This is a genomic window from Paenibacillus sp. 1011MAR3C5 (assembly GCF_003591485.1).
In the GTDB taxonomy this organism is placed as follows: Bacteria; Bacillota; Bacilli; order Paenibacillales; family Paenibacillaceae; genus Pristimantibacillus.
This window is the reverse complement of record NZ_QZCF01000002.1, coordinates 173,015-403,700: the sequence shown is the minus strand read 5'-3', so window position 1 is coordinate 403,700 and position 230,686 is coordinate 173,015. Positions and strand designations below refer to the sequence as shown.

At 52.2% G+C, this 230,686-nt stretch carries 215 protein-coding genes, 2 other RNA genes, 1 pseudogene, 2 riboswitches and 1 other annotated feature (2 of these 221 cut by a window edge); of the genes and pseudogenes, 48 read left to right on the top strand and 170 right to left on the bottom strand.

Annotated features, from left to right (window positions below):
* Positions 1 to 268, top strand: the 3' portion of a protein-coding gene (locus tag D3P07_RS06720; protein WP_182914207.1) for a spore germination protein GerPE. 215 nt of this gene lie to the left of the window's left edge; 268 of the gene's 483 nt are visible here — the last part of the coding sequence; its start codon lies off the left edge, out of view; its stop codon occupies positions 266 to 268.
* 23 nt (positions 269 to 291) lie between these two features.
* On the opposite strand, the gene D3P07_RS06715 is transcribed toward D3P07_RS06720, so the two are convergent.
* The 5 genes from D3P07_RS06715 to glgB all read right to left on the bottom strand — a co-directional run bounded on the left by D3P07_RS06715 (position 292) and on the right by glgB (position 7,973).
* Positions 292 to 2,253 carry a glycoside hydrolase family 15 protein gene (locus D3P07_RS06715; protein ID WP_119799424.1) on the bottom strand — a complete coding sequence of 654 codons (1,962 nt, stop codon included), beginning with the start codon at positions 2,251 to 2,253 and terminating at the stop codon, positions 292 to 294.
* A complete protein-coding gene (gene glgA, locus D3P07_RS06710; protein WP_119799423.1) occupies positions 2,235 to 3,698 on the bottom strand; it encodes a glycogen synthase GlgA in 1,464 nt (487 codons plus the stop codon). Before glgA ends, D3P07_RS06715 begins: the two co-directional genes overlap by 19 nt.
* A gap of 73 nt (positions 3,699 to 3,771) precedes the next feature.
* The gene (gene glgD, locus D3P07_RS06705) at positions 3,772 to 4,884 is read right to left on the bottom strand and encodes a glucose-1-phosphate adenylyltransferase subunit GlgD (protein ID WP_119799422.1); all 1,113 of its coding nucleotides are present in this window, start codon (positions 4,882 to 4,884) and stop codon (positions 3,772 to 3,774) included.
* A complete protein-coding gene (locus D3P07_RS06700) occupies positions 4,881 to 6,047 on the bottom strand; it encodes a glucose-1-phosphate adenylyltransferase (protein ID WP_119799421.1) in 1,167 nt (388 codons plus the stop codon). Before D3P07_RS06700 ends, glgD begins: the two co-directional genes overlap by 4 nt.
* Before the next feature lie 18 nt (positions 6,048 to 6,065).
* Positions 6,066 to 7,973, bottom strand: coding sequence for a 1,4-alpha-glucan branching protein GlgB (gene glgB / locus D3P07_RS06695; protein ID WP_119799419.1), 1,908 nt, complete (start codon positions 7,971 to 7,973; stop codon positions 6,066 to 6,068).
* Between the two features lie 684 nt (positions 7,974 to 8,657).
* Between glgB and D3P07_RS06685 the strand changes: the two genes are divergently transcribed.
* Positions 8,658 to 9,554, top strand: a complete 897-nt coding sequence (locus D3P07_RS06685) for a helix-turn-helix domain-containing protein (RefSeq protein WP_119799415.1) — start codon at positions 8,658 to 8,660, stop codon at positions 9,552 to 9,554.
* Between the two features lie 10 nt (positions 9,555 to 9,564).
* Here D3P07_RS06685 and helD read toward each other — a convergent pair whose 3' ends face one another.
* From helD to D3P07_RS06655, 6 genes are all read right to left on the bottom strand, one after another.
* On the bottom strand, positions 9,565 to 11,886 hold the full coding sequence (gene helD, locus D3P07_RS06680) for an RNA polymerase recycling motor HelD (protein ID WP_119799413.1): 2,322 nt from the start codon (positions 11,884 to 11,886) through the stop codon (positions 9,565 to 9,567).
* On the bottom strand, positions 11,867 to 14,245 hold the full coding sequence (locus D3P07_RS06675) for an alpha/beta hydrolase family protein (RefSeq protein ID WP_119799411.1): 2,379 nt from the start codon (positions 14,243 to 14,245) through the stop codon (positions 11,867 to 11,869). Before D3P07_RS06675 ends, helD begins: the two co-directional genes overlap by 20 nt.
* On the bottom strand, positions 14,233 to 15,024 hold the full coding sequence (locus tag D3P07_RS06670) for an ABC transporter ATP-binding protein (protein WP_119799409.1): 792 nt from the start codon (positions 15,022 to 15,024) through the stop codon (positions 14,233 to 14,235). The genes D3P07_RS06675 and D3P07_RS06670 overlap by 13 nt, the downstream gene beginning before the upstream one ends.
* Positions 15,025 to 15,157: 133 nt before the next feature.
* On the bottom strand, positions 15,158 to 15,583 hold the full coding sequence (locus tag D3P07_RS06665) for a hypothetical protein (RefSeq protein ID WP_119799407.1): 426 nt from the start codon (positions 15,581 to 15,583) through the stop codon (positions 15,158 to 15,160).
* A gap of 5 nt (positions 15,584 to 15,588) precedes the next feature.
* Entirely contained in the window at positions 15,589 to 15,801 is a 213-nt protein-coding gene (locus D3P07_RS06660) for a DUF1540 domain-containing protein (RefSeq protein WP_119799405.1), read from the bottom strand.
* Between the two features lie 54 nt (positions 15,802 to 15,855).
* Positions 15,856 to 16,356 (bottom strand): YpuI family protein, encoded by a 501-nt coding sequence (locus D3P07_RS06655; RefSeq protein WP_119799403.1) that lies wholly within the window; start codon positions 16,354 to 16,356, stop codon positions 15,856 to 15,858.
* Positions 16,357 to 16,541: 185 nt separating this feature from the next.
* On the opposite strand from D3P07_RS06655, the gene D3P07_RS06650 reads away from it, so the two are divergent.
* Positions 16,542 to 18,392 (top strand): S8 family peptidase, encoded by a 1,851-nt coding sequence (locus D3P07_RS06650; protein WP_119799401.1) that lies wholly within the window; start codon positions 16,542 to 16,544, stop codon positions 18,390 to 18,392.
* A gap of 82 nt (positions 18,393 to 18,474) precedes the next feature.
* Here D3P07_RS06650 and rnpB read toward each other — a convergent pair.
* From rnpB to D3P07_RS06495, 31 genes are all read right to left on the bottom strand, one after another.
* An RNA gene (gene rnpB / locus D3P07_RS06645) (RNase P RNA component class A) lies at positions 18,475 to 18,879 on the bottom strand.
* Between the two features lie 67 nt (positions 18,880 to 18,946).
* Positions 18,947 to 20,068, bottom strand: a complete 1,122-nt coding sequence (locus tag D3P07_RS06640; RefSeq protein ID WP_119799399.1) for a Nif3-like dinuclear metal center hexameric protein — start codon at positions 20,066 to 20,068, stop codon at positions 18,947 to 18,949.
* The gene (locus D3P07_RS06635) at positions 20,044 to 20,817 is read right to left on the bottom strand and encodes a tRNA (adenine(22)-N(1))-methyltransferase (RefSeq protein ID WP_119799397.1); all 774 of its coding nucleotides are present in this window, start codon (positions 20,815 to 20,817) and stop codon (positions 20,044 to 20,046) included. The genes D3P07_RS06640 and D3P07_RS06635 overlap by 25 nt, the downstream gene beginning before the upstream one ends.
* Positions 20,817 to 21,653: a hypothetical protein gene (locus D3P07_RS06630; protein WP_119799395.1), complete on the bottom strand. Its 837-nt coding sequence runs from the start codon at positions 21,651 to 21,653 to the stop codon at positions 20,817 to 20,819. The genes D3P07_RS06635 and D3P07_RS06630 overlap by 1 nt, the downstream gene beginning before the upstream one ends.
* A gap of 85 nt (positions 21,654 to 21,738) precedes the next feature.
* On the bottom strand, positions 21,739 to 22,872 hold the full coding sequence (gene rpoD, locus D3P07_RS06625) for an RNA polymerase sigma factor RpoD (protein WP_119799393.1): 1,134 nt from the start codon (positions 22,870 to 22,872) through the stop codon (positions 21,739 to 21,741).
* 35 nt (positions 22,873 to 22,907) lie between these two features.
* Positions 22,908 to 24,737: a DNA primase gene (gene dnaG, locus D3P07_RS06620; protein ID WP_119799391.1), complete on the bottom strand. Its 1,830-nt coding sequence runs from the start codon at positions 24,735 to 24,737 to the stop codon at positions 22,908 to 22,910.
* A gap of 65 nt (positions 24,738 to 24,802) precedes the next feature.
* The gene (locus tag D3P07_RS06615; RefSeq protein WP_119799990.1) at positions 24,803 to 25,270 is read right to left on the bottom strand and encodes a YaiI/YqxD family protein; all 468 of its coding nucleotides are present in this window, start codon (positions 25,268 to 25,270) and stop codon (positions 24,803 to 24,805) included.
* Positions 25,271 to 25,361: 91 nt separating this feature from the next.
* A complete protein-coding gene (locus tag D3P07_RS06610) occupies positions 25,362 to 26,183 on the bottom strand; it encodes a pyruvate, water dikinase regulatory protein (RefSeq protein ID WP_119799389.1) in 822 nt (273 codons plus the stop codon).
* A gap of 40 nt (positions 26,184 to 26,223) precedes the next feature.
* On the bottom strand, positions 26,224 to 28,305 hold the full coding sequence (gene glyS, locus D3P07_RS06605) for a glycine--tRNA ligase subunit beta (protein ID WP_119799387.1): 2,082 nt from the start codon (positions 28,303 to 28,305) through the stop codon (positions 26,224 to 26,226).
* Between the two features lies 1 nt (position 28,306).
* Positions 28,307 to 29,185 (bottom strand): glycine--tRNA ligase subunit alpha, encoded by an 879-nt coding sequence (gene glyQ / locus D3P07_RS06600; protein ID WP_119799989.1) that lies wholly within the window; start codon positions 29,183 to 29,185, stop codon positions 28,307 to 28,309.
* 330 nt (positions 29,186 to 29,515) lie between these two features.
* Positions 29,516 to 30,259, bottom strand: a complete 744-nt coding sequence (gene recO, locus D3P07_RS06595; RefSeq protein WP_119799385.1) for a DNA repair protein RecO — start codon at positions 30,257 to 30,259, stop codon at positions 29,516 to 29,518.
* A gap of 55 nt (positions 30,260 to 30,314) precedes the next feature.
* Positions 30,315 to 30,464, bottom strand: a complete 150-nt coding sequence (locus D3P07_RS06590; RefSeq protein ID WP_119799384.1) for a YqzL family protein — start codon at positions 30,462 to 30,464, stop codon at positions 30,315 to 30,317.
* 90 nt (positions 30,465 to 30,554) lie between these two features.
* On the bottom strand, positions 30,555 to 31,478 hold the full coding sequence (gene era / locus D3P07_RS06585; protein WP_119799382.1) for a GTPase Era: 924 nt from the start codon (positions 31,476 to 31,478) through the stop codon (positions 30,555 to 30,557).
* 5 nt (positions 31,479 to 31,483) lie between these two features.
* The gene (locus D3P07_RS06580; RefSeq protein WP_119799380.1) at positions 31,484 to 31,918 is read right to left on the bottom strand and encodes a cytidine deaminase; all 435 of its coding nucleotides are present in this window, start codon (positions 31,916 to 31,918) and stop codon (positions 31,484 to 31,486) included.
* A 19-nt stretch (positions 31,919 to 31,937) separates the two neighbouring features.
* On the bottom strand, positions 31,938 to 32,282 hold the full coding sequence (locus D3P07_RS06575) for a diacylglycerol kinase family protein (protein WP_310732543.1): 345 nt from the start codon (positions 32,280 to 32,282) through the stop codon (positions 31,938 to 31,940).
* A gap of 20 nt (positions 32,283 to 32,302) precedes the next feature.
* Entirely contained in the window at positions 32,303 to 32,800 is a 498-nt protein-coding gene (ybeY, locus tag D3P07_RS06570; protein WP_119799377.1) for an rRNA maturation RNase YbeY, read from the bottom strand.
* A gap of 1 nt (position 32,801) precedes the next feature.
* Positions 32,802 to 35,048: an HD family phosphohydrolase gene (locus tag D3P07_RS06565; protein ID WP_119799376.1), complete on the bottom strand. Its 2,247-nt coding sequence runs from the start codon at positions 35,046 to 35,048 to the stop codon at positions 32,802 to 32,804.
* Positions 35,049 to 35,065: 17 nt separating this feature from the next.
* Positions 35,066 to 36,040 (bottom strand): PhoH family protein, encoded by a 975-nt coding sequence (locus D3P07_RS06560; RefSeq protein ID WP_397334536.1) that lies wholly within the window; start codon positions 36,038 to 36,040, stop codon positions 35,066 to 35,068.
* A 3-nt stretch (positions 36,041 to 36,043) separates the two neighbouring features.
* Positions 36,044 to 37,237, bottom strand: a complete 1,194-nt coding sequence (yqfD, locus tag D3P07_RS06555) for a sporulation protein YqfD (RefSeq protein WP_119799374.1) — start codon at positions 37,235 to 37,237, stop codon at positions 36,044 to 36,046.
* A 19-nt stretch (positions 37,238 to 37,256) separates the two neighbouring features.
* On the bottom strand, positions 37,257 to 37,535 hold the full coding sequence (yqfC, locus tag D3P07_RS06550; RefSeq protein WP_119799372.1) for a sporulation protein YqfC: 279 nt from the start codon (positions 37,533 to 37,535) through the stop codon (positions 37,257 to 37,259).
* A gap of 296 nt (positions 37,536 to 37,831) precedes the next feature.
* A complete protein-coding gene (locus tag D3P07_RS06545; protein ID WP_119799370.1) occupies positions 37,832 to 38,347 on the bottom strand; it encodes a hypothetical protein in 516 nt (171 codons plus the stop codon).
* A gap of 55 nt (positions 38,348 to 38,402) precedes the next feature.
* A complete protein-coding gene (gene floA, locus D3P07_RS06540) occupies positions 38,403 to 39,404 on the bottom strand; it encodes a flotillin-like protein FloA (protein ID WP_119799368.1) in 1,002 nt (333 codons plus the stop codon).
* 43 nt (positions 39,405 to 39,447) lie between these two features.
* A complete protein-coding gene (locus tag D3P07_RS06535) occupies positions 39,448 to 40,845 on the bottom strand; it encodes an NfeD family protein (protein ID WP_119799366.1) in 1,398 nt (465 codons plus the stop codon).
* 116 nt (positions 40,846 to 40,961) lie between these two features.
* Positions 40,962 to 41,405, bottom strand: coding sequence for a GatB/YqeY domain-containing protein (locus tag D3P07_RS06530; RefSeq protein ID WP_119799364.1), 444 nt, complete (start codon positions 41,403 to 41,405; stop codon positions 40,962 to 40,964).
* Between the two features lie 15 nt (positions 41,406 to 41,420).
* Positions 41,421 to 41,594: a 30S ribosomal protein S21 gene (gene rpsU / locus D3P07_RS06525; RefSeq protein WP_005547957.1), complete on the bottom strand. Its 174-nt coding sequence runs from the start codon at positions 41,592 to 41,594 to the stop codon at positions 41,421 to 41,423.
* Between the two features lie 95 nt (positions 41,595 to 41,689).
* Entirely contained in the window at positions 41,690 to 42,034 is a 345-nt protein-coding gene (locus tag D3P07_RS06520; RefSeq protein WP_119799362.1) for a histidine triad nucleotide-binding protein, read from the bottom strand.
* A 118-nt stretch (positions 42,035 to 42,152) separates the two neighbouring features.
* The gene (locus D3P07_RS06515; RefSeq protein WP_119799360.1) at positions 42,153 to 42,449 is read right to left on the bottom strand and encodes a hypothetical protein; all 297 of its coding nucleotides are present in this window, start codon (positions 42,447 to 42,449) and stop codon (positions 42,153 to 42,155) included.
* 91 nt (positions 42,450 to 42,540) lie between these two features.
* Positions 42,541 to 43,155 carry a hypothetical protein gene (locus D3P07_RS06510; protein WP_119799358.1) on the bottom strand — a complete coding sequence of 205 codons (615 nt, stop codon included), beginning with the start codon at positions 43,153 to 43,155 and terminating at the stop codon, positions 42,541 to 42,543.
* 42 nt (positions 43,156 to 43,197) lie between these two features.
* Positions 43,198 to 47,073 (bottom strand): helicase-exonuclease AddAB subunit AddA, encoded by a 3,876-nt coding sequence (addA, locus tag D3P07_RS06505; protein WP_119799356.1) that lies wholly within the window; start codon positions 47,071 to 47,073, stop codon positions 43,198 to 43,200.
* Positions 47,074 to 47,077: 4 nt separating this feature from the next.
* Positions 47,078 to 50,587: a helicase-exonuclease AddAB subunit AddB gene (gene addB / locus D3P07_RS06500; protein WP_119799354.1), complete on the bottom strand. Its 3,510-nt coding sequence runs from the start codon at positions 50,585 to 50,587 to the stop codon at positions 47,078 to 47,080.
* A 40-nt stretch (positions 50,588 to 50,627) separates the two neighbouring features.
* Positions 50,628 to 51,998 carry a class I SAM-dependent rRNA methyltransferase gene (locus D3P07_RS06495; RefSeq protein WP_259391382.1) on the bottom strand — a complete coding sequence of 457 codons (1,371 nt, stop codon included), beginning with the start codon at positions 51,996 to 51,998 and terminating at the stop codon, positions 50,628 to 50,630.
* Between the two features lie 102 nt (positions 51,999 to 52,100).
* Between D3P07_RS06495 and D3P07_RS06490 the strand changes: the two genes are divergently transcribed.
* The gene (locus D3P07_RS06490) at positions 52,101 to 53,081 is read left to right on the top strand and encodes a Na/Pi cotransporter family protein (protein WP_119799350.1); all 981 of its coding nucleotides are present in this window, start codon (positions 52,101 to 52,103) and stop codon (positions 53,079 to 53,081) included.
* 18 nt (positions 53,082 to 53,099) lie between these two features.
* Here the strand turns inward: D3P07_RS06490 and D3P07_RS06485 are convergent, their stop codons facing one another.
* From D3P07_RS06485 to gpr, 17 genes are all read right to left on the bottom strand, one after another.
* On the bottom strand, positions 53,100 to 53,531 hold the full coding sequence (locus tag D3P07_RS06485) for an NUDIX hydrolase (protein WP_119799348.1): 432 nt from the start codon (positions 53,529 to 53,531) through the stop codon (positions 53,100 to 53,102).
* Positions 53,532 to 53,639: 108 nt separating this feature from the next.
* Positions 53,640 to 55,031 (bottom strand): tRNA (N(6)-L-threonylcarbamoyladenosine(37)-C(2))-methylthiotransferase MtaB, encoded by a 1,392-nt coding sequence (gene mtaB, locus D3P07_RS06480; RefSeq protein ID WP_119799346.1) that lies wholly within the window; start codon positions 55,029 to 55,031, stop codon positions 53,640 to 53,642.
* 5 nt (positions 55,032 to 55,036) lie between these two features.
* Complete coding sequence (locus tag D3P07_RS06475; protein ID WP_119799344.1) at positions 55,037 to 55,831, bottom strand: RsmE family RNA methyltransferase; 795 nt, start codon at positions 55,829 to 55,831, stop codon at positions 55,037 to 55,039.
* 17 nt (positions 55,832 to 55,848) lie between these two features.
* Positions 55,849 to 56,571, bottom strand: coding sequence for a site-2 protease family protein (locus D3P07_RS06470; protein ID WP_119799342.1), 723 nt, complete (start codon positions 56,569 to 56,571; stop codon positions 55,849 to 55,851).
* Complete coding sequence (prmA, locus tag D3P07_RS06465; protein WP_119799340.1) at positions 56,572 to 57,561, bottom strand: 50S ribosomal protein L11 methyltransferase; 990 nt, start codon at positions 57,559 to 57,561, stop codon at positions 56,572 to 56,574.
* Positions 57,562 to 57,678: 117 nt separating this feature from the next.
* Positions 57,679 to 57,888 (bottom strand): hypothetical protein, encoded by a 210-nt coding sequence (locus tag D3P07_RS06460; RefSeq protein WP_119799338.1) that lies wholly within the window; start codon positions 57,886 to 57,888, stop codon positions 57,679 to 57,681.
* 2 nt (positions 57,889 to 57,890) lie between these two features.
* Positions 57,891 to 58,049, bottom strand: coding sequence for a YfhD family protein (locus D3P07_RS06455; protein ID WP_119799336.1), 159 nt, complete (start codon positions 58,047 to 58,049; stop codon positions 57,891 to 57,893).
* A 96-nt stretch (positions 58,050 to 58,145) separates the two neighbouring features.
* Positions 58,146 to 59,273, bottom strand: coding sequence for a molecular chaperone DnaJ (dnaJ, locus tag D3P07_RS06450; RefSeq protein WP_119799334.1), 1,128 nt, complete (start codon positions 59,271 to 59,273; stop codon positions 58,146 to 58,148).
* Positions 59,274 to 59,365: 92 nt separating this feature from the next.
* Complete coding sequence (gene dnaK, locus D3P07_RS06445) at positions 59,366 to 61,210, bottom strand: molecular chaperone DnaK (RefSeq protein WP_119799332.1); 1,845 nt, start codon at positions 61,208 to 61,210, stop codon at positions 59,366 to 59,368.
* Positions 61,211 to 61,449: 239 nt separating this feature from the next.
* Positions 61,450 to 62,019: a nucleotide exchange factor GrpE gene (gene grpE / locus D3P07_RS06440; RefSeq protein ID WP_119799330.1), complete on the bottom strand. Its 570-nt coding sequence runs from the start codon at positions 62,017 to 62,019 to the stop codon at positions 61,450 to 61,452.
* Between the two features lie 66 nt (positions 62,020 to 62,085).
* On the bottom strand, positions 62,086 to 63,111 hold the full coding sequence (gene hrcA / locus D3P07_RS06435; RefSeq protein ID WP_119799328.1) for a heat-inducible transcriptional repressor HrcA: 1,026 nt from the start codon (positions 63,109 to 63,111) through the stop codon (positions 62,086 to 62,088).
* A 204-nt stretch (positions 63,112 to 63,315) separates the two neighbouring features.
* Entirely contained in the window at positions 63,316 to 63,786 is a 471-nt protein-coding gene (locus D3P07_RS06430; RefSeq protein WP_119799326.1) for an N-acetyltransferase, read from the bottom strand.
* Between the two features lie 90 nt (positions 63,787 to 63,876).
* Complete coding sequence (gene hemW, locus D3P07_RS06425) at positions 63,877 to 65,049, bottom strand: radical SAM family heme chaperone HemW (protein WP_119799324.1); 1,173 nt, start codon at positions 65,047 to 65,049, stop codon at positions 63,877 to 63,879.
* A 75-nt stretch (positions 65,050 to 65,124) separates the two neighbouring features.
* Complete coding sequence (gene lepA, locus D3P07_RS06420) at positions 65,125 to 66,942, bottom strand: translation elongation factor 4 (protein ID WP_119799322.1); 1,818 nt, start codon at positions 66,940 to 66,942, stop codon at positions 65,125 to 65,127.
* A gap of 79 nt (positions 66,943 to 67,021) precedes the next feature.
* Positions 67,022 to 67,408 carry a hypothetical protein gene (locus D3P07_RS06415; RefSeq protein ID WP_119799320.1) on the bottom strand — a complete coding sequence of 129 codons (387 nt, stop codon included), beginning with the start codon at positions 67,406 to 67,408 and terminating at the stop codon, positions 67,022 to 67,024.
* 6 nt (positions 67,409 to 67,414) lie between these two features.
* Positions 67,415 to 68,638, bottom strand: a complete 1,224-nt coding sequence (gene spoIIP, locus D3P07_RS06410) for a stage II sporulation protein P (protein WP_310732530.1) — start codon at positions 68,636 to 68,638, stop codon at positions 67,415 to 67,417.
* A gap of 227 nt (positions 68,639 to 68,865) precedes the next feature.
* Positions 68,866 to 69,873: a GPR endopeptidase gene (gene gpr / locus D3P07_RS06405; RefSeq protein ID WP_119799318.1), complete on the bottom strand. Its 1,008-nt coding sequence runs from the start codon at positions 69,871 to 69,873 to the stop codon at positions 68,866 to 68,868.
* Between the two features lie 200 nt (positions 69,874 to 70,073).
* Here gpr and rpsT point away from each other — a divergent pair, with 200 nt between their 5' ends.
* The gene (rpsT, locus tag D3P07_RS06400) at positions 70,074 to 70,346 is read left to right on the top strand and encodes a 30S ribosomal protein S20 (RefSeq protein WP_119799316.1); all 273 of its coding nucleotides are present in this window, start codon (positions 70,074 to 70,076) and stop codon (positions 70,344 to 70,346) included.
* A gap of 122 nt (positions 70,347 to 70,468) precedes the next feature.
* Here rpsT and holA read toward each other — a convergent pair whose 3' ends face one another.
* The 7 genes from holA to D3P07_RS06365 all read right to left on the bottom strand — a co-directional run bounded on the left by holA (position 70,469) and on the right by D3P07_RS06365 (position 78,795).
* Positions 70,469 to 71,503 (bottom strand): DNA polymerase III subunit delta, encoded by a 1,035-nt coding sequence (gene holA, locus D3P07_RS06395; protein ID WP_119799314.1) that lies wholly within the window; start codon positions 71,501 to 71,503, stop codon positions 70,469 to 70,471.
* A gap of 210 nt (positions 71,504 to 71,713) precedes the next feature.
* Positions 71,714 to 72,682, bottom strand: a complete 969-nt coding sequence (locus D3P07_RS06390) for an anti-sigma factor family protein (RefSeq protein WP_259391418.1) — start codon at positions 72,680 to 72,682, stop codon at positions 71,714 to 71,716.
* A 14-nt stretch (positions 72,683 to 72,696) separates the two neighbouring features.
* Entirely contained in the window at positions 72,697 to 73,245 is a 549-nt protein-coding gene (locus tag D3P07_RS06385; protein WP_116045041.1) for an RNA polymerase sigma factor, read from the bottom strand.
* A 212-nt stretch (positions 73,246 to 73,457) separates the two neighbouring features.
* On the bottom strand, positions 73,458 to 76,085 hold the full coding sequence (locus tag D3P07_RS06380) for a ComEC/Rec2 family competence protein (protein ID WP_259391417.1): 2,628 nt from the start codon (positions 76,083 to 76,085) through the stop codon (positions 73,458 to 73,460).
* 131 nt (positions 76,086 to 76,216) lie between these two features.
* On the bottom strand, positions 76,217 to 76,747 hold the full coding sequence (locus D3P07_RS06375; RefSeq protein ID WP_119799309.1) for a deoxycytidylate deaminase: 531 nt from the start codon (positions 76,745 to 76,747) through the stop codon (positions 76,217 to 76,219).
* 121 nt (positions 76,748 to 76,868) lie between these two features.
* Positions 76,869 to 78,164 carry a homocysteine synthase gene (locus D3P07_RS06370; protein ID WP_119799307.1) on the bottom strand — a complete coding sequence of 432 codons (1,296 nt, stop codon included), beginning with the start codon at positions 78,162 to 78,164 and terminating at the stop codon, positions 76,869 to 76,871.
* 70 nt (positions 78,165 to 78,234) lie between these two features.
* Positions 78,235 to 78,795, bottom strand: a complete 561-nt coding sequence (locus tag D3P07_RS06365; RefSeq protein ID WP_220482017.1) for a ComEA family DNA-binding protein — start codon at positions 78,793 to 78,795, stop codon at positions 78,235 to 78,237.
* 112 nt (positions 78,796 to 78,907) lie between these two features.
* On the opposite strand from D3P07_RS06365, the gene comER reads away from it, so the two are divergent.
* Complete coding sequence (comER, locus tag D3P07_RS06360; RefSeq protein WP_119799303.1) at positions 78,908 to 79,747, top strand: late competence protein ComER; 840 nt, start codon at positions 78,908 to 78,910, stop codon at positions 79,745 to 79,747.
* Between the two features lie 51 nt (positions 79,748 to 79,798).
* Here comER and leuS read toward each other — a convergent pair whose 3' ends face one another.
* The 6 genes from leuS to D3P07_RS06330 all read right to left on the bottom strand — a co-directional run bounded on the left by leuS (position 79,799) and on the right by D3P07_RS06330 (position 85,987).
* Positions 79,799 to 82,237 (bottom strand): leucine--tRNA ligase, encoded by a 2,439-nt coding sequence (leuS, locus tag D3P07_RS06355; protein WP_119799302.1) that lies wholly within the window; start codon positions 82,235 to 82,237, stop codon positions 79,799 to 79,801.
* A 59-nt stretch (positions 82,238 to 82,296) separates the two neighbouring features.
* Positions 82,297 to 82,533, bottom strand: a binding site (T-box leader).
* A gap of 83 nt (positions 82,534 to 82,616) precedes the next feature.
* Positions 82,617 to 83,021: a hypothetical protein gene (locus tag D3P07_RS06350; RefSeq protein ID WP_119799301.1), complete on the bottom strand. Its 405-nt coding sequence runs from the start codon at positions 83,019 to 83,021 to the stop codon at positions 82,617 to 82,619.
* A gap of 346 nt (positions 83,022 to 83,367) precedes the next feature.
* Positions 83,368 to 84,624, bottom strand: a complete 1,257-nt coding sequence (locus tag D3P07_RS06345; RefSeq protein WP_119799299.1) for a CynX/NimT family MFS transporter — start codon at positions 84,622 to 84,624, stop codon at positions 83,368 to 83,370.
* 19 nt (positions 84,625 to 84,643) lie between these two features.
* The gene (locus D3P07_RS06340) at positions 84,644 to 85,399 is read right to left on the bottom strand and encodes a GNAT family N-acetyltransferase (protein WP_147384492.1); all 756 of its coding nucleotides are present in this window, start codon (positions 85,397 to 85,399) and stop codon (positions 84,644 to 84,646) included.
* Positions 85,377 to 85,733, bottom strand: a complete 357-nt coding sequence (locus D3P07_RS06335; RefSeq protein ID WP_119799295.1) for a hypothetical protein — start codon at positions 85,731 to 85,733, stop codon at positions 85,377 to 85,379. The genes D3P07_RS06340 and D3P07_RS06335 overlap by 23 nt, the downstream gene beginning before the upstream one ends.
* A gap of 53 nt (positions 85,734 to 85,786) precedes the next feature.
* Positions 85,787 to 85,987 carry a YwbE family protein gene (locus tag D3P07_RS06330; RefSeq protein WP_119799294.1) on the bottom strand — a complete coding sequence of 67 codons (201 nt, stop codon included), beginning with the start codon at positions 85,985 to 85,987 and terminating at the stop codon, positions 85,787 to 85,789.
* Positions 85,988 to 86,105: 118 nt separating this feature from the next.
* On the opposite strand from D3P07_RS06330, the gene D3P07_RS06325 reads away from it, so the two are divergent.
* Positions 86,106 to 87,665: a DEAD/DEAH box helicase gene (locus D3P07_RS06325; RefSeq protein WP_119799293.1), complete on the top strand. Its 1,560-nt coding sequence runs from the start codon at positions 86,106 to 86,108 to the stop codon at positions 87,663 to 87,665.
* A gap of 49 nt (positions 87,666 to 87,714) precedes the next feature.
* Here the strand turns inward: D3P07_RS06325 and D3P07_RS06320 are convergent, their stop codons facing one another.
* Together D3P07_RS06320 and murA are read right to left on the bottom strand one after the other, a co-directional pair.
* A complete protein-coding gene (locus tag D3P07_RS06320) occupies positions 87,715 to 88,380 on the bottom strand; it encodes an HAD family hydrolase (RefSeq protein ID WP_119799291.1) in 666 nt (221 codons plus the stop codon).
* 29 nt (positions 88,381 to 88,409) lie between these two features.
* Entirely contained in the window at positions 88,410 to 89,699 is a 1,290-nt protein-coding gene (gene murA / locus D3P07_RS06315) for a UDP-N-acetylglucosamine 1-carboxyvinyltransferase (protein ID WP_119799289.1), read from the bottom strand.
* A gap of 425 nt (positions 89,700 to 90,124) precedes the next feature.
* Here murA and D3P07_RS06310 point away from each other — a divergent pair, with 425 nt between their 5' ends.
* Positions 90,125 to 90,214, top strand: a complete 90-nt coding sequence (locus D3P07_RS06310; protein ID WP_116045057.1) for a sporulation protein YjcZ — start codon at positions 90,125 to 90,127, stop codon at positions 90,212 to 90,214.
* A 148-nt stretch (positions 90,215 to 90,362) separates the two neighbouring features.
* On the opposite strand, the gene D3P07_RS06305 is transcribed toward D3P07_RS06310, so the two are convergent.
* The 3 genes from D3P07_RS06305 to D3P07_RS06295 are packed head-to-tail and all read right to left on the bottom strand — an operon-like array spanning position 90,363 to position 93,560.
* Entirely contained in the window at positions 90,363 to 91,166 is an 804-nt protein-coding gene (locus D3P07_RS06305; RefSeq protein WP_119799288.1) for a Cof-type HAD-IIB family hydrolase, read from the bottom strand.
* Between the two features lie 59 nt (positions 91,167 to 91,225).
* Complete coding sequence (locus tag D3P07_RS06300; protein ID WP_119799286.1) at positions 91,226 to 92,020, bottom strand: pseudouridine synthase; 795 nt, start codon at positions 92,018 to 92,020, stop codon at positions 91,226 to 91,228.
* Positions 92,013 to 93,560: an RsmF rRNA methyltransferase first C-terminal domain-containing protein gene (locus tag D3P07_RS06295; RefSeq protein WP_119799285.1), complete on the bottom strand. Its 1,548-nt coding sequence runs from the start codon at positions 93,558 to 93,560 to the stop codon at positions 92,013 to 92,015. Before D3P07_RS06295 ends, D3P07_RS06300 begins: the two co-directional genes overlap by 8 nt.
* A 141-nt stretch (positions 93,561 to 93,701) precedes the next feature.
* Here D3P07_RS06295 and D3P07_RS06290 point away from each other — a divergent pair, with 141 nt between their 5' ends.
* Positions 93,702 to 94,223 carry a thioredoxin family protein gene (locus tag D3P07_RS06290; RefSeq protein WP_119799283.1) on the top strand — a complete coding sequence of 174 codons (522 nt, stop codon included), beginning with the start codon at positions 93,702 to 93,704 and terminating at the stop codon, positions 94,221 to 94,223.
* Entirely contained in the window at positions 94,223 to 94,759 is a 537-nt protein-coding gene (locus D3P07_RS06285) for a PCYCGC motif-containing (lipo)protein (protein ID WP_119799281.1), read from the top strand. The genes D3P07_RS06290 and D3P07_RS06285 overlap by 1 nt, the downstream gene beginning before the upstream one ends.
* Before the next feature lie 103 nt (positions 94,760 to 94,862).
* Here D3P07_RS06285 and yjbM read toward each other — a convergent pair whose 3' ends face one another.
* Together yjbM and D3P07_RS06275 are read right to left on the bottom strand one after the other, a co-directional pair.
* Entirely contained in the window at positions 94,863 to 95,669 is an 807-nt protein-coding gene (yjbM, locus tag D3P07_RS06280) for a GTP diphosphokinase (RefSeq protein WP_119799280.1), read from the bottom strand.
* Between the two features lie 17 nt (positions 95,670 to 95,686).
* Entirely contained in the window at positions 95,687 to 96,784 is a 1,098-nt protein-coding gene (locus D3P07_RS06275; RefSeq protein WP_119799278.1) for a quinone-dependent dihydroorotate dehydrogenase, read from the bottom strand.
* 189 nt (positions 96,785 to 96,973) lie between these two features.
* On the opposite strand from D3P07_RS06275, the gene D3P07_RS26875 reads away from it, so the two are divergent.
* The gene (locus D3P07_RS26875) at positions 96,974 to 97,114 is read left to right on the top strand and encodes a hypothetical protein (protein ID WP_182914203.1); all 141 of its coding nucleotides are present in this window, start codon (positions 96,974 to 96,976) and stop codon (positions 97,112 to 97,114) included.
* Between the two features lie 7 nt (positions 97,115 to 97,121).
* Here D3P07_RS26875 and D3P07_RS06270 read toward each other — a convergent pair whose 3' ends face one another.
* The 3 genes from D3P07_RS06270 to D3P07_RS06260 form a co-directional block, all read right to left on the bottom strand.
* Positions 97,122 to 98,636, bottom strand: a complete 1,515-nt coding sequence (locus D3P07_RS06270) for a L,D-transpeptidase family protein (protein WP_119799276.1) — start codon at positions 98,634 to 98,636, stop codon at positions 97,122 to 97,124.
* Between the two features lie 39 nt (positions 98,637 to 98,675).
* Positions 98,676 to 98,918 (bottom strand): ferredoxin, encoded by a 243-nt coding sequence (locus D3P07_RS06265; protein ID WP_119799274.1) that lies wholly within the window; start codon positions 98,916 to 98,918, stop codon positions 98,676 to 98,678.
* Between the two features lie 78 nt (positions 98,919 to 98,996).
* Positions 98,997 to 100,283 carry a DNA polymerase IV gene (locus tag D3P07_RS06260; RefSeq protein ID WP_119799272.1) on the bottom strand — a complete coding sequence of 429 codons (1,287 nt, stop codon included), beginning with the start codon at positions 100,281 to 100,283 and terminating at the stop codon, positions 98,997 to 98,999.
* Between the two features lie 378 nt (positions 100,284 to 100,661).
* On the opposite strand from D3P07_RS06260, the gene cimA reads away from it, so the two are divergent.
* Positions 100,662 to 102,275, top strand: a complete 1,614-nt coding sequence (gene cimA, locus D3P07_RS06255) for a citramalate synthase (RefSeq protein WP_119799270.1) — start codon at positions 100,662 to 100,664, stop codon at positions 102,273 to 102,275.
* A gap of 56 nt (positions 102,276 to 102,331) precedes the next feature.
* Here cimA and D3P07_RS06250 read toward each other — a convergent pair whose 3' ends face one another.
* Complete coding sequence (locus D3P07_RS06250) at positions 102,332 to 102,862, bottom strand: TlpA family protein disulfide reductase (RefSeq protein WP_119799986.1); 531 nt, start codon at positions 102,860 to 102,862, stop codon at positions 102,332 to 102,334.
* Positions 102,863 to 102,989: 127 nt separating this feature from the next.
* On the opposite strand from D3P07_RS06250, the gene D3P07_RS06245 reads away from it, so the two are divergent.
* Positions 102,990 to 104,204 carry an MFS transporter gene (locus D3P07_RS06245; protein ID WP_119799268.1) on the top strand — a complete coding sequence of 405 codons (1,215 nt, stop codon included), beginning with the start codon at positions 102,990 to 102,992 and terminating at the stop codon, positions 104,202 to 104,204.
* Positions 104,205 to 104,274: 70 nt separating this feature from the next.
* On the top strand, positions 104,275 to 104,706 hold the full coding sequence (locus D3P07_RS06240) for a M67 family metallopeptidase (protein WP_119799266.1): 432 nt from the start codon (positions 104,275 to 104,277) through the stop codon (positions 104,704 to 104,706).
* On the opposite strand, the gene D3P07_RS06235 is transcribed toward D3P07_RS06240, so the two are convergent.
* From D3P07_RS06235 to D3P07_RS06225, 3 genes are read right to left on the bottom strand one after another with little or no spacing between them, the layout of a single operon-like run.
* Positions 104,692 to 105,426, bottom strand: coding sequence for a 3'-5' exonuclease (locus tag D3P07_RS06235; protein ID WP_119799265.1), 735 nt, complete (start codon positions 105,424 to 105,426; stop codon positions 104,692 to 104,694). The genes D3P07_RS06240 and D3P07_RS06235 overlap by 15 nt on opposite strands.
* Before the next feature lie 20 nt (positions 105,427 to 105,446).
* On the bottom strand, positions 105,447 to 106,514 hold the full coding sequence (locus D3P07_RS06230) for a DUF294 nucleotidyltransferase-like domain-containing protein (protein ID WP_119799263.1): 1,068 nt from the start codon (positions 106,512 to 106,514) through the stop codon (positions 105,447 to 105,449).
* Positions 106,515 to 106,555: 41 nt separating this feature from the next.
* The gene (locus D3P07_RS06225; RefSeq protein ID WP_119799261.1) at positions 106,556 to 107,932 is read right to left on the bottom strand and encodes an ammonium transporter; all 1,377 of its coding nucleotides are present in this window, start codon (positions 107,930 to 107,932) and stop codon (positions 106,556 to 106,558) included.
* A gap of 357 nt (positions 107,933 to 108,289) precedes the next feature.
* Here D3P07_RS06225 and D3P07_RS06220 point away from each other — a divergent pair, with 357 nt between their 5' ends.
* Both D3P07_RS06220 and D3P07_RS06215 read left to right on the top strand, forming a co-directional pair.
* The gene (locus D3P07_RS06220) at positions 108,290 to 108,730 is read left to right on the top strand and encodes a MerR family transcriptional regulator (protein ID WP_182914202.1); all 441 of its coding nucleotides are present in this window, start codon (positions 108,290 to 108,292) and stop codon (positions 108,728 to 108,730) included.
* A 32-nt stretch (positions 108,731 to 108,762) separates the two neighbouring features.
* Positions 108,763 to 109,431 (top strand): zinc metallopeptidase, encoded by a 669-nt coding sequence (locus D3P07_RS06215; protein ID WP_119799259.1) that lies wholly within the window; start codon positions 108,763 to 108,765, stop codon positions 109,429 to 109,431.
* An 88-nt stretch (positions 109,432 to 109,519) separates the two neighbouring features.
* Here the strand turns inward: D3P07_RS06215 and gltC are convergent, their stop codons facing one another.
* Complete coding sequence (gene gltC, locus D3P07_RS06210) at positions 109,520 to 110,410, bottom strand: glutamate biosynthesis transcriptional regulator GltC (protein WP_119799257.1); 891 nt, start codon at positions 110,408 to 110,410, stop codon at positions 109,520 to 109,522.
* 131 nt (positions 110,411 to 110,541) lie between these two features.
* Between gltC and tpx the strand changes: the two genes are divergently transcribed.
* Positions 110,542 to 111,066, top strand: a complete 525-nt coding sequence (gene tpx, locus D3P07_RS06205; protein WP_119799255.1) for a thiol peroxidase — start codon at positions 110,542 to 110,544, stop codon at positions 111,064 to 111,066.
* 84 nt (positions 111,067 to 111,150) lie between these two features.
* Here the strand turns inward: tpx and D3P07_RS06200 are convergent, their stop codons facing one another.
* The 3 genes from D3P07_RS06200 to D3P07_RS06190 all read right to left on the bottom strand — a co-directional run bounded on the left by D3P07_RS06200 (position 111,151) and on the right by D3P07_RS06190 (position 112,703).
* The gene (locus tag D3P07_RS06200) at positions 111,151 to 111,540 is read right to left on the bottom strand and encodes a DUF1499 domain-containing protein (RefSeq protein ID WP_119799253.1); all 390 of its coding nucleotides are present in this window, start codon (positions 111,538 to 111,540) and stop codon (positions 111,151 to 111,153) included.
* 113 nt (positions 111,541 to 111,653) lie between these two features.
* Positions 111,654 to 111,836, bottom strand: a non-coding RNA gene (ssrS, locus tag D3P07_RS06195) — 6S RNA.
* Between the two features lie 48 nt (positions 111,837 to 111,884).
* Positions 111,885 to 112,703, bottom strand: coding sequence for a YesL family protein (locus D3P07_RS06190; RefSeq protein WP_119799251.1), 819 nt, complete (start codon positions 112,701 to 112,703; stop codon positions 111,885 to 111,887).
* Between the two features lie 160 nt (positions 112,704 to 112,863).
* Between D3P07_RS06190 and D3P07_RS27430 the strand changes: the two genes are divergently transcribed.
* Complete coding sequence (locus D3P07_RS27430; RefSeq protein WP_119799249.1) at positions 112,864 to 112,980, top strand: sporulation protein YjcZ; 117 nt, start codon at positions 112,864 to 112,866, stop codon at positions 112,978 to 112,980.
* A gap of 81 nt (positions 112,981 to 113,061) precedes the next feature.
* On the opposite strand, the gene cshA is transcribed toward D3P07_RS27430, so the two are convergent.
* Positions 113,062 to 114,651 (bottom strand): degradosome RNA helicase CshA, encoded by a 1,590-nt coding sequence (gene cshA / locus D3P07_RS06180; protein ID WP_119799247.1) that lies wholly within the window; start codon positions 114,649 to 114,651, stop codon positions 113,062 to 113,064.
* Between the two features lie 175 nt (positions 114,652 to 114,826).
* On the opposite strand from cshA, the gene D3P07_RS06175 reads away from it, so the two are divergent.
* The 3 genes from D3P07_RS06175 (at position 114,827) to D3P07_RS06165 (ending at position 117,425) form a co-directional block, all read left to right on the top strand.
* Positions 114,827 to 115,630, top strand: a complete 804-nt coding sequence (locus D3P07_RS06175) for a YitT family protein (protein ID WP_119799984.1) — start codon at positions 114,827 to 114,829, stop codon at positions 115,628 to 115,630.
* 203 nt (positions 115,631 to 115,833) lie between these two features.
* Complete coding sequence (locus D3P07_RS06170; RefSeq protein WP_119799245.1) at positions 115,834 to 116,028, top strand: hypothetical protein; 195 nt, start codon at positions 115,834 to 115,836, stop codon at positions 116,026 to 116,028.
* Positions 116,029 to 116,228: 200 nt separating this feature from the next.
* The gene (locus tag D3P07_RS06165; RefSeq protein WP_119799244.1) at positions 116,229 to 117,425 is read left to right on the top strand and encodes a putative glycoside hydrolase; all 1,197 of its coding nucleotides are present in this window, start codon (positions 116,229 to 116,231) and stop codon (positions 117,423 to 117,425) included.
* A 99-nt stretch (positions 117,426 to 117,524) separates the two neighbouring features.
* On the opposite strand, the gene pfkA is transcribed toward D3P07_RS06165, so the two are convergent.
* From pfkA to D3P07_RS06150, 3 genes are all read right to left on the bottom strand, one after another.
* Positions 117,525 to 118,493: a 6-phosphofructokinase gene (gene pfkA, locus D3P07_RS06160; protein WP_119799242.1), complete on the bottom strand. Its 969-nt coding sequence runs from the start codon at positions 118,491 to 118,493 to the stop codon at positions 117,525 to 117,527.
* A 27-nt stretch (positions 118,494 to 118,520) separates the two neighbouring features.
* Positions 118,521 to 119,549: a tetraprenyl-beta-curcumene synthase family protein gene (locus D3P07_RS06155; RefSeq protein ID WP_119799983.1), complete on the bottom strand. Its 1,029-nt coding sequence runs from the start codon at positions 119,547 to 119,549 to the stop codon at positions 118,521 to 118,523.
* Positions 119,550 to 119,630: 81 nt separating this feature from the next.
* Positions 119,631 to 119,948: a hypothetical protein gene (locus tag D3P07_RS06150; RefSeq protein WP_119799241.1), complete on the bottom strand. Its 318-nt coding sequence runs from the start codon at positions 119,946 to 119,948 to the stop codon at positions 119,631 to 119,633.
* A 123-nt stretch (positions 119,949 to 120,071) separates the two neighbouring features.
* Between D3P07_RS06150 and D3P07_RS06145 the strand changes: the two genes are divergently transcribed.
* Positions 120,072 to 121,259 (top strand): MFS transporter, encoded by a 1,188-nt coding sequence (locus D3P07_RS06145; RefSeq protein WP_119799240.1) that lies wholly within the window; start codon positions 120,072 to 120,074, stop codon positions 121,257 to 121,259.
* A 676-nt stretch (positions 121,260 to 121,935) separates the two neighbouring features.
* On the opposite strand, the gene D3P07_RS06140 is transcribed toward D3P07_RS06145, so the two are convergent.
* Positions 121,936 to 122,589 (bottom strand): hypothetical protein, encoded by a 654-nt coding sequence (locus tag D3P07_RS06140; protein WP_119799239.1) that lies wholly within the window; start codon positions 122,587 to 122,589, stop codon positions 121,936 to 121,938.
* Positions 122,590 to 122,957: 368 nt separating this feature from the next.
* Here D3P07_RS06140 and D3P07_RS06135 point away from each other — a divergent pair, with 368 nt between their 5' ends.
* Positions 122,958 to 123,545, top strand: coding sequence for a histidine phosphatase family protein (locus tag D3P07_RS06135; protein WP_119799237.1), 588 nt, complete (start codon positions 122,958 to 122,960; stop codon positions 123,543 to 123,545).
* A 341-nt stretch (positions 123,546 to 123,886) separates the two neighbouring features.
* Here D3P07_RS06135 and D3P07_RS06130 read toward each other — a convergent pair whose 3' ends face one another.
* Positions 123,887 to 124,084, bottom strand: a complete 198-nt coding sequence (locus D3P07_RS06130) for a cold-shock protein (protein ID WP_119799235.1) — start codon at positions 124,082 to 124,084, stop codon at positions 123,887 to 123,889.
* Positions 124,085 to 124,181: 97 nt separating this feature from the next.
* A complete protein-coding gene (locus D3P07_RS06125; RefSeq protein WP_119799234.1) occupies positions 124,182 to 124,889 on the bottom strand; it encodes a class I SAM-dependent methyltransferase in 708 nt (235 codons plus the stop codon).
* A 159-nt stretch (positions 124,890 to 125,048) separates the two neighbouring features.
* Between D3P07_RS06125 and D3P07_RS06120 the strand changes: the two genes are divergently transcribed.
* The 3 genes from D3P07_RS06120 (at position 125,049) to pepF (ending at position 127,597) form a co-directional block, all read left to right on the top strand.
* Positions 125,049 to 125,282: a hypothetical protein gene (locus D3P07_RS06120; protein ID WP_119799233.1), complete on the top strand. Its 234-nt coding sequence runs from the start codon at positions 125,049 to 125,051 to the stop codon at positions 125,280 to 125,282.
* Positions 125,283 to 125,404: 122 nt separating this feature from the next.
* Positions 125,405 to 125,596, top strand: a complete 192-nt coding sequence (locus D3P07_RS06115; protein ID WP_119799231.1) for a hypothetical protein — start codon at positions 125,405 to 125,407, stop codon at positions 125,594 to 125,596.
* A gap of 198 nt (positions 125,597 to 125,794) precedes the next feature.
* Positions 125,795 to 127,597: an oligoendopeptidase F gene (gene pepF / locus D3P07_RS06110; RefSeq protein ID WP_259391416.1), complete on the top strand. Its 1,803-nt coding sequence runs from the start codon at positions 125,795 to 125,797 to the stop codon at positions 127,595 to 127,597.
* Positions 127,598 to 128,270: 673 nt separating this feature from the next.
* Here the strand turns inward: pepF and D3P07_RS06105 are convergent.
* The 6 genes from D3P07_RS06105 to hemE form a co-directional block, all read right to left on the bottom strand.
* Positions 128,271 to 129,128 (bottom strand): DUF92 domain-containing protein, encoded by an 858-nt coding sequence (locus D3P07_RS06105; RefSeq protein ID WP_119799228.1) that lies wholly within the window; start codon positions 129,126 to 129,128, stop codon positions 128,271 to 128,273.
* 15 nt (positions 129,129 to 129,143) lie between these two features.
* Entirely contained in the window at positions 129,144 to 129,944 is an 801-nt protein-coding gene (locus tag D3P07_RS06100) for a glycerophosphodiester phosphodiesterase (RefSeq protein WP_119799227.1), read from the bottom strand.
* A 31-nt stretch (positions 129,945 to 129,975) separates the two neighbouring features.
* Positions 129,976 to 131,274 carry a CapA family protein gene (locus D3P07_RS06095; RefSeq protein ID WP_119799226.1) on the bottom strand — a complete coding sequence of 433 codons (1,299 nt, stop codon included), beginning with the start codon at positions 131,272 to 131,274 and terminating at the stop codon, positions 129,976 to 129,978.
* A 116-nt stretch (positions 131,275 to 131,390) separates the two neighbouring features.
* Positions 131,391 to 132,812 (bottom strand): protoporphyrinogen oxidase, encoded by a 1,422-nt coding sequence (gene hemY / locus D3P07_RS06090; protein WP_119799224.1) that lies wholly within the window; start codon positions 132,810 to 132,812, stop codon positions 131,391 to 131,393.
* 5 nt (positions 132,813 to 132,817) lie between these two features.
* The gene (gene hemH / locus D3P07_RS06085; RefSeq protein WP_119799222.1) at positions 132,818 to 133,768 is read right to left on the bottom strand and encodes a ferrochelatase; all 951 of its coding nucleotides are present in this window, start codon (positions 133,766 to 133,768) and stop codon (positions 132,818 to 132,820) included.
* Entirely contained in the window at positions 133,761 to 134,831 is a 1,071-nt protein-coding gene (gene hemE, locus D3P07_RS06080; RefSeq protein WP_119799220.1) for a uroporphyrinogen decarboxylase, read from the bottom strand. Before hemE ends, hemH begins: the two co-directional genes overlap by 8 nt.
* Before the next feature lie 435 nt (positions 134,832 to 135,266).
* Here hemE and D3P07_RS06075 point away from each other — a divergent pair, with 435 nt between their 5' ends.
* On the top strand, positions 135,267 to 136,493 hold the full coding sequence (locus tag D3P07_RS06075) for an MFS transporter (protein ID WP_119799219.1): 1,227 nt from the start codon (positions 135,267 to 135,269) through the stop codon (positions 136,491 to 136,493).
* Positions 136,494 to 136,851: 358 nt separating this feature from the next.
* On the opposite strand, the gene D3P07_RS06070 is transcribed toward D3P07_RS06075, so the two are convergent.
* Positions 136,852 to 137,484: an O-methyltransferase gene (locus D3P07_RS06070; protein ID WP_119799218.1), complete on the bottom strand. Its 633-nt coding sequence runs from the start codon at positions 137,482 to 137,484 to the stop codon at positions 136,852 to 136,854.
* A gap of 128 nt (positions 137,485 to 137,612) precedes the next feature.
* Between D3P07_RS06070 and D3P07_RS06065 the strand changes: the two genes are divergently transcribed.
* Both D3P07_RS06065 and D3P07_RS06060 read left to right on the top strand, forming a co-directional pair.
* The gene (locus tag D3P07_RS06065; protein WP_119799216.1) at positions 137,613 to 138,758 is read left to right on the top strand and encodes a THUMP domain-containing class I SAM-dependent RNA methyltransferase; all 1,146 of its coding nucleotides are present in this window, start codon (positions 137,613 to 137,615) and stop codon (positions 138,756 to 138,758) included.
* Positions 138,755 to 140,806: an LTA synthase family protein gene (locus D3P07_RS06060; RefSeq protein WP_259391381.1), complete on the top strand. Its 2,052-nt coding sequence runs from the start codon at positions 138,755 to 138,757 to the stop codon at positions 140,804 to 140,806. Before D3P07_RS06065 ends, D3P07_RS06060 begins: the two co-directional genes overlap by 4 nt.
* Positions 140,807 to 140,969: 163 nt before the next feature.
* Here D3P07_RS06060 and D3P07_RS06055 read toward each other — a convergent pair whose 3' ends face one another.
* The 27 genes from D3P07_RS06055 to D3P07_RS05925 all read right to left on the bottom strand — a co-directional run bounded on the left by D3P07_RS06055 (position 140,970) and on the right by D3P07_RS05925 (position 166,177).
* Positions 140,970 to 142,124, bottom strand: a complete 1,155-nt coding sequence (locus tag D3P07_RS06055; RefSeq protein WP_119799215.1) for a GNAT family N-acetyltransferase — start codon at positions 142,122 to 142,124, stop codon at positions 140,970 to 140,972.
* Between the two features lie 120 nt (positions 142,125 to 142,244).
* A complete protein-coding gene (locus D3P07_RS06050; protein ID WP_259391380.1) occupies positions 142,245 to 143,969 on the bottom strand; it encodes an IlvD/Edd family dehydratase in 1,725 nt (574 codons plus the stop codon).
* Positions 143,970 to 144,000: 31 nt separating this feature from the next.
* A complete protein-coding gene (locus tag D3P07_RS06045) occupies positions 144,001 to 144,837 on the bottom strand; it encodes an amidohydrolase family protein (protein WP_119799211.1) in 837 nt (278 codons plus the stop codon).
* Between the two features lie 11 nt (positions 144,838 to 144,848).
* Entirely contained in the window at positions 144,849 to 145,754 is a 906-nt protein-coding gene (locus D3P07_RS06040) for a fumarylacetoacetate hydrolase family protein (RefSeq protein ID WP_119799210.1), read from the bottom strand.
* A gap of 178 nt (positions 145,755 to 145,932) precedes the next feature.
* Positions 145,933 to 146,703, bottom strand: a complete 771-nt coding sequence (locus D3P07_RS06035; protein ID WP_119799208.1) for an SDR family NAD(P)-dependent oxidoreductase — start codon at positions 146,701 to 146,703, stop codon at positions 145,933 to 145,935.
* A gap of 19 nt (positions 146,704 to 146,722) precedes the next feature.
* Positions 146,723 to 147,715, bottom strand: coding sequence for an SMP-30/gluconolactonase/LRE family protein (locus D3P07_RS06030; protein WP_182914201.1), 993 nt, complete (start codon positions 147,713 to 147,715; stop codon positions 146,723 to 146,725).
* A complete protein-coding gene (locus D3P07_RS06025; RefSeq protein WP_119799206.1) occupies positions 147,681 to 148,442 on the bottom strand; it encodes an SDR family NAD(P)-dependent oxidoreductase in 762 nt (253 codons plus the stop codon). The genes D3P07_RS06030 and D3P07_RS06025 overlap by 35 nt, the downstream gene beginning before the upstream one ends.
* Positions 148,443 to 148,469: 27 nt before the next feature.
* Positions 148,470 to 149,126: an RraA family protein gene (locus D3P07_RS06020; RefSeq protein ID WP_119799204.1), complete on the bottom strand. Its 657-nt coding sequence runs from the start codon at positions 149,124 to 149,126 to the stop codon at positions 148,470 to 148,472.
* 2 nt (positions 149,127 to 149,128) lie between these two features.
* Positions 149,129 to 151,204, bottom strand: a complete 2,076-nt coding sequence (locus D3P07_RS06015; protein WP_119799202.1) for a peptidase C14 — start codon at positions 151,202 to 151,204, stop codon at positions 149,129 to 149,131.
* A gap of 78 nt (positions 151,205 to 151,282) precedes the next feature.
* A complete protein-coding gene (locus tag D3P07_RS06010) occupies positions 151,283 to 152,899 on the bottom strand; it encodes an extracellular solute-binding protein (protein ID WP_119799200.1) in 1,617 nt (538 codons plus the stop codon).
* A 141-nt stretch (positions 152,900 to 153,040) separates the two neighbouring features.
* Positions 153,041 to 153,928 (bottom strand): carbohydrate ABC transporter permease, encoded by an 888-nt coding sequence (locus D3P07_RS06005; protein WP_119799198.1) that lies wholly within the window; start codon positions 153,926 to 153,928, stop codon positions 153,041 to 153,043.
* A 24-nt stretch (positions 153,929 to 153,952) separates the two neighbouring features.
* Positions 153,953 to 154,909, bottom strand: coding sequence for an ABC transporter permease (locus D3P07_RS06000; protein ID WP_259391379.1), 957 nt, complete (start codon positions 154,907 to 154,909; stop codon positions 153,953 to 153,955).
* Between the two features lie 20 nt (positions 154,910 to 154,929).
* Positions 154,930 to 155,925, bottom strand: coding sequence for a zinc-dependent alcohol dehydrogenase (locus D3P07_RS05995; protein ID WP_119799196.1), 996 nt, complete (start codon positions 155,923 to 155,925; stop codon positions 154,930 to 154,932).
* Between the two features lie 222 nt (positions 155,926 to 156,147).
* On the bottom strand, positions 156,148 to 157,554 hold the full coding sequence (locus tag D3P07_RS05990) for an extracellular solute-binding protein (RefSeq protein ID WP_119799194.1): 1,407 nt from the start codon (positions 157,552 to 157,554) through the stop codon (positions 156,148 to 156,150).
* Between the two features lie 289 nt (positions 157,555 to 157,843).
* Positions 157,844 to 159,223, bottom strand: coding sequence for a PDZ domain-containing protein (locus tag D3P07_RS05985; RefSeq protein ID WP_119799193.1), 1,380 nt, complete (start codon positions 159,221 to 159,223; stop codon positions 157,844 to 157,846).
* Between the two features lie 142 nt (positions 159,224 to 159,365).
* Positions 159,366 to 159,671 (bottom strand): hypothetical protein, encoded by a 306-nt coding sequence (locus D3P07_RS05980; RefSeq protein WP_147384490.1) that lies wholly within the window; start codon positions 159,669 to 159,671, stop codon positions 159,366 to 159,368.
* Positions 159,631 to 160,245: a DUF3990 domain-containing protein gene (locus D3P07_RS05975; RefSeq protein WP_119799191.1), complete on the bottom strand. Its 615-nt coding sequence runs from the start codon at positions 160,243 to 160,245 to the stop codon at positions 159,631 to 159,633. Before D3P07_RS05975 ends, D3P07_RS05980 begins: the two co-directional genes overlap by 41 nt.
* Positions 160,246 to 160,346: 101 nt before the next feature.
* Positions 160,347 to 160,577: a YuzB family protein gene (locus tag D3P07_RS05970; protein ID WP_119799190.1), complete on the bottom strand. Its 231-nt coding sequence runs from the start codon at positions 160,575 to 160,577 to the stop codon at positions 160,347 to 160,349.
* Positions 160,578 to 160,618: 41 nt separating this feature from the next.
* Positions 160,619 to 160,921 carry an iron-sulfur cluster assembly accessory protein gene (locus tag D3P07_RS05965; protein WP_119799980.1) on the bottom strand — a complete coding sequence of 101 codons (303 nt, stop codon included), beginning with the start codon at positions 160,919 to 160,921 and terminating at the stop codon, positions 160,619 to 160,621.
* Between the two features lie 50 nt (positions 160,922 to 160,971).
* Entirely contained in the window at positions 160,972 to 161,205 is a 234-nt protein-coding gene (locus tag D3P07_RS05960) for a hypothetical protein (RefSeq protein ID WP_119799189.1), read from the bottom strand.
* A 139-nt stretch (positions 161,206 to 161,344) separates the two neighbouring features.
* The gene (locus D3P07_RS05955; protein ID WP_259391378.1) at positions 161,345 to 162,223 is read right to left on the bottom strand and encodes a M14 family metallopeptidase; all 879 of its coding nucleotides are present in this window, start codon (positions 162,221 to 162,223) and stop codon (positions 161,345 to 161,347) included.
* A gap of 159 nt (positions 162,224 to 162,382) precedes the next feature.
* Positions 162,383 to 163,192: a glutamate racemase gene (gene racE / locus D3P07_RS05950; protein WP_119799188.1), complete on the bottom strand. Its 810-nt coding sequence runs from the start codon at positions 163,190 to 163,192 to the stop codon at positions 162,383 to 162,385.
* 187 nt (positions 163,193 to 163,379) lie between these two features.
* The gene (locus D3P07_RS05945) at positions 163,380 to 163,778 is read right to left on the bottom strand and encodes a YtxH domain-containing protein (RefSeq protein WP_119799187.1); all 399 of its coding nucleotides are present in this window, start codon (positions 163,776 to 163,778) and stop codon (positions 163,380 to 163,382) included.
* Between the two features lie 51 nt (positions 163,779 to 163,829).
* Positions 163,830 to 164,285 (bottom strand): DUF948 domain-containing protein, encoded by a 456-nt coding sequence (locus tag D3P07_RS05940; RefSeq protein WP_119799186.1) that lies wholly within the window; start codon positions 164,283 to 164,285, stop codon positions 163,830 to 163,832.
* Between the two features lie 271 nt (positions 164,286 to 164,556).
* A complete protein-coding gene (locus D3P07_RS05935; protein WP_119799185.1) occupies positions 164,557 to 165,222 on the bottom strand; it encodes a helix-turn-helix transcriptional regulator in 666 nt (221 codons plus the stop codon).
* 89 nt (positions 165,223 to 165,311) lie between these two features.
* Entirely contained in the window at positions 165,312 to 165,737 is a 426-nt protein-coding gene (locus D3P07_RS05930) for a DUF86 domain-containing protein (RefSeq protein ID WP_119799184.1), read from the bottom strand.
* 152 nt (positions 165,738 to 165,889) lie between these two features.
* Positions 165,890 to 166,177: a Dabb family protein gene (locus D3P07_RS05925; RefSeq protein ID WP_119799183.1), complete on the bottom strand. Its 288-nt coding sequence runs from the start codon at positions 166,175 to 166,177 to the stop codon at positions 165,890 to 165,892.
* 131 nt (positions 166,178 to 166,308) lie between these two features.
* Here D3P07_RS05925 and D3P07_RS05920 point away from each other — a divergent pair, with 131 nt between their 5' ends.
* The gene (locus D3P07_RS05920; protein ID WP_119799182.1) at positions 166,309 to 166,566 is read left to right on the top strand and encodes a hypothetical protein; all 258 of its coding nucleotides are present in this window, start codon (positions 166,309 to 166,311) and stop codon (positions 166,564 to 166,566) included.
* Positions 166,567 to 166,627: 61 nt separating this feature from the next.
* On the opposite strand, the gene D3P07_RS05915 is transcribed toward D3P07_RS05920, so the two are convergent.
* The 10 genes from D3P07_RS05915 to D3P07_RS05870 all read right to left on the bottom strand — a co-directional run bounded on the left by D3P07_RS05915 (position 166,628) and on the right by D3P07_RS05870 (position 173,783).
* Positions 166,628 to 167,011 (bottom strand): cupredoxin domain-containing protein, encoded by a 384-nt coding sequence (locus D3P07_RS05915; protein ID WP_119799181.1) that lies wholly within the window; start codon positions 167,009 to 167,011, stop codon positions 166,628 to 166,630.
* A 145-nt stretch (positions 167,012 to 167,156) separates the two neighbouring features.
* Positions 167,157 to 167,558, bottom strand: a complete 402-nt coding sequence (locus tag D3P07_RS05910; RefSeq protein ID WP_119799180.1) for a YhjD family protein — start codon at positions 167,556 to 167,558, stop codon at positions 167,157 to 167,159.
* A gap of 144 nt (positions 167,559 to 167,702) precedes the next feature.
* Complete coding sequence (locus tag D3P07_RS05905; RefSeq protein WP_119799179.1) at positions 167,703 to 168,092, bottom strand: phage holin family protein; 390 nt, start codon at positions 168,090 to 168,092, stop codon at positions 167,703 to 167,705.
* Between the two features lie 183 nt (positions 168,093 to 168,275).
* Positions 168,276 to 169,631 (bottom strand): hypothetical protein, encoded by a 1,356-nt coding sequence (locus D3P07_RS05900; protein ID WP_119799178.1) that lies wholly within the window; start codon positions 169,629 to 169,631, stop codon positions 168,276 to 168,278.
* 99 nt (positions 169,632 to 169,730) lie between these two features.
* Positions 169,731 to 170,306 (bottom strand): SLOG family protein, encoded by a 576-nt coding sequence (locus tag D3P07_RS05895; RefSeq protein WP_119799177.1) that lies wholly within the window; start codon positions 170,304 to 170,306, stop codon positions 169,731 to 169,733.
* Positions 170,307 to 170,591: 285 nt separating this feature from the next.
* Complete coding sequence (gene queF / locus D3P07_RS05890; RefSeq protein WP_119799176.1) at positions 170,592 to 171,095, bottom strand: preQ(1) synthase; 504 nt, start codon at positions 171,093 to 171,095, stop codon at positions 170,592 to 170,594.
* Positions 171,096 to 171,126: 31 nt separating this feature from the next.
* Positions 171,127 to 171,858 (bottom strand): 7-carboxy-7-deazaguanine synthase QueE, encoded by a 732-nt coding sequence (gene queE, locus D3P07_RS05885; RefSeq protein ID WP_119799175.1) that lies wholly within the window; start codon positions 171,856 to 171,858, stop codon positions 171,127 to 171,129.
* Entirely contained in the window at positions 171,851 to 172,297 is a 447-nt protein-coding gene (queD, locus tag D3P07_RS05880; RefSeq protein WP_119799978.1) for a 6-carboxytetrahydropterin synthase QueD, read from the bottom strand. The genes queE and queD overlap by 8 nt, the downstream gene beginning before the upstream one ends.
* The gene (queC, locus tag D3P07_RS05875) at positions 172,297 to 172,965 is read right to left on the bottom strand and encodes a 7-cyano-7-deazaguanine synthase QueC (protein WP_119799977.1); all 669 of its coding nucleotides are present in this window, start codon (positions 172,963 to 172,965) and stop codon (positions 172,297 to 172,299) included. The genes queD and queC overlap by 1 nt, the downstream gene beginning before the upstream one ends.
* Before the next feature lie 158 nt (positions 172,966 to 173,123).
* Positions 173,124 to 173,167: riboswitch (PreQ1 riboswitch) on the bottom strand.
* A 97-nt stretch (positions 173,168 to 173,264) separates the two neighbouring features.
* Entirely contained in the window at positions 173,265 to 173,783 is a 519-nt protein-coding gene (locus D3P07_RS05870) for a hypothetical protein (protein WP_119799174.1), read from the bottom strand.
* A gap of 184 nt (positions 173,784 to 173,967) precedes the next feature.
* Here D3P07_RS05870 and D3P07_RS05865 point away from each other — a divergent pair, with 184 nt between their 5' ends.
* On the top strand, positions 173,968 to 174,858 hold the full coding sequence (locus D3P07_RS05865) for a J domain-containing protein (RefSeq protein WP_119799173.1): 891 nt from the start codon (positions 173,968 to 173,970) through the stop codon (positions 174,856 to 174,858).
* Positions 174,859 to 174,950: 92 nt separating this feature from the next.
* On the opposite strand, the gene D3P07_RS05860 is transcribed toward D3P07_RS05865, so the two are convergent.
* Positions 174,951 to 175,856: an ArsR/SmtB family transcription factor gene (locus tag D3P07_RS05860; protein WP_119799172.1), complete on the bottom strand. Its 906-nt coding sequence runs from the start codon at positions 175,854 to 175,856 to the stop codon at positions 174,951 to 174,953.
* A gap of 179 nt (positions 175,857 to 176,035) precedes the next feature.
* Here D3P07_RS05860 and D3P07_RS05855 point away from each other — a divergent pair, with 179 nt between their 5' ends.
* The 3 genes from D3P07_RS05855 (at position 176,036) to D3P07_RS05845 (ending at position 180,595) form a co-directional block, all read left to right on the top strand.
* A complete protein-coding gene (locus tag D3P07_RS05855) occupies positions 176,036 to 177,202 on the top strand; it encodes an iron-containing alcohol dehydrogenase (RefSeq protein WP_119799171.1) in 1,167 nt (388 codons plus the stop codon).
* 32 nt (positions 177,203 to 177,234) lie between these two features.
* The gene (locus D3P07_RS05850) at positions 177,235 to 178,059 is read left to right on the top strand and encodes an aldo/keto reductase (RefSeq protein ID WP_119799170.1); all 825 of its coding nucleotides are present in this window, start codon (positions 177,235 to 177,237) and stop codon (positions 178,057 to 178,059) included.
* A 400-nt stretch (positions 178,060 to 178,459) separates the two neighbouring features.
* Complete coding sequence (locus D3P07_RS05845) at positions 178,460 to 180,595, top strand: hypothetical protein (RefSeq protein ID WP_119799169.1); 2,136 nt, start codon at positions 178,460 to 178,462, stop codon at positions 180,593 to 180,595.
* 22 nt (positions 180,596 to 180,617) lie between these two features.
* Here D3P07_RS05845 and D3P07_RS05840 read toward each other — a convergent pair whose 3' ends face one another.
* Positions 180,618 to 181,397: an alpha/beta hydrolase gene (locus tag D3P07_RS05840; protein WP_119799168.1), complete on the bottom strand. Its 780-nt coding sequence runs from the start codon at positions 181,395 to 181,397 to the stop codon at positions 180,618 to 180,620.
* 199 nt (positions 181,398 to 181,596) lie between these two features.
* Between D3P07_RS05840 and D3P07_RS05835 the strand changes: the two genes are divergently transcribed.
* On the top strand, positions 181,597 to 182,082 hold the full coding sequence (locus D3P07_RS05835; RefSeq protein ID WP_119799167.1) for a C40 family peptidase: 486 nt from the start codon (positions 181,597 to 181,599) through the stop codon (positions 182,080 to 182,082).
* Between the two features lie 93 nt (positions 182,083 to 182,175).
* On the opposite strand, the gene D3P07_RS05830 is transcribed toward D3P07_RS05835, so the two are convergent.
* A complete protein-coding gene (locus D3P07_RS05830) occupies positions 182,176 to 182,760 on the bottom strand; it encodes an ATP-dependent DNA ligase (RefSeq protein WP_182914199.1) in 585 nt (194 codons plus the stop codon).
* A 173-nt stretch (positions 182,761 to 182,933) separates the two neighbouring features.
* Between D3P07_RS05830 and D3P07_RS05825 the strand changes: the two genes are divergently transcribed.
* The 3 genes from D3P07_RS05825 (at position 182,934) to D3P07_RS05815 (ending at position 185,611) form a co-directional block, all read left to right on the top strand.
* The gene (locus D3P07_RS05825; protein ID WP_119799165.1) at positions 182,934 to 183,149 is read left to right on the top strand and encodes an alpha/beta-type small acid-soluble spore protein; all 216 of its coding nucleotides are present in this window, start codon (positions 182,934 to 182,936) and stop codon (positions 183,147 to 183,149) included.
* A 244-nt stretch (positions 183,150 to 183,393) separates the two neighbouring features.
* Positions 183,394 to 184,584, top strand: a complete 1,191-nt coding sequence (gene fabV, locus D3P07_RS05820) for an enoyl-ACP reductase FabV (protein ID WP_119799164.1) — start codon at positions 183,394 to 183,396, stop codon at positions 184,582 to 184,584.
* 88 nt (positions 184,585 to 184,672) lie between these two features.
* Positions 184,673 to 185,611: a ribose-phosphate diphosphokinase gene (locus D3P07_RS05815; protein ID WP_119799163.1), complete on the top strand. Its 939-nt coding sequence runs from the start codon at positions 184,673 to 184,675 to the stop codon at positions 185,609 to 185,611.
* Positions 185,612 to 185,687: 76 nt separating this feature from the next.
* Here the strand turns inward: D3P07_RS05815 and D3P07_RS05810 are convergent, their stop codons facing one another.
* Complete coding sequence (locus D3P07_RS05810) at positions 185,688 to 186,632, bottom strand: NAD-dependent epimerase/dehydratase family protein (RefSeq protein ID WP_119799162.1); 945 nt, start codon at positions 186,630 to 186,632, stop codon at positions 185,688 to 185,690.
* On the bottom strand, positions 186,629 to 187,912 hold the full coding sequence (locus D3P07_RS05805) for a UDP-glucose dehydrogenase family protein (protein ID WP_119799161.1): 1,284 nt from the start codon (positions 187,910 to 187,912) through the stop codon (positions 186,629 to 186,631). The genes D3P07_RS05810 and D3P07_RS05805 overlap by 4 nt, the downstream gene beginning before the upstream one ends.
* A 246-nt stretch (positions 187,913 to 188,158) precedes the next feature.
* Here D3P07_RS05805 and nagZ point away from each other — a divergent pair, with 246 nt between their 5' ends.
* Complete coding sequence (gene nagZ, locus D3P07_RS05800) at positions 188,159 to 189,457, top strand: beta-N-acetylhexosaminidase (protein WP_119799160.1); 1,299 nt, start codon at positions 188,159 to 188,161, stop codon at positions 189,455 to 189,457.
* A 417-nt stretch (positions 189,458 to 189,874) separates the two neighbouring features.
* On the opposite strand, the gene D3P07_RS05795 is transcribed toward nagZ, so the two are convergent.
* The 3 genes from D3P07_RS05795 to D3P07_RS05785 all read right to left on the bottom strand — a co-directional run bounded on the left by D3P07_RS05795 (position 189,875) and on the right by D3P07_RS05785 (position 193,225).
* The gene (locus D3P07_RS05795; protein ID WP_119799159.1) at positions 189,875 to 191,215 is read right to left on the bottom strand and encodes a TrkH family potassium uptake protein; all 1,341 of its coding nucleotides are present in this window, start codon (positions 191,213 to 191,215) and stop codon (positions 189,875 to 189,877) included.
* Between the two features lie 11 nt (positions 191,216 to 191,226).
* A complete protein-coding gene (locus D3P07_RS05790) occupies positions 191,227 to 191,889 on the bottom strand; it encodes a potassium channel family protein (protein ID WP_119799158.1) in 663 nt (220 codons plus the stop codon).
* Between the two features lie 100 nt (positions 191,890 to 191,989).
* Positions 191,990 to 192,137, bottom strand: a riboswitch (cyclic di-AMP (ydaO/yuaA leader).
* A 203-nt stretch (positions 192,138 to 192,340) separates the two neighbouring features.
* Complete coding sequence (locus D3P07_RS05785; protein WP_119799157.1) at positions 192,341 to 193,225, bottom strand: helix-turn-helix transcriptional regulator; 885 nt, start codon at positions 193,223 to 193,225, stop codon at positions 192,341 to 192,343.
* 132 nt (positions 193,226 to 193,357) lie between these two features.
* Here D3P07_RS05785 and D3P07_RS05780 point away from each other — a divergent pair, with 132 nt between their 5' ends.
* Positions 193,358 to 194,344 (top strand): Gfo/Idh/MocA family protein, encoded by a 987-nt coding sequence (locus tag D3P07_RS05780; protein ID WP_119799156.1) that lies wholly within the window; start codon positions 193,358 to 193,360, stop codon positions 194,342 to 194,344.
* A complete protein-coding gene (locus tag D3P07_RS05775; protein ID WP_119799155.1) occupies positions 194,341 to 195,351 on the top strand; it encodes a Gfo/Idh/MocA family protein in 1,011 nt (336 codons plus the stop codon). The genes D3P07_RS05780 and D3P07_RS05775 overlap by 4 nt, the downstream gene beginning before the upstream one ends.
* A 107-nt stretch (positions 195,352 to 195,458) precedes the next feature.
* On the opposite strand, the gene D3P07_RS05770 is transcribed toward D3P07_RS05775, so the two are convergent.
* From D3P07_RS05770 to D3P07_RS05745, 6 genes are all read right to left on the bottom strand, one after another.
* Complete coding sequence (locus D3P07_RS05770; protein ID WP_119799154.1) at positions 195,459 to 197,477, bottom strand: methyl-accepting chemotaxis protein; 2,019 nt, start codon at positions 197,475 to 197,477, stop codon at positions 195,459 to 195,461.
* Positions 197,478 to 197,631: 154 nt separating this feature from the next.
* Complete coding sequence (locus tag D3P07_RS05765) at positions 197,632 to 198,753, bottom strand: Ger(x)C family spore germination protein (RefSeq protein ID WP_119799153.1); 1,122 nt, start codon at positions 198,751 to 198,753, stop codon at positions 197,632 to 197,634.
* Entirely contained in the window at positions 198,746 to 199,828 is a 1,083-nt protein-coding gene (locus tag D3P07_RS05760; RefSeq protein WP_259391376.1) for a GerAB/ArcD/ProY family transporter, read from the bottom strand. Before D3P07_RS05760 ends, D3P07_RS05765 begins: the two co-directional genes overlap by 8 nt.
* Before the next feature lie 10 nt (positions 199,829 to 199,838).
* Entirely contained in the window at positions 199,839 to 201,293 is a 1,455-nt protein-coding gene (locus tag D3P07_RS05755; RefSeq protein WP_119799152.1) for a spore germination protein, read from the bottom strand.
* 143 nt (positions 201,294 to 201,436) lie between these two features.
* A complete protein-coding gene (locus D3P07_RS05750; protein ID WP_119799151.1) occupies positions 201,437 to 202,825 on the bottom strand; it encodes a (Fe-S)-binding protein in 1,389 nt (462 codons plus the stop codon).
* A complete protein-coding gene (locus D3P07_RS05745) occupies positions 202,818 to 204,233 on the bottom strand; it encodes an FAD-linked oxidase C-terminal domain-containing protein (protein ID WP_119799150.1) in 1,416 nt (471 codons plus the stop codon). Before D3P07_RS05745 ends, D3P07_RS05750 begins: the two co-directional genes overlap by 8 nt.
* A gap of 125 nt (positions 204,234 to 204,358) precedes the next feature.
* Here D3P07_RS05745 and D3P07_RS05740 point away from each other — a divergent pair, with 125 nt between their 5' ends.
* On the top strand, positions 204,359 to 205,081 hold the full coding sequence (locus D3P07_RS05740; protein WP_119799149.1) for a FadR/GntR family transcriptional regulator: 723 nt from the start codon (positions 204,359 to 204,361) through the stop codon (positions 205,079 to 205,081).
* Positions 205,082 to 205,146: 65 nt separating this feature from the next.
* On the opposite strand, the gene D3P07_RS05735 is transcribed toward D3P07_RS05740, so the two are convergent.
* From D3P07_RS05735 to D3P07_RS05705, 7 genes are all read right to left on the bottom strand, one after another.
* On the bottom strand, positions 205,147 to 205,569 hold the full coding sequence (locus D3P07_RS05735; protein ID WP_119799148.1) for a VOC family protein: 423 nt from the start codon (positions 205,567 to 205,569) through the stop codon (positions 205,147 to 205,149).
* A 139-nt stretch (positions 205,570 to 205,708) separates the two neighbouring features.
* Positions 205,709 to 206,299: a TetR family transcriptional regulator gene (locus tag D3P07_RS05730; protein ID WP_119799147.1), complete on the bottom strand. Its 591-nt coding sequence runs from the start codon at positions 206,297 to 206,299 to the stop codon at positions 205,709 to 205,711.
* Between the two features lie 21 nt (positions 206,300 to 206,320).
* On the bottom strand, positions 206,321 to 206,746 hold the full coding sequence (locus tag D3P07_RS05725) for a VOC family protein (RefSeq protein WP_119799146.1): 426 nt from the start codon (positions 206,744 to 206,746) through the stop codon (positions 206,321 to 206,323).
* 708 nt (positions 206,747 to 207,454) lie between these two features.
* Positions 207,455 to 208,675, bottom strand: a complete 1,221-nt coding sequence (locus tag D3P07_RS05720) for an MFS transporter (RefSeq protein WP_119799145.1) — start codon at positions 208,673 to 208,675, stop codon at positions 207,455 to 207,457.
* A 42-nt stretch (positions 208,676 to 208,717) separates the two neighbouring features.
* Positions 208,718 to 209,203 carry a MarR family winged helix-turn-helix transcriptional regulator gene (locus tag D3P07_RS05715; protein ID WP_119799144.1) on the bottom strand — a complete coding sequence of 162 codons (486 nt, stop codon included), beginning with the start codon at positions 209,201 to 209,203 and terminating at the stop codon, positions 208,718 to 208,720.
* 450 nt (positions 209,204 to 209,653) lie between these two features.
* Positions 209,654 to 212,149 (bottom strand): excinuclease ABC subunit UvrA, encoded by a 2,496-nt coding sequence (uvrA, locus tag D3P07_RS05710; RefSeq protein ID WP_119799143.1) that lies wholly within the window; start codon positions 212,147 to 212,149, stop codon positions 209,654 to 209,656.
* Between the two features lie 172 nt (positions 212,150 to 212,321).
* Entirely contained in the window at positions 212,322 to 212,894 is a 573-nt protein-coding gene (locus D3P07_RS05705; RefSeq protein WP_182914198.1) for a helix-turn-helix transcriptional regulator, read from the bottom strand.
* 300 nt (positions 212,895 to 213,194) lie between these two features.
* Between D3P07_RS05705 and D3P07_RS27425 the strand changes: the two genes are divergently transcribed.
* Positions 213,195 to 213,320 (top strand): hypothetical protein, encoded by a 126-nt coding sequence (locus D3P07_RS27425; protein WP_259391375.1) that lies wholly within the window; start codon positions 213,195 to 213,197, stop codon positions 213,318 to 213,320.
* 18 nt (positions 213,321 to 213,338) lie between these two features.
* Here D3P07_RS27425 and D3P07_RS28020 read toward each other — a convergent pair.
* The 4 genes and pseudogenes from D3P07_RS28020 to D3P07_RS05690 all read right to left on the bottom strand — a co-directional run.
* Positions 213,339 to 213,811, bottom strand: a pseudogene (locus D3P07_RS28020) (winged helix-turn-helix domain-containing protein); the annotation flags it as partial.
* Between the two features lie 365 nt (positions 213,812 to 214,176).
* Positions 214,177 to 214,341, bottom strand: coding sequence for a hypothetical protein (locus tag D3P07_RS26870; protein ID WP_182914197.1), 165 nt, complete (start codon positions 214,339 to 214,341; stop codon positions 214,177 to 214,179).
* Between the two features lie 108 nt (positions 214,342 to 214,449).
* The gene (locus tag D3P07_RS05695) at positions 214,450 to 215,805 is read right to left on the bottom strand and encodes a sensor histidine kinase (protein WP_119799140.1); all 1,356 of its coding nucleotides are present in this window, start codon (positions 215,803 to 215,805) and stop codon (positions 214,450 to 214,452) included.
* Positions 215,802 to 216,515, bottom strand: a complete 714-nt coding sequence (locus D3P07_RS05690; RefSeq protein ID WP_119799139.1) for a response regulator transcription factor — start codon at positions 216,513 to 216,515, stop codon at positions 215,802 to 215,804. The genes D3P07_RS05695 and D3P07_RS05690 overlap by 4 nt, the downstream gene beginning before the upstream one ends.
* Before the next feature lie 160 nt (positions 216,516 to 216,675).
* On the opposite strand from D3P07_RS05690, the gene D3P07_RS05685 reads away from it, so the two are divergent.
* Positions 216,676 to 217,254, top strand: coding sequence for a hypothetical protein (locus tag D3P07_RS05685; protein WP_119799138.1), 579 nt, complete (start codon positions 216,676 to 216,678; stop codon positions 217,252 to 217,254).
* 137 nt (positions 217,255 to 217,391) lie between these two features.
* Here D3P07_RS05685 and bioB read toward each other — a convergent pair whose 3' ends face one another.
* Positions 217,392 to 218,384 (bottom strand): biotin synthase BioB, encoded by a 993-nt coding sequence (bioB, locus tag D3P07_RS05680; RefSeq protein WP_119799137.1) that lies wholly within the window; start codon positions 218,382 to 218,384, stop codon positions 217,392 to 217,394.
* A gap of 234 nt (positions 218,385 to 218,618) precedes the next feature.
* Here bioB and D3P07_RS05675 point away from each other — a divergent pair, with 234 nt between their 5' ends.
* From D3P07_RS05675 to D3P07_RS05660, 4 genes are all read left to right on the top strand, one after another.
* The gene (locus D3P07_RS05675; RefSeq protein ID WP_119799136.1) at positions 218,619 to 219,587 is read left to right on the top strand and encodes an iron-hydroxamate ABC transporter substrate-binding protein; all 969 of its coding nucleotides are present in this window, start codon (positions 218,619 to 218,621) and stop codon (positions 219,585 to 219,587) included.
* Between the two features lie 26 nt (positions 219,588 to 219,613).
* The gene (locus D3P07_RS05670) at positions 219,614 to 220,618 is read left to right on the top strand and encodes a FecCD family ABC transporter permease (RefSeq protein WP_119799135.1); all 1,005 of its coding nucleotides are present in this window, start codon (positions 219,614 to 219,616) and stop codon (positions 220,616 to 220,618) included.
* The gene (locus tag D3P07_RS05665; protein ID WP_119799134.1) at positions 220,615 to 221,625 is read left to right on the top strand and encodes a FecCD family ABC transporter permease; all 1,011 of its coding nucleotides are present in this window, start codon (positions 220,615 to 220,617) and stop codon (positions 221,623 to 221,625) included. The genes D3P07_RS05670 and D3P07_RS05665 overlap by 4 nt, the downstream gene beginning before the upstream one ends.
* A gap of 425 nt (positions 221,626 to 222,050) precedes the next feature.
* Positions 222,051 to 227,570, top strand: a complete 5,520-nt coding sequence (locus tag D3P07_RS05660) for a family 10 glycosylhydrolase (RefSeq protein ID WP_119799133.1) — start codon at positions 222,051 to 222,053, stop codon at positions 227,568 to 227,570.
* A gap of 60 nt (positions 227,571 to 227,630) precedes the next feature.
* On the opposite strand, the gene D3P07_RS05655 is transcribed toward D3P07_RS05660, so the two are convergent.
* The 3 genes in view from D3P07_RS05655 to D3P07_RS05645 are tightly spaced (at most 1 nt apart) and all read right to left on the bottom strand, a layout consistent with a single transcriptional unit that may run on beyond the window.
* Positions 227,631 to 228,785 carry a Ger(x)C family spore germination protein gene (locus D3P07_RS05655; protein WP_182914196.1) on the bottom strand — a complete coding sequence of 385 codons (1,155 nt, stop codon included), beginning with the start codon at positions 228,783 to 228,785 and terminating at the stop codon, positions 227,631 to 227,633.
* A gap of 1 nt (position 228,786) precedes the next feature.
* Entirely contained in the window at positions 228,787 to 230,274 is a 1,488-nt protein-coding gene (locus D3P07_RS05650) for a spore germination protein (RefSeq protein WP_259391374.1), read from the bottom strand.
* On the bottom strand, positions 230,271 to 230,686 hold the 3' end of the coding sequence (locus tag D3P07_RS05645) for an endospore germination permease (protein ID WP_119799131.1). It continues 670 nt past the right edge of the window; the window shows 416 of its 1,086 coding nt (coding positions 671-1,086); its start codon lies beyond the right edge, outside the window — the gene reads right to left on this strand; it ends in the stop codon at positions 230,271 to 230,273. The genes D3P07_RS05650 and D3P07_RS05645 overlap by 4 nt, the downstream gene beginning before the upstream one ends.

The following is a 230,686-nucleotide window of genomic DNA, read 5'->3' as shown; positions in this document are numbered from 1 at the left end:
CATATTCTCCAGACCCGCTCCTATTCTGATCGACCCCGCATTCGATGAAGGACGCGTCCTCCGTATGAGCCGCACCAACTGTGAGCCCTGCATCCGCGTTGGTTTTATCCGCGTCATTGCCGCGGGCAATTCCACCAGCATTCATATCGGGAACGGGCATTGTGTCACTGGCAACTCCCGCATCAAGCATATTCGGCAATATCCAAAGGAAAGCATCACTCAGCCCGACATCCCCAATCCAGAACAACCGGCCTTGGCATCGCCATAGCCGGTTGCTTCATGGTACGCCTTTTATCGAGAAAGCTTGCGATACTTCTCCGCATACTTGCACACGCTTTGCACAAGGGTCGCATGAGACCAGGTGAGCGGCGCAACAGATAACGGCGTTCCGTCATAGGGATGCAATTGTTCCGGAAGCATGCCGCTTGACAGCGCATGGCTTGCGACCCACTCCAGCGTCTTCCGCGGCTCCTCCAGCTCCTCTAGCGATCCTGCGGCGTCAATCTCGAAATTCGCCACCCAAAGTGTACATATGATCCACGGATTGCCCGGCACTTTATCAATATCACCTGACTGCTGGAAGTAATAATCGTTCGTGTACCGGGCGATGCCGCCCACTTCCGTCTTCACGCGGAGGTCGTGCTTGATCGCATTCATCGTCTGAGCGACGCGGTAATCGTCCGCAGGCAGCACACCGAACTCGAACACACCGAACAAGCTGCTCTCCAGTGTCATATCCTTGACCCAGCGGTTGTCCTTCTGGATCAATCCGCGGGCGAAACGCCCCGTCTCCTCATCCCACAGATGCGTCAAGATACCGTGCTTGATGGTCTGCGCTGTGCTCTTGTAATGGTCGCTCCGCTCGTAATCGCCGAACAGATCCGTGAAGAATGACGCCGCCATCAGCCCGCCATAGACGGAGGCTGCCGTATAGGTCCAGATGCCGTACCGCTCCTCCCACAGATCGTAGCTCGGCCTCGGCAGAGACAGCGAGTGCTCGATATATTCGCTCAGGAAGGAAGCCGATTTGCGAATAAGGCTGCTGTATAGCGACTGTGGAAGCTCGATGACGCCATTGCGCGAATAATCCTTCCACAGCGCGAACAAGACAAGCGCCGTCTCGTCTTCCTGAATCGGAATCCGCTTGCTTCCCTGGACGATATAAGGATGCCAGCTTGAGCCTACCGTTCCGTCAGGATTGTACTTATGGTACAAGTAGCCGTCCGGCGCGAGCGCAGCAGCGCAGAAGTGGAAGAAGGGAGCGATTACGCTCTGATAGCCGGCCAACGACATTGCATCCGCAATAAGGGCGCCGTCTCTTGGCCACATATAGCTGTAATGGTCCCGGTTGTACTGGAGGATATCGGTATCGTTGGCCGCGAGAATAGCCCCTCTTTCATCCACCTGCGTACGGACAAGCAGCAGACTCTGCTTGAACATCTTGACCACTTGCGAAGGGAGATCGCCGAAATCCGTCTCCGATCTGCGCAGCCAATGATTCCAGTACACCACCATCCGGCTAAGCAGCTTCTCCGGATGATTCTCGTGCACATAGTGGTTAAGCTCCTTCACTTCCTCCAGATTCCGGCCGATAGACATCCAGTAATAAAATGTTTTCTCCGATTGCCCATCCACGCGGGAGCGGAAGCTGATCGTGCTGTCCACGGAGCCCTGCGCGATCGTATTGCCCATCAGTACGCCATCCTCCGCATCGCGCCATGTTCCCTCCGCCGACTGGAAACGCTTAATGCCGGTCGAATATTGCATCATGCCCCCTTCGTCGGAGAAGCCGTTGAACATGAAATAATTGGAGCGCTTGTAGTGATATAGCGTATGGTTCTCCGGATAATAGACGGCGGTATCGCCAACCTCCGAACCTTCGATCATAAGATCCTGATGAAAAAACAAACGCACTTCCCTGGCCTCGTCACGCTTATTCCGCACCAAGACCCGCTTGATATAGATGCATTCGCGCTGATGAATCCCATCGTTCATATAAAGCTCGATGCCTAGCCCCTCATTCCTGGCGGTAATATTCGTCACGAGCGAATCCTCGATATAATCCAGATCAAAGCTCCATTCCGGTTCATCCAGCCATGAGAATACGCCTTCTACCCAAATGCCAAGTCGGCAGTAATGGCCTCCGACATGGTTAAGCTGACCGACATAGGGATAATAGATGTCGCGAATAAAACAATGCTGGTCCAAATTCAGAAGCAGCTTTCCGTTGCCGATTACAAGATGACGGGCCATGGTTCGTTCTCCTTTCGCTCAGTCAACAATTGCGCATACAGATTGGCATAGGCCTTTGCGGAGCTGCCCCAGCTGTAGTCCAAGCGCGCGCCGTTGTCCACAATGCGCTTCCAGACCTCCTCCTGACGGTACAGAGCCAGCGCCTTCTTAGCCGTATACAAAAAATCATGCGCATTATAATTGGCAAAGCTGAAGCCATTGCCTTCACCAGTATATTCGTTGTAAGCCTGGACGGTATCCCTAAGCCCGCCCGTTTCCCTTACGATGGGAACCGACCGGTACCGAAGCGCAATCAATTGGCTTAATCCGCAGGGCTCGAACTTGGATGGCATGGCATATAGGTCGGAGCCCGCATAGATGCGCCGGGCCATACGATCACTGTAGCCATGCCAGAATACGGCCTTGTCCGGATATCGGCGGGCGGCAGCCCGGAACAGCTCTTCGTAGCGCCATTCGCCGGAGCCAAGCACCACCAGCTGCATATCCTCCTGAAGCAGCTCATCTAGTGTAGCCGCAATCAGATCGAAGCCCTTCTGCTCAACCAGCCTCGACACGATGCCGATAAGCGGAGTATCCGCCGATTCCGGAAGGCCCAGCTCGAGCTGGAGAGCGACCTTGTTCTTGCGCTTGCGGGACAAGGAGCTCCGATAAGGCGTATGCAAGGCTGAATCGTTCATGGGATCGAATGACTCTTCATCGATGCCATTGACGATGCCTGTCAAATCCCCGCTTCGATAGCGCAGCAGCTCCTCAAGCCCCTCGCCGTAGTAGGCAGTCTGGATTTCCGAGGCGTACGATTCACTGACGGTCGTCAAGCGGTCGCTATAGACCAAGCCGCCTTTCATGCAGCTGGCTGCGCCGTGAAACTCCAGGCTCTCCGCCACGAACATTTCGTCTCCGGCTCCTGTCAGTTCCTTCATCAGATCAATGCCGAATAAGCCTTGATACTTCAAATTATGAATGGTGAATACCGATTTCACATACGCCCAAGCAGGATCGAAGGCATATCTCGTCCGTAGAAGGAAAGGAATAAGTCCCGTCTGCCAATCATGACCATGCACAACATGCGGTTTAAAATCCATATAGCGGGCCGCTTCCATCACGGCATAGCAGAAAAATACGAATCGTTCCGCATCGTCATCATATCCATAAAGGCCTCTTCGCTTGAAATAATATTCGTTGTCAATCACATAATAGACAACCCCGTCAATAACGGCGGTCAACAGGCCGCAATATTGTTTCCGCCAGCCGAAGGTTACCTGGAACGCCGCGACAAACTTAAATTCAGGCAAATAAACTTCCGGTATTTCCTCGTACTTCGGCATAATGATTCGGACATCCAAACCTCTTTCATGAAGCGCTTTGGGCAGCGCGCCGGCTACATCCGCGAGTCCGCCGGTCTTGGCGAGCGGCACCGCCTCCGAAGTTGCAAACAGCACATTCATCCGATTGAACGCCTCCTATCCGGGCAGCTCGGGCTTGGAGCGGCACATCCGGTCCGAGCCCTTCGCAGCCGTGCTATATGACACGTTTCTTTCCGGCAAGAAACGGTGTGCCTTCCGTACCGCGCAAATCGCGATTGCCTTCCACCTGCACATCTTTGTCCAATATGCAGTTGGCGACAAAGCTGTTCTCCCCTATTTTCCCGTTCTGCATAACAATGCTGTCCTTGATCAATGCGCCTTTCTCCACATGCACGCCTCGGAACAGGATGCTATTAAGTACCGTACCCTCAATTCTGCAACCGTTGGCTATCAGCGAATTGGATACGCGGGATCCTGACGAATAACGGGCGGGCGGCTCATCCTTGACCTTCGTGTAGATCGGGCCGGGCTGGTTGAACAGCTCCTTCCATACCTTCGGCTGCAGCAGCGACATATTGTGGTCGTAATAACTGGACAGCGTATTGACCACGCCCAGATAACCTTCATACATATAGCCGTGCACCTTCAATTGGCCCAGTCGCGAGAAGATGGCATGACGAACCAGATGGTCCTGTCCCTCTGCAAGCGATGTCTCGACCAGCTCCATGAGCAGCTCCTTACGCATGACATACATCTCCATCGAGACGATATCGCTGAGCATGCGCCCGTAATGATCCTGAATGGATGTGATTCGGCCGTCATCCGCCATCTTCACCTTGCGGGCCTTTCCAGGGGACGACTGAATCTCTTTCTTACACACTACGGTAATATCGGCCTCTTGCTCCAGATGGTGGTTGATGACCGCTTCAAAATCGACATTGCACACCATATGGCTTCGCGTAATGACGACGTACTCCAACGAAGAACGCTTGAAGTAATCACGATGCTGATAGAAGTGGTATAAGTCCCCCCTGCTGATTTCCTGAATATCATCCGTTGCGGGCGGAAGAATGAACAGCCCGCTCTGCCGGTGCTGAAGATCCCAATGTTTGCCCGAACCCAGATGATCCATCAGCGACCGGTACTTGGTATGAGCGAATACCGCCACCTGGCTAATGCCGGAATTGACCATACTGGACAAGACGAAGTCAATCAGCCGGTATCTGGCTCCGAACGGAACGGTAGCCAGACAGCGGCTTTGCGTCAGCCGCTCCAACTCGTCAGTCTCATGAATCAAATTAATAACGCCAAGCACCTTATGCTTCATAACGGCTCCACCTCCAGCAGTTCGTGATCGGCGGCGACATACTGATCCACCGCAACAACCGTAATCGCAGCATCCATGGGGTCGCCAATAGTTACGCCAGCCTGAATAACAGCTCCCTCGCCGATAATAGCCCGATGAATCCGCGCTCCTTCTCCTATTCGCACATTAGGCATAATGACAGATTCCGAGATATAGCTGCCCTTCTCCGCATGTACGCCGTAGAACAGCACGGAGCGGTCGACCGCCCCCTCCAGCATGCAGCCTTCCGTGACGAATGACGATGTCACCTGCGCGGACTCGGCTGTTAACTGAGCGGGCATATTGGGGCTCACCGAGTAGATACGCCACTTCGGATCATAGAGGCATAATTCCGGTTCATCAGCGATCAAATCCATATTCGCCTCCCATAACGATTCGATCGTCCCGACATCCTTCCAGTAGCCCTTGAACGAATAGCTATGCAGACGGAGTCCATCCCGCAACATGGCCGGTATGACATCTTTGCCGAAGTCATGACTGGTGCTGCGGCTCGCCTCATCGTAGATCAAATATTTTTGCAGCGCCTTCCAGGAGAAGATATAGACGCCCATAGACGCAATATTGCTGGTCGGATGCTTCGGCTTCTCTTCGAATGCCGTAATACGGTCTTCGTCATCCACATGCATGACACCGAACCGGCTTGCCTCCTTCCAGTCCACGGCAATTCCCGCTATCGTAACATCCGCTCCGCATCGCTTATGATGCTGAAGCATCAGCTCATAATCCATCTTATAAATGTGATCGCCAGAAATCACAAGCACATACTCCGGGTTGTATCGCTCTATGAAGGCCATGTTCTGATAGATCGCATTGGCTGTGCCTTTATACCATACTCCGCCCTTCTGCTTCATGTACGGCGGCAGGATAGTCATTCCCCCGTCCCTGCGGTCCAGTCCCCACGGACTGCCGATGCCGAGGTACCGGTTCAGCTCGAGCGGCTGGTATTGGGTAAGCACCCCGACGGTGTCAATGCCTGAATGGGCGCAATTACTGAGCGTAAAATCGATAATGCGGTATTTGCCACCAAAATAAACAGCAGGCTTGGCCAAGTCTTTCGTCAACACGCCCAGCCTCTTACCTTCGCCTCCTGCCAGCAGCATAGCGATCATTTCCTTACGGCCCATGGACACCAACTCCTTTGGTTAAAATGCGTCCCCCGTTTGAGGTGCAAGCAGCATGAAGGTATACGGGGGAAGATGGATCGAGATGCTTTGGTCTTGGCCATGCCAGTTAGCAGCATCCGTGCAATAGCCCTCTGGCGGCTTCGATGCGGCGGCGCCAGCCATACTCCCTCCGCTATGAATGCGAATCTCGTACACGCCCGGCTCCGGGACACCGATGCGGTAGTCGCGATAATCGCGGTTGGAGAAATTGGCAATAATAACGGAGAAGCTTGAACGACCGCGACGGATAAAGGATATGACAGATTGCTGCGCATTATGAACATCTATCCACTGGAAACCATTCGGATCTGCGTCCCTCTCCCACAAAGATGGAAGAGAGCGGTATTCATGATTAAGGGCGCGCACATAGCCGAGCATGTCTCTGTGGCTGTCATAGCCGAGCAGCATCCAGTCCAGCATATCACCGTCCTTCCACTCGTCGAATTGTCCCCATTCACCTCCCATGAAGAGTAGTTTCTTTCCGGGGTGGGTCATCCAATAGCCGTAGAACAGCCGCAGCTGAGCGAATTTCTCTTCGTAGCTTCCCGGCATCTTGTTTAGGAGCGAGCGCTTGCCATGAACGACTTCATCATGCGAAAGCGGCAATACATAATTTTCGGAAAAGGCATAACATAAGGAGAACGTAATCAGATGATGATGATGCGGTCTTTCGTCCGGGTGGAGCGACATATAGCGAAGCATGTCATTCATCCAGCCCATATTCCATTTGAAGTTGAAGCCGAGTCCCCCTTTATAGGTCGGGGCGGTCACGGCAGGCCATGCGGAGGAATCTTCCGCCAGCATCAATGCGTCGGGGTAGTAGTGAAATACAATTTCGTTTAATCTCTTGAGGAAGCGAAGAGCATCCAGGTTGTCTCTTCCGCCTAATTCGTTGTAGGTGTGCATGTGAGACGGCTTATCCATATGCAAGTTCAGCATATTGGCTACTGCGTCTACGCGCAGGCCGTCGATGTGGTAGAGGTCCATCCAGTAGAGCGCATTGGAGATCAGGTAGCTGACAACTTCCTTGCGCGAGAAGTCGAACGCAAGCGTGCCCCATAACGGGAGCTCTGCCCGGTTCGCATTATATCCTTCGTAAAGCGGTGATCCGTCGAATAGCCGCAAGCCGTGGTCATCCTTGCAGAAGTGTCCGGGCACCCAGTCCAGGATGACCCCAAGGCCATGCTGGTGGCAGGTATCCACCAATCGCATCAAACCTTTGGGGCTGCCGTAGCGGCTTGTTGCGCTATAGAATCCTGTGATCTGATAGCCCCAGGATTGATCAAGCGGATGCTCGGCGAGCGGCATCAGCTCGATATGCGTATAGCCCAGTCCTGAGACATAGGGAACCAGCTCGTCAGCCAATTCTTCGTAGGTATAAAAGATTTCTTTCCCTTTAATCTTCCATGAGCCCGCATGGGCTTCATAGATGAGAAGCGGGCTGGAATACGGCGCATGGCGCTTCTTATGCTGCATCCAACCGCTGTCATTCCATGAGTAACCCGTAAGAAACGTCACGACCGATGCTGTGCCCGGGCGCCGTTCGGCGAGGAAGGCATACGGATCGGCTTTCCTGACAGTGGAGCCGTCTTCCGCAACCAATTCATATTTGTACAGCTCCCCCTCCGTCAAGGAAGGGACGAACAACGCATGAACGCCTGTCATTCCGACTTGGCGCATAACATGCCCGCTCCCGTCCCAGCTATTGAAGCCGCCTATGACCCTTGCTTCTCTGGCGCTTGGAGCCCATACAGCAAACTGGATGCCGGATATGCCGTCCGCCTCTGCAAAGTGCGCTCCCATAAATCGATAGCTGTGATAAGACGAGCCGTGATTGAACAGATATAAGTCTTCTTCAGTCAAGCTGACAAACGTCGCTTCTGCCATGCGCAGCCTCACCTCCGCCGGAAAAAGGATTTACGCTCATTATACATGCTGTCGTGAAAATAAAACAGTCCGTTTTCATAAAATATAACCAAAAAGAGTAGGTATATGTCACAATACCTCACTTTTCGACGTGATTTTAATGAAATCTTTACATTACACCAAATTCATAACTCGTTGAATGTAGTAGTGTTTCGAGCAATACCCCTTCGAAACGGCTTCTTCATCACAATTGACCCACTTACATTCGATAGATTTCTTCACACGACGGGGTCTAACCATGTTAGGGTCCCCATGTCTTAACACCCGTTGATGATGCATGGCGCAAAGCCCTTTTGCTTTTATCGGTTTCATGCAACCCTCAATGCTGCAGCTATTCACTTGATGTTCCTCCCTGTTGTATGCAATGCTAGTCATGCGACATCGCTGCTTTGCGGCTCGAAATTAATATTAGCGGGAAACCTGTACAGAATAAAGCTGACTGTAGCCCCATTACAAGGGATTAAGACAACCCAAAACGCCTCATGCTATCCGTAAGCTCCATTTCGGCGCTGAAGTTTAAATAATTAAACATAATGTGACTCTGTTGGTTTCGGCTGCCTGCGCCGGCCTTGTGAACCGTTAAGCGTTATCATATACTTTAGTTCAATTATATACGAGAAACTGGTAAATTGAGGGGGGTCATATTTGTCTGTTCATCAACAACTGTTTCATTTATTAAATCAACCGATGATCATTTTGAAGGAACATGACGGTATCATACAAGTGGATGATGCCAATGAAGCCTTTATGACGCTGACAGGATTCCCTCTCTCCCATCTGCTCGCCACAAAAAGCCAGTTTCTAAAAAGCCATTACCGCATTGACTTGCGGAAACGAATCTTGAAACGCGAAATCATGATGCCGACGAAGCGATTAAACCAGTTGGCCGTCCGGATCGAGCAGATCCCGCTTCCGTGCCAGCCGGACGATCCTTGGATCAGGGCCTTCCTTATCTTCGAGGACTTAACGGCGTTCAAGTGGATCGACCGTCAGCTGGAGAAGGGTAAAGTCCTCATAAGCGGTGTCGTCGACAAACATCTGCATATTCGCTTCCTGCGCGACAATATGGCGCCGCTTCTATTCGAGCCCGACACAACGATGGAAGACGAAACCCTTCTGCAATTCATCGCCGAGACTGAACGGCCGCGCATGATGGAGATCTTCCAAGAACCCTCCCGGCTGCTAAAGGAACAAAACGTAACGATTCATACCAGCAAATTAAGCGGGATCGAGCTGGAGCTGGAACTGACGTATTGTCCCGTCCTGAACGGTCACGGACATTGCAGCGAGCTGGCCTTTGTCGTGTGGGACCTCCGCCCTGCCAACGATCAAGTCGTCGATTCCGCCACAAAGCTGAAAATATGGATGGCCAAGCGCGATATGTCGGCGGGGCAGCTCGCCGCATCCACCGGCATTTCGCTGCAGACGATATCCAAGCTGAGAAATGGAAAAATCGAAAAGCCCCAGAGGCTCACAGCTGAGCTGATTGCCTCGGAGCTTGGTGTTGATGTCCATCATATCTGGCCTTCCATTCGCAAGTAAGGAAGAGCTTCTAACGCAGGAAAGGCGTCAGTTGCCCGGTGTAACAAAGATGCAGCTCATGCATAGCTCGAGTACATGCTGTATAAAACAGCTTTCGTTCGCTCTCGCGTGAATAAGCAATTTCCGACGCGTCGCTAATGATGACGCCATCGAATTCCACACCTTTCGCTAGATAAGACGGAATAATCACATTCCCCTTTTCAAAGGTTACCGTTTCCTTTTCGATCAGACGAAGCCCTGGATAGACCGTCGCCAATTGCTCGCTGATCCTTTTGGCTTCCTCGGCTGTTTTGCATATGATGGCAACGGATTCGTATCCCGCCTTCTCAAGCAAGCGCAGCCGCTCGGCGATAATAGCCGGGAGCTCTTCTTGGGAGGCCGCCTGCGTCAATGTGGGCTCGGCCCCATTCCTGTTGAACGGCTCGATGCGTTCGCCGCCTTCGATGATGCGGCTGGCAAACTCTACAATTTGCCGGGTCGACCGGTAGCTGCGATACAGCGTGATCCGCTCGGTCTCGCCCTGCTCGAACAAGGTGCTTAGCGTGTGGAACACCTCGCCCGTACCCGAATGGGCGAAGATGGATTGATTAAAATCTCCAAGCAGCGTAAATTTGCTATTCGGGAACAACCGTTTCAAGTACCGGTACTGGAACTCCGAATAATCCTGGGCTTCGTCGATAAATAGATGCCTCACCGTCGTATGCGTGCGGAAGCCTTCCAGCTTTTCTTTCAAGTAAGTATAAGGCGTCGCATCCTCATAAGGCATAACGCCCTGCTCAAGCCGCTCCAGCGTCATCGCGCTTATTCGGTTCCAATCGACTGAATGGCTGTCATACCCCTTTACAGCGGCTGCATCGGGGCGATAGAGCGCCTTATAGATGGCCGGAACGTCAAGGAACGCAACTTTCTTCACACGGCGGCGCAGCTTCTTGAACTTCTCCTGCACGACTTTCGCTGCCAAATAATTGCGCTCTGAGTCGAAGTCATCATAAGAATGCTCCGAAAATTTCTTTTTCCCCCTCAACTCTTGATAAGCCAGCGCATAGCTTTCATTATCAAGCAGCTCAATCGCTTCATCTACCCATTTCTTCTTCTGCTCTTGCTTGGCAAGCGCCGTTAATTCCTTAAGCAGCCACAGGATGAGCGAGCGGAGTCGGTTCGGAATTGAAATGGAGCGATCCATCTCGTAAAACTTCTCTGCTATCGATCGGCCTCTAATAAGCGTTTGCCCCCGGAAGACGATCGACTTGAACACAAGGCCGGATTCGCCGAGTTGCGATACATAACGGTCCATCAGCTCCATAAAGTCCGCTCTCGATTTCAGACCGATGCCGTCCAAGCGGGTGTGATAATGCTTATCATTCATCGTCGTCAGCGTATATTCCATCTGAGTGAATGGATCTTCCAGCGCGAAGTCCCTGCCAATTCTCTTCTCCAAATATTGCTGGTAGGTTGCTTGATTCATATTCTGCTCGCCAAGCTCCGGCAATACCGTCGATACATAACTATTGAACATTGGATTGGGGGAGAAGAGAACAATTTGGTCTGCGCTCAGCACGCCCCTATACCGGTACAGCAAATACGCAACACGCTGCAGCGCCGCGGATGTTTTCCCGCTGCCTGCCGCGCCCTGCACAATCAGCAGTCTGGCGCGTTCATTACGAATGATCGCGTTTTGCTCCTGCTGAATCGTGGCGACAATCGTCTTCATAGCTGCATCGGAGCCTTTGCCCAGCACCTCCTGCAGCAGCTCATCGCCGATGGTGACGCCTGTATCGAACATGCTGCGAATTTCGCCGCCGCGAATTATATATTGGCGCTTTAGCGTCATCTCGCCGCGAATGGTGCCGGCTGGCGTCTCATACGTGACTGGTCCTGGCCCATAGTCGTAATACACGCTTGATACCGGTGCTCTCCAGTCGTAGATCAAGTACTCCTCGCCGGAGTCATCCAGCAACGATCCTACGCCCAGATAGATTACATCCGGTTTTGCGCCCGGATCAGCTTCGTCGGTAAGATCGATACGCCCAAAGTAAGGTGACCTCTTAAGCCTTTCCAGCGTAGCCAGCTGCTCCGTCATATGACGATGGCTTCTCTCCCGCTCCGACAATAGCTCAGCCTGCTGCTTCATACTGGCATACGTTTCCGCCGTTTCGGCGGAATCCTCGAAGTTCACCGTGACATCTTCCCAGAAATCGCGCCGGATGTCGACGATTTCTCCCCGGATGCCTCCGGTTTTTTCCTTTAATGTCTCTATTCTATCTCGAATCAATCCTGTCAGGTTGTCTACGCGAGCTTGTTCTTCATTCCGATCATTTTCGATATTCGACATAGGAACCTCCTCTAGGCAAAAATCCGATATCGTCCAGCATTACCTTGCCGCGCTCGCTCTGAAAGCGGAATTGGATGCCGCTAATTTCTTGTGGTGCAAGCGGCACGTTCTCTTCCTCCGTTTCTCCTTCCGGGGAAACAAATAGTTCGATGGGGATAATAAAGGTCTGATAAACGGCTTCTACCGGATTTCGATATTTGTTGTTTTTTATTCGGTCTTCCAGGAAACCCATCTTCAGAAAAGAAGTGTATGCAGGTTCCGGCACGCTCATGAATTGGTCAAGCTCAACCGACAGCTCTTCGCCGCTATCGGTTGTCAGCACGACCTCTATGCTCGGCAGCGGAGGGAGTTCCGCGTCTTCATCCACAATCGGTGATTCATCGCGGTTCTGCGCTCCATCATCCGCATCCGAGGGCTGTTCCTCCTGTTCCTTCTCCTGCTGCAGCAGATCCCACTCCAGATTGGACAGAGAGAACACAAGGCTGCCCTCTTCCACCTTCTCCAGTTCGCGGGCTGCGACCGAGGAAAGCTCCAGCTCATAAACTGCGCCCGGCTCTTCCCATTGCAGCGACATGCCCGCCGTTCCTTTTGTATTGCCATCCCGATCTTTAGGCTTCTCCTTCTCTCCAGCTACCATCCCTTCATATGCGGTCTGGCCAATGAGCCGGTTATACGCATCATAATGGATGACCCGAACGAAATCAGCCCCTTCATAGCGGCTCACATAATCGGTTGGCGGAAGCCACTGAAGGCCTGATCGATAATCCTGAAATAATGCCTTATACTCCACGTGGTCAAGCAAGGTTGCCTCCAGAAAGGCGGAAATAAACACTTTGGCAACCTCCCGTTGATCTTCCGGATTCATCAAGTCTTCCCGGTTGAGCAGCAACCCTCCCGGCAAGCGCTCGTCCATCGTTCCCCAATCGGTGTTGAACTGGCTATGATTGGCATGGGCGAGGTACAGCTGAGCCTTGAACCGGTCCGATTCTCCGCTAAACCCAACACGGCTATACTGCCGCTCACCGTAAAAGTTGTTCACATCTGCATCCTTGGCTCCTTGAATTGTAAAATAATTCGTATCAAGCAGTTGAGCTGATTTATCGTCTACTCGCTTGTCCGTCGGCGCAATCGCGACAACAGACTGGATTTGAATGGAACGAATGCTATCCAGGGACATATCATCGGCGAACCATCGCTCTGCATCAGCGGCGATCGCAACCGCTTGGCCGCCGCGGGAATGGCCAATTAGACCGATCTTGTCCCAATCTACCATTCCGGTAAAAAGCGTTCCATTCTGCGCGGCCAAAGTCTGAATTTGCTGCAGATGCTTCAGAAGCAGCCATCCGCGAATTTTCATATCGTCATTGGGAAGGCTTGACCAGACCGAGTAATTCATATAATTGGCGTCCACCGATACGGCAATTATGCCTCGGCTGGCCAACAGCTCGCCCAGATAGGCATACCCGCCGTCAGAGAAGTATTCCATCAAATGATTGCCATGCACAATAAGGACAAGCGGAAACGGCCCCTCGCCCTCCGGCATCCATACCCGGCCGTTCAGGGGGAGGCTATGCTCATTAAAGCCCCAGAACCACGTCTTTAGCTTCGACCAGCTTGTGATATAATCGGAGGCATCGATCGTCTCCGTCACAACATCCACATCCTTGCCGAACTCATCGCGATGCTTGTCTTGCCCGCTGCCATAGCTGAATGCCTTGACGCTGTATCCTCCCGGCTCTCCGGGATTATCCGCTTCGATGCGACTTGGTTCGAGCAGCGGCTCCGCTTGATCCTGGGAAGCGGCATCGACGCGTTCCGGCTGCTTGGCCGGAGAAGGCCAGCCGGCATAGAACGGCACGGCTGCGACCAGCACCGCAGCCGACACAGCCAGCGCCGCCTTGGCGGTACGGTGAACCTTCAGATTCAATAAAAAACCGAATAATAATCCGACTAACAATGCAGCTAATGCGTACGCTGCGCCGAACAAAATAGAGATCGCCGTGCCTAGCTCAGTGAAATATAGGACTACCGAGCTCTGCGCGCCTGTATATAGAACATTAGCCGTCAATCTTCGGGGAAGCGGCACATACAGGAAGGCCAGCATAGACGAGATTATATATCCAAGCAAGACCATCAGGAGCGCATTGGCAGCCAGGAATAGCAGTAGATCGATCCATACGCCTAACCCCGTCGGCATCCCCAAGACAGCCAACGACATGGATATGGAGCTGAACAGTATACACATGCCTCCGGCAAACCGCGTAACAAAGCCTTCCCGCTTCAGCCGAAGGGCATATCGGCTCTTGAACCAGTCCGCCGCTTTGCGCGCGCGCGGACGCGGCTCGATTAGACGCTCCATGCGTCCCCCTTTACTGACAGCCAATATCGCCCATACTGATTCTCGATATGAACCGGTACGTCGAAGAACGTTCCCATCCGCTCCGAGGTCATCAGGTTTTCCGTTGTGTCCGAAGCATAGACTTGGCCTTTTTTCAGCAGCAGCGTCTTGGTAAAGCACGGCAAAATCTCTTCCACATGATGGGTAACATAGATAAGCGTTGGTGCATTCTCTTGCTTCGCGATCGCATCAATCATGGAAAGCAGGCTTTCTCTTGCGAATATATCTAGTCCTGTGCATGGTTCGTCCAGAATAAGCAGCTTCGGTGAATTCATCAGCGCTCTGGCAATAAGTATCCGCTGTCGTTCGCCTTGTGACAACGTGTCATACGTACGCGACGTGAAGGACGAGCAGCCTAATGAATCCATAAGCGAGCGTGCGCGTTCCATATCCTCTTCCTCCAGCTTATCGTATACGCCGATGGTGGAGAATTTGCCGCTAAGCACAATTTCTAGGGCTGTTTGGCTCCCGTACAGCTTCTGTTGAAGCGAAGTGCTCACCCAGCCTATGCTTTTGCGCAGCACGCGGAGGTCATATTCGCCGAAGGTATGACCCATGACGCTGATTTTTCCGCTAGTCGGCCATATGTAACCATTTATCATATTTAGAAGTGTCGTTTTTCCCGAACCGTTCAGTCCAAGCAAACAACAATGCTCTCGTTCTCCCACTTGCCAGCTCACATCATTCAGGATCGTGTCATCACCGCGTTCCCACGTCACATGGGATATATCGATAATCATCGTTTCCCCTCCCGCTTTTCTTTCTATCGCAATCATGGATATCTATTCTATCAATATCATACACGGATTACCAGCTGACGTAAAAGATAGGCCCCCCCGATACCGGAGGAGCCTTGCAACTTCTTTATGTCGGTTATGTTAAAGCATAATAAAAGGGAACGATGACCAAATTAAGCACGACTGCAATTAGACCCAGCGTCATGGACCAAGCGCCAAGCGCTTTTGCTCCTCGACGATACGCGATAAAACCAAGCACGGCTGACGTCACACCCATAAGCACCGGCCAGATGAACCACGATGCAATAGCGAATACAAGCGATACCCAGCCAAGCGCATAACCATTCGACTCCGTTACGGCTTCCTCGCCATCCCGTTCACGACGGCTGGCAATTCGCTCGGTATGCGCCACCGGCATGCCATAAGCAAAATCGGCGCCCATCTCTTCATTGACATTTGCCATCTGATTAGGATGCCCGCTGTTGGTTGGCGCGAAATTTGCTTCCGTTTCCTTTTCGGAAGACCTGCGATATTCCACTTCATTGTCTCTGTTCCGATCCATCCCGATCACTCCTTCGGCTTAAAGGTGTGGCAGCACGTAGCAGCGGATTCCGTCGCTTGGTCTTGATGGAACAGACCCAATTCATCACCGGCAAATTCCTCTTGGAACGAGCCTTTGGCATGCTGGTCGATATCGATCATAATTTCCTTTGCGCCACAGTTATTGCCTTCTTCCCAGAAGCTGCAATTGGCAACGCTGCAAGATACGCCCTTCGGCATAAAAAATCACCTCCGCTACACATTGTTCCTCGCGCGGAAGTGATTCATTCTGCCTTATTTTGAGCCTTGCATACGGCGCTGCGTCATATAGTCGCTTTCATAATACGCCAGATCGTCACGGAGCTCCTCGAACACCTTCGATACGCCGAGTACAACGTTGCGCGCTTCACGTACCGGCTTGAATCTAAAGCGGATGGCGTCTTGTCCTGTGTAGGCGTAGCGGCCGTCTTCGGAATAACATTCATTTTTCGGATAGAAGAATGCATTGACACATTGGTGGTACGCTTCATACAGCGCGCGCTCGCCAAATTCCATATCGAAATTAGGTCTTCTGAGCAGAACACCCAGTTTTTCTACCGAAACTTCAGAATATACGAGCAGATGACGAAGGTCGGCAAGCAATCCTTTATAGAAGATCGTGGCATCTTCTCCGCCTTCTTCGCCTGTCAGCTGGGGTAGGGAGTGGTCATTGAGGAACGGTTCCAGCTGCGCAACCGCTCCTTTTAATTTTTCGCGTGTAGATTCAGCTAGCGCTTTAACATTTGTCGATGGCATGGTGGTAGATCCCCTTTCCTAATTCCAAACAAAAAAAACTATATCAACACACATCGTACCACAAATTCCATGGAAACGGTACTGGCGTTTCATGAAATGGCCGCATAATTTGGTCTCTTCATTCGGACTCTAAGACAGTGATGTCTTGAACCAATTTGAACACATTGGAATATGGAGGATGCAGCATGCGAAAAACTTGGATAGCCGCCTTTACTCTCATAGCGTTAGCGGCGCTGCTTATTCCCGCTACGCCGTTCTATGCCCCTCCGAAAAAGCAGGAGGAGCCGTCCCAGCCTGCCCCGCTTTCCGTTCATCATGAGCAGAAGCACAAGCTGGCCGCCTTGCAAAACGACATGGACGCAACAGCTTTGCTTGTTGCAACGGAGACCACTAAGGACTTCCGCAATATTATAAATGCCGGCGGCGAATCCGAAGCGAAGGCACTTCAAGCTATGGATAGCTTGTTGAGGGAGCATTCCCATATCGGATATCTGGATTGGATTTCGAAGGGGACGTCGCATCACAAGGGACAAATGCCTAAAACCAAAAGCAACGAGTCTCATTCCTACACACAAGAAGCGGCCTCCCACGTTGCGAAAGGCGCAGCCTATGAATCGCCGCCGTTCGAAGGCAAAGACGGAAGCCGGTATATCGTGCTTGGTGTACCTGATGAGCAGCACCCGGGAACCGGCGTAGTGGGCATCGTCAAGCAGGACATTATTAAGCAGGTGGAAATGCATCAGAAAAGGAATTTACGGTTAATACCCTATCCGTCAGAAGGCAACTACCGCATCGAATCCGTGAAGCCCAACTCGACTATCGATACAACCGTACGTACAGGCGAGGATAACGGCAATGCGAGCCATTATCATATCCGCGATGTCGTCGTGCATTTCAACCGCGACTTGACCGAAAAGGATATGAACCGTATTCGCAAAGACATAAAAGTTGAATCCATGCAGCAAATCGGCGATACATTCGTATTCCGATCCAAATCGCTGGAGACCAAGGCGCTTATGCAGTACTTCAAGCAGAAATGGAATCCGCGCTACACGGAGCCTCACTATCTGTATTTGACAAATGAAGCAGCAGGAGAGACAGCGGATCCGATCATTCCGAACGATGCGCTGTACTCCAAGTATCAATGGAATTTGCCTTCCATTGAGACGGAGAAAGGCTGGAATGTTTCCAAGGGCGACGAAGGCGTCATTATTGCCGTCCTCGACACGGGGGTGCAGAGCAGTCATCCCGATCTGCAGGGCAAGCTGCTAAGCGGTAAAAATATCGTCAATCAAAACAGTGCGCCGGATGATGACGTTGGCCACGGCACTCATGTAGCCGGCATTATCGGTGCATCCGTCAATAATGGCGAAGGCGTAGCCGGCATCTCCTGGTATAACAAGATCATGCCGGTCAAGGTGCTGGACAGCAGCGGCGCGGGCTCGACCTATTCGGTTGCCCAAGGCATCATCTGGGCGGTTGACAATGGCGCAAAAGTAATCAATATGAGCCTTGGAAACTATGCCCAAGCCGACTTCCTGCATGACGCGATCAAATACGCCTATGAACAGGATGTCGTTCTGATCGCGGCAAGCGGCAACGATAATACCGAGCGTCCTGGTTATCCGGCAGCTTATCCGGAAGTGTTCGCAGTAGGTGCGACCAACAATAACAAAGAGAAGGCATCCTTCTCCAATTATGGCGATTATATCGACGTTGCGGCGCCAGGCGACAGCATCGCAAGCACATATCCCGGCAGCCAATACGCCGCCTTGTCCGGCACATCCATGGCCAGCCCGCATGTTGCTGCGCTCGCAGGCTTAATCCGCTCCGCCAATCCGTCACTCTCCAATGTAGAAGTGATGGAAATTATGCGAAGTTCGGCCCGAGATCTCGGAACCAGCGGTAAGGACGTCTACTTCGGATATGGCGAGATCGATATTGTGAAGGCACTGGATGCCGCAACCAGCTATGGCGGAACGCTGCAAACCTATCCTAAGCAAGTAAAGCGCCGCCTTGACTCCATTCTGAAGTAGTAGTTAAAGCAGCACACGCAAAGAGGCCGTCTGTCCATCGACAGGCGGCCTCTTATACATGTTATGAATGGTAGAATTCCGTGCGGAAAGTTTGACGTAAGCCGGGTTCTGTACTTCTAGTGGTATGAACGGGAACGACCCTCCCACTGTGAAGCGACAATCATCTATCTAGGCCATACATTGCTGCATGGCTCCAGCAACCAACCCGGACGCGCCTCGGGCTAAGGCTGCAGCCTCGAAAGCTGCCGCGTCCTCTCGGTCTTGCTCCAGATGGGGTTTACCAGGAACGCAGTCACCTGCGCTCCTCGTGGTCTCTTACACCACGGTTCCATCCTTGCCTGTGCGTGCCTTGCGGCAGCCATCGGCGGTCCATTTCTGTGGCACTATCCTTCAGCTCGCGCTGACTGGACGTTATCCAGCATCCTGCCCTGTGGAGCCCGGACTTTCCTCTCGCAGCCAAGCTGCCAGCGATTGTCTGTCAAACTTTCCGATGCACGATTTAGTATACAAGGTTTGAAGCGAAAGCTCAACCCTGATTTATTGCCAGATCAAGGTCATACAAAGGTGAAGGGCTCGGTCGCAAGCTTGGACGCTACGGCCACCGTATTTGATTTGCTTTCCTTCAGCTTGGCGTTTAGCCATTCCGCCACTTTTCCCTTCATAACCTTCTCAATATTGTGGCCGGCGTCGATAATGGTCATGCCTGCTGCTAAAGCGTCATGCGCCGTATGATAATCAATATCGCCTGTTACGAGCACATCCGCTCCCGAGAATATGGCGTGCCGGACATAACGCGCTCCCGATCCGCCAAGCACGGCTGCCTTGCGGATGGGCTGGTCTGCTGGGCCGACGATGCGAAGCATCGGAACGTCGAAGGCTGCTTTCAGCCGCTGTGCCAGCTCGCCAAGCGTCGCAGGCTCTTCCAGCTTGCCCGCACGGCCTAGTCCGAATGATCTGCCCTTCAAATCAACCGGATACAGATCATAGGCTACTTCCTCATAGGGATGTGCCTTCAGCATAGCGCTTACCGTCTTGCGATGAATGCTGTACGGAACAATGACTTCGATACGCACTTCAGCCACCCGCTCCAGCTTGCCTTCTCTTCCGATGAACGGCTTCGTGCCCTCACCCGGCGTGAATGTTCCGGTTCCTTTGATGTTAAAGCTGCAACAGCCGTAATTGCCGATCTCTCCTGCTCCGGTACGCCAGATCGCCTCCAGTACAGCCTCATGATGGCTCTCAGGCACAAACACAACCAGCTTGTAAAGCTTATCCGTATGAATTTCCTCCAAGCAGGTGCGGCCTTCGGACTGAATGCCGATCTGATCTGCCAGCCAGTCGTTCACGCCTCCGTCTGCTACATCCAGATTCGTATGGGAAATATACACGGCAATATCATTCTTGATCAGCTTCTCGTATAGCTTGCCTGCCGGCGTGGATGTATCCAGCTTCGCGAGCGGACGATAGATGATGGCATGATGCGCAATAATGAGATTAGCGCCTTCGGCAATAGCCTCCTCGACCACTTCATCCGTCACATCAAGCGCAACAAGCACTTTGTTAACCGGCTTGTTCAGCGTACCTAGTTGCAAGCCGATCTTGTCATTCTCAACCGCGTAATGCTTGGGAGCCAGCTGCTCCATATACTGTACTATTGTAGCTCCGTTTGCAAGCACCCCAGCACCTCCTCAATCCGTCTAATATCTCGCTCGAATTGTGTTTTCTTCAAAGCGGATTCCGGAAGCTCCGAACCGCTCAACTGTCCGCATATGCGCTCCAGCTTTTCGATCTCAAGCCGCCACTTCTCAATCAGGACGGCAGTTGGCTTGCGAAGCAAATGAGGACCCATTCGCACCAGAAGTCCCTTCAGATCGCTTTTGTCCCACTCCAGCGGCAAAAAAGAACCGTCGTAAAGTTTTTCGTTGGATGCGGCGGCATACTCCGCACGTCTGGCATGCAGTACCTCGTAGATCTTACCGTCTTCCTCCAATATCGACTCTTCGCGCAGTTCCCAGCCTTTCCCAAGCAGCCATAGCCGCACCTCGTCTTCTCCGACGTTCGGCTGCAGCACCAGCTCTGTTACGCCCTGCAGTTTACCTGCTTGATCGCCGGCTTCCAATATCATGCTCATTAAGCTGCCGCCCATGCCTGCGATCGTGACACTGTCGGCTTCACCGCCGTTCAGCACGGACAGGCCATCTCCCTTGCGAACCTCAAGGCGCTGCTGCAAGCCTGCATCGGCCGCTCCTTTTCTAGCAGCTTGATACGGTCCTTCGTTAAGCTCACCCGCAATTGCTGACGGAACTTTCCCGCTCTGGAGCAAATAAATCGGAAGAAGAGCGTGATCCGAACCAATATCCGCAACCCGATTGCCTGGCGTAATATAGTCTGCAATTCGCTGCAGACGATTTGATAATTTAATCATTATGCTACCCACACCATCCATTGCTTGCGCAAAGCGAAGAGGAGACCTCCGCCAATTGCGATTTTAATAAGAAGCTGCACCTGCAGCCATGCTGAATTATGTACAACAACGAGCGTATACAGCTCAGGCATAAACCAAGCCAGAGCGCATGTCACGAACAATATGGCCGATACCGGCTTCGTCCAGCGGTGGAAGAACCAGCAGCTCCAGCCGAAGAGAATTGCAAGCGGCAGCCAATAGAGCTGAACCTCGTACCACACCGGATCTTGCGTGAACTGAGAAAGCAGCCAGCCATAGACAAGCAGCGCAGCCAGCCAGCCGCATAAATGCAGACCGTGAATCCGGGCTTTGATGCCATATATGATCCAAAACAGTGCGCTAAGCGACACGATTCCCATCTTCCAGCCCCAATGCGTGAGACCATGCAGATCAAGAATATGCAAGCCGCCTCCCAGCAACGTTAGCATGCCGATGCTCGTCAGCGTCAAGCCAGCCGCTTCGTGACGCGCCCGGAATCGGTTCCCTATCCATAGAAAAGCAGCTACAGCACCGATTAATACGCCAATTTGCATTGCGGGATGAAAACGGCTAAAATAAAGCACAACGAAGGAAATTAAGGTAAAACCACCAAATGTAAGCAACCATTGCTTGCCAGTCGCCTTCTGAACGGCTGCGATGGCTTTCCCCACTGCATGCGTCGAAGGCTTCGCCTTCGGTTCTTCGTCGGGGTCCGCATACAGGTTCAGCAGAAAATCGCAGTATTGATCGGGAAGAAGCTTGCTCCTTCGCCAATGATCGATTTCCCTTACAATGATTTGCCTGCGTTCTTGATTCATTTCGTCGGCTTCCTCTCCGTCTGAATACGTCGTTCATTGGAAAAAAGACCTCGCTGCTTAAAGCAGAAAGGTCATAAGAACTACTTTATTCAAGGAAATCTTTTAAGCGTTTGCTGCGGCTTGGATGGCGAAGCTTGCGAAGCGCCTTGGCTTCGATCTGCCTGATCCGCTCGCGCGTTACACCGAACACCTTGCCGACTTCCTCCAACGTTCTGGTACGTCCATCGTCAAGTCCGAAGCGTAGGCGAAGCACATTCTCCTCACGTTCCGTCAGCGTATCCAGCACATCCTCCAATTGCTCCTTTAGAAGCTCGTACGCTGCTGCATCGGCTGGAGCAAGTGCTTCCTGATCCTCGATAAAATCGCCCAAATGCGAATCATCCTCTTCACCAATCGGTGTCTCGAGGGATACCGGCTCTTGCGCAATCTTCATAATTTCCCGTACTTTTTCCGTGCTAAGCTCCATCTCTACCGCAATTTCTTCCGGTGTCGGTTCACGGCCCAGCTCTTGAAGCAGCTGACGGGAAACACGGATAAGTTTATTAATGGTCTCGACCATATGAACAGGGATACGAATCGTGCGCGCCTGGTCCGCAATCGCGCGAGTAATCGCCTGTCTGATCCACCATGTCGCGTACGTACTGAATTTGAAACCTTTTTGATGATCGAATTTCTCTACAGCCTTGATGAGGCCCATGTTCCCTTCCTGGATAAGGTCGAGGAACAGCATGCCTCTGCCTACATAACGCTTGGCGATGCTTACAACGAGACGAAGGTTCGCCTCAGCCAGTCTGCGCTTCGCTTCTTCGTCACCATTCTCGATTCGGATAGCCAGTTCAATCTCATCGTCGGCGGACAAGAGCGGCACACGGCCAATTTCCTTCAGGTACATCCGTACCGGATCGTTAATTTTGATACCCGGCGGAAGAGCCAGATCGTCATCGAAGTTGAAGTCGTCTCCTCCTTCGCGCTCCCCTTCTTCGTTGTTCACCCGAAGCGGATTTTCCTCATCGTTCTCATTCAATACTTCAATGCCCAAGTCGTCCAACTGCTCGAAAAATTCGTCAATCTGTTCCGGGTCTTGATCAAAGGGAGACAACTTCTCCATAATTTCTTTATACGTTAAGGAGGATCTCTTCTTGCCAATTTCAATCAGCTGATCCTTGACATGGTCCAGCTTTTGTTCGGTATCTAATTCAGTATGTTGATCGTTCGCCATTTCCGACTCCCTCCTCCCTAGAACCAATCATGAAGTCAACCTTTAAGCTGTCTCTCTAGGGTTATAATCTCAAGACCTAATCGCGCTGCCCTCATGGTGTCGCCAGCGCGCTCGGCGCGCACCATTTCTTCCTTCTTGCCCTCAATCTCACGAAGCTTCGGAACCTTCAGCACCGTATCGATATAAGCATCCATTACCGTTTCGTCAAAAGGGAAATCCCCATCCATCATCAAGATGGAAGAAGCCGTCTCCTCCAGACGATCATCATGCAAGGACTCGATAAACCGGGCGGCATCTGGCTCGTATCCGCCTGCATAATAAGCGTATAAATAAGCAGCAAGCGCTGCGTGATCCTCTACATTAAAGGAATCGCCAATCCGTTCATGTACGGCTCCAGCCACATCGCGATCCCGCATCATGACATGCAGCAATCTCCGCTCCGCGTACGTGTATGCCGGCAGAAGCTTAGGCGCCCCGGACGTACGGCGCTTTTCATTTCTACCATTATTCCACGAATTGTCGTTATTATCCCCGACAGGTTTCTTTTTTTGCTGTTCCATCCGGATGCTGTGGCAATCCTGCTTCAGCGCTTCCAGCGAAATATCGAACTCCCGGGACAATTCCTTCAAATACACTTCTCGTTCCGTAGAGGAGTCAAGTCCGGCCACGATCTCTACCGCTTCCATCAGATAGTTTTTACGACCCTCTTCTTTTAGCAGTATATGGTTTTTCCTTGAATATATAAGCTTAAATTTTGTAACGGAGACGGGCTCGTCCACGACATCCCGTATATACGCTTCCGGTCCGTATTCACCTATATACTCATCCGGATCCTTGCCTTTCGGCAATATTGCGATTTCTACCTTCAGCCCAGCCGCCTCAAGCATCGGAATAGACTTGTATGCGGCTGCTTGTCCAGCGTCGTCGCCATCGTAGCAAAGCAAAACCTCCTCGGCATGTCGCCTCAATATGGAGCAATGCTCTTCCGTTAATGCCGTACCCATTGTCGCAACGCCGTTCTTGACGCCTGCGTTCCATGACTTGATGACATCCATGTAGCCCTCGAACACGACAACTTGCTTGCTCTTCCGAATGGCCGGTTTCGCATAATGCAGGTTGTAGAGCGTTCTGCTTTTCGTGAACAGCATCGTCTCGGGTGAATTGAGATACTTCGGCGAACCGTCGTTAATGATACGCGCAGCAAAAGCCGTTGCTTTGCCGTTGCCATCCCATACCGGAAACATAATTCGTCCGCGGAATCGGTCAACATAACCGCTGCCGTCATTTTTCGCCGATAACAAACCGCCCTTCTCCATAAGCGCCGGGTCAAAGCCTCTTCCCGTCAAAAACCGGGTGAGCACATCCCACTCGTCAGGCGCAAAGCCGATCATAAAATGATCGATGAGCCGGTCCGACATGCCTCGCTCCCGCAAATATTGCTTGGCCCGATCTCCCTGCTTCGTATTGTTCAACAGATAGTGATAAAATTTGATGGCCAGCTCATGCGCTTCTACGATTTTTTGCCGATTCGGATCCTGGGCTTGCCCCTTGCCGCTCTCTGAAATCCAGGTAACGGGAATATCCGCTTCCTCCGCAAGTATCCGGACCGCCTCAGGGAACGAGTAACCCTCGATCTCCTCGACGAACCGTATGACATTGCCGCTCTTGCCGCAGCCGTAGCAATGAAAAATCTGCAACTCCGGCGTAACGGTGAATGAAGGGGTTTTCTCCGAATGAAACGGACATAACCCCTTCATGTATTTGCCCTGCTTCGTAAGATGAACGTATTTCCCGACCGTTTCCACGATGTCATGACGCTTGCGAACCTCGTCTATGACTTCCTCCGGTATTTTACCGTATGTCATCGTTCATCACACCTTCATCCAGCAAGAGAACGCTATAGACTTTAATAGGTCCTAAATAATATTCGCTAAACGTCATGGTTCTCCTGCTCGATTTTCAAAAGTTTTGTCATCTTTTGTTGAAAAGCATCTCGATCGTCTTGCGACATCGCGCGAGGCCCCTTCGTACGGCCCCCGCCACGCCTCCACTTGGCGCTTTCATGCCTGCGCTCCATCAAGTAGTCAATGTTGGCGTTCGTATACTGCTCTCCTCGAGGCGACAGGACAACAGCTCCCTTGCCCAGCACCATGCAAGCAAGTCCAAAGTCCTGCGTCACGACAATATCCCCTGCCGAGACATGGTTAACGATATACAGATCGACCGATTGACTGCTTCGATCGACCTGTACAACCTTCACGCCTTCACCCGGCTCCATGCGATGGTCGTACGAAGCGACCATCCATACAGGAACGCCAAATTCTCTTGCCGCAGCAACGATTTCCGCCTTTACCGGACAAGCGTCTGCATCTACCACAATAGTCGGATTTTCGTTCATTATGATCATCACCGCTCGTTCTGCATTCTGCATCTGCCACTATATCTATTATATACGGCGGCTTCGCGAAAAAATCCTGCTCACGCAGACGTTATTGGCTTCGAACATATTCCATGATGAGACTGGCCGTCTCTTCCACAGCCCGATGCGATACATCGATGACAAAACAACCGAGCTTGTTCATGATGTCTTCCGCATACTTCAATTCTTTTTCAATCCGGTCTGTTGTTGCGTAAGCTGCTGTATTGGGCAAGCCAAGCGCCTTCAGACGCTCCTTCCGAATGACGTTCAGATAAGACGTATTAATCGTAAGTCCGATAATTTTTTGCCTCGGAAGCTTGAACAGCTCGTCAGGCGGCTTGATCTCCGGTACGAGCGGCACATTCGCCACCTTGTACTTCTGATGGGCCAAGTACATGGACAATGGCGTCTTCGACGTACGGGACACACCGACCAATACAATATCTGCCTTCAGCACACCGGAAGTATCTCTCGCATCGTCATACTTGACCGCAAATTCCACTGCCTCAACCTTGCGGAAGTAATCGGCATCCAAGACGTGATTAAGACCGGGCTCTTGCCTCGACTTGCGACCCGTCCGCTGTTCCAGCGTCTCGATAAAAGGACCGAGCAAATCAATGGCGGCAATGCCGCTATTATCCGCAAGCCTCTTCATGCCTTCACGCAGCTGCGGCATGACGAGCGTATACAGGACAATTGCCTGCGCGAGCTTCGCTTGCTCCGTAATTCGCTGCAAGGCGGATTCGTCTGTGATGAAAGGCGTTCTTCGAATCTCCGCATGGATCGGATGGAATTGCGCGATTGCGGCGCGAACGACCAGCTCGCCGGTGTCACCTGCCGCATCGGATACAACATAGACAATCACTTCCGGCCTATGGCTTGCTTCCGTCATCTTCCCTCATCCTTTCCTTTGGCATTAAGAAGAGCTTGTATTACCAAACCAGCTTCGAGAAATCAGCGATTTGCGCGATATCATCCGCGATGCCCTTCAGTGTCGCCAGCCGGTTGTCGCGCACCTTCTCGTCTTGCGCCATAACCATCACACTATCGAAGTAAGCTTGAATCGCAGGCTTTAGCGAAGACAAGGATTGAAGCGCTTGATCCATGTTCCGTTCCGCGAAGGCTGCCTGGCAAGCTTCACGCTGTGCAAGCCATGCCTCGTACAGATTCCCTTCGGCGCTCTCCGTGAACCAGGATGGCTCAACTGTGTCAGTCGTTGCTTTAGACGCCAGATTGCTTACCCGGTTGAACTGCTCCACAACAAGCTTGAATTCCGCTTTCGACTCTTCCGCCGTAGAAGCAGCTACCGCTGAAGCGCGGTTTGACGTCTGAACCAGATCATCGAAGCCTGCCGCCATGACGGCATCCACAACATCGTAACGGTAACCTTGCTCCGACAGCCAGTTTTTCACCCGCAGCGCAAAGAAGTCGTTTAATTCTTTACGTACGTCGGCTTCGGAACGTTTCAATCCTCTTTCCTTATGCACATTCAGCGCAATATCGTACAGCTCCGTAAGCTGAAGCTTAAAATCGAAAGAAAGCATAATATGCACGATGCCTGCCGCCTGTCTGCGCAATGCATAAGGGTCTTGCGAGCCGGTCGGAATAATGCCGATGGAGAAACATCCCACGATCGTGTCGATTTTGTCCGCCAGACTGACGATAGCGCCTGTCACCTCGGACGGAACCGCATCTCCGGAGAATCTTGGCTGATAATGCTCGTTAATCGCCTTGGCTACCTGCTCGCTCTCGCCAAGCTTGCGCGCATAGTCTTCCCCCATGATGCCTTGCAGCTCAGGGAACTCATAGACCATCTGCGATACAAGGTCAAACTTGCACACCGAAGCGGCACGGGATACTTGCGAAGCCGCTTCTTGACCAATCGCAAGCTTGCTTGCGATCGTCTCGGAGATGGCTGTAATCCGGCGCACCTTATCTGCAACCGTCCCCAGTTCTTCATGATAGACAATGGATTCGAGCTTGCTGTTCGCATGCTCGATCGTCAGCTTATGATCTTCCGCATAAAAGAACTTTGCATCAGACAGCCTTGCGCGAAGGACCTTCTCGTTGCCTTTGGCAACCAGCTCAATAGAGCGCAGGTCGCCATTGCGCACCGTTACGAAATAAGGTAGCAGCTTGCCCTGCTCATCCAGCACCGGGAAGTAGCGCTGATGCTCACGCATGGAGGTAATCAGCACTTCCTGCGGGATATGAAGGAAGGACGGATCGAATGAGCCGTGTAGCGCATTCGGATATTCGACGAGGAATAGTACCTCTTCCAGCAAATCTTCCTTGACGGCGATTGTCCAACCCTTTTCTTCTTTTAGCTCATCCAGCTGCTTCAGAATAAGCGCCTCACGCTCGTTCACATCTACGATGACGTGCTGCTCGCGCAGCGCTTCACGGTATTGTCCAGGCTCCCGGACTACAGCGTCAGTACCTAGGAAGCGATGACCGCGTGAGATGTTGCCGGTCGATACGCCCGTAATTTCGAACGGGATAATATCTGCTCCGAACAAAGCCACCATCCAGCGGATCGGGCGAACGAAACGAAGCTCATAGCCGCCCCAGCGCATGTTCTTCGGAAAGGACATGGACGTAATCAAATGGCTTAGTCCTTCAGGCAGCAAACCTGCCGTCTCGGCTCCAATGCTGCTTTTTCTCGCATAAACATACTCAACGCCAGCCAGCTCCTGAAAATAGAACTGGTCGGGCTCTACGCCTTGGCTTCTGGCGAAGCCAAGCGCAGCTTTGCTCCAGTTGCCCGCTTCGTCTTGTGCGATTTTACGGGAAGGGCCTTTTGCTTCTTCATTGCTGTCCGCCTGCTTCTCCGCAACGTCCTTCACAAGCACGGCAAGCCTTCTAGGTGTTGCAAAGGCTTCGATCTCTCCATGAGGAATACGGGAATCCGCAAGCCACTTCTCCGTCTTATCCTTCAATTGGTTCATAGCCGCCCGTACAAATCGCGCCGGCACCTCTTCCAATCCGATTTCCAGCAATAGATCCTTTGCCATCCTATTCCGCTCCTTTCTTCAGCAACGGGAAGCCTAGACGCTCGCGCTCTTCCAGATACGTAGCCGCACATTGTCTGGCCAAGTTGCGGACTCTCGTAATATAGCCCGTTCTTTCCGTTACGCTGATAGCGCCGCGCGCATCCAGCAAATTGAATGTATGCGAGCATTTCAGCACGTAATCATAGGCAGGGAACACCAGGTGATGCTCCATCGTTTTTTTCGCTTCTTCTTCGTACATGTTGAACAAAGTGAAGAGCATAGCCGTATCCGACGTTTCGAATGTATATTTGGAATGCTCGTACTCCGGTTGCAGGAATACATCGCCGTAGGTTACGCCGTCCACCCACTCCAGATCGAACACATTCTCTTTCTCTTGAATATAAGAAGCCAGGCGCTCCATGCCGTATGTGATTTCCACGGCAACGGGATTTGCGTCTATGCCGCCTACTTGCTGGAAGTACGTAAATTGCGTGATCTCCATGCCATCCAGCCATACTTCCCAGCCAAGACCCCACGCGCCAAGCGTTGGAGATTCCCAGTTGTCTTCGACAAAGCGGATATCGTGATCCTTGGCGTCAATGCCCAGCCGCTTCAGACTCTCCAGATACAGCTCCTGAATATTGTCCGGCGAAGGCTTAAGAATCACCTGGAATTGATGATGCTGATACAGACGGTTCGGATTTTCACCGTAACGGCCGTCTGCTGGACGACGCGAAGGCTCGACATAAGCCACATTCCATGGCTCAGGGCCGATCGATCGCAGGAAGGTCATCGGATTCATCGTGCCCGCGCCTTTCTCTACGTCGTATGGCTGTACCAAAATGCAATTCTGTTCCGCCCAAAACTGCTGCAGCGTCAAAATCATACCTTGAAAATTCATTCGGCTCGACTCCTTTTTCGTTTTTTGTCCAATCAGGACTCTGAGCAACTTATGTATTGGCAGCGGCATACAAAAAACTCCCGGCCTCTACGTCTGCTCACAGACGTAGGGACGAGAGTTGTGATTCCCGCGGTTCCACCCTACTTGGCCATCCTGCGCCGCAAGACAACCCGCCTTAGTTCGATCGGACTCCGGAGCGCCTTTCATCATGAACGTCCAACCGGGCTTCCACTTTCCCCGGCTCGCTGAGCTTGTGACTACTCATGATTACTTTCTCCATCATTGTCCACTATTCATAATTTACTATTCTATTCATCTCGATTGCAAAAGTCAAACTAATTTATCAAGCTGATCCAGGAAATTGCGAGATTTCAGCTGCAAGCCTAGCTGGATGTCCATCAGTTGACGCATTACAAGCTTTAACTCCTGCTTTGTCTCCGGCTTCACCGCGATGGAGCCGAGTCTGCGCATGTCGAGCTTATTGAACAATCGAAGCAGCTTGTACGCCCCCTCGCTTAAGACATGAGCCGAAGAATCGCGATTGACGCATCTCCCGCATAGAATGCCCCCGCCTTGCGCAGACAAGCGGAAAGGACCAACCCGATTCCCGCATGAAACGCATTCTTCCATCTCTGGCGCATAGCCGGCCAGCGTCAAGACTCTCATCTCATAGAGATGTGTCACGATCTGCGGATCCTTCCCTGCATCCAGAGCGGACAAGAATGCCTTTAATTGCTCAAAATGAAAGCCAGTGGGCTCATCGTCATGAATAATACGATCCGTCAGCTCCGCCGCATAAGATGCGTAAGCGGAAAGGTCCAACTGCATACGCAAATCATGGTGAGATTCAATAATCTCACCATGATTAAGCGTTCCGAGGCCTTGGCTCCGGAAATATTGGTATTCGCCATATGTGAAGGGCTGTGCCAGCGAAGAATGCCGGCTCTTCACTTTTTTGGCGCCGCGGACCATTACGCCCGCTTTCCCGTTCGTCTTCGTCAGCAGTGTCACAATCTTATTGCTTTCCCCGTAATCCATGCTGCGAATTACGATTCCTTCTACCCGATAAAGCATCCCTTCGTCTCCCCCATGAAACGAGCCATAACAGCTGCCTAGGCTGCCTTAGTCCTTACTCCGCATCTTCTCCCGCGAGTTCTTCATCAAAGCCCTCTGCAGCGCTTGGATGGGCGGACAATCCGTATTGATCCATTTCCTTATAAAGCATGAAGGATTCGACATCCCCGGTCAACGTAAAATACTTCCACGAAAAATCTCGCATACGTATTCATCCCTTTCGCCTCGGAAATGCTGCTGCTCCAGACATTATAGGATGTGACAGATCGGGCTCCCGTATCCTTAGCAAAAAACGTCAGTCATGACGGAAGCCAAGATCTTTGAGCACACGCTCCTGATTCCGCCAGTCCTTCTTCACTTTCACCCACAGCTCCAGGAAGGTACGGGAACCAAGCAACGCTTCAATATCCTTCCGCGCTTGCTTGCCCACTTCCTTCAAGAAGTCGCCGCGCTTCCCGATGATGATCCCCTTCTGAGAGTCGCGCTCGACATAGATGACTGCACCGATATACACAACTCCGTTCTCCTGGACTTTCATATCTTCAATCGTGACCGCAATGGAATGCGGGATCTCTTCACGAGACATATGAAGAATCTTCTCCCGGATAAGCTCTGCGCAGACGAATTGTTCCGGATGATCGGTAATTTGATCCGCCGGATAATATTGCGGGCCTTCCGGCAAGTAGCGGCTGATCTGCTCCAGCAGCGTGCTTACGTTATTGCCGTTCAACGCCGAGATGGGCACAGTTTCCGCAAATTCGTAAAGCTCATTATACTGTGTAATCATAGGCAGCAGCTTTTCGGGCTCTATCATATCGATTTTGTTCATGACCAGAAATACAGGCGTTTTCACTTTTTTGAGCTGTTCGATAATGAATCGGTCGCCGCCGCCGATTCCTTCGGATACATCAACTAAAAATAACGCCGCCTCTACTTCCTTCAAGGCGCTCTCCGCAGTCTTCATCATATAATTGCCCAGCTTGGATTGCGGCTTATGAATACCTGGCGTATCCAGAAATACGATTTGCGTATCCTCCGTCGTATAGACGCCATGAATTTTGTTGCGCGTGGTTTGCGGCTTATCCGACATAATCGCAATCTTCTGCCCGATCAAATGATTCATAAGTGTCGACTTGCCTACATTTGGCCTTCCGATAATAGCTACGAAGCCGGAGCGAAATTTGTTTCCGCCTTTGGTGTTACTGGTTGATTGATTCATGGATTCTATCGTTCCTCCTTGTGAAGCGATGAGGGCGTGAACGCCCCTGGCAATAACTCGGTTACGGTAGTCATGGTCCAGTCGCCTTTTGTATTCCCCATAATAACCGGCATATCAGGCGGACAGAGCTCCACCAACACTTGGCGGCATATGCCGCATGGCGAGATCGGTCCTTCCGTAGCTCCGATCACAGCAATAGCCTTGAACGTACCCGCTTGCTTCCCATCGGCAATAGCCCGAAACAGCGCGGTGCGCTCTGCACAGTTCGTCGGACCATATGCAGCATTCTCGACATTGCAGCCTTCGTGCACATGACCGTCCGAATCCAGCAATGCCGCGCCAACCTGGAATCCCGAATAAGGCACGTAAGCGCGTCGCATGACTTCCTCTGCGGCGCGCATTAGCGTTGTATAGGATTGAGATAGCCCTTCAAATTCCATACGTTAAAAATCTCCTTCCTTACGAAGCGAATAACAGCCGCCACAAGGGCGGCCCGATAATGATAACGCCAATTGCAATTGCGCCTAATGTTCCCGCAAGCACCGCGCCTGCGGCCGTATCTTTGGCAGCCTTGGCAATAGGATGGCGCTCTGGACTTGCCAAATCAACGGCTTGCTCAATGGCTGTGTTGACCAGTTCCAGACTAATTACAAGTACAATTGCAAAAAGGATAAGCGCCCACTCTGCAGACGATAACGACAGCAGCCATCCAAGTCCAATGACAAGGACGGCAGCTATGCAATGAATTTGCATATGACGCTGTGTGCGAATGGCGAACATTATTCCTGATAACGCGAATCCCACGCTTCTCAAGAACCGGCCCATTATCTGGTCAAACCCGCTTTCTGAAGTACGGCCTCCTGCTTGGCCGTCATAACCGCTTCGGACTCCTCATCCTGATGATCATAGCCAATCAGGTGCAGAAATCCGTGAACGAACAAAAATCCGATCTCTCTCTTTAGCGAATGACCATAATCCTCGCTTTGGGCAACCGCACGCTCCACGGAAATAATAATATCGCCTAGCATGCCCGATATAGGATCCGGCTCATCCTCGCTTTCCACCTCAAAGATGATATCCAGTTCGTCTGTACCTTCATCCTGCATGGCAAAGGACAATACATCCGTCGGTCGGTCAATTCCTCTATAATCGCGATTGAGGGCGTGAATGCCCTCATCATCGATAAAGGTTAACGTCACTTCGCCCTCCGACATCCCTTCGGCTTCACCGGCGAGCTGCAGCAGCTCGGTCAGAAGTCCGATCCATTCTTCCGGTATGTCAATCTTATCTTGCTCGTTGCTGTAATCCAATTGCAAGCTCATGCTAACTTGTCCGCTCCTTCGCCTTCACGTCATCCGGATATTCGATCCGGGAGTGGAAGATCCCGATAATGCTTTCCTTCAAAGAATGCGCAACCTTGTCCAATTCCTTCATGGTCAGATCGCATTCGTTATATTGATTGTCATCCAATCGGCTTTTAATAATTTTGTTGATCATCGCTTCTACATGCTCGACAGTAGGATTGCGCAAGCTGCGTACCGCTGCTTCAATACAATCCGCAATGCCCACAATAGCTGCTTCTTTGGATTGCGCCTTCGGACCCGGATAACGGAAGTCGTCTTCCGTGAAGTTCGGTTCTACGCCCTGCTCTTCCGCTTGCTTAAGCGCCTTATGGTAGAAGTATTTCAACGATGTTGTTCCATGATGCTGCTCGGCGATATCCCGAAGCGGCTTAGGAATATTATGCGCCTTAAGCATTTCCGAGCCATCCTTCGCATGCGCCACAATAATAGATTTGCTGAGCTTGGGATCGATCGTATCATGCGGATTCTCGATATTTGTCTGGTTTTCGATGAAGTAGTTCGGCCGCTTCGTCTTGCCGATGTCATGATAATAGGAGCCGACTCTGCATAACAGACCGTCTGCCCCGATCGACTCGGCCGCAGCTTCCGCCAAATTGCCTACCATGACGCTATGATGGTACGTACCTGGTGTCTCCGTCAGCAGCTTGCGCAGCAGCGGATGGTTAGGGTTGGACAGCTCTACCAGCTTCAGCGCAGACAGGATGCCGAACGTAACCTCGAAGAATGGCATAAGACCGATGACAAGGACGGCTGTCAGCAAACCGCTTGCGAACGCAAAGGACAGCGAGTAGATAAACGGCATCCGGTCCAGTTGCTCAGACATAAGCAGGATAGCCGCTACAGCGCATGTTCCGAACAGACTCACCATAATGCCGGCCTTCAGAATGGCCGATCGCTGGCTTGCCCGATGGATAGCGAATACAGCTGCCAAAGATACGACCATTATGAAAAATCCGAATCTGAAATCAAACAGCTGGCTGGAATGCGTATTCAGAATCATGCTGCCCATAATGGCAAAGATAAACGAACTGATTATCGCCAAATGCATGTCCAGCAGAAGCGTGATCAGCATCGCTCCCAGCGCGGCAGGCGCCAAATAGCCGATATATGAAGCATTATCCGTCTGCGTAAATCCGATAATCTGAATCGTAATGGTATTGATCAAATAAATCAACCATAACATAAGCAGCTGAGCGTTGCCGTAACGCGGCTTCAGCCCGTTAATGCCGCCCGATTGATGGAGATAGACGTATATCACGATGATGAACATCAGGGAAAGCATTAGCAAGCCCATTTGAGGCCAATAATGCTTCTTATCCTGCAGCAAATTCGAATCCGATAACAGCTTGTACAGCTCCGGCGTAATCGTTTGTCCCCGCTTGACCAAGAAGTCGCCTTCCTTGATGACGACAGGCGGCGTATTCTGCTTCGCTAGAACGCGCGCTTCCTCAGTCGCTTCCTTATCAAGGAATTTGTTTGGCATAATCGCAAAGCGCGCCAACTCCTGCACAATTTCCCTTGCTGTCCGGTTCGACAACGAGCTTGCATTGACCAGCTCAGCCACTTGCGTCCGGGCCGTTTCCGCTTCCCTTAATTGCTCGATCATCAGCTTCTTGACGATGTTTATAGCTACGATGCGCATCTCGATCAGCTGCTCGCTTGTCAACTGCGGCATTTTATAGAACGTCTCTTCCGGAATCTCATACTTCTGGTCCTTAGTGACTCTGGTCATCTCTTCCAGAAGCGTATCAGAATATGTACCTTTGCCTTTATTAAGATTGGCAAACATATCAATATGCTCGTTATACCGTTTCGGAATTTCTCGTCGGTAGATTTCCACTTTATCTTGGTTCGTCACCTGATCGTCCATATTAAGCTGCTCGATCCGGTACAAGATTTGTTCAACCAGCGCTTCGTTTTTCATTGCTACGATATTGTAAGTATCCTCGATCCGGTTAGCCGCCTCTTCCTCAGCCTGGCGAGTCGCCTTCTCGTCCTTAATCTGGAAGGGAGCTTTAATATCCTTTTCGCTAACCGAACCTTCTGCGATATCATACGTCTCCGGTATGACATGCGGCGCAAGACTGATATAGAATAGCAGCACGAACATGGCCATGAGCGTCCATCTTCCGGCAGGACTTTGTCTCCAGCCTTGTATCCTGGCTGATTTTCCGGTGGCCTGCTTGCTTGTCCCGTTCTGGTTCATGCGGCTATCCATCCTCTCTAGGTTTTATTCTCGGCATGCACATCATACGCCATAATAATCTTCTGTACGAGGGAGTGACGCACAACATCGCCTTCGGTGAAGTAAATAAGTCCGATCTCTTCGATGCCCTTCAGGATACGCTGCGCTTCTATGAGGCCCGATGTCTTGCCTCTTGGCAAGTCGATCTGCGTCACATCGCCCGTAATGACCATCTTGGAACCAAAGCCCAGACGTGTAAGGAACATCTTCATCTGCTCAGGCGTCGTATTCTGCGCCTCGTCCAGAATGATAAAGGAGTCATCCAGCGTTCTGCCGCGCATATACGCCAGCGGAGCGATCTCAATTAGCCCGCGTTCCATCGCCTTGACCGTCTGATCTGGGCCAAGCACATCATGGAGCGCATCATAGAGCGGCCTCAAGTAAGGGTCTACCTTCTCTTGCAGATCGCCTGGCAAAAAGCCCAGATTCTCACCCGCTTCCACAGCGGGACGCGTCAACACAATACGCTTGACGGAGCCTTCCTTCAATGCGGCAACAGCCAATACGACAGCCAGATAGGTTTTGCCTGTGCCTGCCGGGCCTATGCCGAACACGATATCTTTTTTTCTAATCGTCTTCACGTAATGACGCTGTCCAATTGTCTTAACCATAATTTTTTTGCCGCGGAAGGTCGTTGCTACTTCTTTCTTGAAGAGATCCAGCAGTTCCTCCGCCTGCATGGTGCGAGCCAGCTCCAGCGCATAGGCAATATCACGTTCCGTCGGGTTATAGCCGCCGCGAACGAGCTGCAGCAGCACGCGGAACAATTGCTCCAGCGATTCTGTTTCCTTGACGGGGCCTGTAATGACAATCTCGGCTTCGCGTGTAGCGATTGTCGATTCGACGCTTTCTTGCACCAATCGCAAAAACTTATCCTGAGGCCCGAAAACAGCTAAGCCTTCAGCAGCATTCTCGAGCGGAACTTTTACTGTAGTCGATTCATTTTGCAACAATTCTCAGTCTCCCTGCATCTGGACTAATGGCATTTCTGTGACCAACGATTGCTCCACTTCAAAAAGAACTTTCATATAAACTTTACCATTGTCAGCCTCTTCATGCAAAACAATTTCATCGACGATGACGGCATCAAGACCTGCTTTTTCGATGACATCCGCTTTGGCTTGCAGCAATCCGACGCTTTTCGCTTCTTCGACGGTAATCGTCCGCTCCTGCAGCTCCGTCTCCATAACCGTTTCTTTCATTCGGCCAATCGGCAGCGACCATTTTCTCCAGGAAATACGCTCCTCATGTGTAATCGTCTCCGATTGCACGTACTCGTCCTTTCCGAATCCGCTCACCTGAAGCCCCCTGGAGCCCAATACCGCATACCACTTCGACTTTTTCTCGCCCGTGTATACCTTCACCTGCTGGACCAGAGGCGCCTCCACCTTGAATTCATACCAGACCAGCCCGCGTACGATTCCTTTGGCGACAACGACCTTGGAATTCGTCTCGGAGCCGATCAAGCCGGAGATGAGGGTCTGCCCCTTTTTGACGCGCGTATTTTTCTTCACGACCGCTTTGCCAGCCTCCGCTATAATCTGCGTTACAACACCATCAGCGGAAGCAACCAAATGACGGGGATTTTGAAGCGACGGCGTCTCAGGCAGCGTCATCTCAACAACCTGAATGCGAACCTTTGTCCCTTTTTTCTCCACACCGACCCAAGTCGTGCCCGGCAGCGAGTTGACCAGCTTCTTGGAGATGACGTCGGCATCCTGCAGCCTGAAGGACCATTGCATCGGGTACAGCCCTTCCTGCTTGGCCGCTTGCAGCACCTGCTCGTCCGTCAGCTTCACATTGCCCTCGACCTCAACATTCCATACGAGCGAGGAGAGCATGAATATAATGGCAAAGAACAAGACGATGCCCAAGGAGAACCAGATTCGCTTCTCGGCTTTCACAAGCCAGAAGGGAAGCCCTTTGCGTTCAGTGACATGCACCCGGCAGCCTGTCTCTTTTAAATACGGACGAAGGCGAAAAAAGTCGCCAACAGATAACTCAAATTGCAGCTTCCCTTTGCTTGTCCAACGAATGGCAGACAGGCCAAGCCCCCCTGCCATCGCTTTGTTCACGAGCTCCTCGGGCTTGCCGCCCCTCGTCTCTACCACAACGACACCCTTTAACCATAATACCCCTTTTTCCCTCACTTCGTTCTCCCCCTATTCATTATGGAAGCAACTGTATATTGGTAATCACGCCTTCGATGAATACTTCTTCCGTCCATATTGTCCGAATAACCAGCGAACTGCCGGTCACCTCCAGCTCTCCCTTGCTCAAAGCCAGCCTCAGGCGGTCGCTGGTGAAGTGGACGACGCCACGATGATTTTCGATATAGAGCTGCCTGTCGCCAATCATTGTAAGCCTGGGAAGGTCATATACGACATCTTGAGGCATATCGAGCAGTTCGGCCGTCAGCTTATGAAATTTCCGTTTCAGATGTCGCATGGATTGAATGAGCCCCTCCTCAAAGGTTTTCGAAGAAAACCTGGCATCGTAAGCAGTTGCTAAGGTTTTCGAAGAAAACCTGGCATCGTAAGCAGTTGCTAAGGTTTGCTGGAAGCAGACCTAATGACATAGCGTCGAAAACATAGCTATGACGTTATAGATGTGCTATACCAAAATATGCTCGGCGCAGGCTAATTATGTGATTCCTGAGGAAAAACGGAGGGTTTGCGGATTGAAGCGGAGGCAATAAAAAAAGACCTTCGATTCCAAGGAATGGAACGAAGGTCTTATTCTGCTTATGATCGGCGATACGGTCGTTTGGCCTTAGGCGGTCCAAGCACCTCCGACCAGATAAAAGCTTTGCGAAGATCATCCTTAGCAAGCCCTTTGGTTGGGTTGGCAATCATTCCCCCATCGGAATTAGAGGCTCTGCTTGCAGCAGATGACGGACGAGTCTGGCGTGACGACGCAGACGTCCCATACCGCCGGACAGGCCGATCTCCAGCGTACGGATCGAATCGATCGGCGCCGGGGAATACATCTTCACCCTGCTCCTCCGATTTCCACTGCGTGCGGTAAACCGTGTCAGGGCGCTCCTGCTGAAGTACTGGACGCTCCTGCTGGCTCACAGGCCGCGCTTGCTGCTCCGGAGTCCGCTCTTGCGGACCACCGTTAGCCGGTTCACCGCCGAAGTCCGGCATTCTTCCGGGAGTCTGGCCTTTCTTCCCGGAGTTGCTGAACAATCTCGCTACAAAAAATATTGCAATCAAAATGAAGTAAAAGTTTTTGGTCAAAAACTCAATGATATCCACGTTGCTTCACCTCCATAAGACAGCTTGCCATTGATTAGGCTAGCTACCGGCAGCGTTAACGTCCGTCTTTCTCGTCAGTCTGACCATCCGTTTCGCCAATGGAGGATCTCATTTTTGTATCCGCTTCGATGTTTTTCAAGTTCATGTAGTCCATGACGCCTAGCTTGCCGCTTTTAAGCGCTTCTGCCATGGCAAGCGGAACCTGCGACTCGGATTCCACAACTCTTGCTTCCATCTCCACGACCTTGGCTTTGTTCTCCTGCTCCTGCGCAACGGCCATCGCTCTGCGCTCCTCGGCTTTCGCCTGAGCGATTTTTTTATCGGCTTCGGCTTGTTCCGTCTGCAGGTGGGCTCCAATGTTTTTGCCTACATCCACATCCGCGATATCGATGGACAGGATTTCGAAAGCCGTGCCCGCATCAAGACCTTTGCCGAGCACAGTACGTGAGATTAGATCAGGATTTTCCAATACATCTTTATGGGAATTCGACGAACCGACCGTGGTTACGATACCTTCGCCTACGCGGGCAATAATTGTCTCTTCGCCGGCGCCGCCGACGAGTCGGTCGATGTTGGCGCGCACCGTTACACGCGCTTTTACTTTTACTTCAATTCCGTCTTTTGCAACAGCTGCAACAATCGGCGTCTCGATTACACGCGGGTTAACGCTCATCTGTACAGCTTGCAATACATCACGGCCCGCAAGATCGATTGCTGCCGCACGCTCGAATTGCAATGGGATGTTGGCACGTTGCGCTGCGATTAGCGCATTGACAACCCGGTCGACGTTACCGCCTGCGAGAAAGTGACTTTCCAGCTGGTTAATATTGAGCCCGAGGCCCGCCTTGGTCGCTTTGATCAGCGGGTTGACAATTCGGCTCGGGACGACCCGGCGCAATCTCATCGCAACCAGCGTAATAATGCTAATGCGCACGCCTGACGCGAGAGCGGATATCCAGAGCATAAACGGGAAGAAGCTCAGGAATACCGAAAGTAAAATAATGACCAACACGGCGATAATCAGAAACGATACAACAGGATCCAATTCAGCGAACATATCGATAACCTCCATTTCCCTTATTAACAGGGGACTATTCATTTCAATTCTTTACTTCTTTCACAACAACCCAGGTTCCTTCCGCCTTGATGACCACAACCGGCTTGCCCGAATCGATAAATTCACCCGTCGTAACAACATCGACCCGGCTATCGCCAATTTGTGCGGTGCCCGAAGGGCGCAGCGTTGTCAGAGCTATTCCTCGTTCACCCACTAGTGAATTCTGAACATCCGCTGACAAGTAGCCTTCTTCCGTTCCCAATTTGTCTCTCAAAATAAATTTGTTCCAGATGCCCCGGCCTTTATTGGTTCTGGCGAACAAAGCTACGATGACCGCAGCGGCGGCCACCGCCACGCCGAGCGAGATAAATCCGGTCTTCGGATTAGGCGCCGACATGACAACCGCGGCTATCAGCGACGCGCTGCCAAGCAGCCCCAATATGCCGAAGCTTGGCACAAATAGCTCAATTACCATTAAGATAATGCCTATGATGAACAGAGCCATTGCTTCCATGCCTGCCAGTCCCGATACATAAGAGCCGAAGAAAAAGAGACCGAAACCTAACAGTCCTATAATGCCCGGAGCTCCAAAGCCTGGAACAAGCAGCTCAATCGCAACACCTGCGATGCCGATTATAAGCAAAATCGTTGTTACGACAGGGTTGACCAGGAAGCGTGCCACTTCCTCTGCAAGCGAAGGCTGTATCTCGATCATGGTACGATTATCCAGCCCCAGCCATTTGACTACATCCTCAACGCTGCTCGCCGTAAGCTCGGAATAACCGACTTTCTCCGCGTCGGTAGCGGACAAGGACAAGATCTCTCCCGGCTTCTTCTCCCGGCCGATCGTATCTGTCATATCCACGGCAACTGACTTGTCCACCATTGCCGCAGCGATATTAGGGTCTCTGCCATTCAGCTTCGCGGCTTCCGTCATCTGTCCGACCCAGAACGATATCGTCTTCGGATCTTCAATAAGCGTCCCGCTTCCGTCAACGACGGCAGCTGCGCCAATTGTACTGCCCGGCTGCATCGCAATATGATTGGCGTTCAGCGCGATATATGTCCCTGCCGATACGGCCTTGCCTTCTACGAATGCAGTCGTCGGAATCGGACTGGTGCGAATCAGTTCCCCGATTTCGCTTGCGCTGTCGACACGGCCGCCAAGCGTGTTCACAACAAGCACAATATGCTCGGCCTTTGCTTCCTGCGCCTCCTTGAAGGCTCTCTCCATGAAGGAAAGCAGTCCCTGCTCCACCTTCTGCTTCACGGGTACGATGACGACAGCCGTTCCGGCATCGCCCTGTGAAGCAGTCTCCTCAGATGAGGCAAACGCAGCGGGAAGCATGACCGACGTTAACGAAATGGTTAGTACAGCTATAAGCATCAACGGAAGCAGCAGTGTCTTTGTATGCAGCCATATTCGTCGTTGTTTAACCATTGGCGCCCTCCTTTTTACAAGATAGTATTACCTGTATTACGTAACAATGTTCGTATTGTTTCAACAATTAGAAAAAAACACCCCAATAAAGGGGTGTTTTGTGTCCGCATCGTATGCTATTGCAGAAATTGCATAACTGCTTGATTTACTAGTTTACCGTCTGCGCGTCCCTTTGTCTTAGGCATGAGGGCGCCCATCACTTTCCCCATATCGGCTTTGGAAGAAGCACCGAGTTCATGGATGGTCTGCCTTACTATCTCTTGAATCTCTTCTTCAGTCAGCTGCTCGGGAAGGTATTGACTAATAATTTCAATTTCTGCTGCAAGACCTGTTACCAGGTCATCACGGCCGGCTTTTTTAAATTCTTGGAGGGAATCTTTACGTATTTTGATTTCACGACTCAATATATCAAGCACTTCATTATCTTCCAGGGGTCGCTTTAAATCAATCTCCAAGTTTTTCACTGCCGCACGCATCATACGAATAGTGGTCAGCTTGAACTTGTCCTGACTCTTCATGGCTTGCTTCATATCGTCGGTCAATCGTTCGCTCAGGTTCATTATGCAAGGCTCCTCCTAAAACTTTCTCTTACGCGCAGCCTCGGACTTTTTCTTGCGCTTTACACTTGGCTTTTCATAATGCTTGCGTTTTTTCACCTCAGCGAGCACACCGTCTTTAGCGATGGAACGTTTAAAGCGGCGAAGCGCAGCATCAATAGTTTCGTTTTTGCGAACTTTAGTTTCAGACACCAGTTTTCCCTCCCTCCGAAACAGACCGTCCAGAGCTATAACACGGTTTATCAAACTTCATTATAAAGTAAACTAAAACCCAGTGTCAACTTCCGTTAGGTTGCAAGTAATGCGCCAAGCTTCTTACCGCCCAGCAAGTGGATATGCAAGTGGTAGACGACTTGTCCGCCATCGCTGTTCACGTTGTTAACCAGGCGGTAGCCCGCTTCCGCGATGCCTTGCTCTTTGGCGATTTGCCTGGCAACGGCAAACAGCTCTCCGATCAATTCGTTATCCTCATCCGCGACATCGTTCATGGTCGGAATATGTTTTTTCGGGATAATCAATATATGTACGGGAGCCGCCGGCTGAATATCCTGGAACGCCAGCACACGGTCGTTTTCGAACACTTTGGTCGACGGGATGGAACCTTCAACGATTTTACAGAAAATGCAGTCCATTTTTCTACCTCCTCACCATTTCCTACCTACTATCATACAAAAAAAATGAGCGCTAGTCCAATGCACGAACGCCGAACATGGGTTAGTCCATGTTCGGCGCAATTCGTACGGATTTTTGCTAGATAAAAAACGGCAATAAAGAAAGGGCCAGCAAGCCGCCAAGTGGAAATCCTCTGCGGTAAAAGCGCCTGCGCGGATAGTAACCGCCGTAGCCGTAGCCGTAGCCGCCATACGGGAGAAAAGCTCTTTCGTCCCCCGGACAGAATGGGATCGCCAGATACACATTTTCGTCATCTACGCTTTCCACGATTCCATCATGATACTGGCCGTCGCTTGTTTGGATCACCACGTAACGATTAAGATGTTTCTCGCAAACATTTTTGTTTTGTGTCAAATGTGGATTGACATTGTTCATAGTCATCAGCCTCCCGATACCATATTCTATGCTGCGGTAGGCGAATGGCTACTAAGCTTCTATGCGAATTTTTTAAGATCCGGCGAATTTCTTAAGATCCGGCGTAGTTCTTAAGCGCCTTCTGAAGCTCTGATGCAATATCGATCCAATCATGGCCGTTCGCCAGACGGACCATCGAGTTGCGGTCGCCTTCCATTTCATAATGAAACGCGGACATCAGCTCAGTGAGGCTCACAAAGGACGACTGCGCTTCGCTTACCGCTGCATGCTCGGCCTCCGACAATGCTCCGCTGCCCGATCCGATATCTTGCAGCGCTTGCTGTAGCTTTTTCTCATAAGCATCGTAAGTCTCAGAGTCTTGGCTGAATGCCGCAGAATCAATCTCAGCCGCATGCGACATAAGGACGGCCAATCCCGCCTGCTCTCGGTCCACGCTGACGTTGAAATGCTTCGCTGTCAATCGGGCTAATGCCGGCTCTGTGTCCGCATTCAGCTGGATCTCCTCCAAGTATACACTCCAATGGGCAAGCTGCTCCTGCCCCTCTTTAAATCCTTGGAAGATCATTTCCCCAGTACGTACGATATCGCCCCGCGTATGCTCGATGTGTTTGGTATAAAGCAAGATGTTGCCCATTAAGCTAAAGACGAGCAAGACGAGCGTGATAGGCAGCGCCCAAGAGCGCTTGCCGTTTTGTTGCTGTTCCAAGCTTCTCCCTCCCGAATTAACGTTGACAGCTTTCGGTCCGCATTACAGTTTGATCACCGTGGAGCCGTCAAAGAAATAAACATATTTTTCGTCAACCTTTCGCTTCAAGACCGCCTCGATCGCCTCGGCATACAATTCCAGCTGGAAGCGATGCCGCCCCGCTGCCCGCTCCCAATCCTTCATATAGACACGATCCGTCTTGTAATCAAGCAGCGTAATGCCGTCTCGGTCTTCGAACAGGCAATCAATTACGCCTTGAATCAGAATCGGCTCATCGTCCAATTCGCTGTCATGCTTGCCATAAACCCGGCTGGCGGGGAACATGCAGCTGAACGGAACTTCTCTTCTGACCCAGTCCGCCCGAACGAGACGCTGTCCAAGCTCGCTCTCATAGAAAGCCAGAATCGTATCCGGATCGATGACTTCCGCCTGCTTCAAGGTCAACAGCCGCTTTGCCACCATCGCCGCTAGCGTCTCCTCGATGACGTTCTTGTCCACCGATCCTGCCGCCGGGATATGCTGCATGAGCAAATGATGAACGGAGCCTTTCTCTGCGGCAGTCAACGACTTCTCCTCCATAAAGGAAGGCCTGCGCATACGCAGCGTATAACTGCCTCTACCGCCGCTCTCGTCTCCTGACGCTGCTGGATCAGCCTCATGTATGCCTGAGGCTTCCTGGACCGCTTCAAGCGTCTCAGCGTCCTCCACAGGCTCTGCATGCAGCCGTTTCATTTCGGTAACGGAGGTTTTCGCCGCAATGCCTTGCGCAGCCTGATGCGGGTAAGTCCATTCCATACGGGCACGCAATTCTGTATCGATGTCCGTATCCTCAATCAGCGCAAGCGATTCAATCGCCCCCATACGCAGTTGACTGAATCCGGGCTCCTCTGCTACCTCTTCCTCCATCGCGGCCGCAGCCTCCGTGCCAAGCAGCACCGATGGCACTATCCCGCTTTCCCATTGTTCCATACCGATTGTGACAGTCCGCGCCGCCGCCTCAGCTGAATTCCCATCCGTCTCAGCTGCCAGCTTCCTCACAACGAGCGGGCCTACCCAATCCAAATAAGATCGCGCCGAAGCGACATGATAATCCGAGACTTGTCCCGATTCATCCAAAGCGGATAACCAGCGATTCATCGCTTTGACCGAATCGGATACCGTTCCGATGAGAAACATTTTCTCCTTTGGCCTGGTTAACGCCACATACAGGATACGCATCTCTTCCGCAAGCAGCTCCATCTTCAGTTTTTTTCTAATCGCCAGAAACGGCAGTGTAGGGTAGCTGATTCGAAGCTCGGGATCGACATAGCGGGGACCAAAGCCCAGCTCCTTGTGCTTCAGGAACGACGTTCGCATATCCTGCTGGTTGAAGAGCTTGCCCATGCCTGCGACAAAAACAACCGGAAACTCCAAGCCTTTGCTCTTATGAATGGACATGATGCGGACAACATCCTCGCCTTCGCCTGCTGCCCGTGCCGTTCCCAGATCGCCGCCGCTCTCCCGCATTCGCTCGATAAATCGCAAGAAGCGGAACAGTCCGCGGAAGGACGTCGATTCATACTGTCTGGCGCGGTCGTGAAGCGCCCTTAGATTCGCCTGTCTTTGCGTACCGCCCGGCAGCCCTCCGACAAAATCATAATAGCCGGTATCGCGGTAAATGCGCCAAAGCAGATCTGCCAGCGACCCTTGTCTAGCCTCCGATCTCCATCCTTCCAGACGCTCGAGAAATCTTGCAAGCTTCAGCCTGGAATTCTCCGGCATGCTATCACTGCCTGCCGCATGCAGCAGAGCATCGTAGTAGCTGGCATTGACGGATAGAATGCGAATGCGGGCCAATTCCTCGGCTGTCATGGAGAACACCGGAGAACGAAGCGCAGCCGCGAGCGGAATATCCTGATGCGGGTTGTCGATAACGCGCAGAATCGACAGCATCGTCTCCACTTCCGTCGCTTCAAAATATCCGCTGCTCAGCTCGGCATAAGCCGGTATTCCTTTGGCCTGCAGTTCCTCGATCAGAATAGGTGACCACTGCTTCGTAGCCCGCAGCAAAATGACGACATCTCTCCACTCCATCGGACGGTAGCTGCCGCTCTTCCCGTCATAGACCTGAAAACCGCTGCTCACAAGCTCGTTGAGCTGTCCGGCAATCCATCTCGCTTCAAGCTGGGCGACATTCAGCTCCGCCAGCTCTTCCGCGCGCTGCAGCATGTCTTCATGCTCCTCGCCGAAAGCTTCGTCATCCCCCGCGTCCCCATCATCGGTAACGCCCGATCCGCGATCCAGAACAGCGAACTGAATATTGCAGCTGCCGGGCTTTTCCGGTTCAGGGTATGCGGCTCCTGCGACAAGCTCCGCTCTGTCATCGTAGTCCATCTCGGCGACGTTCTCTCTCATGATGCCGCGAAAAACCCCGTTTACGCCGTCGACCACTTCGCGGCGGCTCCGGAAGTTGCGGGCGAGATCGATTCTTTGCCCTGAGGAGCTTGCGGAGTCATGCTGCTCCTGTAATTGGGACTGCGCGCGATAGGCTTTGTATTTGGCCAGAAACAAATTCGGCTCCGCCAAACGGAATCGATAGATGCTCTGTTTCACGTCTCCGACCATGAACCGGTTGCCGCTGCCAGGACGCTCGATCAAGGAAACGATCGCCTCCTGCACCATATTGGTGTCCTGGTACTCGTCCAGCAGAATCTCGTCGAACATCTGCTGATAGTCAAGAGCCGCGACTGACGGCACGATCTTCTCCGGAGTGGAAGTCTTATCTCGAAGAATACGCAGACAATAATGCTCCAAGTCGCCGAAATCAAGTAGACCCTTTGCCCGTTTGGCAGCCTCGTACCGTCTGCCGAAATCGATGACCAGATCGGAGAGCGTGCGCATAAGCGGCGCCAGCACCGCGAGCTCCTCCAGAAACTGCTCGGCATCGCGTCCGAACAGTTCATTCGCAAGTCCGCTTACCAGCTTCTTGGCATTTTCCCGCAGCTCCTTCGTCTGCTCCTGGAGCGGCTTGTCGTAATCATCGCCCCGCACCGCCTTCAGCTTCCCGAAGGCCGCTGCCCTGAACGGAGCGGCCCAATGCCGCCAAGCGGTTGATTGAACCGTATCCCGGAGCCCCTGAACCATGAGCAGATCTTCCTCCAGCGCGCCTGCGTATGGGGCAGGACCGGAGGGCCGATTCGCCAGCTCCAGCGCTTCCCGAAGCTGGACTATCGCGCCATCGAGGCCGAGCAAGGCGTCTTCCTTCAGGCTTGCTACCCATTCGCCTGCCTCCAGCTCTTCCAAGGAGTCAGCCTCGAATGCGCGAGCTGTCTGGGATAGCCATAGCTCGGGCCATGGATGGCTTTGCGCGAAGTCGTATAGCCCCTGCACAAGCTGATAGAGAGGCTCGTCTCCGCGTTCCCCTCCGTATCGGTCAGCCAGCGTCAGAAAGTCCCCGCTGCCCGCTGCCTCACCGCTGTACCGATGCTCGAACAGCTCATCCAGGACATCGAGACGCATCAGCTCGCTTTCGGTTTCATTGGCTATCCGAAAGCCCGGGTCAAGTCCGATAAGCGGATAATAACGGCGAATGACGTCCAGACAGAAAGAGTGCAGCGTCGTGATGGAGGCGCGTCCCATTAACGCAAGCTGCCTCCGAAGATGCTCGTTGTCAGGGTCCGATGCCAGGCGCTTCTCCAGCGCCTGACGAATTCGATCCTTCATTTCTGCTGCGGCCGCCTTAGTAAAGGTTGCGACGAGCAGCCGGTCGACGTCCGTGCTAAGCGATATTTTGCGAATGATTCGCTCCACGAGTACCGCCGTTTTGCCAGAACCTGCCGCAGCCGCGACCAGCACGTTTCTGCCGCCCGTTACAATGGCTTCCCACTGGTCATCCGTCCATGTACTGTCTGCCGGCTTCGGCGCGCGCTGCGTAGTCATCCTCTTACACTCCCTCGAGCTGACGCCAAGCGTCCTCTCTGGACGATTTCGTCAGTTTTTTGTAGTCATTGCCTTGGAATAACGGATCGAATTGGCAGACGGCCTTGTAATCGCAAAACTGGCAAGGCGATTTCGGCCCCAGCCGGTAAGGCTCGATCGAGACGTCTCCCTCCATAATCGTTCCGCCGATCCGGCTGATCATGCCCCGGACAGATCGCCTCAGCGTCGTCCATTGATCAGACGTCACCACAGACGAGCTGCTGTAGAAGCTGCCGTCCCGCTTCAGCGCAACCGGAAGCAAATCCGAATATCCGGCATCCAGCTCGCCGTCCATCAGCCGGGCGACCTCGGCATCTGCCGTCAGCAGCCCTTTTGTTTTATAACGCTTCAAGATCTGGTTCGGCACTTCCTCAGCAGACAATCCGTTCGCTAAGGCAAGCATCGGATTATGCACATGAAAGTACAAAACGCCGGCAGGAGACGCAGGCTGGCCGAGCCATCCTTCCGCATGCGTAATTAATACATCCAGATAGGTTAGCATTTGCAGCGACAGGCCGTGCACCACTTCCTCCAGCTTAAGCGTCGTTGCGCTGGACTTATAATCCAGTACGCGCAGAAGCAGCCCTTCTTCCGTCTCTGCGGCGTCGACACGGTCAATCCTGCCGACAACCTCCATCTCCGTTCCATCCGGCAGGGGCAGCACCAAGGAGGGCAGCGTGCCTCCAGGTCCGAAGTCCAACTCCGTAGCGACTGGCTGGAAGTGTGCCCGCTTCGCATGCTCGCCGAGAATAACCGCGGCCTGAGCCACGATCTCCTTCAGCTTGCGGGCGATGAACTGGAATCTGCCGCTGCTCAGCAGGATCTGGGATTGCAGCTTGGGCGCAATCTCATCCACCGTCTTCGCAGCTGCAATCTTCACGTCTTCCCGCGTAAGCTTGCCCCAGTTGCCGCCAAGCGAGCCTGCCAGCTTGCTGAGCGCCGCATGGAACAGCTGGCCTACGTCAGGCGCCTCCAGCCGATACAGCTTCCGCTCCCGAAGCTTCAATCCGTGGATGGCAAAATGCTGGAACGGACAAGAGACGAATCGCTCCATTCGAGAGACGCTAACGGTCATCCGCTCGCCATACAATTCCCTCGCCAACGTCACCGGCAAGCTGCTCTCGCGGTTATGGTAGGTCAGCGATCCGGACAGGAGCTGCAGCTTTGGCTGCCACTCCGGCCGCGCGACATACCAGTTGTACATATCCCACCAGAACGGCGCAATCCGTCCGCCCTGCTGCCAGCTTCTAAGCGCGGCAATTAAATGGGTCAAGGTACGGCGGGGATGCTGGACAAACTCCTTCTGCTCCTCGGCTGACATGCTCTCAGACGGTTCTGTCCCGATTCTGAGTGTCGGCAAGCCGGGGAATAGGCTGCGAATATTCCGAATGATCTCGGAAGGCAGCAGGCTCTTGCCCTCTTCATCGGCCTCGGCCCAGCTAAGCCACAGCATGTCGCTAGGTGTCGTCAGAGCGTTATAGATCATAAATCTCTCATCCAGCAGCCTTCTGCGCACGCTAGGCGCCATCTCCATGCCTTCCGCAACAAGCGTATCGCGCTCAGCCTCCGTCAAGATGCCGTCCTCATTCACTCGCATAGGCATGATGCCATCATTGGCTCCCAGCACGTAACAAGCCCGTATCCGTCCCGACCGGGTCCGATCCATGGAGCCGACCAGCACTTGATCAAGCGCAGGCGGCACGGCTGCCAGCTTCAAGCTGTCAAGCCCTGCCTCGACCATACCGGCGAACAGCTCGGGAGATACCTCCTCATCCCCTGCCAGTTCAACAAGTTGATCGAGCAGGCTCATCACGCTGTCCCACAGCTGTCTGTGCGCCCGACCGCGCTGGGCATTGCCCCGATCCATATCCTCACGGCTCCAGCGCTCCAGCCGGTCTGCCGCATCACAGTGATCCAGCAGCTTGTACAACGCTTCGCACATCTCCCGAATGCTTGAGGCTTTGCGAATCGCATCCTCGAATTTCTTCAGGTGAGGAACGATAGCGTCCCTTGCAGCCACTGAAATTTCGAACTCCTGCTGGGCCTTAGCCGACACCTTCGTCTCCATCTCCTCTTCTTCGTCGAGCGAGAGAGACGCTATCGGCTCCCAGCTCCTTGGGTCCAGCCACTTCCATCCATCGATCCCCGAGGCCAGAACGTAATTTTCCAGCCTGTCAAACCAATCCCGCGGCAGGCTTCCGTCCATCGGGAACAGCATCTCGGTTTTGACGCAGCGGAACACAGCATCATAATGCCATCCGCTTAACACCGCTTCCAGCGCGGAGCGAATGAACTCCACCAACGGATGGTGATGAGCCTGCTCCTTCTGATCGACAAAATGAGGAATGCCGTAATCATCTAATATAAGGGACAAATAATCAGCGTAATCGGCCGAATTGCGCGTAAGAATAGCAATTTCTCTCCAGCGCAAGCCTTGGTTCCGCGCACGCGCACTAATGTCGCGGGCTACCGCCTCAACCTCTGCTCTTCTTCCAGAAGCAGACAAGAGTTGGATTCCGCCGCGATCGGGATCGCTATGACGGCTGCCTAGCATCGGAATTCGCTTGTCATAATGCTTCTCCAGATGGCCCAGTACGGGACTGCTGCTGAAGCGATGCGGAATGCCGCCTCCCGCATTCATGTCCAACACCGGCAAGACCTCAACCCCTTGGGCTTCTGCCAGCTCCATCAGCCTGATGCATGTCTCCGCTGCAGGATGGAACAGCTCAAGCTCATGCGGCCGCTCGCCAGCATCGTAATGGCGGTCCAGCGTAAGCGTGACGTTCACTTGCTTCGCATGCTTCATCAAGGAGCCAAGCGCTTCGTACTCCGTTGGCGTAAATCCGTGAAAGCCGTCCACCCATAGACAAGCATCCTTCATAGAGGGAGCTTCGGAATAGCTGTGCGACAAATAAGCCAAATAATCCTCAGCGTCCACGTAGCGGCCGGCTAGACTGGCTTCCATCTCTTCATAAATCAACGACAGGTCATGCAGCTTGCGGTCCAGAAGACCCTCCTGGCGCTCTCCTCCGCTCAAAGCGGCGTCCAGCTTCCGTAAGCCTTCCGCATCCACGCCGTAGCGCTTCCACTCTGTCAGAAGCTCAGACAGCCTCTCGATGAACCCCGCTTGCTCCGCTCCGCTCTGGAAGAGCTGCAGCCTTGCAGAAAACCGGTGAACGATTTTATACAGGAGCATCGATTTCCCCGTATCGCCGATTGGCACCAAAGCCGTACCGCCTGTCTCTTGCATGACCCGGAAAGCAAGCCTTCGGAAGCTTAGCGCCTGGGCTCTGAGCGAACCCCGCAATTCTCCGCTTTGAAGCAGGGTATACTCACTCTGGAACGTCGCTTGCTCGGGAACGAGCATAATGAGCGGTGGACCGTCCGGCTCTCTGCGCAGCTGCTCTCTTATCTCATCCTGACAATAGGTTGTCTTGCCGGTACCGGCTCGTCCAATAATCAGTCTTAGCGGCATATGCTCTCCTCCCTTGTCTTCCCGAGCCGGCGGCTCGTTTCTACTTCGCAGCCGATCTGCTTCTTACTTCGAAAATCGCAAATTTCAAATAGTGGCCTTCATCAACGCCAAGCAGCTGAGGATGGTCTTTCCCCGCAGCCCTCCATTCGACTAGTCGAAGAATCTTGCCTGCATCAATCGCCGCTTCGTGAATCGTCTCCAGGAACAAGTCCGGGCGCATATGGTACGAGCAGCTTGCCGTCACCAGATAGCCTCCCTCATTCACTAGCTTCAAGCCTTGCAGATTAATATCCTTGTATCCTCTGCATGCACCGGCCACTGCATTTCTTGTCTTGGCAAAGGCAGGCGGGTCCAGAATGACGACATCCCATGTACGGCCGGCCTGCTCCAGCTTCTTCGATGTGTCCGTGCCGCCTGTCGCACGCAGCTTCCGCTCCTCCAGCCCTTTCGCCTGCTCTCTCAAATATTGAAAGGCATCCGCCACGACGAACTCTACGCGATCGGTGAATCCATTCCTCTCCACATTGCGCTTCGCGGTGTCGATCGCATGCTGCGATACGTCCAGACAGGTCACCTTTTTGGCTCCGTATTGGCAGGCATGAAGCGTGAAGCTGCCCGTATGGGCGAAGCACTCCAGCACCGTCGCGCCATCCCAATAAGGGAAAGATACTGTCCTGCCATTGGCATTCACAGGCACGAGAGCATCTCCTCCGCTCGGATCTTCCGCAAGCTTGATTCCGCTTCTGGCGCCCCAGCCCTTCATGAGCGGCGCAATGGATGCCCGGTTCTCTCTCTGATCAAAGAAGTAGCCCGTTTTCTGACCTTCCACGATATCGACCTCAAGCTTCAAGCCGTTCTCTTCGATCTCGATAATAGGCGGGCATTCCCCGTACAAGACGCCCTTCCGCTCCTCCAGACCCTCTAGACCGCGTACGCTAACGTCGCTTCGTTCATAGATTCCCTTCGGATCAAAGACCTCAACAAGCGCAGCAATGAGCACCTCTCTGGCCGCATCCATTCCCAGCGTCAAAAGTTGGACGACAAGCACCTCGCCAAAGCGATCAACGATTAGACCCGGGAGTTGATCCGCTTCTCCGTATACAAGCCGGCAATCGCGATTCGCCACGAACCGCTCGCGATGCTCCTTGCATCGTTGCAGCTTCTCCTCGAAGAACGATTGATCCATCGCTTCCAGCGGATCATAGGAGACAATTCGCACCGTAATCTGAGAACGGGGATTCCAATAACCCGTTGCCAAATACCGCCCCTGATGGTTCACAACATCAACCAGGCCGCCAGCTTGCGCTTCCCCTTCCAGTCTGTCGATCTCGCTTGCGAACACCCATGGATGGCCTTGCTCGATTCTTTTTTTGCGCGCTTTGTTCAGCACGATTCTAGCTTGTGGATTCACCGTACAGTCGTCCTCTCTATGTATAAGGCTTGTCATGCCTGTCTCGCTTGCGGCATAACCATAAATATATCAATTCTCAGCATGCAGAAGGAGAGCCTGGACATGATTCAATCCATTGTCGTACCTGTACTGCTCGGTTTTGCCGTATTCATGTGCGGTATGAAGCTGATGGAGCTTGCCCTGCACCGACTTGCAGGCCCCTATCTCTCTCAAGCGCTACAGCGTACGACCAAGACACCGCTGCACGGGCTGGCTGTCGGCACCGTATCGACTGCGTTTTTGCAGAGCAGCACCGCCGTCACCGTCATCTCTATCGGCCTCGTAAACGCCGGACTTCTCTCATTCCCGCGTACGCTAGGCATTATTCTGGGCACCAACATCGGCACCTGCCTGACAACGGAGCTAATTGGTCTGAATATTCAATCGCTGTCTACCCCGCTGCTGACGGCTTCCATTGCCGTATGGCTTCTCACTGCGCTGCTAGGCGAAATGAGAATATGGCCGCGGCTTGGCAATCCGCGCTGGCTGGAGCCCGTTCGTTCAGCCGCTGTCGCCGTCTGCGGATTCGGACTGCTGCTGGCCGGCTTATCGCTTATGCAGACGATTGGTCCGGCCGTTCAAGAAAGTGCCATGTTCGACTGGTTTATCGATAAAGCCGCCACCAGCGTCTGGTGGGGACTGGCAGCGGGAGCCGTATTGACCGCCGCCATTCATAGCAGCGCCGCCGTTATTGGGCTCGTGATGGGCTTCGTCACCATCGGCGCCATGCCGCCGGAACTTGGGGTTGCCCTTGTACTAGGCGCGAACATCGGCACATGCGTAACCGCATTGCTCGCCTCCATCGGGGGTTCCAGATCCGGACAATACGTTGCTTATGCCCATACGATTCTGAACATTGGCGGAGCGCTTCTGTTCCTGCCGCTCCTCGGCGAGCTGACCGCTGTATCCGGCTGGCTGTCGCATTCTCCTGCCTCGCAGATTGCACATGCCCAAACGATCTTCAACATCGCTTGTTCGGTGCTGGCGCTTCCGCTGTGCTACTTGAGTGCATGGCGGCGCCTAGACACGATTGAGCTTCGTTAACCAGTTATGCTTAGCGGATCAATGGACGGACAACCCGAGGAGCTGAAGCGCACCTGCCACAATCCGGTGATTGTTGTCATAGCCGGATTGCTTTTGGCGGCGCCACGCTTCCATCGGCTCGAACCAATCGACGCCGCGAATCTCCTCCACTTGCGCCTGATGCTTGCCGCCAACCGCTTCGACAAGATAATAATGAACTTCCTTATTCACCGTACCGTATTCGGCATGCTCATACTGGTATTTAATTTGGTCGATCGGGGCGACGATTTTGCCTTCCAGCCCGGTTTCTTCGGCAATCTCTCGGAGAGCAGTCTGCTCTACCGTTTCGCCTGCTTCCATCTTGCCTTTCGGAAGAGACACTTTGCCGTAACGGTCCTGAATGAGCTGAATTTGGAGTTGTCCTTGCTCATTGTGGCGGAACACGACTCCACCCGCTGAAATTTCCAACATGTCTATTCCCCCTAGCAACATTTACGCATTAGTATATGCAGCAAAGGATTCCTTCATCTTTTCACCCATGTACCGAAAAGAATAGGGAATCCCGCTTTGATCTCATCGTTAAGCTCGCAGCGCCTCTGGACGCTCATAGGCGAAGGAGTCCGTATCCAGCTCCGGTGAAGGCAGCCTGGAATCCAATACGCGCAAGAACTGGCCGCGGCACTCATTCACACCCGCTTCCGTCACTTTCACGCGGCATAGCTGTCCGATCATCTCCTCCGTACCGTCGAAGATGACTTGCAGGTAATTGTCAGTATAGCCCATGACAAGCCCCTCGCCAGGCGCCCCTTTGTATTCACGCTCCGGAATAACGTCCAGCACGGTGCCGACATATTGCTGCGCATACTCCAGCTGCATCTTCTCGGACAGATCGATCAGCTTGTGGACGCGCTCGTTTTTGACTTCCTCGTCCACCTGGTCGTCCATGCGTGCTGCGGGCGTACCCGTTCTCTTGGAGTAAGGGAAGACGTGCATCTCTGCGAATTTCAGCTCCTCCATAAAGCGGAAGCCCTCTTCGAACATTTCATCCGTCTCGCCCGGGAATCCGACGATTACGTCAGTTGTAATCGCAACGCCAGGCATAGCCTCATGAAGACGCTTGATCTTCGCGGCGAATTCCTCCGTTGTATATTTCCGGCGCATCCGCTTAAGCACGGAATTCTCGCCAGCTTGAAGCGGAATATGCAGATGACGGCACATTTTGCTGGAACGGTTCAGCACTTCGATCATGGCGTCGTCAATCTGGCTTGCCTCGATCGAGCTGATCCGGATACGCTCCAAACCTTCGATCTTGTCCAGATCCCACAGCAGGCTTGTCAAATTGTAATTTTCCATATCGTCGCCGTATCCGCCGGTATGAATGCCCGTCAGAACGATTTCCTTATAGCCTGCAGCCACAAGCGCCTCCGCTTGCTCAAGCACGCTCTGCGGCTCACGGCTGCGCGACAGGCCGCGCGACCATGGAATAATGCAGAACGTACAGAAGTTGTTGCAGCCTTCTTGAATTTTCAGGAAGGCACGCGTGCGCTCCGCAAAATCCGGTACATCCAGCTCTTCGAAACTGCGTGTCTTCATAATATTGCGTACAGCATTGACCGGCTTGCGGTCATCCTGGATTTGCTTCACGAACGACATAATTTTGTCCCGGTCTTGCGTGCCGATGACAAGATCGACACCCTCAATGGCCATAATTTCGCCGGGAGATGTCTGCGCGTAGCAGCCTGTTACGGCAATAATAGCATCCGGATTGCGTCTGATTGCTCTCCGGATAATTTGACGGCTCTTTTTGTCTCCTGTATTCGTAACGGTGCATGTATTGATCAAATAGACATCCGCCGTGGTCGTCTCAAAATCAACCTGCTCGTATCCTTCTTTTTTGAATAGCTGCCAAATCGCTTCCGTATCATAGAAGTTTACTTTGCAGCCCAGTGTATAAAACGCGACTGTTGGCATAATGGTCACGCTCCTCCCATTTCTCCAGATTCATATAGCAGGCAGGTCAAGCCAACCAGACCCGCTGTCTCCGTCCTTAAAATTCGCTTGCCCAGTCCGGCCAATCTTGCCCCGGCCGCCTGCGCCTCCTCCGCTTCGCGCTCAGTGAAGCCGCCTTCAGAACCGACGATCAGCAGGATCGAAGGCTCCTTTCCGCTTGCGGATTCCATTGCCTCCACGCGTTCCTGCTTCCATGCCCGGACAACGTCACCAATGCCCTGACCATGCGCGCGATCACCCTCTCGCTCATAGCAAAACAGAGCCAGATCGTAGTCCGAGATGCCGGCAAGCAGCTTCTTCCAGCTGGCGAGCGGCAGAATGGACGGAATGCGGTGACGATGCGACTGCTCTGCAGCTTCCTTCGCAATCTTGCTCCAGCGCTCCAGCCGCTTCGCTTCTTTCTTGGCATCGTACTGGACGATCATCCGCTCTGACTCGAACGGAAGGAACGCAGCCGCTCCAATCTCCGTCCCTTTCTGAATGACCAGCTCCATCTTGTCGCCCTTCGGCAAGCTCTGGGCGATCGTAACCGTCCATGCAGGCTCGCTGTCCGGTGCAAGCAGCTCCAGCACTTCCGCTTTCACTTCCTGGGGAGTTACCTCGCGAACAACCGCAAGTGCCGAAAGGCCCGTACCATCGCTTGCGATCAATTGATCATCCGCCTTCATGCGCATAACCCGCGCTGCATGATGGGCATCCTCGCCCGTTATCGTAATGACACCGTCCCTGAACTGCTCCGGCGCTACAAAATATCGTTGCATAGACCTAAATCCATCCTTCATCTTAGCATGTTTTGACCACTGAAATCCATTGCAATGTCATACCAGTTAAGCGGCGAGAAGATGCCATCAAAAAAATGAATGAGTCCCAAGAAAATCGGTCCTTGCAGGCTCAAAATCGGATCGAGCGTCACCGCGCGCAGCGGCGGAATGAAGACAAACAGCAAAAAGATAATCATCGCCCAATGAATATTTTGCTCGATCTTGTAACGAATGCGCAGCGGCAGCAGCTCGGCTACAATCCGGTAACCGTCTAACGGAGGCAGCGGAATGAAATTAAACACAAATAGAAGCAAATTAATAATAATCAAATACCAAAAGAAATGGACAAGCGCCATATATACGCCATGCGAAGCGGAATACAGCACGCCTGTTTCATGCAAGATGTAGAAAATCAACATCCCTACAAAGGCCATCAGCAAATTGCTGAGCGGACCTACAGCCGATACAATGATGCTCATCAAGCGGCGATTCTTGAACTTGCTTGTGTTCACCGGCACCGGCTTGGCCCAGCCGAAACCGGCTACCAGCAGCAGAATAGAACCTAGCAAGTCCAGATGCACCATCGGGTTTAGCGTTACTCTGCCTTCCTTGTAGGCCGTGTCGTCCCCGAATTTGTAGGCACTGTAAGCATGTGCGAATTCATGAACTGTAAATACGAGCATGAGCACAATCACAATAAACGGCAGGTCCTCAAGGGGAAACCATAAAAATCGCTCCATTTATCCCTCCTGCGGTTTTTTCGCAACGAAGGCAATCCAGTCCTCGTCGCGGCGTTTTTCGACGATGCGGAAGCCGGAAGCGATCAAACCTTCTTCTACTTCCGTCTCTTTATTTTTGTACACTCCTGAAGCGATGTAGATCCCGCCCGGCTTCAACGATTGATAGACATCATCGATGAAGAGCAGGATAATTTCAGCCAATATATTGGCAACGACCAGATCGACAGGCACGGTCACGCGTAATCCGCTGTCGTTATTGGAAGCAGCTTCGCCGCCCTTCAGTACGCCTAGCAAATCGCTAAGCTTAACCTCCACTTGCTCGGACAGGTCGTTAAGCCGTACATTTTCTGTCGCACTGGATACCGCAATCGGGTCCAGATCGAGCGCAAGCACACCTTTCACGCCCAGACGGCATGCTCCGATCGCGAGAATGCCGGAGCCTGTACCGACATCGATCATCTCCTCGCCGCCCTTGACGACCGATTCCAGCGTCTGCAGGCATAGCGCAGTTGTCGGATGAGTGCCCGTACCGAAAGCCATGCCGGGATCAAGCTCGATAATCCGTTCTCCTTCTCCCGGCTCATACTCTTCCCAAGTCGGCTTGATCGTCAACGTATCCGATACCCGAAGCGGCTTGAAATATTGCTTCCAAGCGGTAGCCCAATCGTCATCGTCCACTTCGATGGCGTCATACGTCACATCGCCTGTATCAATATCGAACTCTTTTAGTTCCTCAATTCTTGGCTTAAGTGCAGCAATCAGTTCATCCGTGTCTGTGCCCTCGGGAAAGTATCCTTTAATAACAGCCTGGCCTTCCGGTATATCGTTAAGCGGCAGCTCGTACCATTGTCCGAGGGATGTGTCGCGCGGCTTGTTGAGTGTGCCGGATTCCTCGATCGATACGCCTCCCGCTCCCATTTCATGCAAGAAGTTGGAGATCATCTCCGTCGCCTCTTCGGTTGTGCCAATTGTGATTTCATGCCATTTCATATGTAATGCCTCCCAAATATCAAAAATGCCTATCCTCTATTGTACACCAATCTCAGGGCCAAGCACAAAAAAATGACGCAAAAAGCGGTTCGCTTCTTGCGTCTTCTCTCGGATCGGTTATTCCAGTTGTCCTGACGTAATACTGCCGCCAACTTGTTCAATCAGCCTCATAGCACGGTCTGCGACCTCATCCTCGATTGTTGCGGTGAGGCGTCCATTCTCATGCAAACCGTATACATCGACAACTCGAAGCGCCTGCAGCTTATGCAACGCCTCCATCGCAGACTGCTCGTCCTGAAACGATGCATGAATCTCCACAGTTGACATGCTTATTGCTCCTGAGCCCGTTCGTCGGCTTCCTTCGCTCGCTGCTGCGCCTTGCGATCCGCCTCATCGGCAAGCTCCTCAGAAAATTCCACATCTTCGTTTTTACTGATAGGCAGCTGGCCGAAGTTCACATTTTCCAGCTCGTTATGCTCATTCGTCATTCTGAATCACTCCCGCTAATCCATTTTCGGTATCGTTTTCCACCGCTTTAGCATGCGTGGCTGGGAGTAATTCTATACAAAAAAAAACGTTCCGCGCTATTCGCCGCGGAACGCCTTTTTCATTTTCTCAAAAATCGACTCATGATGTTCGCCCTGCTCATTGGTCGATTCGCCGGAAAGCCCGCCAAACTGACGAAGCAAATCCTTCTGATCATCCGTCAGACTTGTAGGCGTTACAATCGTAACCTTGACGTGCTGATCGCCCGTTCCATATCCCCTAAGCTTCGGCACACCTTTGCCCTTCAGCCTAAAGTATGTGCCCGTCTGAGTACCGGCAGGAATCTTCAGCTTAACCTTCTCTGTAAGCGTAGGGATCTCAATCTCATCGCCTAATGCAGCCTGCACGAACGTCAGCGGCACTTCGCAATAAATATCATCGCCTTCACGCTCGAAGAACTCATGGGACTTCACACGAAGCACAATGTACAGATCTCCTGCTGGACCGCCTCTTAGGCCGCCTTCGCCCTCACCGGACATACGGATCTGCGCACCGTCATCCACACCGGCAGGAATGTTGACTTTGATACGCCGCTGCTTCTTGACTTTCCCCGCGCCATGACAAGTTCCGCATTTGTCGCGGATGATGCGTCCCGTACCGGAGCAGTTCGTACATGCGCGACGGTTGACCATTCTTCCGAATGGCGTATTCTGCACTACCTCTTGCTGTCCGCTACCCCGGCAGGTTGAGCATGTCTCAGGTTTCGTACCAGGCTTCGCGCCGGAGCCATGACAAGTATCGCAAGATTCCGTTCTCGGAATCGTAATCTCTGTTTCCTTGCCGAAGACGGCTTCCTTGAATTCTACCGTCATCGTATATTGAAGATCGTTGCCGCGCTGCGGCGCATTCGGATCGCGGCGCCCGCCGCCTCCGCCGAAGAACATATCGAAGATATCGCCGAAGCCGCCAAAATCGGCTCCGCCTGCTCCGCCCATGCCTTGGTTCGGATCGACATGTCCATACTGGTCATAGGTTGACCGTTTGCCGTCGTCGCTCAGCACGTCGTACGCTTCCTTCACTTCCTTGAACTTCGCTTCCGCATCATCCGCCTTGTTCACATCCGGATGATACTGCCTGGCAAGCTTGCGATATGATTTCTTAATATCTTCCGCGGAGGCATCCTTGCCGACACCCAGCACTTCATAATAATCGCGTTTGTTAGCCATCCGATCTCACCCCCGCTACCATTTGTTGTATTGACGCACGAAAGGAGGTCAAAGACAGGGCAAGCCCCTCTTTGACCCCTCGCCAGTTGTTCTTACTTCTTGTTATCGTCGACAACCTCGTAGTCGGCGTCAACTACATTGTCCTTGCCTCTTGTATTCGCTGCATCGCCTTCAGGCGCGCCTTCAGCTGCACCTGCTTCTTGAGAAGCTTGCTCATACAGCTTCACAGAAAGCTGCTGTACGATTTCCGTCAGCTCGGCAGTAGCCGCATTGATTTGCTCCAGATCATCCGTAGCAAGCGCTGCTGTTACTTTTTCTTTCGCCGCATTCGCTTTTTCGATCTCGGAAGCATCCACTTTGTCGCCAAGGTCCTTCAGCGTTTTTTCGGTTGAGTACACGAGTTGATCCGCCGTGTTCTTCGCCTCAACCAGCTCTTTGCGCTTGCGGTCATCTTCCGCGTTCAGCTCGGCGTCCTTCATCATTTGTTCGATTTCAGCTTCGCTTAAGCCGCCCGAAGATGTGATTGTGATCTTTTGGCTCTTGCCTGTGCCCTTATCCAAAGCAGATACGTTAACGATACCGTTCGCATCGATATCGAATGTAACCTCGATTTGAGGCACACCGCGCGGCGCTGGCGGAATATCGCTCAGTGTGAAGCGACCAAGCGTTTTGTTGCCTGCCGCCATGGAGCGCTCGCCTTGCAGGACGTGAATTTCAACACCCGGCTGATTGTCAGCATAGGTGGAGAACACTTGGGATTTGCTTGTCGGAATCGTCGTATTGCGGTCGATCATCTTCGTGAACACACCGCCAGCTGTTTCGATACCTAGCGATAGAGGCGTTACATCAAGGAGAACGACATCCTTCACATCGCCAGTCAATACGCCAGCTTGAACCGCAGCGCCAAGGGCCACCACTTCATCAGGGTTAACGCCTTTATGCGGATCTTTGCCTGTAAGCTTCTTCACGGCTTCTTGTACAGCCGGAATACGAGTCGAACCGCCTACAAGCACGATTCTGTCAATATCGTTCGCAGTCATGCCAGCATCACTCAAAGCCTGACGAGTCGGGCCCAGCGTACGCTCTACGAGAGCTGCGGACAATTCTTCAAATTTAGCACGAGTCAGGTTCATCTCCAAATGCTGAGGCACTCCGTCAACCATGGTGATGAACGGCAAAGAAATCGTGGAAGTCATAACGCCGGAAAGCTCTTTTTTCGCTTTTTCCGCAGCATCCTTCAGACGCTGTACAGCTGCTTTATCTTTGGACAGATCTATGCCTTGATCTTTTTTGAATTCGGATACCAGGTGATCGATGATGACTTGGTCGAAGTCGTCGCCGCCCAATTTGTTGTCGCCGCTAGTCGCTTTTACTTCGAAGAAGCCGTCGCCCAGTTCAAGAATGGAGACGTCGAATGTGCCGCCGCCAAGGTCATAGACAAGAATCGTTTGATCTTCGGATTTCTCCATACCGTATGCAAGCGCTGCTGCAGTTGGTTCGTTGACGATACGCAGAACTTCAAGACCGGCGATTTTGCCCGCATCTTTCGTCGCTTGGCGCTGGCTGTCGTTGAAGTAAGCCGGAACCGTAATTACGGCTTGCGTTACGGTTTGGCCCAAATAGGCTTCAGCGTCAGATTTCAGCTTTTGCAGAATAATAGCCGAAATTTCTTGCGGCGTAAATTCTTTATCGTCGATTTTCTCCTTATGGTTTGTGCCCATATGGCGTTTGATCGAGATGATCGTGCGATCCGGATTCGTGATCGCTTGGCGTTTTGCCGTCTCGCCGACAATACGCTCTCCGTCTTTCTTGAAGCCAACAACGGACGGCGTCGTGCGGTTGCCTTCCGGATTTGGTATAACGACTGCCTCGCCGCCTTCCATAACGGCTACGCAAGAGTTCGTAGTACCCAGGTCAATACCGATAACTTTGCTCATGGTTTATCCTCCTAAAAAGTTTGTGATTAGAACCGCGTTAGCGGTTGGGAGCAAACTTGCTTCGTAAGCATCATCTTAAAGTTTGTGATTAGAACCGCGTTAGCGGTTGGGAGCAAACTTGCTTCGTAAGCATCATCTTAAAGTTTGTGATTAGATCCGCGATTAGCGGTTGGGAGCAAACTTGCTTCGTAAGCATCATCTTAAAGTTTGTGATCCTTCATCTATAGAGTCGCGGCTCGTTAGCCGCTGACTTTAACCATCGCAGGACGAAGCACTTTCTCCTTGAGCATATAGCCCTTCTGTACTTCTTCTACGACGATGCCTTCTTCATACTCATCGCTCTCCACTTGCATAATCGCTTGGTGGAACTCTGGATTGAACGGCTCGCCGACCGCATTAATCGGCTTCAGACCTTCCGCGTCCAGCGTTTGGCTGAGCTGGCGGAAAATCATATCCACGCCCTTCGCTAGCGATTCATAATCGTTATTGGCGCTGGATGCAGCAATAGCTCGTTCGAAGTTGTCAACGACCGGAAGCAGTTGCTCGATCAGCTTCATGGATGCATATTGTGCCAGATCTTCTTTTTCCTTCATCGTGCGGCGGCGGAAGTTGTCAAAGTCCGCTTGTGCACGTAAGTAACGCTGTTGCGATTCCTCGGCTTGCTTGACCAATTCTGCGTAACGCGGGTCCTCTGTCCCCTCTGTGTTCGCATCTTCTGTCTGAGCGCTTTCCGCGGCCTCATTCTGCTCTTCAACAGCCTCGTCTATTACGGTATCCGTTGTTTCGTTATGTGTTTCTTTTGCACTCATTTGTTTCACCTCCTCATAAAATTGCCTTCTTGCAGGAAAGGCAAATCCGCTAAGCAATTCCATGGATTATCTATACCATCGGCTAAGCAGAACGCTCATATCTTTGGATATTAAGTCAAGCATACTGATAACTTTGCCATACTCCATGCGTGTCGGACCCAAGATGCCGATTGTGCCAAGCGATTCCCCATCAATGGAATACGTTGCCGTAATCAAGCTGCAATCGCTGATTGCCTTATGGTCATTTTCTGTTCCGATCCTCACTTGTATTCCGGAAGGAAGAGAAGAGAACATTTTCATAATGGTGGGCGTCTCATCCAACAGATCCAGGATCGTCTTCACCTTGTCGACATCCTTGAATTCAGGCTGAGTCAGCATATTCGTTGCGCCGCTCATAAATATGCGCTGCTCGACATCGCTCTGAAGCGCGCTGTCGAGCACGCTGATCAAGCTTTCATAATGATCAACATGACGCTCTAGTTCCTGACCGACTTCGCTGTACAGCTTCGCCTTGAGACGAACGAGCGGCACACCGACGAGCTTCGTATTCAGGATATTGACGACCTTCTGCATATCGTCCATATTCAGGCCTGGCGGAATCGTAATGGTACGATTCTCTACATGTCCCGTATTGGTCACAATGATTGCAACGGCAGATGACGCATTAAGCGGGACCAGCCCGAAATGCTTCAGCGACGTATGGAACAGCTCCGGTCCAAGCATAATCGACGTATAGTTAGTCAAGCTCGACAAGACGGTAGCCGCTTGCTGGATGACCTGCTCCATTTGGTTCATTTTCTCTGTGACAAACGACCGCACAAATCCTAGATCTTCTTCTTTCATTTCCTTCAGCTGGATCAAATGATCAACATAATAGCGATAGCCTTTGGTGGAAGGCACTCGGCCTGCGGACGTATGAGGCTGCTCCAGGAAACCCAGCTCCTCCAGGTCCGCCATTTCATTCCGGATTGTAGCCGGACTGAACGCGACGTCGCCACGCTTGGAAATGCTTCGCGAACCAACGGGTTCAGCCGAACGAATATAATCATCTACGATGGCATGCAATATCATACGTTGTCGATCCGTTAGCATTCCAATCCCCCCCAATTTGTTATCCACTATTCATCTGTCGATCCATCGTTAGCACTCAACTCCAATGAGTGCTAATCACTAATACAAAAATACCAAACCAGCTTTGTCATTGTCAAGTCGGTTCGGTATTTTTCAGTTAACATTTTCAATTGACCGATATTCTTATAGCATAACTTTATTGATCATTTCAACGTCTAGACAGGATTATGCCAATTCCTTTAGTACGGCAATCTCGTCGCATGCATGCTGTTTCGGACAGTTAACGCAATCTCTCCAAACCTTTTCCGGAAAAATCTCTTTCTCCACAATCGAGAATCCATTCCGCTCGAAGAAAGGGACAGCATACGTCAGCGCCATCACTTTTGTAATGCCCTGTTGCTTGGCTTGCTCCAGCAGCTTGTCGACCAGCTTGCTTCCGATGCCCAGGCTCTTGTACCCGTCAGTAATGCCAAGCGATCTAATCTCCACCAAATTGTCGCCAAGCTTGGTGAGGGCGCCGCAGCCGACAACCTCATTGCCTATTTCCGCTACAACGAATGTATCTACTAAATGGGCCAGCACTTCGCGCGAGCGAGGCAGCATAACGCCTTTCTCGGCATAACCCTGAATTAATTGATATAACGTCTCCACATCATCCGTCGTCGCTGTCCTGCACAACACTTCCACTGCTTGCATAACTGCCTCCACCCCCGCATGTTCCCGATTCCATGTTCGTTTTGAATATGAATAAATATACAACAAAACGTATTAATACACAAGCGGAATTTATCCCTCTACGGTAATAAAGGCGCCGAACACTTCATTGCCCAGCAGAACGCCCTGATCAGTCAGCCTATACATAGTATCGCCGTCCATCTCCAGACGTTCCAGCAGTTTGTTGCTAAGCAGTTTATTGATGATTGAACCAAAGCGTTCCTCCAGCTTGTGTCCCGGGAACTGCTCTGCAAAACTGGATGCCCGTACGCCATCAAGCAGTCTCAAACCGACCATCATAAAGTCTTCCATCGCTTCAGCTTGCGGGATGTCGTAAACGTCAAGCCGCGGCAGCCGTTCACGATTAGCCTCAATGTAAGGCTGCACGCCCTTCAGATTGACATGGCGTGTTCCCCGGGCGTAGCCATGGGCTCCTGCGCCAAGTCCGTAATAAGGCTCATTGCGCCAGTATGTGGAATTATGACGACTCTCATAGCCCGGCTTGGCAAAGTTGCTGATCTCGTAATGACGGTAGCCGTTCTCCTTGAGCTTCTTCATTAATAGAAGAAACATGTTGAATTCCTCTTCCTCTGGAGGAAGAGGAAGCTCATTACGCTCGTATAGCTTGTGGAACAGCGTATTCTCTTCCACCTTCAAGCTGTAGAGCGAATAATGAGGCAGGCCAAGCGCCATCGCGCGGTCTACACTGTCGGACAGATGCTCCAGCGTCTGTCCCGGCAAGCCGAACATGAGGTCGATAGACAAATTATCGAAACCGGCTTTGCGCGCATTGTCCAGGCTAAGATAGACATCATCCACATTATGAATTCTGCCGATCCGCTCCAGCAAGCCATTATCAAAGGATTGAACCCCAAAGCTGATTCTGTTCACTCCGCCGCTGCGCATCGCCTGCAGTTTTTCGAGATCTGTCGTACCCGGATTGGCCTCCATCGTCACCTCTGCATCATCCGCAATAGGGAAATGCTTGAACACCGCTTGCAAAAACCGCTCCATCTGTGGAGGGGTCAATACGGTCGGCGTGCCTCCGCCTACGAACACCGTCTCAATGCGCTCCGGCGGAAGTGAAGCAACCGTTCGCTTCATCTCCTCCTCCAGCGCATCCAGGTATTGATCGACAGGCTGTCCTTTCAGAACATAAGAGGTAAAATCGCAATAATGACATTTGTTCGTACAGAAAGGAATGTGTATATAAAGCGCCTTCGGAGCCGCTTGCAATCTGTTCATCCTGCTCTCTCCTTCCTTCTACAAAAAACGAAGGAGAGCGTTCGCTCTCCCCCGTGAACGTATTTATCTTATCGTTTAATCTTCGTCGATTTTCAGAACCGCCATAAACGCCTCTTGCGGAACCTCGACGCTGCCCACCTGCTTCATCCGCTTCTTGCCTTCCTTCTGCTTCTCAAGCAGCTTGCGCTTCCGGCTGATGTCACCGCCGTAACACTTGGCAAGAACGTTTTTTCGCATCGCCTTGACGGTTTCGCGCGCGATAACCTTGGTGCCGATGGATGCCTGGACCGGCACCTCGAACATTTGACGAGGAATTAGCTCCTTCATCTTCTCACAAATAAGCCGTCCGCGATGATAAGCCTTATCGCGGTGTACGATAACCGACAAGGCATCGACTTGCTCGCCGTTCAGCATGATGTCCATTTTCACAAGGCTCGACTTGCGGTAACCTGACAGCTCATAGTCGAACGAAGCATACCCTTTTGTTCTGGACTTCAATTGGTCGAAGAAGTCATATACGATCTCCGACAGCGGCATATCGTACGTAATCGTGACACGGTTCGCATCCAGATACTCCATATTGATGAAGTCGCCGCGTTTGCCCTGGCAAAGCTCCATGATTGTGCCTACGAAATCGTTCGGCACGATGATGGAAGCCTTCACGTACGGCTCCTCCACATAATCCAGCTTGCCCGATTCCGGGTAGTTGGACGGGTTATCGATATCCATCGTCTCGCCGTTCGTCAACGTAACCTTGTAGATAACGCTTGGCGCGGTTGTAATGAGCGGGATATTGAATTCACGCTCAATGCGCTCCTGGATAATCTCCATATGCAGCAGTCCGAGGAATCCGCAGCGGAACCCAAAGCCGAGTGCCGTGGACGATTCCGGCTCATAGCGGAGCGATGCATCATTCAGCTCGAGCTTCTCTAGCGCATCCCGAAGGTCATTGTAGTCCTGCGTCTCAATTGGATAGAGACCGCAGTAAACCATCGGATTGATCCGGCGATAGCCTGGAAGCGGCTCAGGCGCCTGACGCTTCGCATCGGTCACCGTATCGCCTACGCGTGTATCCTTCACGTTCTTGATGCCTGCGACGACAAAACCAACGTCCCCAACGGACAATTCGTCTACAATTGTCATGCTCGGCTTGAACACACCTACCTCGATGACTTCGAACTCTGCCCCCGTCGCCATAAATCTGATCTTCTTGCCTGCACGGATGTGCCCGTCAACGACGCGGACATAGACAATAACGCCTTTGTATGCATCATAATGAGAATCGAATATAAGTGCCTTCAAAGGCTGATCCGGATCGCCGTTAGGTGCGGGCACCTTTGTTACGACTTGCTCCAATATTTCTTTAATGCCGATACCGGCTTTGGCCGAAGCATGCACCGCTTCGCTTGCATCCAGTCCAATTACATCTTCGATCTCTTGCTTGACCCGATCCGGCTCGGCGCTCGGAAGGTCGATCTTGTTAATGACGGGCAGCACTTCGAGATTATTGTCGAGCGCCAGATATACGTTGGCCAGCGTCTGGGCTTCAATCCCTTGCGCTGCGTCAACTACAAGAAGTGCGCCTTCGCATGCAGCCATGCTTCGTGACACTTCGTATGTAAAGTCGACATGCCCAGGCGTGTCAATCAGATTGAGCAAATATTCCTCGCCATCGTCGGCACGGTAGCTGAGACGAACCGCCTGAAGCTTGATCGTAATGCCACGTTCACGCTCCAGATCCATCTTGTCCAGAACCTGCGCTTGCATTTCCCTGGAGCTAAGTGCTCCGGTATATTCCAATATCCGGTCCGCAAGCGTTGACTTGCCATGGTCAATATGAGCGATAATGGAAAAATTTCTTATTTTCTTCTGCCGGTCACGAACGTCAGTCATGCTTGAGCCCCCACACATTCCAATAATTCCAATCATTCCTCCTATTATATCAGTTCGAAGGAATGTCAGCAATGAAGGTTTAGTTCATCCAGCCGTCGAACAGTCCCACGACAAAGCGAATGCCCTTGCTGGATGCCGATTGCAGCAGACCGGATGTGGAATCGGCGAGCTTGTTGACCGCTGGCTGATCATTCTCGCTCGGCATGCCCGGCAAGCGCGTCCCCTCTCCCTCATAACCGTTGCCGTATGCGATGCGCCGAATTTCTTCAAGCTCCCGCTCCAGCTCTGCAATACGCTTGTCCGTCTCTGTTGCATATTCAGCCGCGCCTGACCCGGCTGTATACTCCTCGCCGTCGATCGGACCGTAGATACGCTCTATACCTGTGTTCGACATCTCAAGTCCGAACATGACCAGCAATGCAATCGCGCCTCCGATCGCAAGCCACTTCCAAGCGTTACCTTTCATGAACGTCTACTCCTTTCCTGATACCTTCTCCGCTTCCCAATAGATCGCAGAGATCACTTCCGCCAATGCATCTGCCGTCCGGTAGCATTCCTCAAGTGTATTCTCAATGCCGCCGATTTCGATCAGCGCGCTTTCAGGAGCCAGCGATTGGTTATACTCCGCATTACCAGTAGTTTTCCCCCATATTCCCCTTGAAATACCGGGATACTTTTTCTCAAGCGCATTATGAATTTTGGTAGCAAAAGCTTCGTTTTCTTTCCAGTTCGGATTTTTGTTGCCGATGACAAAATAAACCTGCGCATAACTTGTTCCATTGATCTCGGTTGTCGTATATTTGCGTTTTTGCGAGTCCCGGTGAAGATCGAAGAATAGCTTAAGATCGCCGCTGCTGGCCATCGCTTCTTTCACCGTTTTTTTCGAATACTTGTAGCTGTAGGCATAATTAAAGCCTTTGACTGTTGAAGGATAATCTGTATCGGAATGCAAGGCGCCTATGCCCTCCTCCTCCAGCTTCTCCGCCAGCCGCTTTCCTACCAGTGTGATGTTTTTCGTCGTTGAGCTGACGTCCTTCGTTTCCTTCTCCAATTCCGGCAGCCATGATTCTCGATTATGCGTATGGTAAATGAATGCTACCTTGCTTTTGCCCGTGTCAGGCTTGTCCGATGGAGCCGGCGGTGAAGGTTCTGCCGACTGTTCCGGCTCCGGCGAAGGCTCTTCTTCATCAGGCTCCTCTGTCGCTAGAGGCGGGCTGTCGTCTTCATGGGCACCGCTAGCAGGATCGATAATGGGAAGATGATCCTGCGGACCGTTGTTCGCATCAGTTCCTAAGCCTCTCCGTATAAGAAAGGAATCATTATGCATGCCGGGCAGCTCCGCAGACAGGATGCCCGACGGATCGTTCGGATTAATGCTCGTCAGCGTACGCATCAGAAAGGTGCTGATCTCCCTGTTCGTGAATGACTCCGATTCCAGACCGCTATGGAAGGCAGGCATCTCCATCTCCATCATATCCCCAAAAAAACCGCTCGAAACCGCTGCAGAAAAACCTTTCATGGAATGGATAGGCGAACTCGTCGATTGCTGGTGAAGAATACCCGCTGCGCCTAGCACAATAAAAAATATCATAGAGCTCAATGATAAAAAGGAGAAGGCTCTCCCCGTGACAAGCAAATGCTTCATTTTTGTACCATCACCGATTTGATTCATCCACGCTGGCTTGCGATTCATCATTTTGTGTACCTCCTGTTTTCCGCTGACGCGATAGTTATGCCGCTCTAAGCTACTATCAATCTATGAGACAAGCAGGATTCATAGAACCAATAGATTTCAAAGTTGCTAGGCTCTATTGTATTCACAGGAGGTTCGACTGATTGATATCTTCATAAAAAAACGAAGCGGATGCTTCATTCGCATCCGCTTCGCTAGGATAAGCCTATACCACTCCAGGACAATTCCTGTTAATGGGTGTATGCAGCTACATTATCGCTATCCACAGCATCGTGCAGCGAGGCGTTAAGCCCGCTTGCAATAATGTTGGCGATATCCTCGATGAATTGATCCACTTCCTTCGGTGTAACAAGCAGATCGTGACCGATCGGACTCAGCACCTCCCGCACGAGCTGTAGACGTTCGTGCTCGTCCATTTGGTTCATGAGACCAAAAATTTGATTGGTGTCGCCCTTCTGGTTCTCCAGATGAGACTTCATCATTTCGAATGTATTGTTCACGATGGTTGAGGCATAGACGACGGTCGGCACCCCAATTGCAATGACAGGCACGCCTAATATATCGCGGGTGAGCCCTTTGCGCTTGTTCCCGATGCCCGATCCGGGATGAATACCGGTATCGGCAATTTGAATGGTCGTATTCACGCGTTCAATTGCTTTTGATGCCAGCGCATCAATCGCAATAATAAGATCGGGCTTCGACCGATCGACAATGCCCTGTACAATCTCGCTCGACTCTATGCCAGTAATGCCAAGCACGCCCGGTGCAACAGCGCTGACAGAGCGGTAACCCGGCGCAACCTGATCCGGCATGAGTTCGAAGAAGTGGCGAGTAACCATCACATTCTCTACAACCAGCGGCCCAAGCGCATCGGGCGTTACATTCCAATTGCCCAGACCGACAATCAGAACACGGGCGTTTTTAGAGATATTCAGTCTCTGCAGGAAAGTCTCGAAATGTTTGGCGAATTCCGTAGCTACCCGATCCTGCAGCTTCGTATCACCCTCCCGCAGCCCCGGAACTTCAATTGTAATATATTGCCCGATCATCTTGCCGATGGCATGTGAGCCTTGCTCATTCTGCACATGCAGCGTCGTGATGGTAATGCCGTCATCCTCCGTTGTGTCGGAATGAATGCCCGGGATCGGTCCGGATCCAGGGCGTTCCGCCAGCTCCTTGGCTTCCAGCGCCAAATCGGTCCTAACGTTGAATTTCTGCAAATCAAGATCTTTCTCCATAGCACAATACTCCCTTCGTATGTACAATCTTCCGTTATTGTTCGCACCTGTCGTAATTTCATACTTCTATTCCACAGCGCAACTCCTTGCTCCGCCCCATGTTGGGCATATTGGTTACTATTGCTTTTTGGGCAGTCGCATGATAATATATTTTAAGTTGTGTTGTTGTTCTGCACAGAACTATGTAGGAGGTGAAATCCATGCCAAACATTAAATCCGCGATTAAACGCGTAAAAACAAACGAGAAACGCCGCGCTTTGAACGCATCCCAAAAATCCGCACTTCGTTCGGCCGTTAAAACTGCTGACCAAGCGATCGCTGGCACTGATGTAGATGCTGCTAAAGCGGCTCTGATCACAGCTTCGAAAAAATTGGACAAAGCAGTAACGAAAGGCCTGATCCATAAAAATGCGGCTGCCCGCAAAAAATCCCGTCTTGCTAAACGCCTGAACGCATTGTCCGCTCAAGCGTAAGCTTTTTCTAACAAGTCAACAAAAGGCTTCGCCTTCTTTTAAGAAGGCGAAGCCTTTTTTCATGTACAATTAGACAGTCTGCTCTCGGTTCAACCCCGTTCAGGCTCCAATGGGGCTCGAACCTAAGCCCCTTTGTCCGCGCTCAACGACAGAAGGTACATTTCCAGACCAAACGTCTTGTCAATTGCCCCCGTCTTCATGCCGTAATCCAGATCCGCCAAGGATGACAACAGGCGACCAAGAGTGGCTGTCTTGAATTTACGGCTTTTATCGGCTGCCAATTTGACTGCATAGGGATGCAAGCCCAACTGACCAGCCATCTGCTGCGGTGAATAATGATGCTGCTCCAGCTCCTTGATCTGCAGCATGATGCGCAGCTGTCTGGCAATCAATGCAGCAATCTTGATCGGCTCCTCCCGGCGTACAAGCAGCTGGCGGTACAGCTCAATCGCCTTGCTGATCCGCAGCTCCGCGATCGCGTCAACCAGTGCGAACACATCCTCTTCCACTGTTGCCGCAGTTAGCATAGCGGCTGTCTCTTTTTCGATAACGCCTCCGTTCCCGGCATGCAGACAAAGCTTGTCCACTTCTTGGGCAAGCTGCCCCATATTAACACCGACCCGGGATAGAAGTAGCTCTGCTGCGCCTTCCGTCAACTGACGATGCTGCTCCGACGCCCTGCGCATTATCCAGCGCATCAGCTCTGGCGTATCCAACTCGGGGAAGGCGATCAATGCTTTGCGGTCCTTGAGCGTCTTGACCAGTTTGCGCCTCTCATCCAGCTTGTCTGCGTATACGGCAAAAACGATAACGCTTGTCTCAAGCGGAAACTCGATATAGCGCAGCAACGACTCTGGACGATGCTCCAGCTTTGCATTTTCCTTGCCACCTGCAGCCATAACCGAAGCATCTCGTACGAGCACCAGCTTACGCTCCAGGAAGAATGGCGGCGATTCTGCTTCAATAACAGCTTCCTCCAGAGGCGTCTCTGACGTATCGTACTTCATGACACCCATTTCTCGCTCGTCGTTTTGGAACATCGCATTGGTCAGCGCCCCGATGAATTGCTCCATCCGGTATCGATCCTTGCCATACAGGACATACACCGGTTTGAACTTGCCGGACTTGATTTCTTTGACAGCTTCCTTTACATCCATGCGTTCACCTCTCCACTTCATTGATGTAACGAACGGCAACAAAGGGATGAGCCAGCGATTGGCCATCCCTTTGTCTTTATATTAACACTCGCCGGCAGCTCCATGGCACTGCCTAAAGCGAATGGTCTAACGACGTCACGGAAACGTCGCAGACTGAACTCTTGCTATATCATACTGTAGATGACGGCTGAATGTGCGCGATTCCGCCAATTAATGCGTTGCTTTTTTTTCCTTCCAGTTCGAGGACTGGATGACGTATTTCTCAGCCGCTCCGCGATCCAGCTGCACCTCATACGTAAGCTGGCTGCTGTCGTCGGACCATGCAATCTGGCTATGCTGACCGTTCTTGCGGGATGTCTGCATGACAGACTTGCCATCATCTGTGGAAACAATCGAAATGGCATGCTGATCCAGCAACGCTACATAGCGACCGTCCGGCGAAGGGAACGCGTTGGCAGCGGCAATGCCCAGATTAGGATGATCTTCATTCCGAACGTCGGGTTCGCCAGGAGCTTCTGTTAAGGCACCAGATTGGTCGACTGACTCCGCCCGATCCGTAACGATGCCTTTTCCGGTAACGCTGTCATCCATTCCTTTGATGCTCACGTCGCCTCCGGCACCAGGATTATGACTTCCCTCGTCAGTCAGCCCTTGTGGCGATTCTTTTTCATTGGCTTTGAATTCAATATCAGACTGCCCTGATATCGTATCCGTCTGCCTGAACATATTCGCAGTTGCCCCAGCGTCAGCAGGCATATCCGCCGAATAGGACAATTGGCTTCCAGCATGGTCGTCGATCGCAGCCGGATCGTTCATTATAAACAATCCGGCTACGATACCTGCCGCGACAACACTCCCAATCGCGCTCCAAGTGGTCCAGCGTCTCTTGCGCGGCATGCGGCGCGGTTCCGAAACGACTCTTGCCGGTATGACGGATGCCGATTCTGCAGCAGGAGCAACGCTGGCGGCAAGACGGTCCAGCCTCTCCAACTCAGGCAGAATCGCATCCACGAGGCTGTAGCTTGGGGTTACCTTGGGCAAGGCAGTGAGGTCTGCGGATAACTGCTTCATCCGCTCGAACATAGCTGCACAGTCCGGACATTGTCTTGTATGGTTCATCAAGACCTCCAGTTCGGCGTCGCTGAGATCGTCATCTAGCTGTCTTTGCATGAGTTCCATCACCTCTTGACAATTCATCCCCGGACACCACCTTTCTGATAATCATGGAGTAAAGATTGCAGCTGTTGCCTAGCCCTGAACAAATAAGACTTTACCGTATTAAGCGGCAGGTCAAGCGAATCCGCAATTTCGTTATACGAGAAATCCTGCAAGTAGCGAAGCACAACAACCGTACGGTGATGCTCCGGGAGCTTGTCGATGGCACTTCGAATATCCTGAAGGGCATACGCGGACAGCACTTCGTCCTCCACGTTCTGCTTCTCCCGGAATACCATCTCATGCTCATCGATAGATACCGTAGGTTTGCTTCTTCTAAACTTGTCAATGCATATGTTGGTTACAATGCGCTGTATCCATGTCTTGAACTGCGCCTTCTCTTCATAAGAGCCGATCTTCGTATAGATGCGGATTAATGCCTCTTGCGATGCATCCATCGCGTCTTGCTCGTTATTCAATATATAATAGGCTGTCCGATATACATGGGTTTCAATCTCACGCAACAGAGTAATTAAAGCGTCTCGATCTCCCGATTGGGCGGCTTTAATAAGGCCGGGCTCAACCACGAAGGATCCTCCTCTCTTGCAACCTTACTGACGGACGGGTTGCGTTAAATGTTGCAGGTCGTTAAAACGAATTTATTATTTTTTAATAAAAAACATGGATTTATATCATTTTGTCTTTTTTTGTGGAAATATGCCATAAGGGCACCTTCTCTTAATTAAATAGAGAACTCCACATTAAAGAATACCAAATTAATAGATATCCGTATAGCTATTCATTTTTGGAACGCCGATATCCCTTTGCCGCTTACCTGGAATCTGGCTTCCCCGCCGGTATCTGTCCTCCATAATACGACTCCTGCCGCTTCCAAGCGTCCCAGCACATCAGGATGGGGGTGGCCGTATGTATTGGTAGCGCCTACCGAAGCTACCGCACCGGACGGACGCCAATATGCCAGCCATTCGTTGCCCGTGGAGTGACGGCTGCCATGATGGGCAACCTTCATCATATCTATTGGCTCTTGCGGAACCATAAGCCGTTCTCTCGTCATTCGGACTATCTCCCCCTCTGTCCGCACAGAGATGTCTCCTGTAAACAGGAAGCGGCTTTCGTAAAGCTGTATGGCCACAACGAGGCTAAGCTCATTTTGATCTTTTATTACGGGAATGTCAGACATGCGTTCCGCCGGCCATAACACATCCAGATGAGTCTCGTGATCTAGCGACCAACGTTCGCCTGCTATCGGTGCATACAGTGGAATATCGGCACGAATCGCCGCTTCCATTAGTCTGCTGGAATCTTCCGATGACCTCAAAGTGCCATTCCACCATATTCGCTTAACGGGAATTTCCTCAACAACCGCTATCAACCCTTTTATATGATCAGTGTCCATATGCGAGAGAATCAACAGATCAATGCGATGCACCCCTCGGTCCTTCAATATCGGAACCAGCACCTTGCTTCCGACCTCGAAAGGGTCGCTGCGATCTCTCCACTCCTCGCCAGGCTTGCGGAACGAAATAGCACCGCCGCCATCGACGAGAATATGCTTGCCGCTTGCTGTGCGAATGAGTGCGGCATCTCCCTGCCCAACGTCCAGAAAGCTGACTGTTGCCGTCCTGTCGAGCGCATCGGGGATATAGGCATAAACAAGCAGCAGCATCGCAATAAGCGCATGAATAATCAGCGGCCTATACACACGGCTGCGTTTTTCAGTAATGGAAGAGCCGTATCCATATATGCCAGATTGCCTATCCCGCAAGAGCATGGTTTCCTCTGTCTGCAAAAGAGCTGTCTCCTCCCCCTGCTCCGGTTGTGCTGCTGGATGTCCATCTTTCACAAGTCTCGCGTTGCCTCTGCCCAGCCTTCGAAAAGCCGAGCCTATCAGCAATAGCCAGGCGGCTACCCACCACATAGACGGTGTTCCCCATACCTGCCTGAATATGGATTGATCTGCCAGCCATCCGATTATCGCAAAGGATCCGTCGTTGGCAATGACGGATAAATTCGCAATAAGCTTGGCGCCCCAAGGCCACAGCATCGACAGCACAAGCGCACCGGCGCCTGCCGGCATCACGATCATGCTAATGAACGGAACAAGCACAAAGTTCGCCAGCAGAGACAGCAGATTGAACTGGTTAAAGTAATAGATGGTGACCGGGAAGGAGACCAATTGAGCGACAACGGTAACCGCAACCAGATCCAATACCCAGCTTCCCCGCCGCCATATCGGCATGGCGCGCCTGAACGGCGGCACCCCGATTATGAGACCCAGGGTAACGATAAAAGACAGCTGGAAGCTGACATCATTGAGAAGATACGGATTGAAGAGCAGCAGGACGACTGCTGCCGCCGCAATCAAGTGCAAGCCGTCCTTCAGCTTGCCCATCCGGGCTGCAACAAGGCCAAGCATAGCCATCAGCCCCGCCCTCAGCACTGAAGGCGACGCTCCCGTCAGCAGCACATAGAAAGGGACGGCCGCCAACAAGAAGAGCAAGATTCGCTCGCGCGGCTGCCGCAGTATCTTGAGCAAGCCAGTCAAGGCGTACATGAATACACCGACATGCAGCCCCGATATAGCCAATATATGCGTTAAGCCAAGACGCGCGAATTGATTGAATTGCTCGGGGTCCAGGTCCTCGCGGATACCGAGGACAAGCCCTTTCATGTAGCCGGCTTGCTCTGGCGGATACAGGTAGTCCAGCCGCGCGCCCAGCCATGCGCGCGCGGCGTCGACGCGGCCATAGAGCGAGGCCGCGGAGAAGGCTTCCGCCGCCGGAGCCTCTACGGCGAGGGCGGCTGCGCCTTTGCTCTTCAGCAGCCAGTGGATGCCCTGGCTGCGGAGGTAGCGGCGATAGTCGAAGCCGCCGCTGTTGGTTGCCTTCGCCGGCAGCGACAGCTCGCCGTCGACGCGCACTTGATCGCCGCGCTGCCAAGCCGCGGCGATCCCTTGCTCCGGCTGCGCGGCGAGCCGGAGCTGAACCATAAGCCGCTCGCCGCGCATAACGAGCGGTTTCTCGTCTGCCACTTGGATGGCGGCTGCCTCCAAGCGAAATTGCGCACGGTCTCCGTCAACCTCGACCGTGGAGATGATCGTGCCGCTGACATGGACAGTGTAAGCCGTTCTTGGTCCCTCCGACTCCGCAACTTCGAGCAGCTCCTGCAGCTCCGTCACATTACGCGAATCCGCCCACAGACGCTCGCCAGCCGCTACACAAAATCCGAGCAGACAGATGATCGCCAGCCCTTTGCTCGCCTGCCTGCCAAGTACGGCGGCAACCGCCAGCAATACCGCCGCGCCTCCCGCATACAGCGTACCGTGCAACCCGAGTCCCGCAGCTGCGCAGCTGCCAAGCACAAAAATGAAAGCAAACCATACAAGCGGCCTTCTATTCATAGCCATCACATCACGAACCCCCTGCGCCAAAATAAAAAAGAACCCCCAGCCGCATGATTTCATGCGACTGGGGGTTCCTCCCCACGATATATCTTCCATGAAGGGCTATATGCAAATGCTGCATTAGCCCTGACCTGTTACTGCGTAACTTCCATCCCTGCTTGGGCTGGCGGCGTATAATGCTCCACCTGTCGGAATGCGATGCCCTGCTGAGCCATTAACGCATACACCTTTTCACTATCCTTCGGATAACCGCGATGGTAGACAATTTCTTCAACACCGCTGTTCGCCAGCATATTCGCGCATGTCCAGCAAGGCTGGTCGGTGACATAGACGACAGAGCCTTCACGGTCCGCCCTGTCCGTGAAGAGCAGCAGGTTCTGCTCCGCATGGATGGTACGAATGCAGCGCTGCTTGCGCACGACCTGCTCGGCTCCGTCCACCACGTTCACCTCGACCTCCTCCGAGATCATACAGCCTGCTTCCAGACAATCATGCGCGCCCATCGGGGCCCCGTTGTACGCGGTTCCGAGCAGTTTCTTTCCTTGGACAAGAACCGCTCCGACATGCCTGCGCGGACAACGCGAACGCGTCGATACCATATAAGCGATATCCATGAAATAAGTGTCCCAATCCTTGCGGATGGCATCATTTGTTGCTGAGGTCATCGTTTCCTCCCCGTCTCTGGCTGTTATCGTATTCTCAGATGATACGGACATGCCCGCTTCGTACTTTTGTATGGATTCTATTGTAATCCCAATTCATCGGCGATGCCAGTCCTAAGCGGTATTAGCCTTGTTGGCTTGCCGCAATCGCCTGCTCCAGATCTCCCAAGATATCGCGAATGCCTTCCGTGCCGATCGACAGGCGAACCATGCCTGGAGCAACGCCTGCTGCGACTTGCTCATCAGCAGACAGCTGCTGATGCGTCGTGCTTGCCGGATGGATGATAAGCGACTTGGAATCGCCCACGTTCGCCAAATGGGAGAACAGCTTGACCGCGTTAATCAGCTTTTTGCCCGCTTCCACACCGCCTTTAATGCTGAAGGTCAGAATAGCGCCGCTTCCGTTCGGCAAGTATTTTTGGGCCAGATCATACGAAGGATGGCTCTTCAGGCCAGGGTAATTGACCCACTCCACCTCTTCATGCCCTTCCAAGAACTCGGCAACCGCAAGCGCGTTCGAGCTATGGCGCTCCATACGCAAATGCAGGGTCTCCAAACCTTGCAGCAGCAAGAAGGAGTTGAATGGCGACAAAGCCGCGCCCATGTCACGCAGCAATTGCACGCGTGCTTTAATAATGTAAGCGATAGGGCCTACCGCATCCGTATAGACTACGCCATGATAGCTTGGGTCCGGCTCGGTCAGACCTGGGAATCTGCCGCTAGCTTTCCAGTCGAACTTGCCGCCATCTACGATGACGCCGCCAATGGAAGTACCATGACCGCCGATAAATTTGGTCGCCGAATGAACGACGATATCTGCGCCATGCTCAATCGGACGGCACAAGTAAGGGCTCGGGAACGTGTTGTCGACAATGAATGGCACGCCATTCTCATGAGCAATAGCGGCTACCGCTTCCAGATCGATCACGTCGCCCCTCGGGTTGCCGATTGTTTCCGCGAATACGGCTTTGGTCTTGTCCGTGATAGCGGCGCGGAAGTTCTCCGGATCCGAAGGATCAACAAATTTCACCGTAATGCCCAGCTTCGGCAGCGTCGTGGAGAATAGGTTGTAGGTACCGCCATACAGGCTGGTTGCCGAAACGATCTCGTCGCCGGAACCTGCAATATTCAGAATGGCATAAGTAATAGCTGCTTGACCGGATGCTACTGCCAGTGCTGCAGGCGCACCTTCCAGCTCCGCAACGCGTTTCTCGAACACATCGGACGTCGGGTTCATGATGCGGGTATAGATATTGCCGAATTCCTGAAGCGAGAACAAGTTAGCCGCATGATCCGTATCTTTGAATCCGTACGAAGTCGTCTGGTAGATCGGCACAGCGCGCGATAACGTCGTAGGGTCGATGGTTTGGCCTCCGTGGACGGATAGCGTTTCTAGCGAGAATTTTCTTTCCTCTGTCATCTTTAAAATCCTCCTCGATTGTTTTCGAAATCTAGTAAAATATGACTGTATCGTTTCCATTCTCTCACATTCATGGACGAGCGACAACGCTTTCTTTGATCCCGGTTAAAAGCTTCTCTCCAATCCCCTTTACGCGAATCAGATCATCTACGCTTGCAAACCTTCCGTTCCGTTCCCGATCCTCGGTTATGGCCTGCGCCTTAGACGGGCCGATCCCCTTGAGCTCCAGCAGTTCTTCCGCCGTAGCGCGGTTCAGATCCAGCCTTCCGAGCTCATCCCTGCTCGTCATGACAGGTACAGTCGTTGAGGAGGGCACCGTCTCGAATGCCTGATGATCCAGTTCCCTTGTCCCTTCCTCCGGACTGGCCGATCCAGCTCCTCCTCCTGTTGGCAGCTCCTGCGAATGCTCTGTTTGTACGATTAATACCGCCGGTTCGACCGGATTGCCGTCCCCGTTCATAGTATTGAGGGAGGCTTGTACCGCTTCATTAAGAGGCATCCACTCTCCCTTAGAATTTGGCGCTCCATCAATCAGACCTGCTGCAATAAGCAGCAAGGCTCCCGCCGCGCAGGCAGCCGCGAGAAGCTTGTTCACTCGTCCGGCTTTCCGCCCCGTCAATCGTGTCGTCATATCCATTTCCCCTTTCTGTAATTAAAATGGTAATCTGTGACATACGGAACAAGTCTTACAGAATAGAATATAAGAACATACATTACGCGTAATCGGTATAGGAGGGCTTAGCATGAATGTAGGATTTATCGGAACGGGCTCGATGGGAACGTTGCTGATTGAAGCGTTTGTCGCTTCCGGGGCCCTGGCGCCTGCAAAGATCGCCATCAGCAATCGCACGTATGCCAAAGCACAGGCGATAGCCGACCGGTATCCCGGCATGAGAGCCGAATATATGAACGTGGAGACGGCTCGCAGCAGCGACATCGTATTCCTGTGCGTCAAACCGCATGAGTTCATCCATGTCATCCAAGACATTAAGTCTGCCGTACGGCCCGAGCAGATCATCGTGTCCATCACCAGCCCTGTTCTCGTCTCTCATCTGGAAGGTGAGCTGAACTGCAAAGTAGCTAAAATCATCCCAAGCATTACCAATTTGGCATGGAGCGGCGCATCCCTCTGCATCTATGGCGAAACCATGAGCGAAAAGGATAAAAAGCGGCTGGAGTCACTGTTCTCCCATATTAGCGAACCGCTGCGCATCGAGGAGGACTACACGCGCATCGTATCCGACCTGTCCAGCTGCGGTCCCGCATTCATGGCCTTTCTGCTGCAGCAGTTTATCGATGCTGCCGTTGCGGAGACGGGCATCCCACGCAGCGTCGCCATGCAGGTTGCGGGCAATATGCTGCTAGGCACTGGACTGCTGCTGACCGAAGGCCGCATGACCCCGGAAGAAATTCAGGAACGCGTCGCTGTCCCCGGCGGCATCACAGCGAAGGCGCTGCATCTGCTGCGGAGAGAGACCGATGGCATCTTCAACAGCCTTATTCGGACGACGCATGCCAAATTCAATGAAGATCTCGTTAAGGTTTCTACCGCATTCTACGGCGAAGAGGTGAACGGACAATAGCTGTTCTTCAGCTAAAGCCCGCTCACCTCTTCGGTTGCGCGATGGATTCGATTAATTGGCTACAATATTAACAAGCTTGCCTTTGACTGCGACTACCTTGCGAACCGTCTTGCCTGCGATCAGCTCCTGCACTTTCTCCAGCCCCTTCGCGAGCGACTCCATGTCCGCTTCGTTCGTATCAGCGGCGATCGAGATGCGCTCCACGATTTTGCCGTTCACCTGCACAACGATCTCCACTTCCTGATCGACTGTCCAAGCATCCTCATAGGTCGGCCAAGCCGCATAGGTAATCGTTCCTTCCTGACCAAGCTTCTCCCACAGCTCTTCCGCGATATGCGGTGCAATTGGAGACAGCATCTGCACAAACTGCGCCATCGCTTCGCGCGGCAGCACGTCAGTTTTATACGCTTCGTTCACAAATATCATCAGCTGGCTGATTACGGTATTGAATCGCAGATTCTCGTAGTCATCCGTAATTTTTTTGATGGAACGATGCCAGGTACGCTTGAAGGCGTCGGTCGTCTCCCCGTCGCCAATCTTGGAACTGATCGTTCCGTCTTCATTCACGAACAGGCGCCATACGCGAGCCAGGAAGCGGTAGGTGCCTTCCACGCCATTCGTATTCCAAGGCTTCGTCGCCTCAAGCGGCCCCATGAACATCTCGTACATCCGCAGCGTATCAGCGCCAAACTCATTCACGATATCGTCCGGATTGATGACGTTGCCGCGAGACTTGGACATCTTCTCGTTGTTCATGCCAAGAATCATGCCTTGGTTCACCAGCTTCTGGAACGGCTCCTTCGTATGAACGACGCCCAGGTCGTAGAGCACCTTATGCCAGAAGCGGGCGTACAGAAGATGAAGCACGGCATGCTCCGCGCCGCCGATATACAAGTCTACCGGCAGCCATTCCTTCTGCTTCTCCGGCGAGCAGATCTCCTTGTCGTTCTTCGGATCGATGAAGCGCAGATAGTACCAGCAGCTTCCTGCCCATTGAGGCATCGTGTTCGTCTCGCGGCGAGCCTTCATGCCCGTCTCCGGATCGATGGTGTTGACCCATTCGGTTACATTCGCCAGAGGGGATTCGCCTGTTCCGGAAGGCTTGATCGCATCCACATCCGGCAGCAGCAGCGGCAATTGATCTTCCGGTACCGGCTTCATCGTGCCGTCTTCCAGATGGAGAATCGGAATCGGCTCTCCCCAGTAGCGCTGGCGGCTGAACAGCCAGTCGCGCAAGCGATAGGTTACCTTCGCCTTGCCCTTGCCCGTCTCTTCCAGGCGTCCGATGATCGCCTTAATCGCTTCTTCATTATTCAGTCCGTTCAGGAAATCCGAGTTCACATGCGCTCCGTCACCCGCATATGCTTCCTCAGTTATGTCCCCGCCTGCCACTACCTCGATAATCGGCAGATCGAATTGCTTCGCGAATTCCCAGTCTCTCGCATCGTGGCCCGGAACCGCCATAATGGCGCCTGTGCCATATCCGGCAAGCACATAATCGGCAATCCAGATTGGCGTCTTGGCGCCGTTAACCGGATTAATCGCATAAGCGCCCGTGAAGACGCCCGTCTTGTCCTTCGCCAGATCCGTACGCTCCAGATCGCTCTTGCGGGCAGCCGCTTCCTGATAAGCCTCTACCGCCGCTTTCTGCTGGGCTGTTGTAATCGCGGCAACCAGCTCATGCTCTGGCGCAAGCACGCAATAAGTCGCGCCGAACAGTGTGTCCGGGCGTGTCGTAAAGACAACCAGCGAGCCGTCGTGTCCGTCAATGTCGAACGTTACTTCCGCACCCGTCGACTTGCCGATCCAATTGCGCTGCATATCCTTAATGCTCTCGGACCAATCCAGCTCCTCCAGATCGTCTAGCAACCGATCTGCGTATTCTGTAATCTTCAGAATCCATTGACGCATCGGCTTGCGGACGACGGGATGACCGCCGCGCTCGCTCTTGCCATCGATAACCTCTTCGTTCGCGAGCACAGTGCCAAGCGCCGGGCACCAGTTGACTGGAACTTCCGCTACATAGGCAAGACCGCGTTTGTACAATTGGATAAAAATCCATTGCGTCCATTTATAATAATCCGGGTCCGTCGTACTGAATTCGCGATCCCAATCGTAGGAGAAACCCAGCGATTTGATCTGACGGCGGAAGTTGTCGATATTTTTGAACGTAATATCTCTAGGATGCTGGCCTGTGTCCAGCGCATGCTGCTCAGCCGGCAGCCCGAATGCATCCCACCCCATCGGATGAAGAACATTATAGCCTTTCATTCGCTTATAGCGCGATACGATATCGGTAGCCGTATAGCCTTCCGGGTGGCCTACATGAAGACCAGCTCCCGAAGGATACGGGAACATATCAAGAGCGTAGAACTTCTGCTTCCCTGCATCTTCCTTTGTTTGGAACGTCTTGTGCGCGTCCCAGTATTGCTGCCATTTCGGCTCAATCGCAAGCGGATTATAGCCATGTCGTTGCTGTTCCTGAGTCATTCATACTTCCTCCTAATCGTCTTAAAAACATAAAAACCTCCCGCCCCCAGCGGATTAACGCTAGGGACGAGAGGATATTCTCCCGTGGTACCACCCTAGTTAGCATCAGGCATGCTCTGCCCTTGCTCACTTGACGTCCTTAACGCGGACGATTCGGAACGATTCGCCTTCTGCTTCCAGAAGGTTGGCCGTTCGGCTCCGAGGCGAGCTTCCCTGCGCGCATGGTCCGGCTTCCACCAACCGCCGGCTCTCTAATCCGATGCAACGCCTGTACTTTTCCTCTTCAACGCCATGATATAAATCAAACAATTACTACCGATTATATAAGTCCCCGCTCTAGCATGTCAAGCAACAATGGTCTTGCAGCCATAATTCGATGTCAGGCGGTCTCTCTGGACAAGCTTCTTCTGGCAAAGACAAACGTCAAGCAGACCATAGCCATAAGCGCGCCATGCAAGAGCATGCCTATGAAGGCCGTATATCCGCTCGCAATAAAGCCTAACATCCACAATCCGAACGGCGGTATCTGAATAAGGAAGATCGCCGCAAGCACCGAAATAAGCATGCCGTCATTAAGCGCTTCCTTCATCCAAGTCCGAACAGCCAGCACCCCAAGCAGCAAGGCCCCGATGACGATGGAGCATATGCCCCAGAACCGGACGGGCTCTCGTTCCGAACCTACTTCTGGTCCCAGAAAGTCAGCGGCAAGCCAAGTCGTTCCTATGTAAGCCAAACCTGCGAGTATCGATACTACTCCGGCCAATACAATAATGATTCGTCTCATGCTCATAGCTCCTTCACACCGCGTGCTTGCACCAAGGTATTTTACATGTCCGTATCCTTCATTCTACTTCGTTCATCCGGCATTGCCTTCATTAACTAACAGGCTTCCAGAGCCCCATACTTCACAATGTGCAACGGCTAACTTCATGCCTAACGTCGGTGTTCTCCCGATCTCCATCCGCTTCTATTTCTTCAAACGCTGCCATCCCCCCACAGGTTGCACGCCAGGACATCTTTTTCGATCTCCATTCCTCCTCCTGGCAATCCAGCCCTTCTTAATCCATCTAAAAAAAGGTCCCACGGAGGGAACCTCTGCATGCGGACTCCTATCCGTCTCGCTGACTATGTCAGACCTTGCGGTCAGCTCCTGCCGACAATCCCAGCAGCCCGTACAAAACTGAAATGGCGATGATCAGGATCAACGGTACATTCCAGCCCCCGGTCCAATCATGGATCAGACCAAACAAGAGGGGACCGCTCGCAGCCAGCAGATAACCCACGGCTTGCGCCATGCCGGACAGCTCCGCGGCTTGTTCCGTTGAGCTTGCGCGCAGCGCGAAAAACATTAACGCAAGACCAAATCCTCCGCCTACGCCAAGCCCGAGTATAATCATGCTGACGAGCGCCCAGGAATGACTGCCTAGAAGCAATATAAGATAGCCAGCAATAAACAGGCTGGAGGTGAGCATGGCCAGCCCCCGTTGGCTCGCTTTCTTGCCCGCCAGAATCGGAATAAGAAAGGTCGAAGGCATTCCGACGAGTTGCATGACCGACAGCAGCCAGCCCGCATCCGCATGGCTGATGCCTTTATCCGCCAGAATAAGCGGAATCCACGTAACATTCACATAAAAGCAAAATGATTGCAAGGCCAGAAACAACGAAACGGACCAGGCTAGCGGTGACGTCCAGAGCTTGCGGCGAATCGATGAATGCGATTCGCTCGCTGAGGCCTTCCCGGCATGGTCCCGGCTTGACGCCAGGCTATTGCGACGAAGCAGCGGCAGCCAAATAGCCGCAGCCAGGAAGGCGACTAGTGCGGTAGCAGCCAAAGTGCTTTGCCAGCTGAAGCCAAGTCCTTCCGTCAACGGCACGCTGATGCCGGAGCCGATCGCAGCGCCGAGATTCATGGCGACGGTATAGATTCCGGTCATAAGTCCCACTTTATCCGGATAGTCCCGTTTGACCAGGCTGGGCAGCAGCACATTGCCAATAGCAATGGCTGCCCCGAGCAACGCTGTTCCCAGAAACAGAGCGTATACGGAAGGAAGAGACCGGACAGCAATGGCCGCCGTCAATAAGCTAGCTGCGTAGAACAAAGCGCGTTCCATGCCGATTCTAGCCGCCAACCTTGGGGCTAGCGGAGATATAATAGCAAATGCCAGCAAAGGCAATGTGGTAAGCAACCCCGTCATGGCGCCGGACAAACCCATGGATAGGCGGATTTGATCAATAATCGGTCCAACCGTTGTAATGGGAGCCCGCAATACGAGCGCCACGAGAATAATGCTAAGTACAAGCAGCCATGCCGGCCCTCCGGAGTTCCCGGATGTCTTCAGGCTGCTGGTGCGCTTACGCTCCACTGACTGACTATCGCTGTTAAGCATGTTTGTTGCTTCCTCTCAACTATTTCTTCACACGATACCAATACTCATATCGCGTCTTGAATCCAAACTTGCCGTATAATCGATTCGCTGCCGCATTATTCTTCACCACAAGCAGATAAGCCATACGGATGCCTTGCCCTCTTGCCCATTCCAGCAAACCACGGGTCAGCCCTTCACCGTAACCACGTCCGCGCTCCCTTGCGTCTGTTACGATATCGTACAATCCGGCGCAGCCATCCTCTAGTACAATCAACCCGGCAGCAACTGGACTCCCTCCGCGTTTGTACAGGCCAAATGCCTTTTGCAGGGGTTGTCCGGCCAGCATGCGCCGCGTTGTTTCCTTTTGTCTGTCGCTAAGCCCCTGGAGTCGGGCTAAGGTATCCAGCCACTCGTCCGTCAATTCGGTCCAACATTGAAATCCTTCCCCCTGATGAGATACAGGAAGATCCACGATGGAAGCCGTCTTGACCTGTGTATGGTCAATCCGTTCATACCCTAGCTCCTCCAGCCTCGCATCCAAATGCGTTGGCTCCACAAAAGGGGTTATTTTAAAAACAGTCGGCTGACCTTGCGCACGGTACAGCTCTTCGCAGTGGCGGATTCGTTCATCCAGATTGCCGCTGTATCCATAGATGGGCTGAACGGAGTTCGATCGCTTGGTGTAGCCGTCAGCAAAACGAAGCAGCCAGCCATCGTACAGAACTGTCTGCAGAGCCGGCCAGCCGTTCAAGCTCATTTCCTCTATCCGTTTGTCACTCCGTTCGCTCTCTCCCACTAACCCCTTCTCCCTTCTTGCTCACTTCATATGGACGGATGCGAAACCGCTCCAACTGGTCGTACCGTTTCTCTTTCGCCAGTATCTCGGCCTGCCTGTACCCTAACAGATCGAAGTGAGGGAACTCCGCCCTCCTATGGATATACATTGGATTCAAGCCGTTCTCCCGGCACCAATTGGCCAGCTTGTCCAAATCTGAGCAGCCTACTTTCGTCACGGTTCGTACACCGGGAAAGCGGTCATCCAGCCAATAATGGGTCAAGAAGGCGATCTCCCCTCGCGATACGCTCGCCTTCCATGCCTTCATCTCGTCGCGGGTAATGCCGAATGCCATAAAGCCGCTCCTCCTTGCCTGCCCCTATACCGATTAGCTTCAAGGCCTTTTACTTATGACAAAATTTCTTTGACGCGGCCGACTGCTCCATCCTGCAGCCTTACCTTAATACCGTGAGGATGCTGCGGAGAGTTCGTCAATATATCTTTCACGATGCCTCTGGTCAGCTTCCCTGTCCGCTGATCTCCCTTAAGCACAATATGCACTTCCAATCCCGGCTTGATCATTGACCGGCTGGTTCCTGATGTCTGCATGCTCTCATTCCTCTTCTTGATGATGGCTATAAGCATAGCATATGCATTTGGAAGATGCACATGTTCTCTGCAACTGTTATACTTAGCTACATATGACATGAAATGAGGAACTTAACGCATGGCTAACGCATTCCAAGCACTCGGCGTATCCCGAGAGCTGAACGACTTATTGAAACAGGCTGGCATCAGCGAGCCGACCCCTGTACAGCGGCAGACGATACCGCTGCTCATGAACGGCAAAGATGTGATCGCGCAAGCTCAGACAGGCACGGGTAAGACTCTGGCCTTCGCTTTGCCCATTCTGGAGCGGATCAACGTAAATAAAGAACAAGTTCAAGCGCTAATACTGACTCCGACGCGGGAATTGGCCATTCAAATTACGGCTGAGATGAAGAAGCTGGCGCCGGTCTTCGGCGCCAACGTCCTGGCTGCATATGGTGGGCAAGATGTCGACGCACAAATTCGCAAGCTTCAGCGCGCGCCTCATATTGTGGTCGCGACGCCTGGGCGGCTGATCGACCATATGACGCGCGGTACCGTCAGTCTGGGCAAGCTGTCGATGCTGGTGCTGGACGAAGCGGATCAAATGCTGCATATGGGATTCCTTCCCGAAGTGGAGAGCATCATTACGCAAACGCCGAGAGCCCGCCAAACGATGCTGTTCTCCGCCACGATGCCGGACGCGATTCGCAGACTCGCTTCCGAATATATGAATGCGCCCGAGGATGTACAGATTCGCAGCACCAACATCACGCTTGACAGCATCAAGCAGCTTGTCGTGGATACAACCGACCGCGGGAAGCAGCGTGCGCTAATCCATCTGCTGGAGCAGCATCGCCCGTATCTGGCCGTTATCTTCTGCAGAACCAAGATTCGCGCCAAGAAGCTGAATGAAGCGCTGCAAGATGTAGGCATCGTATCGGACGAGCTTCACGGCGATTTGACGCAAGCGAAGCGGGAGCAAGTCATGAAGCGATTCCGTGATGCGCGTCTGCAAGTGCTTGTTGCGACGGACGTCGCTGCGCGCGGCCTTGACGTAGAAGGCGTGACGCATGTCTACAATTACGACATGCCGCTCGACGGCGAAAGCTATATTCACCGAATTGGCAGAACCGGCCGTGCTGGACACGAAGGCATGGCTGTCACGCTCGCAACGCCATATGACGTTGCCAAATTAGCGGCGATTGAGAAGAGTATTAGCGCCCGCCTGGAGCATCGTGCAATCGACCGGGAAGGCGAGTTGTCTTCTGCTCGCGGAACAGAGCGCAGTAGCGACAAAAACACTAGAAACAGAGAAGGCAGAAGCAAAGACTCCGGCCGGCCTTCAAGCCGAAGCGGCGGACGCGGCAGCGACCGGAACGGACAACGCGAAGGACGTCGCGGCTCCGTAAAGCCGAATCCGCGAGCCGGCAAGCCGGCAGCGGCTCAGGCCGACGGCAACCCGTGGGCGACAGCCGACGATTCGGGCAGCCCGCGCAGCAAACAGCGCGAAGGGGGCAATCGCCGGGATGGCGGGCGTTCCTCCGAACGAGGTTCGAAGCGGTCCGGCGATACAAGCGCCAAGGGGCCGCGGGGCCAGCAAGCAGGCGGACGTTCCGGTGGACGGAGCAGCGGACGGCAAGGCGGTCAAGGAAAGCCAAGTAGCGGCAGTCGCACCAGCGGACGCGGCAGAAGATAAATCAAAGAAACCCAGTCTGATATTCATCGGACTGGGTTTCTTGTATGGGTTAGCCTGCTGAATTGAGCATATCGTTAGCATCAGTGAAATGCGAGACGACCTCTTCAGGCGTCGTAAAATAATAGTCGGGGCGACCGTTCTCCAGCAATTCGCGTTCACCTTCTCCCCATAACGCAGCACCGCTTGCCATGCCTGCTGCCGAGGCAGACCGTATATCTGAAACTTGATCACCTATGTAGATGCAAGACCCGGCGGGTACTCCCATCTTTTCCACGGCAAGCTGCAAAGGTGCGGGATTCGGCTTATGCTCCTCCGTATCCTCCTGACCTACAACGCAATCAAAAAACGAAAGAAGTCCGTTTGCCTTCAGCTCTCGCAAGACATAGCTCCTGCGCTTGGACGAAACGATCCCCATCGGGTAACCCTCCTGCGCCAATTTCTCCAGCATAACCCGCACACTCTCGTATAAAGCGATTGATTCGCAATTCGCATCGTAATATCGAGTGGAATGCTCGAATATGTGCAAGCCATGCTCTGGATACAGGATGCCAATGACTTTTGCTACGGGCTTGCCTTTCAGCTGTTGCAGCTCTTCCTCCGTTGCTTCCCGCTTCAAGACAGAACGGAATCCGACCCGCTGCGCTTCCGCAGCCAGCTTCTCGCTATCCTGCAACGTACCGTCCAAATCGAACAAAATGCACGAGATAGCTCTCATATCTGATTCCCTCCCGCCTTAATCACCCTTTAATTGACTTGCGGCAATTCGATTCCGGCTTCATGAGCTTCACGAACCTCTAGCTTGGCGCCAAGCGAGCGGAAAGAGTCCACAATATTCTCATATCCGCGTTCAAAATGATAGACACCGGTTATACGCGTGGTGCCCTCGGCAGCCAATCCGGCAAGCAGCAAGCATATGCCTGCCCGAATATCGGATGCATGAACCAGATTTCCGCGCAACGGCAAGCCGCCCTTAATAAAAGCAGAGCCGGCGCGCAGCTCGATATCGGCCCCCATCCGCTTCAACTGTTGAACATGTGCGAACCGTTTCGGATAGATTTTGTCCGTTACAATACTTTTGCCGGACGCTTGTGCCATAAGCGCTGTCAGCGGCTGCTGCAGATCCGTAGGAAATCCTGGGTACATCCCCGTCCGCACCCGGGTTGCCCTCAGCGTACCTTCTCCGTAAGCAGTGATCGAGTCGCTATTCGTCTCAATCTGGACGCCGATTTCCCTTAGCTTGGCCAGCGTTGAGCCCAGATGCTCCGGAATGACATCCTCTACCGTAATCATGCCGCCTGTTACGCCCGCGGCGATCAGGAATGAACCCGCAATCAGCCGGTCGGGCACCGCCGTGTAAGTACAACCATGCAAATAACGGACACCTTCAATGCGAATCGTGTCCGTACCCGCTCCCGATATCCGTGCTCCCATAGCGATGAGCAACTGGGCGGTATCGACTACTTCAGGGTCCTTCGCCGCATTGCGCAGCACCGTAGAGCCTTTGGCCCGCACCGCTGCCAGCATAGCGTTGATCGTAGCTCCGGACGTAATGGTATCAAAGTAGATATCGGCTCCGGTTAGGGTACGGGCGCTTGCTTCGTAATCTTTTTCATGGAAGGATAACTCGGCCCCTAGCGCCTTCAACGCCTTAATGTGTTGATCAATCGGACGATCTCCGAAATCATCGCCGCCTGGATAGCCGACTGAAACGCTTCCGCAGCGGTTAAGCAATGCGCCAATGAAATAATAAGCCGTTCTGAATGTCGACGACTTAACCGGGTCAATCTTGGCATGACGAATACCGGCGGGATTAATCTCTACCGAACCCGCTCCTGTCACTTGCATGGAAATGCCGATCTCACTAGCAATTTCCCGGATCACCCGGAAATCCGCGATGTCCGGAATATTGTTCAATAGGACTGTCTCGTCCGTTAAGCAGGCTGCCGCAAGCAAAGCAAGCGAGCTGTTTTTGGAGCCTGGAATTTTGACCGAACCGCGTAATCCGGGAGAGCGTTCCACTTGAATAACGTTCATGAATTTTCGTACCTCCGCAATAAGTAGATGTAGGCTGATCTTGTTTGATTGGTAATGTCGCAATCCCGTCTGGCAAAAAAGCTGTGAACGCCTTCCTTGCGAATGATGTATGATGAATCGTAGCTCTTTATGTTTGAAATGGTTAATTGTCCTATGGTATCCTTTCAATCTTATTCATTTTGTTTCATGATTGTCAATCAAACCTTCTGCTTTTTTTCATGAACTTTTTTTCATAATAGGCCCTGCTGCCTTTTCACTGCTATCCGCCAGTCGCTAGCGGCTCTTTCAACAATACCAATTTGCCGGACAGCCGTCCAAGCCAAACGGCCGGGAATGCATACAATACAATATGCCGATTGTGGGGAAGTCCCTACCAAGCGCCTGCAGGCCCGCCTATCGGTAACTACAGTCTAGGAGGAATTGGCATGTCCGGTGTGTATGGAGGCTACACGACGACAGGTGTGATCCTGGTTCTGTTTATTCTGCTCGTTATCATTACGAGAGTATTCCTGTAATAAACGAATCTTGCACCTATTACGACGAAGGAGCGGATCGTGCCGCAACCCAGCTTGCTGCATAGCGCACTCTCCATATGTCATAGCATGAGAAAAAGGACGAATCGGGCTGCCCGATTCGTCCTTTTTTGCTGCCAAGCGTGTGCTGTTATCCTTGTTGCCAAGCATATTGCCGGATCGCTGCCGCGACCCCGCCTTCATTATTGGAACCGGCGATCTGATCAGCCGCTTGTTTCACAGATTCCGGAGAGTTGCTCATCGCAATGCCGAGACCGGCATATTCGAGCATCGATATATCATTATAATAATTGCCGATGGCTAATATTTTCCCTCTATCCATGCCTTTCACATCGGCCAATTGCTTCAGTGCAATCCCTTTGCTGGAGCTGGGGCTCTGCACGTCGATAAAAAAATCGCCGCTCCGGATGAACTGCAGGCTTGAATCTCTCTGTTCCCAATACGTCTGGGTAAGATCCATCAGCTCTTTCGATCCGAACAACGTAATCTTGACCATGCCATCCGGGAATCGCTCGTCAAAGCTGTTCATAATAGGCTCCACTTGATGATGCTCATACATTTGCATGACTTCTTCGGTCATAGACTCCACATACATATCGAATGCTGTGTTCAAGTCAAAATGTATGCGATTCTCCCGGCAGTAATCAAGGATCTCCATCAATTCCCCGCTGTCGATATCGTATTGAAACAAAACCTCGCGGTCTTCTGAACGGATAGTTGCCGCGCCATTATGCGTAATCAGAATGCCGCTAAGCTCCAGCTCCGCCAGAACCGGGAATGTTCCCATCGGCCCCCGGCCTGTGCACAGCACGATATCGGCTCCGGCTTGCGCCGCCTCTTGAACGGCTTCCTTGACTTCTTCCAGCAAGTTATGATCATCCGTCAGCAGCGTTCCGTCTACATCAAGCGCGATCAAATCGTAACTAAGCTTCATCTCATCACCGCTCCATCCCTCTAGATTGTTCTCTATTTATCCGCTATTGCAGGGCGTCATTATTTGCCGCTGCCGCGATGAGCCTTCAACAGCTCAACTTCCTCCAATGTCAGCTCCCGGTAATGTCCCTCCGGCAAATACTCATCCAGCGTTAACGGGCCCATAGACACCCTCTTTAAGGTAAGCACCGTTTTGTCCACCGCCTCGAACATTCGTTTAACCTGATGAAACTTGCCTTCCTGAATCGTCAGGCGAATAAGCGATTGGACAGCAGACGCTTGCTCTCCCGCTTGCACAGAGGACGAATCCTCCTGCACGTCCTGCAGCGACCGGCTCAGTACCTGCAGCCGGGCAGGCAGCGTCTCATATCCGTCATCGAGTGTAACTCCCTCCTGGAACGCCTTCACATCATCCTCATTCACATTCCCCAGTACAAGCGCCTCATAAGTCTTGTCCACATGCTTGCGAGGCGACAGCAGCTCATGTGCGAGCTGACCGTTATTGGTCAGCAGTAGCAATCCTACCGTATCCTTATCCAGCCGTCCGACTGGGAATGGATTCAGCAGACGGTCTTCAGGGGCGAGAAGATCAATCACCGTCCGCTCTCTGCCATCCTCCGTCGCTGAGATGACGCCTTGCGGCTTGTTCATCATCAAATAAATCACATCCCGGTAGATGACTGTCTCCCCTTCATAAGTGACGGTATGCTCGGCAGGAGCCACGATCAGTCCGCTATCCTTCACGACCTTCCCGTCAACGGCTACCTTGCCCATTTTGACCGCTCTCTTGATTTCGCTTCTCGTCCCGAAGCCCATATGCGCGAGCAGCTTGTCAATCCGTAATTTCTCAGCCATTATACAGTTGCCTCCATCCGGTCGACAGCTCATTCTTCAGCATGCCGTCCACATATTTCCCCCAGCCTAGCGGATAGCCGTCCACGCAGACCAGCACGTATCCTTTGGCTGATGCGCTCTCCGCAATGGCAAGATCCTCCAGGCGCACGAACAACGTCTCACCTTTCAAATACCGCTGAATCTCTTCAGAGTCGGAGCCCCAGCTTATGGAGCGTTTTGCCTCCGACCGCTTCAATCCCATGGCGAGCGCCTGCGAAGGAACGAATCTGCCTTTTTTCGTTTCGCCGACATACCATCCCGGACGCACAACGCGCAGCCGGTCCAGAGACGGCAGTTGAACGGAGGGCACATAGACAATCGAGCCGAAATGCACAGCTTCCGCTCCGCATCCATGTTCCAGCTCAAGCTCATCGGCTGAGAATTTCTGCCAAGCCGAGATCGGATCGTCATCGCGGACGGCGGGTTTCCCGCCGCGGATCAGCTTGGGATCCTCTGAACGCTTCACGTCCTTCTTGTGCTTGACCGCAGCGCTAGGAGTGGAATCCTCGGACACTTCATGCCGAACAGCCAGCCTTGTCCCTCCGGCATCCGTCACTTCCATCTTGCGCAGCACGGCTGCATAGTGGCCTTCTCCTTCAAGAAGATGAGGCCATAACCTCACCGTTCCTTCCAGGCTGGCTGCTGCCACTTCCCCCAGCTCCCGAGCCGATGCCGCGTCGATCCATTCCGGTCTGCCTTGCGAGACAGCACCAGGCGGGTGAGCCTCCTCCACCGCAAATTCGGGATGTCGGATTAGAAATTCCGCAATTTGCGATTCATTCTCCTCCGGCGAAAAGGTGCATGTCGAATAGACAAGCAGGCCGCCCGGCGCCAGCATCGCTGCCGCATCCTCCAGAATGTCGCGCTGCATGACTGTACAGCGCTCGACGGAGTGCTTCTCCCAGCCCGCCGCCATTCCCTCATCCTTTCGGAACATGCCCTCCCCGGAGCATGGCGCATCCACAAGAATACGGTCAAACCATGCACGAAATGACGGCACAAGCGCAGAGGGCTCTTCGTTGAACACTGCTGCATTGCGCACCCCGGACAGCTCTATATTTTTGGCCAGCGCCTTTGTTCGTTCTCCTGCATTATCATTACTGACAAGGAATCCTTGCCCCATTAGCTTGCCTGCAATCTGCGTCGACTTGCCGCCGGGAGCCGCGCACAGATCCAGCACGCGATGGCCTGGCCGCACATCCAGCAATTCAACCGGCAGCATGGCGCTCGGCTCCTGGATATAATACAAGCCCGCGTGATAATGAGGATGTTTGCCAGGCCTGCCTTCTTCCTGATAGTAATAGCCTTCCTTGGACCATGGAACGGGTCTAACGGTGTCGCCCATTGGTGAAATACTCTTCCATTGATCCGCATCAATCTTGAGCGGGTTCAATCGTAAACCGTACACTCTCGGCGCGTCATAGGAAGACATAAAACTGTCATATTCCCCTTGGAGCAGATTTTGCATTTTTGCTAGAAACTTTGCCGGTATATTGCCCATTCTGCGCCTTTCCTCCCGCTTGGTCCATTAGGACATCCTGCATGTACAAACATACTCCGCTTTGGTATATAATAAAAAGTAAGTGAGTCATGAACGACCTGCAAATATCATGACCATCACAATGAAGCGGAGGTTAAAACGATGAAGAAGAAAAAGAAGAAATTTAGTATGATTTATGTGTACATCGGTATTGTCATCATTTTATTCGGGTCAATCTTTGTATTAGGCAATCTGGAGAAAGACAACAAGCTATACGGCAAGCCCGCTTCCGAATTGAATCCCGCTACACGCTCTCTTCTAGACAATCCTAATTATCAGAATATCATATTGCCTGCAGAAATGGATAATAAGATTGATGCTAAAGAAGACTTCTTTGTATACGCCTTTTCCTCAACCTGCAAGTACTGTCTGAACACAACCCCTCAGATTATGCCAATCGTCAACGATATGGGAATCGAGATGCCGATGTTCAACTTGCTGGAGTTCAACGATTACGGCACCAAGCTCAGCGTCGAATCCACTCCAACGCTGCTTTACTATAAGGACGGTGTAGAAGTAGACAGACTGGAAGGCGGCCTTCGCGAGGAAGGCACGACTGTCGGCCATACACTTGACGATTTCAAAGCATTCTTCACCAAACATGCGGGAGCTGATGCGCAGTGATGAGAAGGAGCGGAGCACGATCTTCCGAACCTCATGCAGCAGGCAACCCGGACCAAGGAAATACCGCAAGATCCGTTATGTATGCTTTGCTGTTAGGATTTGCCCTTATTACGCTGCTGGCCGCCTGCGGCACCAGCGATGACAAAGACAAGGCGCATCTCCATGGTTCGGAGATGTGGGAGACTACTTCATCCGTCACAACACTGCCAGGCTTCCTGAAGAGTCACACGAAATTGACTAAAGACCTCTATTCCGAAGTGCATAGCCATATGCATATGCTTAGTGGCATCCCTTGTTACTGCGGTTGCATGCAAGGCACTGAATTCGATGAACCCCATGACTCGCTGCTGCGCTGTTACTGGGCGGAGCATCCCGCAGATGATGGCAGCGTAACCTGGACGGACCATAGCACGAGCTGCGGCATCTGCAAGAAAGAGATGGAGGAAGTCATCGCCTTAAGCAAGCAAGGCAAGACGGCCGAGGAGATTCTGACGTATATTAACGACAACTATCAACCGAAGAAATCCTCCAGCTAGTTTTGCCAGACAGTGATCTGTACCCCACCATCTGCAAGCGAACAGAAACCTCCGGCACTGCTGCCTGATGCGGCAGTGCCGGAGGTTTCTTGTTGCTGTCCGTTTATTCATTCGTGCTGTGCTTCTTCGCCTTCGCGATGGACTGATTGATGTCCACGGCGAGGCCGGACAGCCCAGCATAATCCTCATGCTCGAACAGCTCATTGAACTTCATCTGGAACTGCGCCGCTTCGCGGATGCGATGATAGAAGTACAGATCCTGAATACCGTTCAGCACGCGTGAGACGACATTGGACTGTTCCTCGAACTCCGTCTGAGCATCAAGTATTTCCTTGCGGATGCTTGTCATCTCGGTATCCAACTGGAAGGCGGCTTCTGCTGCTTTCTTGAGGCGGATGCGTACTTCATCCGGCAAGCTTTCCTTGAATTTATAATGAAGGGAATGCTCGATCGTCGCCCAGAAATTCATCGCAAGTGTCCGTATCTGAATTTCCGCCAATACGTCCATCGAACCAAGTGCAGTCTGCACCGGATACTTCACGATCATATGGTAACTTCGATACCCGCTATCCTTGAAGTTAGTAATGTAATCCTTCTCGTATACAAGCTGAAGGTCCTTGCGGTTGCGGATTAATTCCGCTACACGACGAATATCATCTACGAACTGGCACATGATTCGAATGCCCGCTATGTCCTCTATTCCCGTATCAAGCTGATCCGAGGCGACGCCCAGCCGTCTCGCCTTCTCCAATATGCTGGATACGCGCTTCACCCGGCCCGTCACGAATTCGATCGGGGCATAAGCCTCTCTCAGCTTCAGCTCCATTCGCATCGTCTTGAATTTAACTTTCAGTTCTTCTACTGCTTGTTCGTAAGGCTGTAAAAATAGACTCCAGTCTCGTCCGTCCATCCGGCCGCCTCCTGTTTCTAACGATGATCTGCGCCCACTGCTTCGGCAATATGTCGGTAGCCGTCCTTGCGCAAACATTCTTTCAGTCCGTTTGTCAGCTCGCGCAACACACCCGGACCCTTATAGATTAATGCCGTATAAATCTCAACCAGCGAAGCTCCTGCGCGAATTTTATCGTATGCGTCCTGCGCGGTAAAAATGCCGCCGGAACCAATTATCGGCAACTGTCCGCCTGTCTGGTGATAAACGGACCGGATCACTTCCGTCGAGCGCTCCTTAAGCGGCAATCCGCTAAGACCTCCTGCTTCCTTCGCATTGCCATGGACTAGTCCCTCACGAGACAGCGTCGTATTGGTGGCGATAATGCCTGATACACGACTCTCCATAATGGTCGCTACCGTATGCTCCAGCTGATCCTCGGACATATCCGGCGCAATCTTGACCAGCACGCTCTTCGGCTTCTCCCTGCGCGCTCCCGCCTGCGTAGTCAGCTCGTCCATAACAGCGGATAGCAGCTTCTTCAGCTCGTCCCCATGCTGCAAGTCGCGCAGACCTTGGGTATTCGGCGAGCTGATATTGACAACGAAGAAATCGCCATAGTCATATAGCGCTCGAATGCAGGCTTGATAGTCCTCATGCGCTAGCTCGTTCGGTGTTACCTTGTTTTTACCGATATTAACGGCGATAGGAACACGATGAATTTTGCGCTTCGCAAGCGATGCCGCCATCGCTGCAGCGCCTTCATTATTAAAGCCCATCCGATTGATCAAAGCTTCATCCGGCGGAAGCCGGAACAGACGCGGCAGCTCATTCCCGGATTGTCCTTTTGGCGTGACCGTGCCTACCTCGGCGAAGCCGAAGCCAATGCTGGAGAAGCCGTCAGGCGCCTTGCCGTTCTTGTCCAATCCGGCTGCGAGGCCGACCGGATGCGGGAATTGCAGCCCGAACAGCTCGCTTCTGAGCTCAGGAGACTCCGATACGCCATACATGGCGTTCATTATGCCGGTCATGCCAGGAATTCTGCTCCCTGCCGCCATGCCGTCAATGACCAGATGATGGGCTTTCTCCGGGTCCATTTTGAAAAAAATAGGTTTAAGTATAGATGAATAAAGCAAAGCTTTCACTCCGTTCCGCTATGTATGCTCTAACGAACAGTTTATCCCTTTTAGAGCAAAAAGAAAAGAGCTCGCGCAAGGAGGCGCAAGCTTCAATTGGCCAAGCTGTATTGCGGCTTTGGACGAAAACGATTACAATATATGCATATGATGCAAGTCAGAAATCCGATATAGAAAGGTTGATTGAAAATGGGCGCAGCCAAAAGAAAGCCAGCCACATTGAAAGCAAAACCGAAGGAAGAAGTGAACAAGAAGGCGATGGTCTGGATCGCCTCCATTGTAGGAGTCGTATTCATTGCCATTGCGGCGCTTCTTATTCTCACTTCGTAAGCTTTGCTTACGTCAACCATTGATACACTTTGGCGGGATTGGTCTCGTTCTGCTGCGGCTCCAGCTTGAATCTTTCAGCTGACGGCTTCGCGTCTGACGGGAGCGTCCCGTTTTTAATTTTCACCGCTGTTCCTAGCGGCACCATATCGAACAGCTCCTCTACGTCTGCCGTCTTCATCCTTATGCATCCAAGCGACTCATCCTTGCCGATGCTGTCCGGATCATCCGTACCGTGGATCGCGTACAGCGTACCCGACAGCGTCATCCCTCTGCTGCCGAACATGCCGTCATCCGTACCGTTAGGATCTCTGACTTTCTCGCTGATGTAGAAGCTGCCCTCCGGTGTCCTCTCGCCTCCAAGCCCAACCTCGTAACTGCGAATGACCATTTTGTCCTGAACGACGGCAAGCCGATAATTCGACACATCGATCACAATCTCCAGCGGCTTGCTCCAATCTTGCTGATAGATGCCGTTGGTGCCGATAGCACTGCCTGCCGGCTGGATATCCTTATTGCCGGACTCCTGGCTATCGCCGCCCGACTCCGTTTTTCCATTTGATGCCTGCTTCTCCTTTAGTTTCGCCAGAACATAAGGGAACCATTCCTTCATCCCTTCGCCTTCCCCTGACAATACATTATGCGGGTAGGGACGGATCAGATCGTCAAGCTTCTGCGGCCACTTCCCGTATAGTCGGTAATAATGATGAATGCCGCTGGCCAGTGTCCAGTGCATCTCTTGCGCCTCGCGCCATTCCCCGAACAGCTTCTTCACACCGCTTGTATCCCCGGGCTCGCATACGCAGGAATCGCGGTCCAGCATGGATAGCGCAGAGCGGCTTCCGTTCCCTTCCTTGGTTAAGGACATGAGGAAGCGGGAATGGCCATTCCACTGTCTCCAGCCTTCCTTCTCCTCCAATCGCACGGCCAGCGACTGCTTGGGAGCTGCTCCTCCGGCTGCTACAATAGCATTCATGGCATAGCCGATCGGTTTGCCCTCCTTCTGAGGGACGAATACGATGCCAAGCTCAGGAGCGTTCTTGTCGGCCGGAGCGGGCTGAGCATCCTTCGGCTCCTTATGCCAGAAGGGATTAAGCGGCAGGAGCAAAGCTATTAAGAGCAGCGGAATTGCCGCTAATACGATCTTCCAGACCAGCCTCTTTTTCTTCTGCTGCTTGTTCCATTCCTTCAGTTCCTCCAGCTGCTGCTCGGCCAGCGGATGCGTCTCCTGCTCAAAGGCTTCATAGATATCGCCTGCCTGAATAAAGCAATAATTCGCTTTGCTTTCCTTGCCCGCTTGCAAATAATGTTTCCCGAGCAAGTACCATCCCATCTTATTGTCGGGATGCTGTTTCACGAATTGCTTCAGATAAATTATATCCTCCAGCTTGTCCATCCTAAATCCCTCCGCCTGCTCTTCTCTACCAAGTATATCGGCAGAGGATGCGGATTCATCGATATCAATCTTGTAGACAGGGAGAGTGATGGCGGCAAAAAAGCCCCCTCGATCCGTCCGCGCGGTCATGAGGGGGCTTGCTGTTAGCTTATGATTGCCAAAAAATGATTAGCCCGGAGCGTTGAACGGCTCGTCGGCAATCTTGATGGAATCCGTCGGACAACCGTCGCATGCATCTTGCAAGTCGTCGTACATATCTTCAGGAATTTCTGTATTTCCTGTGTTCCCGTCATTCTGGAAGATGACTTCCGCAATCCCCTCGTCATCGTAATCGTAAATATCCGGTGCAGTCGCTCCGCATGCTCCGCACGCGATGCAAGTGTCTTTCTCTACCCATGTAAATTTAGCCATGGTCTACATTCCCTCCTTATAATATACGGAATAATTCCGTTCGCTTTCTGTTTGTATGATGCCTTAAAGCGTGGTTCCTCACTCATCAATATATAACAAACTATCGTCTTTTTGCAAGGACGTGCCTCGAATTCGCTTGTTTCGGATCAGGGTCGACGGGTCGTCTCCCAGCATGCCCGCGGTCAGCACCGCGTCCTCTCCGAATCGGTCGCGAAGGGTGTCCATCGCCTTCGTCAAGGCCTCCTTCCGGGGCTGGTCCTCATAGCTGAACAGATCCAGTTGAACGGCTGTCTCATCGGCCGGAGCCAAGTTTTGCAGCGTGACACCAAGCAAGCGGATCGGATCTCCAAGCTTCCAATGCCGCTGGAACAGCTTGCGTGCTTCCTTGTTGATCTCCTCCGTCGTTTGCGTTGGAGCGCTCAACGTATGGGACCTTGTAATCGTAGACATATCGGGACGGCGAATCGTGATTTGAACGGTGGAGGCAACAAGGTTCTGACGCCGAAGCCTCCGGGCCGTCTGATCCGATAGATTCAGCAGCACGCGAAAAACATCATCCTGTTCCGTCAGATCGCTTGGAAGCGTTGTTGTATGGCCGATTGACTTGCTCTGCTCGCGGTTCGGATTAACGGGCGACTGATCCATTCCGTGAGCGGCTGACTTCATCCAGGCACCCATAACGCCGAATTGCTTGATCAACAGCGCCTCGTCTGTGTTTGCCAGCTGTCCAATCGTCCGAATATTCATCTTCTCCAGCTTTTCGGCCGTCTTTCCTCCGATGCCGAACAGGGTGCCGCACGGCTTATCCCACAGCATATTCGGCACGTCGCGCAAGCGCAGAACGGTCAGACCCATCGGTTTCTTCATATCCGATGCCATCTTGGCAAGCAGCTTATTAGGCGCTAGCCCGATGGAGCAAGGCAATTGCCATTCCGATTTAATTCGTCTCTGAAGAGATTCCGCAATATCCAAGGGCGTCCCCAGCAGCTTAGATCCTGTAATGTCCATATAACACTCGTCAATCGACACAGGCTCTACGAGCGGCGTGAACTGACGGGCAATGCTCATGAACCCATGAGAATACTTCCTGTATAAGTTGAAGTCCGGCTTGATCAATAGAAGCTCCGGGCATATGCGCATAGCCTGTTTAACGGCCATTCCCGTCTTGATGCCCTTGTTCCTTGCGGCATAGGAGCAGGTTACGATAATTCCTTTGCGCTGCTCTACGCTGCCGGATACAGCAGTAGGCTTATCCTTATAATATTCCGGCTCTTCCGCTTCATGCACAGAACAATAAAACGCGTTCATATCCAGATGGATGATGACCCGCCCATTGACCGGATAGTGATCCTTCACATCGCTCATGGCTCTCTACCTCACCTTTAAGTGCGTGTTCAAAAAGTCCGGTTTTCAGCACCGAGAAGATTGGATGATGCTAGGAAATGAGGAGCGGAGCGTAGTGGAAGCTACGTAGCACCGGAAGTTCCGGCTGAATGCCATATTCGATGTCGAGTAGACTTCCTAATCTGCTTCGTATCAAAAGTCGACTTTTTGAACCACCTCTAAAAAAGAAAATGCGTATATCCGTTCCCCTTTCCTCCAGCATATAATTGATAATGTGGGAAGTCAATGCGAAGAAGCCCGTGAAAAATATAACATTCCCCCTCTACTTTAAATAGATAAAGTGTTATAATAATAAATTATGATTTGTATTGGCTATCAGTGAAGGAGGCGTCATCAGAAATGTCCGCTAAAATCTCGATCTTTGACACGACGCTGCGTGACGGTACGCAAGGAGAAGGCATCAGCCTGTCCGCAGACGACAAATTGAAAATTGCCCTGAAGCTAGACGCTTTAGGCGTTCATTATATTGAAGGCGGGAATCCGGGAAGCAACAGCAAGGATATCGAGTTTTTCCAACGCGTAAAGTCGCTCAACCTGAATGCACGCTTAACCGCGTTCGGCAGTACGAGGCGCAAGCATTCGCTGGCCGAGCATGATGCCAGCCTGCTGCGCATCGTGGAATCGGGCGTCCCGGCAGCGACACTAGTCGGCAAAGCATGGGATTTTCATGTGCACACGGCTCTACAGACGACTCTCGAAGAGAATCTGGCTATGATCTACGATTCGTTTGCGTTTCTAAAGCAGAACGGCATGGAAGCGATGTACGACGCGGAGCATTTCTTTGACGGCTATAAGCATAATCCGGAGTACGCGTTAGCTGCTCTGCGCAAAGCGCAGGATGCAGGTGCGGACTGGCTTGTGCTTTGCGATACAAACGGGGGCACGCTGCCTGGAGAGATTCATGAGATCGTCTCCCGGGTAAGATCGGAGCTTACAGCCTCAATCGGCATCCATACCCATAACGACTGCGAGCTGGCTGTAGCGAATACGCTGTCGGCTGTACAGGCTGGCGCACGTCAGGTACAAGGTACGATTAACGGATATGGCGAGCGTTGCGGCAACGCGAACCTGTGCTCCATCATTCCGAATCTGCAAATCAAGATGGGCTATAACTGCCTGCCGGAAGAGAAATTGCGCACCTTGACGAACACGGCGCGTTATGTGAGCGAGATTGCCAATGTACATATGCCTGTCGGCCAGGCATATGTCGGCAACGCGGCATTCGCCCATAAGGGCGGCATTCATGTGTCGGCAATTATGAAGGACTCCAAAACCTACGAGCATATCCAACCTGAGCTTGTTGGCAATAAGCAGCGCATCCTCGTATCGGAGTTAGCCGGCCAAAGCAACATCATCTCCAAGGCTCATGAGCTGGGTCTTGATGTCAATACGAATAACGAGAAGACGAAGCAAATCATCGACCAGATCAAAGAACTGGAGCATCAAGGCTATCAATTCGAAGGCGCTGATGCTTCACTTGAGCTTCTGCTGCGCGAAGCCTTCACCGATATGAAAGAAATCTTCACTGTCGAATCGTTTAAGATGCATATGGAAAAGTCGAACGGCGTCATGATCTCCGAGGCGATCGTCAAGATCAATGTAGACGGTCAGCAAGTATACACGGCAGCCGAAGGCAATGGCCCTGTCAACGCGCTCGACAATGCGCTCCGCAAAGCGCTTGTTCAATTTTATCCAAAGATCGAGCAGATCCATCTGTCTGACTATAAGGTTCGCGTCATTGACGAGAAGGACGCAACGGCTGCCAAGGTGCGCGTATTGGTCGAATCGACGGGTCTCGACAATACATGGAGCACGGTCGGCGTCTCCAGCAACGTCATCGAAGCCAGCTGGGAGGCTTTGCTTGGAAGCATCCGATATGCGTTGCTAAGCATGGACAAAGTCGATCATGGATTGCCAGATACCCACGAACGGCTGGGCTTGATCAATCATTAAGCAACAAAAAAGCTGTCTCTCCGGAAGCCATATGGCAACCGTCGAGACAGCTTTTTTTATATCCATTTCTGAATTAGTCTTTCCCATTCCTCATAGGTAATGACGCCATTGATTCGCTCACGAATGACTCCGTCGGCATCGATCAGGAAGCTTGTCGGGAAGGTAGACACCTTATACTGCTTCGTTACATCTCCGGGACGGTCCATTAGAATCGGGAACGTAAATGCATGATCATCCACAAACTTTCGAGCCGCACGCTCCTTGTCATACTTCGTGGCGTTCACCCCGTACAGCACCATACGGTCCCCATAGTTCTCATGCAGCTTCTGCAGGTCGGGAGCCTCCAATTCGCAAGGACCGCACCATGACGCCCAGAAGTTGACGAATATCAGCTTGTCGCTTTTGCCTCCAATTTCAACCGGCTTATCCTCCAAATCAGGCAACGCGAACGCTTCGGCGACAAAACCTGCCTTTGGCTTGAAATCCGGAGAAGACGATGCTTCAGTGGCATCGTCCTGATTATATTGATAAACGGCCAGTCCCGCAAAAAATATAGCGATAATCGTTAATGCAGCAACTTTTCTCATGTGGCATCCCTTCGCTTCCTTATGCATTCGTAGTACACAATTGCCTCCATCGTATCATGCGTCGTATGGAAGCTCAATACAGGGGGCAAATTAGCCATAAAACCGTCACCATTCCCGGAGGTTAACTATGGCTCGGACTAATTGGTTGCAATACGCGGCATTCGCCAGCGTACCGCTCGTACTTGTATTAGGCAATTCCATGCTTGTCCCTATCCTGCCGGATATGGCCAAAGCGATGAACATCAGCGAGCTGCAATCCAGCCTCGTTATTACATTATTTTCGGTATCTGCGGGACTGTTCATACCTCTCATCGGTTATTTATCCGATCGGATGAAGCGCAAGGCTGTCATTCTTCCTGCGCTTGCCGTCTATGGTGCTGCCGGTATCCTCGCCGGACTCGGAGCGGTATGGCATTCCTATCCGACGCTTGTCGTGGCCAGGATCATCCAGGGCATGGCCGCAGCCGGTACCGCCCCAATCGCTATGGCGCTTGTAGGCGATCTGTATAAGGATGGCGAAGAGAGCGAAGCGCTTGGGCTGATTGAAGCGTCCAACGGATTCGGCAAGGTGATCAGCCCCATTCTCGGCTCCCTTCTTGGCCTCTGGACATGGTACGCTCCGTTCTTCGCATTCCCGATCTTCTGCGCTGCTGCCTTCGCGGCTGTGCTATGGCTGATCAAAGAGCCTGATCAGAAGAAAAAGAATGTCCCGCTTGGAGAGTATTTGCAAGGCATGGCCAAGATTTTCCGAAAGGATGGCAAATGGCTCATCACGGCGTATTTGGCAGGCTCGCTTGGCCTGTTCATCCTGTTCGGCATGCTATTCTATCTGTCCGACATGATGGAGAAGCCTCCGCTTTCCATTGACGGGGTGGCTAAAGGCGGCATTCTCGCCATTCCATTACTGGGACTGGTCATTACCGCATATACGACTGGGCGGGTGATCAAAAAAAATAAAATACTGATGCGCAAAATGATGCTGATCGGACTATCCGTAGTTACCGTTTCGTTAGTGGCAGCTTCGATATGGCATGCAGCCTTCATTGCGCTCATCAGCTTTATCACGTTAAGCAGCATAGGTACGGGTCTCGTTCTGCCCTGCCTCAACACGCTTATTACGGGTGCTGTAGACCAGTCACATCGCGGCATGGTAACTTCCTTGTACAATTGCTTGCGTTTTCTAGGCGTTGCCGCCGGTCCGCCGCTATTAAGCTGGGCTGCCGATCGCTCAGTGACATGGCTGTTCATCTCCCTTACGATACTAAGCGCCATTGTCCTGTTCGGCGTAGCCCGGTTTGTACGACCCGGGCCATCACAAGCAAAGTCCTCTTCTTCACGGTAAGCTTGCTCTTCGGTATAATACAATAGAAGAAATCCATGTGACGGATCATTGTAGAACCGAGGTGGTTAAGATGGCCGATTTATCGTTGTCCAATGTCAAAATAACGGTTGATGCTTATGAACAGCTGCTGGCGATATGCGCACGCTTGTATCCGAATGAAGCATGCGGCGTGCTCGCGCGCAGCGAACCCTCCGAATCGATCGACATCGCCTTGCCGATTCGGAACGTGCATAAGCGGCCCGAGGACTCCTTTGCTTTCCATCCCGCCGAGTGGACAAACACATTTTTTGGCATGCAAAGAAACCGACAACAGCTTGTCGGTTTCTTTCATTCTCATCCCCATTCACATGCACAGCCGTCCTTGCGCGACTATGCCGGATTCCTCCCCGCTCCAGGCATGACCTATTGGATCGTATCCTTGAAGGATCGAGACCTCCCAGAGGTGCAGCCATACCTGTTGGAGAATGGGCATTTTCTGCCTGTCCCTTTAATGCTTGCTTAAATAAGCGTACATATCACCAAGCGTTATAATATTCCTCTCTACGATACGTCTTAGATAAACATGCCATAGCTCGGCAGTCATAAGCGAATCCTGAAGAGCATGATGCCGTTCTGTGATCGGAATCCCGTGTTTTATCAGCAGATCGTCCAGGCTGTAGCTCTCAAGACCGGGCTCCAGCCATTTGGCGATCATCATCGTGTCCAGTACGCGATGATTCAAGCTTACTTTGGAGGTCCTCCATAATGCCGCATTCAGAAACTGCTTGTCATGTCCGGACGCATGCGCAACTAGCAGACGTCTGCCGACAAAAGCCATAAAGTCATGCAAAACCTCCATAAGATCGGGCGCATCCTGCACCATTTCATTCGTTATGCCAGTCAGGTCCACAATCGCCCTCGGAATGAGCCGCTTCGGATTGACCAGGCTATAGAAGCTTTCGCTTTCTATGATTTCCCCTCCACGCACGACAACAGCGCCGAAAGAAATAATTTCGTCGCCGTTGTTCGGATTAAAGCCTGTTGTCTCCAGATCAAACACAACAATCTCAAGCTCCTTTAGCGGAATGTCGAGCATGGATTGCTTGCGCTGCTCTCGATTCGCATTGCGAATAAAGGCCATTTGCTGTGCGTTCGGCGAGCCGAGCATCGATGCGATGGCAGGTGTAACGCCCCCCATCTTATACAGGCTCCACATTCGGCCGACACCTTTTTGTTCTTTCATCTACATGCACCGCCTTACTCTTACATAAGCCTGCCCATTGTCCCTTTGCACACCGCTTTTTGCAATCTCTTGCCTTGCCTCAGACTGCTCTTAAGCTCGTCGGTCATCTCCCTGGACAGTTTGCTGCTTGGCAGTTTGCCGTTGTTGGCATATACTCCATCCTCTATTTGTTCCGTTGTCATGAGCCGAAGCCTGAGGATGAATCGGAAGGCTTGCTCGTAACTCCGGCCGTCTTCAATGGACAAGCGCCCCTCCTCCACCAGTTTCCGAATTCGCTCCAGTGTAGAGGTCTCCCGCAGGTTCGCTTGAATGGCAAGCAGGCGGATGGAATTGACCATGGGGATATAAGCGCCATACTTGATGTCCAGACTCCCAGCGTCTTCGCCATACCGCTCCTTCAGCAATTGGCCGAAGATGCCGACCAGCACCTTGTGGCGCATCGTATTTTCGGTCATTCTCCTAATGATGACAGGATGATTAAGCGTATCGGTAAAAAACATATCTTTAAGCAAATCTACCAGACGGTGGTCTCCGTACACGCAGCGGCTGTCTGCAATAATGAGCAAATACCGCACCGCTTCCCACTCCGGCTCCTTAAACCAGCCGTTCAGCTTCTCTCCCCATTCCCTCAGCGAATGGCACCAGTCAGGATTATCGCTTAGGACCTTCCCTTCGCATGGGGGATAGCCGACTGCTATTAAATTTTTGACGATAAGCGTGCATAATTCCCCAAAATACTGCCTGATTCCTTCACTATTCGTATCGGAATCCAGATACACGACTCCGCTGTCCTGATCGCTGGACAACGTCTGTTCCATCCGCCCACCGCTGCCGAACAATAGATATGCGTAAGGCACGGGGGGAGACCCTTTCCCCAGCCGTGCCAATTCCGCTTCCGAAATCGCAATCGCTCTGCTGATAATGGCATCATGCGTCTCGTTCAACTGTTCATTCAATTGTTCTACCGGCCGTGATGGGAGAAGAGCTTCCATCTGCTCGTGCAATTGATCGCGCAAGCAGCGAAGACCGTCAATATGATCGGCGGAAGCTATCTTCTTGGCGTACTGCGATCGCGTAGGATCACTCATGCGCCTTCCTCCCCTTTGGTCAGTCCGCAAGTCAAGATCGTTTAGCCTTGTAGGCCTTGACCTGGTTTTTTCAGTTGCTCAGGATAACCATAAGCGCCATGCTCGCTCAGGTCAAGACCGATAATTTCTTGCTCCTCCGTTACGCGGAAGCCCATGATCTTCTTCATAACGCCAAGTACGATGAAGGAAGTGACGAGTACGAATACGCCTGCGAATACGACGGACTCCAGCTGTACCCACAGCTGCTTCCAGCTGCCCGTATCGATCAGGCCGCCTGTGCCTACGCCTACCTTGTCAGCCAGCTCTTGCGTTGCGAAGATACCGTTAGCAAGCGTACCCCAGATACCAGCCATACCATGAACCGAGAGGGCATAGATTGGATCGTCCACCTTCAGTTTTTCAAACATTTTCACGCTGTAGAATACGAGGACGCCGGACACTAGACCAATCACGACTGCAGCCCACGGGTCTACGAACGCACAGGATGCCGTAATGGCAACAAGACCGCCAAGCGTACCGTTCAGCATCGCTGTAATGTCCGCTTTGCCTGTTACTGCCCAGGAGATCAGCAGCGCTGCTACGCCGCCTGCGCCAGCTCCCAGCATGGTTGTGAATGCTACGTAAGTAAAGAAGCCGTCGCCGATTGCAACTGTGGAGCCTGCATTGAATCCGAACCAGCCTACCCACAGAAGAAGCACGGACAAAGCGGTGAATACTTGGTTATGCCCCAATATTTCATTTGCTGAGCCGTCTTTGTTGAACTTGCCGATACGAGGCTTCAAAAGCACAGTTGCTACAAATGCTGCAACAGCGCCGGACAAGTGAACAACCGTTGAACCGGCAAAGTCTTGTGCGCCGTGATCAGCCAACCATCCGCCGCCCCAAATCCAGTGAGCGACTACCGGGTAAATAATGGCAATGTAGAAGAGTGTAAATACGATATAAGAGGAGAGTTTGGCGCGTTCTGCGAAGCCGCCCCATGCGATAGATAGAGAGATAGCTGCAAACGCTAATTGGAACAAGAAGAATACAGCGCTAGGGAACCCTTCTGTAGTCGGATCTCCAGAAGTACCCGGGTTAACGAAGAAATCACCCCAACCGATAAACTTGCTGATGGTACTTTCGGCATTCGCTCCGCCGAAGGCTACTCCGTAACCAACAGCCCAATAAATCAGTGCCGCAAGGCCAACTGTGAAAATGGTTTTGCCGGCTACGTGGCCTGCATTTTTCATACGAGTGGATCCGGCTTCTAGAAGAATGAACCCGCCTTGCATCAATAATACGAGGATAAATGCGAGCATGACCCACAGGGAGTTCAATCCCATGTCAAGCATTGCGCCGGACGGATCCGCTGCGAATGCGACAACCGGGAATACGATTGTCATTAATCCTAACGCGAGAAAAGTCTTCTTAACCAATACGACCACTCCTTTAATGTTATGTTTACTAACACGTTACGAAAGACTTAATGTCATTATAGTCAGAAGTGCTTATTTTGACAATACGAATTTTCGATTTTTACAAAAAAAATCTAACGTTCGGCATTAAACCTGACACGAACGTTAGCCTTTTCTCGTTAAACACCTATATAATAGAAGAAACGCCGTAGCAACCTTCGCGTTTACGTCTCTTTTTCTGCCATTCGGACATGGATGAACGAAATCTCGCATCCAAACTGCATAGGCGCGACTCGTTCACATGTCAGACGTTTGACTGTATGGTTACTTAAGGATTATCATTAACTATAATGAAGAACGATCAAAGGCGGTGATAGAATGGATGCTATCCAATTGTATCGGATCGGAGAATTGTCCAGGCTTGCCAAGGTCAGTGCAAGAACAATCGATTATTATACCTCGATGGGGCTCCTTGAGCCTGCAAAACGATCCGACAAAAACTACAGATTATATTCTCACGAAACTTTGCAGCGTCTCGAACGTATTGAGGATATGAAAAAGGACAAATATACGTTAGATGAGATTAAAGCCAGTCTGGATAGCTGGAGCAAGGTTTCGCCGGAGGAGCAACTCTCTCTTAAGCTGACGGAGATCCAACAGCATTTGACGAAGCTGGAGCGCGAGGTCAAGGAACTCGAGCCCGTAATCAAGCAGCTTAAGCCCCGCCAGGCGCATCGGTTTTACTCGACACTGACGCCGCAGACAGCCGCGTGTATCGAAGCTCTGATGCTACTCATGAACAAGAGCTCACTCATGTAACGGTGTCCTACACCATTAGCTGGAGGAATGAAATGATGATCATCCTGATAATTGCAGCCTTCGCTTTGACGATCTGGGCACAGTTCCGCGTCAAGGGAACCTTCAAGAAGTGGGCGCAAGTACCGGCGCACAGCGGTCTTACCGGCTATCAAGCTGCCAGAAGGATGCTTGACAACAACGGTCTGCACGATGTGCCGATCGAACCGGTTCAGGGCGCATTGACCGACCATTACGATCCGATTCACCGCGTTGTGCGGTTATCGGAACCCGTATATTACGAGAACTCCATCTCGGCTATATCGGTCGCCTGCCACGAGGTCGGACACGCCATTCAGCATTCTGTGTCTTATCCATTCCTGGTTGCCCGCCACAAAATTTTCCCTGTCGTGAACTTCGCTTCCGGCGTAGCGCCATTCTTGCTTCTTGCCGGATTCTTGTTTAGCCAATTCAATCTGATCGGCCTCGGAATTATCTTCTTCTCCGTAGCCGTCGCCTTCCAGCTCATTACGCTGCCAGTTGAATTCAACGCCAGCAACAGAGCACGCGACCTGATGGTCGCCGAAGGCTTCATTACGAACGATGAAGAACGCGGCGTAGCCAAAGTATTGAACTCCGCCGCGCTGACGTATGTAGCGGCTGCTCTGCTCTCTCTGCTGGAGCTTATCCGATACGTCTTGATCTTCACTCAGAACCGCGAATAATCATGAATAAGAGAAGAGCCCTCTGACGGCTATTATGCCGCCAGAGGGCTCTTCTCTTTGCTCCCCCTTATCTTCCCCCTGTCAGATGCTAATCACGCTTGAAATACCGCAATAGAAACCCGTGGAACAGCTTAGCCACAAGCGGCAGCTTCTCGTTGCTTCGATGCACCAAGCCGATCGTCCTTGTAACCGCAGGCTTCGAGATACGAACCTTGGCAGGCTGCAGAAGTCCGGATTGATGCAGCGCCAGCTCCGGCAGCAGGCTCACGCCCATGCCAGCGGCGACAAGTCCTCTGATCGTATCGGTCTCCTCGCCTTCGAATCCGATCTTCGGCTCGAATCCCGCCTCCTGGCAGGCTTCCCATACGATCGGTCTGAGTGAATAGCCTTCGCTGAATATGACGAACGTCTCATCCTTCAGCTGAGCAAGCTCAATCGCATCCTCGCCCGACAAATGATGACCAGGCGGCAATATCGCATACAGCTCTTCCGTCAGGAGCACCTCTCCGCATACATGCTCATTTTCTTTCGGGTAAGGGGAAATAAACGCAAGATCGATCTCCCCCTTGACGAGATCGCGAATAAGCGAAGGGTACATGCCTTGCTTGAACCGAAACTTCACGTTCGGATGAAGCTTGCGGAACGCCGCGACCACTTGAGGAATCAGCGTATTGCCAAGACTATGCGGGAAGCCGAGCCTAATCTCACCCTTCTCCGGATCCAGAAATTCATGAACCTCGATAACGGCACGCTCCAGATCAGACAATATCACTTCGGCTCTCTTCAGAAACAGCGCACCGGCAGGCGTCAATTGCAGATTTCTGCCCTTCTGGACAAACAGCTTGACGCCAAGCTCCTCCTCCAGCTGGTGAATCTGGCGGCTGACAGCCGACTGGGCCACATGAAGCTCTTCCGCAGCTTGCGTGACATGTTCTTTCCGTGCGACTTTAACAAAATAATAAAGCTGTCGAAGTTCCATATGCTTTCGATTCTCTCCCGTAATCAACCTTTATGTTGATCTTAATTATTCGCCATTTATTGGACAAGCGTATTTCATTGCGATTATAATGATCACGTATCGTACAATCCATTCCAAGGAGGAAATATAACATGACACAACTTCAAGAACGCACAGGCGTTGCTACATTCAAGGGCAACCCGCTTACATTGATTGGACCTGAACTGAAAGCAGGAGACAAGGCTCCGGACTTCTCCCTTAACAAATCCCTGGTGGAATCCGTTAGCCTGAGCGATTATGCAGGCAAAGTAAAACTGATTTCCGTTGTTCCATCCATCGACACAGGCGTATGCGACGCGCAGACTCGCCGCTTCAACGAAGCTGCAGCCGCTCTGGGCGACAATGTCGTCGTACTGACAGTTAGCGCAGACCTTCCGTTCGCACAAGCTCGCTGGTGCGGAGCAGCAGGCGTAGACAAAGTCGTCATGCTGTCCGACTACAAGAACAATAGCTTCGGAGAAGCGTATGGCGTCCTGATTAAAGAATTTGCTCTCGATATGCGCTCCATCTTCGTTATTGACGGCGACAACACGCTCCGTTACGTCGAATACCTACCTGAAATGACCGAGCATCCGAACTACGAGCAAGCAATCGAAGCTGCCAAAGCTTTGGTCTAAAATGGAATGAACAGCCGATGCATTCCATCGGCTGACTGCAAACAAAGCGAGTGAAGGACATCCCTTCCTCGCTTTGTTTATGTATTAGCTATTTACCTTAAAAGCTCCAAGCTTCTTGTCCAAGACTCGATAGATTTCCATAATGACGCGATAGTTGGAGCCGAGATCCCCCAAGGAGCCCCGGGAAGCGGAATAGACATCAACCGCAGATGTTAGCGGATTCACGCTGATGACTGAAACGGTAATGTCCATCGATCTACCGAACACTGTACGTTTCTCCATCACAATCTCTCCGACGGATTGCACTTCATGTAATACCTTGTAGCCTTGCATCTTCTTCAGAGTAGATAACACTTCTTCCCACGCCTTGTCCTTCGAAAGCTTGTAGAAGTGCGATTTCAGCAATGGATCCTTCGCTTTGTCGCCTGTCTGTTCATGACTGCGCAGCAGCCCGATTAAGGTCCGCTTCAACAACAAGAATCTCCCCCTCTAGCGTCTATATACATTACTTCTAATCATAACATGTTTTTAGATATGAAAAAAGAGCTTTCGTCGGATTTAACCGACTAATCGCTCTTCATTGTCATAAAAAACCCGCCTATGCCGTCCGACCCGCATGTTTCTGAACCCGCTCTCGCAGGTGGGTGTCCGCAGCAATGCTTTTGAGATCCCCTTTTGAGGGCGTGTCAGCTGCAAAGCAATGTAGGTCTCCCGTGAAACAGCCATTGGTTCAAAACAACGAAGAGCCGTTACGAACATCGCAGGATGTATAGCTATTATAGACCGAACTTCATAAAAAGTAAACGCAGATGCTCCAATTATTTATTGGAATCATTCGGATTGTCCTTGAGCAGTTCTTCGCGGTTCATCTCAGCAGCCTCTTCAGCTGCTTCTTCCTCGGACTGCTTTAGTTTCTCCGCTTGCTCCTGCAGCTTGATATAGATTAGATTGAAGTTCCAGAATGCGACAAACGCGACAATGCTGCCCATAAAGAACGGAATCAGGAATGTCAGGTGGAACAAGCTGATATAAATGACGAGACCGCACATCATGACCGTCGACAGCGAACGAATCGGCTTGCCGATCGTAATCAGAATCGCATTTTTAACCAATTGAAACGTTTTCATGTGGTAATGCACGAGCATCGAGAAATAATTGAATAAGGAAGCAAAAAGCAAGGCCAGGAATGCCAAGAAAATATAAGACGCAATGGCCATCTGATCTCTATAGAAGAAATAGTTGACGACCATCAATACGATCAGAATCGTGTAGATGAACCCGCCTATCATGCTTTGTTTGTAGTTCTCTTTGTAGCCTCGGAAATACGTTTTGAATAGTGCGACATCGGACTCTCCCGTTACCCACTTGCGAGCGACTGCGAACATGGCAGCTGTCGCCGGGAACAACGTGAAAGGTGCAACTATACTGGTTAGAAGAATGGGCTGCACCAGATAAGGCAGAACGCCATTTTCCGTAAGCATTTCTTCCGTAATTCCTTGCGGATATACAAAAACAAACGAAAAAACTAGAAACACAAATGGCAGCGAACAAATAATCCATAATAGATTAATGACCGCCAGCCTCATGATCCATTCGGAGATTCGGTAGAATCCCCCCATAAGTCCTCTTGGTTCCATCAGATCTGCCTCCACAGTAAGTGAGTGTCTTGCCGTTGCTGACAGGGGTCATTGGACCGCCCAAATTTGGAGGCTATAGGCCTCCGTCTAATCCACTTGGACGTTATTGCATAGGATGTTAGTGTTAACCCATTCAGATGATTAAAAGGAGGTTGCTACAATGGGCAACGTTGGTCCTGGTTATGCAGGTGGCTATGGCGGTTATAATTCCGTAGGTGCCATTCTCGTTTTGTTTATCCTTTTGGTTATCATTTCCAAAACAATCCTATGCTACTAAGCACTAAGCCGAGATAAAAAGAACGGGGAAGTCTGAGATGCCCGCAAGGCATCACGGACTTTCCCCGCTTTTTGTCGCGTATTAGTTGTCCTCGGACGAGCTCTTCGGACGACGATAGTCGCTGCGACCTTCGCTGCTGCGCTTGTTGTAGCTGCTGCCGCCGCCGCTGTATCCGCCGCTGCTGCGATTCTCGCCGCCACGGTAACCACCGCCACTGCCGCTGCTGCCGCGTCTGTCATCACGTCCGCGATATCCGCCGCCGCCACTGCGGTTGCCGCCGTAAGAGCTGCCGCCGCCGCTGCGGTTGAACGGACGACCGTTGGAACGGATGTCCGGTCTGCGTTTTTTCGCGCGAAGCGGCTCTTCTGGCGTCAATTCGATTTCGATGTTCTTCTTCTCGCCAGTAAGCAACTTCATCGTTGCTGCAAGCAGATGAACGGAATCGAATTGCTCCAGCAATTGAATCGCAATCGCTTTGTACTCGTTGAACTCTTCGTTCTGTACCACTTCAAGCACGCGCTCTGCTGTCACGCGTTGCTTGCCTTCGATTGCTTCCGCCAAGCTAGGCAGCGGCTTGCGGTTCATGCGTTGGCGCGTAATGCGCTCGATGAAATGCAAATGATCGATTTCACGAGGCGTTACGAACGACCAAGCTGTACCCTCTTTGCCTGCGCGTCCTGTACGTCCGATACGGTGAACGTAGCTCTCCGGATCCTGCGGCAGGTCAAAGTTGATAACATGCGTCACGCCTGATACATCGAGGCCGCGAGCCGCAACGTCTGTTGCAACCAGCACATCAATGCTGCCGTCGCGGAACTTGCGCATAACATTGTCGCGCTGATTCTGCGACAGATCGCCATGAAGGCCGTCAGCCGAATATCCGCGTTTTTGAAGCGCTTCGCTCAGCTCGTCTACGCGGCGCTTCGTACGTCCGAAGATGATCGCAAGCTCTGGAGATTCCATATCCAGCAAGCGGCTGAGCGCTTCGAACTTCTGGCGCTCATGCACTTCAATGTACGATTGCTCAATCGAAGGTGCTGTTACTTGTTTCGGGATTACCGATACATGCTCAGGGTCCTTCAGGAATTGCTGGGCAAGCTTCTGGATGTTGACCGGCATGGTAGCCGAGAACAGCATCGTTTGACGCTCATCAGGAACCAGCTTCAGGATGGACTGGATGTCCTCCATAAAGCCCATGTCCAGCATCTCATCCGCTTCGTCGAGCACGACTGTCTGAACGTCTTCCAGACGAATCGTCTTGCGGTTGATGTGGTCAAGCAAACGTCCTGGCGTACCAATAATAATTTGCGGGCGTTTCTTCAGCGCGCGAATCTGACGGCCGATCTCTTGGCCGCCGTAAATTGGCAGCGAGCGCAAGCCTTTGTATCGAGTAAGCTTCCCGATCTCCTCCGCCACTTGAATAGCGAGCTCACGGGTCGGCGTCATAATCAATGCGACAATGCGATCCTCGCTTGTCGGAATTTTGTTAATTAGCGGGATTCCGAACGCCGCTGTTTTTCCCGTACCGGTCTGGGCTTGGCCAATCAAATCTCTGCCTGTCATAGCCACTGGGATGGATTGAGTCTGAATCGGTGTCGATTCCTCGAATCCAAGTTCCGTAATTGCTTGCAACACTTTAGGTTCCAAGCCAAATTCAGCAAATGTTTTCAAACTTTTCTCATACTCCTTCTATCTACAGCCTTCTTAAGAATATCCAAACCATTATAGCACAACTTAGAAGATGAATACCAGCCAACGTTGGAAAGCCATACTAATGCAACGACAATTACGGTTTGGAGCGATTGGATTGAATCATTACAAACAGCGCTACTTGCTGGCCTTGCCTATGATGACCCTAGGCTCTCTGCTCGTAGCTACAGGCTTTAATTTGTTTCTTATCCCCCATCAATTATTAAGCGGCGGCTTATCCGGCATTTCTATGATGATCGGCTACATAACTGGCGGAAATATCGGCTGGCTGTATCTAGTCCTTAATTTGCCCGTCTTAATCTGGGGATGGTTCGCGCTGGGCAGACGCTTCGTCCTGTGGAGCATGTATTCCGTTGCCTTGGCCACTTTGTTCCTGCAGCTTGTCCCCGTGACCCAAGTAGCCGATGATATTCTGCTCGGTGCCGTATTCGGCGGGATCATCGTCGGCTTCGGAAGCGGCCTGGCTCTTCGTTACGGCGGCTCCTCCGGCGGTTTCGATATTGTCGCCTCGATCGTTACCCGCAAGCGCGATCTGCCTATCGGTATGATCATTTTCCTGCTTAACGGACTAGTCATCATCATTCTCATCTTGTTTTTGGGGGATTGGGACCTTGCTCTGTACTCCTTGTTCGCCATCTTTACCGCTGGCAAAGTGATCGATCTCATTCACGTCAAGCATCTGAAAGTAACGGCCTTTATTGTTACGACCAAAACGGAAGAAATATTGGCCAGGCTGCTACCCCATCCGCGCGGCATAACCATTGTACGGACCCGCGGGGCATATTCCTCCAGTGACAAGGACATGCTGATGACCGTTCGAACCAAATTCGAGCTTGCCGAATTATGCAAAACCATAACCACCATAGATCCGCATGCGTTCATCAATATCGTGGAGACCGCGGGCGTTGTCGGCGACTTCAGACGGCATGAGTCCAGTTGAACTACGCAAGAATGGAATTTCCCAGTGATAACTATGTTTTTGAAAATGTTCCTGTTATAATGGAAATATCCCGCAGCTTATCGCGGGCATTCGTTTAACGGCAGCTTTTTTCGTTGCTCGAACGCCCCTGAAGTTTCATGCCATAGGTTTTCCCCCTGTCGCTTTCTAGTTCATCACAATTAGGATGAAAGGGTGAGGCTAAGATGGATATGGAAACGGTCAAATTGTCACAGATTGTAGAAAGACTTGCCCCAGAGCTCAGTCCTTTTCTTACATCCCGCGAGCTGGACCTCACAATCGTGCTTAGGGATGGTCTGGAAGTGCTGGAGCCCGCTGACGCTATGGAAATTGTGCAGCACAGCATATGCAATGGGCAGAAACAAACTTTGTTACAATGACAGTTTAGTTCGGGAAGTACGCTTTCAACCCGCAAGCCAGCCGACCCAAGTTTCGGCTGGCTTTTTGTTCGGCCCATATTCAGAAAAAAGTTTATGATTCCTCTGTAAGTGGTAAAAAAGGGGGATGACCGGGACAACTTCTGTGGCTTATACTTTGGTATGAACCGCCTCATCAGATCAGACCGCAAGGAGAGAGCATAATGGACATAATCGTAACGGCCTTCATGTTATTGTATAGTTTGCTGACAGGATCAGGTGAAGACAGCGCAAATGCTCAAAAACTTGCCGTAGCTTACCTAAACGCCGCAGCCGGAGAAACAATCGTGCAACCGGATTCTTCCGGATTGCCGGGCGGGAAACCAAGCGATCCGGATGGCGCCATCGTCAAGAAGGACCCTCAACCGGATACACCGCCAATCAAAGGCATCTACGTCACCGCACACAGCGCCGGCGGTTCGCGCATGGAGTCGCTCTTGAAACTGGTTGACGAGACCGATCTTAACAGCATGGTCATTGATATCAAAGACGACAACGGCTATATTACGTACCCTACTACGACGCCAGAGCTTCTTGAAGTCGGCACTGCCAAAAAATTCATCGGCAATATTGAGGAATTGATGACCAAGCTGAAGACGCACGATATCTACCCAATCGCCAGAATCGTCGTATTCAAGGATACCGTTCTATCCGTCAAACGCCCCGATCTGTCGTTTCTTCAACCGGACGGGACGATCTGGAAGAACGGCCGAGGCGAGAGCTTCGTCAATCCTTACCGCCAAGAAGTGTGGGATTACAATATTGCGCTCGCGAAGGAAGCCGCAAAGCTCGGCTTCAAGGAAATCCAGTTTGACTACGTCAGATTTCCGGAAGGCTTCGAGAATAGAGCGGATACGCTCACGTTCAACAAAACGGAGCTGTCCCGCGTCGATGCGGTAGCAGGCTTCGTGAAATACGCGCGCGAGCAGCTTGAGCCTCTTGGCGTACGCGTATCCATTGATATATTCGGCTACGCGGCGTCCGTGCCTTCCGCAGAAGGAATCGGTCAGGATTTCGTGAAGATCTCGAATGACGTGCATGTCATCTCGCCTATGATCTATCCGAGCCATTACAGCACCGGATGGTTTAAGCAGAAAGCGCCCGATCTCAGTCCATACGAAACGATCAAAGGCGCAATGGACGATACGCACGAAAAGCTGAAGGAAACCGGCGAGCTGAAGCCGATTATCCGCCCTTGGATACAAGACTTCACAGCCAGCTGGCTAGGCAAAGGCAATTACAAAAAATACGGAAAAACCGAGGTCGAAGCCCAGATTAAGGCACTCCACGACTCCGGAGTCAACGAGTACCTGCTCTGGAATGCAGGCAACAAATACTCGCCAGGTGTCGATTACAAGTAGACGAATAAGCACAACAATAAGGCGCTCCCGATTGAATGTTCAATCGGGAGCGCCTTTTGTGATGACTGAATGCAGGATGTCCGTGCCGATCAGCTTCTATTATTGCGAGAGACGAAGCGCCAGATCATACATATTCATATCAAAAGGTTTCTTCGTATTAACAACTTCTTCAATATCCGTTGTGACCAGCTCGCCCCTCACTACGCCGCATGATTTGCCGGAGTTGCCTTCAATCAGCTGTCTCACGGCGAAATCACCCAGTCTGCTTGCCAGAATACGGTCGGCAGCCGTCGGTGTGCCGCCGCGCTGAATATGGCCCAGTACGGTAACTCTTGCTTCAATACCGCTGATTTCGGTAATTTTTTGCGATACGTCCTCGCCCTTTGCCGCACCCTCAGCTACAACGATAATGCTATGGCGTTTGCCGTTCGCAAAGTTTGTTTTCATCCGTTCTGCCACTTCGTTCAGATCGAATGGCACTTCCGGCACGAGAATCGTCTCAGCGCCGCTGGCAAGTCCCGCGTAAAGCGCGATGTCGCCGCAATGGCGTCCCATTACTTCAACGATCGAAGAACGCTCATGGGAAGACATCGTATCACGGATTTTGTTGATCGCATCCACGACTATGCTTACCGCGGTATCGAAGCCGATCGTCACATCCGTGAACGGGATATCATTGTCGATTGTGCCCGGCAGAGCCATCGTCTTGATGCCCAGCTTGCTCAGCTTGTTCGCGCCATGGTAGGAACCATCTCCGCCAATAACGACCAAGCCTTCAATTCCGCGTGCACGCAGAATATCAGCGCCGCGCTGCTGGCCTTCCGGTGTCAGAAATTCCTTGCAGCGTGCAGTTTGAAGGATCGTGCCTCCGCGCTGTATGATATCGCCTACGCTGCGCAAATCCATCGGACGCAAATCATCGTTCAGCAAGCCTTGATAGCCGCGCTGTACGCCATATACCTCCAACCCGTGAAACAATGCGCTGCGAACGACGGCACGTACGGCTGCGTTCATTCCTTGCGAGTCTCCCCCGCTCGTCAATACTGCGATAGATTTAACTGCAGTCATGATTAACTCCTCCACATTTACGTAGTATTAAGCTTGCTGCTTGCGAATCCACATGCTATTGATGAGAAAAAACAGTCGGGTTAGCGGACTGTTCTTCATAAGCTGCTTTGACACGTCCTTCACTTCGGTCTGGTTGCGGACCTTCGGATCGGACAGGTAAAGCGCCAATAACCCTTCAATAATCAATTGGTGGAAGCGGGATCCAGGGAGCGATTTGACATCTTCCCTTGCCCTGCCCACAATAAGGCCGATTCGCTCGACCATGAGGCTCTTATCCTCGTAATAGTTGCAAAAGTTTAGATCGCCGCCTATGTGGTCTTCTTCTTGATCGATCAAATAATCAAGCATGATATGTAGACCGCATACATGCGGGAAATAAATATGCCGGATGCTCTCGGCGTCCTTCTCGGACAAGCGTTCCTCGCTTGCGGCGAGAAACAGCATAAACATGCCGAGTGTCGAACCGGTAGCCGCAGCGAATTCATTCCACTTAAGATGAGGATACTTATGCTGGTGCAGCTCCCACCAGGCCAGCAATTGAGGCTCGCGCAGATCCTTGCGGATATGCTTGTACACCTGTAAATCGCCGTACAGTCCTACCAATTCCTCCACATGAACGCGCACATTCTCGTAGGAAGGCAGCTTCGCTACTTGTATCTGGCATGTGCGGACCAAATGATGCAGATAGCCTCCATCATCTTTTTCCTCGCGAAGCGCGTAATAATCCTTCAACTCCGCATTCGGGTTGACGGCATCCAGCATCGACTGATGAAGCAAACGAAAATCGTCTGCATCCAGAGACGTGCTGCGATCGCAAAGGTTGTCCAAATAATCGCTAATGGTTTGCAGCGCCACAATAAGCGGAATGAGCACATCGCGATACTCCAAATTCGCCGCCGCATACACGCCGCCGCCTTGGCAGTGAAATTTCTTGTCGTGCATGCTGCTCAGCGCTTGCGTCCGCAGCTCTTCATTCGGTATGGCCTCGGCGAGCGCCTTCAGCTTGTCGAGCTCTGCCCCAACGCCGGGCAATACATATTTATACACGCGATGCATCAGCTTAATGGGACCTTTGGGCGCTCTTCCGCCCGATAAAGTCGTAAGTCTCACTTCGCACCCCCTTGCGAGAAAGTTCCGTCATGAATGCCGGCGCGATTCCAATTCCTGATTCATCCGATACCATATCTGCAAATCGTTGATACGGCTTGCTTGTTCTGCAATCTCGTAATTGAGCACGCATGAACGCTTGAAATCATCTTCTTCGTTAAGCTCCGATTGCTTGCCGTTGATCGTACGCTCCAGCTCCATGATCAGATCCGGAATTCGTCCGCGGATCAACTCCCATCTTTCAATCATATGGGATTGCTCATCTTCGCTGTACTGACCCCATTCCTTCTCAAGCGAAGGCAGGTGTATGCGAAGCCGATCGTTCCACACAAAATTGTATCCCGCCATTGTAAACCTCCACTCATAAATGTACCATTTTGCAGGGTAATAATCCAGCCACAATTGGTTGGGCAACCATGCTATACTGAATGGTAAACGTTTTATATTCAGAGACGGAGTGAAACTGCTGCCATGAATTCATCTGACACCGCTGCCGGCGGAATATCCCCTACAGCCCAAAAAGAAACGCTTGCGCTGCGTGCGTTCAGCTTCTCCACGTATTCGACCCAAGCGCTCATCATGTCCTTTATTCCGTTATACTTCTTATCCAAGGGATTCTCGGAGAGCCAGATCGGCATCATCTATTCTTCCGGTTTGTTCGTATCCATCTTCGCCAATATCATCACTGGACTTGCCAGCGATAAGTTTCAGACCATTCGAAAAATACTGATCGCACTGCTTTTCGGGCAGCTTGCCATGATTTCGCTGTTGTTCCCGCTCGAAAACTTCACGATGGTATGCGTCGTCATGGCCGCGTTCTATTTCTTCCAGACGCCGATGAACCCGCTGAGCGACAGTCTCATCCTGCTCTCCAGCCAATATACGGGGACGCCTTACGCTTTGATTCGGATATTCGGCTCGCTGGGATTCGCCCTCAGCGCTTACGGCTTCGGGCTGCTGCTTAAGGGCATCGGCTCGGAATGGACGATACTGGTGGCGCTTTGCACGGTATCGATCTCGATCATCCTAAGTCTGTTTATCAAAGACTATCGCGGAAGCACGCGAAAAATCGAGTTTGCCGGCTTCTTCAAGCTGCTGCGCCAGCGCAATGTCATGCTTTTCTTTATGCTTATCTTGCTTGTATCGACCGCACACCGCATGTATGAGAGCTTCCTGGCTGTTACGATGCGCCAGCTGGGCGCCAGCGACTCACTCATCGGACTCGCGCTGCTCATCTCGGCCTGCAGCGAAATTCCGATTTTGTTCCTGCTGGGCAAATATGGGCATAAATTTAAGGAGCTCCCGCTCCTGATCTTCGCATCGGTCATGTACGGGGTGCGCATGTGGCTCCTGAGCGAGATCGAGGATCCGCGCTGGATTGTCGCCACTCAGGCGATGCACAGCGTATCGTTCGGCGTCTACTTCTCCACCGCGCTGCGCTATATCTCGCAGCTGATTCCGAACGAATTCCGTGCCTCCGGCCAGGCCGTCTACACGGTCATCTGGACCGGAGTCGCCGGCCTCATCAGCGGCGTGCTTGGCGGCCTCGTCTATGAGCAGCTTGGACGCGTCGCGTTCTACCATATCGCGGCCGGCGTCGCGACTGCCGCCGCACTCGGCTTCCTGCTCTACTTCCTTAGCAAATATGGGAAGGAGTGAGGTTCGCGGGGGTGCGTGGTTACGTTGTAATCGTGTGCTCATATGAACTCCTTAAAGTGAGGGGGCCATGGCGGTCCTAGTAGCAAGTTAATTTAGATTTGACACTGAGTAGTAACTCTGAACACTAGCTTGATTAGGACTAAGTCGGTTAAACCGACTTAGTCCTGCTCAATCGGGCGCTCCCTCTCTTTTAAGTCGATTTGAACGACCTAATCCTTCGGAAACCAGCTTCGCCCTGCTATTAAGTCGGTTTGACCGACTTACTGCTCACTCGGACACTCGCTCCCTTTTAAGTCGATTTGAACGACCTAATCCCTCGGAAACCAGCTTTGCCCTGCTATTAAGTCGGTTTAACCGACTTATTCCTGCTCACTCGGGCGCTCCCTCTCTTTTAAGTCGATTTGAACGACCTAATCCCTCGGATACCGACTTTGCCCTGCTATTAAGTCGGTTTAACCGATTTATTCCTGTTCACTCGGGCGCTGGCCTATATTTTCTCATCTCATTAACTCAACTGCTGTTAAATTTCTCTCAATTTGGAGTCCGTTTTAGTCTATTTATAGCGTAGCACTATTTTAAAGGCGCACCCCGCTTCTACTTTTACACTCAAAACAATCCTGCTCACCTTAATTACGCACTACACATCTAACACATTAAAAGCAGCCTCAGCTTGGCCCTAACGTATTTGCCGCAATGCCCCCTCACTAAGCACATATTCATGAATTCTTTGGCTTAATGGGCGTGCTGGCTGTATGAGCTGTTTTTGCATTAGTGAAGCTACTGTTTTCATACTAAAATCACGTTTCTTCCCCAAACAGTCGCAAATATCGTTCAAGCGAAATGGTCGGTTCAATTGCGCGGCATACCGAATAATCTCACGCTCATAGAGTGTAAGCACTTCACTGCTGCTATATCTCCCAAGTAACTCATATACAAAACTTCTGCAAAAAGCCGACTTCTTATCGAGCTCATCCCAGCTAAACGGAACGTAGGCATATCCTTTCAACAACATGGATCGTACCCGGCTTTTTTCAAAATTAAACCGTTCCCTAGTTATCGTCTCAACATGAGCACTATATCCATCGCACTCAAAAGCGATGCAATACGGTAGATAAAACACATCAATAAACATGGTTACTCCGTTTGGACTTCTCATCTCGTATTCAAGCTCAATACCCTCGAAGCTGCGGAAAATTGGCCAAATCACCTCTCTAAGCAGCTTAATCGTTCCCGTCAAATCCCGCTCCAACATCTCCAGCCGTCTGGCACTCGCTTTACTCCGTTGATCCTCCAGGAAAATTGCAAATTTCTGTTCAAAGAACGCATCCATCTTCGATTGCCTACCTTTCTTATCCCATAACGCAAAGAAGCGCTGTCAGCCTCATACGAGACGAACAGCGCATTCTTTACGCAGGTGTATTCTTTTGATTCGATTGTATCCTGGTTGACGGAAGCAATCAATGTCGATTTTTCACAGACTGCTTCTCTGCATAATCTCTTTACGCCACAAAAAAGGAATCCACCTATTTCCAAACGAAATTATCTTTATAGAGCTTCACCAGACCATTCCTTTACTCATTCATAAGTTCAAGTGGTCCAGAGAGTAAGGAAATTAAGTATCGTCAGTTAGATGACAGTGAGTGCAATAAAACCGCCTAAACAGCCTGAAAACGAAACGCTATTAAAGAAGGTGAGAAAATGACAACGATTGGTTTGATCCGGCATGGCATCACAGACTGGAACGAGTGCAATCGAGCACAAGGCTGGACCGACATTCCTCTGAACGAAAGAGGATATAGTCAAGCGCAAGCCATCGCTCAGCGATTATCAGCCGAGCATTGGGATATCGTGTTCTCCAGCCCTCTGGCCAGAGCGCGTCAAACAGCGGAAGCTATACGCAAGGCCATACGCATCAACATAATTGAGCATGATGATCGGCTCAAGGAAATCAACTGCGGTCTAATCGAAGGTACAACCGAAGAAGATCGGCTGCGGCAATGGGGCGCAGATTGGCGATCGCAGGACCTAGGAATGGAGCCATACGCTGAAGTTGCGAAGCGGGGTATTACTTGGATTAATGAAATAAGCCACATCTATGCAAACAAACGAATCCTCGTCATCTCCCACGGCGCTTGGATCGGATTGACGCTTCAGCATCTATTGCCAGCCGAATATCCTTCCACCCATATCGATAATGCTTCCTTAACTTTGCTTTCACAGCAACATAACCAGTGGAGATGCACACTCTATAATTGTACCGATCATTTTTTAGAGAGCATCAACTAACAAACATGATAGCAACGGAGGTGAGAGCACGATGGTTAACGTAGCTCCAAAATATGCCTGCTCATTCCTATCCTCTGCTTTCTCGCCGCATGCGGCCATTCAGAACCGGACACCTCTGTCCCATCAGCAAAACAACTCTATTCATTCTATCCCGGCGACTTAAGTAAGGCCGACGAGATCCGGATTCGCAGCGGATCGACAGGAGAGCAGTATTGAGGAATTATTTATGCTTCCAGCCACCTCAAGCGGAAAATGACCTGCTCCATAACATAACAAAGGCTCCCTGATCACAGGGAGCCTTCTTCATACGATTAATTGTTGCTTGCATCCGACCGATAAACCTATAGTTTATGGACGTTGGCCGCCTGAGCGCCGCGGTTTCCCTCTGTAATATCGAATTCGACCGCCTGGCCTTCCTCCAGTGATTTAAAGCCTTCGCTTTGAATCGCGGAGAAATGGACAAAAACGTCTTCCCCGTCCTCCACTTGGATGAAACCGTAGCCTTTTTCTGCGTTAAACCATTTTACTGTACCTTTCAACGTTCATGACCTCCTAAATGTTCGGCTGATTGCATCAGCGTGAGATCATTATACCGAGTCGAATTTCAAATTGCAATTTCAGTAAAAAGTGGGGCGATTATGGGTTCTTCACAATATGAAGCATGCGGTCGGAGCCTGGGATAAACGGCAATCCCGATTCACGAATTTCCGGTGTTCCTCCGGCTTTCCGCACAACCTCCATTAATTCGTCCAGCTGCTCATAAGGCTCCCATTTCAACGACATTAAGGGATATACACGAATGGTACCGCCAGGCCTGCATACACGCATCAGCTCGCGAATGGACGCTTCGTGGAATGCATAACCGAATTGCTCCGCATACAAAAAGAGAAAATGACTGCAAAGCACTAAAGAAAAATGGTTATTGTCAAAAGGCAGCTCCGGCAACGATCCGCCGATATAGCGGTATTCTCCTTCAGCCGCTGCCACATGTTCGGCAAATAGCATAAGCGACTTTTCTCTGCCGCTGCGATGGTTCTCCAGCGAACCGTAATAACCCCAGTCAAATCGATCCCTGAGACCGTCCAGCTTGGCTGTAGATGCCTCGATCTCCCCACGCGCCTCTTCTACCCATGCTCTTATGTCACCTGAATATCGGGGATCAGCAGCCATCGCGTCGTACCCTTTTTTTCTGGCCTCCGCCGTAAAAGATGAACCGCCGCCTGCGACATCCAATATGGATCCTGCAGCAAGCTCCTCATCCTTCAATTGAAACATGGCCCGGTACTCATCGAATCCTCTGCACGTCATGGCGACGCCTACTTGCTCATAAAACGTGTTTGACATGTTCATCTCTCCTCATCTCGTCTCGTCTCTTCTGATCTCGGCTCGCGCAAAACTGCGCTGGAATGATGGCATCTCAGCCGCTTCGTGTTGCTTAGCGTCTTCATAATGGCTATCATGGTAACTATACCATAATTAACTTAGGTGAAGGTGGAAAAATTTATGTTTAAAAAACATCAAATCTACAAACAGGACAACTATAATATGCTGACCGTTGAGGTTCAAGGCAAAACCCTGATCGTTCGTGAGATATCCGATCAATGGGGCGAGGAATGCCATACATTCGTCGGCCGTCCGGAGATGATGCATTGGGCTGAAAATCGTTTCCGTGCGGAAAAATTCGAAGGCAGGGAAGAAGAATTGAAGGCGATCATGGACGCTTTTCGCGAAGTGTAAGCCGACTCCAATTGCCGTGCATGCTGGTTTTTCCTGCAAATAAAAGGGATTTGAATCAGCGGCAGCGAACATAACGTTACACCCGCACGCATAGAAACGTTTAGGAGGCAATTCGAATTAATATGGATCCAATGACATCTTCCGTCGTCTTTATTATCGCGTCATTTTCCCTCGGGGCCGTCATCATCATGAAGCGGGATACCTTGCCGCCCAAGATGCGCCGAGGATTGGCGCTAGTCTCCATCGCCATGATTGCGTTCGCTTTTTTCCTCATCGTGTACAGCTTGTTCACAATGGGCGCGGACGCCACTTAGGTTTTGACGTAATTGGCATAACTTTCATCTTGGCAGGGCATAGTATGGGCAAACTGTGTCTCGCGAGGTGATCATAGCATGAAATGGCTTCCCCTGCTGCTTGCGCTTTCCTTAACCCAGGGCGCTGCAGCCCAACCGGCAATTCCGAAGGAAGCCGGTCATAAGCAATCCATCCCATCTATCTCAAGGAGGAATACGATGAATCACGTACCGAAACGTTCCGAGACTGCGGTCGAAACCCGTTGGAAGCTGGAAGATTTGTTCGCCAATCAATCATCCTGGGATCAAGAATACGCCAAGGCAAAAGACTTGATCAAAAAAGCAGACCAATTCCAAGGCAAGCTGAGCGATCCTGCCCAGCTTAAGGCTTGTTTCGAACTGGAAGACGAGTTATCCCTCCATGTCGAGCGTCTTTATGTATACGCCAACATGCGCCATCACGAAGATACTGCGGAACCCGGCAACCAGGCTCTTTCCGACAAGTCCAAAAAATTGAGCGTAGAGACCGGCGAAGCGTTGTCGTTCGTAACACCCGAGGTGCTGAGCCTCTCCGACAGCGAGCTGGATGCGATGATCAACAACGAATCGCTTGCCAAGTACCGCCACACGCTTGAAGAGATGAGACGGCAGAAAGCCCATATATTGTCCAAAAACGAAGAAGCGCTTATGGCTCAGGTTGGCAATATCAGCTCTGCGCCCGGCACGATCTTCGGCATGCTGAATAATGCGGATTTGAAGTTCCCTAAAGTGAAAAACGAAGCAGGGGAAGAAGTTGAGCTGTCGCATGGTCGCTACATTCAGTTTCTGGAGAGCAAAAACCGCGATGTGCGCCGCGAAGCGTTCAAAGCGATGTACGATACATACGGCAAGCTGAAAAATACGATGGCTTCCACACTGAACGCCAACGTCAACAAAAATGTTTTTTACGCCAAAGCGCGCAAATATGACTCTGTACTCGGCATGTCGCTGTACGGCGACAACATTCCGAAGGAAGTGTATACGAATCTAATCGATACGATCCATAAGCATCTTCCGCTTATGCACCGATATATGGAGCTTCGCAAACGGCTGCTTGGTCTCGATGAGCTGCATATGTACGATTTGTTCGCCCCGCTCGTCGAGGAGTTCGATATGGAAATCAGCTTCGATGAAGCGAAGAAAACGATCAGCGAAAGCTTGAAGCCGCTCGGTGAGGACTATCTGAACGTCTTGCAGGAGGGCTTTGACAAAGGCTGGATCGATGTCTATGAAAATGAAGGCAAGCGGAGCGGCGCATACAGCTGGGGAGCATACGGTACGCATCCGTACGTACTGCTGAACCATAAGGACAATCTGAACAGCATGTTCACGCTGACGCATGAGATGGGCCATGCCCTTCACTCGTATTACTCCGATACGAATCAGAACTATCGCGATGCTCAGTATACGATCTTCTTGGCGGAGGTTGCATCTACGCTGAATGAAGCGTTGCTGATGGATTATTTGCTCGGGAAGTCAACAGATGCGAAGGAAAAAATGTACCTGCTCACTTACTACGCGGACCAATTCCGTACGACAGTCTTCCGCCAGACGATGTTTGCCGAGTTCGAGAAGATCGTCCATGAACGCACGGAAGCGGGCGAGTCGCTGACGCCTCAGGAATTGAGCAAAATTTATTATGATCTAAACAAGCTGTATTACGGCCCTGGCATGGTCGTAGACCAGGATATCGAGATGGAGTGGGCGCGTATCCCTCACTTCTACACCAGCTTTTATGTGTACAAATACGCGACCGGCTTCTCTGCGGCTACCAGCTTCTCCAAGCAAATTTTGGACGAAGGCGAGCCAGCGGTTGAACGCTATCTTGGCTTCCTCAAGAGCGGCGGCAGCGACTTCTCGATTAACATCCTGAAGAAAGCCGGCGTCGATATGTCTTCTCCTGAGCCAATCGAGCAGGCAATGAGCGTCTTCGAAGAGCTGATTGCTCAGATGGAGCAGCTTACGAGCAACAGAGCGAAGTAATGAGATGATCCCGAGAAGACGGCTTGCCAATATGAGTCGTTGACGATGCATACTCTAAAGAAGACTTTCATATCCGCATATTTGCGGATGTGGAGGTCTTTTTGTGTGGGGTTTTGTGCAAGCATTGAGCCGAAGCTTTAATTTGCGAAGCATACAGCCAGAGCAATACATTTGGAGAGAGAAGCGTTGATTACAGTAAGCTTTTTCTTGCGTTTATCCTAAGCTTGGGGGTACTTCGACGTTCATAGCGGAGTGTATCATACAACGTTATTTTGCACCTGACTGCGCAATTGGTAATTTAGTGATGCTGTACGACATTAATTCACCAAAAACGAAAAAAATGACAATTTAGCAGTATCACACAACACTATTTCGTCCCTAACTGCGCAATTGATAAATTAGTGGTGCTATACAACGCTAATTCACCCAAAACGACGAAAATGACAATTTAGCAGTATCACACAACATTATTTCGTCCCTAACTGCGCAATTGATAAATTAGTGGTGCCATACAACGCTAACTCGCCCAAGCCAAGTTTAATGTTTGGTTGGTCCATTACGTCTACAAACCTGAGACGCCGCTGACCTTTGCACATCATGCCAATTGAGCAAAAAAAAACGGCTTCTCCACGCAGGCACATCTATCATGTGCCAGCGGGAGAAGCCGCTTGTGTTAGAGGAGCTGGCCGATGGCTAAGGCCAGCAGGCCGGCGACGAGCGACGACAGGAGGTTCACCCTGTCGTTGTCCAGCGCGGCAAAGCCGCGTATGTGCCGGGTCGGGCTGCCGCAATGCCCGGTCCGCTCCGTCTCGCTGCCGCATACCTGGCAGCGGTACATGGCCTGGCCCGTCGCGCCGAGCAGCGAATCGGCGAAGGCGCCGGCCAGGCCGGCCGCGGCTGCTGCGGCGATCAATCCAGCCGCAGCGGCGCCGCTAAGTCCCGCAGCAGCCTCGCCAGGCTGCGGGACAGCCAGCAGCAGCGCTGCCACGGCGCCGATGAATGCGGCGCCGCCAAGCGCTGCTGCACTGCCGAGCGGCGTAACTCCGCCGCTCGTGCCGGTCGGGACCTGCTTGCCGCTCACGATCGATCGCGGCACAGAGCGGCTCAGCGCGCCGATCTCGGTCGCCCATGTATCGGCGTTGACCGAAGCCATGACTCCGATATATGCGAGCAGCCAGCCGTCATGAGGAAATAAAGCATGAAGGACGCAAAGCAAAAGGCCTGCTCCGCCGTTGGCCCATACTTGTCCCGCATCGCGTCGCCCGCTCTTGGCATATTTCGCCTCCGCATCCCGCTTGGACCTCGTATGGCGCTTCCACTTCGACCAAAAGGTTGACGAGATGAAAAATGCGATAAGCACGCCGAACCATACCGGCTCGCCTAAGGTGACAAAGCCAGTCCCCATCACCATCGCCGACCACGCTCCCGATCCAGACAATGAGCGAGCGCGGTAAGCTGCTGCGGCAGCGAGACCGCTGCCCAGCAGACCGATCAGCAGCCTCAGCCACCATTCATCGATAAATCCGACCATGTGCATCCCTTCATTCTACTTATTCGGCTTGAACCTGAACCATTTTTTCGAACCTTCCAGCATCCGTCTGCTCATTGACTTTGCCCCGGATTCCGATACCATATCACGCCAACGGTCAGGATAATTCGTACAGATCAGAAGATCGGGATCAAGCGCCGCCACCTTGCGCATATTGCGTTTGTCATTGACCGTCCATGCCATCGTCTGGATGCCGGCTTCATTCAACAGTGCCATTCTGGCCGGATTCAGCTTAGCATACCCGATCGATAAAAAATCCGACTTCAGCTCGCGAAGCTCTTGAAGAAGCGTATTGCGCCATCCGTCCAGTATGAGACCGAGTCGAACGTGATCCGACAGCTTGCGAAGCCGCTGAAGCGTTCCTGGATGAAAGGAGGTAAACACCACGTCTTCCTGCCTGCCGTATTCATAGACACGCTCCAGCACCTTCCCCTCGATCCCGGGATAACGAATGCCATCCGTCTTCAGCTCAATGTTCAGCTTCGCGCGGCCTGCCGACTCACGAAGCACTTCGTCCAGCGTAGGAATCGACTCTCCCTTGAACTTGGGAGAAAACCAGCTTCCCGCGTCCAGCGAAGCCAGCTCCGCTGCCGTCCAATCCCGCACCTCGCCTCTGCCGTTAGTTGTACGTCTCAGATTGTAATCATGGATGACGACAGGCACGGCATCTTTGCTTAACTGCACGTCCAGCTCGATCCAGGCCACCTCCGGGGCTTCAAGCGCCATTCGGAACGCCGCCATCGTATTCTCCGGCGCACGGCCGGACCAGCCCCGATGCGCAACGCACGGGTTATTCATGCAGGTCCCTTCCTTTCTCCGTTATCCTAACTCATGGTGTGTTCGCCGCAGTCTCTTGTTGGATGACGGAGCCTTCGGAATCCAGTGTGACCCCGAACGAAATCGAAGACAAGCGCTCAAGCAGCTGCTGCTTAGCCTCTCCTTCAAGAGGTGCAGGCTGCGATCCGATGACATTCATCGGATTGAATTTCAGCGTGCAATCCCCTGTCTTGTTGCAGACAGCATCCAATACGCCGGTGTCACCCTGCGGGCTTTTTGGATTGGTGGCATAGACGAAATTGCCCAGGCTGTACGCAATCCATTTTCCGTTATAATTCTCGAAGCCTTGCAGCACATGCGGATGGCTGCCAATGACGATATCAGCTCCAGCGTCTATATATTCCCTGGCATAACTCCGATGAAGGTTCTTCGGCTTATCTGCCGCATCCTCGCCCCAATGCACCATTACAATGACAAGATCTGCTTCTTCCTTCGCGCTGGCGATCGCTGCCACTGTTCTTGTAGTCTCATAGGTCTCCGCGATCCCCGGTGTATTGCGATCCGCCTTCAGATGTGTAAACGGGATTACTCCACTAACGCCAATATACGCAACTTTGAATCCTTTCGTTTCCATGATGTACGGGGCGAATGCTTCCGCATCGTTGTTACCGACACCCATATACCCTATGCCGGCTTCCTGCAGATGCTTCATCGTATCATGCATGCCTTCCAGCCCTTGATCCATCGCATGGTTGTTCGCCAGGCTCAGCACGTCGAATCCTGCATCGCGAATGGCAGGCAGTGCGTCAGGCGAGCCTTTATGCACATAGGGGGTTCCTTCAATCGGCGTCCCTCTTGTTGTAATCGGGAGCTCCAGATTGCCTGCCATAATATCCGGCTCGCTTAGATAAAACAAGACATTTTGATAAGGGAAATCATAGCCCTTCTCCAGCAGAATACGGTTAATATATTCACCCGGCATCATATCGCCTACAAACGACAAGCTGATCTGCTCGCTCTCCCCCTCAGTTCCTTCCTCAGCTGGCAGGCTGGCATCAGGCTCTTCCTGTCCATCTTCATCCGGGGTCAAGGAATCGTCAGGCTGATCAGTTGGGTCCGGGCCAGCCTCTCCGTCCTTATGCCCGCCTGGATCTGTCACAAGCACTTCCTCTTCGCCGCCAGGCCACGACAGCCAATCAGGCAAGCCAACCTTTGAGCCGAAGGTCAAGCCCAAGGCAGCTATTATAAGAAGCGTTCCTATTAAAACAATAGATATACGGAGCGTCCGCCGCCGCCGTTTCTCGCGCTGCACTTTCTCTTTTTGGCGCGATTCCGATCTGGATAATGTCATAGAATGCTCCTTATTCGATAGATCTCTCTACTAGATACTAGACTTCCTCATTATACCTTTTACCCGTGAGGAAGCGAAGAGAATCTGTCAAAAAAAAGAGCATGCCGTTGCAAGTTTTATTTCGTTGCCGAGTACAGCTCAATTGCCGCCTCTTTGCCTTGACGGATGCAATCCGGCAAGCCTACACCGTCGAAGGCCGCTCCCGTCACCCACACGCCGGGCAATTCCGCCTTCAAACGGCTGCGCAGAGACTGCATCTTCTCGATATGGCCGACTGGATATTGCGGCATCGATTGATGGAGTCTCGTAATTTCCGTAAACATCGGCTCGGCCGTAATGCCCATTGTCTCCCGAATATCCTTGCGCACCGCAGCAACCAGCAGATCATCAGGCAGCTTGACGCTTTCCTGATCCTCAGAATGGCCCACATAACAGCGCAGCAGCACCTTGTCTTCCGGACTAGTATGCAGCCATTTGCTTGACGTCCACGTGCAGGCAGTAATATGAAGACCTTCCGAACGAGGCACAACAAAGCCGGAGCCGTCGAAGTCAAGACCAAATGTTTTTTTGTCAAAAGCCATGACGACGTTTGCTACTGAAACGTAGCGAATATCCTTCAGCTCTGTGCATGCCACTAGCGGCTCAAGCAGCTTGGCAGCAGCGAAAGCGGGAGCCGTCACAACAATACGGTCCGCCTCCAGCGTCTCGCCGTCAGCCAGAGTCACCGCGTATCCGCTGCCGGACTTGGCAAGCTCCGTCACTTTGACGCCGAGTCTGCGCTCCGCTCCGCTAAGCGCCTCATCGAGCGCACGGACAAGCGTGGACAATCCTTGCTTGAACGTCAGGAACGTCGTTCCTTGCGCTTTTCCCTTCGCAGCGGCAGCCGTAACCTTCCGGTTATGCATCATTCCTTTAATTAAGCTGCCGTGCTTCCGCTCCGAATCACCGAATTGTGGGAAGGTGGCCTTTAAGCTCAATTTCTTCAAATCTCCCGCATAGATACCCGCCAGCAGCGGCTCGGCAATTCTTCGCATCACTTGCGTGCCGACCCGTCTTTCCAGAAAACCGCCCAGCGACTCGTCGCCCGGCGCAGGCTTTGCTGGCATGAACAAGTCCATCACCGCTCTCAGCTTGCCGCCCAGCGACAATAGGCTGGTCTTCATGAAGGGACCGATCTCTGTCGGTATGCCCAGCACCAGTCCCGGCGGCATGGCGTGCAGCTTCCGGTTGTGCATGATATAGGTCTTTTTGGCGGCGGGATTGGTTGCTGTTAGTTCATCTTCCAGCCCAAGCTCCTTCGCCAGATCAATGATGGCTTGCTTGCGCGCGAGGAAGGAATCCGGTCCCTTCTCGATGACAAAGCCGTCACGTTGCAGCGTATTGATTTTCCCACCAAGGACAGGAGCTTCATCCACGATGGTGAGATGAAGCTCCCGTCCTTGTCGCTCCGCTTCCCGCTGCAAATAAAAAGCGGAGCTCAGTCCGCTGATCCCCCCGCCAATAATGACAATTCGATCAATCGCTTCTGCACTCCGCATTCTATTCATTCCTTTCCGTTCTTGACCGAAGCGGCTTGCACCGACTCCGCTAATGTCTCCATATAAAGCGGATCACGATTCAGCATCGCAATGCGCTCCAGCGTGATGCCGATCTTCTCCGCCTCCGCCTTCGCCTCGATATCCAGATCATACAGCACTTCAAGATGATCCGATACGAAGCCGACAGGGGCTACAAGCACCGCTTGAACGCCTTCCTGAGAGATCGTGTCCAGCGTCTCCAGAATATCGGGTCCGAGCCACGGATCGCGAGTTCGGCCGGCGCTTTGCCATGTGAACTGCCAGTCTTGAACGCCCGCCGCTTCAGCAACTGCTTCGGATGTTTCCAGCAATTGCTTCTCGTACGGGTCGCCCAGCTCTCTGATCTTCTCCGGCAAGCTGTGCGCGCTGAACAGCACCTTCGTCTTCGCTTCGGCACCTGCTGATTTGGCCAGCACTGCCAATCCATTCTCTACACGCTCGGTTAGCGCTTTGATCAGCTTCGGATGCAGATGATACTGCTCGACAAAGGACATGTCGATGCCAAGCTCATTCGCTTTCTCCTTTGCTCTCTTGATATAGCTTCCTACACTCATCGTTGAAAAGTGAGGTGCGAGCACGATGCCTACGGCACGGCGAATGCCGTCCTTGGCCATCTCTTCTACGCCATCCTCGATATAGGGACGGGCATGCTTCAGCCCTTGATAGCAAACGTATTGACCCGGCGCAGTGGTATCCAGCTTGTCCTGCAAACCTGCGACCTGCCCGTTCGTATTTTCACGGAGCGGGAATACGCCTCCGACGATCGCTTCGTATCGATCCGTCAGCTCCTTCAGCTGTTCCTCCGTCGGCGGATGTCCGCGACGAATATGCGTGTAGTACGCTTCAACATCGTCCATCGATTCCGGCGTGCCGTACGACATGACGAGTACGCCGATTTTGTGTTCGCTGTTAGACATGGCGCGCCACTCCTTTGCTCTGTGCCGCAATCGCTTTTTCGGAATACGAGTGGATAAACGCCGTCAATTCAGCCAGCTTCTCCAGCGACGCTTCCGGGAACAGTCCGTGGCCCAGATTGAATATAAAGCCTGGCTCCTGAATGCCTTGATCAATGATCTCGGCAGCATAAGACTCAATTACGCTCATAGGCGCTGTCAAAATCGTAGGGTCCAGATTGCCCTGTACCGCATATTGATGATTCAGCCTGCGGCGTCCTTCTTCGATCGACACACGCCAGTCCAGTCCGATCACATTCGCCTGTACATTGCGAAGCTCCGGAAGCAGCTCGCCCGAGCTTACGCCAGGGAAGTAGATTTTCGGCTGCGGCAAGTCGCTAAGCTCGCTAAAGATCCGTTCAATCGTAGGCAGAACATACTTGCGGAAGTCCGCTGGCGATAGCGCACCCACCCAGCTGTCGAACAATTGGAACGCTTTGCCGCCGTTAGCCACATGGGCACGCAAATAAGCGATGACCATATCGCCAAGCTTTTGCATAAGCGAATGCCATACTTGCGGTTCGCTGTACATGAGCTCTTTGGTGCGAAGATAGTTTTTGGACGGACGTCCTTCAATCAGATAGCTTGCAATCGTGAACGGCGCCCCCGCAAACGTAATGAGGGGAACCTCCAATTCACGGTCCAAAATGCGGATCGTCTCCAGCACATGGCCCAGATCGCCCTCCACGTCTATCGGCTTCAAGCGCTCTACGTCCGCGGCGGAACGAATCGGATTATGAATAACCGGGCCGATGTTCGCTACGATATCAAAATCGATTCCGATAGACGCAACCGGATTCATAATGTCTGAATATAGAATAGCCGCATCCACGCCTAGCTTGCGCACCGGCATGAGCGTCACCTCGGCAGCCAGCTCCGGCTGCTTGCATATTTCAAGCAAGGAATACTTCTCTTTGATTTTGCGATAATCGGGATCGTATCTCCCTGCTTGCCTCATGTACCATGCTGGCACGCGATCCACAAGTTCCTTCCGGCTTGCCCGAATGAAACGGTCGTTATAAGACATTCCCGTTCCCCATTTCTATGTAGTTTCTTCTGCTTCTCATTATGCCCTTTTTCCTGAACCCTAACAACCGCTGTAGCTTTGGTTCCTATGACAATAGTATGACAATCAAAGGACAGTTGCATGAAGATTGCTTGAAATATCCTTCCTGCGACGCTTGATTGTCCCTATCTATCATTAGCTTTTCATCTAAAAGTGTTCTTACCATGTCCCCATTCATCTCTTATCCTTCTGCGAATTAAAAGATTCTTCCTTCATCCCCCTGCAACTCTTACTTCCCTTCTCCTCGCGCATGATCGTTTGGCTCAACATCGCTTTAATCCTCCAGGCATCGAAATTCCGCTGGTCAAAATGTAAACCCGATCCATCTCAATCCAGCAAGCTAAGCCTCGCAACTATGCAACGATTAGAATGGAACGATTATGATATACTAACGCTATGGAACAGTGGAAAAAGAATCTAATTGTGCTGTGGTTCGGACAGTTTCTCGTCATGGGCGGCATGACGATGATCATTCCGTTTCTCACCCTCTATTTGCAATTCGAGCTTGGCCTCTCCGATCCGCACGAAATCGGGGTATGGGCAGGCTTTATATTTGCAGGCAACTTTGTTACCGCATTTATTTTTCAGCCCATCTGGGGCAAGCTGGCCGACCGTTACGGGCGCAAAATGATGCTGCTCCGCTCAGGCTTCGGCATGGCGATCGTCATGGTCATGATGGGTTTTGCCACAAGTCCCTGGCATCTTCTGCTGCTGCGCATGCTGAACGGCACGATATCCGGATTTAATCCGGCATCGATCGCGCTTATTTCGGCAACGACGCCGAAGGAACGTACAGGCTTTGCCATGGGCACGATCCAGTCCGGCGCAATGGCGGGCACGATTTTGGGTCCGTTAATGGGCGGGCTGCTGGTCGACGCTGTAGGCTACCGGCCTATCTTTTATATCACGGGAGCTCTTCTGTTTGCGGCTTCCTTATTGGCATTGTTTGTCGTAAAAGAATCGTTCGACCTGGCCAAAGCCGCTACCCGCGTTCAAGCATCCGTCATTGATGGTCTCAAGCGAATCAGCCGTATTCCGCAGCTCATGTCGCTGTATGGCGTAACGTTTCTCATCCAGTTTGCGATGATGAGCCCGATGACGCTCATTCCGCTATTCGTGCAGGAGCTGCACGGCTCGCTGGAAAATATCGCATTTCTCGCCGGATTCGTCGGATCGGTGACCGGACTGTCCAATATGCTCGCCTCGCCGCTGCTAGGCAAGCTGAGCGACCGCATCGGCGCGGAGCGAGTACTGGCTGTGTCATTGGTTGGCGCGGCGCTGGCTTTCATCCCGCAGGCGATGGCCGATTCCGTATTTATGCTGCTGCTGGCCCGTTTCGGATTGGGATTGTTCCTGGGCGGACTCATTCCTGCTGTTAATTCGCTTATCCGCGTTCATACGCCTGATGGTATGGAAAGCCGTGCATACAGCTTCAACAGCAGCACCATGAGCCTTGGCAACATGATCGGACCAATCACCGGCGGCGCGCTCTCCGGCTATATCGGCATCCAAGGCTTGTTCGTCATGTCGGCTATCCTGATGCTGCTCAACGGCGTATGGGTCTGGTTCTCGCTGCTGAGCAAACGCTCGCCGAGACGCGGCAGCGGTACTTCTTCGTCCTGACTTCTTAGAATTTGGAGGTTGGCTACAGGCGGCGTTTGCCGCATTTCATTTGGGAGCCGGAGCTCAGCATCATTTGCTGCGTATCCGGCTATTTTTGCCGCTCTGCGGGCCACGCAGGCTCTGCAAATCGAGTTTCTCGGCTTGCAGCTACATCCAGCTGCTCCGCGGGCTCTCCAAGCCGAGTTTCTCGGCTTGCAGCAGCATCCAACTGCTCCGCGGGCTCTGCAATCCGATTTTCTCGGCTTGCACGCACCTGCTACTATCACGCAACCCATCCCCAAAACAAATACAGTCCAGAGAACATAAAGCTTCTCTGGACTGTATTTCACTCATCCTGAATACTTGAGTCTCGTGCGACTCACCCCTTCACTCTCGCGATCGCAAGCCCGTCATAGCCTGGGAGGATCGTGCTTTCGAGTCGCGGATCAGTTGCGATTCTTTCATTAAAGCTGCGAACCGCCTGGACAGCCGGTCCTTGCTTAGCTGTATTTATCGTTCTGCCGCGCAGCAATATATTATCGGCTACAATGACGGCGCCCGGTCTTGCCAGCGCGATCGCATTATCAAGATAAAGCGGGTAGCCTTCTTTATCAGCGTCAATAAAGAAAAAGTCAAATGTGCGGCCCTCTTCCTTCAGTCGAGCCAAGCTCTCCTTGGCATCGCCGATGCGATAATCCACGCAGGCACCGTATCCCGCTTCCGCCAGATGAGTACGCGCAACATCCGCGTAATGAGGCAGCAGCTCCAGCGACAGCAGCGTTCCCCTTTCGCCTAGCCCTCTCGCCAGACAAATGCCGCTGTAGCCGCCCAGAGCCCCGATTTCTAAAATATCTGTTGCCCCGGACATGCCGACCAGCATCGTCAGCAGCCTTCCGTATCCGTCCGCGACCGAAATATCCGGCATCCCATGCGCGGCGATTCCTTCTTTTACGCGCTCCAGCTCATCATCTTTTCTATATAGTGAATCTACGTATTGTTCTTCGATAGACATTGCCGTAAGCTCCCCGTATGTTTGATTTGTAAATGCACGGCCGTTTGACCTATACTTAATTGTATGTTTTTATAGGAAACGTAGCAAGAAAAGAACCATTATAAACGTTACGGAAATGAGAGTGCAAGATGGAACAATTACAATTGATCGCCACTTCCCCCATGGGACTTGAAGCCGTCGTCGCCAGAGAATTGAAGGAACTTGGCTATCATGACCTTCAAGTGGAGAATGGCCGCGTCAACTTCAAGGGCGGACCTGCAGACATTTGCAGAACGAATCTCTGGCTTCGTACGGCTGGCCGGATTCTTATTAATATGGGTACTTTCAAAGCAACGACGTTCGACGAGCTGTTCGAAGGAACAAAGGCGCTCAACTGGCCGGACTGGATTCCCGAAAACGGGGAATTCCCGGTTGAAGGACGCTCCCATAAGTCTCAGCTGTCCAGTGTGCCCGCATGTCAGAAAATCGTCAAAAAAGCCGTTGTCGAAAAAATGAAGGATCGCTACGGCACAGAATGGTTCGATGAAAACGGCGGCAGATACGTCATCGAGGTATCCTTGCTCAATGACGAGGCGCTGCTGACGCTGGATACATCCGGCGCAGGCCTGCATAAGCGGGGATACCGCCTCGTCTCCAACGAAGCTCCGATTCGTGAATCGATGGCGGCGGCACTTATTCTGCTAAGCCGCTGGCGCCCGGAGCGCCCGTTCTATGATCCGTTCTGCGGTTCCGGCACATTCCTGGTAGAAGCTGCTATGATCGGCTGGAATATCGCTCCCGGGTTGCGCCGCAACTTCAACAGCGAGCGTTGGGAGCGGATACCGGCAGAGCTTTGGAGCGCTGCGAGGGAAGAAGCGTTCGATGCGGTCAAGGATGACATTCCGCTTCAAATTGCCGGCTCCGATATCGATCCAAGATCGATTGAAATTTCCGAAACTGCGATCAAACGCGCAGGATTCGCGAAGGACATCCAAGTCAGCGTCCTCCCCGTCGCGAAAGCAAAGCCGAAGGGCGACTATGGCGTCATCATTACGAACCCCCCATATGGAGAAAGACTCGGCGACGACCTCGAAGCAGAGGCAGCGCTGCGCCAGTTCGGACTAATGACGCTTCATTATCCGACATGGTCCGTATTCGCTATCAGTCCGTCCGATCAGGTCGAACACTATATGGGTCGTCCCGCCGATAAGAAACGAAAGCTGTTCAACGGCCGGATTCAGACTGACTACTACCAGTTCTTCGGACCGCTGCCTCCTAGGGAGAAGCGTCAATGATTCATCAATCGGCCGAAAGCATAGGCCCACCAAGCAACATGTCTTGGTTTCGCCGTACGCTCGGCTTCACTCTGCGCGTGTTTGACCGTTCCGTGGCGCTGGATTTGCTGCTTTTTGTTATCGCCATGCGGTTCAAAGTATATTGGTTCAACAAGTTGCTGTCTGTCCCCTATATGGATATGACGAATGCTGACAAAATTATCGAGACAGGCGCCATTCTGCTGGCATCCTTCTGGGCGCTGCTTCTGCCAACGCGCGGAAGGCTGATCGCCCTGATCTCGCTTAACCTGATCCTCTCCTTCATCCTGTATGCCGATGTGATCTATTATCGCTACTTTCAGGATTTGATCACCGTACCGGTGCTGCTTCAGCTCGGACAAGTGGAATCGCTGGGAGGAAGCATCCACACGCTTATGAAACCGGGAGATTTTCGGTTGTTTGCGGATGCTTTGATCATTATTTTGTATGCGGTGTATGTGCTGTGGAAGGGACGCACGGACTTAGCCAATCGGCTTTCCGCCATCACCCATGCCGTCCGATGGCGGAGAATCGGCATTCGAATCGCGTGCAGCGCAGCTGCTTTTATGCTTGGCTTCTCGCTATTCTTCACCAACTTGAATCATGCGACGGATACATGGGCCAAAGGGCTGTTCGAGAAAAACTGGTGGAATCTGACGATTTACAACGTTGCCGGCTCGCTTGGATTCCATGGGTACGATGTGTATCGTTACGCCAAGCTGAACTGGTTCGATGCCGAACCCGTCACAGCGGAGCAGCGCTTGGATACGCAGCGATTCATGGAAGAACGCGCAGCCGCCAGAGGCGGGCTTGAGCGAAGCGACAGCCTGTTCGGCGCATATGCGGGAAGCAATGTACTTATGGTTCAAGTAGAATCGCTGCAGACGTTCATGCTCGGCCAATCCATCGGCGGCAAAGAAATAACACCCGTTCTTAACGAGTTAATCAAAGAAAGCGCCTATTTCTCAAACTTCTACCATCAGACTGCTCAGGGACGCACATCCGACGCCGACTTTACCGTCAATTGCTCCTTGCAGCCGATGAAGAGCGGCTCCGTATTCATCCAATATGCATTGCATGAATACGCCTGCTTGCCGACACAGCTGAAGAACGAAGGATACAGCGTTAATGTGTTCCATCCTTATCAAGGCGGGTTCTGGAACCGCAATGTCATGTACAATAAGATGAAGTACGATCAATTTTACAGCTTGAAGCATTATGAGCTGGATGAGCGTCTCGGCTGGTCGCTTGGCGATAAGTCGTTTTACCGGCAATCGATGGACATCATTACGGAACTGCCTGAGCCATTCCATGCCTTCCTGATCTCCCTTACCAGCCACCACCCGTACAACCTTCCCGATGCAGAGAAGCTGCTCGACACAGAGGAGCTGACCGGTACGATGATGAACGACTATTTGCAGGTGATCCATTATGCGGATGCGGCGCTTGGAGAGCTGGTCGATCGGCTGAAGGCCGAGGGGCAATGGGATAAGACGATCTTCGTGCTTTACGGGGATCATGATAACTCCATTCAAAAATGGGACTGGTACACCCGCTTTATGAAGGATACCGCCAATGAGATGGAACGCGAGCAGCTGATCAAAAGCGTTCCGATGCTGATCCATCTTCCGGACGGCGCTCATGCAGGCACCTATGACAAAGCCGGCGGCCAGCTCGATATGACGCCGACTCTCATGCACTTGCTGGGTCTCTCGACATCCGAGCCGAAGTGGCTAGGAACGCCTTTGCTGACCGCGCAGCAGGAGGAAACTCGGCTGGTTACGCAGCGGAACGGATCATGGACGGACGGCCACCGCTACTATATGCCTTCGGCTGACGGCTTGTCCGCCAACGGAAAATGTTATGCCGCAGCTACCGGAGAGCTGCTCGATTCGGCAGCCTGCCTCCCGATGACGGAATCCGCTGAGCTTGAGCTCATGATGTCGGATCGGGTCGTCATCGGCAACCTGCTTCGCACCTTCAAAAACAACGGTGCAGTCGAAGCGCTCGTAGATCCTGCCAAGCCGTAATATAGCGAAAGAGGTCAACCGGAACGTGCCGGCTGACCTCTTTTTTGCGGTTATCGTGTTAGGGGGTATCCAAGCAGCTTTAGAGCTTACACACTCCATTCACAAGGCTGCGAAGGTTTCCCACTTCCGCGTTTCAAACGATTCGTTCAACTTGTAAAGCAGCCTACACAAAATTCAAACCAGCCGGATAGGGTGTCGGAATCGGCAGCAATCGCTTCAGTATTGCCCCTTGCTCCTCTGTAATCGACGGTATGTCCCATGCATCATCGAACAGCAGCGATATCCATTCATTCTGAGTCAGCGTCAATTCTGCTTGACCCACTTTCAGCCGAACAGCTCTATCCTCGCCGGAAGGAACCGCCATATTATGCACGGAAATCTGACTCGCTGCTTCGTCATCGATCTCCTCCATATATGGGGTTATGCTCCTCCAGAAACGCTCCGGGCTCACGATCCGTATCGTGCCGGACTGAGCGCCATCCGCGTATGGATAGCGATCAAGCGTCTTTCTCCATTCATGCTCATGCCAAGGGATAGTGACTTCCAGCTCTTCGGCTATTCCGGTTCTAAGTGCATGAAGCAGCAATTGTTCCAAAGCGCCGGCGTCGCCCGCTCCCTCGACCATAAAGGGTACCGCATCATTCATGTGGTTGCCTCTCACCGCCAGCACCGCATAAGCGATAATGCGCTCGTCAAGGAAAGCCACAAGCACTCGATGCTCCAGCATATAGATGCCCGCTATCGCCTCCGCTTGCATTAACACGCCTGTCTCTAAGAGGCTGCGCTCATATCTGACGGTGGTCTCCTTGTATAAGTTATGAAGCTGGAAGCGATCGCTCTCCACAGCCTCACGGATATGGATGCCTTCGGCTGATGCCGTTGCTGAATCCATAGAAGCCATACCTGCATGCAGCCGGTATTTTCTCGTAGATCCAAAAGACTTGCAGCCGTTGCGTGCGTAAAGCTTACCCGCCCCTGATACATATAAGAGAGAAGCCCCGGATGCCTCCATATGCGCGAATATATGATCCAGCAGCAAGCCGGCGTAGCCCTTGCCTTGATGCTCCGGGTCCGTACATACCGACCCTAGCGCAAACATCGGAACCTCCGCTTTGCCAATCCTCAGCAGATGAGGCACCAGCCCCATAAAAGCGACCAGCTTGCCGTCCACATATAGGCCTAGCGAGCTCTGGTATGCTCCAGAGAAGATCGGCGGGAAGGCGTCCGCCATCGACGAATGTCCCGGCTCTCTGAATATCCGATTGGCAAGGACAGCCGCTTCCTTGAGATCCTCCCTCTTCATCGCACGAATGTCCATACCATCGACTCCTTCTTGTACGGTCTTGATGGTTATATCTTGCCCCTCACTTGCAGCCGCCTTATACCTGACTTCTTATATATCACCCTTACAATCTAATACTAATTCCTTCCATATTGGCTAACCTTTTTTGATGCTGTCCGCTTCCTCGCGCAGCAGCTCCCCGCGAAGGTCCGGGGGCAGCAGGAAGTCGAAGTCGCAGCCCAGATGGGCTTGCAGTACCCGCTCGTGGAACAGAAGGCCATAGCCACGGTCGTAATGAGGCTTCGGCGCCGTCCAGCCGCTTCTTCTAATCGCGAGCTCTTCCTCAGCCACATGAAGCTGCAGACGCTTTGCCTCGATGTCCAGTTCAATCTCATCGCCGGACTCAACAAGCGCAAGCGTACCGCCCACTGCCGCCTCCGGCGAGACATGCACGATCAGCGCCCCGTAGGACGTGCCGCTGATCCGCGCATCCGAGATGCGGACCATGTCGCGGACGCCTTGCTTCAGCAGCTTTGCCGGAATCGGAATCTGTCCAATCTCCGGCATAGCCGGCGCGCCTTTCGGTCCGGCGTTCTTCAGCACGAGCACGCTGTTTTCGTCCACATCCAGGCTCGGATCGTCGATTCGCGCAGCGAGGTCCTCCGGGCTGTCGAAGACGACCGCTTTCCCCTTATGCTTCTTTAAATGCGGGGAAACAGCCGTCTGCTTGATCAAGGCGCCGTTCGGCGCCAGATTGCCCTTCAGCACGGCGATTCCGCCCTGTGAATCCAGCGGCTCGATCATCGGACGGATGACATCTGCGTTCCATGTACGCGGCTCTGTCGCCAGATTTTCCTTCATCGTCTTGCCCGTAACGGTCAGACAGTCTCCATGCAGCAGCGGCTCCAGTTCCTTCATCAAGGCCGGAACGCCGCCAGCTTCGAAGTATTCCTCCATCTGGTATTTGCCCGAAGGGCGCAGGTTCAGCAGGAAAGGCGTCTCTGCGCTAATCCGGTCGAACGTCTCCAGCGGCAGCTTGAATCCCAGCCGTCCAGCAATGGCGACGAGGTGGATAATCGCATTAGTCGAGCCGCCGCTCGCCATCGTAATGCGAATAGCATTCTCCAGCGCATCCATCGTCATAATATCGCGCGGGCGGATATTCCGGCGCACCAGCTCTACAATCTGCTTGCCGGTCGCTTCGGAGATATGTCTGCGGCGGCTGTCCGGAGCCGGAATAGCCGCGCAGCCAGGCAGTGCCATGCCGATCGCTTCCGCAATGGACGCCATCGTACTCGCCGTCCCCATGACCATGCAATGGCCGTCGCTGCGGCAGACGGAATTCTCCGCCGTTGCCAGCTCCTCATCGGACAGGTTGCCCGCCTTATGCTCCAGCGTAAAGCCGTAGCAGTCCGTGCAAGCGCCGAGGCTGCGGCCTTGCAGGCGACCGTTCAGCATCGGACCGCCCGTCAGGACGATAGACGGAATATTCGCGCTTGCCGCAGCCATCAGCTGGGCGGGAACCGTCTTGTCGCAGCCGCCGATCAGGACGACGCCGTCGATCGGATGCGCCTTCATCATCTCTTCCGTATCCATCGCCATCAGGTTGCGCAGCAGCATCGTCGTCGGCTTCACATACGGCTCGCCGATCGAGATCGTCGGGAATTCCATCGGCAGGCCGCCTGCCTGCCAGACGCCCCGCTTGACGTAATCGACGAGCTCATTAAAGTGGGAATGGCATTTGTTCAGCTCGCTAAATGTATTGCATATGCCGATGACCGGCTTGCGAAGATCGTCTTCGGTGTAGCCCATTGATTTGGTGAACGAGCGATGAATGAATCCCCACAAGTCCTTTTCGCCAAAATAGCTCTCACTCTTCACTGCCATTCTCCTCCTGTATGCTCCGTGTCTGTTAAAACCCAAGAATGGTCGGCGTATCGCGATGCAGAATCGATTCGACCGTCTCATCCAATACGCGCGGCAGCTTCGTGCCTTCCACCTGCTCATTGATGCTGCGCAGGGCATCGATCATCCGGTCAGGCGTAAAAAACGGATAGTCCGAGCCAAATAAAATCTTGTGCACCGAGCCATATTCCTGAGCGGATACGAGCGCATTGTAAAATTGCCACGGCCTGCTGCCGAGCGCGGAAACATCCATATATAAGTTCGGGTGCTTGCGGACAAGCGAAATGCACTCATCGATCCACGGGTGGCCCATATGCGCCACAATCATCTTCAGCTTAGGGAAAGCTCGCGCAATCGGGTCCAGCATTGCCGGGCGCGAGGCGTCCAGATAGCCCTCCGGCACAAACGAGGTGCCTTGATGCCACAGGATCGGCACGCCCAGCTCTTCGGCTTTTGCATAGAGAGGGAAATGCTCCTTCGCGTCGGGATAAAAGTTTTGGTAGATCGGCCCGAGCTTGAGGCCCTTCAAATTCAGCTCTCTGATGGCCGTCTCGAACTTGACGACTGCGTCTGGGTCATTGGGGTCGACACTGGCAAACCCGAAGCGTCTGCCGCTGTCCTTGGCGCAATACTCCGCGACGTATTCGTTTGGGACGACCAGACCTGTAGCATAAGCCGCCATCGCCAGTACAATAGAGCCGCTGCAGCCGGCAGTCGCCTCCTCATGCATCTCGGGTGTCGCCAGTATTTCCATATCCGGTCCCCATGCGCGCTTGATGGCCGCTTCAGTGGGGCCGCTGCACATGCCGGGGCCGAACAGATGGGTGTGGCTGTCGAAGATCATAACCGATCCCCCTATTCGCTGACCATGCGATTCGTGATCGCACCCAGCTTCTCAATGGACACGGTTACGACATCTCCGTCCTTCAGGTAGACGCGCTTCTCTGGCGGGTATCCCAGCACGACGCCTTCCGGCGTCCCTGTCAGGATGATGTCGCCTGGCTTGAGCGTCATGCAATGGGAGACATAGCTGATGATTTGCTTGCAATTGAAGATCATATCCGATGTATTGGAGCTTTGGCGAAGCTCGCCGTTCACCGTGCAGCTAATCGCAAGCGCATTGGGATCGCCCACTTCGTCTGCGGATACGAGGTAAGGGCCGATTGGCGAGAATCCATCACAGGATTTGCCCGCCAGCCACTGGCTCGTGCGCATTTGCAAGTCGCGCGCCGACAAGTCATTCGCCGTGCAATAGCCGTATACATAATCCAGGGCGTCCTCTTCGCTTACATACTTGGCTGTGCGCCCGATGACAATGCCGAGCTCCGCTTCGTAATCCACCTCGCTTGATGTCCTTGGCAGCGGAACGTCGCTGCCATGCCCGTTCAGCGTGTTGTTGAATTTGTTAAACAATATCGGGTATGCCGGAATCGGCATGTTGGATTCCTCCGCATGCTTGCGGTAGTTGAGCCCGATGCAGATCAGCTTCTCGGGATCGGTAACGCATGGGCCGATGGTTAGCTCTTCTTCGTGATTCAAATAGGCGCGGTATTGCTCCGGACTGTCCGACTTCAATTGTGCGATGAACGCCTCTACCGCTTCACGAGTGCTGTCTCCGCCTGCGATCACTTCTCTTACGGTGGTCGGCAGCGGCTCGCCCGATGTGCTGCCTTGTACCGCTGCAGCCAAATCGAGCACGCCTTCCTCCGTTTTCACCCCTGTCCGGTATACCCCATCCTTCATAAAAGTCATCAGTTTCATCGTTGACCTTCTCCTTTCCTTTCACCGTAGGCTGTACTGCAAATAAGTCTGATATAGGAATGCCCGGCTGACTCGAAAACTCATGATTTAAGCTTGCAAGGTCGTCAATGCGCCTTAAAGCTAAACCTGATTCGTTGATCTTATCTGGAACCAACTTACCATCAGAGCTTTGCCGCAGCTATGCGTTTTTGCCGAAAACAAGACCTCCATCCACATAAAACGGCGAGCCCATCACAAAGCGCGATTCATCGGAAGCGAGGAACAGCGCCGCATGGGCCACATCCTCAGGACGGCCGAGCTCTCCGCTCAGCTGCCTTCGCTTGATCGAAGCCTTCGCAGCTTCCGGGTCGGCGGAACGGCTCAAGTATCCCTCTACGAAAGGGGTCATGATCGTGCCTGGCAGCAGCGCGTTGACGCGTATGCCGTATGGCGCGTAATCGACCTGCATCGCTTTCGTGAGCGAGAGAACAGCACCCTTGGAGGCTGTGTACACTGCTCTTGCGGAGACGCCCATCTCTGCAATGCTGGATGACATATTAATGATCGAGCCCGACCGGCTCTCCATCATATATGGCAAGACGGCAGCAGCCGTCAGGTATACGCCGCGCACGTTAACGCGTATGACGCGGTCCCACGCATCCGGCTCCACCTCATGCAGCGCGCCGACATGGCTGATTCCCGCATTGTTGAACAGCACATCAATTTGGCCGTAAGCAGCTATCGCAGCTGCCGCCAACCCCCTAGCCGCCTCTTGCTCCGTCACGTCGCATGTCACATGGATCGCCTTGCCGCCTAATGCCGTGATCTCATCGGCTGCTTGCTGCCCTCTCTCGCGATCCAGATCCGCGATGACAACAGCCGCTCCTTCCGAAGCGAAGAGCAGAGCTGAGCTTCGCCCGATGCCGGAGCCGGAGCCGGTAATAATCGCAACCTTGTCTTTCAAGCGCATAACCAATGCCTCCTTGTTGTTAAAGCACGAATCGTCTGGAAGGCGTCCCCCTCACGCCTGGCTTCGCCATAAAGACGCCGCCTGCATGAGGATATAAGGCATGCTCGTCTTCCGACAGGACGACTCTCGCCGTCGTTATATATAATTCATCAAGGCGTTCGCCGCCGAATACGCAGGACGTAACGTAAAGCGCTGGCACTTCGATCTCCGCCAGCCGCTTGCCGGTATCGGGATCGAAGCGCGACACTTTGCCGCCGCCCCAATGCGCAATCCAGAGCATGCCCTCGTTGTCTATCGTCATGCCGTCGGGATAACCTTCTGCAGGCGGCCATTCAATCACCGTCTCGCGCCCGCTGATTTCGGCAGTGCCGCTATGGTAACGGAATCGGTCTACCCCAAGCTTTAACGTATCGATATAGTACATGCATCCCTTGCTCTCATCCCAAGCGAGGCCGTTGGAGCAGCCTACGCCGGTTACGACGCGCACAGGCTCGCTGCATCGCTCCAGCCTGTAGAGGCTGCCTTGATCCTTGGCGTGGCCTATGCTCATCGTCCCCGCCCAAAGTCTGCCGGCAGGATCGCATTTGGCATCATTAAACCGGTTGTCCGGCATATCCGCTTCGATATGCGCGATCGCTTCCAGCTCCCCGGAATGAGGGTAATACCTGTATATCCCGTCATCCAGCGTCACTATAAGCGAGTCATCCGTCGCTGGAATTACGGAGCTGACCCGTTTCTCAAAGCGATGCAGCTCATGGGCATGCGAGACGGTATGAAAGACATGCACCGCTTTCCCTTCAATATCTACAAAATATAATTGCTTTGTCTCATGATCCCAATGCGGGCCTTCCCCTAATGAAGCTTTTGCATCCAGTATCAGGTTCAAGTTGATTTTCACACTTATCCATCTCCCTTGCTCATGCTGTCCGCTGCTTCCAGCCAACCGGACAAGGTTGATAGTCGGCTTTGCGGCTACCTCACAATTCGCTGCCGTTCGCCAAATGTCCTCCATCCACTCGCAGCGTCGTGCCCGTAATATAGGACGCTTCGTCCGATGCGAGGAACAGAAAAGCATTCGCAATCTCCCTCACGCTGCCCCCGCGCTTCATCGGAGTATGCTCCGAATACGCCGGCAGGCCGTTCTCTTCACGCAGCTTGCGATCGAGCGGCGTATCGACGAAGCCCGGCGCAACCGCGTTGACACGGATGCCGAAGCCGGCCAGCTCCACCGCCATCGATTCTGTCAGGAGGATTACCGCTGCCTTCGACGCATTGTAATGGGCAAGCTCGCCGCTAGCGGACAGTCCGTTCTTGGAGCTCGTATTAAGAATGACGCCCCCCGTCCCCTGCCTCGCCATGCATTCGGAAGCCAGTTGTCCCAGTCGGAATACGGCTCGTACATTGACGTCAAATACGGCCTCCCACCGCTCCATCGAGATGCTCATGAACGGCTCGCGGAAGGCGATTCCGGCGTTGTTGACCAGAATATCAACCCCGCCGAATCGGCCGAACGCGGATACAGCCGCATGCTCCAGCTCCGGAAGGCTCCGCAGATCGCAAACCTCCGCCGCAACACGCCCATCGTAGGCAGCCAAGCTTTGAAGCGCAGCCTCCAATTCGCCGCCGTCCCGGTCAATCAGCACGACACTTGCGCCTTCTTGCAGGAACCGCTCGGCGATCGCAAGACCGATGCCGCGCGCGGCGCCTGTCACTACCGCTCTTTTTCCTTGCAGCCTCATGCCGGTTCGCCCCTTCGCCAGCGCTTTTTACAGCACGCCGTATTTGTCATACACTTCACGCAGCGTGCGGCCCTGCAGCAGCTCGTCGCGCGTATGATTCTCGCGTGTTACCTTATCCATTGCGCGCTTGAACACGTCATCCACCAGCGCTTGAGGGATTACGACAACACCGTCCCGGTCTCCGAAGATCACATCGCCTGGATGCACCATAACACCGCCGCACAGAACGGGAATATCATAGTCGATGACCAGCCCTCTGCCCTGCGAGTCGACCGGCTTCGTGCCGGTTGCGAATACCGGGAAGCCCAGCTCTTCGATTTTTTTTGTATCGCGGATCAAGCCGTCCACGATCGCACCTCTTGCGCCGCGCATCTTCGAAGCGGTGGATAACAGCTCGCCCCATAGCCCATTCTGCTTGGACTCATTCGTACAGCCGATGACCACTTCGTTTGGCTTCACGCTGTCTACCGCTTCTATTTCTTTCGCATACGGGTCTTCCGGCACATAGTGCACGTCCACAGACAGGATTGTTTTTGCACGGCCTGCCACTACCCAATCGTTGACAATCGGATTAATATTTTCGCGCATGACTTGATTGCGGTAACCCAGCTCATCCAGTGTGTCGGAGATTACCGCCGCGTATAGCAAAGACTCCATTTGCTCAAAAAGTTGTTGATCGTTCATGTTCAATACCCTCCAGTAGTGATGTTCATATTATGATCTGCGTGCTGAACGCCGCTTCGTTCGGCCGGCATGACCTCGCGGCTGACATTCAGCTCGATATTATCCTTGTGCAGCATATAGCCGCCGCCCTCGAACGCATCGTCGGGGCAATGAAAGCGGCCGCCCTCGAACGTGACGCCGTTTGCCACATATGCATGGGACGGTCCGATTAGCTGGACATGCGCCGTCTCGCTATCGGATGCCCGGCTTGCATAGCCCGTCAACCGCCACTCCGTTGTTCCTTGTTCTCCGCCGGGCGCTTCCCGTATCAAAAATGCCTTGACCGCATTGGTGCCGTTTAACCGCGCGCCGCCAGCTACCTCGATTCGCTTAGCTCCCGCACCAACCACCTTGACGCCTGTGTTGTCCATACTGCCGCCTACGAAGCTGAAGCTTGAGCTTGCTAAGGTCATTGTATCGGACTGCTCGCTTGTTCCCTGCCACTGGCAATCGCGGAAGCTCAGCTCGCCCTTGCCTTCAAAGCGATTCCCGTCCAGGCCGTGGAAGCGGCATCTTACGAATTGCAGCTTGCCTTCAACCCCCTCATGCGACAGCCTTCGTCCCTTCGTAATGGTAAAGGAGCAGTTCTCCGCCACATTCGGCCTTGCAGAGCGATCCGATACCTGCACGAACCGGACCATTGCCTCCGCCGTGCAGTTCTTCATCTGTACGCCGTCTGCATTGAGCCAGAACGAGCCGGTATTGGACGAATTCTCGACCCCGTCCCGCTTGAACACATGCACATCCTCCAGCGTCAGATCCGTCACCTTCCGATGGGCGATGAACCAGGAGCCGACATGCTGCTTTACGGTAATCCGCTTGGCGCTCTCCCCCCAAGTTGGACCGCTGTTGGCAAAGGACATTAGCCCGGAATTGCCCACATACGTCAGGTCATGCTCATATTGGCCATGCGTCACGAACGCGCCCAGATCATCGCCGTCGGCATGACAATTCTCCACATAGCCGTAAGCGGAACCCGTAAAATCGTTCAAGTGTCTGCCATTGCTTGTAAGACAGTCTCTTACAACTCCGTACAAGCAATAGATTTGCTGCGTCAAGTAGCCTGTGCCGCCGATCAGCACCTCGACGGGATTGGTCAGCTTGCACCGCTCCGTCACATAGTGAGAGCAGTAGCGCCGCATAATGACGGGCCAGAATGTACGGTAAGCGTCAATGTCTGAGACATGGCATTCCGCTGCAAACTCGTAGGCTACCGGATGAGAGCCCTCAGCCATCGTCGTACCCGCCCCGTGGAATTTCATGCGGCGTACGCTTGCTCCGACGACCGGCTCCACCTTGCGGTAGCTGATCTCCCGTCCGGCTTCCAGCCTCCAGCCATTTTTATAATCGAATCGCACACGCCCGTCATCCAGCACCTCGGTTACCCGCAGCATCTTCTCTAGCTCGCGCTCCGCCCCGCCGCTCAGACGGTCGCAGCGGACGATCCACCAATCCCCTGCCGTGAACGCTTCCGTATCGGCAACCGGAAATCTTTCATCCATCTCCGCGAGCGGCTCCGTCAGCCGGATTGTCTGCTCCGCGCCGGTTAGATGGCCCCTGAACAATAGAAGCGCGGCAAAAGGATCATTGTCAGGCGCATCCTCCATGCCTTCCGTATAGACCGAGAAGCCGCCAAAATCCAGCTCTATGCGGCTTCGGCCGAATTGATGGCGCTTCACAAAACGCAAATCCGAGCCTGCCTCGATCCGACGGATGGCAGGATCGTTCACCATGGCGTCCAAGGCGTCGTCCGCTGCCCGGTCGGCATCGAAATGTCCGAACCAGCTGAAGCGCCCTACCCCGTCATGTCTGACCTGCCACCGTCCTTCTCCTCCGTCCGCAGGCGCGTGGACGGTTCCGCCATTATCCGGGGTCCTGCATGCCGGCGACCAATACACCAGCTTGGCTCCCGCGTCTCCCGCCTCCTCATAACCTTCAACCCAGACGGAGCCTCCCGGAATCCTGCACGCCTCCGGCAGCGCCTTCAGAGCCTTGACCGTCGGTACCCGGACCATGGATGCTCCGGTATTGTAGTCCATGATGAAGCCTCCTTCTCCCTTATGCGGATAGAGAGAGGAGAGCCGGCATATCGCGACTCTCCATCTCCCTCTATTCCATTAGCTATTGTCCGCTTTGAACGCAACGGATTGTCCTCTTGCTTCCGTTACTTGTTCTGCGTAGAATTCAAAGATTTCTTTGCCGCCGTATTTGGTCATGAGCTCTTCGCGGTATTTCGGCCAGTTGGACGCATCCTTCTCGTCATAGATAATCTTGACTTGAAGCTCGTTCATTCTGGCGCGCAGCGCGCCGAGGTCCATGCCTTCCTTGACGACCATGCTAGTGCCAACAGAAGGAACGATCTTATAGGACGTGATCGTTTCTACGATCGCGCGGTCGCGGTCGGTTATGTTCGGATCGGCTACGATAACGCCGAATTCCTCCGGACCAGAGATTGGCGTGAACCAGTTGTAGACCGACAGGAAGTTGCCGTTATCTGTGATATTGGATTTGATCGCGTCTTGATTCAGCGTGATAGTCGAGCCTTCACGCGTATATTCGCTTCCTTCGCGGCCGTAGTGCGTCAGCAGGAAGCCTTCTTCTCCCGCAAGCCAATCCAGAATTTCCACGGAACGGTTGATCGCATCTTCCGATGACTTGGAGCTTAGCAGGAACGGATTGCCTGGCACCGGATCGATATACGTACCGGTTTCCGCGAACGGATCGAACGGCATCCAGTTCGCGTCAGCGTTGCCTGTTACTTCTTTTGTTTTCATCTGCAAGCCTTCAGGGTTGTTGTCGAAGGCCAGGTTTTTGCCGAAGCCGAGAATGATGCCGACTTTGCCTTGAACCGCTTTTTCGATTTGCTGGCCGTTTTTGTTCAGCAGCCAGTCCGGATCTACGACGCCCGAGCCAATCAGCGCTTTCGTATCCTCCAGCACCTGCTGCATTCTCAGATCGGTACGGGTATCGATAAATTCGTCGCCTACAATATTGAAGTCGCCGAACAAGCCGTTTTTGACGTAAGTCGGGAATTCAAGCGACATGTTCGTGCCGTTGCCGAAGGCGGTGAAGCCGTAAGTATCTTTTTTGCTATTGCCGTCCGGATCGTCGTTCGTGAAGGCCTGCATTACACTGACCATCTCGTCATACGATTTCGGCATAGGCAGACCAAGCTTATCCAGCCAGTCTTGGCGGATATAGTAGGAGCGGTAGAAATACTTCTCAAATGGAATCGGCGCTCTGGCGAACTGGCCCTGTACCTGATACTTCGGAAGCGCGTCTTCGCTTACCCAATACTTGAAGTAGTTCGGCATATTCTCAGGCGTGACGATGCCCGTCATATCGCGCGCAATGCCGTCCTTGATGTACTGGTTGGAGGAAATGCCGTCGATGAAAAATACATCCGGGATGTCGCTGGAGGCTACCATGGAGTTCAGTTTGTTCTGGTAGTCCTGGCCGAACGGCATGTAGTTGATCTTCAGGTCGACGTTGAACTTCTCATCGATCGCGGCTTTCACAAAGTCCTGGTCGCCCTTCGGAAGAATCGCATCGGCCGAAGCGGTCACGAACCAGTTCAGCTTGATCTTCTCCCGTTCCGGCTCGGATGTCTCGCCTCCGGTATTCGAGGATGGCTGCGAGGAAGGCTCCTCATTCGACTTGTTGTTGCCGCTGCATGCTGTCAGTGTAAGGATGATTGCCATAAGCACCAATAATAATGATTTGGTTCCTTTCATGTTGCATGACCTCCTAAAGGTTGAGTTAGGTTTCAAGGTTTCTGCTCTTTCCTTACTGCGGCACTGCTCTTGTCTCTCTCTAATAGAAGAATCGCGCGTAGGCGCCCGGACATTCCCCCTTCATCTGCTTTCTTGATGTCATTACCCCTTTACAGCTCCAAGCAGCATCCCTTTAATGAAATATTTTTGAAGAAAAGGATACACGATAAGGACCGGAACAATCGCGACGACAACCGTCGCCATCTTGATAGATTCAGGAGGCAGCGCACTCAGCTGAGTTTGCGGAACGGCCAGCTCCTGGCTTACGCTCGGCGTAATAATCATGTTGCGCAGCACGACCTGAAGCGGGTAGAGCTCCCGGTCGTTCAGATACATGATGCCGCCAAAATAAGCGTTCCAGTGGTTGACGCCGTAGAACAAGCCCAGCGTCGCCATGATCGGCATCGACAGCGGAAGTACAATGGACATCAAGGTCCGCGCATCGCCGCAGCCGTCTACCTTGGCCGCCTCTTCTATCTCCGGCGGCAGCGATTCAAAGTAGGTTTTCATAATCAACAGGTTAAAGGTCGAGACCAAACCCGGGATAATAAGCGCCCAGAGCGTATTCATCAGGCCAACCGCCTTGACGGTCAGGAAGGTCGGAATCAGACCGCCCGAGAACAGCATCGTGAAGATCAGCGCAAGCAGGACGGGATTCCGTCCCGGCAAAAATTTCTTTGAAAGCGGGTACGCAAGCAGCGTCGTAACAAGCAGGTTCAGCACTGTGCCGCACACGGTAATGAATACCGTAATTTGCAAAGCGCGCGGCACTACTCCGCTGCTGAAAATTGCCTGGAAAGCGTCAAATGTAATTGTTTTCGGTATAAGCAGGAACCCGCCGTTTTTGAGCACTTCTGTATATGGCGTAATCGATACGACAAATACGTAGTAAATCGGGAACAGGGTCGCAATACCGAATAGCGCAAGCACCAGGTAGATAATTCCATCCGCCACACGGTCAGACAGCGATTTTTTGAACAGGAACGGCATGCTCCACCACCTCCAGCCATTTCATTACCATATGCCCGACCCTCCGAAGCGCTTGGCCAGCTTGTTCGCCAGGATGACGAGCACAAATCCGATGATGGATTTAAAGACGCCAACCGCTGCAGGAACACTAAAATCAAGCTGCTCAATACCCCTTCTGAAAATCCAGGTATCCAATATGTCTCCAACATCGTAAACGCGTACATTCAAGAAAATGTAAACTTGCTCGAAGCCGGCATCAAGAATATTGCCCAGCCGCAGAATAATCAGCAGGATGAAGACATCCCGCACGCCCGGCAGCGTAATATGCCACATCTGCTTCCAGCGCCCCGCCCCGTCAATGGCAGCGGATTCATACAGCTCGTTGTTGATGCCCGCCAGCGCGGCCAAATAAATGATGGCCCCGTAGCCCGTACTCTTCCATATATCCGTGCTTAGCAGCAAAGTCCGGAACCATTCCGAGCTAGTCAGGACATCGATTGGCGTCCAGCCCAGATCGCGGATGAAGTTCGTGATGAGGCCGGAGCCCGGTGCGAAGAAGGAAAACACAATGCCGTATACGATAATCCACGACAGGAAGTGGGGACCGTAGGTCAGCGTCTGAATCCACTTTTTGAACCAGCGCACCCGAATCTCGTTCAGCATCAGCGCCAGAATCAAATCGGGAAACATATTGAACACGATCCGGTAGACGCTCAAGATAATCGTGTTCTTCATCAGGACGAGAAAGTCCGGTGATGAGAAGACTGTTCTGAAATTGTCAAAGCCTACCCATGGGCTCCCCCATATGCCCTTCATCAGGTTGTAGTCCTGGAAGGCGACGACAAGCCCGAACATCGGCACGTAATGGAAGATGAGGTAGTACAGCAGACCCGGCACCATGAACAGATAGAGCCACCGGTAGCGGAGGAACGTCCTAATCCACTTCGGGCGCGATCCTTCCGGCCGCTTAGCCGCCTTGGCGGTGCTCGCCATCTCTCGCATAAGCGCTTTCACTCCTCCCGTTAGTCATGGAATCGAACGACGATTCCCAGCATCTTGTTCGGCTCGCGCTCGTATCGTTCATAAAGCTCAGGAAGAGCTTCGAAGGAAACTTCATCCGTAATTAAGGAAGCAATATCAATTCTTCTCTCGTCGATCATCCGCAGGAAGTCCCCGATGTTGCGCCCCTCTGTCCATCTGATGTATCCGATCGGATAATCGAATCCAAGCTGCTCATAATCGGCTTCGTAGCGCCCTGGGCCGCCTGCCCGCGAGATGTGAACGCTTGCTTCCTTCGCGAACAGCAAGTCCCGGTTGAAGTCGCAGCCCGTATCACCGACGACGACGATCTTGCCCCGGTCCCGAAGCCAGCCGATAGCCGTATCGATATGGCTATGGCTGCGGTTGCTGGCGCATACAAGCACGGCATCTGCGCCTTTCCCGCCGATAGTGGCAATCTTAAGCGACTCGCTAATCTCATCGGCGCTCTTGTACGCGTACCTGATTCCCGCCTCCAGCAGCTTCTCCCTGCGCTCGGCAATAGGGTCGAGGCCAATGACGCGGAAGTTCGATGCATGAGCGATCGCCGCGATAATTTGTCCCAGAATGCCTACGCCTTGTACGACAACGGATTCGCCGAAGGTCAGATCCGCTTGCCGTAGAGCGTGAATCGCAATGGCTCCGATTCCCGAGAATGCCGCTTCCTGCATGGACACGCCATCCGGAATTTTCACAGCCAGATGTTTCGGCGAGAGCATCACTTCCCGGTGAGCTGGCGTGCCGTAGCAAGCGACCCGGTCACCCGGCCTCACATGCGTGACGCCTTCTCCTACTTGAAGGACGACCCCGGCCGCGCTGTAGCCCAGCGCCGCTTCCGGATTCGTCCGGATCATCAGGAGCTCTGTGCCGATGCTGACGGAGGAATATTGAATTTTCACTTTGACATACTGCGGCTTGATCTCCGGTTCAGGAAGATCGACAACGACCGCAGTGCCATTTCGGCTCTTAATCGCTCGCATAGATGCATTCCGCTCCATTCTGATTTACTAGTGATTGATAATTACCAATAATTTCATTCTAAAATACATCACTGATGTACTTCTGATGTATTGATTATAATCCCGCTTTTATGAAACCGTCAACAACTATTTTTCTGAATACTCAAGAAGTTGAAAGCGCGTACATATAAGTCAACAAAAAAACCGCCCAAGCCTCTATGCTTGGACGGTTCTATGCCTGATCTATCGTTCGGACATGCCTGCGGGCTGTCCGCTTTTATGCGCTTCGGAACCCAGCTCCAGCAGCTTGCCGCTAAGCTCGGAGGCGTCGATCATATTCGACCAGTATTCCTTCAGCCACTTGGTAATCTTCCTTAAGTCCTTCATCGGTATGCCCAGATCGCTGTGATACGCGAAGGAAGGCTGCAGCTCCCTGAACATGGCATACCTGGAGGGCAATCTAAGCGCGCCGCCCGCTAAGCGGCTGGCAGACTCCTTGCGTGCCGGTATACTCATCGTCTTGTCCCGAATCATGCCTTGAGCTTCCTCCGAGGACAGGAAGTCGACAAAGCGACGAGCCGCCTCCTTCACCTTGGACTGCTTCACGACCGACATGCCGATCGACAGCAGCAGCGTGCGCTGAGGGTCGCCCCTGCGCAGAACAGGCAGCGGACAGATGTCGTAGTCCATCGTCGAATGGGCGAATTCATTGAGATTGAAATACGTGCACAGGATAATGGACACCTGTCCCTCGACGAACAGCTGAATCGTCTCGTCATTGCCGTGTGCCCAATAATTCGGGAAGATGGTGCGGTTCTCGATCAGGCGGTTCAGCGTCAACAAGCCGTCGAGCAGCCCTTCAGCCTTCTCGCTTCCTCTATTACTCCCCGCGCCTTGCAGCAAGAAGACCGAATAGCGATTCTCGGAGGTCGGCAGGAAATAGATGCCCGGCTTCCCGCGCGATTCCGAGAGCTTGGCTGCTGCATCCATCAAGTCCTGCCAGGTCCAATAGCTGTCCGGCGCATCAATGCCTGCCCCCGCGAAGTGCTGCTTGTTGTAGCATAAGACGACCGGCGAAAAGGAGACCGGCTTCGCGTACAGCATTCCGTCATGCAAAAAGGCTTCCTCTGCGATTCGGTACAGCCGCTCGTCGGACGCTTGCGGCTCCAGCAGCGAAGTGAGCCCTCCCTCCGTCCATTCCTGGAACTGCGGACTGTTGAACGCGACGACATCAAGCAAGCCGTTCGCCATCATTTCCTCGGCGGATTGCGAATAGCTAATATGGTTAAGCGATATGCGGCGCACATGAATGCCTGGATTGCGCTTCGAGAACGCCGCAATGAGATCGTCCATCATGAAGTCCGTCGTCAAGCTGATAGGACAGCCGAAGTTGATTGTAATCGTCTCCTTCGCCCTCGGCGTAACCATACTGCCGACCCGGTCGATCTTGACGATCAGCCCTTCCTCAACGAGCTGCTCCAGCCCTTTCCTTATCGACTTGTTGCTCAGCTCGAATTGCTTCGCAAGCGCGCTCTCGGCAGGCAGGTACGTGCCCTCTTCCCTAATTCCGTTCACAATTTCCGTGCGAATGACATTAACGAAATGATCCAGCCGCTCCTGAAAGGATGCTCGTTCTAATTTATGACTCATGTATATTTCTCCTATTGGTTCAAACATAGACATCAGAATCATTGTTAACTATTTTACATGGGATGTCAACTCTATCAGACGAATGTCCCCCTTATCGTACGTGTTCAAAAAGTCGGGTATTCAGCATCAGGGAAGGTTACGAGAACCTGAAGTAGGAGAAGCAGAGTGTAGGCCAACCCTACATGAGCACCGGAATTCGAAGGTGAACGCAAGATTCGATGCCGAATAAGCATCTTGGACATGCTTCGTGATCAATAGACGACTTTTTGAACAACCCCTCATAAAGCGATCATTTCCCTTGGGCTTCACTTTTATGCTCCTGCAGCCATTCCAGCACTTCATCAATGTTACTTACCGCAACAATTCGCAGGTCAGGCGCCGCGCTTCTGGCTGCCTGCTCTCCCTCTATGGGCACAAAAAACACATCGGCATCCGTCCGGCTTACCGCATAAGCCTTCTGGGGGATTCCGCCGACCATGCCAATCGATCCATCCGTCTCGATCGTTCCCGTTCCGGCTACCCGCAGCCCTCCCGTTACGCCGCCCTCAACCAGCTGATCGATAAAAGCAAGCGTAAGCATCGCGCCATGCGAAGGTCCGCCTAGATGGGCGATATACTCATGAAAGTCAATAGATCTAGGCGTGTCAAGCTTTGGCTCCGTCTGTACGGATACGCCGAACACTGCCCGCGTCGCCTCTTGATCCGACGGAACGGTACGGACTGTGACGGAGACAGTCGCGCCCGCTCTTCTGACCGTTAAATCCACTTGATCGCCGGGCTTCACGCTTTCTGTCATATACGAGATCATTTCCTCTACCCTGCGCATCTCATTGCCGTTCACGGCATCTACAATATCTCCTGCTTGCAGCAAGCCGTCTGCAGGGCTGTCCTTCACGATTGCAACAATTCGGATGCCATCCGGAACAACTCCTTTGCCGATGCCGGCCTTCTCCATGGCAATTGCCGCAGCAACCCGGTTGGCATCGGTTTTCATGGCGATTACCTGCGCATACGTCTCCGACAGCGGAGGTTCGTCCTTCGGAACCGGCAAGAAGTCATATTGCGGGAACAACCAGCCGTACAGCCTGTCCGCTAATACGGCTGGCCTATCGAATACGAGCACACCCTCGATCTCCCCGCCCTCGGCTCCTCCCTGAACATGCGCGTAGCGGTTCATATCCAGCGTCATGCCTGGATAGGTCACGCTATAGCCTGTGGGCACAAGCAGGATGCCAAGAATCAATGCCATTGCAGCAATCCAAATGATTGTTCGCCAAGGCGCACGCCCTCGCTCCATCCGACCGCTAACCAGCATGTCGATGATGACGAGAACAGCAGCTGCCGTCAGAACGGCCAGCAGCGTTGTTATCGAAGCCTCCGCGATAAGCAATCCCGCAAGCACCAGATTAACCACGGTAATAGCAACTCTCAGACTGCGAATCATAAGCCTTGGAGTTAAGAGAAGCATCCGGCCCGCGCCTAACGCCCAGCTAAGCGGGATAAGGGCCAGCACATAATAAAGCCAATTGATCATTTCAATCCACAACACGCCCCCTCCCGTTCTAAGCGGAGCTGGTATCCATATCAGTTCTGCCGCAATCAAGCTGCAGATTGCGATAATAAATCCGGCATAATAAAATCGACTGCCCGTACGATAACCCTTTTTCACCTTGAAGCCTCCCGATTGCGATGGTTTCCCTTGCTTGTCCTCTTCACAAAAAAAGACAAGCGGAACGTGTAGCAAGCTGCGCACGTCCCCTTGTCTTCCCTTTATGTCCGCATTCGCGTACCGGCAGCCGCATCGGCTGCTTCTACTTGCTCTGCAAGTAATGGCGGCTCTGCTCTTCTCCGATGCCGCGATCCATTGCTTCGCCTTGCTCGATGTCCACGATGCGTTGTATCCACATGGAAGGCGTATGTCCGGCGCGCTTGGCCCGATCGATTAGCGCCGCATAATGGGTGCACGGCTCATATCCGCCTAATCTGCGAATCACCTTGATGTATTCGACTACCAGCTCACGGGCGGCTAACGGCTCGTAATTCCACCCTTGGACCAGTGCCTCGGCTATGCCCCGCTCATACGCGCTTAATCTCACTCTCGTCCCCGGCGTCGCCATACAACCACCTTCCTCTCGTATAAATATAATAACCCAATAAGACAAGATGTGACTCCCATCGCTCGGAACCGAATACAACCTGGTTGCCCAGCTTCAAGGCGTCAAGCTTGCGCCCCTTTTGGGACCGGGTGATTTGATCGTAGAACCAATGATCGTCTTTCTTTAATTGTACGCCTTTATGTACGATTTTTCCAGTGTCATTGTCCGCCATCGGACCAATAATGATATCTGGATGTACAGCGCACGGATCATCACCTTTCGCATTCTGCTTCCTATGGCTGTAGACGAATGAAGCCCAGGCGGGAGAATCCGACAAGAACAGCAGCGGCTCGATATCGCCTGGTATGCTGGACAGCTCGACAACCAGCACGCAAGGCTTGCCGCCATCCCAAGCTTCCTTCGCCGTCTTATGCGCCCATCGTCTTGCCTGGGCGATGGATATCGTCGTATAGAAGCCTTCCCCAAAATCCTTGCCGGGCCGCCAATAAGCCGATTGAAGCAGCTTGCTGCGGAATGACTCTACGGTAGAGCCAGTCGTCCCGTGATACAGCAGCTGCGGTGTCTTTATATCCATCCTATGCTCCTTCCCTGTTCGTTGCGATCAATAAAAAACCCAACAGCGTCTTGGTTGTTGGGTTCATCGTTGGTTTGTTGTATGGTTGTATGGAATAACTATTATGACTTCAAATACGTCAGCGCCTTCTCGATCGCTTCATCCTCTGTTGCACCCTTCACATACCGTCCGTTAATAAACACGAAGGCATAGCGGGCGCAAGGCCCGCAATAGGATTTGCAAGTGACTTGGCTGATCTCCGCCTGAGGAGCAAGCTTCTCCAGCTTGGCGAGCGCAGTCTTCATCTTCATATGCTTGCACTTTTCACATACTTTAATATCGTTGGTAGCCATTATGATTATCGTCCCATTCCCCATCGCCTGCAAAGCGGTGCTTAATGATCTCCGTGGTTGCCCTTGGACGGATTCGTAATCGCGAAGCCCTCTTCCGGCACGTAGAAGTAGTCTATGCGGATACCGTCGAGAAATTCATTGCCCTTCTCCAAAATCACATCGATATCCTTGTCCGTCGATACTACGACGTCCTTATCCGTTGGTGTGTCGATTCCCATGCCGTAATGCGCGTGGTCGCCATGCGCATGCGTCACATAAACGCGCAGCAGCTTGCTTTCATTCTCTTCCTTCTCCAGCTCAAGCTTTATCATCTTCGCCGCATTGCGGGAAATTTTGCATTTCATGCCTACCCAGCTCCTCTGCGTTGCCCATTCGGCAACAAGTTCTTCATTCATTATTCTATATTATACTTCGTCCCCATTCTCCGGGCAAACCATTCTGCAACAATCATCGTAAAAGCAATATCGTCAATCGGAATAAGCGGCAGCACATCCGGAACGATCCAATAGACGATAACGGGTACAAGGAACAGCAGCTTGTCCCGGATAAGCACATCCCTCGATTTCAGTAATCGAAAAATAAGGGCAAAGGTTTTTTGCCAATGCTTAAGCGACAGCAGCTTGCGCATACATCTCGTCAACTCCTGTGAATCCCGATTTTACAGCATTATAACATAGCGTTCCCCTTTTCTCCTATCGGCCGTCCCATCAGAATCTGCCATCTCATGGAACGGCCTTTCTATCGTGGCTTGCGCCTCCGCTGCACTACTACAGTCTCAGAGACTCCAGCAGCAGCGGCCGAAGCTCCGCATAGATGGAGTCGAAAGCGCTAGCCGGGAGCGGATTCTCCCCGTAGCCGGCCTCTACCGTAAAGCCCGGACGCCGGTAACGGTGTATGAACCAGTCCTTGTAGCCCGCATCGCTGCCGCTCAGCTTGATGGGCGCGTAGCCGCTCGCGGCTCCGAGCCTGTCTGCAAGCAACTCGGCTTCCGGCGGCTCGAAATCACGGTAATTCCAATAAATCTCTCTGCCTTGGGTATGAAGCGCTACAACGGCGTGAAATCCGAGGCGATCCGTTAGCTCTGCCAGCGCCGCCGCCTCCGGCTCGCAGAGCGGATGGGCTCCAGGGTAGTCTCTAGGGGCCGGGGACACCACTTCCCTGCGCTTGCATTCCTCTTCCCAGAAGGCAGGGAATTGATCATTCAAATCCACTCCGCGAATGTTCGCTTTCCAGCCGCTGAAGTCTTCAAGTCCTCCGTTCCACTTCATCAAAGTCCGATAATGCGGATGAGCGTGGTCGAATCTCCCTTGGACGAGCTCTACCCCGTCCGGATTCACCATCGGCGCCGCCCATAGCGTCACCGTATCGAGCAATGCCACAACATCTTCTCCGCCTAAACGTTCTCCCTCGGCATAGGCGCCGGAGAGCTCCGTCATGAATCGCATCAGCAATGCCGACGTGATCCATTCATTCGCATGGCAGGAAGCATTCACATGGACAAGCCGCGAGCCCCGGCCGCAGCATAGTGCCACAAGCGGGCGGCCGAACACGCTTTGTCCGTATTGATAGACACCTACAAACGGATTAATGATCCTCAAGCTCTGTACCTCTCGCATCATGTCACTGAAGCCGTAATCTGTATTCACGAACGTTTTCCCTCCGCTCCCGCCAGGATGGTTTTATTCATCCTATGCGTAAGGAAGCGCGTCCTATCAATGAACGGCGCCAATGAAAAAGCCGGCCCCTACCGGAGACGGCTGTTCGTTTCTTTATTGGCATTGCATAAATGATTCAATAGAATGACTTTATACGATATTCGGAATTTGCCAGACGACCGGTGTCAGCTCAATTTGCTCGCCGAGCCATTGCTGCGCAATCAGCTTGAACATGCCGGGATCTCCACTGCAGAAAAACTGATGAACAGGCACTTGGTCATTCCGGGCCAGCTTGCGCTTGTCTTGGAGAATGGTGCTGATCTCTCTTGCCGTCTCGTCGGCGGAGCTGATCAGATTTACTTCGCTCCCCATTACCTCGGAGATCGTTTCCGTCAAGAACGGATAATGCGTACATCCCAGAATGAGTGTATCGATCGGATACGTGCGCATATGGGAAATCGAATCCCTCACGACGTCATACGTCTCGATCGAGCGGAAGTTGCCCTGCTCCACCAGCGGCACAAACTTCGGACATGCTTCACTGACGACCTGTACATGAGGCGACAGCTCGCGCAGCGCTTGCTCGTAAGCGCCGCTCTTGATTGTGCCTTCCGTTCCGATGACACCTACACAGCCCGTCTTGGTTCTTCCGATAGCTGCACGTGCGCCAGGATTAATAACACCTACGACCGGAATGGCGACTCTGGAGCGAATGTCCGCCAGCGCCACCGCTGTAGCGGTATTGCAGGCAATAACAATCATCTTCGGATGAAACTGTATCAAATAATCGACGATTTCTCTAGTAAAGCGTGTCACTTCTTCAGGAGTTCTCGGACCATACGGGGTACGCGCCGTATCTCCGAAATAAATAATTTTCTCGCGCGGCAGTTGGCGCATGACTTCCTTAACAACCGTAAGGCCGCCCACGCCGGAATCTAGTATCGCTATCGGTTGCTGCACAAACACACCGCTTTCTTAAACAAGATGATGGAATCCGACTCCGAGACACAATAGCATATGAATCCGGCATCGAAAACGTACCTACATCTTATCGCAAAAAGGGACAAGGTTCAAGAAGCTCCGCATATGGCAAAGAGCCAAGCGCTTGCCACCCGCGCCGGCTCTTCGTTATGTCTTCTCCATTGTCTTAGAGCGGCTTGGAAGATGCTTCCTCTACCGCTTCCACAGCAGCCTCAATCGCTTCGTCAACGAACTCCTCGGACGAAATTTCAGAGGAGATGCCCGATACGGTCGCAATCGCTGCGGAATCCACAGGCTGCTTCCGCAAGCCTTTTACACTGCTTACGACATTGCCTGCAATGGTGGACGCCTGATCGCCAAACTCCCGCACAATACGGCCTGTCGTCTCGCCTACCTTATTCGCTGCCTTGATTGTCGTGCCGCCTACCTTCTGAGCCCCCGTGGAAATATCCTGGCGCAGCTCCTTGCCTGCTTTCGGCGCGAACAGCAAAGCCGTAATGGAACCGATAACCCCTCCGGCTATCGCACCCAGCAAAAATCCTTTTGTGTCTTTACGTGTTGACATCGATAATCGCTCCCTTCGTCATTAGAGTACCCTTCGTCTCGGCTTGTTGATTCAGCCATTCGGGCGGGAATCGGGATTGGAATCCGCTTTGCTTCTGGACTGCCACAGCTGCCATGCCGTCAATCCCAGCTCCGCCCACTGTGCCGCCTCATCCAGATGGCGGCTTGTCGCAATGCGTTCCGCGTGCTTGACGGCTGACGCGGACAGGGTTGTCGCAACGCGCTCAACAGCCGATGACGTTCTCTCGACCGTGCCGCTCACTTGACGAACCGCTTGCACCAGACCTCCTGCCGCTTCCAAACTCCGCTGCACGCCTCTGGCCGTCTGCTCCACAGGCTGAAGCACCGCCCCAATCTCAGTTGAAAGCCGGTGCAGGTCGGCTTGCATCGCTTCCACCGACGCTTGCGCTTGCTCCAGCCTGCGCAGCATCATGCGAAGCCCGATCAATAATCCCGCCACTAAGACTACGAATGCTGCGGCAGCTGCCACCGCGCTCCATTCCGCCATGGTCGAACGCCTCCTCTTAAGACCGCCATCGTAGCCCCAACCTTTTGCCTTGGCGCCTTGCGGCTAGACGAATGCCTACTTCGTAATGACAGTATAAGCAGCGTGGGCTCGTCTTGACACAACACCTCGCACAATTCTAAGCAAGCGGTTGACTGACCTCAATACTATTCAGATCCTTGGCTCCCCCTGGAATGTCTCCAAACGACAAATAAAGCCTGGCTGCTCAGCCAAGCTTTCATCCTTATCATGCTATTGGGTCGGGTCATTCACGTTAGGAGCTCAAATTGCCGGCAATGGAATAGCTGCAACGGCTGCCGCCTTTCGCCAGGCATTCCGTCCGTTCCACGGGCACCTCCAGCAAACTGCGAAACAAGGCAAGCTCGCAGCTGCAAGCCTGCTCATACTTGCCTGCTACTCCCGTAATGGGACAATTGTATTCGTGCAGTGTGAACCGATCCTCGCTGTCTCGTTCAACCTGCGCCATATAACCGCCTTCATTCTGAATGGCGGCCAGTGCTTGCACGCGCTCCTCCAAGCCCAAGCCTTGCATCCGGGGCAAGAAGCGGTCGCGCAGCTTGCGCATTCTGCCTTCAAACATGCGATCGATCAACCCGGCCGTCTCGGGATCCTCATCCAGCTCCGTCAGCAAATCGAGCGCCAGCGCATGGTAGTTCTTCGGGAACAAGTCGTCTGCGACGGCCGTCAGCTCGAACTTATGCAGCGGCCTTCCCATCGGCTGGCGAACGGCCACCGTCTGAACGCTGCCTGCATGCTCCAGCTCGTACATATGACGCCTGATCGCCATCTCGGTCAGCTTCAATTCGCCGGCAAGCTCGCTTGCGCTCATCCTGCCCCTTGTCTTCATCAGCAGGAGAATGCGCTCCCGGGTCGAAGGAGCGGGCTTCGATTCGCGCCCGCCTTGCCTGTCGCTATCCATTCGTTTCACGACTCCACCTCCGCCCATTCGATCTGCCCGTTCCCGACATCGCTGCCGATGCTGCTCTCCAAGAGCCTTCTGGCCTAAAGCTATACGCTCAGCTCTTGCTTCAAATAACGCTCTACCGAATCCCGGAACGCTGTCAACTGTGCCGGCAGCTGCGCTGTAAACGGATGCAGCTCGCTGCGCGGCCATTCATAATAATCTTGTACAAGCGACTTGCGCATCTTCACCAGCTCTATCAGCACGTTCTGGAGCTCAGAAGAGAATACCCCTTCACCGCCCGTAATTTCAATAATATCCTCGTAGCTGCTTGCATCCCGCATGATGAAGCCGTCGATCAGATAACTGCCTACGTCCGTTACGGTCTCGATGGCAAGATGAAGCGCCCGCTCCTGTGCCAGTCCTTGCAGCAAGTCGCCTCTCCAATCGGATGCCAGCGTGCTCAGCGCTTCCGCCAGCTCCGGTATCGCGTCCAGTCGGACGGCGATCTGCTCCTGATTCACGTAATACATCGCATTCCCTGCTTTCGGTTAACTTCTTTATTTCTTGCGTTTTGCTCTCCGTTTTAGCCAAACGACCATAATAATGCTACTGAAAATGATGACCAGCAAATAAGTCAGCATTTCGTATACGTCTCTCATCTCCTGCATTGTTCAGATACCCCTTAGCTCTCAAAGTCAACGCTTACAGAAGCTTCGCGCACTTGTGTCATATGCTCAATCACTTTTTTATGAACGGGATGCACCTGATAAACCTCCAGCGCAGCCATCGAATCGAATTTTGTAATAAGAGCGATGTCGTACGAACGCTCCGAGTGGAGCACGTCAATTCCAACTTCAATATGCTTCAGCTCATCGATCTTGCCTTCCATATCGCGAAGCACCTGTGCCGTGCGCTCCACGCTCTCTGGGCTGTTATCCTTTAGTTTGAAGAAAACGATATGTGTAATCATGATCATAGCCTCCTGGAATCATAAGTCTATTGGGGTTACTCTGCGCCTTCGGCATGAGTTTCGTCCTTTTGTCACATAATAACCTATGGAATCGTATTACGGCAATCTTTAGTTAAAGGAGATCAATCCCTATGCGCTACACGGTTACGATTATCGCTACCCTGATCGCGGTTGCGATCTGCGCTTTTAATTACACGGGCTACGACCCGCATAACATGGTTTTTTTCATGCTGAGCATTCCGGCATGGTTCGCTGATTTTTTCATCGATATTCACGAAGTAAGCGTACTGCTCATGTACGCGCTCACGATTATCAGCTGGGCCGTTATCGGCTACATCGCAGACGTCTTCATCGCACGCGACCGCAGAAAAAGACGCTCCGCCGCCTAAGCCCGGAACAAGAACGTAATGGAAAAGGAGCCTCTCGGCTCCTTTTCTTCATTCTTTCTCATTACGCTGCTTCGACGATAAGCTTCGCTTTCATCGTTGTATGTCCGGCGCCGCAAGGAACCGAACAATATATCTCATACTCGCCCGGTTCAGTGAATTCCAGCTCCGTCTCCGGCGTATCGTTATCCAATGCTACTTGCAATTCGTCAATATGAATGCCATGTACGCCGCTCTTGTTCGTCAGCTTCATAATAACCTTGTCTCCGACTTTCGCCGTGAATACTTCCTTGTTGAACGTAAAATCGCTGTATGCCTCAATTGTCATACGCGATACGCCTTCTGGCAACTCTTCTTCAACCGGCTTCTCTGGCATGTTGAATGTAAGAAGATAAATGCCCAGCACGGCTGCCGCTGTGAAGACGACGAACATAATCCATTTGTGCATTGCTACGTGCTCCCCTTTGCGATCATAATGTCTACCTCTTATATTACATAAGATCGTCCGAAGTTCTCAACCTTAAACTGCGCAAAGTGGAAAAGTTTTTTTTCTTTTTGACAAAACCTTGAACAATTTGGACATCATTTAGCCATCATTTAGACAAATATTGCTTCAGAGTACGCTCCGACTCCGCCTTGACGAACCCCCACAACATGTAAAACTCATGGTGATAGCCGCGGCATACGTATTTCGCAAGAAGCCCATCCTTCTCCTGCTTCTCTTCGTAGATCTTGATCCCGCGGTTGCGGAACTGCCTGCGCAAATCCGCCAAATCAAGCAGCACCCGGTCCTGAATGCCGCGAAGCAGCGATTCGTAGAAGCGCGGCAGCTTCATCCCTGATGAATCGACAACCCGTATATCATGATCCAATACGCGCGTTACGATACCTAGCAGCACGCAGCGCTTCACAAGCGCAAGCTCGTCTTCCGTCTGTATCGGCGGCGTTGACGCTGCAGCAGCTGCCCCGCGCTCCTCTATTCCGTTAGCGGCCATGGCCACCCCTCCATCGCATTGCATTCAATATACCAGAACATCTGTTCTTATTATATGCGAATAGCGTAATACCATGCAAGCGGAAATAACCTCCGTCGCATACTTCTGGAGGTTTTTGGAAGATTTCACTTGCCGGGCCTTCTCTTACTTTTCCTTCAGCACCGCAATGAGCTTGCGAATTTTCTCCGGCAGCGGCAATCCCATTCTTCCGTAATTTTCCGTAATCGAAATCAGCTCATTCGCAATATAAAAATAAATGGCAGCTCCCATCGTGACGTTGCTTGTTTCCAGCAATATATCCACACGGTGGGCAAGCAGTATGACAAGCAGCATCAATCCTTTGCGGGCGAGCCCCCAAGCTCCGAACGCACTGTTCAATCCTTTGCCTTCCTTGATCGACGCGGCGACGCCGCTTACGTAATCCAATCCCATCGCAACAACGAGAACGGTAAGCGACTCCACCCAGTTGCCAAAAGCAAACGTAATAATAGACCCTACTATGCCAGTCAGGGAACAAGTCCAGATCAACGGCATGTCCTGCACCTCTTTTCCTATCCATGATGAGATACTATATGCGGCAAGCCTTCCGCCTGTCCGTTGACTTGTCCCTGTTTATATGAATAAGGCGCTTGAGTCTGGTTGCATTTTACCCTTTGAACATGAAAAAAGAGCTATGAAGTCTGATGACTTCATAGCTCTTTGTCAAAGCCTATTTGCCTAAGTGGATTCACCGTGCAGATAGTTGAAGAAAGGTACGTCAACCCAGAACTGGTACGGTGTAATAACGGCGTCCGGATCGATCGCCTTGAAGCCCTTCACGACCGCTTCGGAATTCTCGTTCAGAGAGAAAGGATGCACCGTGTACGGGCCCTCCGGATCCGTGATCAGGTTGTTCGTAATCACTTCATAGTCAGTGATCTCCGTTGCGGAATAATAGAGCGGCTGCCACCATGAAGCGGCGATAAGTCCTGTCTGGTCGGCTTCATTCTTCTTCGCATAAGCGAGAATGATCGCCTGGAACGCTTCTTTGTCCTTCTTCGTAGCGAATTCGAACGCCAGATCATATTCCTTGGCATAGGCAATATAATTGCCGTTGGCAATCTTAACGACGTTCGGGCCCGGATCGCCCCACTCCAGCAAATGGACGAAGGCCGATGTCTTCGGCTCGAATTGCACCTTCGCGTCCAGCCCTTCGCTGCGCAGCAAGCCGATCAGTTGAATCGCGTGATTCAAATCGGAATGTCCGTAAGTTAGCGCAAGCTCGTCTACGAAATTGGAATCAAAGCGCGAATCCTTCAGATTGTAGCCGGTAACAAGCTCCTGCTCCAGCGCGGTATTAACCAGCTTCTGCAGCTTCGGCGCCTCGATAATGTCCGAAGTCGCGTATGCCTGGTTCAGCTTGGCAATAATGTCGGCGTCGCTAATGTAGCCTATGTAATTTTTGTAGAGGCCTTTCGTCTCCAGCACCTTGCCCAGCAGTACGTTCGCGAATGCTTCGTCAACGGTTGCTCTAGGCGAGAAGCCTTGGCGGTATTCCGCAGGAATGAATCCCGTATCGACCGCTGCCGCCAGCTCCTGGGCAACATGCGTGCCAAGACCCGCAGCGGAGATGCCAAGCTGGCTGAGCGCTTTGTCTACTTTCGCAGATGGATATGTATAAGCGAGCTCCTTCAGATCGGCTGCTCTAATCGCAATGGATACGGCTACGGCATTCGTCAGCGGCAGCTCGCCGCCGATGGCAGGCCCTTGCAGAATTCCTTTGCCGTACAGCGCAGCAGCAGCGTCATACAGATCATCCGAAGGGGACAGATCGGCGAACACAGCTTTGTCTTTCGGCGCGTCAATGGTCAAGACATCGGCTACAGCCTCGATAAAGTTCCCTTTGCTTGGCTTGCTTTCCAGACGGACATCGAATTTGTCCTCCAGGAACAGCTTGTATTCGGCAGCCCCGTCCAAGGCATGCTGGGATGCCGTCGATGGCGCGGCATGCGAAGCAGTTGCCGCGAACAGTATGGCGAACGCTGCCAGCAGCGCGACTGTCCATTGGCCGAATCTTACTCTAGTTGTGGTCATGGGTAGTGCCTCCTTATAAAGATGTAATAATCCCTATATAACCTATCGGAATTAATGTCATTGGTGAATTATAGCAACCTCCAAGGGAAGCTGTCAACCCTATTCTTCGCGAAAAGGCTCATCCATCTCCCGGTAGCTTGCTTCGTCCGCAATACTCTGGATATCATCGGATGTAATGGAGATGTATTGATAGCCGTCGGCTTGCATTTTTTTCATCGCCTTTTCTTTCATAAACCGCGGGCTGCCCTCCCCCGCTTCCTCATCATAGACCAGGATGATGCCGTCCGTTTTGCGCAGCAGCAGCTCGTCCCTCGCCGTAAACTGCCAGGCGCCTTCATAAGGCCCCTTCGAGACTGAGGCGCAATAATCGACGCCAGGCAGGAGGCTTTGGTAATACGTTTTCTTATCTTCCTTCCAGCCCTCCTCCGGACTGGCATAGGCTGTAATAATAGAAAGCTTCAGCTTCGGGTACTGGCGCTTCAGAGCAATGACCGCTTCGCAGGCCCATAAATCTACGCCGTACTGCCCCGGCGTGATGACCCATTCGAGTCCTTCCTCCACCAGCGGGCGCAGCTTGCCGACAATCGCCTGCTGGATGTACGCAATGCCTTTATGCTTCTGGCTGAATATATTCAGCTCATGCGCGCGGTAGCCGGTGATGAGCACATTCTTCATGGATAACAACGCCTTTGCGGATTAATAGAGTTGCTGCGCTTCGCCTCTCGCAAGCAGCAACTATTACATCGTAGCACAAACTCCCCCGCCACGCGGCCCTTCTTGCTATAGAAGCCCAAGACACAGCAGCGCAGCGTGCATTTTTCCTGTCATATGCCGATCCAGCGTCCGGGCCAAGCAATTCCCAATCAACCAAAAAACGCCCCGACCGCCAGAGAGCCGGAAAGCGCTCGGGACGAAGGGGCGTCTGCTTGGATTAACAACCGTACCGCCAATTGCGGCCTGTTACCGGTTGTCTACCTTTTCAGGATACATATCATGGTTCATCAGACGATGCTCGGCGATCGCCTCATACTTGGTGCCGGGACGGCCCCAGTTGCAGTACGGATCGATCGAGATGCCGCCGCGCGGCGTGAACTTGCCCCATACCTCGATGTAGCGCGGGTTCATCAGCGCGATCAGATCGTTCATAATAATGTTCATGCAATCCTCGTGGAAGTCGCCGTGGTTGCGGAAGCTGAACAGATACAGCTTCAGCGACTTGCTCTCCACCATTTTCACATCGGGTATATAGGAAATATAGATCGTCGCGAAGTCCGGCTGGCCCGTAATCGGGCACAGGCTCGTAAATTCGGGACAATTGAATTTGACGAAATAATCGCGGCCCGGATGCTTGTTATCGAAGGATTCCAGCAGCTCCGGCGCGTAGTTGAACGGGTACTGCGTCCCCTGATTGCCCAGATGCGTAATGCCCGCCTGCATCAGCTCTTCTTTGTTTCTGCCTTCCATGTGAAGCTCACTTCCTTTTCTATAATAAACGTTAAACGCCCTTTTTATTGCCCCACACCCAAGTATGGAGCTGTGGCAGCACATGTACGCCCCGCCATTCACCATCCGCCATCGCAAGCCCGATCAGCCATTCATAGCGCTCTACGAGATACGGCAGCATGAGGCGTGGCTCCGTCTCCGTCAGATTGCCGTTGCCGGCCTGGAGATAGAACGGCACACCCTCATACCGCATATGCACCGACTTCGCATAAGCCAGATCCGCTTCATTGAATACAACGACCTTCAAGCAGAAGTCTCTCCCCTGCTCCAGCAGCCTCGCTACAATGTCGTCCAGAACCGTCCAATCCGTCGACATGCCGGAGCTTGGCGGCTTGGGTGACAGCGTCAAATCGTCGATATCGGCGAACCAAGGCTGCCACCGGCTGCCTTGTGTCTCCAGCGCGGCTTTGATGCCCCGCTCATGCAAGCCTCCGATCAATTCCCCAAGCTGCGGAAGCAGTGCGGGATTGCCGCCGGATATCGTCACATGATCGAAGGAAGACCCTCCGATCCGCTCCAGCTCCTCGATCACCTCGCCGGTGGACAGCAGCCGTATCTCGTCCTTGCCGGTGCCGTCCCATGTGAACGCGGAATCGCACCAAGCGCACTGATAATCGCATCCTGCCGTCCGGACGAACATCGTCTTGCGGCCGATGACCATCCCCTCTCCCTGTACCGTCGGACCGAAAACCTCCATAACGGGGATGCGTCTTGAATTACTCATAGGAAGCCGCCTTTCGCTTCGGCCGATAGATGCAATAGCTCGTCGGCGTCTCTCTCAAATAAACCTGGAGGCACACCGGCTTGTTCGGCATGCCGTCGAGATAGCGCTGCACCAGCTCCCAGATCGTCCGGGCGACCACTTCGGTCGTCGGAAAGCGGTCCGGGTGCGCAGCGTCGAAGCTTTCGGCGTCGTCATTCAGCAGCGTATGATCGAACCGGCCATGAATCAGCCCCTTGATTGCAGCGAAATTAACGAGAAAGCCGGATTGATCCAGCTCGTCTCCGGCAACGGTCACATTGGCGTAATACGTATGGCCGTGAATACGCTGGCACTTGCCCGCCGCTTCGGACGGCACGAAGTGGGCTGCGTCAAATTGAAAATCCTTATTCAGCTCATAGTGATAATCATGCGGCACAGAGGGGTACACTTGCTGAAGCATCATGACCTCGCTCCCCCCGCCTCGCGGGATGCCGCATATTCCTCGAATCCTCTGCGGCGCAGCTCGCAAGCCGGACATTCGCCGCAGCCGTCGGCTTTGATGCCGTTATAGCAGGTCAGCGTGCGTTCCCTGACGAATTCGAACGCGCCCAGCTCGTCGGCGAGCGCCCACGTCTCCGCTTTATTCAGCCACATCAGCGGCGTATCGATTACAAAGTTATAGTCCATAGATAAATTAAGCGTCACGTTAAGCGACTTGATGAATACGTCGCGGCAGTCGGGATATCCGCTGAAGTCCGTCTCGCATACGCCGGTAACGATATGTCTCGCGCCAATGCCCTTGGCCAGCACCGCCGCGAATGAAAGGAACAGCAAATTGCGTCCGTCGACGAATGTCGTCGGCAGCTCTCCGTCCTTCTGCTCAATATCGATATCGTCCCGGGTCAGCGCATTCGGCGCAAGCTGGTTCAGCAGGGACATATCCAGTACATGATGCTTGACCCCAAGCTCGCCCGCGATCTCTGCGGCGCAATCGAGCTCCAGCTTATGACGCTGCCCGTAATTAAAGGTAATCGCCTCTACTTCGGCGAACCGCTCCAATGCCCAGAACAGGCATGTCGTGCTGTCTTGGCCACCGCTGAATACCACAACTGCTTTTTCATTCTTCAACATAAGCTGTCTCCTCTCAGATCGAGAAGGCGGAACTCCGCCCCGATTCCATCCGGAACCGGCGCATAGAAATAAGAAACGGCGCCTCGGGTTCCCCGAACGGGAACGCGAATGCGCCGAACACAAAAACGACGATGCCTGGACAGAAGGCTACCGCTATCGTTTTAGTTTTTTATAGAGGGAGTTCGCGAACCTCTCCCGGCGCTCTCAAGCCTGCTGGCTGATGCCGACCGGATTTGCTCTTCAATTGTTCACTCGTACTATAGCATAGACGCTATGGGTTGAAAATAGTAATTATTTCACGCCAGCGCCTCCAGCGTGCGGACCGCATGCTCGATCAGCTCCGGAATATCCTCCATCTGCTCCTCACCTATACGGCGGCGGAAGCGGAGTTCTGCCTGATTGCGGTAGCGTTCGTTATTCTCGCCATATACCCGGCTAAGCGTCTGGACGGGGCTGTCGTCCGGCATCCAGATATCGGCGATGCACCGTTCAATCTCTCGGCAGCGCGCATCCGCGTCATCGGCTCCCACCTCGGTATAGAACCGGATAGCGAGGCTGCAAGCCGCCTTTTCTCCCTGCAGCTTCAATATCTCTGCCGACAGGTCGCGCAGCGACGTATCCAGCACCAGCTCGGCCGTCACGCCGTCGCTGCTTCCCGCAAGCCGGAACGATACGGAGAACTCGCGGGACATGACAGCAAAGTCGAGCACATCCTTGCGGCCTGTAATGTCAATGATCCGGTCCAGGTTGTCCATATCGTACAATTCATTCTCGAAAGCGACCTTCAAATTATCGAATACGGTCGGGTCGAACATGCTGCATTCACCTCTTTATTTTCAACCAGATTCATGTAAAAATGGCCCATTTCTTAGGCACTTCCTTCTATTGTACCATGCCTGGCAAAAATATAGGCGTTCCCGGTTTGCTTTGGCCTTCCCTTTTTCCGTATACTTGTATATAGCAGATTGCTAGATCTCCTAATTCAATAGAGGTGACAGAGTGGACGATTTGAAGCAAGCCTACAAGGTATTGGGACTTAAGGAGCATGCATCCAAAGAAGAAGTGGAAAAACGCTATTCAACGCTGGTCAGACGGGAGAAGGCGCGCTCCAAGTCGGGAGACAGGGCTGGAGACGAGGAGTTTAGGCAAGTGACGGTTGCCTATCGGCTCATTCTTGCCCGCGAGGACGAGAAGTTTACGCAAGCATTCAACGAAAAAGAATACGGCAAATACAAAAACATGGCAGGCAAAGCACAGAAGCTGGATCACTTTTGGCGGTATTATAAGATTCATACGCTCGGGGCCATCGCGCTGATCGGGATTATCATCTATGGCATTATGAGTTATATCGATCATAAGGAGCATGAAAGATACTTGGCCAGTCTGCCGCCGATTGATCTGCAAGTGACCTTCATGGGCACCTTCATGGAAGAGAATGGACAAGAGAAGGACCTCGTCATGAACACGCTGATGGAACCGTTTCCAGAGTGGAAGAGGCTGGAGTACTCCACCATCTTCGTCCCTCAGGACGAAATGAACCGGTACGCGTATTTGCAGAAGGCGCTTGTAACGGTTATGGCCGAGATTCCAGATCTATATTTGATGGACAAATACATGTTCGAGTGGCTTGGACCGCAGGGGGCGCTCTTGCCGCTTGATGACCGCCCTGAGCTGTCTGCTTACGCGGACGGGCCGGCTGCGCTTGAACTGAAGACGGAGGATGACCCGGAAGGCTCCGTCTATGGCCTCGATCTGAGCAAATCGGATTTGTTCAAGGATTTGCCGATGATGAAGGTCGAGCTGATCGCAGCCGTGCGCACCAATGCGGAGCGTCCTGACAACGCAGTGAAATTTATTGAGCATTATGCAAAGACCATTCCCTCGCCGTAAGGGATAGCAACAAAGGGCAAGTCCATGACAGCAGCTGTGCTGCGCCTGGACTTGCCCTTTGTTCATTCCCATGCCCAATAGACGCCGCGAAACTACAAGCATCTTAATGTGACTTCAATATCCTGATTGTAATTGCCGAAGTCTTTGCCGAACAGCGTTACGCCTCCGCAGTTTTTGGCCGAAGCGCTGCAGGAGATTCGGAACAGGATCTCCTTGTCATAGGATAAGGACAGCCCGTCGATCGTGACGTCGGACACCTTCACGCCATCGATGAACGACCCTTGGCGTGTCACGCGGATCGTCTTCATGAGGCCGTGATGGATGTTTTTGTACCACCACTCCGGCGTATAGATCCCCCTTGCCCCACCAAAGTGGCCCGGATATGTCCAGGTGCCCACTTCCGTCCCGTTCACTGAAAATACGATATCTGAGGGCAAATGATTGACCGTGCAAGGCGTCTCCGAGCAAATCTCCAGCGAAATTTCCAGCGAGTCCGGCTTTTCGTTGCTAACCATATAATTAGGAATGCGGTACTCTACGTAACCCGATCCGAACCAGATGACCCGTGCATGCACATGCTCCGGGTCGGCAAAATACCGGGGGTCGTCGCACATGCCGATCATTCTGTCGGCGGCGGCAAGACCACAAGTCGGCTTGATCTCATAGGATGCGTAAGTCCCGACCGGCAAGGAGACGAAATAACGGCTTTTGTCCTCCGGCTTTGGCGCTCCCTTGAACAGCAAGGTTGCCTGGCTGAGCTGCAGATAACAGAGCTTCTGCATGCCCCGCTTGCCCGCGATGCTTTCGCTTCGGACGATGCCTGCCTCCTCCAGCATATGTATATGTCTGGTGACGATCGGAGACTTTATGTCTAGCGCTTCCGACAAGCTTTTGATGTTCATAGGCTTCTCGCCCAGCAGCTCGATCATCCGGACGCGCGTAGGAGAAGAGAAGCATTCCAAAAATCCCATGTTGCGTCTGCTGACTTCAATATCCATCCTGCAAAACCCTTCCCTATCATTACTCCGTTTGCAGCTTCATTATATAACTTAAAAGTTAATCTAACAATAGAAGCCGCACAACTTGACAGCCCAAATTCTATTCAATAAAATGAATCCCGAAAGCCCGTATTTAACATTTGATTAACCTAAAAGTTATTGTTAAAAGGAGGCGCGCCATGAATCCATTTCAATTCTACAACCCTACCCGAATTGTATTCGGTGAAGGGGCGGCCGATCAAATCGGCAAGCTGACCTCATCCTACGGACGGAAGGCCCTTCTCGTATATGGCGGAGGCAGCATCAAGAGCACCGGCTTGTACGAGCGCGCAGTCAAGCAATTAAAGGATGCCGGCGTGGCGGTCTTCGAGCTCGCGGGCATCGAGCCGAACCCGCGGCTGACTACGGTGAAGAAAGGCATGCATATTTGCCGGGAGCACGGAGTCGATATGATTCTGGCGATTGGCGGCGGCAGCGTCATCGACGCATCCAAGGCGATTGCAGCAGGTGCGCTGTATGAGGGCGACGTATGGGATTTCTTCACGCACAAAGCCTCTATCCAGCAGGCGCTTCCTATTGGCACAGTCTTGACGCTTGCGGCTACCGGCTCGGAGATGAACGGCAACACCGTTATTTCCAACTGGGAAGAGAAGCTGAAGCGCGGCAGCGACAGCCCTCATCTGTATCCGAAGTTTTCGATCCTTGATCCGACGCTGACCTATACTGTGCCGCGCAATCATACCGTGTACGGCTCCGTCGATATTATGTCGCATGTATTCGAGCAGTACTTCAGCAAAACGACCAACACGCCGCTGCAGGAAAGGTTCTGTGAATCCATCTTGCAGACCGTGATCGAGAATGTAGAGCCAGCCACCGCCAACCCTTCGGACGCTGCTGCAAGAGCCAACCTCATGTGGTGCGGCACGATGGCGCTGAACGGCGGACAGATCAGCCTTGGCATGGCTAATGACTGGGCTTCCCACGGCATCGAGCATGAAGTGAGCGCCATCTACGATATTCCGCATGGCGCCGGCCTTGCTATCATCTTCCCGAACTGGATGCGATATGTGTACCAGGAGCGGATCGACCGCTTCGTCCAGTATGCGGTCCGGGTATGGGGCGTTGACCCTGCCGGCAAGTCGGACGACGAGATCGCCCTCGCCGGCATCCAGGCTACCCGCGACTTCTTCACGCGCATCGGCGCGGAATCCAGGCTCGCGGACTTCGGCATCGGCGAGGATCAACTGGACCGGATGGCGGAGGAAGCGGTACGTTACGGCGATATCGGCTCGTTCAAGCGTCTCGGCAAAAACGATGTACGTGAAATTTTGCGAATGTCCCTATAATGAATCCCTATTAACGAGAGGAGCACTCCATCATGACAAAAGCGTTAACAGAAAGCTATACCTTAAGCAATGGCGTGGAGATGCCGAAATTCGGTCTCGGCGTATGGAAAGTGGCGGATGACGTAGCCGCATCTACCGTACAAGCGGCGATCGAAGCGGGATACCGCAGCATTGACACTGCGGCGGCCTATCAGAACGAAGTCGGCACAGGCGCAGGCGTGCGCGCCAGCGGCGTAGTGCGCGATCAATTGTTCGTCACAACAAAGATCTGGAATGCCGATCAAGGCTATGATACGACGCTCGCAGCGTTCCAAGCCAGCCTTGACAAGCTTCAGATGGACTATGTCGATCTCATTCTTATCCACTGGCCGGTCAAGGGCAAATACAAGGATACTTGGCGAGCGCTTGAGAAAATATACAGTGAAGGCAAAGCCCGCGCCATCGGCGTAAGCAACTTCCAGATCCATCATCTGGAGGACCTTATCGAATCGAGTGAAATCGTACCGATGGTCAACCAAGTGGAATATCACCCGCTGCTGACGCAAGTCGACCTCCATTCGTTCTGCCAGCAGCATAACATCCGTCTGACGGCTTGGAGCCCGCTCATGCAAGGCAATCTGGATCTTCCATTGCTCGCCGAGATCGGAGCGAAATACGGCAAGTCCCCTGCACAGGTTGTATTGCGCTGGGATCTTCACCAAGGTGTCGTAACCATTCCGAAAACAACCACCCCTTCCCGCCTGGTCGAGAACGCAGATATCTTCGACTTCGAATTGACCGAAGAGGAAGTTGCGCAAATCTCGGCGTTGAACCGCAGCCAGCGCTTTGGCCCGGACCCTGACAATTTCAACTTCTAATTGCCTTCAATACCAAGCGGCGCCGAAGCATGATGCTTCGGCGCTGTTGCTGTATCCGCACAGGAATGCCGGAAGGACTACCCGGTCATTCAGGGTCCAAATTTCCGGCTTTGCACAAGCATGGACGAATATAGTAACCTAGTAGGAATAGATATCATATAGAAGAAGATTTTATCCTCTCATTGTAGTACCGGACGAGCCATCCAGAGAAGATGTGGAATTAGACGGTTGCCTGCTTAAAATAGTGCTAAAGTCCCCATCCATTCCGCAAGTCATACCTTTACATCGTCAATGAAACGATTAACCTGTAAATAATTCACAGAACGTCCTTGTTGATCAAAGGAAAAGTGCAAACGTTTGTCGAATGTTTGCTAGAGCAATTCGCGAAGGAGGAGCGCTGGTGGATATGAAGTCAAAAGCCCGTATCTCGGGACTGTTGGAATCCCCCGAATGGACAAAAGAGATGGAGGCCTATCGTACGATATTGGAGCGGGAGACCCATCAGCCCCTGCCGGTCGAAATGTTCCTCGATTATGCCAAGCAGCTCTCCGACAAGGAGAAGCTGGCGATGGCGCTGACGCTGGAATTCCCCTTTGCCAGACGAGAATTGCGCAAGTGGCCGGATATGCTGTTCGTGAAGCTGCTTCGGACCTATGTACAGCAAGCCCCGGCCAGTATCGCCCTGAAGCGCAGGCTGATGCTGACTGTCATTCAGAAGCTGCCCTACAAAAATGATGAAGAGTGGCCCCCGCTAGCAGCCCTGCTCGACGAACAGGGGGAGCGGCTGGAGAAGGATGGGTACTGGCTGCATTACTGGTCACTCTATTTCCACCCCGGCAAATCGGATGAGCATGATCTCTGGCTTCTGGAAATGAAAAAGCTGGAGGAGCGCTGGCTGCAGACCGATGATGCCAATCTAAAGGGGGAGCTGCCGCCGCAAGCGGAAACTCCCGAAGAGGAGCATGCGGACAATGGAAAGCTGGATAAGAAAATCAAAATACTCGGCGATTTATATAAAAAAGAAAGCTCGACGCGGCAGCGGCTGGAACATGACCTCGTCCAGAAGAACAAGCTGATCAGGATGAAGTCGAAGGAAATGGAGCTGTTGGAAGAGGAAATCGAGCGCTTGAGAGAAGAAGCGGAGCAAGCTGCCGCCATGATTAGCCAGCAGCAGAGCACCCAGATGGAGCGGGATCGCCACTGGAAGCAGGAGCAGGCTGATTGGCTGGAGGAGCGCCATCATTTTATGGAGCAAATCCGCTCGCTGAACCAGCAGAGCAAGCGGCTGGAGCGCACCATCGAGGAGCAGAAGAAGGAGCTCGATTATCAGGAAAAGGACAAGGCGAATTTGCGGCAGGCGATATCCGATGTGCGGAATCAGCTGAACAGTCCGGAATCGATCGCAAGGCTGCTGTCCCACAGCATCGAGATGGAACTCGCATCGGTCGCACAGTCCATGCCGGCGTCGCGCAATGACGATTCCCGGCATACTGCCCTCTCCTCCCGCAATCGCATGCGCAAAGCGCTGGATGTGCTGGATGCGCTCGACCAATATCTCATGCTGAATACACTTCCGCTTGAAGAGGTACAGCCGAATCGGAGCAAACAGACGGTCGAGCCCATCGTCTGCGAAGAGCAGGAACCAGAGGCGCAAGAGGAGGCTTCCCATCCGCTTGTGCATGTTCAGCCTTCGCCGAATTCATTGTACGGCACCTTCTTCCGCCGCGATCATGGCGGGTTTATTCGGCTTGAGAACGGCGAATCGTTCAACATTACCGAATCGCTTGTCCAGCAGCATGAGCTTCAGCACGAGGCCGAGCTGCTATGTACGCCGGTGAAGCAGGATGGCAAGTCGCTGTATTACGATTTACAGTTGCTTTTCCAAGGAGACGACGCGTTCTCTCCGATTCATCAATTCGACGGCTATATCGAGACGGGTGAAGGCCATCTCTGGTTCTGCGTCGATATGAACGATCCGTCCAACCGCTATCAAATTCATTATAAGGATATTGAAATTCAGAAGCCGGCGCATGGCGATCCCTGCTCCTTCAACGTAGCGGAGGGCAGCCACATTGCCCGCTTGACCAAGCTTTACCGCCTGCAGGGCGAAGTCCTGACAGCTGACGCAAGCAAAACAAAGCCTGTGCACCCGGCACAGGCTGAGCAAGCCGCATCAAAGAAAAACAGAGAAAAAAGAAAAACGCTTATGTCCAAAGAGCAGCCGGCGCCGTTCCTGCAAGACTGCCTTATTACCATCGTTGGAGGCGTCCGCAAATGGTTCGAGCATGTCGTTCACGAAAGCGGCGCCGAGCTGGCGCATGACACCGGCGACCATCCGGAGCGTGTCGCAGCGGATTTGCGCCGATCGCAAGCGCTGTTCCTCCTCATCACCTCCACCTCGCATCGCGCGACGTGGGACGGGATCGACATTGCGAAGATGTACGGCATCCCTCACTTTGTGATCCAGGGCTCCAAGTCCAATCTGCGTTCTTTGCTATGGGATAATCGCGAAATGATAAGCAAAGCCAACCGCTAGGCCAGTTGCCGCTTCTGAGCGGCTATGTGCCTAGCGGAAGCCATTTCAGAAACTGCTGGATATGCTCGTCCCAATAAGCCCAGCTATGACCGCCCGGCCCATCCCTATACGTCAGCTTGTAATCGGTCTTCTCGCATGCATCGCGGAAGGCCTTATTGCCATGGTATAAGAAATCCTCGGTGCCGCAGCTTTGGTACAGGAGCGGCCGCATCTCATTATGGCCGGAAGCAGGCCGGTCCAGCAGCGCCAGCAAGTCATCCTCTGTCCCCCGAACCTCCTTGTCACCGAAGATCAGCTTGAAGATGCGGTCGAAGTCCCCGATTTCCTTCACATGCGCAGCAATATCAAGCGCCCCGGAGAAGCTGCCCGCCGCCGCGAAGCGGTCAGGATGGCGCAGCGCCCACTTGAATGCCCCGTAGCCGCCCATTGACAAGCCCGCCACAAAGTTATCTTCCCTAGCCTCCGACAGCGGGAAGAACGAGCGCGCCACAGCCGGCAGCTCTTCCGTTAAGAACGTCCAATAAGCCTCCCCATATGCCATATCTGTATAGAAGCTGCGATGCACATTAGGCATAACGACAGCCAGTCCAAGCTCAGCCACATACCGTTCGATTGAAGTCCGTCTGACCCAGATCGAATCATCGTCCGATAAGCCATGCAGCAAAAACAGCGTCTTGTGCTTCCCCATGGAAGCCGAGTTGTCGAGCCCGATCTGCGACCTTGTAGCTTGAGGCAGAATAACGGTCATAGACGTACTCATGCCCAGCGTTTCCGAATAAAATCGACAAGTAAGAAGTGCCATATGTATCCCCCTCGGAAATGATAATCGTTGAAGCTAATCGTAATGTAGCATAAGATTAATAAATTTTCATGTTTTTCTCATAAACGCTCATAATCGCCGTTCGACGCTGGATTATCATTCTCATACAGGAAAATCGGCCCTGTTTCACTATGTTATAGTGTGGGTACAACACGAAACAAGAAGGGATAATCTGAACAACATGAGAAACAGCAATCTGCTAAAAACCATCGTAAAAATTGGAGCATGCGGAGCAATCGCCTGGTCTGCACTCACCTTTGGAACAGCTGGCGACAAGGCTCATGCAGCTACGCCCACTTCGACAGAACTGATCGCATCGAGCAAGGAATTCATAGGTACCCCTTACCAATTCGGGGCAAAAGCCGGAAGCACCGCTTCCTTCGACTGCTCCTCCTTTACGCAATACATATTCAAGTCCTTTAATGTCTGGCTGCCGCGCACATCCGCCGCTCAAGCCAGCATGGGTACGAAAGTAGACAAAGGCTCCCTCAGCATGGGCGATCTCGTCTTCTACAAGACGAATGGCAAATCCATCAGCCATGTCGCTATCTATGCGGGCAACCAAAAAATCATCCACAGCTCCAGCAGCCAAGGCGTGACGATCACGAACATGAACTCCAGCTACTGGAAAGGCAAATATGTAACAGCGAGACGCGTTCTGAAATAGTACAGATATCACCTAAAAGAGCCTTCATCCGGTTATCGCAACCGGATGAAGGCTCTTTCTATGAATGGCTAATCATCATTCGTCTTTATTGGATTACAAGTCGATACGCAGCCAGCTGTCACTTCTTCCCACAACGTAACGGCTGTATTTATGCTTGCCCGCTATTCCTTCCAAGCCAAGCCTTCCGGCAGCTTCGTATACAGCAAAGCCGTCCCGCTCCCAATGCTTCAATTTGACATAGTAATGATTGTTCTCAAGCAGCGACTCCAGCAGATTTCTGCGGCTGATGAGCGGCAGCTCTCGAAGATCGACACCATTATACATGAGAATATCAAATACGAAATAAAGAACTGGCATCGTCTTCCTGGCTTCCCTGATCCGGGGCATGCCCTTCATGCGAAACCTCTCTTGCAGTTTGGCAAAATCCGCATGCCCTGTCTGCGGGTCCAGACAGGCGACCTCACCGTCCAGCACGACGTCCGCCGGCCTGCTGAGCGGCACGTTATGTAGCTCCGGGTATTGAGCGGTTGCATCGTTGCCATGCCGGGTCAACAGCACCACTTTTCCTGCCGACATATGAAGCTGCAGCCGCTGGCCGTCAACGATGGGCTCGAACCAGTAATTGCGATCCTCGAACGGCTCCGTTTTCTCCGTCATCAGCATCGGTTGTATGAACATAGCCTCTTCCTCCCGTATTCCCCATCTTATCATGAATCTATACATGGATTCGTCGGTAAATACAGGTGGGATTAGCGAATAATCCTTTTTTGGATGTCGCATAATAGCCTCAGGGCGAATGCTAGCAATAAATGATTAGACTTCGCCAAACGATTGAAGGAGGCTGAAATAAGATGGCAAACCAAAGCAGCAGCAACAACCTGGTCGTTCCCCAAGCGCGTGCCGCGCTGGAGCAAATGAAATATGAAATCGCTCAAGAGCTGGGCATCCAGCTTCCGCAAGACGGCTACTATGGCAATATGACAACCCGCGACATGGGCTCCATTGGCGGATACATCACACGCCGTCTCGTGCAAATTGCCGAGCAACAGCTCGCAGGCGGCCGCTAGACCGGCAGCTCGATGCAATCGGCACGAACCGCTCGCTATCAGACATAGCCGACAGAGCGTCTACATATAAGAACGTATCCGATCAACCGCATACTCTCTTATAGTTGCCAGGATCAGAGAGCGCCGCTGCGCTCTCTTTTTTCATTTCTCCTTTCTTTTGCGTGCAATAATCGGTAAAATGGGATAGAGTTGTCCTCGCTACATACGATCCTTGTTATTTTATTAGAGAAAGGAATATCCCAATATGATCATTCAACCGAAAACGCGCGGCTTTATTTGCACAACAGCGCATCCGCAAGGCTGTGCAGCTCAAGTTCAGCGTCAAATCGATTACGTAAAGGGTAAACCAGCTATTCAAGGCCCGCGCAACGTTCTAGTCGTGGGTGCATCCACTGGCTATGGACTGGCTTCCCGTATCGTTGCAGCATTCGGCTCCGGTGCGAACACGATCGGCGTATACTTTGACAAAGCGGCGGAAGGCGCGCGTACCGCTAGTGCAGGCTGGTACAATTCCGCAGCTTTTGAGGAAGCCGCAAGCGAGCAAGGAACGAAATCATACAGCATCGTAGGCGACGCGTTCTCCGACGAGATTAAAGCGAAAACCATCGACCTGATCCGCACGGAGCTGGGTCAGATCGACCTGGTTGTCTACAGCGTCGCCTCTCCGCGCCGTACGCATCCAAAGACAGGAGAAGTATTCTCCTCCGTCATTAAGCCGCTAGGCGAGACATACACCAACAAAACCGTCAACTTCCACAGCGGCGAAGTGTCGAAGGCGACGATCGAGCCGGCTACGGAAGAGGAGCTTCGCCAGACAATCGCCGTCATGGGCGGCGAAGACTGGCAGATGTGGATCGACGAGCTTCAAGCCGCTGGCCTGCTGGCTGAGGGCGCTACAACGGTCGCCTACTCCTATATCGGACCTGAGATTACGCATGCTGTCTACCGCGAAGGAACCATCGGCGCTGCAAAAAACGATCTGGAAGCGACGGCGCATAACTTGAACAAGCAGCTTGGCGAATCCGGCGGACGCGCTTATGTATCTGTGAACAAAGCGCTTGTGACACAGTCCAGCTCCGCGATCCCAGTCGTGCCGCTGTACATCTCCGCGTTGTACAAAGTGATGAAGGAAAAAGGACTGCATGAAGGCTGCATCGAGCAAATGTACCGCCTATTCTCCGAGAGACTGTACGGCGAAGGCAAAACGCTTGTCGACGACAAAGGGCTTATCCGCGTTGACGACTGGGAGATGCGCCCGGAAATTCAGCAGGAAGTGGCTAAGCTGTGGACCGATCTGACTACAGAAAATGTATATGAACTGTCCGATCTTGAAGGCTACCGCCGCGAGTTCTTCCAGCTGTTCGGCTTCGAGACGGACGGCATTGACTACGAAGCGGATGCCAATCCGGATGTAGCCATTAAGAACTTGAAATAAGACACATAGATAGCGGAGGCGCTGAGAGCGGAACCTTATGGTCCGCGCTCAGCGCTTTGATCTGACTGACTAATTGGAGGACAGAACGTTGAAAAACATCAAAATTTTCTCAGGCTCATCCAACCTAGAGCTTGCCCGCAAAGTATGCGAACAATTGGATCTGCCGCTTGGCAAATCCGCGATCTCCCGGCTGCAAAGCGGAGAAATTCATGTTTCCTATGAAGAATCGCTGCGCAACCATCACGTATTCCTGATTCAATCGCTTTCGCATCCGGTTAACGAGCATCTCGTCGAGCTGCTTGTTATGATTGACGCTGCCAAACGCGCGTCGGCGAAATCGATCAATATCGTCATGCCTTATTACGGCTATGCGCGTCAAGAACGGAAATCCGCTCCCCGTGAGCCCATCTCTGCCAAAATGGTTGCCGACGTACTGACAACTGTTGGCGCTGACCGCATCATTACTGTTGATCTGCATGCCGATCCGATCCAGGGCTTCTTCAAGATCACGGTCGACCATCTGACCGCTCTGGATATGATCATCGATTATTTGCGCGAGAAATCGATCAAAAATCCCGTTGTTGTCTCCCCGGATGCCGGACGTGCGACTACAGCCGAGAAGCTGGCGGGCTTGCTCGATTGCCCATTCGCCATCATGATCAAAAACCGTCCTGCGCACAACCAATCCGAAATTACTCATATTATCGGTGAGGTTGAAGGCATGACGCCAATCATTATCGAAGATTTGATCGATACGGGCAGCACGATCGTCAATGTCGTCGAGGCGCTCAAAAAACGCGGCGCCGAAGACGCGTTCATCTGTGCAACGCATGGCCTGTTCTCCGAAAATGCGGTCGACAAGCTCAGCCACCCGAACATTCAGGAAGTTGTCATTACGGATACGATCGCGCTGGAGCGTGACCGCCCGGACAACTTCATCATCCTGCCGATGGCTCCATTGCTTGGAACAGCCATTCGCATCATTACAGAAGGCGGCTCCATCGCTACGCTGTTCAAATCCGAATAACACAGAAGAACCTTCACGCCGAACGTAAGTTGCGGCGAGAAGGTTTTTTTCTGATTGGACACAGAAGCAGCTCGCGTTAATAAGGATATTTTCGCGCGAAAGCCACTTCCCGGCGAAGCCCTTCCGCCAGGCCGATTTTCGGTGAATAGCCCAGCAACCGCTCCGCTTTCGAGATATCCGCCCACGTATGCAGCGGCTCTCCGACGAGCCCGCCCGCATGGATAACTTGCGTTGGCTTCCCTGTCATCCATTCCAGCATTTCGATAATATCGTTGATTGACGCCCGCTCCTTGCCGCCAATATTAATCGTTTCGCCGATGACGCCGCTGGCGTCCGCCACTGCGGCAGTCGCTTCCGCACAATCGCCCACATACGTGAAATCGCGTGACTGCGTCCCGTCTCCGTACAAGGTGATAGGCTGGTTGCTCAAGATTTGATGGATGAAGCGATGGAAGGCCATATCCGACCGCTGGCGGGGCCCATACACCGTAAAGTAACGCAGGATCACGACCGGAACGCCTTCATTACGCCAGTATACCCGGCATAGGTGCTCGCCCGTCAGCTTGGATACACCATATGGGGATAACGGGGAAGGCATCGCATCCTCGGATACTTTGCCCGTCACCTCACCGTAGACCGAGGAGGTAGAGATATAGACAAACTTGTTCAACGGCTTTCCTTTGCAAGCTTCCAGCAGCCGCTGCGTTACATTGATATTATTCGTCACATAATGGGCGAAATCCGATCCCCAGCTGTTGCGCACACCCGGTATTCCGGCCAAATGATAGACAACATCCACGTCCTTCAATACGTCATCCCAGTTGGTATTAAGCAAATTCTCTTCGCGGAAGACAAACCTCGGATGATCCAGAACCTCCTCCAAATTCCGGCTCCCAATCACCCTCAGTTCATCGCGCAGCAAGGCATCAATGCCGATAACTTCATGCTCCTCCCGCTCCAGCAGCTTCTCGCAGAGATGAGAGCCCACGAAGCCGGCCGCACCTGTCACAACGATCTTCATAGACGGCCAACCCCCACATAACGAAGTCCGGCTTCCTTAACGGCAATCCTGTTTAATACATTGCGCCCATCCAGCACGACAGCTCCCCTCATCCGTTTCCCTACTTGCTCCCAGTCTGCTCGAATGAATTCCTCCCAGCCAGTAGCAATAATAACCGCGTCAGCGCCTTCGACTGCGTCCAGAGCGCTCTTCTTCCATTCGACACCGGTTATAGGCGGTGCCGCAAGCGGATCATATGCCGTCAGAACGCAGGCTTTCTTCGCCAAACCTTCCATTAAAGCTACCGCCCGGGAATAACGCAAATCATCCGTGTTCTCTTTAAAAGTCGCACCCCATACTGCAATATGCTTAGTCTCGTCTAATCCGCCAAGAACCTTCTCAAGCTTGCGCACATAAGCGTCAAGCTGCGTGTCATTCACTTCAGCGACGGCTTGCAGCAGCTTAAGCGGCTCGTTATGGGAGGCAGCTGCCGCCATCAGCGCCTGCACATCTTTGGGCAGGCATGAGCCGCCGTAGCCAATGCCTGCTTGCAGGAACTTTTCCCCGATTCGGCTATCCTTGCCGATCCCCCTTGCAACGTCCATAATATCCGCGCCGAAAGTGTCGCACACTCGCGCCAATTCATTAATGAAGGACAATTTTGTTGCCAGGAATGCATTGGAGCCGTACTTGATCAGCTCAGCTTCCGTCCTGCCTGTAAGGATCGTCTTTGCTTCGATTCCGGCGTACAGGGATTGGACAATTCCAGCTGCCGCTGCACTATGCGTTCCGATCACAATCCGGTCCGGATGGAACGTATCGTAGATAGCCGTTCCCTCACGCAAAAACTCCGGATTAGAGACTACTTCAAAATGCGCTCTAGGCACGCCTTTTTCAATCAGGTAAGATTCCGCCCACTCTCCCGTTCCGGGAGGAACTGTGCTTTTCATAATAATAACTTTAGAATCGTTGAGCGCACCGGCGATATCGTTCAGCACGCTTCTGACATAGACCAGATCCGCTGAGCCGTCTTCAGCAGAGGGCGTCCCTACTGCGATCATAATGACTTCATTTCGTCTCACCGTCTCCGCAACATCGTGACGGAAGAACAATCGATTGCCTGCACGATGACGATCCACCAATTCGTCCAACCCTGGCTCGTAGATTGGAATAATGCCAGTATTCAACCGCTCAACCTTCTCTTTGTCGCGATCCACGCAATAGACCACATGCCCAAGCTCCGCTAACACGGCAGCCGTCGTCAGCCCGACATAACCGGCACCGATAATCCCAATGTTCATGAAGCTGCATCCTTTCTTCGCAACCTTGACTGTATAGTATCATGTGCACCGGGGCGTTCAAGAGAAACGGCGTTTAACAGGGCTATTTACAAAACTTTTGGGAACATGCTTATATACAAGCTGCATGCATGCTGTGGACATGCTTACCTTCAGCGGACAGGTTCGAGGAGAGCATGCCGGTTTGACCTGCGCCCTCTCCAGCACGTACAATAAGGGGTATTCCTGCAAAATGAGGTGACGCAACAAATGCAAAAAACAGCTTACAAATGGTTCGTTCTCTTGTTGCTCCCAGCCTTGCTGCTAGCTGGCTGCGGAACATCCAACCAAGGTTCGAACAGCATAGATCCTGCCCCGGGGCAGACAAGCTCCAGTCCGCCTATCCAGACAGACACGCCAAATCCAGATCCTTCGGACGAGACAGCAGCAACGCCAACGCCTGATCCGCAACTAGATCCGATTCAGGAGCAAGTCAATCAAATGAGTTTGGACGAAAAAATCGGACAACTCGTCATCGTAGGCTTGGATGGAACCGAAATGAATGGATTCACCCAAAAAATGATCCAAGACTATAAGGTCGGCGGATTCATATTATTCAAAGACAACATCAAAAACGCGCAGCAGACGCATGCGCTATTGAATGATCTGAAACAAACCAATAATAGCAACGATATTCCGCTATGGTTAAGCGTCGATCAAGAAGGCGGCAGAGTGAGCCGCATGTCTTCCGAATTCGTAAAAATCCCGGCAGCGGGCCATGTAGCGGCAGCCGACAACTTGCCGTATACAAACGGAATCGGAAAGGCTTTAGGCACCGAGCTAAAGGCGCTTGGTTTCAATCTCGATTTTGCGCCGGTACTGGACATTAACAGCAACCCTAAAAACCCTGTCATCGGCGACCGTTCCTACGGTTCCACCCCTGACAAAGTCATTGCTCATGGACTGGAGGCATTGGACGGCATCACATCGGAAGGCGTAGCTGCGGTTGTCAAGCATTTTCCGGGACATGGCGACACTTCCGTGGACTCGCATTATGATTTGCCTCTTGTTCATAAAACGCTGGAGGAGCTGGAGAAATTCGAGCTCATTCCTTTCAAAGAGGCCATCGAGCAGGATGTTGACGCCATTATGGTCGCGCATTTGCTCATGATGGATTTGGACGCCAAACACCCTGCATCTATATCCAAAGCCGTAATCAACGACTTGCTGCGTGAGAAGCTGGGATATGAGGGAGTCGTGATAACGGATGATATGACGATGGGCGGCTTGCTGAATGGCAACAAAATCGGAGATGCATCCGTAACCGCTATCCATGCGGGCGTAGACATCGTGCTCGTTAGCCATGAAGAGAAGCTGCGAATCGAAGCGCTTGATGCCCTAAGACAAGCCGTCCACTCCGGCGAAATAACCGAGGAACGGTTGAACGAAAGCGTCTATCGTGTACTCAGCCTAAAGCAAAAGTACCAACTCAACGACGACGCAACTCCGGATGTAGACGTCTCCGCTGTCAACGAAGTCATCAACAACGCACTTCAAGCCCGGCCATAACGGCCCGGGCTTTTGTTGGCTCCAATATCTCATCACGATGCTATGCTGTCCATGTAACCCCACCTACAAAACTACAATTCCTTCTGCAAATGTTGCCACTAATTCCCTATTCAGTAGATGTTCTCCTCCCCCCACTACCCTGCTCACTCTCCCTCTGCTCAGGAGGCCCCGCGAGAAGAAAGCGGTTCAGTAAAAAATTATTATGTTCTACGCAACCTGATTAAGAGAGCGAAATGAAAGGCCGGCAACATACTCATAAGCACGCTCATTAGCGCCTAAGGCTGCATTTAATCTTAAACAATATTCATTCATGTAGCTTTGAGCATATTTGTCGCCGATTCCGCAGAACGTGTTCTTCATCCAGTAAAAAGCTTCTCCCTTGTATAACAACAGCCTTGCACATATTTGCCTACACCATTATCCGACTAAAATCTTTTCCTCGGGATATCCGATTTTGCTTACTTTTAGTTTACGCGCAAGTGCAAAGGCGAGCGTCAGCGGGCCTAGCCGTCCTGCAAACATGGTAAAGATAATAATCATCTTGCCGGCCGGGGTCAGATCAGGCGTAATGCCTACCGACATGCCTACCGTGCCAAATGCCGAGGTTGCCTCAAACAAGAGGTCGATAAATTCTTTTCCGCCTTCCGTAATCGTTAGCAGAAAAGATACAAACAATACTAGCCCGAGCGACAGAAGAATAACGGACAGGGCGCTAAGTACGATATTATGCGATATTTTTCGCTTGAAAATATGCACTTGGCTTCTGCCGCGAATACTGCTATACATAGCTACAAGCAGAATCATGAGTGTGTTGGTCTTAATCCCGCCGCCCGTTGAGCCAGAGGACGCACCGACAAACATCAGAAATACCATCAAGAACTGAGTAGCGGTCAACAGCCCTCCCAGGTCTACGGAATTGAAGCCAGCCGTTCGCGTTGTAACGCTTTGAAAATATGCAGCCCACAGCTTTTCGCTCCAGCTTAATCCGCCGAACACAGCAGGATTTAGCAGCTCCAGTATTAGAATAAGAATGAATCCGCCAACGGTTAGAAGCGCAGAGATAAGAAGAACGATTTTGGTATGCAGGGCAAACAAGCTCCATCTGCGCTTTTTCACAATATCGACAATGACGATGAATCCGATTCCGCCGAAAATGAATAAGAAAGAAATCACAATATTGACGATCGGATCTCCGACATATCGAACCAGGCTGTCAGACCACAAGCCAAAACCTGCATTATTGAAAGAGGAGACTGCATGAAAAACAGCGTAATACGCGGACTCGCCCACTCCCAATTCCGGCATCCATCGGAGCCATAATACAAATGCGCCTGCCGCTTCAAAGCTGAGCGTTATGACGACAATGCTAAGCACCAGCTTGACGAGCCCCTGGATGGAGGCTGATTTCGTTGATTCCTGGATGAAGACACGCTGCCTCAAGCCAATCTTTTTTCCAAGCAGCAATGCAATGATAACGCCGTAAACCATAAAGCCCATTCCGCCAATCTGTATTAGCAGCAAAATGATTCCTTGACCTAATAACGTAAAATCCGATCCGGTATCGAGAACCACTAAACCTGTCACGCATACAGCAGAAGTCGAAGTGAATAAGGCGTCAAGAAAACCGATTGACTTGCCGCTAGTGGAGGAAGACGGCAAAGCCAGCAGGATAGCGCCGATAAAAATGATAACAGCGAATCCGATAACGGACCATTGATGGGGATTTATCTCCCGCTTTTTCAACCTAGCCAAATCCATAAGTTACCCCTCTAATCTGCAAAAGTCCTCTCAAAACGGGTGATGTCACTATTTTTACCGATGATGACCAGCATGTCGCCTTCAAATATACAATCGTCCGCATGCGGGGAAACAACCAGATCATTGTCTTTTCTGCGAATTGCCATGACGCTGCAGCCGAAATTGGCTCTGAAGTCCAATGTTTTCAACGTTTTCCCGCAGAAGATTGGCGGCGCAATCATCTCGACAAGACTATGCTGGGGAGATAGCTCCAAATAATCAATCATATTTTTAGAGGTTACCTGATGGGCTACCCGAACTCCCGTATCACGCTCCGGATGAACGATATGGTCCGCACCGACGCCTTCAAGCACCCGCTGATGGTAATCGCTTGTTGCCTTTGCCGTTACGAACTTTACGCCGATGTCCTTAAGAATCAATGTGGTCAATATGCTGGACTGGAGATTTTCACCTATGGCTACAATCGCATGGTCCAGATTGCGCACGCCGAGTTCCCGCATCACCTGATCATCGGTTGAATCCGCTTGATAGACATGGGACAAGATAGGAGCATATTCCTGTACTCTCCGCTCATCCTTGTCGATGCCCATAACTTCGTAGCCAAGCGATAGCAATGTTCGCGTCACACTTCCCCCGAATCTTCCTAACCCAATGACTACAAATTGTTTTCCCATCTGATGAGCCTCTCTTCTACTTATCATTGTTGATTGCACACAGCAAAAAACCACAGAGAAACAGGCTCTCTGTGGTCATGACGAACACAAGCGCGCGCACTTATCTCCCGAACAACGCTTACGAGGTTAGCTGACGGATTCGGAAGTCGAGAGCTCCCTACCATATAACTATGGATTCACCCCTGCGATCCAATAGATCGCTTTGGTTCCCCCGCTGATCCTAACGGACCATTGAGCGTTACGCTTATTCATTTATGAGCCTAATGCTACTCCTTTCCGAATGTTTTGTAAAAGCGCATTCCAGACATGTTTCGCCGGAAAAAGCCTAAAAAGCCCGATAAGAACGCTTACATACATGGCGCTATCAGCCGATCTTGCATTTTATTCGTTTATTGATGATTTTCTCAACTAGCGGATATACATTTCATCGAAGTTGGACATTAGAGGGAATTTAGTCCGGTTCCTCAGACAACACCATTTGTAATTTAAATTGCTTTGGCGTGCAGCCGTTGAAGCGTTTGAACATTTCATAAAAGTGCGCCATATTTTCCAGTCCAACGGAATATGCGATATCTGTTATTTTCCGGTCTGTCAGAGCCAGCAGACGCGTGGCTTTAGCGATACGTCGCCGATTGACATACTCAGTGAACGACAGTCCCATATGCGCTTTAAAATACTTAGAGAAGTATACATAGCTCATTCCGGCTAAAGCGCTCAGTTCCGCCATGTGTATCTTCTCGCCTAGACGTTCGTCTATAAGAGCAATAATAGGCTTAAGCACGTGAGCGTCCAGCTTTCCGCCCGGAGATAATATGCCGTTCGTGTCATGCCTCAGCATGGTAAGCATCAACGCTTTGATATGCATGCTGACCGCTACCTCGTAGCCATGGCGCTTGGCCATGACTTCCTCATGAATGCTGGAGATCGCGCGTCCGACCGCCTCCCTTGCATCTGGATTGAATGCAAACCGGTCATTCATTCCGTCAAGCGGCTGAAGCACCTCCAAGAAACAGCTTAAATAGTTGATCGTTGCCGGATCGAAGTACGGCTCCAAATCGACGTGAAGCACGATATATTCTGCTTCATGCCCTGCATGACCTACGGCTCGATGAAGCTGATTGGAGCCAATCACCATCACATCGCCCTGTTCCAGGCGATAGGCTTGGCCTAACGTATGCATCTCATGCACACCTTCTAATACGAGAATAAACTCTACTTCCTTATGATAGTGCCAGCTTGGCATTTCCGCGCCGAAGTGGCCTTCTTGGAGAAACGTCCATACTTTCAGGCAGAGCTGCTGATTCTGGTAATGAATAGGCTCTTTGATGATGTCCAAGACGATCCCGCTCCCAAATGTTCAAATGTTGAAAATGGATACAAAACCATTAAATAATGGCATATACGCCTGCTGCTCTTCCCTAGTATGATTAAGACATAGCTAATCACAAATAAAGGAAGGTGACCCTCTATGAAAGTTGCAGTCCTAGGCTGCGGAGGCATGGGTGCTATTCATGCCGGTATATACGCCAGCCTTGCAAACGTGCAATTAACAGGTGTTTGCGATGCAAATCGTCAGTTGGCCGATACATTGGCTGAGCAGACAGGAACAGTCGCGTATTACTCGTTCGATGACATGCTGGCAAATGCGGATTTTGATGCGGTAAGCATCGCTCTGCCTACTTATTTACACAAAGAATATACGCTTGAAGCTGCAAAAGCAAGAAAGCATATTATTTGCGAAAAGCCTATTGCTCTTTCGCTTGAAGACGCCCGGGAAATGATGAACGCCTGTGAAGAAAACAATGTTCGCTTATTTGTAGGTCATGTCGTACGTTTCTTCCCCGATTACATCCATCTTAAGCAGACACTGGACAGCGGAAAACTGGGTCGTCCGGCAGTCGCGCACGCAAGCCGAATTGGCGCACATCCGGGCAGCTGGTTCCATGATGAAAAGCTGAGCGGAGGCGTCATCGTCGATTTGATGATTCATGATCTGGACTTCCTTCGTTCATGCTTCGGTGAGGTCGAAAGCATATACGCGCTGAACGCGAAACAAGAGGAGCTCGATTATGCTCTGGTCACTTTGCGCTTCGAAAACGGTACAATTGCGAATGTGGAAGCGAACTGGGGTTATCCAGGGCCGTTCCATACCAAAGCTGAAATTGCCGGCAGCGCCGGTATCGTTCGAGCCAACAGCCTGAAGAGCAGCTCGCTCCAAATCGTCAAGAACAAAGCAAGCAGCGATTCGACCGGATCAGTCGTCATACCGGGAAGTCCGGGATACAGAAGCCCGTATGAGCTGCAGTTGGAGCACTTTATTCGCAGCATAGAAGATGGAAGCGAGCCGATCGTGACTGCAGCCGATGCCTACAAAGCGCTTGAATTAGCCCTTTATGCAAGAGAAAGCGCTGCTACCGGAAAAGCTGTCTATCTGAAAGGAGGCAACGCGCAATGAGCAACTTAAAGGTTGGTATGATCAGCTTCGCACATGAGCATGCCTTTTCTTATCTAGATGCTTTGCTGTCCGTCCCAGAAGTTGAGATCGTTGGTATTGCAGATCCTGTCCACGCTCGAGTAGCGGAAGTAACAGCCAAGCATAACATTACGTACTATAACGACTATCATGTGCTGCTTGAGCAGCCGCTGGACGCAGTCGTCGTCTGCTCCGAGAACGCGCTGCACGCCGAAATTGTAATCGCTGCCGCAAGCAAAGGCGTTCATGTGCTGTGTGAGAAGCCGCTCGGTATCTCTGTCGAAGAGATGAATGACATGATTGATGCCTGTAAGCGCAATTATGTTCAGCTTATGACGGCCTTTCCTTGCCGCTATCTTGCCGCAGTCGTACAAGCCAAGCAAGCTGTTGAACGCGGCGAGATCGGCGAGATCGTAGCGATCAAAGGCACCAATCGCGGTACAGCACCGTCCGGCTGGTTCGTCGACCGCAGCTTGTCCGGGGGCGGTGCCCTTCTCGACCATACCGTGCATGTCATGGACCTTATGCGCTGGATTACCAGCTCTGAGCCAATTGAAGTATACGCTTATGCCTCCACTTTGTTCAATGAGCAGCTTGAGGTGGACGATGCCGGGATGATTCATGTGAAATTCGAAAGCGGTGCATTCGGGGTTGTCGATACAAGCTGGTCTCGAAAGCCCCCATTCCCGACATGGGGGGATGTCACCATGGAGATTATCGGCACAAAAGGCGTATTGTCCGTCGATTCGCTGGCTCAAGTCAATGAAGTATACAGTCAACAAGTCGGACTTGGGCAGTGGAGCTATTGGGGGGACAATATGGATCTGTATCTGATTCGTTCCTTCGTACAAGCCATCAGCAGCGGCGTTCCCGTACCAATTACGGGAGAGGACGGCATGCGTTCTGCAGCCGTCGCTCTTGCCGGCTACCAATCGATTCAAGAAGGCCAGCCCGTCAAGCTGCGATCCGATTCATCATACAAGCCGTAACATTACGAGTACGCTCTGAACAGAAACATCTCCTTGATCGTGTAAAAGGACCTCAAAACCGCTCTCTGGCGGGCTGAGGTCCTTTTTGGCAAGCGGGGTGGAGTTATCTACTTTAACTTGAATAACGCTACAAGCTCTTGCAGCTCGGTAGCCATACGGCTTAAGGATTCCGAAGACGAGGATATTTCTTTCATAGAATCACGCTGCCGTCTCGTACCCTCCGAGATTTGGTCCAGCTCCTGCAGAGCGTGCTCGGATATGCCAACTATCTCCTGCATAGATGCCGATACTTCTTCGGTGCTGGCAGACAGCTCCTCCGTCGCAGCGGACACCTCCTGAATTTGTGCAGATACGCCATTCACTGTTGTCATAATACTTTCAAAAGCCTGTCCAACCTGCTCGAACTGATCCACACTCTTATGAACCTCGCCGATCCCTTCCGCAATGGCGGTCGACGTCGATGCCGTCGATCTCTGAATCTCATGCAAGATCGAACCGATGGATACTGTCGCCTCAGTCGTCTGTACAGCAAGCTTCTTCACTTCCTCGGCAACGACAGCAAATCCTCTGCCATGCTCGCCTGCGCGCGCTGCTTCGATTGATGCATTAAGCGCGAGCAAATTGGTCTGGCTCGCGATCTCCGAAATATAACCCACAATCCCGTTAATCTCCGCCGTCTTCGCTTCCAGTTCACGCACCATTTCAGCCGACCGGCCGACAGCGCCGTTTGCTTGCGTAATTTGACCGACCGCGAGCTGTACGATGCGGTCTCCTTCCATGACATCGGCATGCATCATCTGTGCATGCTCGCTTACGACCCCGGAAGACTCGGCAATCTTCTGAATGCCGACCGCCATCTCTTCCATTGCTATGGCGGATTGCTCCGACCCATGATGCTGTGACTTGGCGCCTGTGGCAACCCGATCGACTGCAACCGCCGTCTGCTCTGCTGCTGCAGCCGAATCAACCGATATGGCCGTCAATTGCTCGGATGAAACCGCAGTATGTTCTACGGCCTCCGACAGCTTCATCAGCGTCATCTTGAACGAATCCAACATCTCGTTCATATTCAGTCTTAACCGATCCAGCTCATCATTGCCCTTGACTGGCAATCGGTCCGTCAAATCTCCTGAGGATACTTTCGTCATGAGCCCCGACATCGCAAAAATCGGGCGCAGGATAAAGCCTGCAACAAAATAGGAGATAATCGCTACTGCAAGCGAGCATAGAACGATAACAAGTATTCCCGTCCCCCTCGCCTTGGTAACACTGCTCATGAGTTCCTCTTCATCCCCGGATACAATCACCCTCCAACCCGTCAATTCGACGGCTGCATACGCTGCCAGCTTATTCAGTCCATCAGGCTCGGAATAGAAAACATTGCCGTTTTCCCGAATGAGGACCTGCTCTGTATACGCCTTGATCTTATCTTCATTGGCATGCTCCCTGAAGTTTTGTCCGACCTTCTCATTATCCGGATGAGCCAGGTAGGAACCGTCCTGTCCCAGCAAGTACACATAGCTGGACTCGCTCATTTTGTTGCGGTTCAGGTTATCAAGAATGCGGCTTGGATTAACAATCGCTTGTACCAATCCTTGAAATTGCTGCTGATCATCCAGAATCGGCACGTCTATGATAATGATATTCTCGCCGGAAACCCCATCTGGAAGAATGTCCGATATGGCGACTGTCTTCTCTTCCTTAATCCGGATAAAGTTGCTGAATTTAGACAAGTCCAATATTTCCTTATTATCGCTGATGGATTGTCCAGACTCCGGAGCGTATGTATAGGATTTGACATCCGGACTCATAGCCTTCATGGACTGCAATAATGTAAGGATCGTCTCTTCGTCACCATTTATAAACTGTTTGTTATAGGTCTCCACCATGCTTTCCACGATTGATACTTTGCTTTGTAGAAAATCCCCCAGTACGGTTGCGTTCGATGAGGCAATAATCACTTGCTGTGCCTTGACATCTTTCTCTACAATATCTGTAAATAGACTGGTCAACAACCCAGCGATTAGCACGACCGGCACAACGGTTAAACTTAGGAGCAAGGTGATAAACTTGATGCGTACCGAATCCCTTATGCTCTTCATCCATTTCCATTCAGCGATTTTCATTTTAAGTCCCCCCAATGGTGCAATTCATATTTCATTCATCGGATATATTCGACAAAACAATGAATAATTCGACACAAATTCATGAATTTTTTAAGGCTCGTCTCTTGTTACCAAGACACAAAAAAGAGCAAGCGATTTGCCTGCCCTGAATCCATTATCTTTCGAACTTGCCGTAGTCTTTTATCGTAACATGGACATTAGTCTGAATCTTCGTCTGCGGATACAAACGATTCCAGTCCAGTTTTATCCAATCGGAATAGGTCATGCTGTTTCTTACATGTTTTCCAACCCCAATACTGTCCACCTTGTATTTCTGCATCTTTTTGATGATCGCATTCAGCTTGCGGCTAATGTAATGCGAAACTAGCTTTTCCAGCCTTTCTTTTTCTTCATGATCGCTGAGTTGCAAATCTCCGGTATACTCCAGAACGGAGCCTCTAATGTCTACAGCTATCTCCACTTCGCGAGCACCTGAGCTGTCCCGCTTTACATTCAGTTCCCTTTTGCTGCTTAATGTACTGAAGATATATTCTCCGCGTAACCCTACTTCACTCAGATCAATGCTTATATCCCCCTGCTTAAAGGAGTCCCTTAAAAAAGCGAAGTAAATGGCTTGTTCGGCATCCAGCTTGGTCTTGTATTGATCTCCTTCGAATAATGCAATGCCGTCGACGACAATATCCACCCCCTGGTCCTTGATGATAGGCACAATAACATCAATACCATCGTCAAAATAATCCCTTGCAAATTCGTATATTGTAATCTCGGGTACGTTATTCGAGCGCACTTCCTTCTCCAGCATCCGATCTATATATTGCCCCGTTGATTGATGGGAGGGATATTTCTTTTTCAAAAGTTCATTAGCATTGCCGTTCACCACGGTTATTTTAACGCGCTGAGAGATCGAGGGATCTCTCACTAGCGTATCGATATACTCCCAAAGACCTTTCTTCGCTATGCTCAATCCGAACAACGTACTGCGCAACTGACCGTTCACCAAACTCAATTCACTTTTCCTTGAGATTTTCATTTTAGCTTCCTTGCTTGTCTGTGCAGTCGCACTAAATACTTCGTACTTCACCTTCCTTAATTGAGCATCGATGACCGGGTACGTAACAGATACCTCTAATTGATCTTCCATATGTTTATTCTCCACCGGAATCAAATCATAGCTTGCTGTATGGAGAAAACCGAGCCTCTCCAATATACGTTGATCGCTGCAGCCGCTAAGCAGACAAGCCAATAACGCAGCGGCAACCACGATTCTTCTAATCATCGTTCACCGCTCCTTTCTTCACCAATAAAATGGCAATTAACAGAAGCGGTAATACAAACGAAACGGCCGTTTCCACATAGCCTAGATATTGCAGCCATTGCTCCACTTCACCTATGACATCCGGTATCCAGGACACAGCATATGCCAATGCGAATATGATGACTGCGAGCCACTTTGCCTTTGCTTTCGGAACCATTCGTCTCGCAACCTCTAACGCTGCCCATGTATACATCACAATGGTGAGTAAAGCGGTGAATAAGAAGAAACCGAACAATAAATTTTCAATTCGTTCTACGAACGGTAACCGGATATAGGAAAGCAAATCAAGCATAGGATACTTCAGCTTCGTTAATTGTCCGAAGCTATAGAAACCAAAGCAAACGAAAGAAAATAAGAGATAGGTTACAGACGTAATCAGATTGCCAGCATAGACGGCCCTCATGAACTTCCCTTTCTTCTCAGCGTATGGAAACAACAGAAGAGCAAGCTCAAATCCTAAAAAAGCGGTGTATATATTGAGGCTTCCCATGACCATATCCGTTTCGCCTTGAAAGAAGAAAGGGGTTAGCCTTGCCCACTCAAAATCCTCTAAGAAAAAAATCAGCAGAAGCATCATCCAGATGATGATGAAAAAGAAACTGGTTGATGCTTTGGAAATGGTATAGATGCCGCCAATCACTAATATTAAAGCAAGAATATCAATTAAGGCTTTGAACATCATGGGATGAGTCGAAGGAAATGCAATCATTTGAAAAATGATTACATATTGCTTTGCAACCATACAGCCAAACAGCGACCATAAAGCAACAAAAAAGGCATAGATCGGGTACAACAGAAATTTGGGAATTGCATCCTCGAGAATTTCAAAAATAGATTTTCCTTTGCCCAAACGATATACCCATGAGATGAGATAAATCGCAAACGAGGAGATAACTGTGAATATCACTAAGGAAGCCCAGCCGTTATAGCCGAAGCTCTGTGCCAGCAATCGCGGAATGCTGAATGCAACCACACCGGATTGAATCATATAGATAAGCAATGCAACATGAAAAGGATGCAGCTTCTCCTTCACCATTTTCCCTCACTTACTTTCTAATTCTATTCTTCACCTTGTTTGGAGATTTGGATTGCGAAGGCCTTTCCTTCAAAGCCCAAAATGGAGCGCGAATAAACACGTCGCGCCAATCCTTCGGCATAAACGGAGCAACCGGGGTAACATAAGACGTATTCAGGCTTGTCAGTCCCGATAGGTGAATGACGATCAAGGCAAAGCCCATCATAAGCCCCAGAGTTCCCATCATACCCGCCAAAAAGATCAATCCAAATCGGACGAGACGAATCGAGGCGCTCATGACGTAGCTTGGGATAACGAATGACGCAATTGCGGAAGATGCGACTGCAATAATTAAGATATTACTCGTCAGGCCCGCCTGGACGGCCGCTTGCCCGATAACGATACCGCCTACGATACCGATGGTTTGACCGATCTTGGTCGGCAATCTGGCCCCCGCTTCCCTGAGCAGCTCTATCGTGACCTCCATCAACAACGCTTCGTATAGTGGCGGGAAAGGAACTCGCGCTCTGGATTCTGTAATCGTAATCAACAGATCCTCCGGAATCATTTCATAATGAAAAGTCGTGACAGCTACATACATTGCGGTAAACGTGATGGTGATTAGAAATGCTACAAGTCTTAATATACGAGTGGCAGAGCCTAACGCCCAGCGCTGATAATAATCGTCAGGCGACGAGAAAAACTCAAAGAAGGACGCCGGCGCCGAGAATACCGACGGACTTCCATCCATGATGCCGATAACTCTCCCGGCAACCAGCTTGGATACAGCTGCATCCGTACGTTCCGTCGTTGGAAACAACGGAAATATCGAATTAGGAAAGTCATCAATATATTGAATGAGCATATTGCCGTCATGTACAGCATCGATCTCGATGTTTTTGATACGCTGAACCAGTTCATGGACATGCTCCATATTCGCTATGCCATCCATATACAAGATGTACACATCGGACTTGGTCACTTCACCGACTTGAAGCTTGATGATTTTCAGATGCGAGCTTCTGACCCTTCTTCGGATGAGTGATAAATTGAGATTCGCCGCTTCCACGAAGGAATCATGCGGACCATTAATAACCGTCTCCGTCTCTGACTGGGTGATCGGCCTGGCATCCGGCTTGAACACATCGATCAGATAGACCTGGCCTTCATGGAAAAGGGAAACCATCCCCTCCAAAATCCCTTTGATCACAGTTTTGGAATCAGTCGACAAGCTAAACTGTGAGCGCTCCAGCAGAGTCTTAACATCGTCTGGACGGACTTTGTCGAGCGGTATAATGACATCCCTGGTAAATTCTTCGCTGCCCAATAAATGGCTGAAGTATACCAATTCTACGCCGATCGCGGGAAAGGCCCGATGAGTGAGATCGCAGCAATCCGAAAAGTTTTCCAGAATATGCTGCAAGGTTGGGAGCGATGAGGGCTCCGATGGATCCTGCTGCTGCACATCAGATTCATTGCACTTCATGCTCTTCTCACTCCTTCGGTACGGATGATCATACTATTCGCCAATTCGGTTCCATTCATACCAGCATTATCCTATAGGGAGCTGTTTTTTTGGCAATATAAAGAAGCCGCCTTCATTAGGCGGCTTCAGCATAAAACGTATGATTATGACTTGTTGGGCATATCCCCATGAGCTGAAACCAATCTTTCATGCAGATAATCTACAATATGCATCGCTTCCATCTTGAATGGAGGCTTATGCTTCTCGATGCCCAGCTTCATCTGCAGCAAGCAGCCCGGGTTGCTCGTCAGCATGTAGCGCGCATTGGTCGTTGCCGCATGCTCCATCTTATGCTCCAGCAGTTGGCCAGCCATCTCCGGCTGGGTCACATTGTAGATGCCCGCGGAGCCGCAGCAGCGGTCCGATTCCTTCATCTCGACGAAACATGCGCCTTCCACGCTGCGCATTAGCTGGCGCGGCGCTCCCGAGCTCTTCATGACATTGCGGAGATGGCAGGAATCCTGATACGTTACTGTCACATCGCTCTGACCGTTCATTTGCTCGGCGAACCGCGGGATGCGGCCTTTCTCCACAACCAGCTTGCTTACATCGATGACACGCTCTGCGAACCACTTGGCATCCTCGCGGACCTGCGGGTTACTGTCTTCGTGCATGAGATGATCGTATTCGACAAGCAGCGCGCCGCAGCCACCGGCATTGGATACAACGTAATCAATTCCCGCTTCCTTGAATACCGCAATATTCACTTTCGCCAGCGATCTCGCTTGATCCATCTCTCCGCTATGCGCATGCAGCGCACCGCAACAGACTTGCTCCTTCGGAATAACAACCTCGAAGCCAGCTTCCGACAGCAGCTCAACGGTGTTTACGTTGGTTCCGGCGAACATCACATCCATAATGCAACCGCGGAACAGGGCAACGCGGGCAATGACCGTCCCTTTGGCTGGATAGAATGTGCCGATCTGCTCAATGACGCCTTTCGAAGTCGAATCCGGCAGGATAGACTCCATCTCGCGCAGATGGTCTGGGAACATGCGCATAATTCCTGTTCCTCTAGCCAGCTTGCGCAGGCCCGACTTCTGATAGAAAGCAAGCGAGCCGCCCAGCAGCTTCAAGCTTCCTCTGTGCGGGAAGACGCCTTTGAACATCAGCCCTCTTAACCCTTTGACCGGAGCGCTATGCGAGGCATGATCCTCGATGGCATCTCGCGCCTGTTCAATCAATTGTCCATACTTTACATCCGCAGGACAGACCGGTTCGCAAGCTCTGCAGCCCAGACAATGATTCATTTGATCCTGAAACATCTGGTCCGGATCCATGAGTCCGTCAGCGACCGCCTTCATAAGGGCAATCCTGCCCCGCGGCGACTCCGGCTCAACACCTGTCTCGCGGAAAGTAGGACAAGCAGGCAGACAGAAGCCGCAGCGCATGCAATTGGTAAGCTGGTCATAATCCAGCTTGTTCAATAATGTCTGTGCAAGCGGATTCGTATGCTTGATGTCTGGTTTCTTCATCACGTTAGTCTCACCCATGCTGCAGAACCACCCTTTTTCTTGATTCTTTGGCGAAAACTTTGCCCGGATTAAGCAGGTTATGCGGATCAAAGGCCGCTTTAATGCCGCGCATTACTTCTATACCCGGAGCGCCTACCTTCCATTCCAAATAAGGCGCCTTCACAATCCCTACGCCATGCTCGCCCGTAATCGTTCCGCCAAGCTCTATCGACGCCTCGAATATTTCTGCAAACGCTTCTTCGACGCGATGCACTTCTTCCTTATCACGGGCATCCGTAGTCGCAGTCGGATGCAAATTCCCGTCTCCGGCATGTCCGAACGTTGCGATGGTAACGTTATATTTTTTGGCGATCTCGTTAATACGAAGCACCATATCGGCAATTTTCGAACGCGGCACAGTCGCATCCTCAAGCATGGTTGTCGGACGAAGGCGTGCCAGTGCTGTAAATGCGCTGCGGCGGGCAGTCAACAACCGGTCTGCTTCCTCGCGGCTCTCCGCCACTTCCACTCGATCCGCCTTCTCCAATTCGCAAATTTCCCGGATACGTGCTATATCTCGCTCTACCGTCTCCGGATCGCCGTCCTGCTCGATCAGCAAAACCGCTTCCATATCAAGCGGAAGCCCAAGCTTCGCGAAGTCATCCACTACCCGAATCGTTGGGTTGTCCATAAATTCCAGCGTGGCCGGTATGATTTTGGACTCAATAATTTTAGATACCGTGCGTGCCGCTCCGTAAATATCCTTATACATCGCCAGCATGGTTTTCTTTGCTTTGGGCGGCGGGATCAGCTTCAACGTCGCTTCTGTAATGATGGCAAGTGTTCCTTCTGAGCCGACAAGAAGCTTGGTCAGATCATAACCTGCCACATCCTTCATCAGCTTGCCGCCCGTCCGAATAATACTGCCGTTCGCAAGCACGGCCTCCAAGCCAATAACATAGTCTTTGGTCGTGCCATATTTGAGGCCGCGAAGACCGCCTGAGCATTCAGCGATATTGCCGCCAATGGTGCTGATCTTCATGCTGCTCGGGTCCGGCGGATAAAACAAGCCTAAACCCTCAATATGAGCGATCATCTCCGCTGTAATGAGCCCTGGCTGCACAGTAGCGGTCAAGTTCTCCATATCGACCTCAAGAATGCGATTCATTCTGTGCATGACCATCACGACTCCGCCTTCGGAAGGAACCGTGCCACCGCACAGATTCGAGCCCGATCCTCTGCTAACAAGCGGAATACGGTATTCGCTCAGCACTTTCATAATTTGAGACACTTCTTCGGTAGCAGCCGGATAAATAACGCCGTCCGGCAGCGATTGCAGCATCGGTGTGCCGTCGTACGAATGGGCGACCAACGCCTCCTGATCATCGCGATAATGCTTCTCCCCTACAATGGCGCGAAGCTTGGCTGTAATTTCGGATTTTAGCATGTGAACCTCCTGATTCATGGTCAATGAAATAATTGATCAGGTCATCTGATGACTTTTCTTTCATTATAGCTTATGCTTAGATAGAAATATAGTCAATTTCGCAATATTTCATGGAGGACTCAGAAATGCGCAATATGAAGATTGAAACGGAGAAAGGGCATGAAATCGTCAGCCGTCTGATTCTAGAGAGAATTTCGAGTGGCGAGTGGGAACCGGGGGCGAAGCTGCCGTCGGTTGTTGAGCTGTCGCAGCAGTTCGGCGTAGGCCGCTCTACGCTCCGCGAGGCGCTAAGCGCGCTCAAAGCAACCGGCTGGCTAGATATACGCCATGGCGGAGGAACCTTTGTGAAGAAAGTATTGCCTAGCGAGAATGCGCAAGGCAGCACCCTATTCCAGGAAGCAAACTCCATTCTGGAAATACTGGAGGTCCGCAAGCTGTTGGAGGCCGGCACTTCTTCCTACGCGGCCGAGCGCCGTACTGAGGAGGATTTGGCTAAGCTGCAAGCCATATTGGACAAGATGGAGCACGCCCTTCTTCTAGGCGACACCGTTGAGGGTGAAAGAGCCGACGTTGAATTTCATGCCGCAATAGCGGCGGCTTCTCGCAACACGCTGCTCATTCAGCTCATGGAGTCTTTGACGCAGCGGCTAAGTGAGACGATCGGCAAAACGCGAGAGCTTTGGTTTTACCAGGAGAAATCAACGGCTGAGCGACTGCTTGACGAGCACAGGTCGATCTACGAGGCCATTAAGTCCCGCCATGCAAGTTTGGCGAATCAGCTTATCGGCGAACACTTGACCAAAGTTGAGACCGTGCTGAAAGCAACGATCCAGAACGCCAAATCATAAAATAGCCGCTGCAAGAGTCAGTTCCCCGACCTTGTAGCGGCTCGTACGTTGTTGCAAGCACCCTTCTATTCGCTAGGCTGTTCCAAAGCGCTAGGATCCATATACATAACTTCCCACATATGTCCGTCAAGATCCTGGAATCCAGCTTGATACATAAAGCCATGGTCAACAGGATCGATGCTAGGCTTCGCCCCCGCAGCAAATGCCCGATCGACGAGAGCCAGGACTTCTTCCTTGCTGTCGGCAGATATTCCAACCAGTACCTCTGTCGTCGCAGCCGCATTGGCAATGTCCTTATTGGTGAATCCCTTGAAAAAGTCCTCTTGAAGCAGCATCACAAAGATGTTCTCTCCGACAATCATGCAAGCCGCTTTATCATCCGTAAAATTTAGATTAAATTCGAATCCTATGCTGCCAAAAAACGTTTTCGACGCTTCCAGGTCCTTCACCGGCAAATTCACGAATATTTGCTTGGACAATAAAGCCATACACAATCACCTCTTATATTAGTGGCACATCCCTAATTCTATCATCATAATAACCTGAAATTGCGGCTTGCGTTTCTTATAGATTGCGAATATCTTTTATGATACAGACAAGCATTCGATGCATGTGTCTTTTCGAATGTTATAGCCGCTGATCCCAAGCGCTCACCAAATGGGACATCAGCTTCATCGTCTGCTCCATAGCAGCGGCGGTATCCGGCAGCTCTGCCATTCGGAGCGCGGATTCGTTCAATCCGCCGGAGATAAAGGCAGCAAGCGCCTCTACGGATGCAGCTTCAAACATGCCTTGCTCTTGCATCAGCGTCAACTGCTCGCGCAAGTGGCTCATCGAATTTTTCTCATCCAGCATTCGCCACGTATCCCAGCCCAATACGGAAGGCCCGTCAATCAACATAATGCGTTTGTTCTCCGGCTCTACCGCAGCAGTCAGAAAAGCGCGGCAGCCAAGCAGCAGCTGTTCACGCAGATCGTCGCTGCGAGATGCTTCTTGCTCTACCCGTTCTCCCACCTCTTGCTGAACCGACTCCAGCACGGAGAGGAACAATCCGTGTTTATTGCGGAAATGATGGTACAGCGCACCGCGAGTCACTTCCGCATCAGCCGCGATAGCTTCCAACGCTGCACCTGCATAACCATGCTCAGTGAAGTGTTTTTTCGCAACCCCGATCAGTTTACGCAGCGTTTCGTTGGCGTCCTCCTTCGTCCTTCTCATAACCAGGCCCAAACCCTTTCCTTACCACACCTGCTCCTGATACAAGCCGCTTTGCTCATCGGAAGGCGGGATAATTTTAATAATATCTATTAGAATACCATTCGGATCGCTAATGATAAAATGCCTCTGCCCAAAATCCTCATCCCGAAGCTCCCGCTCAAGCGGCAATTTCCCTACGACGACAAGTCGCTCGTATTCGCTGTCAACATCATCCACTTCAAAATTCAATATCAATCCGGCTGCCGGTCTCCGGAAGCTAGCAGGTATAGTTTCATGCGAGCAGTCCAGCAACGCCAGCTCAAACGGAAAGCCGCCCTCCTCCAGCTTCAGACTGGCATACCAGTCCGATTCAAAAACGATTTGAAATCCAAAATTATCCCGGTAAAAACGGATACTATCCTGAAGTTTTTCGGTTTGAATAACGGAATACAGACTGTTGACACGCATGATTGGCCACGCTCCTTATTTGTTGTGTGATTGTTATTTTCTTTATTCAAATTAACATACATACTGAATGTATGTAAATAGCGCGGGACAAAATAGTTTTTTACAGATGGGTTCACTATCCCCTCAGCTCAGAATTCAGAATTCATGCAGACACAAAATCAGCATGCAAGAAGACTTTAGTACCATACAGACTTTGATACCATACAGACTTTGGTGCGATGTGAAAATTTGGAACAATTCAATTTGGAACAATGAAAACATATAATCGATTAAACAGTGAATCGGTTTAAGACTTTGAATCGGTTATGGCTTTGAATGCAACAGTTTGCGAGCATTGCCAACCTGACCTTGCATCCCCCCTGTATCAGCTTCAACATAAGGCCTTCCTTCATTTTATACCGGTTAACTTGCCCTTCCAAAAGAACAGCCGGCCGTTCCGCCATTCTCACCGTTTCATGAAATCCAGAACAGTCTCCTTCAACTACAAAAAAGACTCATCTTCTCCTCAAGAGATGATGAGTCTGTACCGATCCTCGAATTTAGTTGACCTAGTTGATCTTGATGACCTAATTAATCTAGAAGTAACCTAGATGATCTAGATCAACTGCTGTAGGTTATCTGATGGAGATAATCTAATAAAGATAATCTATGTTAATACTATGATTCAGTTATACAGTTATTTAGTTAATTCGTTATTTAGTTAATTCGTTATTCCGTTATTCCGTTATTGCGCAGCTTGGACGTTCCTGTACTTGCGTAAATAATTAAAAACAATATAACGAATAGGACCATCACTCCTGCCGAGTACCGGTACATGGATGCGTAATCGGTCATCGAAGCGATTGCTCCTAGAAGCAAGGCTCCGACCGCAACCCCAAAGTCAGTCGAGTTGTAGAACATACTGTTCGCCGCGCCGTATTGCTCTTTGGAAGAAGTGCGCAGCATCCAAGCCTGCAAGGTAGGCTGAATAGCCCCGAAGCCCAGTCCATACAGCAGAGCAGCTGCAATAAGCATGCTCATAGTATGAGTATAAGACAACAGCAGCATGCTTGCCGCTACGGACAGTCCTGCCGGGATAAGCACAGCTGCCGGACCATTGCGGTCGAACAGTCGGCCCGATATTGGCCGAATAATGACGATCGTAATAGCGTTGAACAGGAAAAACATCCCGACCTGCTTCAAGCCTGCGAACTCTCCAAACAACACGATAAAGCTTAACAGACCGCTGTAGGTGATAGATAACATCACGTTCAGCAAAGCAGGCAGCCAGAGCTTATGGTTAAAGCCCGTTTCATCTGCAGCACGGGACACAGCCGCAGCAGTCATTGATATTGGGCGAGCGTTTCCTTTTATCCGAACAATTCTGGATACAATCAATATCGGAAGAATCAGCAACACGACAGCTGTCCCGACTGACGCCAGCGTCCCAAAACCGAAACCCGACATCATATTCATGCCAATCATAGGCCCTATCGACATGGCCAGGCTGGTCGATAAGCCAAAGTATCCGATCCCTTCGCCCATTCTGCGGGCAGGAATTAGCTGCGATACCAAGGTAGGCAATATCGTGCTCGCCATACCGAATCCAACACCGTAGCCAATCCGCATGATCAATAGCGAGCCAACCGTATGCGCAACAGGATACAGCAGCGTCGTAACAGCTGCGAGCAGCAAGCCTGCCATCAATAAATAATCTTTGGACATCCGCTTCATCAAGGCCGCAGTCATAAAGCGCGCTGCAATAGCTGTAAGGGCAAATACGCTGGTTACGAGACTAACGGCTACATTGCCGGCATGAAGATCATTTTGCACGTAAGCCGGAAATGACGACAGCAGCATTTGCAAATTCAAAAATAATAAAAAGGAACAAACGGTAATTGACAAAAAGGATTTGGTCCATAACGGTTCTTGTTGTGAGTCTTGCTGCATGTTAAAACTCCATTCCTTATTTTTCAGTTTTTCATCGGCAACTTATTCTCTGGATTCCTGATCCAGCATTTGACTGGCATGCGCTTGAATCCGCAGCAGTACATTCATCAGTTGGGCAAGCTCAGCTTCCGATACGACAGACTTAATGACATCCGTCATGCCCGCTTCGATCGGGATTGTCTGCTCGATGACCGTACGGCCCTTATCCGTGCTGTAGACGAGAAAGGAGCGCCGATCCTGCTTGCCGACTTGCTTGTAGATAAGCCCTTTGCTCTCCAAATGATCGAGGATACGCGTCGTCGCGGGCTTGTCCTTATGTGTCCGATCGGCAATTTCCTTCTGAATCAGCCCTTGCGAGCGCACGATCGTATACAAGACCGACCACTGCTCGGGCGTTACCTCATATTCCTTCAGTCGCTGCTGCAGCAGCGCTGTTAGCTTACGGTACGTAACTCCCATTAAGAACCCGACAGAACCAATAGGCAGTTCTTGTTCCTGTTTCTGCTCCTTCACTTCCTTGTGCTCCATACTGCTCACCTCCATTTATTGTTATCTCATTCAATCATTTATGGATCCGAATCAATTAGTTGCATAAACAATTATATATTAAACAACTATATAGAGGCAATGGAAATTCATCTAATAGTCCGAGCATATGATTGGTTGGACGATCATTATACTACTAACGCCACTCATCGGCCTCGTGTTGTTGCTCATGACCGAAGTATCGCATGGATTGCATGGGCTAATGACCGATTCCGCTGCTATAATAAAAAACAAAGGCCCCAAGCCTCTCAAAACGCTATGGCATGAATTATGCCAAGCGTTAACTTGAAAGGTTGGGGCAGACATATTGTGGCTTATATCATTTGGCGTCGAACTTCCCGTTTTATCTATCTAATCAATGATCCTTCACAATCAGATACCCTAACCAGCCTCTGCTTCGAAAAACAATTGCACTTGACTGTAGCGAGTTAGTTACAGCAGCTCCTTCAAGTATCGTCCTGTATGGGATCGGCTGCACTCCGCTACCTGCTCAGGCGTGCCTTCGGCAACAAGATCCCCGCCGCCTTCGCCGCCTTCCGGACCGATGTCGAGAATCCAGTCAGAGTCGTGGATGAGCTCCAGATTATGCTCCACGACAATTACGGTATTGCCTGCATCCACCAGCTTGTTCAGCAGCACCTTCAGCTGCTGAACATCGCCTGTATGCAATCCTGTGGACGGCTCATCTAGCAAATAGACGGTATGCTGTGCTGTCTTTTTGCTCAGCTGCTTCGCCAGCTTGATTCGTTGGCCTTCGCCTCCGGACAAGGTACTGAGGGATTGGCCCCATTGCAAATAGCCAAGTCCTACCTCGCATAGCAATTGAAGCGTCTCTGTCATTTTTTTCTGGCCGCTCAGCAAAGGCAGACTCTCTGCGATCGACATGTCCAGCAGATCAGAGATGCTGCAGCCCTCGTACGTGACCGCCAATACCTCATCCTTGAATCGTCTGCCCCGGCATGACGGACAACGAACCTCAATCTCCGGCAGGAAGTGCATATGAATCGGTACGACGCCAAGTCCTTGGCATTCCTCGCAGCGGCCGCCTGCCGTATTGAAGGAGAAGTGCTTCGCCGTCAGACCCGCTGCCTTAGCCTCAGGGAAGCTCGCATACCAATTGCGTAAATGCGTATACACGTCCGTGTACGTCGCAATATTAGAACGCTGCATACGGGACAACGGGGATTGATCGACCATAATGAGCGAGCCAGCTTCTTCCCAGCCCGTAATTCGGTCGCATCCCTCCGGTGCCGGCTGATCCGGTCCCGATGCGGCAAGCAGATCGAACAGCAAGGTGGATTTGCCGGAGCCGGAGACGCCCGTCACAGCTATGAGACAACCCAGCGGGAACGAAGCCGTAATGCCCTTCAAGTTGCGCAGATGAGCATGATGGATCGTCAGATGTTGACCGTTGCCGCTGCGTCTCTTTGGACGCTCAGCTCGCTCGCTTCTTTGCCGGAAGATCGCACCAGTTACAGAATCCGGCTGACTGATCAAGTCCTGCAGGCTGCCTTGTCCGACAACCTGTCCGCCCTGCGTACCTGCGCCGGGACCAATATCAATAATATGGTCGGCTGCCTTCATGACATCCTCGTCATGCTCGATAATGAGCACGGTATTGCCCAGATCGCGAAGCTGCTTCATCACTTCGATCAACCCGCTTGTATCTCGGGCATGTAGACCCGCAGTAGGCTCGTCCAGGATATAGAGCACGCCCGTCAAGCCTGAGCCCAGAATTGAAGCGAGACGCAGCCTCTGCGCTTCCCCTCCGGACAATGTTACAATCGGTCGGTCTAGCGACATGTAAGTAAGCCCCGTATCGATAATCCGCTTCAAGCGGATCGACATATCATAGACGAGCGGACCAACTAGCTGCTCCTCATCCTCCGACAAACCTGCCTTAACCGACTCAAGCCAGTCCAGTGCGTCGCCAAGCGCCCGCGCAGAAGCTTCATGAATGGCTATTCCGTTCACTGTGACCAGGCGGCTTTCCTTCTTCAGCTTTGCTCCGCGGCAACTGCCGCAGCTATTTTGCCGGAATAGAGCCGCCTCGCCGGATTCGCCGCCCTTCTCGTTGTAGCGTCTCCATATCCCCGTTACGACCCCTTCGAATTTGCCTTGCGTCACGGACTTTGGCGGCTTCATACCCGGCATCCGGCTAGTGAAGGCTTCGCTCTCCGCACCATAGTAAAGCAGATCCAGCATCGCCGGGTCATAGCTTGCTAGAGGGGCGTTCTCATCGAATGGCAACCCGTAATGGGAGGCTGCGGCTTTCAAAATGCTTACATTATAATCGATGTACATGCCCGACCAGAATCGCACTCCGCCATCCCGCGCACTCTTCTCTTGATCGAACACGGCATCCGTATTCAGAGTTGCGACATGACCGAGTCCGCTGCATTCCTCGCAAGCCCCTTCAGGCTTATTGAAGGAGAAGTGGGACATCGTCAGCTTATCCAGCTGATGCCCGCATGAAGAACATGCCACTTTCTCGTTGTACCCTGTATCCTCCTCATCCGAGACGAGCTTCGCGGGTTCCACTCCCGCTTCAGGACCCATTCTCGTACCGCATGCCGGGCAAGGACGCTCTCCCAGCTTGGCATAGAGAATCCGCATCAGCGTATAGATGTCTGTTACCGTCCCGATCGTGGAACGCGGATTGCGGTTCGTCAGATGCTGCCCTACACTAATGGAGGGAGACAATCCTTGAATGGAATCCACTTTGGGCTTGCTTATGCTATCCGATACCATCCCCATCGATTCCATGTACTGGCGCTGGCATTCACGCTGCAGCGTATCCATCGCAAGCGTAGACTTGCCGGAGCCCGACGGCCCCGTGACGACAACCAGCTTATGCTTTGGAATGTCGAGCGAGATGTTTTTCAGATTGTTTTCCCTGGCGCCACGAATTTGAATCGTTCCGTTCATTGCAATACCCCTCTCCGAGCTTTCTTCTAGCCAATCCCCTCCATTCTATAACATTGATGCAAGTCTTAAAGTTGAATGAAATAATAACGGTACGATCAATATTAACCCTATCATGGTGCTTTAAGCTTCCACGCGAGGCTAGCTAACCCTATTTTATAAAGGTTGGCATCTATCAGAGCAATCGCAGCTCTCTTGCTTTCGTTATGGCCTGCACCCTGTTCTTCACATTCAACTTCTGATAGATGTTATGGCTGTAGCGCTTGACTGTACCTAGCGACAAAAACAAGCTAGCGGCAATCTCCGAATTGCTGCATCCGTCGGCCATGCATTTCAATATGTCCCTTTCGCGCGCGGTGAGCGAATCGAGTTCCAGGAGAGTGTCTGCATATCCCGCATCCAAGAGAGCGCCAGACTCTTCTTCCATGACGTCCAGTAATTTGTCCACATACGGGCGAATATCGTTTGCAAGCCCCGTCGTCAATCTCTGCTTCAGCAATTGGCGCACCCCATTCCCCTCATCCAAAAAGAGACGGACATATCCCTCTGGCTCTGCGAGCCTGAGCGCTTGGTCCAGCGCTTTGTCTGATTGTAACGGCTTACCTTGCGCAGTTTGGACTGCAAGATCATCGCCGGAACCCACACGCCAAGTCCGGATGGCGTCGCAGGTGATGACAACGCCAAATCGAGCAACGGCTTCACCTTGTCCAACGCATTCCTTTCGTAATACAGATCTGCCGAAATACATGGCCATGTCCTTGCAAGGCATGATGAACCATATGTCTGCGCTCTTCTGAACCCGAAACCTTGGCGGAGAGATCGGCCATCTTGTTCAGCCTGCCCCCGAAACCGATCGGACCGCGGTTCAACAGCGCTTCGCCCAAATTGACTACCTTCACAATCGAGGCAAACGATCTCAGACCCTCTCGATGTCTATCGAGCAGCTCGACAAAGACCTCGATATCGCCCTAATAGAAGGCAATAGACGCGCGGTACAATTCGCGTCCATTCTGGACGAGTATGGGCAGAACTCCCCGGCAAGAAGAGCATGGCCAATCGCATCCTCGTACGCCTGATGCTGGTCAAACCAACGGGATGCGCGACGATGAAGCTCATGGACGCTGACGGTACCTTCCCTGGCAGGCAAGCGGCTTCGCCATGCTTCCAAAAATAAATGATGGTATCTGTACCATATGCGGTTGTCGTCAAGCGGAATCAGAAAAAGATGGCTCTTCTCCAGCATGTCCAGAAGAATATAGGCATCTTGTTTCTCGTAATCGCATCCGCCAACTCGGCAGTGAACCGATCCGCTATCGAGGTTAGCAGCAGAAAATCAAGCAGAGGGGCATCCAGCCCGCCTAATACCTCGTCAGCCAAGTAATCAAAGATATATCGGTGGCTGCCGGAGAATGCCTGAATGTAAGCGGCAGTGTCCTGACGGTTTTGCAGCGACAGAAAAGCAAGCAGAAGTCCAGCTGCCCATCCTTCCGTCTTCGCTTCCAGCAAGGCAAGCTCTGTCTCGGTAAGCGGATTCGATAGCGTCAGCCGCTGAAGGTCATCCGCTTCCTCTATCGTGAAACGAAGATCTTCAGCATTAAGCTGGGATAGCCGCTTGCTCACGCGCAGACGAGATAAGGGAATCGATGGAATCGTGCGGCTAATCATCAAGATCCGGAAGGAAGAGGGCGCATGCTCCAGCAAGGCGGACATGCTGTGATGAACAAGTGGATTGGCGATGAGGTGGTAGTCGTCCAGAACCAATATGCATGGCTCGGACAATTCGGCCAACAGTTCTAGAATCGCGGAAAGCAAGGAGTCAACTCCGGACTGTCCCGGAGGCATTCGAAGTTTCATGCGCTCGCTCATGTCGGGATACTCAACAAGCAGAGCAGCGGCGATTGTCCGCCAGAAACGGCTAGCATTCATATCGGCCGCTTCAATGGATACCCAAGCAGCCTTGACGCTGCGGGCATGGATTCAGCTGCGGACGAGCGTTGACTTGTCATAACCGGCCGGAGCGGAAATAAGCGTCAGCTTGCGGCTGACGCTTTCATCCAATCGGTCCAGTAATCGTTCCCGAATTGTATCATGCGGCGATCAGGCGAAACGACAATGTTCATCTGCGTCATAGAGGACGTGACTGGCGAGATGTCGATATAACTATCGTTGTCGTGTTGGAAATGGCTCATATTCATCTGATCACTTCTCATGTCGAATTTGTTATCTTCAACATAAGAATGGTTCAGGCATCTGTCAATACTTTAACCACATAAAAGCGCTCCTATTGTCTTGCTGTGCAGGGATCACACCGCTGACGGCAATTGGATCGAGATAATCGCTCCGCCCGCCTTGGCATTGCCTGCCGCGATAGAACCGCCGCAACGCTCCACAATCGCACGTGATATGGCAAGTCCAAGCCCCGTATCCCCATCCTTCCCTCTTACGAACCGATGGAAGAGCTGAGGGATCAACGACTCTGCTATGCCGCTGCCGTCATCCTCTATGCTAATCCATATCCGAGCCTCTACTGCCCTAACCTTGATGCGAATCTCCGACCGGGCATGCCGAGCCGCATTGGACACTACATTAAGCAGCGCCTGCAGCAGCTTATCCTTATCCGCAATGGTGCGCAGTCCGGCCATTTCATCCTCCTCGTATTCAACCTTCAGCTTGATCGCTTTGTCCAGCAGCAGCGGATTGATCCGCTCGATCGTCTCCGTCACGATCTCCTTTAACGTCACCGGTTCCGCCTTGAAGATGTCCTCTTCGCTGTCCAGCTTGGCCAGCAGCGTCATCTCCGTGACGATCTTCGACAGTCTCCCGCTCTCGCTCATAATGACCTCCAGCCCCTTGCGTGCCCCTTCGCCCTCGAATACGCCGTCCTTGATCCCCTCGGCATATCCCGCAATCGACATAAGCGGCGTTTTGAGCTCATGGGAAGCATTCTGGATAAATTGCTTCTGCACACGGTTGTAGCGGTCAAGCTCGACTGCAAGATCATGGACGGTTTCGGCCACCGCACCGATCTCGCCCCCGGCCTTGATTCGCTTGACGTCGGAGAATTGACGGCTTCTCACCTTCTTCAATTCGCCTCTTAGCTTCATCAGCGGATCGATCAGCTTCTTTGTAATGAACAAGCTTGCCGCATAGACCAATACGCCGGCCACGCACAGAACGAGGAGAAATCGCTCAAGCAGCGCGCGCTCGATCGCCTTGATTTGACTCATTGGCGTGAGGAGTGTCAATTTACCTTGGGGAAGCGGCTGGATATCGACCAGGTATCGGCTGTCTCTTCCGTCCCATATCTCTTGCAGTGACGTCTCGTCTGCCAAGCTCCCTGCCTCCAACAAGGCGCTCGGTGCCGTCGTGTAGCCCGTGCCGTAATCCGGCAATACATTGCCTTGGGCATCAGTAATAATCGCTTCGACGCCGCTTACAGAGACCGCGACGCCTGATGCGATTGCTAAGCTGCTGGACAGCGTGTAGCCTTGATCCGAGCTTATCGTTTTCGTGATTGCAGCGCCTAGAGCTTGCATGTCATCCTTCTGCTTGCCTACAAAATGATCCATCAACACATAATGAATGATAATGCCCGTAAGCGACAGCACAATAAGCAACAGCGCGCCAAATGCCAAGTTAATTTGATGAACCAGCTTCATCCCCGCTCACCTCCCTCATGTCTAAGCCTATAGCCATGTCCCCATACGGCTTCAATTGGCAGCTCCATCATTTTTTTGCGAACGCGCTTCACTAGATGATCTACCGCTCTGTCACTGCCGAAATAATCATCCCCCCATACAATCGCCAGCAGATCGTCACGGGAGAATGCGCGGTTCGGATGCTGGGATAACGTGTGAAGCAAAGCGAATTCCTTCAGCGTCATCTCAATCTCCGAACCATCCCAAAACACTCGCCTCTCATCGAGTGACAGCCGCAGCTCTCCAACGACGATATCGCCGGAAGACTGTACGGATGCCGCCCCCTCCTCGCCTGGTCTTGTCTTATACCAGCGATGGAGCTGTCTCTTGACCCTCGCCACCAGCTCCCTGGGACTGAAAGGCTTAACCATATAATCGTCGCCGCCAAGCTCCAGACCCATTATCTTGTCGACTTCGTTATCACGAGCGGAGATCATAATAATCGGAACCTCGGCCTCGCGCCGGATCGTGCGGCAGAACTCATACCCGTCCATACCGGGCAGCATAATATCGAGCACCCACATATCCGGCGGATGATTCCTCCACAGCTCCAATGCTTCCTCGGCGCTTGCCAGCCCGATCGTCTCGAAATGTTCGCGCACCAGATAAGCCTCAACCAAGTTTCTTATATGAAGATCGTCATCGACGACAGCAATCCGATATGGATTCATCCCTTATTGCCTCCCAACCTCATCTTCCATCATTATAGCAAGGCTGCTCTACCGCTGGGAACTTGCCATCGTTTTTCCACAATTCCACCAATGAACTGCCACTCCTCGCCTATACACTTGGACATGTAAGACAGACAAACAACCCGAGGAGAGTGTTACCATGAACAAAATGAAACGATTCAAAAGTATAGCAGCGTCCACGCTGCTGCTGTCCGTATTTGCCAGCACATCCGTATTCGCGAATCCGAAGACCACTCAGTTGCTGTCGTCCGGACCGGTAGTGAAGGTTGAAAGGACGGACATCAAGAGCGACGCAGTTGCAACGGTGCAGTCATTCATGCTCCCTGACCCTATTGAACTTGCACGCGAGTATGCCCCGGATACGGCTGAGGACTGGGAAGCTATCATAAAGCAGTATCATGAGCTAATGAAAGATAAATTCAGCATCTCGATAGTTGAAGCAGACCTTATTCAGATCCAGTCAACGGCGACCACAAAACCTGCCTCTTCAGCTGGCGGCATCTCTGCAACAGACATCAAGCTCGACGTGATTGAAGAGCTGGATGGAGCTCCGCTCACGGTCACGGCTGCTGCAAAACCGGCCCCGATGTTTGAAGTCCACAGCAAGCTTGCGAAAGCAGCGGAAGATAAGGATGCAGCCGGCATCCGGGATGCGCTGGCCGAATTGCTGGTTCAATATAAAGAAGAAATAAAGCAACTGCAAGCGGAAGACAATTAATTCGACATACAAACGATAGACATAGAGAGTTTCTATAAAAGGTTAGTATCGGAGTTTTTTTCAAAAAAAAGCATGGCGACATACGCCATGCTTTTGGCTATATATACAGTTGCTAAGCGTGGTAAGTCAGCAGACGATTACACCGGAACCGCATACCGTTCAATCTCGAAGCCCAGATCCTCGATCATTCGGTGGTCAGCTGATACATCCTGTCCCTCGGTCGTCAAGTAATCGCCAACAAACAAGGAATTGACCGCATACAGCGCCAACGGCTGCAGCGAGCGCAGCCGAATCTCCCGACCGCCCGCCGCCCGTAATTCCTTCGATGGGCAGATCAGGCGGAATAAGGCTAGCGTCTTCAGCGCCTTAAGCGGAGCAACCGGCTCCATATGCTCCAGCGGCGTGCCTGGTATCGCATTCAGAAAGTTGATCGGTATGGAATCCGCATCAAGGCTGCGAAGCGTCATGGCCATCTCCACAATATCCTCGTCGCTTTCACCCATTCCGATAATAACGCCCGAGCAAGGAGACATGCCGCTTTCCTTAGCTCTTTGAACGGTCCCGATCCGATCCTCATAGGTATGTGTTTGGGTAATGGATGTATAATGACTGCTGCTTGTATTCAAATTATGGTTGTAACGATGGACGCCAGCTTGCGCAAGGCGCTGTGCCTGGCCTTCCTTAAGCAATCCAAGGCATGCGCATATCTTGAGCGGCATCGTCGACCTGATCTCTTCCACCGCCTCGATGACCTGATCCAGCTCCCGCTCCGTCGGTCCCCGTCCAGACGCTACGATGCAATAGGTGCCGGCTTGGCGTGCCAAGGCTTCCTTCGCACCCGCTATCAGCGTCGGCTTGTCCAACATGACGTATTTTTCAATCGGCGCAGTCGAGACGATAGATTGCGAGCAATAGCCGCAGTCCTCCGGGCATAAGCCGCTTTTGGCATTCATGATCATATTCAGCTTCACTTTTCTACCATAATAGTGGCTCCTCACCTTGAAGGCAGCCTGCATCAGCGGCAGCAGCTCTTCATCAGCTGAACGCAGCACCGACAATGCCTCCATTGTTGTCAAGCAACTCCCCGCGAGCGCTTTGTCAGCCAGCTCGTCCCAATTCAATTTTCCCATAAGCATTCCGGTCTCCCTTTTACTATAAAATAGCCACCCACTATTGTTAACCAATAATTCATATACTAAAGTTAACAATAGATTTTTATTGTATCAAACGCGCACAGCTTTTTCCATATCTACAGCAAATCGAAAGAGATTGAAAAAATGAATTGACAATCGTTATCAATTACAATTAAAATGGCAAAGTGACGTTGATAATCATTATCGATTAGAAAAGGGAGCGAATCACCCATGAAAAAAACATTATTGCCCCTCGCAATTATTATGATGCTGCTAGTTAGCGCTTGCGGAGGGAACAATAACGCACCTGGCAATTCAAGCAATGCCAGCTCGCAGCCTTCTCCTTCTCCTACTGCTGACGCAAATGGGCATACGGGCGGCGCAACAGGCACCATCAAATATCAATCCGAGAACGGTGAAGTGGAAGTACCGGCTAACCCGCAGCGCGTTATCGTTCTTTCTTCTTTTGCAGGCAATGTGATGGCGCTTGGCGTCAACCTGGCAGGCGTTGACTCTTGGTCGAAGCTGAACCCACGTTACGACGAGTACATTAAGGACGTTGCCGAAGTATCCGACGAAAGCCTGGAGAAAATTATTGAGCTTGAGCCGGACCTGATTATTGGCCTGTCCAATATCAAAAACATCGACAAGCTGAAGGAAATTGCACCTACGGTTACGTACACTTACGGCAAAGTGGATTATCTGACACAGCATCTGGAAATCGGCAAGCTGCTGAACAAAGAAGCAGAAGCCAAGGCATGGATCGACGACTTCAAAGCGCGTGCAGGCCAAGCGGGCGATGACATCAAAGCGAAGATCGGCGAAAATGCAACTGTATCCGTCGTCGAAAGCTTCGACAAGCAGCTGTATGTATACGGCGACAATTGGGGCCGTGGCACCGAGATTCTGTACCAGGAGATGAAGCTTGCGATGCCTGAGAAGGTCACACAAGACGCGCTGAAGGACAGCTACTATGCCATCTCTACGGAAGTATTGCCGGATTATATGGGAGACTACGTCATCTTCAGCAAGTTCGCAGACGCAGACACCTCGTTCCAGTCGACGGAATCGTACAAGAACATTCCAGCTGTCAAAAACAATCAAGTCTTCGAAGTCGATGGCAACCAATTCTACTTCAACGACCCGCTGACGCTTGAAGACCAGCTGGCCTTCTTCAAGCAAAAGTTTCTTGGCGAATAAATAAAAGTATAGAGAGATCACAAACCATGACCAAAAAAACTGTTATCCCAATGGTATACAAATGGCTTGCCGGCATTGTTTTACTTGCCGGCATGTTTGTTCTTTCCATCACGCTCGGAGCGGCTAATATCAGCTTACCGGATATATGGCGGGCCATCACCTTCACCGATCTGAACAAAGACATCCTGATCATTCAGGAAATCCGGTTGCCCCGAGAAATCGGAGCGGCGCTTGTTGGCGCCGCCTTCGGCGTATCCGGGGCCGTCATGCAAGGCGTGACGCGCAACCCGCTCGCCGATCCGGGCCTGCTCGGTCTAACATCAGGCGCCACGGCTGCGCTTGCGATTACCCTTGCCTTCATTCCTAACCTGAGCTACATAGGCATGATGATTGCCTGCTTTATCGGCGCCGCATTCGGCTCCATCCTCGTCATCGTGCTAAGCGCCTCCGGCAAGGGCAAGCTTTCACCGCTTCGCGTCGTACTCGCCGGCGCAGCAATATCGACCTTCCTTATCGCTTTGACCGAAGGTGTCGCTCTGACCTTCAAGCTTTCTAAAAACGTGTCCATGTGGACAGCAGGCGGCTTGATCGGCACAAACTGGAAACAGCTCGCGTTAATCAGCCCTGTTGTTGGCGTCGGTGTGTTGATCGCCATTATTTTGTCCAAACAGCTCACTATTCTAAGCTTGAGCGAGGAAGTGGCTGTCGGTCTGGGCCAGAAGCTGACACAAATCCGAGCTCTCATGTTCTTTACCGTCATTTTGCTCACTGGTGCCTCTGTCGCACTGGTCGGCAATCTGGCATTCATTGGCCTTATGATTCCGCATATTGTCCGCCGGGTAGTCGGCACTGACTACCGCTATATTGTACCGATGTCTGCGATCTTCGGCGCTTCCTTCATGATGCTGGCCGACACGATTGGCAGGCTGATCAATGCGCCGTATGAGACGCCTGTCGTTGCCATTGTTGCCGTACTTGGGCTGCCCTTCTTCTTGTTCGTTGTGCATAGAGGAGGGAAATCGATATCATGATGCAGCAAGCCGTTATTCGGAAAACATTGATTATTATCGCTGTCACGTTTGCGCTTATTCTTGTGACAGGTTTTATCGGACTGGGGCTGGGTTATTCCTCGGTCTCCTACGACCGTATCCTGCCTACGCTGCTTGGAGACGGCTCTTTCAAGGAAAAATTCGTCCTGTTCAACATTAGACTGCCTAGAATTTTAATAACGGTACTGGCAGGGATGGCCCTGGCGCTGTCGGGCTCCATCCTCCAATCCATTACAAGAAACGATCTGGCCGATCCGGGTATTATCGGCATCAATTCCGGGGCGGGCGTGGCGGTAGCGCTATTCTTCCTGTTCTTCCCCACTGAACCCGGCAATTTCGTCTACATGCTGCCAATCGCAGCGTTCGCAGGCGCCCTATTGACCTCGATGCTGATCTATCTGTTCTCGTACCGCAGGTCAGAAGGCTTGAATCCGATTCGGCTCATCCTGGTCGGCGTCGGCTTCTCAATGGCTCTGTCAGGCGTTATGATCGTACTGATCTCTTCTGCAGAACGGGAGAAGGTCGATTTCATCGCCAAGTGGATTGCGGGCAATATATGGGGCACCGACTGGCCGTTCATTTGGGCCCTTCTCCCTTGGCTGATCGTTCTTATTCCCTTTACGCTGTACAAGGCGTACCGACTGAATCTGCTCAGCCTCAGCGAGCCGGTATCAATCGGCGTCGGGCTTGCAGTGGAGAAGGAACGTATTCTGCTGTTACTTGCTGCTGTAGCGCTTGCGGCTTCCGCCGTCTCCGTGACCGGCGGCATCGCCTTCGTCGGGCTGATGGCGCCGCATATCGCGAAGGCGCTCGTCGGGCCGCGCAATCAACTATTCATTCCGATCGCCATTCTGATGGGCGGACTGCTGCTTCTAATCGCAGATACCATTGGCCGCAATTTGATCGACCCGAACGGCATCCCGGCCGGGGTCGTCGTATCGCTGATCGGCGTTCCGTATTTCGCTTATTTGCTCCTCAAGAAACCCTGATCTTTTCCGCAGCTTGCCAGGTTGCGATCCAAGCCTTCAAAGCCACTGATGAAGTGAGCTTTGAAGGTTTTTTTTTTCATATCTGACTGCCAACATTCCCCCTGCCCCTCATGCTCCGCCACCCTTCTAGTTCGAATCTCTCAGTAACTTTTGTTGAAATCTGTAGATTCATCGCAACCATAAGCACTAAGAACCCTGATAAAAAGGGCCTTTTTGCATGATGTACATTTAATTTCAGAAATTTTATACTAAAAATAAAATATATTTTGAAATTTTATTTCGAAAGATGTATTCCATTACCTAGAAAGGGGGCCTATGGTTCATCCTGGTTTTTGCTTGGATAAAAATATGAATCTATCGATTTGTGTAAGTGGCTTCATGAACAGCTTGACGTTATCCACTTTTGAGAGAAAGGAAGTGTTGGCTTGTACCTTCACAGGAAAACCAACCGAAACGTAGCCATTCTGATTGTCATGATGATGCTTTGGGGAAGCTTGTTCTCCGGCATGGCTTATGCCGCCGAGGAGCAATCGCCTGCTGATCCGGACATCGCTTCCGAAACCGCACCAGATGAAGGTGAAGAGGCTTCCGAGCCGGCAGCTATGCTTCCGTTAGCCGCTGCTGCTGCCGATCACATCGTGATTGAGGATTTTGAAGATATATCCGATTTGTATGTAGCAGAGGTCCGCACCGTACCGGGTTCCACGAAGATTGAGCAGAGCACCCGTCCAGGACCCGTCATGTACGGGCAGGCCTCAGGGAAATTTGATTACGATTTCACAGGAAATGAAGGCACTTCAGCCGCCTATCTGCACTTTAACAAAAATGAGGACCGGGTGCTTGAAGGTTATCCGGTGAGAATCGGCGCCTGGGTATATGGCGATGGAGGCAAGCATTGGCTCCGAGCGCAATTCGAAGATGCCACCGGGGTGAGACATACGTCGGACTTCACTTCAACTGGCGGTTTTAGCTGGACCGGGTGGCAATATGTAACCGCTTCCGTGCCGCAAGGGCTTCCGCAGCCGATCGAATTGCGGCAGATTTATATCGCCGAAACAAACAACCTGAACAAAAACAAAGGCACGGTCTACTTCGATCAAGTATCCGCTATCTATACAAGCGGCAATCCTGCCTTTATCGAGCTGTCGGGTCTGACCGAGATGAAGCCTGGCGATAGCCTGCAGGCCGCTGTTCTGGCGACTTCGGGCGGAAGCAGCACGCGTGCCGACGTTACAAGCGGCTCGATGTTCAACAGCAGCTCCACCGATGTCGCGACCGTTTCGGCTAGCGGACTCGTTCAAGCAGTCGCCGTCGGAACGACAACCATAACGGCAACGAACGGCTCGAACAAAGCTACATATGAGCTGATCGTATCGGACAGCGGCGCTGTATTGGCAGGCCTTGAGCTGGAAGGCCGTACGGCTCTCAACACTGGCGAGACAGAGCAGCTGCGCGCATATGCGTTCTATAGCGGCCAGGCAGAGCCTGTACACATAACTGAGCATGTAACGTATGCCAGCAGCGATGAAGCGATTGCGGTAGTGTCCAGCACAGGACTGCTGACCGCCAAAAATGAAGGCGCTGTCACGATTACAGCTGAGCTTGAAGGGCTCACTGCAACCATCGATGTCATCATTACAAAACCGGTGCCTGTTCTCCAAGGCATCACCATTGCAGGACTCATTCCTCTTACCGAAGGCGACAAAGCGCAGGCAAATGTACTGGCAACCTACACCCTGCTGGATGAAGAGGTGAACGTTACGGATAACGCCGTCTTCACAAGCAGCGACCCTACAGTTGCCGAAGTGGACGCGGACGGTCAGGTCACTGCCAAAAAAGCAGGAACGACCCGAATTCGTGCCACATTCGAAGACAAACTGACCGAGCATCTGCTAATCGTCCACGCTCCGCAGCAATTGCAGAAGCGCGAGCTGCGCGCAGCCTGGATCGCATCTGTCGAGAATATCGACTGGCCAACCAAAGGCGTAATGACAGAAGAGCAGCAGAAGAGCGACTTTATCGCCCTGCTGGATGAGCTTGCGGCTACCGGCATCAATGCTGTCATCGTACAGATCAAGCCGACAGCGGACGCCTTCTATCCTTCGGAATACGCGCCTTGGTCCGAGTGGCTGACAGGCGAGCAAGGCAAGGACCCAGGCTATGATCCGCTCGCCTTCATGCTCGAGGAAGCGCATAAACGGAATATGGAGTTCCATGCCTGGTTTAACCCTTATCGCATCAGCATGCACGCTGATATCAGCAAGCTGGTGGACGATCATCCGGCGAAGAAAAATCCGGACTGGGTCGTATCGTACGGCGGCAAGCTGTACTTCAATCCTGGCGTGCCTGAGGCGAAGCAATTCGTCATCGACAGCGTAATGGAAGTCGTCGACAACTACGATATTGACGCCGTACACTTCGACGACTACTTCTACCCTTATCCGGCAACGGGAGTCGACTTCCCGGACGCCGCCGAATATGCAGCTTACGGCAAAGACTTCGCCGACAAAGCCGCATGGCGCAGAAACAACGTCGACACGTTGATCCAAGGTCTTGCAACAGCAATTAAAGAGAGCAAGCCTTATGTCCAATTCGGCATTAGCCCGTTCGGCATCTGGCGCAACAAAACGACTGACGTTGCCGGTTCCGATACGAACGGTCTGCAAAGCTATGACGCCCTTTATGCCGATACCAAGGGCTGGGTAGATAAAGGCTGGCTCGATTACATCGCGCCGCAGGACTACTGGCATTTCGGCAACGGTCCTGCCGCTTATGAGAAAGTCGTAGAATGGTGGCGCGGCGTAACGGCTGATGCCGACACGCATCTCTACATCGGCCATGCCATCTATCGTGTGCCGACTTGGGACGATCCGCTGGAAATGGTAAATCAAATCAAGTTCAACCGCAGCTTTGCGGAAGATATACAGGGCAGTATGTTCTTCAGCGCGAAGGATGTCATCGCCAACCATCTGGGCATGCAGGATACGATGATGAACGACCTGTACCGCTTCCCTGCCCTGGCGCCGACAATGCCTTGGCTGGATGACACGGCTCCGGCTGCGCCGAAGCTGAATGCTGCCGAGCTGTCGGAAGAAGGCGTTGCCGAGCTTCGCTTCACGGATGCCGATGGCAGCCAGGATACTACGTATTATGCGATCTACAGGCAAGAAGGCACTGCCGCACCGGATATCAATAATCCGTCCCAATTGATCGGAACATTCCGCAAGCAAGCGGGAGCAGCCGAGCAATTGTATGTCGACGGCAGCATGGATGAGTACAAAACCTATACGTATGCCGTTACTGCACTGGACCGCCTGCACAATGAAAGCACAGTAAGCAACGCAGTAACGCTGGCTTACACGCCTGGAGACACATTGAAAGAGAAAGTGATGGCCAAGGATTCGAAAAACGGCACCATCGAGCTGGAGCGCTCCGGCGTTCTGAAGCTCGCTGCCAATGCCGTCATTGAACAGAAATTCCCGGCACGCACCGTCACCCGCTTGCTGAGCGAGGTACTTGTTGGCGCCGAGAACGCTGTGTTCACCTTGAACGACAAGGGCGAAATCAGCAAAATCACATTGAACGGCGAGACGCCAAGAGATACGATGCGCGTCGGTATCCGCAACAGCATCGCCGATATTACGGATATGACGCAGCTGAACCATACCCGGATCGAAATGCTGGCGACAGCGTCCGTCTCCATCGCGGACAAAATCGGAGGAAAAAACATAAAGGCAGAAGCAAACGCCCCGATCGTCTTCACGATCGCAGACGGCAAAACAGTCGTTGAGCAGAAGGGCAAGGTTCTCCTGTCGACCGAAAACCGTATCTACTTGATGCCGCCAGCTGACGGCTCTCTGATCGAAATCTCGTCCTTGACGAGAGCGCAGGGCAAGCCGAAGTACCGCGGCGTACTGGAAGTATTCCAATCGCCTGAAGGCGACAAGCTGAGAATCGTCAACGAGCTGAACATGGAGCAATATCTGTATCAGGTCGTACCAAGCGAGATGCCTGCATCGTTTGGTCTGGAGGCGCTGAAGGCGCAATCCATCGCTGCAAGAACTTACGCGCTGACGGACTACATGGTAAGCCGCTTTGCAGACCAAGGCTTCCATATTGACGACAGCACGCTGAGCCAAGTATTCAACAACAGCGCCGAGAACGAGCTGACGCATCAAGCCGTCGACGCGACAGCAGGTCTGATCATGCTGAGCGACGGCATGCTGGTCGATGCCAGATTCTACTCCACGTCCGGCGGATACGGCGCATCGAAGCATGAGGTTTGGGCGGATACCGGCACGAACAAGTTTCCTGGTACAGCCATTCCTTACTTGACTGCAAGAAGCTATACGTTTGACCCGAACAGCGATGATATGCTGAATATCGATACATCGGACGAAGCAGCAGTCAATGCGTTCTACAAGGACCTGTCACTCACCGGCTACGACTCAGAGTCGCTGTTCTTCCGCTGGAAGGTCGCTCTGACCGCAGAACAGCTGGCGGCAACGATTAACAAGAACATCAAGCTTCGCCATGCGGCCGACCCGCTCTTCATCCTGACGAAGACGGATAACGGCAGCTTCGCGAGCTTGCCGATACCTGAAGACGGCATCGGCGAATTGCTGGGCATGTCCGTAGCGAAACGCGGCGCAGGCGGCAATATTACGGAATTGATCATTGAAGGCACGACTGGCACTTATAAAATTATGAAAGAATACAACATCCGCTTCACGATCAGACCGACCAAAGCCGATACAGGCAGCATGGAAGATATTCTAGCCTACAGAGCTAAGGGCGGCTCGACAGATTATGACGGAGCGGGAACGGTCAAAAACCCTAGCATCCTGTACTCTGCCTTCTTCACGTTCGATATCAAAGCCGCAGAAAACGGTGCTATCGAATCCGTCACCTTCTACGGCGGCGGCAATGGACACGGCGTCGGCATGAGCCAATACGGCGCGCAGATGCTGGGCAAGGAAGACTGGACATATTCGCAAATCCTGAACGCCTATTATGCGAACATGAACATCGTCTCGCTGAACGCTCCATTGATCACTAGCCTGGAAGCGGTCAACCCGGCTAGATTGAGCATAGGTGCTGCTGGCAAGCTGACGGTCAACGGTTTGTTCAGCAATGGAGACAAATCGGCTCTGACAGCAGGCATTGACTATCAAAGCAGCGACAGCTCTATCGTATCGGTAGATGCAAGCGGCAATCTAAAGGCGCTGAAGGCTGGCGAAGCCACCATCACGATTACCGTAGGTGCTTTGTCGACTACCGCAAAGGTTCAAGCTTACCGCAGCTCGGTTGATCCGGGTAACCCTGGAAATCCGGGAGAGCCTGGCGGCGGTGACGGCGACGGAGGCGGCACTGATCCGGAGCCGAAGCCAGAGCCAAGCATCGACTTTAGCGATATCGGCAGCCACTGGGCTAAGGCTTCTATCGAAGAAGCGGTCAAACGCGGAATCGTGATGGGCTACGAGGATGGCACATTCCGTCCGCAAGCACAAGTTACAAGAGCGCAATTCATTACGCTGCTGATGCGCGCATTCGACGGAGAAATCTCCAGATCGGCTGCCCCGGCTTTCAAGGACAGCAGCGATATTCCGGACTGGGCGATGGCTTCCGTGAAGAAGGCGGTTGCCGCAGGCCTCATTACAGGCTATGATGACGGCACTTTCCGTCCGGGCAAAGCCATCTCCCGCTCGGAGATGACCGCGCTTATCGTCCGTATCGCAGGTCTTGAGCCGATCGAAGACGCAAACTTGTCCTTCTCCGACAGCGACAGCATTGGGGATTGGGCACGCGGTTACATCGCGGCAGCCGTTGAAGCCGGCCTGATGCAAGGCAAGGGCAACAACCGTTTTGCACCGAATGATAGGACTACCCGTGCGGAGGCCGTTGTACTGCTTCTGGCATGGCTGAATGAAAGTGACAACGAATAAACAAGACCAACGCCCCGGCCCGCTACTTGCAGGCCGGGGCGTTTCTTTGTCCGTGAATGTCTACTCTTTTCTCTGGTTTTTCACCGCACTTGCATGCTTGATGGCGATATGGACATCGAATTGCTGAATGGCCTCACCGTTCAGCAATCTGGAATCCCAGTTGTCTTCGGCGGCCCATTCAACATAATGATGGCGGAATAGATTATATTCCATATTCATAATATCCAGCTTTCGTTTTACGCTCATGTCGTACAACTGCTGGATCTCTTTTTTGATGGCATTCTCTGTTGCTTCAGTCAGTTGTTGAAAATCCGTCAGCGTATTGTCCACCCGATTGACGATATAACCCTTGCCGCGAACCGAAATATTGAATTTCGGATAAGCCCCGCCTTGTACCCGCGTAAGCTTGGACTTGGGATGATTGACTATTACTTGGACAGAAGGCTCCTCAGGACTCGGCACGGACACTCCCGCGCGAATCGTTTCTCTTTGAAACCAACGAAGGCCTGTCAAATCCTTGATCGGCACAAAACCCTTCAGCTTGCCGTCTTTATAAAATTCCGCGCCGTCAATCATCAGCATGTTCTTTTTCTTATCGTTCTGAGACCAATGCCGTTTATCCAGCGCCAACGTAGGGATACAGGACGTATACCCCGGCTCTCTAAGTTCCCTGACAAATCGGTGGAGCTTGATGGATTCGATGATCGATGTCTGGGCATAGATGCCTTCGGGCACATGAAGAATCGTATTGAGCGGAGATTGGTCATAGAACGCCTTTGTTTGCAAAATCGCTTTTACAGATCCTCTTGTGCTGTATACCCAAGGCGTATACCGAAACTCAGAATACCTTGTAATACTGTCATACACCGCTTCAACCCCATGCTTTAACAGCGATTCACTGAACACTAGCGCGGTCGTATGCCCCCAGTATATTCGCTCCTGAGCGCTTTGATAGATCTGGAACACCGCCTCTTCGAAATTGCGACCAGCTCCCTCGCCAATCCATACTCTCGCTCCCTCCTTCCTCCCTTCGGAGGTTTTTGCCTCGGACTGCATATCGATGAATTGAATATAGACATGGACTTGTCCATCCCGGTAATCCACGCCAATCGCCGTCACATAATTTAAATGCTCAATATTTTTCACATCGCTATCACAGCCGGAAGCTAGCAGCAGCAACGCCATCAGGAGATTAACAAGCCAAGATTGCCGCATGCTACTCTTCATCCTTCCTGATCTGCTTGAGCATGTCCGACGAGAAGTCGCGCCGTTTGAACGGATTGATCGACAGCGCGGACATCCATTCCCGAAATCGCAGACTCACTATCGGCTCCATGAATGGAAGCCCGAACGAATCCAGCCTGCAGAAATAGATGAAGATCGCAAAGATGGACAAAAAGAAACCGTAGATGCCCAAATAAGCCGATACAAATAGTATGCCGCCCCTGAACAGGCTGACGCTCCCCGATAACGACTGGTTGACCAGCGAGTAGGTCGCGACCGACGAGATCGCAATGACAACAAGCAGCGTAGGAGAAGCTAGTCCTGCCCGGATTAAGGAATCCCCGATAATCAGACCCCCGACGATGCCGATCGTCTGTCCTACCGCCTTCGGCAGCCGGACTCCCGCTTCCCTGAGCAGCTCGAATAGAAACAGCAGCAAAAAGGTTTCCAAAAACATCGGCATCGGCACGCCTTCACGGGAAGAAACCACTGTAGAAACCAGGGAGAATGGCATCTGATCCACATTGACCGAAGCAATCGCGATCCAGAAGCCCGGCAGGCATATGCTGAGCGCAATACCGATAATACGCAGGAAACGTTGAACTACGACGTTGTAAAACGGAAAATGAACATCCTCCGGCGTCTTCAGCAGCTCGAAGAAATTGGCAGGGGCAATGAGCACCATCGGTGATCCGTCCACAATAATCGCGAACCGCCCTCTTAACAAAGCCTCGGTTACAAAATCGGGACGTCCGATGTAATCGATAAGCGGTACTAAGGAAAACGTCCGGTCCGACAGCCACTGCTCCAACTGTCCGCTGCTGACAACGCTCTCCGTCCGGAACGTCTGGAGACGCTTGCGCGCTCTATCCACCGCTTTGCGATTAGCTCTATGGTCCAGATAAATCAATGCAACCCGTGTCTTGCTCAGACTGCCCAGGATGAACTCTTCGGTAAACAACAAGCCGGTATGCATCCGCTTGCGAATCAGCGATATATTGGTATACAGTTCTTCTGTGAACGCGTCCTTCGGGCCTTTAATCGATATTTCCGTATTGGATTCCTGAAGCTGGCGATGCGGAACGCTGGACAGATGGACGAGCCAAAAATAACGTTCTCCCCTCTTGTAGATCACCAAGCTGCCCGAGAACAATCCCTCTACCATCATCGTCATCGTCTGTTCCTTGCTCATCAGCGGCAATTCCCGGATGTCGCCATTTTCCGTTAGATCCTCGACCGAACCCTGGCTTGCAAAGTGACATACTGCCGAAAAGTATTGATTCAATTGATGCTTATCGGTCATTCCTTCACAATATAGCGCAACAACATCCGGATCTTCTCCGGTACCCGGAATATCGGGAAAATAGATGTCCATATGACGGGAGAACGCTCGCTTGAGCCCCTCCGCATTTAGAGTACCTTGCTTTAGAGCCGCGTCATATTCCGCAAACAGCTCCTTCTCCATCCGTTCTCCGATCATGACTGCCGCCCCGCTTTCATACGAGTGAAATAAGTCAAGGCGAACAGAACAAGCGTAACCGCCATCCCCCAGATCAGGGCATAGTTGTAGAAGTAGTCATGGATCACTTTCTGCATCCATATATCACTAACTTGCAGCAGCGCAGGCAAGGACATAAGCAGCGTGCCGGAGAATAGGGCAATTTGGCGGGGCTTCGGCTTGCGGATCACCACCACTTCCGACAGCACATAGATGCATACCCCCGCTCGAACCACACTTCCTGACAGCAATTGGAATGCTGCCAGAAAATCGACGTGCGAAATATATTCACCCAGCGTGACTAGCCTCCATTGTTCAAAAGCCGGAAATCTCAAGTTGCTTGCTTCAATCGGACCGAAGGCCGTGATAGAACCAATGGTAGGACCGAGAATCA

Bases quoted from the DNA above. Each gene is read 5' to 3' on its own strand.
- hrcA (WP_119799328.1), bottom strand. From the start codon at position 63,111: ATGCTAACGGATCGACAACGTATGATATTGCATGCCATCGTAGATGAT.
- gltC (WP_119799257.1), bottom strand. From the start codon at position 110,410: ATGGAACTTCGACAGCTTTATTATTTTGTTAAAGTCGCACGGAAAGAA.
- D3P07_RS05830 (WP_182914199.1), bottom strand. From the start codon at position 182,760: ATGTTCATACAACCGATGCTGATGACGGAGAAAACGGAGCCGTTCGAG.
- D3P07_RS05650 (WP_259391374.1), bottom strand. From the start codon at position 230,274: ATGATCGGAGAACGGATGGAGAAGGAGCTGTTTGCGGAATATGACGCG.
- D3P07_RS06005 (WP_119799198.1), bottom strand. From the start codon at position 153,928: ATGCCGTTCCTGTTCAAAAAATCGCTGTCTGACCGTGTGGCGGATGGA.
- D3P07_RS06020 (WP_119799204.1), bottom strand. From the start codon at position 149,126: ATGAACGATCAACAACTTTTTGAGCAAATGGAGTCTTTGCTATACGCG.
- D3P07_RS06250 (WP_119799986.1), bottom strand. From the start codon at position 102,862: ATGAGAAAAGTTGCTGCATTAACGATTATCGCTATATTTTTTGCGGGA.
- D3P07_RS06365 (WP_220482017.1), bottom strand. From the start codon at position 78,795: ATGACGACACGATTGACGGGGCGGAAAGCCGGACGAGTGAACAAGCTT.
- hemE (WP_119799220.1), bottom strand. From the start codon at position 134,831: ATGTCTTATAACGACCGTTTCATTCGGGCAAGCCGGAAGGAACTTGTG.
- D3P07_RS27430 (WP_119799249.1), top strand. From the start codon at position 112,864: ATGGGCAACGTTGGTCCTGGTTATGCAGGTGGCTATGGCGGTTATAAT.
- D3P07_RS05935 (WP_119799185.1), bottom strand. From the start codon at position 165,222: ATGGATAGCGACAGGCAAGGCGGGCGCGAATCGAAGCCCGCTCCTTCG.
- uvrA (WP_119799143.1), bottom strand. From the start codon at position 212,149: ATGAACGGAACGATTCAAATTCGTGGCGCCAGGGAAAACAATCTGAAA.
- hemH (WP_119799222.1), bottom strand. From the start codon at position 133,768: ATGTCTAACAGCGAACACAAAATCGGCGTACTCGTCATGTCGTACGGC.
- D3P07_RS06590 (WP_119799384.1), bottom strand. From the start codon at position 30,464: ATGCGAGATTTTTCGTGGAAGTATTTTACGTTGACCGGGGATGTCGAA.
- ybeY (WP_119799377.1), bottom strand. From the start codon at position 32,800: ATGAGCTTGCAATTGGATTACAGCAACGAGCAAGATAAGATTGACATA.
- holA (WP_119799314.1), bottom strand. From the start codon at position 71,503: ATGGATGTAAAGGAAGCTGTCAAAGAAATCAAGTCCGGCAAGTTCAAA.
- D3P07_RS06105 (WP_119799228.1), bottom strand. From the start codon at position 129,128: ATGGTCGGATTTATCGATGAATGGTGGCTGAGGCTGCTGATCGGTCTG.
- D3P07_RS06190 (WP_119799251.1), bottom strand. From the start codon at position 112,703: ATGGAACCAAGAGGACTTATGGGGGGATTCTACCGAATCTCCGAATGG.
- glyQ (WP_119799989.1), bottom strand. From the start codon at position 29,185: ATGAATTTTCAAGGTATGATTTTGACGCTGCAGCAGTTTTGGGCGGAA.
- D3P07_RS06615 (WP_119799990.1), bottom strand. From the start codon at position 25,270: ATGAACGAAAATCCGACTATTGTGGTAGATGCAGACGCTTGTCCGGTA.
- D3P07_RS05910 (WP_119799180.1), bottom strand. From the start codon at position 167,558: ATGGCCGCTAACGGAATAGAGGAGCGCGGGGCAGCTGCTGCAGCGTCA.
- D3P07_RS06715 (WP_119799424.1), bottom strand. From the start codon at position 2,253: ATGGCCCGTCATCTTGTAATCGGCAACGGAAAGCTGCTTCTGAATTTG.
- D3P07_RS05850 (WP_119799170.1), top strand. From the start codon at position 177,235: ATGACAAAAGCGTTAACAGAAAGCTATACCTTAAGCAATGGCGTGGAG.
- D3P07_RS06260 (WP_119799272.1), bottom strand. From the start codon at position 100,283: ATGAGCGATGTGAAGGATCACTATCCGGTCAATGGGCGGGTCATCATC.
- D3P07_RS05730 (WP_119799147.1), bottom strand. From the start codon at position 206,299: ATGAGAAGGACGAAGGAGGACGCCAACGAAACGCTGCGTAAACTGATC.
- D3P07_RS27425 (WP_259391375.1), top strand. From the start codon at position 213,195: ATGGCCAATCGCATCCTCGTACGCCTGATGCTGGTCAAACCAACGGGA.
- D3P07_RS06300 (WP_119799286.1), bottom strand. From the start codon at position 92,020: ATGGCTGAGAAATTACGGATTGACAAGCTGCTCGCGCATATGGGCTTC.
- dnaG (WP_119799391.1), bottom strand. From the start codon at position 24,737: ATGACATACGGTAAAATACCGGAGGAAGTCATAGACGAGGTTCGCAAG.
- leuS (WP_119799302.1), bottom strand. From the start codon at position 82,237: ATGACTCAGGAACAGCAACGACATGGCTATAATCCGCTTGCGATTGAG.
- D3P07_RS05705 (WP_182914198.1), bottom strand. From the start codon at position 212,894: ATGTATTTCGGCAGATCTGTATTACGAAAGGAATGCGTTGGACAAGGT.
- D3P07_RS06490 (WP_119799350.1), top strand. From the start codon at position 52,101: ATGATTCAATCCATTGTCGTACCTGTACTGCTCGGTTTTGCCGTATTC.
- D3P07_RS05860 (WP_119799172.1), bottom strand. From the start codon at position 175,856: ATGGATATTGAAGTCAGCAGACGCAACATGGGATTTTTGGAATGCTTC.
- D3P07_RS06565 (WP_119799376.1), bottom strand. From the start codon at position 35,048: ATGAACCAGAACGGGACAAGCAAGCAGGCCACCGGAAAATCAGCCAGG.
- nagZ (WP_119799160.1), top strand. From the start codon at position 188,159: ATGCAAAAAACAGCTTACAAATGGTTCGTTCTCTTGTTGCTCCCAGCC.
- addB (WP_119799354.1), bottom strand. From the start codon at position 50,587: ATGCCGCTAAGACTGATTATTGGACGAGCCGGTACCGGCAAGACAACC.
- D3P07_RS06015 (WP_119799202.1), bottom strand. From the start codon at position 151,204: ATGGACTACAATACCGGAGCATCCATGGTCCGGGTACCGACGGTCAAG.
- D3P07_RS06655 (WP_119799403.1), bottom strand. From the start codon at position 16,356: ATGCCATCGACAAATGTTAAAGCGCTAGCTGAATCTACACGCGAAAAA.
- D3P07_RS05775 (WP_119799155.1), top strand. From the start codon at position 194,341: ATGAGCAACTTAAAGGTTGGTATGATCAGCTTCGCACATGAGCATGCC.
- hemW (WP_119799324.1), bottom strand. From the start codon at position 65,049: ATGAACAGATTGCAAGCGGCTCCGAAGGCGCTTTATATACACATTCCT.
- D3P07_RS05695 (WP_119799140.1), bottom strand. From the start codon at position 215,805: ATGAAGCTGGTTCATCAAATTAACTTGGCATTTGGCGCGCTGTTGCTT.
- D3P07_RS05810 (WP_119799162.1), bottom strand. From the start codon at position 186,632: ATGAAGATCGTTGTGACAGGTGCGGCCGGCTTCGTGGGCTCTCATCTC.
- D3P07_RS05925 (WP_119799183.1), bottom strand. From the start codon at position 166,177: ATGATTACACATATCGTTTTCTTCAAACTAAAGGATAACAGCCCAGAG.
- addA (WP_119799356.1), bottom strand. From the start codon at position 47,073: ATGACTACGCAGCGCGCGCCGAAGCCGGCAGACAGTACATGGACGGAT.
- D3P07_RS06070 (WP_119799218.1), bottom strand. From the start codon at position 137,484: ATGTCTATCGAAGAACAATACGTAGATTCACTATATAGAAAAGATGAT.
- D3P07_RS06060 (WP_259391381.1), top strand. From the start codon at position 138,755: ATGATTCATCAATCGGCCGAAAGCATAGGCCCACCAAGCAACATGTCT.
- D3P07_RS06530 (WP_119799364.1), bottom strand. From the start codon at position 41,405: ATGAACCTGAGCGAACGATTGACCGACGATATGAAGCAAGCCATGAAG.
- D3P07_RS05980 (WP_147384490.1), bottom strand. From the start codon at position 159,671: ATGGCGACGCCGGGGACGAGAGTGAGATTAAGCGCGTATGAGCGGGGC.
- pepF (WP_259391416.1), top strand. From the start codon at position 125,795: ATGAATCACGTACCGAAACGTTCCGAGACTGCGGTCGAAACCCGTTGG.
- D3P07_RS05960 (WP_119799189.1), bottom strand. From the start codon at position 161,205: ATGCGCAAGCTGCTGTCGCTTAAGCATTGGCAAAAAACCTTTGCCCTT.
- D3P07_RS06135 (WP_119799237.1), top strand. From the start codon at position 122,958: ATGACAACGATTGGTTTGATCCGGCATGGCATCACAGACTGGAACGAG.
- D3P07_RS05855 (WP_119799171.1), top strand. From the start codon at position 176,036: ATGAATCCATTTCAATTCTACAACCCTACCCGAATTGTATTCGGTGAA.
- D3P07_RS05835 (WP_119799167.1), top strand. From the start codon at position 181,597: ATGAGAAACAGCAATCTGCTAAAAACCATCGTAAAAATTGGAGCATGC.
- D3P07_RS06115 (WP_119799231.1), top strand. From the start codon at position 125,405: ATGGATCCAATGACATCTTCCGTCGTCTTTATTATCGCGTCATTTTCC.
- rpsT (WP_119799316.1), top strand. From the start codon at position 70,074: ATGCCAAACATTAAATCCGCGATTAAACGCGTAAAAACAAACGAGAAA.
- D3P07_RS05975 (WP_119799191.1), bottom strand. From the start codon at position 160,245: ATGGATATAAAGACACCGCAGCTGCTGTATCACGGGACGACTGGCTCT.
- yqfC (WP_119799372.1), bottom strand. From the start codon at position 37,535: ATGCGACATCTGAAACGGAAATTTCATAAGCTGACGGCCGAACTGCTC.
- D3P07_RS05990 (WP_119799194.1), bottom strand. From the start codon at position 157,554: ATGAGTCATAAATTAGAACGAGCATCCTTTCAGGAGCGGCTGGATCAT.
- D3P07_RS05780 (WP_119799156.1), top strand. From the start codon at position 193,358: ATGAAAGTTGCAGTCCTAGGCTGCGGAGGCATGGGTGCTATTCATGCC.
- D3P07_RS06660 (WP_119799405.1), bottom strand. From the start codon at position 15,801: ATGCCGAAGGGCGTATCTTGCAGCGTTGCCAATTGCAGCTTCTGGGAA.
- D3P07_RS06415 (WP_119799320.1), bottom strand. From the start codon at position 67,408: ATGAAAGGTAACGCTTGGAAGTGGCTTGCGATCGGAGGCGCGATTGCA.
- yjbM (WP_119799280.1), bottom strand. From the start codon at position 95,669: ATGGACGGACGAGACTGGAGTCTATTTTTACAGCCTTACGAACAAGCA.
- hemY (WP_119799224.1), bottom strand. From the start codon at position 132,812: ATGCGGAGTGCAGAAGCGATTGATCGAATTGTCATTATTGGCGGGGGG.
- D3P07_RS06650 (WP_119799401.1), top strand. From the start codon at position 16,542: ATGCGAAAAACTTGGATAGCCGCCTTTACTCTCATAGCGTTAGCGGCG.
- glyS (WP_119799387.1), bottom strand. From the start codon at position 28,305: ATGGCAAAGGATCTATTGCTGGAAATCGGATTGGAAGAGGTGCCGGCG.
- D3P07_RS05895 (WP_119799177.1), bottom strand. From the start codon at position 170,306: ATGAAGAATGTGCTCATCACCGGCTACCGCGCGCATGAGCTGAATATA.
- D3P07_RS05725 (WP_119799146.1), bottom strand. From the start codon at position 206,746: ATGCGTGTCAACAGTCTGTATTCCGTTATTCAAACCGAAAAACTTCAG.
- grpE (WP_119799330.1), bottom strand. From the start codon at position 62,019: ATGAGTGCAAAAGAAACACATAACGAAACAACGGATACCGTAATAGAC.
- D3P07_RS06345 (WP_119799299.1), bottom strand. From the start codon at position 84,624: ATGCTTAACAGCGATAGTCAGTCAGTGGAGCGTAAGCGCACCAGCAGC.
- D3P07_RS06150 (WP_119799241.1), bottom strand. From the start codon at position 119,948: ATGGCGGGATACAATTTTGTGTGGAACGATCGGCTTCGCATACACCTG.
- D3P07_RS06165 (WP_119799244.1), top strand. From the start codon at position 116,229: ATGGACATAATCGTAACGGCCTTCATGTTATTGTATAGTTTGCTGACA.
- D3P07_RS06120 (WP_119799233.1), top strand. From the start codon at position 125,049: ATGTTTAAAAAACATCAAATCTACAAACAGGACAACTATAATATGCTG.
- D3P07_RS06025 (WP_119799206.1), bottom strand. From the start codon at position 148,442: ATGAGGCTGCAAGGAAAAAGAGCGGTAGTGACAGGCGCCGCGCGCGGC.
- queE (WP_119799175.1), bottom strand. From the start codon at position 171,858: ATGAGTAATTCAAGACGCATCCCCGTTATGGAGGTTTTCGGTCCGACG.
- D3P07_RS06370 (WP_119799307.1), bottom strand. From the start codon at position 78,164: ATGACAGAGGAAAGAAAATTCTCGCTAGAAACGCTATCCGTCCACGGA.
- D3P07_RS06140 (WP_119799239.1), bottom strand. From the start codon at position 122,589: ATGGATGCGTTCTTTGAACAGAAATTTGCAATTTTCCTGGAGGATCAA.
- D3P07_RS06270 (WP_119799276.1), bottom strand. From the start codon at position 98,636: ATGACCGCGCGGACGGATCGAGGGGGCTTTTTTGCCGCCATCACTCTC.
- D3P07_RS05675 (WP_119799136.1), top strand. From the start codon at position 218,619: ATGAAAAAAACATTATTGCCCCTCGCAATTATTATGATGCTGCTAGTT.
- D3P07_RS05795 (WP_119799159.1), bottom strand. From the start codon at position 191,215: ATGGATTTGGCTAGGTTGAAAAAGCGGGAGATAAATCCCCATCAATGG.
- D3P07_RS06230 (WP_119799263.1), bottom strand. From the start codon at position 106,514: ATGAGTGATCCTACGCGATCGCAGTACGCCAAGAAGATAGCTTCCGCC.
- pfkA (WP_119799242.1), bottom strand. From the start codon at position 118,493: ATGACTGCAGTTAAATCTATCGCAGTATTGACGAGCGGGGGAGACTCG.
- helD (WP_119799413.1), bottom strand. From the start codon at position 11,886: ATGTCGAATATCGAAAATGATCGGAATGAAGAACAAGCTCGCGTAGAC.
- D3P07_RS05790 (WP_119799158.1), bottom strand. From the start codon at position 191,889: ATGGGAAAACAATTTGTAGTCATTGGGTTAGGAAGATTCGGGGGAAGT.
- D3P07_RS05765 (WP_119799153.1), bottom strand. From the start codon at position 198,753: ATGATTAGAAGAATCGTGGTTGCCGCTGCGTTATTGGCTTGTCTGCTT.
- D3P07_RS06220 (WP_182914202.1), top strand. From the start codon at position 108,290: ATGGATGCTATCCAATTGTATCGGATCGGAGAATTGTCCAGGCTTGCC.
- D3P07_RS05870 (WP_119799174.1), bottom strand. From the start codon at position 173,783: ATGTTCGACCCGACCGTATTCGATAATTTGAAGGTCGCTTTCGAGAAT.
- D3P07_RS06635 (WP_119799397.1), bottom strand. From the start codon at position 20,817: ATGATTAAATTATCAAATCGTCTGCAGCGAATTGCAGACTATATTACG.
- D3P07_RS05770 (WP_119799154.1), bottom strand. From the start codon at position 197,477: ATGAAAATCGCTGAATGGAAATGGATGAAGAGCATAAGGGATTCGGTA.
- D3P07_RS06045 (WP_119799211.1), bottom strand. From the start codon at position 144,837: ATGATCTTCGACAGCCACACCCATCTGTTCGGCCCCGGCATGTGCAGC.
- queF (WP_119799176.1), bottom strand. From the start codon at position 171,095: ATGGAAGGCAGAAACAAAGAAGAGCTGATGCAGGCGGGCATTACGCAT.
- tpx (WP_119799255.1), top strand. From the start codon at position 110,542: ATGACACAACTTCAAGAACGCACAGGCGTTGCTACATTCAAGGGCAAC.
- queD (WP_119799978.1), bottom strand. From the start codon at position 172,297: ATGCTTCAGCAAGTGTACCCCTCTGTGCCGCATGATTATCACTATGAG.
- D3P07_RS06460 (WP_119799338.1), bottom strand. From the start codon at position 57,888: ATGTCAACTGTGGAGATTCATGCATCGTTTCAGGACGAGCAGTCTGCG.
- D3P07_RS05965 (WP_119799980.1), bottom strand. From the start codon at position 160,921: ATGAAATGCAAAATTTCCCGCAATGCGGCGAAGATGATAAAGCTTGAG.
- D3P07_RS06175 (WP_119799984.1), top strand. From the start codon at position 114,827: ATGATGACCCTAGGCTCTCTGCTCGTAGCTACAGGCTTTAATTTGTTT.
- D3P07_RS06155 (WP_119799983.1), bottom strand. From the start codon at position 119,549: ATGCATCGCGTGTATAAATATGTATTGCCCGGCGTTGGGGCAGAGCTC.
- D3P07_RS05905 (WP_119799179.1), bottom strand. From the start codon at position 168,092: ATGCCGTTGATCTGGACTTGTTCCCTGACTGGCATAGTAGGGTCTATT.
- D3P07_RS05655 (WP_182914196.1), bottom strand. From the start codon at position 228,785: ATGCGGCAATCTTGGCTTGTTAATCTCCTGATGGCGTTGCTGCTGCTA.
- D3P07_RS06470 (WP_119799342.1), bottom strand. From the start codon at position 56,571: ATGGAGCGATTTTTATGGTTTCCCCTTGAGGACCTGCCGTTTATTGTG.
- D3P07_RS06325 (WP_119799293.1), top strand. From the start codon at position 86,106: ATGGCTAACGCATTCCAAGCACTCGGCGTATCCCGAGAGCTGAACGAC.
- glgB (WP_119799419.1), bottom strand. From the start codon at position 7,973: ATGGCAGAAGCGACGTTTGTCAGCTTGACTGAAGAAGACTTATATCTG.
- D3P07_RS06330 (WP_119799294.1), bottom strand. From the start codon at position 85,987: ATGCAGACATCAGGAACCAGCCGGTCAATGATCAAGCCGGGATTGGAA.
- D3P07_RS06075 (WP_119799219.1), top strand. From the start codon at position 135,267: ATGGAACAGTGGAAAAAGAATCTAATTGTGCTGTGGTTCGGACAGTTT.
- D3P07_RS06040 (WP_119799210.1), bottom strand. From the start codon at position 145,754: ATGAAACTGATGACTTTTATGAAGGATGGGGTATACCGGACAGGGGTG.
- D3P07_RS06520 (WP_119799362.1), bottom strand. From the start codon at position 42,034: ATGGACTGCATTTTCTGTAAAATCGTTGAAGGTTCCATCCCGTCGACC.
- D3P07_RS06290 (WP_119799283.1), top strand. From the start codon at position 93,702: ATGAAGAAGAAAAAGAAGAAATTTAGTATGATTTATGTGTACATCGGT.
- D3P07_RS06455 (WP_119799336.1), bottom strand. From the start codon at position 58,049: ATGACGAATGAGCATAACGAGCTGGAAAATGTGAACTTCGGCCAGCTG.
- D3P07_RS06610 (WP_119799389.1), bottom strand. From the start codon at position 26,183: ATGACGGAAGCAAGCCATAGGCCGGAAGTGATTGTCTATGTTGTATCC.
- D3P07_RS06305 (WP_119799288.1), bottom strand. From the start codon at position 91,166: ATGAAGCTTAGTTACGATTTGATCGCGCTTGATGTAGACGGAACGCTG.
- D3P07_RS05750 (WP_119799151.1), bottom strand. From the start codon at position 202,825: ATGGGTGAGACTAACGTGATGAAGAAACCAGACATCAAGCATACGAAT.
- D3P07_RS06630 (WP_119799395.1), bottom strand. From the start codon at position 21,653: ATGAATCAAGAACGCAGGCAAATCATTGTAAGGGAAATCGATCATTGG.
- D3P07_RS06215 (WP_119799259.1), top strand. From the start codon at position 108,763: ATGATGATCATCCTGATAATTGCAGCCTTCGCTTTGACGATCTGGGCA.
- D3P07_RS05670 (WP_119799135.1), top strand. From the start codon at position 219,614: ATGACCAAAAAAACTGTTATCCCAATGGTATACAAATGGCTTGCCGGC.
- D3P07_RS06235 (WP_119799265.1), bottom strand. From the start codon at position 105,426: ATGAAAGAACAAAAAGGTGTCGGCCGAATGTGGAGCCTGTATAAGATG.
- D3P07_RS05685 (WP_119799138.1), top strand. From the start codon at position 216,676: ATGAACAAAATGAAACGATTCAAAAGTATAGCAGCGTCCACGCTGCTG.
- D3P07_RS26870 (WP_182914197.1), bottom strand. From the start codon at position 214,341: ATGAATATGAGCCATTTCCAACACGACAACGATAGTTATATCGACATC.
- D3P07_RS06125 (WP_119799234.1), bottom strand. From the start codon at position 124,889: ATGTCAAACACGTTTTATGAGCAAGTAGGCGTCGCCATGACGTGCAGA.
- dnaJ (WP_119799334.1), bottom strand. From the start codon at position 59,273: ATGGCTAACAAACGCGATTATTATGAAGTGCTGGGTGTCGGCAAGGAT.
- D3P07_RS06665 (WP_119799407.1), bottom strand. From the start codon at position 15,583: ATGGATCGGAACAGAGACAATGAAGTGGAATATCGCAGGTCTTCCGAA.
- D3P07_RS06035 (WP_119799208.1), bottom strand. From the start codon at position 146,703: ATGCGCTTGAAAGACAAGGTTGCGATTATTACCGGCTCCGGCTCCGGC.
- D3P07_RS05755 (WP_119799152.1), bottom strand. From the start codon at position 201,293: ATGAAGTGCAATGAATCTGATGTGCAGCAGCAGGATCCATCGGAGCCC.
- D3P07_RS26875 (WP_182914203.1), top strand. From the start codon at position 96,974: ATGGGCGCAGCCAAAAGAAAGCCAGCCACATTGAAAGCAAAACCGAAG.
- D3P07_RS06485 (WP_119799348.1), bottom strand. From the start codon at position 53,531: ATGTTGGAAATTTCAGCGGGTGGAGTCGTGTTCCGCCACAATGAGCAA.
- D3P07_RS05825 (WP_119799165.1), top strand. From the start codon at position 182,934: ATGGCAAACCAAAGCAGCAGCAACAACCTGGTCGTTCCCCAAGCGCGT.
- D3P07_RS05715 (WP_119799144.1), bottom strand. From the start codon at position 209,203: ATGGAGCACAAGGAAGTGAAGGAGCAGAAACAGGAACAAGAACTGCCT.
- D3P07_RS05930 (WP_119799184.1), bottom strand. From the start codon at position 165,737: ATGTATTACGTGAATCAGGAGCAGATCGCCGTCCGACTGGACGCGATA.
- D3P07_RS05805 (WP_119799161.1), bottom strand. From the start codon at position 187,912: ATGAACATTGGGATTATCGGTGCCGGTTATGTCGGGCTGACGACGGCT.
- D3P07_RS06390 (WP_259391418.1), bottom strand. From the start codon at position 72,682: ATGGAACTCATGCAAAGACAGCTAGATGACGATCTCAGCGACGCCGAA.
- rpoD (WP_119799393.1), bottom strand. From the start codon at position 22,872: ATGGCGAACGATCAACATACTGAATTAGATACCGAACAAAAGCTGGAC.
- D3P07_RS05760 (WP_259391376.1), bottom strand. From the start codon at position 199,828: ATGGTGAAGGAGAAGCTGCATCCTTTTCATGTTGCATTGCTTATCTAT.
- D3P07_RS06065 (WP_119799216.1), top strand. From the start codon at position 137,613: ATGGAACAATTACAATTGATCGCCACTTCCCCCATGGGACTTGAAGCC.
- D3P07_RS06240 (WP_119799266.1), top strand. From the start codon at position 104,275: ATGGCCGATTTATCGTTGTCCAATGTCAAAATAACGGTTGATGCTTAT.
- comER (WP_119799303.1), top strand. From the start codon at position 78,908: ATGAATGTAGGATTTATCGGAACGGGCTCGATGGGAACGTTGCTGATT.
- D3P07_RS06030 (WP_182914201.1), bottom strand. From the start codon at position 147,715: ATGGAGGACATTTGGCGAACGGCAGCGAATTGTGAGGTAGCCGCAAAG.
- floA (WP_119799368.1), bottom strand. From the start codon at position 39,404: ATGTTCGCTGAATTGGATCCTGTTGTATCGTTTCTGATTATCGCCGTG.
- D3P07_RS05665 (WP_119799134.1), top strand. From the start codon at position 220,615: ATGATGCAGCAAGCCGTTATTCGGAAAACATTGATTATTATCGCTGTC.
- glgA (WP_119799423.1), bottom strand. From the start codon at position 3,698: ATGAATGTGCTGTTTGCAACTTCGGAGGCGGTGCCGCTCGCCAAGACC.
- D3P07_RS06320 (WP_119799291.1), bottom strand. From the start codon at position 88,380: ATGAGAGCTATCTCGTGCATTTTGTTCGATTTGGACGGTACGTTGCAG.
- recO (WP_119799385.1), bottom strand. From the start codon at position 30,259: ATGCTTTATCGGGTAGAAGGAATCGTAATTCGCAGCATGGATTACGGG.
- D3P07_RS05920 (WP_119799182.1), top strand. From the start codon at position 166,309: ATGCGCTACACGGTTACGATTATCGCTACCCTGATCGCGGTTGCGATC.
- era (WP_119799382.1), bottom strand. From the start codon at position 31,478: ATGAATCAATCAACCAGTAACACCAAAGGCGGAAACAAATTTCGCTCC.
- D3P07_RS06580 (WP_119799380.1), bottom strand. From the start codon at position 31,918: ATGGAATTTGAAGGGCTATCTCAATCCTATACAACGCTAATGCGCGCC.
- D3P07_RS05970 (WP_119799190.1), bottom strand. From the start codon at position 160,577: ATGGCTACCAACGATATTAAAGTATGTGAAAAGTGCAAGCATATGAAG.
- D3P07_RS06375 (WP_119799309.1), bottom strand. From the start codon at position 76,747: ATGACCTCAGCAACAAATGATGCCATCCGCAAGGATTGGGACACTTAT.
- D3P07_RS06335 (WP_119799295.1), bottom strand. From the start codon at position 85,733: ATGGCATTCGGCATTACCCGCGACGAGATGAAGGCATGGAAGGCGAGC.
- bioB (WP_119799137.1), bottom strand. From the start codon at position 218,384: ATGGGAAAATTGAATTGGGACGAGCTGGCTGACAAAGCGCTCGCGGGG.
- D3P07_RS05735 (WP_119799148.1), bottom strand. From the start codon at position 205,569: ATGGCTTTATTGTCCAAGCAAATATTCGTGAATTTGCCGGTGAAGGAC.
- D3P07_RS06475 (WP_119799344.1), bottom strand. From the start codon at position 55,831: ATGCAACGATATTTTGTAGCGCCGGAGCAGTTCAGGGACGGTGTCATT.
- dnaK (WP_119799332.1), bottom strand. From the start codon at position 61,210: ATGAGCAAAGTTATCGGTATTGACCTGGGTACTACGAACTCTTGCGTA.
- spoIIP (WP_310732530.1), bottom strand. From the start codon at position 68,638: ATGATGAATCGCAAGCCAGCGTGGATGAATCAAATCGGTGATGGTACA.
- D3P07_RS06380 (WP_259391417.1), bottom strand. From the start codon at position 76,085: ATGGCTATGAATAGAAGGCCGCTTGTATGGTTTGCTTTCATTTTTGTG.
- D3P07_RS06145 (WP_119799240.1), top strand. From the start codon at position 120,072: ATGAATTCATCTGACACCGCTGCCGGCGGAATATCCCCTACAGCCCAA.
- D3P07_RS05720 (WP_119799145.1), bottom strand. From the start codon at position 208,675: ATGCAGCAAGACTCACAACAAGAACCGTTATGGACCAAATCCTTTTTG.
- mtaB (WP_119799346.1), bottom strand. From the start codon at position 55,031: ATGCCAACAGTCGCGTTTTATACACTGGGCTGCAAAGTAAACTTCTAT.
- D3P07_RS05900 (WP_119799178.1), bottom strand. From the start codon at position 169,631: ATGACCACAACTAGAGTAAGATTCGGCCAATGGACAGTCGCGCTGCTG.
- D3P07_RS06700 (WP_119799421.1), bottom strand. From the start codon at position 6,047: ATGGGCCGTAAGGAAATGATCGCTATGCTGCTGGCAGGAGGCGAAGGT.
- D3P07_RS05940 (WP_119799186.1), bottom strand. From the start codon at position 164,285: ATGGCGGAATGGAGCGCGGTGGCAGCTGCCGCAGCATTCGTAGTCTTA.
- D3P07_RS06430 (WP_119799326.1), bottom strand. From the start codon at position 63,786: ATGCAAGCAGTGGAAGTGTTGTGCAGGACAGCGACGACGGATGATGTG.
- D3P07_RS06295 (WP_119799285.1), bottom strand. From the start codon at position 93,560: ATGGGCAATATACCGGCAAAGTTTCTAGCAAAAATGCAAAATCTGCTC.
- D3P07_RS05690 (WP_119799139.1), bottom strand. From the start codon at position 216,515: ATGAATCCATATCGGATTGCTGTCGTCGATGACGATCTTCATATAAGA.
- D3P07_RS05995 (WP_119799196.1), bottom strand. From the start codon at position 155,925: ATGCGAGCGATTAAGAGCCGAAATGGCACTGCGGTCGTTGTCGATCTT.
- murA (WP_119799289.1), bottom strand. From the start codon at position 89,699: ATGAACGTTATTCAAGTGGAACGCTCTCCCGGATTACGCGGTTCGGTC.
- D3P07_RS06000 (WP_259391379.1), bottom strand. From the start codon at position 154,909: ATGCGAGAGATGGCGAGCACCGCCAAGGCGGCTAAGCGGCCGGAAGGA.
- D3P07_RS06535 (WP_119799366.1), bottom strand. From the start codon at position 40,845: ATGGTTAAACAACGACGAATATGGCTGCATACAAAGACACTGCTGCTT.
- cimA (WP_119799270.1), top strand. From the start codon at position 100,662: ATGTCCGCTAAAATCTCGATCTTTGACACGACGCTGCGTGACGGTACG.
- glgD (WP_119799422.1), bottom strand. From the start codon at position 4,884: ATGAAGCATAAGGTGCTTGGCGTTATTAATTTGATTCATGAGACTGAC.
- D3P07_RS06515 (WP_119799360.1), bottom strand. From the start codon at position 42,449: ATGAACAATGTCAATCCACATTTGACACAAAACAAAAATGTTTGCGAG.
- D3P07_RS06245 (WP_119799268.1), top strand. From the start codon at position 102,990: ATGGCTCGGACTAATTGGTTGCAATACGCGGCATTCGCCAGCGTACCG.
- D3P07_RS06670 (WP_119799409.1), bottom strand. From the start codon at position 15,024: ATGATTATCGATATATCCCATGTGACGTGGGAACGCGGTGATGACACG.
- D3P07_RS06310 (WP_116045057.1), top strand. From the start codon at position 90,125: ATGTCCGGTGTGTATGGAGGCTACACGACGACAGGTGTGATCCTGGTT.
- D3P07_RS06095 (WP_119799226.1), bottom strand. From the start codon at position 131,274: ATGACATTATCCAGATCGGAATCGCGCCAAAAAGAGAAAGTGCAGCGC.
- D3P07_RS06010 (WP_119799200.1), bottom strand. From the start codon at position 152,899: ATGAAAGGAACCAAATCATTATTATTGGTGCTTATGGCAATCATCCTT.
- D3P07_RS05740 (WP_119799149.1), top strand. From the start codon at position 204,359: ATGCGCAATATGAAGATTGAAACGGAGAAAGGGCATGAAATCGTCAGC.
- gpr (WP_119799318.1), bottom strand. From the start codon at position 69,873: ATGGAGAAAGATCTTGATTTGCAGAAATTCAACGTTAGGACCGATTTG.
- D3P07_RS05840 (WP_119799168.1), bottom strand. From the start codon at position 181,397: ATGGCACTTCTTACTTGTCGATTTTATTCGGAAACGCTGGGCATGAGT.
- D3P07_RS06100 (WP_119799227.1), bottom strand. From the start codon at position 129,944: ATGAATAACCCGTGCGTTGCGCATCGGGGCTGGTCCGGCCGTGCGCCG.
- D3P07_RS06350 (WP_119799301.1), bottom strand. From the start codon at position 83,021: ATGAGACGAATCATTATTGTATTGGCCGGAGTAGTATCGATACTCGCA.
- D3P07_RS05945 (WP_119799187.1), bottom strand. From the start codon at position 163,778: ATGTCAACACGTAAAGACACAAAAGGATTTTTGCTGGGTGCGATAGCC.
- fabV (WP_119799164.1), top strand. From the start codon at position 183,394: ATGATCATTCAACCGAAAACGCGCGGCTTTATTTGCACAACAGCGCAT.
- D3P07_RS06265 (WP_119799274.1), bottom strand. From the start codon at position 98,918: ATGGCTAAATTTACATGGGTAGAGAAAGACACTTGCATCGCGTGCGGA.
- prmA (WP_119799340.1), bottom strand. From the start codon at position 57,561: ATGAAATGGCATGAAATCACAATTGGCACAACCGAAGAGGCGACGGAG.
- D3P07_RS06055 (WP_119799215.1), bottom strand. From the start codon at position 142,124: ATGGACATTCGTGCGATGAAGAGGGAGGATCTCAAGGAAGCGGCTGTC.
- D3P07_RS05745 (WP_119799150.1), bottom strand. From the start codon at position 204,233: ATGCTAAAATCCGAAATTACAGCCAAGCTTCGCGCCATTGTAGGGGAG.
- D3P07_RS06170 (WP_119799245.1), top strand. From the start codon at position 115,834: ATGGATATGGAAACGGTCAAATTGTCACAGATTGTAGAAAGACTTGCC.
- lepA (WP_119799322.1), bottom strand. From the start codon at position 66,942: ATGACTGACGTTCGTGACCGGCAGAAGAAAATAAGAAATTTTTCCATT.
- D3P07_RS06675 (WP_119799411.1), bottom strand. From the start codon at position 14,245: ATGGAGCGTCTAATCGAGCCGCGTCCGCGCGCGCGCAAAGCGGCGGAC.
- D3P07_RS05915 (WP_119799181.1), bottom strand. From the start codon at position 167,011: ATGCACAAATGGATTATGTTCGTCGTCTTCACAGCGGCAGCCGTGCTG.
- D3P07_RS06285 (WP_119799281.1), top strand. From the start codon at position 94,223: ATGAGAAGGAGCGGAGCACGATCTTCCGAACCTCATGCAGCAGGCAAC.